Origin of the sequence: Bradyrhizobium hereditatis, from assembly GCF_020329435.1 — a bacterium.
In the GTDB taxonomy this organism is placed as follows: Bacteria; Pseudomonadota; Alphaproteobacteria; order Rhizobiales; family Xanthobacteraceae; genus Bradyrhizobium; species Bradyrhizobium hereditatis.
On record NZ_JAGKJK010000001.1, the window covers coordinates 444507 to 674119 of the forward strand.

Sequence of the window (229613 nt, forward strand, 5' to 3'; positions counted from 1 at the left end):
TGCCCGCCGGACCCGAGAACGCGCGCGACGGTCCTCGCCGTCATCGCTACCCGATCGGCAATCCTTTGCGCTTCCAGCCGGTCGCGGGCCTTCTCCCTGACGATGATCTCGATCAGCTCGAGCCGCTTGGTCTCGTCGACTGCTTGCGCCAGCAATTGCTTGTAGCGCTGGTAGTCGTAGATCGCTTCCTGCTTGCCGAAATCCTGTTTGTTCGTTTCTTGCTTGTCCATCGCACGCCCCGCACACGCGGCTGCCCTGATTCGTCAGTCTCGATCAAGAGTTGCAAACGCGCAACGGATTTACGTGAGTTATACCCATTTCCCCGTCCATCGGGCCCGCGCACAAGCCCGTGTAGTGTGAAGCCGTTCACAGATACCGCGGAGGGCCGCTCCTATCCTGCCGGCTCCCGAAACAGGAGCGACCGCCATGCCACACGATTGGTGGACCCGCAGAAGCCTCGTTCTCGCTGCCGCCGCCCTAGTGCTGGTCTGCGTCATTGGTCTCGCCGCGTTCGGCGTGTCTACGCCGGCGCCGGTTGCGAGCGCAGCCCTTGGTCCGGACTGGCAGTGCAGCAGGTTGATGTTCGTCTTCACGACCTGCAGCCGGATCAAGCACACCCAGTCCACGCCCGTCCGTGTCGCCAAAATCCCCGTGTGCGGGCGGCTGCGGACGTAATAGGATCGGGTCGGAAACGGAGCTGGCCAGAACTGGAGCGTCCGATGCGAAATCTGTCCTGTGCCATGATAGCAGTGTCAGCGGCTCTCGTATTCATGCCGGTCGGCATTGTACTGGCGCAGGGCACACCGGATGGCGGGACTGCGACGGCGGCGCCGTCATCCACCGCCGCGCCGGAAACTTCAGCTCCTGAAAAGGAGAAGGCGGCGCCGAAGAAAAAGAAACCAGCCAGGATGACGCGGCAGCAGGAGATCGATCGTTCGATCGAACGCGGCACGGTGCCTGCGCGCTACAGGCGTTCGGTGCCGAAGGAGTATCATCGGTATATTCCATTCGATAGGCGGTAGGACGAGGCGAAACGCTTGCACGCGCCAAGCGGTCGGAATGCCGCGAACGCTGATCCTGATGTAGCGTCGCCGATCCGGCGTGGCATTTTACCTGTCATGCAGACCAGTTTGTTACACGTGAACGCGTACGCGCTCGCTCCCGTACTCGTACGGATTGGCTGGGCAGACAAGGCGCATCTATAACAGCGGCGCTTGCAGCGGGGGGCAGGGCGTTCGTTCATCACAACGGGCGCTACCACTGGAGGCCACGAGGCCCGGACTCCTAGGCACTCCGGGCCTCGTCTACTCCCATCTCAAACGGCCGAGCCGCTTCGCCGTTCGCTCCGAGCATGGCGCGGATGACATTGCGACCGATCGGCTTCGTCGCTGTTTTCCCACGGGCGTTGCGCGCAGAAAACGATGCTGGCGTTGCCCGCGAGGGCTCAAAATTCACCCTAAATTCGCCTTTTGCTCCAATGGCCGGATTTCGGTGCTAGAGAGTCTGTGGAACGGGTGGAAAAAAGCGGCAATCGGAATGAGCGCGCTGCTCGCCTTCATCGTCCTGGAGTTGATGGCGGTCGTCGGCGGTGTTGCGGTCTTTCTGGGCCTCGTCCTCAGCCCAGTAGCCGGTAAATGAGGCCGGTAGAGGCACCGGCCAGGCAGAAGGCGAGCGCCATACACACCAGCGTTTCGTCGCGATTGAATTCGGGTGGTGGCGGGCTCAACGCTTCCCTCGCGCTCAGGCAGTCGTGAGACAAGGAAAACGCGTCACAAGCGCTCTGTTCCATCCGGGGTCCGGCCGTTTTTGCGCCCGTTCGGTTCCCCTGATGACTGGAAGCCAGCTCCCGAATCAAAACCGCGGACAAAATCGTTAAGATTCAACGGCTTTTTAAAGCCTCTTTAAACCATAAATGAGTTCCTGTTGGGGCCGCACCGCCGCGCGGCCCGAATAGCCGGGCGCCGACCCTTCACCTACCCCAGGGAGACGAGCGCTCGGCTATTATGGGCAACCAACGCGAGCGACCACGCCGCGGATCGGGTACGGCGGCCGTCTCCCGGGTGGTCACAGCCAAACCTGATAACGGCGATCCAAGGTCGACAGAGAGACATTCGAGCTTGGCAATCCAATTACGCCTTGGCCGACGGCATCCCTCGCTACTCGTACCCCGCGCGACGCACTGTGACGCGGCACAGGCCGTCGCAGCCGATCTCGCGTGCGGCGCCGAGCGAGAAGTCGAGAACACGCCCGCGGGCGTAAGGACCGCGATCTTGCACCGGGCAGCGAATTTTTCTGCCGTTCTCGAGATTGGTTACGACGAAGATAGTGCCGAACGCTTCGGTGCGATGCGCGCATGAGACCTCATTGGCCTTGAAGCGTTTGCCGCGCGCATCCCACTTGCCTTCCCAATAGACGGAAGCTTCCTGATCATCCGCCGGCGGGCGGGCAATCCGTCCCATCCATTTTTCCTGAAACGTTTCAGCGCACGCATGCGACGATGCCAGCGCCAACGTTAGCGCCGCAAGCCGCAGCCGCGAAGCACCTCGGCGATACCCTGCCATGACGCCAACATTCTGTTGGGGGCGGGCTCACGCACCCGCTGGAGGTTCCAGCCGCAGGTTTCCTGTCGACTATGACGCCGGCGTGGCGGGGCTGCGGCGGCTTTGCGTCAAGTTCTATGTCTTAATCAATCAAAAGTTGTGGACGACAGAATAGAAACTTGCTGCATCTACAAGTAGAGTCCGCTATGATTGCTCCGTTGTGGTTACGTCATGCGGCAGAGCCAATAGGACCTTTTCGGCCCGAAAGAGGTTCTAAATCGGCCTTAATCTGCTCATGTTTGCTGCCAACCATGAAAACCGTCGAATCATGATTGGGGACGGTCATGAACCGAAATGACCTCAAATCAATGTCCACGGATGAGTTGTGGGCACTCCATGAAGAAGTAGCTTCGAGGCTTGCAACGGCGCTCCTCGCAGAGAAGCGCCTGCTTGAAGATCGGCTGAAGCAGCTCAAGGTTGGCATCGAAGCTGAGCGCACATCGACCGGGCGCCGCCCGTATCCAACGGTCGTTCCGAAATTCCGGAATCCCGATCGGCCGTCGGAGACTTGGGCAGGACGAGGAAAGACGCCGCGCTGGCTCGCTGCGAAACTGAAGTCCGGCAAGCGGATTGATGACTTCCGTATCAGGGGCGTAGCCTAGGCTGGCTCGCAACCTTTTGGCTGCGGCGGGCTTGCCTTCGGCTACTTACCGATTGGTTTTCTGAAGACCGGGGGACGCCGCTGATCTGCTGCGCGCGAACGAGGCTTGGCTCGCAGGGCTTGATGCCCCGTTGCGCGTTTCGTCTTTCGTGACGGCGATCTGGGGCGAGATGCTGGCGTCACAGTCTCCCTTCGGCTTGCTTTTCTCCTGCCGGCTGTCCTTCAGCTTGCCTTGGCTCGCGCGCTCCGCATCGAGCGTGCTTTCGATATGCGCCTCAAGCGCCCTGATGATTCCCATGCGCGCGAATAGCATGGGTCCGCGGTCTTCAGCGGCGTCGATGAGCATCTGAATGGCAAGCCGCCATTCCTGGCGGTCACGTTCCGATTGGGGAAGGGTCCTGATGTAGTTGGCGGCATCTCGTAGGGTTTGCGCTGGCGGTCCCTTCGGGAGCGGCACAGGCTGAGCGAACGGACGGTCCCAGGACATATCGAACTCCCGTGACGAATGTCCCAAGCGGGAGCGCCAAAGGATGCGCCAACGCGGTCTATCCAGAGTGAGGCCACATTCCGCGGAACCCGGATTCGACGCGGAGCCTCGCGGTTAGTTCCTAATCGGCAACCGTTTGTTTCGCGGACGATCCTGGCGCAGGTTCCCGAAAGTTCCCGGCTCTCGGTCGGCGGTTCAGTTTTGAAACGCAACGCCGACGAGATCGCCTTGCCGCCAGATCACGCGGCACGCGCGCACGGTGTGAAATTTGTCGAAGGTCAATTCGAAATTCAGCGGCAGCAGATTGAGGCCGTGGAGTTCAATGCCGGCCCCGGAATTGGTGATGTCTTGAACGCGGCAGGTGAGCACGCCGCGCTGGGCGTCGAAAAATAGCAGCGCGTCTTTCGAAATCGTCGTCCTTGCGACCGATCGGCGTTCGAATTCCATCTCCGATACCAATGGTTCACGCCTGCCTTGGCACAGACAGGCTATCGAATTGCCCCTCGGCGGCAATCAGGTTCACCGTTTTTCGTAAACAATCAATTTTAATGATCCCGGAAAGCTTCGGTACTTTCGCACCGCAGCTCCCGACTATATGGTGGTGTGCAGTTGCGGGTTGACCACAGCTTCGCCTGTTCCGTCCACGGAACTCATAATCAAGCTTGATGCGCCGACGAAAGACGTGACCTCTCTATGACATAGAGGGGAATCATATGAATTTACGTTGGGCGTGTGTGCTGGTGCTGTGTCTGGGAACACCAAGCGCTGGATTTGCGAATGAACAGTCGGGTGTCCTGCGTCGGGTTTCGTGCTCTGTCGTGCGTTACTACGTCGCGAAGTACAGCGCGCCCGCCGCAGAGCATTGGGCGCGCAGCAAGGGCGCGAGCGACGCAGAGATTGAGGCCGCGCGGCGCTGCCTGAGGTCTGAGCCTACGCGAACAGCCAAAACTCCATCGCGTCCGCTTGCGCTCGGCACTTACGGTTGGTGAGCAGCAACGCTGCACACTCTGATGACCCGCATGGGCGGAGCACCATCCGGACGCGGGAGCTGTTGCTGGAAAGGTCGTGAAGCCCGGCAACGAGCGCGATTTCGCTCGTCTCTGTTAGCTCATCCGCCAAACGTGTGAGAATTTTCAGTATCGATCATACGACCGCTGGCGCTGGCGCCTCGACTTCGGTCCGCCGTAGTAGGGATTGACCACGCACTGAGCCGCTCGTCCCGATGCCGACATCTGGCACTGAGCCATGGTTCGGTAGTGGCACTCGAAATAGTAATCGACAATGCCCTGATAGACCTGCAGGCAAACGGGATAGCTCGGATCGTAGGTTTGGGCTCGGGCCGGCGCAGCAAGGGTGATCGTAGCAGCCGTCAAGGCTATCGCCGCGGCAACGGCATGTGACAACTTCATCTTGATGTCCTCCCCGATTTCCGCAACGTGCGGCGGTCCTCTCCTGACGAGAACAGCGGACCCCCGCGGCTTATTCCAGTAATCGCCTGCGTATGCGGCAAGCCGACAACAAAATGCGGGATATCGCTGCGCTCGTTCGGGGCGACGCTTAGCTTAACCGCTGCCTTTCAGACTTCCCAGTCCTCAAAGCCATATTGTCGGTAGATGGCGGCGCGATCGGCGTGCGGGTTCAGCCGGCACTTGGCCTGGGCCAGATGCAAGTTGATGGTCCCGGGCTGACAATTGGCCGCCAGCAGCTTCCGGATGTCGTCCATCTGCTGGCGCGATTGCTGGGTTGGTTCGAGTTGCTCAAGCGCCACCAGGGCGGTCGCGAGCGCTTCCGTGATGACCCATTCGTCGTGGCCGGTGATTCCCTTTTTTGGCATGACGACCGCATCCTTTGTCAGGCAACGGAAGCAATTCCGGCCGGCATCATACAGAATCCCAGCCGAGACGAGAATGAAGTCGAAAATGGGGAGCGCGGATGGCGATCCCGGCAGAACTAGCACAGCGCTTTATCTCATATACTTAGCCTGGCAAACCGCCGTATTGGCCGGTCCTGAGCGAATTCAGCTTTTTTCAGCATTGGAAAACTGCCGGCCGTCGTGGCTGCGCCGGGCTACACCGGAAATTGGAGAGGGGCGCCCGGAGTCGCCGATCGAGCGCGGAACGTCCCGCCCGGAGCGGTATGGGTGTGGCATATGGACCAGATAATTAGGGAACAACGACCCAATACCTACGACCGTTGTGGTTCGGATCAGAATTGTCGCTCGTCGAAAAGAAAATTCCGCGCTCGGTCCAATAGGCGAAATGGCCGAGCCCTGTTTTGCTGATCGCCTCGAATGTACTATGACCTGGGCCAACCGGCGCTTGATCTTCGTATAACTGGATCGGGGAAGAGATGTCATGGCTGTTCTTGGGATCATCAGCCGCGATACTGGTTAGTATCCTGCGCTCTTCCAGGATTAGATTTCCTCTGTATGCGAAGCCGCTCTCGTTGTGGAAGGGCCGCTTCAGTAAGAGCACTACTTTGCCCGTTGGCTTAGGCTCTTTGTGAGTGCGCTCGAAATAAGTGGCGAGCGCGAAATATCCGACTACGCCGGCAATTGCTAACGCCCAACTCAGATTTCGCTTGGAAGCCATTAGCCCTCCGCTTCAATGGCGAGAAGCTTTATGCTGGCATGCTCGCAGAGGTTGTCGGTCACGATCTCCCGGTTCCGGCCCAGAGCAAAAAACCGATGAAGCCGGTGAGCAAGAGCTCCTCCTACCATAGGTAATGCGCTCAGCCGAAGGGCTATCGCTCCCTCGTAGGCCCCCTCGAAGCTTAACGCAAATTGGGTCCCGCTTTTTCGGCTCCAACCACCACCCGCTGAGCTACCTCACAAGCCTCGGAGGACAATGGACGTAAAGTCGGAAACGCCGCTAATGCGCTGGTCGGAAGGTGTCGTTCCTAGTTAGCGCCCTAAAGCCGATCAGGGGGCTGGTGGTGTAAGGCCCCGAATATTTGGGTGATCAGGCCTTGTCCATGATTTGCTTGAGCAGGACCGCCAGCATGCCTATGCCGAAGATGATGATCGCGGCCATCGTGGTGCCCACGGCAAGCATGATTCCCGTGACGATCGAAAAGTACAGCGAGATTAGCATCATGATGGTGGCGATCACGCCGCAGATCAGGCTGAGGAGCAGAAAGATCTTCAACGGATTATAGTAGACGATCGCCTCGATGATGTATTGGAGCGTTTTAAGGGAATCCCGAAACAGGCGCACCTTGCTCCTGCCGGTTCGCTCGAAATACTCGATCTTGTGATAGGTGACGAAGCGCCGCGTCATCATGTAGGCGAGCGTCATCGACGTTGTGAAGCTGAACGTATCGCACAGATGCGGGAAGTATTTCATCGCCGCGGTGCGGCTGAACACGCGCAGGCCGGAATTGATATCCGGAATTCGGCGGCCCGCGGTCCACTCCACGAGGAAACGCAGCACAGCGCGCAGGGGCATCTTGAGTGCGGATTGTCGATAGTGCGGGCCATGGCGCTGGCCCACGGCCATATCGAAGCCCTCGTTGTACAGTCGCACGAGCTCGGGAATGGCGGCGGCCGGATAGGTGCCGTCGGCATCGCAAATCGCGATGGTGTCGTACGTCGCTTCCTCGATCCCCCTTTTGAGGGACCGGCCATAGCCGACGTTTTGGGGGTGGCGGATGATCCGGGCACCCGCCTCCGTGGCGGCCTTTCCGGTTCCGTCAGTCGATCCGTCATCGACGACGATGATCTCGAAGGGCATCAGCCCGGCTGCGGTCAATATGCCGGCAATATCGGTCACGGTGGCGCCGATGCCGCGCTCTTCGTTCAAGGCGGGAATGACGATCGAGATCATGTTCTGCGTGCCACGCAGATCAGGGATTGGCCGAAGAAGCCGCGGGTGAGGGGATCAACCAGCCTGGAGATCGGCAAGACGTATTTGTCAAAGATGCGAATCTGCGCATTGACGGCGGAATCGTCCAGCGACCGATGTTTGGCAAAGCTGTTGATCCACCACGCCAGCCCGCCGATCGGATTGAAATAGCGCAGTTCGAGAATCTCGATCGGCGCCCCCGCGCAGGCCTTGAGCATCAGCAGCTTGTTGTATCTCCGGTAATGGCCGGCGAGCCGATCGAGGTCGCCGTAAAGCTGCTGCAGTGCTGGCACCAGGATCAACAGGTGTCCCCCAGGGGCAAGCGCGTTGGCCATATTGGAGACGGCGCGATTGTCATCTTCGATATGTTCGATGACGTTGCAGCACACCACGGTATCGACGCTGCCCGGCGGAAGGCTCGATCTGAATTCCTCCGAGGTGATGTCCGCAAGCTCGAAGCTGCCTTGGGGATATCTCGCGCGCGAGCTTGCGACATTGTCCGGATCGATGTCGACGCCGCGATAGCGGCCGAGCTTGCCGAGATACTCGTAATAGCTGCCGTGGCCGATTCCGATCTCGATCACGTCATGGCCAAAATAGGGGCGCATGGTGCCGATGATCCAGTCCATGTAGTTGTGCGCATCGGCAATGGCGCTGGAAAAGGTCGGCGCCATCTGGTGGCTTGCGGACATCTGTTCACTCAAGGGGAAAGCCTACTGAACGGTAACATCGCCGGAAACCGGCACGCTGGTTCGTTTCCATTTGGCCAGGAAACAAGGATACATGCCGGACCATGGAATGTTGCCGAACGCGACCTCGATCGGTTTGACGATCGGCCAGAGCATCGGCTTCACGCCGAGCGGCACGCGCATGACGAGGCTGTTGAGGATCAGGAAATAAGCCAGTCCGCCGAAATAGCGGACCGCCTCGCCTTCGAAATAAGGTGCCGCCTGCTTCAGAATCGCATCGTGCGACAGCGCCTGCTCGGTCGGCGCATCAAAGTACTTGTCCGAGGCATACCATTTTTCCCGCACTACGTTCAGCGCGAAATCGGCGCTCGGTTCCATCATCAATAGGTGGCCGCCCGGCTTCACCATCACCGCGATGTTGCGAAGCGTCTGCGCGAGATCCGCAACGCAATGATGAAGTCCGCCGACGACGATCGCGCCGTCGAACTGTTCGGTCGTCCCGGTGGGCCGGGTCAGGTCGATCGCGTATGCCGGGTTCCCCGTCGTGCGCTGATACGACGCACAGGCCGGTTCGGAGATGTCGAAGCCGACTGTACGAACGCCGCTGAACCGTTCCATGACAGCCAGTGAATTGTAACCGCTGCCGCAGGCAAGATCGGCGATGCTGGCGTTGCTCAGATCGATGTGATTGAATAGCCAGTCATAGATGAAACGCGATCGATACTTCATCGACGAGGCATCGTAATAGTGCGCCTCGTAAGCTTCATGGATTTCGGTGTAATGCAGTTTTTGCCGGGAACTATCCATCGTCCAATTCGCAAAACACTTGAGTTTCAACGCCCATTTCGCGACTCTCGGAGAGGTTGCGCCAATGGCAGAATTATTGCATAGCTGCGCACGGTCGCAATATCAACCACCCTCAGCCGCCTTCCGTGCCATGCGCGAGGAAATTACCGTTTCGGGTACACTGAACGCTCGGACCGCGGTGGGGGCTTCCGCGATGTCGTCAAAGGCAGCACAATGAGCGCTACACAGTCCCAGTCCCGCCTCTCAGACCAGACGATATCTGATTTCGGGGATCAATGGCGACGTTATACGGACAACGAGGGATACTACGGAGATCTGGGGATCCTGAAGGGAACCTTCGAGCCCCTGGTCAGGCTGGAGGACCTGGAAGGCAAGCGCGTTGCGGAGATCGGCAGCGGTACCGGGCGCATTGTAAGAATGCTCCTGCAGGCGGGAGCGAAAGAGGTTACGGCGATCGAGCCGTCGGCCGCTTTCGAGGTGCTGGAGCGCAATCTCTCGGGCGATGCGGACCGAGTGGTGCTTCTCAATAGAGCGGGACACGAAATTCCCAGGGAAGGTGCGTACGACTTTGTCGTCTCGATCGGCGTCATTCACCATATCCCGAACCCCGATCCCGTCATAGCCGCGTCGTTGGATGCGCTGCGGCCCGGCGGGAAGATGGTTGTCTGGCTCTATGGAAAGGAAGGCAGCGGCGTCATCGTAACCGGCATTCGTATGTTGCGTACCGTGACCACCCGACTTCCACATTTTTTCGTAGCAGCGATCGCGCATATGCTGTCGCTGGCGCTTGACCTCTATATTTACGCTTGCCGCTTCATTCCCGGATTACCACTGCGTGACTACGTGAAAAACGTGCTCGGCCGGTTTTCGCCCTCGAAGCGCTATCTGGTGATATACGATCAATTGAGGCCGGCGTATGCAAAGTATTATTGCGAGGCCGAGGCGCGCGCCCTGCTGGAATCGAACGGCTTCGCCGACGTCCAAACGCACTTCCGTTACGGATACAGTTGGACGGTGGTCGGGACACGGACGGCAAATGCGGCCTAGCATGCGTTCGCCGCCCGAGCGGGACGTAAGTCCCAGAATGCGCGCAAGTTGCGCGACACCACATTCATTGCATAGCTCTACGCAATCGCGGCATTAGCCGCGGCGCGGATTTGGCGCTCAGGAAAACTCCATGCGATCTCGAAGTTTAGTAGGTGGACTGGTCGCGTTTGGCGTCCTGGTGATATGGCTTTATACGTTCCAGCAACGACTTCCCTACATGGACCAGATTCCGGTATTTGACGCCGACGTCACGACCGCCGCGGCAAACATGTGGGCCCGGATCTGGTGGGACGAGGGGGCGCGGAATCTGCTGTTCGCCACCCCGCGCGCACCGCTTTCCATTGAAACGCCGACGATGGAGCTGCGCGGTATCTACGATTCCTGGCCGCCGGGCGCCTTTGTCATCGTCTATCTTGCCGCAATGTTTTTCGGCATCCAGCCAAGCATTCCGCTGGTGAACTGGATCAACGTCACCATGCACGGGCTGATCGCTCTGGCGGCCGCGCTCGCCGTCTTCAATCTCGCGTCGATGAACCGGCTTGGCAAGGTGACCAGCGGCTTGCTTGCGCTCGGGGTGGCGTTTCCGATCCTACTCTCGCGCGGCCCGATCTATGCGTTTTCGCAGATCTACGACGTTGTCACCGCGGTCCTGATATTCACCGCGGTATTCCTGCTGCTCGAGGTGCTGTATTACGGCGCGAGGTCGCAACGCGACAGATGGGTCATCACTGCGCTGCAACTGACCACGATTTATCTGGCATTTTTCGTCGACTGGCTGTCCTACACGCTGTTCGTTTTCTGGCTGATCAGCCGTTTCGCCGCAGGATACGCTGGCGTCCTCGAGCCGATGAAGCTGCGTCGGTTTTTCAGCCTGTTGTTGCTGCCGGTTTCGGCATTTTCGATCTTCCTTGCCTGGCGGTTTCTGGCGCCGGGCGCGCAGGGCGTCGTTGCCTCGATCAAACATCTGATCCACAAGGTCCTGCAGCGGATGAACCTGACTAATGACAGTCCGATCACCGGATTTGCCAAGGCGTTCTTCGAGGAGATGCATGAGGACTATTATTCGCCGCTGGCGTTCCCGCTGATTGCGGTCTCCGCGCTGGTGACCGTGGGATTGCTCATCGCCGCGTTTCGGCGGGCCCGCGATCCCTCCGAACGCCAGTCGATCTTTGCGACCATGTCGATTTTGCTGCTGATCACCGTTCCGTTCTATCTGCATATGATCGTGCTCTACCAGCATACGTTCATTCACCGATGGGCGATCACGAAGGCGTTGTTCGCCTATTCTATGATTCCATTTGCCTTGCTGCCGATTTCGATTTTCGTGCTGTTCCGGCAGTCGATTGGCCAGTCCAAATTTCGTTTGCCGCGGTCGGGGCTCGCGGCGGTCGGGCTGCTTTTGGCTGGATCGGCGCTGTTCGATGCCGTGAGCGTAACGTCCTACGACAGCTATGCGCTGCGAGGGCGCGTCGACCGCAATACTTACCGGATGTGGGACGACATCGGCCGTAACACGGCCTACAAGGATGTCGTCGTATCCCCGGTTCTCGAAGCCAATCCGATCAGCGTGCAGGTCGGAACGGCTTACAAGCTGGTCCATCACGCCGACAATTTTGCAGACGTCGAGAAGGTCGTCGCGCGGGTGTGCGGCGATTTCAATGTCGTGGTCGCGTTGCCGAAAGGGAGCGAGCCCGGCGAGTTTGCGTCGCGCGAGCCTGCGCAGGTGATCGATACCGGCCGAATTCGATTGCTGAGATTTTCTTCGTACCCAGGAAAGGCCGTCGATTGTCCCCGCTAGTCCATTGTTGATATCGCTGCAGCCGGCTATCGTGGACGACGTATGCGCTACTGGTCTCGTTGGTTCCTCCCCCCGCAACTCTAATCCGATCCAGCTCTCATGTGCGGTATCGCCGGTATCCTCCATCTTGACGGCCGGAACGTCGATCCGGCGGTCCTGACACGGATGACGGCCGTGCTGGCGCATCGTGGTCCCGATGCCGGCGAAACCTGGCACGACGGTCCGATTGGCTTCGGGCACCGGCGACTTGCGATCCGCGATCTCTCGGCGGCCGGCCGGCAGCCGATGAGCGATCCGAGCGGCCGGATCACCGTTACCTATAACGGCGAGATCTACAACGAAGCCGAACTGCGTGTCGAACTCGAACGTGATTTTGGCGTGGTGTTTCGCTCGCATTGCGACACGGAAATCCTGCCGGCGGGGTATCTTGCGTGGGGTGAGGATTTGTTTTCCCGCATCGAGGGAATCTTCGCGGTCGGACTGTGGGACGCGGCGACCAGGCGCCTGATCCTTGCGCGCGACTCGATCGGAACCAAGCCGCTGTTCTTCTCGCAGGTGGGGACGGTCGTTCGCTTCGCCAGCGAGATCAAGGGGCTGCTCGCCGATCCCGCGCACCCACGCGACATGGATCTAAAAGGGCTGCATCGCTTCTTCGCGATGGGCTATGTCGGGCCGACCACGACGACCATGCGGCACATTCGCCAGGTCGAGCCGGGTTCGATCGTGGTCTATCAGAACGGCAGCGAGACATCGCAGCGATTCTGGAAGCCGCGGCGGACCAGGGACTTTCGGAGCCTCGACGAGGCCGTCGAGGCGTTCCTGCCGCTGTTCGATCAGGTCGTCAGCGACCAGTTGATCAGCGACGTGCCGGTCGGAATCCTGCAGAGCGGCGGCATCGACAGCTCGATGGTGGCCTATTCGGTCGCAAAGCGCGGCAAGTTTCCGCTCGTCACCGCTGCGTTCGCCGAACAGTCCCACGATGAAACCGAGATCGCCTCGATGGTGGCGCGGCAGACCGCGCTGCCGCACCGGATCGTTCCGGTGAGCGAGGATCCGTTTCCCGACGCGACGCTCGCCCGTGTCGTGCACCATTTCGATGGCCAGGTCGCGGACGAAGCCGCCGGACCGCTGCTACTATTGACCGCCGAGCTTCGCCGCAACTCCACGGTGGCGCTTTCCGGCGACGGTGCCGACGAATTCTTCGGCGGCTACTCGACCTACCGGGCGTCGCGGCTGGCCGAGCGCTTCGGCAACATGATCCCGGGGCCTGTGGCGAGAACCGCGGGCAGGTGGACCTACGCCTCGTCGGGGGCGAACGAGACGCGGTTGCCGGCGACCGCGCTGCTGTCGCGCTTCCTGCTGGGCGTCGCCTCCGGCGGCCCGTATGCCCATGCCGAATGGCGGCGCTATGTCCCGGAATTTCTCATTCCGCGGCTGTATGGACCGGCGCTGCGCCACCTCGCGGAGCAAAGCCCGATGGCGGGCTATCGGGCTGCGATCGAGCAGGCCGACGGCCCGACGCTTCTGGATCGATGCCTGATCGCGGACCAGACCTATCACCTGCCGACCGGTCTATTGATGAAAACGGACGCGATGAGTATGGCGAACGGCGTCGAGATCCGCGTGCCGTTTCTCGACCGGCGGATCATGGAATTTTCCGGTCGCTGCGCCCTCGATCTGCTGGTGCCGCCGCGCGGGCCGAGCAAGCCGCTGTTGCGCAAGGCGCTGCGCGACAAGGGCGCGGCGGCGAAGATCACCGATGCGCCGAAGCGGGGTTTCAACAATCCGCTAGCCGGATTGCTGCGCGGTTCGCTGCGCCCTCTGTGTGAAAATGCGTTCGAGCGCTCGCGCGGCATTTTCGAGCCCTATCTTGAGCCCGACGCGATCCGCGAGCTGTGGCGGGATCACACCAACCGGAAAGCCAATCACGCCTATGCGTTATGGCCGCTGCTGACATTTGCGCTCTACCGATCGAGCCTGGAAAGCGTTCAGTTGCTGGGTCATTAGCCGGCTTGCAAAGTTTACTGTTGCCCCTGCCACCGGGCGACTGCCTGGTTGACGGCGGCGCGATCGCGCCAGTCCTCAGGCGACAGCTGCATCGCAGGCTCTTCTCCGCTCGGATAGTCAACGGGCTATCGAGCGGCTTATAGGTCCATTGCCACCATTGATCAAAGACATCAATCAGGAAACATCGAAGCAGCCGGGCCAGGTTCTTCTCGTCTCTAAGAAACTTTTCGACTTCGTTGACGATCCAGGCGCGCCGAGTTCGAAGATGAGGCGATCTGAAGTACGTCGGCGACAGCGATCCCTTGCGGGCCTCGTTGATCGGGGTGATCAAAACCAGCAGAAATCGTGGACGCCGCTGAGCCTTCTTTGCGGTTGACGGCCAGCAGGACGACTCCGATCGGGAACGACGATCGAACGACGACAAGCAGCAGCCGCCTAGATGGGCAAATACGCCTGATTCGCCTGCTTTCCATTCGCTACCGGCTTGGGTTCGAGCGGTGGCGGCTCACCCGTCGACATACTTGACCTGAGACAGACAAACAGGATCGGCCAGACGAACCGGCGGGCCGTCGCTTCTGAATGTGACCGAGGAGTGCATTGCGTGCTGCCCTCGGTCTCAGATCGGCGGCGGGGAGTCGGCTGGCGGACACGGCGCGACAGCGCACCAGCTCATGTCCTGGTTGGGCTGGCGCTACTCTGAGCGAAGCCGAGCGATACACCAAGGAAGCCGATCGGAAACGCCTCGCGGCGGAGGCGGCAAGGCTCATTACAGGAACAGGAATTGGCAAATCGGAAATCCAGTTTGCAAAAAAACGATAAGTCATTGAAAGGAAAGAAAGTGAAAACATGAGTGGCGATCCCGGCAGGATTCGAACCTGCAACCCGCGGAGTAGAAATCCGCTACTCTATCCAGTTGAGCTACGGGACCGTCCAGGCGACTGCCGGCTGGCAATCCCTTAAGGCCTATCTAGCACTGCCAATATGAAAAATCCGCTTTCCCGCCAAGACGGTCGAACCGATTTCCTTAAGGATGCGACAAAGCCAGACGGCGGGCCATAGCCTTGCGCCTGCCACTGACACATATGCCTGCCCGCCGGCTGCCGGTCAGGGTGGGTGGGACCGGTTGGACTGCCGAAATCATGCATGCGACCCTTTCGCAAGCCAGAGCGTTACCGCCATCAGTCCGTCACCTTTTCGCGCCTTTTTTGATCGTTACGCGGCTGATGTCCGCGGCAAGGAGCCCATCATGATCGGTTTGGTTCGCGCCACAGTGATTTGCGCCACGCTGGCGCTTGGCCTGACGGCGGCCGGGGCCGCGGACAAGGCGTTCAAGCGCGACGAGCTGGCCGATTCGGCCGTGAAGCTGGAGGCCCAGATCAAGAGCGAGGCCGGGCCGGTCGCAAAATCCTCCGCGACCCTGCGGGCCGATGCCGACGCCGCCTTCAGGCGCTCCGACTTCCGCGCGGGGTTGCAGATCCTGGGCCAGATCGCCGCCACCACGCCGGAAGACAGCGCCAACTGGCTAAAGCTCGCCAAGACCGTTTTCCAGATCCGCGCCGCCAGCTCCAGCGAACAGACCTTCCTGTATGAGCGCGCTGCTACCGCCGCCTACATCGCCTATCAGCGCGCCGGCAACCAGGCCGAGGAGGCCGATGCACTGGCCGTGCTGGGACGGGCGATGTCCGAGCGCAAGCTGTGGCGTCCGGCGCTCGACAGCTTGCGGATGTCGCTCGATATGCGCGAGGTCGCCGAGGTTCGCGGCCAGTATGAGAAGATGCGCGATCAGCACGGCTTCCGGCTGCTCGATTATAGTGTCGATTCCGACGGCGCCTCGCCGCGCGCCTGCTTCCAGTTCTCCGAAGAGCTCGCCAAGCGGGTCGACTTCACGCCATTTGTGGCGCAGGCCGGCACCGACAAGCCGGCGCTGACGAGCGAGGGCAAGCAGCTCTGCGTCGACGGGCTAAAGCACGGCGAACGCTACAACATCAATCTTCGCGCCGGCCTGCCGTCGACGGTGAAGGAGACGCTGCCGAAGTCGGCCGAATTCAACATCTATGTCCGCGACCGCAAGCCGTTCGTGCGCTTCACAGGCCGGGCCTATGTTCTGCCGCGCACCGGCCAGCGCGGCATTCCGCTGGTCAGCGTCAACACGCCCTCCGTGGACGTCAACGTGTTCCGCATCGGCGACCGCAACCTGATCAACACGGTGGTGGACAGCGACTTCCAGAAGGCGCTCTCGAGCTATCAGCTCTCCGATCTCGGCAACGAGCGCGGCGTCAAGGTCTGGTCCGGCGAGCTCGCGACTGCCTCGACGCTGAACCAGGACGTCGTGACCGCTTTCCCGGTCGACCAGGCGCTCGGCGATCTGCAGCCTGGCGTCTATGTGATGACGGCCGCGGCCAAGGGTCCCGGCAGCAGCGGCGACGATGACGGTTCGCTGGCGACGCAATGGTTCATCGTCTCCGACATGGGCCTGACGGCGTTTTCCGGCAATGACGGCATCCACGTCTTCGTCAATTCGCTGGCGTCGACCGAACCGGTCGCGAAGGCCGAAGTGCGGCTGGTCGCGCGCAACAACGAGATCCTGGCGACCCGCAAGACCGACGATGCCGGCCATGTGCTGTTCGAGGCTGGCCTCGCGCGCGGCGAGGGCGGGTTGTCGCCGGCGCTCCTCACGGTCGTGAGCGAGAAGGCCGACTACGCATTCCTCAGCCTGAAGACCAACGCCTTCGACCTCACCGACCGCGGCGTGTCGGGGCGGGTGATGCCTCCCGGCGCCGATGCCTTCGTCTATGCCGAGCGCGGGGTCTATCGCTCGAACGAGACCGTCTATCTGACCGCGCTGCTGCGCGACGGGCAGGGCAACGCCATGGCCGGCGGACCGCTGACGCTGGTGATCGAGCGGCCTGACGGTGTCGAGTTCCGCCGCGCCGTGCTGCCGGATCAGGGTGCGGGCGGGCGCTCCTTGGCAGTGCCGCTCAATTCCGCGGTGCCGACCGGGACGTGGCGGGTGCGGGCCTTTACCGATCCGAAGGGCTCCACCGTCGGCGAGACCACATTCATGGTCGAGGACTACATCCCCGAACGCATCGAGTTCGATATCTCGGCCAAGGAGAAGGTGATCAAGGCCGAGGCTCCGGTTGAACTGAAAGTCGCCGGCAAATTCCTCTATGGCGCGCCGGCCTCGGGCCTGCAGCTCGAAGGCGACATGCTGGTTGCGCCGGCAGCCGCCGGGCGCCCGGGCTATCCCGGTTATCAGTTCGGCGTCGCGGACGAAGAAAGCGCCTCCAACGAGCGCACCCCGATCGACAACCTGCCGGAGGCCGACGCCAACGGCGTTGCGATCTTCCCGGTGTCGCTCGCCAAGGCGCCGACGTCGACACGGCCACAGGAGGCACAGATCTTCATCCGCATGGTGGAGGCCGGCGGCCGCGCTGTCGAGCGCAAGCTCGTGTTGCCGGTGGCGCCAACGTCGGCGCTGATCGGCATCAAGCCGCTGTTCGGCGACAAGAGCGTCGCAGAGGGCGACAAGGCCGAGTTCGACGTCATCTTCGTCAGCCCGGAAGGTAAGCAATTGGCGCGCGATGGCCTGCGCTATGAACTCCTCAAAATAGAGTCCCGATATCAGTGGTATCGCCAGAACTCGTCCTGGGAATATGAGCCGGTCAAGTCAACCAAGCGCGTCGCTGACGGCGATCTGACGCTGACATCAGACAAGGCGGCGCGGGTATCTGTCTCGCCGGAGCCAGGCCGCTATCGCCTCGACGTCAAGTCGACCGAAGCGGATGGTCCGGTCACGTCCGTGCAGTTCGACGTCGGCTGGTACTCCGACGGTAGCGCCGACACGCCGGACCTTCTGGAAACCTCGATCGACAAGCCGGAATACGCCTCCGGCGATACGATGGTGGTGTCGGTCAATGCGCGCACCGCCGGCAAGCTGACGGTCCACGTGCTCGGCGACCGGCTGCTGACGACGCAGACCGTCGACGTCAAGGAAGGCACCCAGCAGGTCAAGCTCACCGTCGGCAGGGACTGGGGCACCGGTGCCTATGTGCTGGCGACGCTGCGCCGTCCGCTCGATGCGGCCGCCCTGCGCATGCCCGGTCGCGCGATCGGCTTGAAATGGTTCAGCATCGACAAAAAGACGCGCACCTTGCAGGTCGCCCTGTCGCCGCCGCCGCTGGTTCGTCCCGGCACCCGCTTGAAGATCCCGGTGAAGCTTGGCGGGCTCAATCCGGGCGAGGACGCCAAGATTGTCGTCGCCGCGGTCGACGTCGGCATCCTCAATCTGACCAATTACAAGCCGCCGGCGCCCGATGATTACTATCTTGGCCAGCGTCGCCTGACGGCCGAGATCCGCGACCTCTATGGCCAGTTGATTGACGGCATGCAGGGCACCCGCGGCCAGATCCGCACCGGCGGTGATACCGCCGGCGCAGAGCTGCAGGGCTCGCCCCCCACGCAAAAACCGCTCGCGCTCTATTCCGGCATCGTCACGGTCGGAGCCGACGGCACCGCCGAGATCGGCTTCGACATTCCGGAGTTCGCCGGCACCGCCCGCGTCATGGCGGTGGCATGGACTGCGAGCAAGCTTGGTCGCGCCACGATCGATGTCACCGTGCGCGATCCCGTGGTGCTGACGGCAACCCTGCCGCGCTTCCTGCTCAACGGCGACAAGGGCACGATGAGTTTTGACCTCGACAATGTCGAGGGCGCGCCCGGGGATTACAGCATCAGCGTGAAGACCTCGGGCCCGGTGAAAGTAACGGGCAATCCGACTACCACCATGAAGCTGGCCGCCAAGCAGCGGACCTCGATGTCGCTCGCGCTCGACGCCGGCGGCGCCGGCACCGCCAATATCGATGTCGATATCAAGGGTCCGAACGGCCTGACCCTGGCGCGGCATTATGCGCTCGATGTCAAGGCGGCGACGCAGGTGCTCGCGCGGCGCTCGATCCGGACATTGGCAAAGGGCGAGAGCCTGACGCTAAGCCCGGACATGTTCTCCGATCTCGTGTCGGGCACCGGCAGCGTGTCGCTGTCGGTCAGCCTCTCCACGGCGCTCGATGCGGCGACCATTTTGAAGGCTCTGGATCGCTATCCGAATGGATGCTCGGAGCAGATCACCAGCCGCGCGATGCCGCTGCTCTATGTCAACGACCTCGCGGCCGGCGCGCATCTGGCGATGGATACCGCCGTCGACCAGCGCATCAAGGACGCGATCGAACGCCTGCTGGCGCGGCAAGGTTCGAACGGCTCGTTCGGCCTGTGGTCGGCGGGCGGTGAAGACGCCTGGCTCGACGCCTACGTCACCGACTTCCTGACCCGCGCCCGTGAGAAGGGCTTTGCGGTGCCGGACGTGCTGTTCAAGAACGCGCTCGACCGCATCAGGAATTCGGTGGTCAACGCGAATGAGCCGGAAAAGGACGGCGGCCGCGACTTGGCCTACGGGCTCTACGTGCTCGCTCGCAACGGCGCGGCACCGATCGGCGATCTCCGCTATCTCGCCGACACCAAGCTGAACAATCTTGCGACGCCAATCGCGAAATCGCAGTTGGCGGCGGCGCTGGCCCTGGTCGGCGACAAGACGCGGGCCGAGCGGGTCTATGCTGCGGCGCTGGAAGCGCTGGCGCCAAAACCCGTGTTCGAGTTCGGTCGTGTCGACTACGGCTCGCAGCTGCGCGATGCGGCGGCGCTGGTCTCGCTCGCGAGCGAAGGCAACGCGCCGCGTGCGACGCTGACGCAGGCCGTCGCACGCGTCGAAGCGGCGCGGGGGCTCACGCCCTACACCTCGACGCAGGAGAATGCGTGGATGGTATTGGCTGCGCGGGCGCTGTCGAAGGAGACATTGTCGCTCGACGTCGATGGATCGCCGGTCAAGGCCGCCGTCTATCGCAGCTACAAGGCCGAGACGGTGGCCGGCAAGCCGGTCAAGATCACCAACACCGGTGACGCGCCGGTGCAGGCGGTGGTCTCGGTCTCGGGATCTCCGATCACGCCGGAGCCTGCGGCGTCCAACGGCTTCAAGATCGAGCGCAATTACTTCACGCTCGACGGCAAGCCGGCCGATGTCACCAAGGCCAAGCAGAATGATCGCTTCGCGGTGGTGTTGAAGATCACCGAGGCCAAGCCGGAATACGGACACATCATGGTGGCCGACTATCTGCCGGCCGGCCTCGAGATCGATAACCCGCGCCTGGTGTCGTCGGGTGATAGTGGCACCCTGGACTGGATCGAGGACGGCGAGGAGCCCGAGCATACCGAGTTCCGCGACGACCGCTTCACGGCGGCGATCGAGCGCGCCAGTGACGACCAGTCGGTGTTCACGGTGGCCTATATCGTGCGCGCCGTTTCGCCTGGCAAATACGTGTTGCCGCAGGCCTATGTCGAGGACATGTACAACCCCTCGCGCTACGGCCGCACCGGCACCGGCTCGGTTGAGGTGCGTCCGGCGAAATGAGCGAACAGCTGCGCCAACAACAGGAAAACGTGGATGGCCGGGGCAAGCCCGGCCATGACGGCGTTGGAAATGGGCGCCGCCGCTTTTTTCGGATCGCGGTCAGTCTCGCCTTCATCCTCATCGTACTCACGACCGCCTTCACCGGCTGGGTCGCCTCGCTCGGGTCGTTGCCGCTGGAGCAGGCGCGCAAGGTCTCGACGACCGTCGTCGACCGCAACAGCAAACTGTTGCGCGCTTATGCGATGGCAGACGGACGGTGGCGGCTGCCGGTCGAGGCGAAGACCGCGGTCGATCCCACCTATCTCAAGCTGCTGCTCGCTTATGAAGATCGACGCTTCTGGTCGCATGGCGGCGTCGATCCGCTGGCGCTCGGACGCGCGGCGCTGCAGTTCGCTGGCAACGGCCATATCGTTTCCGGCGGCTCGACGATCACGATGCAACTGGCGCGGCTGATGGAGCCGCGGCGCGAGCGCTCGGTCTATGCGAAACTCCGCCAGATGGTGCGCGCGGTTCAGCTTGAACAGCAACTGAGCAAGGACGAAATCCTCGATCTCTATCTGGCATTGGCCCCGTTCGGCGGCAACCTCGAAGGCATCCGCGCTGCTTCCATCGGATATTTCGGCAAGGAGCCGAAGCGGCTTTCACTAGCGGAGGCAGCCCTTCTGGTCGCGCTGCCGCAGTCCCCGGAACGCCGCCGGCTCGATCGTCATCCGGAAGCGGCGCGGGCTGCGCGCGATCGCGTGCTGGCGCGGATGGTCGAGGATGGCGTGGTGTCGAAGGAGGACGCGGCGCAGGCCAAAGCGGCCCCCGTGCCGCGGCTGCGCAAGCCGATGCCGATCTTGGCGCCGCATTCCTCCGATGCCGCGATGGTGACGGTAAAGGATACGCCGCTGATCAAGCTGACGCTGGATTCGAGCTTGCAGAAAACGCTCGAAGCGTTGGCGCACGACCGCGCGTTGGCGCAAGGGCCCGACATATCGGTCGCGATCATCGCGGTCGACAATGAAAGCGGCGACGTGCTGGCCCGCGTCGGCTCATCCGACTATTTCGACGAACGGCGTGCCGGGCAGGTCGACATGACGCGCGCGGTGCGCTCGCCGGGCTCGACGCTAAAGCCGTTCATCTATGGCCTCGCGTTCGAGGACGGCTTTGTGCATCCGGAAAGCCTGATCGACGACCGGCCCATTCGTTTCGGATCCTATGCGCCGGAAAATTTCGACATGACGTTTCAGGGTACGGTGCCGGTGCGCAAGGCGCTGCAGCTCTCGCTGAACGTGCCGGCGATCGCGCTGCTGGATCGCGTCGGCTCCAGCCGGTTGTCGTCGCGGCTGAAGCAGGCCGGAGGCAACCTCGTGCTGCCCCGGGATGAGGCGCCGGGCCTTGCGATGGGATTGGGTGGCGTCGGCGTCACATTGCAGGATCTGGCGCAGCTCTACGCCGGGCTGGCGCGGCTCGGCGCGGCGAAACCGCTGCGCGAAATCATGCTCGCCAAGGATGATCGCGAGCCGCTGCGGTTGATGGACCAGGCTGCCGCCTGGCAGGTCGGCAATGTACTGCTCGGCACGCCGCCGCCGGAAAACGGCGTGCATAGCAAGATCGCCTTCAAGACCGGTACCAGCTACGGCTATCGCGATGCGTGGTCGGTCGGCTTCGACGGCCGCATCACCATCGGCGTGTGGGTCGGGCGTCCCGATGGCGCGCCGGTGCCGGGACTCGTCGGCCGCACCGCGGCCGCGCCGATCCTGTTCGATGCCTTTGCGCGCACCGGCAAGATCCCGGCGGCACTGCCGAAGGCGCCGAAGGGCGCGCTGATTGCCGGCAATGCCAAGCTGCCGCTGCCGCTCAAGCGCTTCCGCCCCGTCGGCGAACTGATCCGCACCGGCAGCGATCAGATGCCGCGCATCCAGTTTCCGCTGAACGGCTCGCGGATCGATGTCGATCGTTCAGATGGCGGGCAGGGCGCACCAATGCCGGTCAAGGTTGCCGGCGGCGTGCTGCCGCTGACCATCATGGTCAACGGTACTTCGGTCGGCGAGATCGACAGCCGTCGCCAGCGCCTGGTCGATCCGCCGGGACCGGGCTTTGCCCGGCTGACGGTGATCGACGCGACGGGGGCGGCCGATACCGTGGTCATACGGGTACAGTGAGGAAAAACCCTCTGTTGACCACGGCTTAGGGGATTTGCGGTGTTGTTTGCAGTGCGGTTTCAGCGTATGCGAGCAGCATGGTCGAAACCTTGCACCCCCCACGCTTCGGAGCGGGCCAACAGCCTGTAAAACCTGCGCATTCTGGCCGCAGGGTCGCTGCTGTGTTCGACTTTGCGACCGCGAACCATTTGCGCACCATCCTGTTCCTGGTGCTTTGCGGCATCGTGCTGTTCCTGCCCGGTTTCTTCAACATTCCCGCGATTGACCGCGACGAGGCGCGGTTCGCGCAGGCAACTAAGCAGATGGTCGAAAGCGGCGATTTCGTCGACATCCGCTTTCAGGACGACGTCCGCTACAAGAAGCCGGTCGGCATTTATTGGCTGCAGGCGGCGGTCGTCGAAACGGCTTCCTCGCTCGGCTTGCCGCGCGCGCAGCTGCGCATCTGGCTCTACCGGATTCCTTCCCTGATCGGCGCCATCGGCGCGGTTCTCCTGACTTACTGGGCGGCGCTCGCCTTCGTCACGCGGCGCGGGGCAGCGCTGGCGGCGCTGATGATGTGCGCCTCCGTCCTGCTCGGCGTCGAGGCGCGGCTCGCCAAGACCGACGCGATGTTGCTGCTAACCGTCGTTGCCGCGATGGGCGCGATGGCGAGGGTCTACCTGTCCTGGCAGCGTGGCGAGGATCCGGCGCGCCCGCCCTGGGCGGCGCCCGCGATCTTCTGGACCGCGCTGGCCGGCGGCATCCTGCTCAAGGGGCCGCTGATCCTGATGTTCGTCGGACTGACCATCGTGGCGCTCGCGATCCTCGACCGTTCCGCGGCGTGGCTTTGGCGGCTTCGCCCGGTATGGGGGCTGATGTGGACGCTGGTGCTGGTCCTGCCATGGTTCGTGGCGATCTTCTGGCGGGCAGGCGAGCAGTTCTTCTCCAATTCGCTCGGCGGCGACATGCTGAGCAAGATTGGCGCGCAGGAATCCCATGGCGCGCCGCCCGGCCTTTATCTCCTGCTGTTCTGGGTCACGTTCTGGCCGGGCGCGGCACTGGCCGGAATGGCGGCGCCCGCGGTATGGCGCGCGCGGCGCGAGCCTGGCGCGCAATATCTGCTGGCATGGCTGGTCCCGTCATGGATCGTGTTCGAACTGGTGTTGACCAAGTTGCCGCACTACGTGCTGCCGCTCTATCCGGCGATCGCGATCCTCACCGCCGGCGCGCTTGAGCGCCGCGTGCTGTCGCGGTCCTGGCTGATGCGCGGCGCGGCATGGTGGTTTGCGATTCCGGCGCTGGCGTCAGTGATCGCGGTCGCCGGCGCCATCAAGCTGACGCACTACCCGGCGTTCCCGGCCTGGCCTTTCCTGGCGGCTTCGATGATCTTCGGGCTGATCGCCTGGTGGATGTTCGAGGACAGCCGCGCCGAGCGCTCGCTGCTCAATGCCGTGGTCGCAGCGATGTTTCTGGCGATCGGAATCTACGGCATCGTGATGCCGTCGCTGACAGCGATGTTTCCGAGCGCCGAGATCGCGCGCGCCCTTCGCAACGTCGTCTGCGTCGGGCCGAAGGCGGCTGCGGCGGGCTTCCACGAGCCGAGCCTTGTTTTCATGACCGGCACCGGCACGCTGCTGACCGATGGATCGGGCGCGGCCGATTTCCTGGGGCAGGGCAGTTGCCGCTTCGCGCTGATCGAGTCACGCACCGAGCGCGCCTTCGTGCAGCGCGCCGAGGCGATCGAGCTGCGCTACAACGTCGCCAAACGCATCGAGGGCTATAATATCTCTCAAGGCAAGGCGATCTCGATCGCCATCTTCCGCTCGGAAGGAACGGAGTAAGATGGCTGGGAGGGCCCTCGTCAGCGATTCCCAGAACTACTTTGCGCGCTTTGCGACGCTGAGCTGGCTGTCGCTGGCGCAGCTCGTGCGCTCGCCGTCGCATTCGCGGCGCGCGGAAGCCGGGCGACGAGCGGCGCGGCACGTGGTGTGGCTGACCGCAGGGCTCGGCGCCGCGATCATCGTGCTGATGTATGCGATCGATGCCTGGGAAATCGCTCAGATGCCGAAGCGCGGCACGCCCTCGCTGTGGTGGGTTCGCATCATCACCGATTTCGGCAAAGACGAATATGTGCTGGCGGTGCTCGGCGGATTGCTGATTGCGGTCGCGCTCGCCGCGCCCGCCTTGCGCGGCATTCAGCGATCGCTGCTGCTCGGTCTCGGGACGCGGCTGCAATTCCTCTTCCTTGCAGTAGCCGTTTCCGCGCTTGTGACTGAAGTGCTGAAATACAGCGTCGGCCGCGGCAGGCCCTTTGTCGGCGGCGAGGCCAATGCCTTCCTCTTCTCGCATTTTGCAGGACATCCGGCCTATTACAGTTTTCCCTCCGGGCATGCCACGACCGCCTTTGCGCTCGCATTCGCGGTGTCGTCGCTCTGGCCGGGCATGCGGTTTGCGATGGCCGTCTATGCCGTGATCATCGCCGGCACCCGCCTGGTGCTGCTGGCGCATCACCCGAGCGACGTCGTCGCCGGCGCGCTGGTCGGCATTATTGGCGCGATGTTCGTTCGCTACTGGTTTGCGGCCCGCAGGCTGGGGTTTGCGATTCAGCGCGACGGCAGCATTGTGCCGCTAGTCGGGCCCTCTTCGGGGCGCCTCAAAAGGGTTGCCCGCGGCGCTTTCGCCCCATAAAAGCGGACGCCGCCAGACGGCCCGATAGGCCCGGTTCCGAGCCCTTTTCAAACCAACCAGACGAGTGCCGATTTGACTCCTGCCGACAGAGACGCGGTCGCCGTTTCCATCGTTGTGCCGGTGCGCAACGAAGCGGAAAATGTCGCCCCGCTGATTGCGGAAATCATCGGCGCGCTCGATGGCCGCTGGAACTACGAGATCATCTACGTCAATGACGGCTCGACGGATGCGACCGCCGAGCGGCTGACTGACCTGATGAAGCGGCACCGCCAGCTCCGGCAGCTGCAACACACTGCTTCATCGGGACAATCGGCGGCGGTGCGCAGCGGTGTGCGGGCGGCGCGCGGCGCCATCGTCGCGACACTGGACGGCGACGGCCAGAACAACCCCGTGTTCCTGCCGGATCTGATCGCCGCCGTCGAAAATGGCGGCGGTCGCATCGGCCTCGCGGCGGGCCAACGGGTAGGACGCAAGGATACCGGTTTCAAGAAGCTGCAGTCGCGGATCGCCAACGGCGTTCGCAAGGCGATCCTGAAAGACGGCACCCGCGACACCGGTTGCGGGCTGAAGGCGTTTCCGCGCGAGGTATTCCTGTCGATGCCGTATTTCGATGGGCTGCATCGCTTTCTGCCGGCGCTGGTGCGCCGCGAAGGTTTTGAGATCGCCTATGTCGACGTGATCGACCGGCCGCGCCATTCCGGCGTGTCCAATTACGGCTTCTTCGACCGGCTGTGGATCGGAATCATGGATCTCGCCGGCGTGTGGTGGCTGATCCGCCGCAAGAAGCCGACCCCCGTTGCGACCGAGGTTTCCTGATGCTGATTCAATACGGGCAGGCGCTCGGCGATTACCTCTATGACGTCTTCGTCGCCAAGTTCGATTTCTGGCTGGCGTTTGGGCTGGTCGCGCAATTGCTGTTCACCGCGCGCTTTTTGGTGCAGTGGATCACCAGCGAACGCGTCGGGCAAAGCGTGGTGCCGATGGCGTTCTGGTTCTTCTCGATGGGCGGAGGGGTGATGACGCTGATCTACGGCATCGCCAAGCGCGAACCCGTGATCATCGTCGGCCAGTCTATGGCGACGATCATCTACATCAGAAACATCATGCTGATCGTGAAGAACCGCGCCACCGGCTCGAAGACGCTGGACCGCTGATCGGCGCCCCCGGACAATTTGCCGAAAATTGCGCTGCTGCAGGCGCGCTTTGCGGGCATCCCGGAGCTTCGGTTCGGTAAACGGAATTCGAATGCATCAGTTACATTGCGAACCGCCGCGCTAGGCCAATTCCAACGATTCTTCGGTAAAGCTGATCCCACCTTCGAGTAAATCACATCGAGCAGGGGTCAGGGACTGACATGTTGGCAGCGAATCGCCGCAGAAGCGAACGACGTGCGTGCAGAAACTTTGCGAAAATACAGTTTGCCAGCGGATTGCCGCGCGACTGCATGATCACGGACATGTCGGATGGTGGTGTGAAGATCATCGCCGAATATCCCGAGATTCCTCCCGAATTCACGGTGATCTTTTCGGAGGGAAGGCCGCGTCAGTGCCGGTTGGCATGGCGGATCGGCTGCGAGTTCGGCGCGCAATTCCTCGACTAGACGGCTTTGAGCCGCCGCCCGGCCGGCGGGTTCGGGCCAACGCGAACGTTCGACGGCGAGGAGCCGTCGACGAAGGTCACGCGTTACCATGATACGGACGAATTTAACCTGAATTTAGGGTTAAGCTGGGAACACTGCTGGGCAGTTGCCGCCGTGAGTCCCAGCTACATGTTCCAGAAGTTGTCCCATCCGCCTCGCGCCGCGCGGCTTCTTGCGTGCACATCCAGCTTGATGCTGGCGTTGGGGCTTGGCGGCTGCCAGACCTCGGGACTGTCAGACGTTACCGGTTCGATCGACGAGAAGGCCGAGGTCAGCAGCCGCGCCGGTGACCCGCGCCGCGACATCGAACTCTATCAGGAGCGCTATCGTGCCAATCCGAAGGATGCCGACGCGGCGCTAAAATATGGCAAGGCGCTCCGCGCGACCGGACAGCGCTCGCAGGCGGTCGCTGTGCTCGAGCAGGCCTCCATCGCTCACCCAGGCAACAAGCTTTTGCTCGCCGCCTACGGCCGTGCGCTGGCCGATAACGGCAATTTCCAGCAGGCCTTCGACGTGCTTGGCCGTGCCCACAGCCCCGACGATCCGGATTGGCGCCTGCTCTCGGCGCAGGGTGCGACGCTGGATCAGCTCGGCCGCTACGAGGAGGCTCGGCAATATTATGCGAGCGCGCTGAAAATCGCCCCCGACCAGCCATCGGTGCTGTCCAATCTCGGATTGTCCTACGTGCTTTCGAAAGAACTGCCCAAGGCCGAGGAGACGCTGCGCCGAGCCCACAGCATTGGCGGAAGCGATCCGCGCGTACGAGCCAATCTGGCGCTGGCGGTTGGCCTGCAAGGCAACCTTGCCGAAGCGGAGAAGATCGCGAAGGCTGATCTACCGCCAGCCGAGGCGGCCGCTAATGTCGCGCAATTGAAGCGAATGCTGTCGCGCAAGGATAAGGAAGACGCGCGGGCCGAGGCCGGCAAGATGCCGATCGCTGCGGCCCGACGTTCCGACTAGGGCGTAGACTCATGTCCCCGCGCATCACCCATATTCCGCGCCGCCAAGCGGCTGGCGTTGACGCCTGAGCATTTTGCCGCCATATACAGAGCATGATTAAGCTTCGATCAGCCGCATTGACCACCACCGCGACCGCTTACGGCGGATCGCCTGCTGGCTGCGCGCGCTAAGAGACAAGCGTACTTCACCCAGAAAAAGGCCCCGCCGGCGACGGATGGGGCCTTTGGTTTTTGCTGGTCCCTGTCCGCGCTTTTTCCCATCAAAGGAACATAGCCATGGACGATCTCGACCACAGAAACCTCGGCGTGAAGCTCAAACTCTGGCACCTTCAGGAAGATGCGCCGGGCATGGTGTTCTGGCATCCGCGCGGCTACGCGGTCTATCGGGTGCTGGAGGACTATGTCCGGCGCAAGATGCGCCGAGCCGGCTATGCCGAAGTCCGGACGCCACAGTTGCTGCCAAAGGAGTTCTGGGGCCGCAGCGGCCACTGGGACAAGTTCGGCGAGCATATGTTCCGGGTCGACGACGGCGAGCAGGCGATGGCGCTGAAACCGATGTCGTGCCCGTGCCACGTGCAGATCTTCAACAAGGGGCTGCGCTCGTGGCGGGAGCTTCCGATCCGCTATGCCGAGTTCGGCGCTTGCCACCGCAATGAGCCTTCCGGTTCGCTCCACGGCATCATGCGGACGCGCGCCTTCGAGCAAGATGATGCCCATGTGTTCTGCCGCGAGCAGCACGTGGAGGACGAAGTCGCGCGCTTCATCACCCTGCTTGACGAGGTCTACCGAGAGCTCGGCTTTCCCAACTACGAGGTGGCGTTGGCGACGCGGCCGGCGGTGCGCGCAGGTGACGAAGCGACTTGGGACTGGTCAGAGGCGAAGCTCGGCAATGCCGCGCGGCAATGCGCTCTCGTGCCTCAAATTAATCCCGGCGACGGTGCATTCTACGGACCGAAGCTGGAATTCGCGCTGCGCGACCGGCTGGGACGATCCTGGCAGTGCGGCACAGTGCAACTCGACGCCGTGCTGCCGCGGCGGCTCGAAGCATCCTACGTCGCCCCGGACGGCAGCCGCGCGTGGCCCATGATGATCCACCACGCCATCTTCGGATCGCTCGGCCGCATGATCGCGATCCTGCTCGAGCACCATGGCGGCGCGCTTCCGTTCTGGCTGTCACCGGACCAGGTCGCGGTCGCGCCGATCTCGAAAGACCAGGCCGGATACTGCGCGGACGTTCTGGCGGCGTTCGAGGATGCCGGGATCCGGGCCGTTGCCTATGACGGCGCAGATACTCTTTCGCGGCGCATCGTGGCGGCGCATGAAATTGCGGTACCGGTGATGGCTATCGTCGGCGAGCGCGAGATGAGGGACGGCCGAGTGAGCCTGCGCGAGCGCGACGGCTCACAGGCCGACGTTCCGCTAACCAAGGCGGTGTCCCGCCTGCAGGCGAGGGCCCGGCCGGACGCCCTTAAGGCCGAAGCCTTGTAGCCCGCGGACGGTGGATGCCAGGCGAGCAGGCCTAGCGGATAGATTTATGGGGCCACGGCTTAGGGCCTAGCTATCGGTTTTAATTGAGCAGAACCGATAACTTGGTTTGTTCTGTCTCACGCCCTGCGGGCCGTGGCGCCCTGCAGCTTCTTGATGATCGGCGTGAGGAACGAGGCCCGTGACCGCTTGGTCACGGCATGGCCCGTCATCCGCTGCGCGATCTGCAGGAACATCTGTGTGGTGCGGTGCCTGGCCGAGATCTGCGCGATCATCTGGCCGTTATTGGCAGCCGTGCCGAACATCTTCGAATCGAACGGAATGGCGGCGATCGGCTGACTCTCGATCGCCTTGGCGAATTCGCGCACGGAGATTTCGGGACGCTTGTGCATGCCGACCTGGTTGAGGCAGTAGAGCGGCGGGCGATCGTTCGGCCGCGCCGCCTTCAGCACGTTCAGCATGTTCTTGGTGTTGCGCATATTGGCGAGATCGGGCTCGGCGACAATCAGGATGTCGTCCGCGCCGACCAGCGTACGCTTGGTCCACGCCGACCATTGATGGGGGACGTCGAGCACGATGCAGGGCGTCGTCATTCGCATCGTATCGAAGATGGCATCGAACGCGTCGGCGCCGAAATCGTAGACCTGGTCCAACGTGGCCGGCGCCGCCAGGAGGTTGAGGCGGTCGGTGCATTTCGACAGCAGACGCTCCATGAGGGCTGAGTCCGGCCGCTCCTGTTGGAAGACGGCGTTGGCAATGCCTTGGACCGGGTCCTGGTTGTAGTCGAGGCCTGCGGTGCCGAAGGCGAGGTCGAGATCGATCACGACGGAATCGAGTGCGAGGTCGCGGGCGATCGCCCAAGCCACGTTGTGCGCGACGGTGGATGAGCCGACGCCGCCCTTGGCGCCGACAACGGCGACGATGCGGCCGACGGCCACGGCCTCGGATGCCGCGTAGAGGCCGCAGATCGCGCGCACGACATCGATCGGCTCGACCGGTGCGGTGATGTAGTCGCTGACGCCGCGCCGCACCAGCTCGCGATAGGGCGTGACGTCGTTGGCGCTGCCGATCACGACGACGCGGGTGCCGGCGTCGCAGACGGTCGCGAGTTCATCGAGCCCTTCGAGGATATCGCTGCCTGGTTCGCTCTCGATCAGGATGACGTTCGGTGTTGGCGCTTTATGATAGGCCTCGATGGCGGCTGCAATGCCGCCCATGTGAACGGTAAGGTGGGCCTTGCCGAGCCGGCGGTCTTCGCTTGCCGCGCGCACCGCGGTTGCGACCGCGACGCTGGCGCAAAAGGCCTGAACTGAAACGCGCGGCGCCGGCGAGATATATTCTTCGGGCTTCGTCGGCGTCTCGTCCACTTGATCGTCGGAGTTTTGAAAAACGCGGCTGATCATTTGCCTGTATCGCTGAGTTTGGCTTTGTCGGCTTCGGGGTAGGTGGTCTCGGTCGCTTGACCCTTGCGGTATTTTTCAAAGGCGATATTGCGCCGGGACGTATAGGCGACGCTTTCGGGACGCGGCTGCTCGAGGTCCGCCGGATTGTCGATCATAGCGGCGAGGTTGCGCTGGGTCGCACAGCCGAAATTGTGGTAGGGGCGGTTTTCGTTGTAGGCGACGTTGTCGATGTTCGGCCCGAGATCTTGCGGCCACAGCCCGCATGGACCGGCGACAGCCGAAATTTTCGGATAGCTCAGCCTGATCGTCGGCAGCGTGCGGGCATCGTCGGGGTAGTAGTGACGCAGCGTGATGGCGCGCGAAGGCACGCCGCCCGCCATCAGGACCGTCCGGATTTCCTGGTAAGACGCCGCAGCCGCGCGCGCGTTCGCCGTGCCGATCGGGACCTCGGCGATGATCGCTCCGGTGCCTTCGCGCATCCAGTTGTGCGCCAGGCCCATGACGTCGGTGCGCTGCGGCCCGGAGAGGCCGCCGCGGTTGCGGCCGACGAACACGACGATCGACTGGTCGGCTTCGGTCACCGCAATCGGATGACGGTGGCGATAATCATAAGGCACGCTCGCGGTCGTCACGACTTCCGTAGACTGCCACGTGCAAGCGCCGAGCGCCGCCGAACAGCCGAGGAGGGCGCCAAGCAGCCCCACGACCTTGACCCGTTGGAGCGGTGTTCTCGTTATCATCGTTTTGTCCTCGTCCCCACGCGCTGAACAGTGCTGCGTTTCAATCAATGATGAAGCCAAAATTGCCTTGGACACCGGCGACGGGATCGACGCGGGCGGCGACGCCGTAGATTCGGTTGATGCGCCCGAGCAGCGCGGACTGGGAATCGGATGCCGGTGCGAATCCGTCATCGGGACGCGACAGCTCCTTCTGCGCGACCGCGCGGACGACATAGGGCGTCACCAGCACCATCAGTTCGGTCTGGTTGTTGACGAAGTCCTGGCTGCGGAACAGTTGGCCCAGAACCGGCAATTGATCGAGCCCGGGCAGGCCGTTGATGGCCTGCTTCGTTTGCTCCTGGATCAGGCCGGCCATTGCCATCGAGCCGCCAGAGGGGATTTCCAGCGTCGTCTCGGCGCGGCGGGTCTTGATTGAGGGAATCGTCGTTCCACCCTGGCCGCCAGTCAAAGCGTTTTCGGTCGAGACTTCCGAAACTTCCGTCATCACGCGCAGGCTGATCCGTCCCTCGGACAGGACGACCGGCGTGAAGTTGAGCGAGATGCCGAATTTCTTGAAGCTGACGGTCTGGACGCAATTTCCGATGCCGCCCCCCGCTGTTGTTTGGCAGCTTACGCCGGTCGGAATGGGAAATTCGCCGCCTGAGATAAACGTTGCAGATTCGCCTGATATCGCTGTGAGATTGGGTTCGGCGAGCGTCTTCACGACACCGGCCTTTTCCATCGCGCGAAGCACTGCCTGGACCGACGGCATCGTGCCGGCTGCGATGCCCAGGCCATTGCCGGGCACGAGGGGTGCGTTGTTTGCAGTGAAGGGATTGGTATTGTTGAAATTCACGGTCGTATTGCCGACATTCAATTGGGCGCTGAGATCGATGCCCAGTTGTTTGACGACATCCCGCCGGACTTCCGCGACAGTAACCTTCAACATCACCTGATCGCGGCCGCGAACGACGATCGAATTGACGACCTTCTCGGACCCGCCCACCAGCCGCGCAGCGATCTCGCCGGCCTGCTGGGCTTCGACTGGGCTCGACACCGTGCCGGTCAGCACCACGCTATCGCCGACGCCCTCGATCTGGATTCCCGGCAGCGACTGCCGCAGCGTGGCGCGCACGCCGTTGAGGTCGCGCTTGACCGCGATGTCGTAGGACGCGACCTGCTGACCGTCGGCATCGAAGAACACCACGTTGGTCTGGCCGACCGCAGCGCCGATGATGTAGGCACGCTGCGAAGAGCGAACGACGGCGTTGGCGATCTTCGGGTCAGCGACCAGCACATCCTTCACATCGCGCGGCAGATCGACGACCACGGATTTGCCGATGCCGAGCGACAGGAAGCGCATCTTGGCCGGGCTGATGGCGGAGGTCGTCACCGGATCCTTGTCGGACTCGGCTGCGACGACGGGCAGCAACGGGCCGAGCGTCAGCGCGGCGACGGCCGACAATAACAGGCTGCGTCCCAGCACAGCCCGCATCGCTGACTTATTATCCCCAAACTTCATTTCTGGCGTCCTTTCGGTCACTTCTGTGCCGTCGTTGGATTGGCGACCCCGTAGCGAACCACGTTGACGCTCTCGCTTCGTTTCTTGATCTGTTCCTCGATCGCGCCTTCTGGCTCGTTGACATCGGTGATGCTGCGCAGCGCGAGCGTCAGCGAGCCGCTCTGGCGCGCGCGCGCCAGCGTCTCGGCGTGCTCGGGTTTCAGTTCGAGTGTGGCGGTGCGGCCGACGAGGGAGTTGCTGCCCTCTTTTTCCTTCGGCGCCTGATCGATCGCCAGCACGCGGATATTTGAGAAAATGATTTCCGATTGGACGACGTCTGGTCCCCTGCCGTCTGGATTCTTCTCGCGCTTGGAAAGGATGACGTCGACGCGGTCGTTGGGCAGGATGAAGCCGCCGGCGCCGGTTTCTGGCGAGATCTCGGTCGAGATCGCGCGCATGCCGCTCGGCAGGATGGCGGCCATGAAGCCGGAGCCGTTGGCCTTGACCAGCTTCTGCTCGCGGATCGGTTCGCCCGCGAAGAAGGGCGTGCGTGCGATCGAGCCGGCAATTTCCGTGATGGCGTCGGCCCTGCCGGCGCGGTTGATCAGATTGTTGCCGGCAGTTGAGGCCGGCCAGGTCTGCCATTGCAGGTCTTCGGGCTTGACCGCCTGGCCGAGTCCGATGTCGGACTTGGCGACCAGAATTTCCACTGTCGGGAGTTGTGCGACCGGTTCGGTCGCCGGGTGGGATTTTTCGTCCGTGCCCCGGGCGAGATAGGCGGCGACACCGCCGGCACTCAACGCGATGGCTAGAACGACGACACGTGCGATGTTCATACGCTTACGATCTACTCTTACGCAGGGATGCCCATCCAACGCAGCCATCCCGTAAGAATGACTAGGCATCAAAGGTATAAGGGAACTTGAGGCCTGAGGTTTTTGGTCGATCGGAAAGCGGGATTCACCGTCATGGTGAACGACTGGTTAGCGTTCGGAAGCAGCCACTCCGCATAAATCCGTAGGTGGCGGTGTGTGCTCCGCCACCGCTCCGACCGGACTTCAGGACCGGCGCTGCTAGGATGCGCGAGCCTGTTCTAGAGGTTCGGTCTCTGCGAAGCCGGCCTGCAAGACCTCTTCGCGCTTGTGGCGCAGATGCGCGCGCAGGATATGCGACAACCCCACGCCGTCGCGGCGTTGCAGTGCATTGAGGATCGCTTCGTGCTCCTGCACCGCCAGCGCCCAGCGCCGTGGTGTCATCGGCGTGACGTAGCGCGCACGGCGAATGCGGGCCGTGACTAACTCATAGAGGCCCGAGAGCACCGGATTGCCGGCCGCGGCGATGATCGCCTCGTGGATATAGCGATTGCAGCGATAGTACTGCAGGAGGTCGTGCTCCCCGTAATGCCGCACCATCGCGGCATGAGCGGCGGCGACGTCGGCGATCTCGGCATCCGTGATGCGCTCGCAGGCGAGTTCTCCCGCCAGCGCTTCAAGTCCCTGGCACACCTCGAACAGGTCGCGCATGTCCTTGTCGGTCAGCCGCGCCGCGCGCGAGCCGCGGTTCGGCAGCAACTGAACCAGGCCTTCGGCCGCTAGCACCTTGAGGGCCTCTCGTAGCGGCGTCCGGGAGATCTGCAGCTTTTCACAGAGGTCGCGTTCGGGGATCCGCGCGCCCGGTGGAATCTCGCCGTCGAGCAACATGGCGCGGACGCGGCCTACTACTTCCTCATGAAGCATCGCCGTAAAAATCCAATTTGAATGCAAAACTGGCTATATCACCCCAATAATGTCAGTTCCAGCTTGATAAAACGGATTTTTGCATTCAGAATTGGTAAAAATCGATTAAAGAAAGGGCCGTCGGGATGGAACTGGACGTAGCGGTACGGGAGGGTGATCTCCTGTTTTCCCTCGATGACGGCATCGGCCGGGTGACCTTCAACCGCCCCCAGGCGCGCAATGCATTCACTTTCGAGGTGTACGAGCGGCTGGCGGAGATCTGCGAGCTCGCCAACCGCGACCGTGCCATCAAGGTGCTGCTGCTGCGAGGGGCCGGCGACAAGGCGTTTGCCGCGGGCACCGACATCAATCAGTTTCGTGCCTTCAAGGCGCCGCAGGATGCGCTCGACTACGAGAACCGTATAGACCGCGTGCTCGGCATCCTCGAAACATGCCGCGTGCCGACCATTGCCGCCATCAACGGCGCCTGCACCGGCGGCGGCGCGGGCATCGCGGCCTGCTGCGATCTGCGCATCGGCACAAAGAGCACACGGATCGGATTTCCGATCGCGCGCACCCTCGGCAACTGTCTGTCGATGTCGAATGTCAGCCGCATTACCGCGTTGATCGGTCCGGCGCGGGTCAAGGATCTGATCTTCACCGCACGGCTTGTCGAAGCCCAGGAGGCGGCCTCGCTCGGCCTGCTCAACGAGGTCGTCGATGATCTCACGGCGCTTGACACGCGCGCCGACGAGATCGCGCGGCTCGTTGCCGGCAATGCGCCGCTGACGCTGAGCGCGACCAAGCAGGCGGTCGCGCGCTTACAGAAACGGCTGACGCGCGAGGAGGGCGAGGACCTCATCCTGATGTGCTACACCAGCCAGGATTTCCGTGAAGGGCTCGATGCGTTTCTTACCAAGCGCCCACCGCAATGGCGCGGCCAATAGGAGCCCTCATGTCCGTTCAAGACGATACGCCGCTGCGTTCGGGGCCGCTCGCCGGCCTCAAGGTCATCGATCTCACCCATGTGATGGCGGGGCCGACCTGCACGTTGATGCTCGCCGACATGGGCGCCGACGTCATCAAGATCGAGAAATGGCCAAATGGCGACGACACGCGGCACTCGGTGCCACCGAAGATCGGCGACGAGGCGGCCTCCTTTTTGATGATGAACCGCAACAAGCGGGGCATCGTGCTCGACTTGAAGACCGCAGGCGGCAAGGAGGTGCTGCGGCGGCTGATCGCCGGCGCCGACGTGCTGGTCGAGAATTTCGCGCCGGGCGCGATGGAGCGGCTCGGCTTCGGCTATCAGGAGCTGCACCGGGATTTTCCGGCGCTGATCTATTGCTCGCTGTCCGGTTTCGGTCGCACCGGCCCGTACAAGCATCGCCGCGGCTTCGATCTGGTCGCCCAGGCGATGAGCGGCATCATGAGTTTTACCGGCGAGCGGCCGGACGGCCCTCCAGTCAAATGCGGGCCGCCGCTCTCAGACATCACCGCCGGTCTGCTGGCGTGCATGGGAATCCTCGCCGCATATTCGCACCGGCTCAAGACCGGGGAAGGGCAATGGGTGGAGACCTCGCTCTACGAGGCGGCGCTGGTGCAGACCTATTGGCAGTCGACGATCGCGCTTGCGAGCAATGTGGCGCCGCGCGCCATGGGCTCGGCCCATCCGCTCAACGCGCCGTATCAGGCGTTCGAGGCATCCGATGGCTGGCTGGTGGTCGGGGGCGCCAACAAAAAGCACTGGCTGCTGATGCTCGAGGCGCTTGGCGCGCCGGAGCTGGCTTCCGACCCGCGCTTCGTCAACGGCTCCGACCGCATGGCAAATCTGAAGGAGCTCGAAGCCGAACTGAGCGCACGCTTCCGCAAGCACACGCGGGCGCATTGGCTCACGGCGCTTGACGAGAAGGGCGTGCCCTGCGGCCCCGTACACGACATGCTGGAAGCGTTGAACGATCCGCAGACGCTCGCGCGCGACATGGTGGTCGAGGTCGAACATTCGACACTCGGACCGGTCAAAACAATTGGACTGCCGATCAAATTCTCGGCGACTCCCGGCAAGGTACGTTCGGGCGCGCCGGTTTATGGCGAGCACACGCGCGAGGTACTGCGTGAACATGGATTTGATCAGGCGCAGATCGATGCGCTTGAGCGGGAGGGCGCGATCGTTGCGGCCTCGGCCGGCCGCAAGGAGCAGGTCGCCTGACAATGAGCTGAAAATACGAACGACAACAAGAATGACTACCCGGAGGAAGCCATGAAGATCGCGTCAAAACTCCTGCTGTCCACGGCAGCTCTTATGCTCGCCGGCGCGCTTCCGGCGGCCGCGGCGTGGAAGCCGCAGAAGCCGATCGAGTTCGTCGCAACGGCGGGGCCGGGTGGCGGGACAGACAATCTCGCGCGTGCCGTCCAGAGCATCATTACCAAGTACAAGCTGACCGACCAGCCGGTGGTAGTCGTCAACAAGGGCGGCGGCAGCGGGGCGGAGGGTTATATCTACGGCAAGGCGTCCGCCGGCGATCCGTACAAGGTGATCTTCGGCACCTCGAATGCGTGGCAGCAACCGCTCGTCTCCAAGGTCGCTTTCAACTATACCGATCTCACCCCAATCGCCGCCATGGCGCAGGACGAGTTCTTGCTGTGGGTGAAGCAGGACGCGCCCTACAAGACCGTGGGCGACTTTCTCAAGGCCGCGGCCGCATCCGAGTTCAAGATGGGCGGGGCGCAGTCCAAGGACACCGACGAGGTGTTGACGCGGATGATCGAGAAGGCGGCGCGCGTCAAGTTCACCTACATTCCCTTCAAGAGCGGCGCAGAGGCTGCCGTGCAGTTGGCCGGTGGCCATATCGATGCCCACGTCAACAATCCCTCTGAGAGCCTCGGGCAATGGCGCGGCAGCACCCAGCGCCCGCTCTGCGCCTTCAGCCCGAAGCGGCTGCCGCAGGGGCCGAAGGTCACGACATCAGAGGGGTGGAGCGATGTGCCGACCTGCGTCGAACAGGGGCTCGCGATTTCGCAATACGAGCAGCCGCGCACGGTGTGGCTCCCTGGCAAGGTCAGCCCGGAGCAGGCAGCCTTCTACGTCGATCTCATGAAGCAGGTGCAGGCGACGCCGGAATGGAAGGAATACATCGAGAAGACCTCGCAGGTTGATACCTTCCTGACCGGCGCTGCATTCGACGATTTCATCAAGAAGGATCTCGAACACGTCAAGCAGGTCGCGGGCGAACAGGGCTGGCTGGTGAAGTAGGCGGGAAGCGATGATATCACGACGGGCGCTCGAGATCGCCGCCGCGGCGCTGACCGGTATTTTCGGTGTTGTGGTCATCATATCCAGTATCGACAACGGCATCGGCTGGTCGAGCGCCGGCGTTGACGCCGGCACATTTCCGTTCCTGACCGGCGTCATCATCGTGCTCGGCAGCCTTTACAACGTTGCTCACGGCGCGCTCGGCCGCGGCACCCTCGCAAATGTCAGGATAGCCATCACGGCGACCGAGGTTCGCCGCCTCGCGGGACTGTTCGTTCCGGCCGCGATTTTCGTTGCCGTCATTCCGCTGCTTGGGATGTATCTGGCCTCGGCGGGCTACGTTTTTGCGGTTCTGGCGTTGCCAAGGCGGCAACCGGTCTTGCGCGCGCTCGTCATCGGAGCGGCTACGCCGCTTGCGCTTTACATCGTGTTCGAGCGCATGTTCCAGGTGTCGCTGCCGCACGGCGCGCTCGCTGCCGCGTTCGGTTTCTAGGAGCGGGGCGATGGAAAATCTTGAATCGCTGCTGCATGGCTTCACCATCGCGGTCACCGTTCCACATCTGACGCTGATGGTGGTCGGCGTCCTGCTCGGCATTCTTGTCGGGGTTCTGCCCGGCCTCGGCGCGCCAAACGGGGTGTCATTATTGCTGCCGCTGACTTTCGGCATGCAGCCGGTATCTGCGATCATCCTGCTGTCGAGCATGTATTGGGGCGCGTTGTTCGGCGGCTCGGTGACGTCGATCCTGTTCAACATCCCCGGCGAACCTTCCTCCGTCGCGACCACGCTCGACGGCTATCCGATGGCGCGCGACGGCAGGCCGACAACGGCTCTGGCCACCGCCTTCGGCTCGGCGGCGTTCGGCGCGCTGGTCGGCGTGATCCTGATTACGTTTCTAGCCTCCTGGGTGGCGCAGGTGGCGCTCGCCTTCGGGCCGCCCGAATACTTCGCGGTTTATTTCCTCGCCTTCGCCAGTTTTGTCGGCATGGGCGGGGCGGCGCCGATCAAGACGGTGGTGGCGCTCGGAATCGGTTTTGCCATCGCTGCAATCGGCATCGATACGGTGTCCGGCAGCGTGCGGCTTACCATGGGTATCGATGAGCTGGTGAAGGGCGTCAGCTTCGTCGTCGCTGTGATGGGGCTGTTCGGCATCGGCGAATTGCTGATCGCGGTCGAGGAGGAGTTTTCTGCCCGCGCGGTATCGTCGAGGGTGGATTGGAAGGAAGTCTTCCGCGCGCTCGGCCGTCTGCCGCAGCATGGCATTGCGCTATTGCGCAGCGCCGCCATCGGCTGCTGGATGGGCATTACGCCGGGTGGCCCGACCGCGGCTTCCTTCATGAGCTACGGCATCGCCAAGCGCTTTTCGCGGAGTGGCGCGCGTTTCGGCACCGGTGAGGCCGAGGGCATCGTCGCGCCTGAGACCGCCGACCATGCCGCCGGCACCAGCGCACTGCTACCGATGCTTTCGCTCGGCATTCCCGGCTCGGCCACGGCCGCCGTCATGATGGGCGGGCTGATGATCTGGGGATTGAACCCCGGACCGATGCTGTTCGTCGACCAGAAAGATTTCGTCTGGGGGCTGATCGCCTCGATGTATCTCGGCAACATCGTCGCGGTGGCGCTCGTGCTGCTCACCGTTCCCGTGTTCGCCGCGCTGATGCGCATCCCGTTCGCGGTCATCGCGCCCCTGATCGTCATCATCTGCGTCGTCGGCGCCTATTCGGTCTCGAACTCCTATCTCGACGTCGTCTTGATGCTCGGCTTCGGCCTTGTCGGTTATCTCTTCAAGAAGCTGCACTATCCATTGGCCCCGTTGGTGCTGGCGATCGTGATCGGCGACAAGGCCGAGGACGCGTTCCGGCAGGCCATGCTGATGTCCAAGGGATCGCTCGGGATATTCTTTGCGAACGGACTGGTCACGACGCTCGTTCTGGCCGGGATGGCGCTGCTACTGCTTCCGCTCGCCTTGCAGCTCCTGCATCTTTCGCGAAAGCCGGGCGAAGCCGCTCATGAAAGGGTGAGGATCATATGAACCTGCATAGCCCCGGCAAGCCGCTGATCGCGCTGGCGATGGGTGACCCCGCCGGCATCAGCCCGGAGCTGACCGCCAAGCTCGCCTGCCTCGATGAGATCCGCTCCCGCGCACGCCTGCTCGTGATCGGGGATCGCCGCGTTTTCGATGAAGGCGCGCGCATCGCCGGCGTTGCGAGCGACCTGCCAAATGTGCCGCCGTCGGCGGAGCCCAGAACAATCGCCGGTGACGCCGCCTTTATGGACCTCGGCCACCTCGATCCCGCGACCATCGAGCGTGGTGCTGCCAGCCAGGCCGGCGGCGCGTTCGCGCTGGAGAACTACCGTCGCGCGCTGACGCTGGCGCGTGACGGGCAGGCCGATGCGGTCTGCTTCACGCCGTTCAACAAGAAGGCGATGCGGCTCGCGCGCGCGGAGTATGATGACGAGATTGCGTTTTCCGCCGAGGTCGCCGGCCTAAAAACGCCGGCCAGCGAATTCAACGTGCTCGACAGGCTCTGGAATGCCCGCGTCACCTCGCACATCCCGCTCAAGGACGTGGCCTCGCGCCTCTCCGTCGAACGTATCTATCGCGCGCTGAAACTGACCGATGCCTGCATGCGACGGGCCGGTTTTGCCGAGCCGCGCATCGCGGTGGCTGGGCTCGACCCGCATGCCGGTGACGGCGGCAATTTCGGCCGTGAGGAGATCGATGTGATCGAGCCAGCTGTCAGGGCCGGCCGCGCCGAAGGGATAGCGGTGGAGGGGCCGTTTCCGGCCGACACGGTCTTCCTGCGCGCTAAGAACGGGGCCTTCGATGCGGTGCTGACGATGTACCACGACCAGGGCCAGATCGCGATGAAGCTGATGGGCTTCGATCGCGGAGTGACAATCCTGGGCGGCTTCCCGTTCCCGATCTGCACGCCGGCCCATGGCACGGCTTACGACATCGCAGGCCAGGGCGTTGCCTCGGTCGGCGCCAGCCGCGCGGCCTTGTTGCTGGCGGCCGACATGGCGGGCGCGGTCAGCCTGGGAAATCGGGCTGCGTGAGGGTTAGGCGACCGCCTTCAATGCCGCAAAGCCGCGCTCGAGGTCGGCCTTGAGATCCTCGACATTCTCCAGGCCGATGTGGAGCCGCAGTGCCGGTCCGCCCGGCGACCATTTGGTCGCGCTCCGATATTCGCTGCAATCGAAGGGAATGATCAGGCTCTCGAAGCCGCCCCACGAATAACCCATGCCGAACAGCTTGACCGCGTCGAGCAAGGCATCGACCGCCTTCTGGGGCACCGGCTTCAACACGATGCTGAACAGGCCGGAGGCGCCGGTGAAATCACGCTTCCAGATCGCGTGGCCCGGATGGCTCTCCAGCGCCGGATGCAGGACCGTCAGAACTTCCGGACGTTCGGCAAGCCAGCGCGCCATTTCGAGGCCGGAACGATAATGCTGCGCGAGCCGCACCGAAAGCGTGCGGGTGCCGCGCAGCGCCAGGAAGACGTCGTCCGGCCCGGCACAAACGCCGAGCAGGCGGATGCCCTCAGCGAGCAGCGGCCAGGCTTTCGCGTTCGCCGAAATCGTACCGAACATGATGTCGGAATGGCCGCCGATATATTTGGTGGCGGCCTGCATGCTGATGTCGACGCCCTGGTCGAGCGAACGGTGAAACAGCGGCGTGGCCCAGGTGTTGTCGTCGATGACGAGCGCGGCCTTCGCATGTGCAACTTCGGCGATGGCAGGGATGTCGGTCATTTCAAACGACTGCGAGCCCGGCGCCTCGACCAGCACGGCCCTGGTGTTGGGCTTGAACAGCTTTTCGATTCCGGCGCCGATCAACGGATCGAAATAGCTGACTTCGACGCCGTAGCGCGCCAGCATGCCGTTGCAGAAATTGCGCGAGGGCCGATAGACATTGTCGGTCACCAGTAGATGATCGCCGGCATTGAGTACCGAGAGCAGGGTGGTGGTGATCGCGGCGAGCCCGGATGGCGCAAGGCCGACGCCCGCGCATCGCGGGCCCTCCAGCGACATCAAGACGTCCTGCAGCGCCCGCGTAGTCGGGGTGCCGTGGCGCCCGTAGGAGAATTCGGCGCGGTGGGCGTGCAGGTCCTCGGCGCTCGGATAGAGCACGGTCGAGCCGCGGAAGACCGCGGGATTGACGAATCCTCTTTGTCCTTTGGTGTCACGGCCCGCGGTCACCAGTTTGGTTTCCGGCTTTTGTGGGTTGGACGGACCGTCGTTCGAAAAGCTCATGCGTTTGCATTATCCAAGACGTTATGCCGCAGTCACAACTTGATCGCGAAAACGCTGTCGGGCGGCGGGGCAAGATCGGGTAAGTTAATAAGAAGATGCAGAAGACGGCCGTCAACCCCTTGACCCGGCACGCCAGTCGTTCTGAGATGCGCGCCGACTAACAATCGCTGCAAGTTGAGGGGCCTGCCGCGATATCGGATCCACCGCCTGACCGCAATGGCACGCAAAATGCACGGTCAGGACGACGCTTTTCAGCGAGGGATCAGCGGGTTGGCCCAGCAACGTCAAGCGTTGCCTAAAAATCGATCTTCGGACGACCCCTTGAAAGGCCTTTACCCATGAAACGCGTATCTCTGGTTGTTACCCTTGCCGCTGCCGCCGCGCTCTCGGCCCAGGCCGCCTCGGCGCAAACCCTCAAGACGGTCAAGGACCGAGGCATGCTGTCCTGCGGAGTCAGCCAGGGTCTGCCGGGCTTCTCGTCGCCGGATGACAAGGGCAACTGGACCGGCCTCGACGTCGACATCTGCCGGGCGATCGCCGCCGCCATCTTCAACGACGCGAGCAAGATCAAGTTCGTGCCGCTGTCGGCCAAGGACCGGTTCACCGCGCTGCAGTCCGGCGAAATCGACGTGCTGTCCCGCAACACCACCTGGACGCTGTCGCGCGACACCTCGCTGGGCGCCAACTTCACCGGCGTCACCTATTATGACGGCCAGGGCTTCCTGGTGAAGAAGTCGCTGAAGGTGAATTCCGCACTGGAGCTGAACAGCGCCTCGGTCTGCGTGCAGACCGGCACCACGACCGAGCAGAACCTCGCCGACTACTTCAAGGGCAACAACATGAAGTACGAGGTGATCGCGTTCGCGACCGCCGACGAGACCGTCAAGGCCTATGAATCCGGCCGCTGCGACGTCTTCACCTCAGACGTCTCCCAGCTCTACGCCGAACGCCTGAAGGTCGCCAATCCCGCCGAGCACGTCGTGCTGCCCGAAGTGATTTCGAAAGAGCCGCTCGGACCGATGGTCCGCCATGGCGATGATCAGTGGTTCGACGTCGTGAAGTGGACGCTCTACGGGATGGTCGGCGCCGAAGAACTCGGCATGACCCAGAAGAACATCGATGAGATGGTCAAGTCCGACAAGCCCGAGGTTAAGCGTGCCGTGGGCACCGACGGCAATCTGGGCGAGCAGCTTGGCCTGACCAAGGACTGGTTGGTGCGGATCGTAAAGGCGGTCGGCAATTACGGCGAGTCCTTCGAGCGCAACGTCGGGTCCGGCTCCAAGCTCGGCATTGCCCGCGGCCTCAACAACTTGTGGAGCAAGGGCGGTATCCAGTACGCACCGCCGATCCGCTAAGCGGCAGCAGGAGGGGCTGCGGCGATGGCCATTGATCCCCGAAAACCACCATCGCAACTGCTGCCCAGGCTGCAGCGGGCGCTCGGTGGCCGGGCGGGCTGGAGCGGCTTTGTGCTCCAGCTGCTGTTCGTCGCCGCGCTCGCCTGGATCTCATACGAGATCGTCGCCAATGCCCGCGCCAACCTGCAGGCGCAGCGGATCACCGCGGGCTTCGGCTTCCTTGCCAACAATGCGGGCTTTGACGTCAGCCAGAGTCTCATCCCGTATTCGGGCTCCGATCCCTATACGCGTGTCTTTGTGGTCGGCCTGCTCAATACGCTGCTGGTCTCGGTCATCGGCATCTTCTTCGCTACCGTAATCGGATTCCTTGTTGCGCTCGGCCGGCTCTCGCCGAACTGGCTGCTGTCGCGGATCTCGGGCGGCTATGTCGAATTGATCCGCAACCTGCCGCTCTTGTTCCAGATCCTGTTCTGGTATCTCGCGGTGCTCGCCGCTTTGCCCAATCCGCGGCAGAGCGTTTCGATCTTCGACGCCATCTTTCTCAGTAATCGCGGCCTGGTCATTCCGAAGCCGATCGGTCAGGCTGGCTTCGAACCGTTCGTCGTCGCCCTGCTGGTGGCGATCGTCGCTTCGATCGTGTTGTGGCGCTATGCGCGCCGGCAGCTCTACCAAAGCGGCAGGCTGATCAAGGTGTGGCCCTATGCGCTCGGCATGATCATCGGCCTGCCACTGCTCAGCGTGCTGATTTTCGGCGCCCCCGTCACGTTTGAGGTGCCCGTGCTCCGGGGCTTCAACTTCGCCGGCGGCTCGCGCCTCATACCGGAATTCGTCGCGCTGACGCTGGCGTTATCGACCTACACGGCGGCCTTCATCGCCGAGATCGTACGCGCGGGCATTCTTTCCGTGCACAAGGGCCAGATGGAGGCCGGTTCCTCGCTCGGCCTGCAGCGCGGCTCGGTGTTGCGGCTGATCGTGATCCCGCAGGCGCTGCGCGTGATCCTGCCGCCGCTCACCAACCAATATCTCAACCTCACCAAGAACTCCTCGCTGGCGGTGGCGATCGGCTATCCCGATCTGGTCTCGGTGTTCGCTGGAACCACGCTGAGCCAGACCGGGCAGGCGATTGAAATCATCGGCATCACCATGGGCGTCTATCTCCTGATCTCGCTGGTGACCAGCGCGATCATGAGTTTCTATGGGTGGCGGATCAGCCGGAGCATGGGCGGATGAGCGACACGACCGCATCCAATTTCGTCCGCCAGGAGCTCGTGCCGGAGCGGCCGGCGCCGGTGAAGACCACCGGTTTCATCGGCTTCCTGCGTACCCGTCTGTTCAATTCCCCGACCAATATCCTGATCACCATCGTCAGCCTGCTGCTGCTGTGGGTGATCGTCGTTCCCTCCGTGAAATTCGCGTTTATCGACGCGGTCTGGGTCGGCAAGGACCGCACCGCGTGCCTGCCGAAAAATCCCGGCGACGTGGTCGGCGCCTGCTGGCCTTTCATTCAGGCCAAGTTCTCCCAGTTCATCTACGGCTTCTATCCCGAGCCGGAGCGCTGGCGGGTCAATCTTACCTTCATTCTTGCCGCGATCCTCTTGGTGCCGCTGCTGATTCCGCGGCTGCCGGCCAAGGGCCCGAACGCCATCCTGTTCTTCGTGGCTCTCCCTGTCGTCGCTTTCTTCCTGCTGCGCGGCGGCGGGCTCGGTGGCTTCGGGGTGAGCTGGACGGCTGGGCTTCTTGCGGGCTTCAACGACAGTATCGGCGACGGCGGCCGGAAGCTGGTGGCCTCCGGCGAGACAACCGTCATCATCGGGCCGCTGCTATGGGTCATCGGCAAGTTGATCGTGCTCTTGAGCGCGCTGGTTGGCTGGGTGCTGCTGCCGCTGACCTGGTTGCGTGACCAGATCCAGGCCACGGGCAGCCCGGTCTGGGCCGACCTCCTGGCAACGGCTGTGATCGTATCGGCGCTGCTGTTCTGGCTCGGTGGCGGGATGCGTGCCGGCTGGCGTCCGTTAGTCACAAATCTCGCGATCTTTGTCGGCATCGGCGTCGTGATCGCGGTGATGGGGCTCGACAACGGCGGCCTTCCGGAAGTCGATACGCGGCTGTGGGGTGGCCTGCTGGTGACGCTGGTAGTGTCCGTCACCGGCATCGTCGCCTCGATGCCCGTCGGCATCGCACTCGCTCTAGGGCGGCGTTCGACCATTCCGCTGATCCGGATTTTCTCAATCGCCTTCATCGAGTTCTGGCGCGGCGTTCCGCTGATCACCGTGCTGTTCTTTGCCACCTACATGCTGCCGCTGTTTGTGCCGACCGGCTTCACCATCGACGGGCTGGTCCGCGCCCTGATAGGCATTGCGCTGTTCGCGGGCGCCTATCAGGCTGAAGTGATCCGCGGCGGGCTCGCGGCAATCCCGCGCGGGCAGGGCGAGGCGGCGAGCGCGCTTGGCCTGTCCTGGAGCAAGACCATGGCGCTGATCGTGATGCCGCAGGCGCTGCGTCACGTCATTCCCGGTCTCGTCAACAGCTTCATCGCGCTCTTCAAAGATACCTCGCTGGTCTCGATCGTCGCTCTGTTCGATCTCTTGGGGCAGCTGCGCGCTTCCTTCAGCGACCCGGTCTGGTCGACGCCGACGACGCTGTTCACCGGCTTTGCTTTCACCGGGATCATCTATTTTGTCTTCTGCTTCGGGATGTCGCGTTACTCGCTGTTCGTCGAGAACCGGCTGAACGCCCATCGCCGCAACTGAGTATATGATCATGACCGCAAACCCGATCGTCGGCATCAACACACTCAACAAGTGGTTCGGTGACTTTCACGTGCTGCGCGACATCAACCTCGAGGTTGCCAAGGGCGAGCGCATCGTGATCTGCGGCCCCTCGGGCTCGGGCAAGTCGACACTGATCCGTTGCATCAACGCGCTGGAGGAATTTCAGGAGGGCACGATCGTCGTCGACGGCATTGAGCTCGGGCCGAACCTGAAGCGGATCGATGAGGTTCGCCGCGAGGTCGGCATGGTGTTCCAGAGCTTCAACCTGTTTCCGCATCTGACCGTGTTGGAAAACTGCACGCTGGCGCCGATCTGGGTGCGCAACATCCCGAAGAAGGACGCCGAGGCGGCCGCGATGAAGTTCCTGGAGCGGGTCAAGATCCCGCATCAGGCCAACAAATATCCCGGCCAGATGTCGGGCGGTCAGCAGCAGCGCGTCGCCATCGCCCGCGCACTGACGATGAATCCGAAGGTGATGCTGTTCGACGAGCCGACCTCGGCGCTCGACCCCGAAATGGTCAAGGAGGTGCTCGACACCATGGTCGATCTAGCCAAGGAAGGCATGACCATGCTGGTCGTCACCCACGAAATGGGATTTGCCCGCGAGGTTGCCAACCGCGTCGTGTTCATGGATGCCGGCCAGGTGATCGAATCGAACACGCCGGTGGAGTTCTTCTCCAACCCGCAGCACGCGCGGACCAAGCTGTTCCTAAGCCAGATTTTGCGGCATTGATCGGTTGCGTAGGGTGGGCAAAGCGCAGCGTGCCCACCAAAAGCGTCGCTGTTGAGAGAGATGGTGGGCACGGCGCAAGAGCGCCTTTGTCCACGCTACGAAGCCCCTCAGGGATGAGGTCAGTGGGGCGTGGAGCGATCTAGCCTCATGGTGGCAAACTTGAGATCACTCGTAACGTGTCGCGGCCAAAAGGATGTGAGCGAATAAGCTCCAAGTTGGCGAAGATGGCACTTGCCTGCCGCTATTAGCGAAAAAGCCATCCATGTCCTCAGTCCACGCCGCTACGGCTTCAAGATAATCCGGCGTAGCCGGATTATCGATCTCTGAAGTTGCACAAAATTTGGAGAGAGCTTGAACAAAAAGGATCAAGTCGGCCCGGCTTTGCACCGCATCTGGATTCAAAGTCGTGATCATGACTGTCCTCGGATGCGAATGGATGTACCGCCGTTCGTTGTTGTAACTTCCAAGCCTCGGCAGCGGCGTGGCCGCTAAACCTTCTCAAACGGCACGTCGATCTTGGTGCGCTTCTCCAGCCATGCCGGCACCGGCAGGTTCTTCGAGCGCATGAATTCCGGATTGAACAGTTTTGACTGATAGCGGTTGCCGGAGTCCGCGAGGATGGTGACGATGGTCTTGCCGGGCCCGAGCTGTTTCGCGAGCCGGATCGCGCCGGCGACATTGATGCCGGTGGAACCGCCGAGGCACAGGCCCTCGTGTTCGAGCAGTTCGTAGATCACCGTTACGGCTTCCTCGTCCGAAATTAGGAAAGCGTCGTCGACAACAGCTGTCTCGACGATCGGCGTAACGCGGCCGAGCCCGATGCCTTCGGTGATCGAGTCACCTGGCGTCGACTTGGCGGTACCATTCTTGAACAATTCGTACATCGCGAAGCCATGCGGATCGGCGCAGGCCGTCGTGATGTCCTTGTTCTTCTCTTTCAAGAATCGACTGACGCCGGCGAGGGTGCCGCCGGTGCCGACCGAGCAGATAAAGCCGTCGACCTTGCCACCCGTTTGCTCCCAGATCTCCGGTCCCGTGGATTCGTAGTGCGCTTTGGCGTTGTCGAGATTGTTCCACTGGTCGGCGAACAGCACGCCGTTGGGCTCAGTCTTGCGCAGCTGATCGGCCAGCCGCCGGCCGACATGCTGGTAGTTGTTGGGATTGGCGTAGGGCAGCTGCGGCACCTCGACGAGCTCGGCGCCACACAGCCGCAGCATATCCTTTTTTTCGCGGCTCTGTGTTTCCGGGATCAGGATCAGCGTGCGGTAACCGCGCGCGGCTGCGACCACCGCCAAGCCGATGCCGGTATTGCCGGCGGTCGATTCCACCACGAGCCCGCCCGGCTTGAGATCGCCGCGCTTCTCGGCTTCCAGGATCATCCATTTGCCCGCGCGGTCCTTCACCGATTGACCCGGGTTCATGAACTCGGCCTTGCCGAGAATGGTGCAGCCCGTCATCTCCGATGCCTGCTTCAGCTTGATGAGGGGCGTGTTGCCGATCGCTTCGATGACGTCTTTGTTGAAGGCCATGTTTTTCAAATTGCCGGTTTGTATGCCTAATCCTTAGGCGACCCTAAAGGACCGAAGCTAGCCGCACAAGCCAGCGCTGGGGCAGGGCAGTTAACCCGCTTTCGCAAACACCACCTGACGCACATCGATATTTCCCGAGAGGAATCCGGCCTCGCAATAGGCGAGGTAATATTCCCACGTTCGGCGGAAGCGATCGTCGAAGCCTGACGGCATCAGGTTTGGCCAGGCTGCCCGAAAATTGCTTCGCCATATCGCAAGCGTCTTGGCATAATCTTGCCCGAAAATACGCTCGCGGATGACGGGAACCCCAAAGCGCTCTCCGAGCGTCTTGAGGATTTGCGGCGACGGCAGCATGCCGCCCGGAAACACGTAGCGCTGGATGAAATCGACCTCGCGGCGGTAGGTCTGGAACAAGCTGTCCTGGATGGTGATGGCCTGGATGCCGGCGAGCCCGCCGGGCAGCAGCCGGTCGCGCAACTGTGAAAAGTATTTCGGCCAGAACTGCTCGCCGACCGCTTCGATCATCTCGATCGATGCGATCCGGTCGTAGCGGTCGCGCTCGTCGCGATAATCCCTGAGCTTGATCTCGACCTTGTCGCTGAGACCGGCCTTGAAAATGCGCGCCTGCGCGAAATCGCGCTGCTCCTTGCTGATCGTGAGCCCGACGACCTTGGCGCCGAAGGTCTTGGCGGCGTATTCGGCAAAGCCGCCCCATCCGCACCCAATCTCAAGAAGCTTCTGGCCCGGCCGCAGGTCGATGGCCTCGGCGAGCCGGCGATATTTGTTGTGCTGGGCTGCGGTCAGATCCGCCGTGTCGTCCTCGAACAGGGCCGACGAATAGGTCATGCTCGGATCGAGCCATGCCGAATAGAAGGCGTTGCCGATGTCGTAATGCGCATAGATGTTGCGGCGCGCTTGCCGCTTGGTGTTGCGATTGAGCCAGTGCCTGACGATCTGAAACGTGCGCGTCAGCGGGTTGCCGATCAGCATCGTCTGCATCCAGTCCTGATTGACACAGAACAGATAAAGGAATTGCGTCAGATCAGGCGTGTCCCATTCGCCGCGCAGATAGGCTTCCGCGATGCCGATGTCGCCGCCGCGCAGAAGCCGCGAGGCAAATCCGTAGTCGTAGATTGTCATGGCGGCGGCGGGGCCAGGGGCGTTGCCGCCGAGCCGGATAATGCGGCCGTCGGCCAGGCTCACGTCGAGCGTACCGCGCTTGAGTTTAGAGCCGAAGCCCAGCGCCAGCCGAACCAGGCGGGGTAATTCCGGAAACGTGGCGTGCACAGTTTCCGATGTGACCGTGATCAACTCGGGCATGGGCGATCCATCGAGTAGCGGTTTTACCCGGGCTTCGCATGGCCGATCGACCCTGCTTCAATCCTTGGCACGGGTGGACAACACCGGCGAAGTATAATCGTTGGTTTTCCCGCTCGCCAAGACAGTATCGAAGGCGGAGATGGCGGCGAACAGCGCAGTGAGGGCGGGATAGCTCAGCTCGTTGTAGACAATGAAGCCGCTAACGCCGTCAGAGTCGATGCTGACGGTATGGCTGTGACCGCCGGGCCTGAGCTCGCGGTCGTAGACGGTGATCGGATATTGTTTCGACAAGGTCCAGGCCGCGGCGTTGCCGCTGATTCCCGTCCCGACCACCGCGACCCGCATCTTTGGCTCTCCATTGCACGTCGCCAGATGGGGAGGGCTGTTCCCGGAGTTTCAAATCGGCCACAGGCAAGGCTTCGGCTCCGCGCGTAAGACGGATTCAGGACGTCAGAACAGGGGAAAAACCCCATGAAATCTTCGTAAGATTTCGGTCGCCTTGCGGCATCCGGACATCGCGCGAAACCCTATAAAATAAGGGGAAGCGCGCACTTTGCCGCCTGTTTTGCGCATCCGGACAGGTCGTCGGCGAAGGGCTGCGCGGGGCTGTCCGCGCCCGAGCCGCAAGGCTAGTATCCGGTTCGGTTTCAACGGAAGCATCACCCCGTGATCGTATTGCAGGCCAACAGGAGAAGCGCTCGTTATGCGCCGGGCCGGGAGTTGCCCGGTGGAGAACGGGTGTGACCCAAGGAATTGCAACTGCTGCGATCGAAGGTTGGCTGGCTCTTATTCCGGGCGGCAAGCGGGTCATGCGCTTGCTTGCGGCGTTTGGCATTGTCGCAAGCTCCGCCGGCTGCATCCTGACCAAGGACCTTCCCGATCCCGCGCTCGATATCCCCGAAGGCTACAAGGCGGCGAGGCTTTCAAAGGCCTCGGACGCAACGCCAACGCTCGACTGGTGGCGCGGCTTCCGCTCGAGGGAGCTGACGTCCCTGATGGAGGAGGCGCAGACCGTTAACCTCGACATCGCGGCTGCCACCGCACGCTTCAAGCAGGCGGATGCGCAGGCGCGAATCGCGGGCGCGGCACTGTTGCCGACGCTCAGCGGCACCGGCTCGGAGAGCTATTCCCGCACCTCCGGCTCCAGCGCCAGCGGCCTCAGTATTGGCGGCCGTGAGGTCGTCAACTATTCGGCCTCGCTGAGCGCGAGCTACGAGTTGGACTTCTGGGGCAAGAACCGCGACGCAGCGCAAGCCGCCGAAGAGATCGCGGTCGCCAACCGCTTCGACCGCGACGTCGTCGCGCTGACCACCCTGACGACCGTTGCCAACGCCTACTTCCAGGTCTTGGCGGCGCAGGACCGCATTCGCGTCGCGCAGCGCAACATCGCCAGCGCCGAGCGGATCCTGGGCGCCATCAAGGAGCGCTTCAGGGCGGGCACCGGCACCGACCTCGACGTCGCGCAACAGGAGAGCGTCCTCGCCAACCAGCGCGCGCTGGTGCCCCCACTGCGGCAGACGCTCGACCAGAACATCAACGCGCTGGCAACGCTGGTGTCGCGGCCGCCGGAATCGGTGCGCGTCAAGGGCGGCTCGCTCAACCAGATCGCCGCGCCGCGCGTCACGCCCGGCCTGCCGTCGGAGTTGTTGACGCAGCGCCCCGACATCCGCCGCCAGGAAGCCCAGCTCGCGTCCGCGACCGCCAATGTCGGCAACGCGCGCGCGCAGTTCTTTCCGAGCATTCAACTGACCGGGCAGGGCGGCTATCAGAGCTCGGCGCTATCATCGCTGTTTCAGCCGCACGCCGCCTTCTTCAGCATGGTCGGCAGCTTGACCCAGCCGATCTTCGACGGCGGGAGGATTCTCGGCAATTTCGAGTTCACCAAGGCCCGGCAGGATGAATTGCTGCAGACCTACCGCAAGACGGTGGTGCAGGCCTTTGCCGATGTCGATAACGCCCTGACTTCGATCCGCCAGACCACGGAGAGGCTGCGGCTGCAGCGCGAAGTGGTGGCGGCGTCGCGGCGGGCGTTTGAATTATCCGAGCAGCAGTTGCAGGCCGGAACCGCTGATATCGTAACTGTGCTAAATACGCAGCTAACGTTGTTCCAAGCTGAGGATGCGCTGGCGCAGGCCCAACTGGCCCGGCTGCTGGCGATCGTCAGTCTCTATCAGGCGCTGGGGGGCGGCTGGGAGCCCAGGATGGAAAGGCCCTTCAATGCTCTTTAAGCCGGAGGTAAAGGAGGACGCGAAGACGACGCGCAGGCGTGTCGCGCGCGGCATTGGCCGGCGAATGGTGTCGCTCACGATCACGCTGTTGATCCTCGGCGGGCTCGGCTATCTCGGCTGGAACGCATATCAGCAGAAGCCGACCGGCCGCGGTGGCCCGGGCGCGCGCCCCGATCTGCCGGTGCCGGTGCTGGCGGCGATGCCGCGCATCCAGGATGTCCCGGTCTATCTCGACGCAGTCGGCTCGGTCCGTGCGCTCAACACGGTGACCGTGCGCTCCCAGGTCGATGGCAAGCTGATCAAGGTGAATTTCGTCGAGGGCCAGGACGTCAAGCAAGGCGACGTGCTGGCCGAGATCGATCCTGTGATCTACCAGGCGCAGTACGATCAGGCGGTGGCGAAGAAGGCGCAGGATGAAGCGCTGCTCGCCAACCAGAAGCTCGATCTGGCGCGCTACCAGCAGCTTGCCGCGTCGAATGCCGGTTCCAAGCAGCAGGCCGATACGCAGCGTGCGATGGTCGCCCAGCAGGAAGCGCTGGTGCAGGCCGACCAGGCCGCGATCGACAACGCGAAGGCGATGCTTGGCTACACCAAGATCATCGCGCCGCTAACGGGGCGCGCCGGCCTGCGCCAGGTCGATCAGGGCAACATCATCCGCTCGACCGATGCGACCGGTCTCGTCATCCTGACGCAATTGCAGCCGATTGCGGTGCAGTTCAGTCTGCCGCAACAGCAGATCGTCCGGGTCAACGCCGCGGCGGCCAAGGGCCCGCTTTCGGTTGATGTGTTCGGCAACGACGGCGTGACCGTGATCGACACCGGCACGCTCAAGGGCATCGACAACCAGGTCGATCCGACCACCGGCACGCTGAAGCTGAAAGCCGAATTTCCGAATGCAAAATTCCAGCTCTGGCCGGGACAGTTCGTCAATGTGCGGCTCAAGGTCGAAACGCTGGAGAAGGCCATCGTGGTGCCGACATCCGCCGTGCAACGCGGTCCTATAGGCACGTTCAGCTACGTGATCGGCCCTGACAATGTCGCGACCGCAAAACCCGTTGTGGTGACGCAGCAGAACGAGAACGACGCGGTGATCGCAAGCGGGCTTTCGACCTCCGACCGTGTCGTGACAACAGGCTTTGCCAATCTTTCCGACGGCGCCAAGGTCCTGATCGGCACCGACGATCGTGCGCCGACCGCCGACCTTGCGCCGCGCAAGCGCAGCCGCAGCCCCGATGCCAAAGCTGGTCAAGCCAAGGACGGCCAGGCCCAACAAGGCAAGGACGGTCAGGTCAGAGACGGACAGGGCGGCGAGCACCGCAGCCGGCGCGAGCGCGGCGAGGGCGATCAGAAAGGACAGACCGGTCCGGCACCGGCCGAGCCGGCGGGTGGCGCTGCGAAGTCGCAGCCGTGACCGACGCACGCCTGACATGAATCTACAACTGAGGACGCAACCATGAGCGTCTCCGAACCGTTCATCCGCCGGCCGATCGCGACCTCGCTGCTCGGGATCGCGCTAATGATCGGCGGCGCGCTCGGCTATTGGGCGCTGCCGGTTTCGGCGCTGCCGCAGGTCGATTTCCCGACCGTGCAGGTGACGACGCAACTGCCCGGCGCCAGCCCCGATGTGGTGGCGTCCCTGATCACGGCGCCGCTGGAGCGCCAGCTCGGGCAGATTCCCTCGCTGTCGTCGATGCAGTCGACCTCCTCGTTCGGCGTCAGCCAGATCTCGCTGCAGTTCGAACTCAACCGCGATATCGACGGCGCCACCCAGGACGTACAGGCTGCGATCAACGCGGCCGCCGGCGTCCTGCCGAAAAACCTGCCGTACCCGCCGACCTACGCCAAGGTCAATCCGGCGGACGCGCCGGTCATGACGCTGGCGCTGACATCGGAGACGATTTCGCTGCGCGCGATGAGCGACATCGCCGACACGATCCTGGGGCAGCGGCTCAGCCAGATTTCCGGCGTCGGGCGCGTTGCGGTGCTGGGTGGCTTGAAGCCGGCGGTGCGGGTGCAGGCCGATCTCGCCCGGCTCGCGGCTTACGGCATCTCGATGGAGGATTTGCGCAACGCGATCGCGGGCGCCAACGTATCCGGGCCGAAGGGCTCGCTCGACGGCGCCCAGCAGGCCTACACCATCGCCGCCAATGACCAGATCGCGGCGGCGGAGGCCTACAAGCCGATCATCATCGCCTACCGCAACGGCTCGCCGGTGACCATCGGCGATGTTGCTACTATCGTCGACGGGCTGGAGAACGACCGGACCGGCGGCTGGTATCAGGGCACGCCGGCTGTGATCATCGACATCCAGCGGCAACCCGGCGCCAACGTCATCGAAGTTGTCCGGCAGATCCGTGAGGAAATCCCGAAAATACAGCGCACGATCCCGGCCGGCGTCAACCTGACCGTGGTCTCGGACCGCACCGTGACCATCCGCGCCTCGGTGCGCGACGTGCAGTTCACGCTGGTCCTTGCCGTGGTGCTGGTGACGTTGGTGGTGCTGTTGTTCCTGCGGTCGCTGCGCGCGACCCTGATCGCGGGGGTGGCGCTGCCGCTGTCGCTGATCACAAGCTTCGGCATCATGTATTTCTGCGGCTTCAGCCTCGACAATCTGTCGCTGATGGCGCTGACGATCGGCACCGGCTTCGTGGTCGACGACGCCATTGTGATGATCGAGAACATCGTCCGCCACATGGAAAACGGCGAGTCCGTGATGGAGGCCTCGCTGAAGGGCGCCAGCGAAATCGGCTTCACCGTGATCTCGCTGACGGTGTCGCTGATCGCGGTCTTCATCCCGCTGCTGTTCATGTCGGGCCTCGTTGGACGCATGTTCCGCGAATTCGCGCTGACGCTGACGATCGCAGTCGTGACCTCGGCGATCGTGTCGCTGACGCTGACGCCGATGATGTGCTCGCGGCTCTTGAAGCATGTCGGCAAGGAGATGACGGTCCCCGGGCTTGCCGCCGTCAGTCGCTTCATCGACCGCACGGTCGACTTCTACCACCGCACGCTGCTGTGGGTGTTACAGCGCCAGCGCGCGACACTTGCGGTGACGTTCGCCACCATCGCCGCGACGCTCTTGATGTATGTAATCGCGCCGAAGGGCTTCTTACCGCTGCAGGACACCGCCTCGATCACGGCGGTGACCGAGGCCGGTCCCGATGTCTCCTTTGCCGAGATGCAAAGCCGGCAGGCCGCTGCGGCGGCCGCGATCCAGGCCGATCCTGACGTGGTCGGCGTGGTCTCCGTGATCGGCGCCGGATCGGTCAATCCGACCACGAATGTCGGGCGCCTCGTGATGACGCTGCGGCCGCGCGGCGAGCGGGCAGATGATATCTCCGTCGTGATCGACCGGCTGAAACAGCGCACCGCAAAGATCCCCGGCATGACCATCTATTTCCAGCCGGTGCAGGACGTGCAGATCTCGACACAGTCGAGCCGCTCGCAATACCAGTATACGCTGACCGGCACCGATGCGGCGCAGGTCTCGCTGTGGGCGCACAAGCTGGTCGCGGAAATGCGTCGCGATCCTCTGTTCCGCGACGTCTCGTCGGAAGCGCAGGAAGGCGGCTTGCGCGCCGCACTCAACATCGATCGCCAGCGCGCCGGCCAGCTCGGCGTCAGCCTCCAGGCGGTCAACGACACCCTCAACGACGCCTTCGCGCAGCGGCAGATTTCGACCATCTACGGCCAGGCCAACCAGTATCGCGTGGTGCTGGAGGCCATGCCGATGTACCAGCGCGATCCGTCGATCCTCTCAAAGCTGTATCTGCCGGGGGCCGCAAGCGCCACCGTCGGCGCGCCGAACGCGCAGGTGCCGCTGTCGGCTGTGGCGACGCTGACCCGTACCACGGCGCCGCTGGCGATTTCGCATCTGGCGCAGTTCCCGGCCGTTTCGCTCAGCTTCAACCTCGCGCCCGGTGAGGCGCTGGGCGATGCGGTTGAAGCGGTCAAGAAGATCGAAACGCGGATAGGGATGCCCGGCAGTATCATCGGTGTCTATTCGGGCGATGCCGCCGAGTTCGCGAAATCGCTGGCCGGCCAGCCCTGGCTCATTCTGGCAGCGATCGTCACGATCTATATCGTGCTGGGCGTGCTCTACGAGAGCTACATCCATCCGATCACCATCCTTTCGACGCTGCCGTCCGCCGGCGTCGGCGCCATTCTCGCACTGATGCTGTTCGGGCAGGACCTTTCGGTCATCGGCCTGATCGGCATCATTCTCTTGATGGGCATCGTCAAGAAGAACGCGATCATGATGATCGACTTCGCGCTGGATGCAGAGCGCCATCAAGGCATGTCGCCCTATGATGCGATCGTGCAGGCCTGTCTGTTGCGCTTCCGCCCCATCATGATGACGACGCTGGCCGCGCTGTTCGGCGCGCTGCCGCTGGCGATCGAGAGCGGCACCGGCGCCGAACTGCGTTTCCCGCTCGGCATCTCGATCATCGGCGGCTTGCTGCTCAGCCAATTGCTGACGCTCTACACCACGCCGGTCATTTATCTGGCGCTCGACCGCATCAATCGCAGAATCGAGAAGGCTGTGCCGGACCCAGGGCCGCCCGGACCAACGGTCGCCGGCGCCACCGAGGGGATGCAATAAATGGCATCGATCTCGGAGCCCTTCATCCGCCGGCCGGTTGGCACGACACTGCTGGCGATCGGGCTCTTCCTGGTCGGCATTGTTGCCTACGTCTTCCTGCCGGTCTCGTCCGTGCCCAATGTCGATTTCCCCATGATCCGGGTATCTGCGACCCGGCCGGGCGCGGATCCTTCCGTGATGGCGTCGACGGTCGCCGCGCCTCTGGAACGCCGCCTCGGCCAGATCGCGGGCCTCGACCAGATCACCTCGACGAGTTCGCTCGGCTCCACCAGCATCCAATTACAGTTCTCGATCGGTCGCGACATCGACCGCGCGGCGCGCGACGTGCAGGCCGCGATCAATGCGTCGCTTGCCGATCTGCCGAGCGACCTGCCGTCGCTGCCGCGCTTCCGAAAAGCCAATCCGGCGGCCGCGCCGGTGTTCGTGCTGGCGTTGACATCGAAGACGCTGACGACGAGCGCGATGTACGACATCGCCGATACCGTGATCGCGCAGCGCATCTCGCAGGTGCCTGGCGTCGGCGAGGTCACCGTCTCCGGCGCCGACCAGCCGGCGGTGCGGATCGCGCTCAATCCGGTGGCGCTGTCCAATGCGGGCATCGCAACCGACGACGTGCGGCTCGCCATCATCAACGCCAATCCGCTCGGGCCGGTCGGCATCTTCAACGGCGGCCGGCAGAGCGAGACGATCTCGACCAACAAGCAGATGCGCACCGCGGCGGAGTTCCGCGACATCATCATCAAGAGCTCGGCCGGCAATTTCGTTCGCCTTGCCGACGTCGCAGATGTCGAGGATTCCGTTCGCAACAGCCGCTCGATTGCCTGGTTCAACAAGCAGCCGGCTGTGCTGATCCAGATCACCAAGCAGGGCGACGCCAATGTGATCGACACCGTCGACCGGGTGAGGGCGCTCATTCCGGAGCTGAAGCAGTGGCTGCCCGGCGGGGTGGAAATTTCGACGCTGATTGATCGCACCGGCACCATCCGCGCCAGCGTGCTCGACATGCAGTTCACCCTATTGGCGACTGCCTTCCTGGTGATGGTGGTGGTGTTTGCATTCCTGCGCCGGCTGACGCCGACCATTGCGGCCGGCGTCTCTGTGCCGCTGGCGCTGGCCGGCACCTGCGCCGGCATGTGGCTTGCCGGCTTCTCGATCGACAATCTGTCGCTGATGGCGCTGGCGATCTCGGTCGGCTTCGTCGTCGACGACGCCATCGTCATGATCGAGAACATGTACCGCAACCTCGAACATGGCATGGCGCCATATCCGGCGGCACTGGAGGGCGCCAAGCAGATCGGCTTCACCGTGCTCTCGATCAGCCTGTCCTTGATCGCGGCCTTCACGCCGCTGATCTTCATGGAGGGCGTCGTCGGAAGGTTGCTGCGCGAGTTCTCGCTGACCTTGACCTTCGCCATTGTGGTGTCGACCGTGGTCTCGCTCACGATCACGCCAATGATCTGCGCGCATTATATCAAGGAAGCGACCTCGGACCGTGCGACCTGGTTCGACCGATTGGTCGAGGGCTCGCTGTCGCGCATCGTGGCTTTTTATGCCTGGACGCTGCGCGCGGTGCTGGGCTTTCCGTTCCTGACCCTGATCGTGTTCTTTGCCACTATCGCGCTCACGGTCGTGCTCTACATCAAGACGCCGAAGGGCTACTTCCCGACCGACGACAGCGGGTTCGTGATCGGCTCGACGCGCGCCTCGGCCGACACATCCTTCCAGGCGATGCTGGGGTTGCAGCAGCAACTGGCCGATATCGTGATGGCTGACCCCGCGGTCGCCGGCGTCGGCTCCTCCCTCGGCGGCACCGGCCCGGGCGGCGGCGGTTCCAATCGCGGCACCATGTTCATCAGCCTGAAGCCGCCGGAGGAGCGGGGAGGCCTGACGACCGCGCAGGTAATCGATCGCCTGCGGCGCAATCTCTACCGCGTGGCCGGCATCCGCCTGTTCATGTTCGCGGCGCAGGACATCCGCACCGGCGGCCGGCAGAGCGACTCCGATTATCAATACACGCTGTCCAGCGCCAATCTCGATCTGCTGCAGAAATGGGCGCCGCTGGTCGCCAAGCGCATGGAGACGGTGGAGGGGATCACCGACGTCTCGAGCGACCGCGATCCCGGTGGGCTGCAATTATCGCTGGTAATCGACCGCAAGACCGCGTCGAGTCTCGGCGTGCGCGTCCAGGATATCGACAACGCCCTCAACAACGCGTTCGCGCAGCGGCAGATATCGATCATCTATACCCAACGCAACCAGTACATGATCGTGCTGGAGATCGATCCGAAGTTCCAGAGTGACCCCTCCAACCTCGAGCGCATCTTCGTGGCCGGCGCCAACGACACCCAGGTGCCGTTATCGGCCGTTGTGCGCTACAAACGCGACCTGTCGCCGCTCGCGGTTTATCATTCGCAATCGTTCCCATCGACGACGATCTCGTTCAATCTTCTGCCCGACGTGCCGCTGGAGGTCGCGACCTCGAACATCCAGCGCGCGGTCGAGGAACTGCATATGCCGGAGGGCATCCGCGGCAGCTTTGACGGCAATGCCGGCGATTTCAACAAAACCACCGGGCGGCAGCCGCTGCTGATCCTCGGCGCGCTGGTTGCGATGTATATCGTGCTCGGCGTGCTCTATGAGAGCCTCGCCCATCCCATCACGATCATCTCGACCTTGCCATCGGCTGGGCTCGGTGCGCTATTGGCGCTGCAGGTGACGAATACGCCGCTGACAGTGATCGCCTTTGTCGGCATCATTCTTTTGATTGGCATCGTCAAGAAGAACGGCATCATGATGGTCGATTTCGCGCTCGACGCCGAGCGCAACCGCAGCCTGTCGTCGGCGGACGCGATCTTCGAGGCTTGCCGCGCCCGCTTCCGCCCGATCCTGATGACGACGATGGCCGCGCTGTTTGCCGGCATTCCGCTGGTGATCGCCACCGGCCCCGGCACAGAGCTGCGCCGGCCGCTCGGCATCACCATCATCGGCGGCCTGTTCGTCTCGCAAATTTTGACGCTATACACGACACCGGTCATTTATCTTCTGATTGACCGGCTGCGGCAGCGATCCCGGCCGGCCGCGGTCGCGGCGCCCGCCGAATAGTTGAACTTGCCGCCCCGGAAAGCGTATAGCGGGCGGATGTCGGAAGCATCCAATCCCCGGATCGACGAGGAGCCCGTTGCGGAGTGTCCGCACTGCGGCAAGCCGCTGCCGCTCTGCATCTGCGACAGCATCAGGCCGATCGAAAGCAGGATATCGCTGCTGATCCTGCAGCACCCGCAGGAGCAGGACCGGGCGCTCGGCACTGCGCGGCTGACGGCGATGCATTTCAAGGATGCGGTCGTGAAGATCGGATTGTCCTGGCCGAGCCTCTCGAAGGCGCTCGGGCGAAAAGTCGACGATCCCTCACGCTGGGCGGTGCTCTATCTAGGTTCCGCCAAGGTGAGCGATCTCGATACTGATGCCGAGATCGTCGCGATCGACCGCAAGGGCGAAATCGAGCCGCACCAGCGCGCCATCCTTGAGGACATCGAGGGCGTCGTGCTGCTCGACGGCAGCTGGAGCCAGGCCAGGGCATTGTGGTGGCGCAATCCGTGGATGCTGAAGTGCCAACGCGTGATCCTGGGCCCGAAACGCCCTTCGCGCTACGGCCAGTTGCGCCGCGAGCCGCGCCGCGATGGCCTCTCCACCATCGAGGCCGCCGGACTGCTGCTGGCCGGGCTGGAGCGGCGCCCCGAAATCGCAGCGACGCTCAACGCCAGCTTTGAACGCATGCTGGCGCGCTTTCGACAAGTGCAGGCGGAGATGCCGGCGCTCGCGCCGAAGCCGAAGAAGCGGGATTGGCGGCGGCGCAAGCGCGGCTAACTTGGGTTTTCAAACAAAGGCTGTGTTGATGGGCATTCTGCTATCTGGAATTGCGCGCCGTCGCATCGTTATACGTCACTACTAAAACACCAACGCACCGGTTCCAATGTCCGAAGCCGGGCATAACGCGCTGTGGACAATGATGACATCCCCCTTGACGGTCGATAAGTTCGTTAATCTTCGCGTAACCATTTGGAGCAAAGTCGATGAGTTTAAGTGCAGAAATTCTCACCCAGTCTCCATTGCTTGATGCTGACGGTATCGAAGGGGAAATCGGCAACCTCATCTACAACGCCCGGCGAGGATCCAACAGCCAGCCATCTCACAGCGATGATCGGCTGCCGTTGGCAGAAAGCCCGATGCCCGACTACGTCGAGCACAAGGAAGGCGTCAATCAGGTCGGCAAACTCTCCGCCGAAGCCGTGGTCCGCGAATACGACGCGGCGGTCAAAGAAATTGAAGCGCTCGGTGCCGAATTGGCCGACGCCGCCAAGAAGTGCGAGGCGATGGTTGCCGGCGTTCACGCCATGGTGAGCGAGATCAAGGAACTGGCGGCAAACTATCGCGAGGAAGGCAAGCGCTACTTCCTGCAGATCGAGGATTGCTCGCTGATGACATCCGAGGTTCGCACCGTCTGCGAGACCCTCAAAAAGAAAATTGCCGCAGGCAATAGTCTCACCGCCTGATGTTCCGGCTATGGCCGGTGCTGCTGATGGCCGCGCCGTTCATCATCGCGGCCATCAGCTGGATATTATGATGGCGCCGGCCATCTCTTGGGCGGAGCAGGATTCATGTTTGGCGGTCTGCTCGCTTTATCTAATGCGCCGGTCGCGGCAGCTGGTCCGGCTGCTCGAACACCCCTTCGCCAAGGGACACGGCTCCGTCGATGACGTCAGCTTCTTTCTGCTTGAGGAACTGGAGGAGCAGTTGCGGCGCTCGCTCTATCCCGCCGTCGCGCGGCCGCGGTTTCAGGCAGCCGGGCGGGGCTGAGCGGGCACGTTGCTCCGTTCCATCCGTCGCACTATGACTGGCGCGTCGGATACGAGCGGAGCAACGTGATGAGATTTGTTGCGCAGTTGCGCCTGTCGAAGCAGGCCTGGATCGATCTCGCTTTCTTCGGCGGCGTTCCGGTCGTGCTCGCGATGCTTTCGGCCGTTCTCGGACCCTATGCGGCAATTATGGGCGGCATCGGTGCGGTCACCTATGTGCTCTCGCTCGCCCTCGTGCCGTGGTGGCTGACCGGTCTCGCCACGTATTTGGTGAGCGCTATAGCCGGGCGAAAACTACCGCTTTGGCTGATCGCGGCCATCGGCGTCGTCGCCGCGGGCCCTTTCGTGTCGTTGTACGTCTACCTGGTGAACTGGATTGCCGGAGACATCTGGCCCGCCCTGAAGACGTTCCTGCCGGCGACGTTTAGCACGGGACATCTCAAGTCCGCCGTCGTGTCCGAGGGGCGGGCGATCGTTCTCTGGATCGCCTTCGTCATCATTTTCCGGGAGACGCTGGGTTGGGCGAGATTTGCGCCGCAAGTCAAGGACACGGGCTGCGAAGGGGAGCGCTTCCAGCTCAGCGGCGCTGAATGGACCGCCGAGGATGATGCGCTGTTACGTGTGCTGATCGGCAGCGGCAAGCCGCCAAGGGCTATCGCGCTTGAAATGAAGCGCACGGTCGGCGGCATCCGCGCCAGGACAGCCAAGCTGGGTCTTCGGAACAATCGGATCGGCGACAGGCCCGGCGGTTGAGGTCCATCATTCGAGCCGTGTCGGTTTGCTAACCAGTCCGCCACGGGATTTGCGCTGCTTGGTTGCCTATCCGGGGCAGGGCGTATATGAGTGCGCCCCGTGGGGCCACGTGGCGGAGTGGTTACGCAACGGTCTGCAAAACCGTGTACACCAGTTCAATTCTGGTCGTGGCCTCCATCCATATGATCAATGACTTAGACCGACTATGTGAGGGGCCGTGGCAAGGCAGCCGCGGTCAGCAGGCGGCGTACCAGCCCTCGGGGAACGGAACCAGCGGCCAAGCGGCTCCATTGTCATTGGCGGCGCGCGGCAACGGGTAAGAACGCTGGGTCTGGACCACCAAATCTTCCTCCGGTGCCGGCGCAACAGCCGTCTGAACGGCTTCCAGCAGCAAATCGTATTCAACTTCGCTCATCGCGCTCTCCGGGGTTCCAGAGGCGATGATCTCAAATGGATTTTGTTTCCAGATTGAGCGGATCGCTCGAATTTTAATCGATTCGGCGCCGCGGCAAATCTGGTTACTAAAGTGTTGAAGTTCCCGCGCCGACACTAGTCCCGCATCGGCGGGACGTCGTGTGGGAAAAATCACGTTCTACAAAATTTGGTTCGCGTATCCGGCTGGATAACACCCCCGCTCGCCAAGCGGGGACAATCTTCGGAGGCGCGGCCATGAAGGCGAGGTTTGCGCGAAGTGCGGCTGTTTTCTATCGCTCCCGCCGGGCTTCGACGCTCGGTTTTCTGCTCACGCTGATGGCAAGCGCATCAGCGCACGCCAGCAAGGCACCCCCGAACAGCGCCATGCACGCCCGATATCTATCGGCTTTGCGCCGGCGAGATCCCGAACGTTCGCGCAATCACCGCATGCCTGCGCCGGCAGAAGGCCTGAGCTCGGCTTGTGCCGCCGTGTTCGAGCGGTAAGCACGCTCACATCTCCAGCGTTGCCAGATTCTTCGGCAGCATCCGCTTGAACAGGCCGAGGATGCGCGCGGCTTCCTTCGCATCCTGCGTGATGGCGTGGCGCACGGTGGCGGCTATCAGCGTCATGATCAGTTGGGAAAACGAGGCGAGGGCGGCAGCGGGCGCATCGGGCGCGATCCGCCGTAACACCTCGCGTAACAGGCCAGCGAGATAGGCACCGTCCTCCTCGTCGAGTTTCTGCAACGCGCGGTCAGCCTGTGTCGCCTGCCAGATGTCGCGCATGACAGGCACATCCATGAACATTTGATAGTAGCTGTCGGTGATGCGGCATAGCGCCGGATGCAGATCGCGGGCCGTCTTGACCAGCGCGAGGTCGCGCCGGACGCAATCACGGCCGATCGCGTTGTAGCGTTCCGCCAGCGTGCCGATGATCGCGGTTTTATCTGGGAAATATTGATAGAGCGAGCCGAAGGGCACGCCGCTGCGCTCGACGACGTCGCTCATGCGGAAGGCCTCGCTGCCTTTCTCGGCCATCAGCTCTGCCGCGCATGCCAGAATCTTCTCGAACCGCTCGCGGCTGCGCTGCTGGGTCGGGACCAGCCGCGCCAACGCAGGCGCGGCCGCTTCGGCGATCTTCGGTCCGGCTTTTCCCTTGGCCATGGCTCCTCACACAAATGCGATTTGACGACAACAATACGAGAGTTTATCGGGTTTCGCAAATACGAGATATTCTCGTATTGTAACCGAGAGGAATTTCCCCATGGCAGAACTCCCGATCCTGATCATTGGCGGCGCGGGCAAGACCGGTGCGCGCGTCAATGCGCTGCTGGAGGCGCGCGGCATCCCGACGCGACCGGTATCGCGCACCACGCCCATTCCATTCGACTGGACCTGGCCTGAGACCTGGCCGGCGGCGCTTGCCGGCGTCTCGGCGGCCTATGTCACCTATCAGCCGGATCTTGCGGTTGAAGGTGCTGCGCGGGGCGATTGCCGAGGTGGCCCGGCTGGCGCGCGAGAACGGGCTAAAGCACCTCGTGCTGTTGTCGGGCCGCGGCGAGCCGCGGGCGCAACAGGCGGAGGCCGCGCTGCAGCAGTCCGGCGTTCCCTGGACCGTCGTGCGCGCCAGCTGGTTCAACCAGAATTTCTCCGAAGGCCATCTGCTCGACGGCGTGCTGGCCGGCGAAATTGCGCTGCCCGCCGGCGACGTGCCTGAACCGTTCATCGACGCCGACGACATCGCAGAGGTCGTGGTCGCGGCGTTGACGGACCGGCGTCACCTCGGCAAGCTCTATGAAGTGACAGGCCCGCGCGCGCTGACGTTTGCGCAGGCTGCCTCCGAGATCGCCGCCGCTGCGGGGCGGCCGATTCAATATCGGCAGGTCACGCCGGAGGAGTTTGCCGCCGGCCTGCGGCCGCATCTACCAGCCGACATCATCGCACTCATGCTGGAGCTGTTCACGGTCGTGCTCGACGGACGCAATTCTGCTGTGGCGCATGGCGTCGAAGCGGCGCTCGGCCGTCCGGCGCGGGACTTCTCCGACTACGCCCGCCGGACCGCCGCGACCGGTGTCTGGAGGCGATGACCATGCTGCAGATGTTTATCACGGGGCTGTTGTGGTTTTCCGCGATCGGCTGCGGGCTGCTCGCCGGCCTCTACTTCGCGTTTTCGACCTTCGTCATGACGGCGCTTGGCCGCATCGGGCAGGCGGCTGGCATCGCCGCGATGAACGCGATCAACGTCGCGATCGTGCAGTCGCTGTTCTTGCCGATCTTTCTGGGAACGACGGTGACGAGCGCAGCGCTCGCGATAACCGCGCTGTTTCGCTTGGGCGAGCCCGGCGCAATCGCGATGCTGGCCGGCGGCGTGCTCTATGTGCTTGGCATGTTCGTCGTCACGATGATTTTCAACGTGCCACTGAACAACGCGCTTGCTGCGGCCGATCCCGCCAGTCAGGAGACTGCATCGCTATGGGCGCGCTATCTGACAAACTGGACATTGTGGAATCACGTGCGGACGGTCGCGTCCACGGCAGCCTGCGCGCTGTTCATCGCCGCGATCGCCGCGCGGTAAGCGTGCGCGCTGCCGACAAAAGCGCCATCCGATTTGGGCAGCTTGCGAGGCTGCTGCGAGATCAGGCAGCCGCCTTCGCATTGCTGCGAAGATTCGTTTCGCGCTGCATTGCACACAGGATGAAAAGTCAAAAGTGGGGAACCGTTCGAGCATGAGAGGCTTGATATTGGCAATATCTGCTCAAGTTGGAGATTCGATTCCGAATTGATGTTTGATTTTCGTTGTGAGTGGGACTTGGGAGCGATCTATGACCACTTTGCAAGCAATAGCATTTGGGGCCATGCTCGCGTGGACGCCTTCGCTCATCATCCTGGCAGCTTCGCTATGGGATGTTCGCGAGCTCGATGAGGTGGAATAGTCGGGCAGTTTGCCGAATTCCGTGCACCAGCCTCTATGAATTCGGTGTTCCTTCGATACAATCTTGAGTCCATATGACTCATGATCGTGGGGGCGCATCATGCAGAGCGAGTGGGAATCCATGACGGTCGATGAGCTGTTTAAGCTCCGCGAGCTGATGCAAGATGTCCTCAGCGCGAAGCTGAAGGCCAAAAAGGCCGAGCTCGAGCGTAGATTGCAGGTGCTTAATCAGCCGTCGAGCGATGTCGGGTCAACGAAGTTTCGCAGCCCCTAGTCCGCTCGGTTAGATGCCCAACTCATCGCCGACAGGCTGCACGATGTGGGCTGGATGAATCAGTTCTTGGCCGCACTGTGCGGCCTCCGCTGATCGCACCATCTCTCTCAATTTCTGAATTTCGGCCATTCGGTTGTGAAGATCGATCGAGATTTGCAGAAGGCGGTGCATCCATATTTCAAATGGCTGTTCCATGTTGCACCTCTTGCGCCCACACAACACCAACCACGCCAACACAACACCGGCCCTGGCGCGCTATTCCTCTCGGTTGCACATTTGATTGGAGAATGCCTCGGAGAGCAGTTTCGTCGAGCCGGGCCAAGGTTCGCCCCGCGCACTGTCTTGGAAAGGGACGCCGCCGGTATCAAAATACGTGCCCGGCGGCGTCTTCGTCTCAAACTGGGCCGCTCAAATCCCCAGCGCCATCTGAACAGCAGAAACTGTGCCAGTCACTGCTCGCAGTACAAATTCGGAGCTGGATAGTTATGCGGGCTTTGCCACGCCCGCACGCGCGACGTGTGTGCAGGTCCCAAGTGACGACGCATCTTCGAGGAAGAGATTCTAAAAGCTAAGCGCCTGATTGAGCTTGGCTCCCCGGGCTGGATTCGAACCAGCGACCATTCGATTAACAGTCGAATGCTCTACCGCTGAGCTACCGAGGAATAAGCGAACTGAGAGGTTCGCGAGCGGGGAGCGTATAACAAAGCCTTTCAGGCTTGCAAAGGACCAAATCACCTTCTGTGCGCTTCTTGAAGCTGGGCCGGAAAGTCGCTCCAGAACAGCGGTTTGTCGCCGTTTCGCCCCGCCGGCGAGCGTCTGGCAGGGAACCTATCCCGCGGAATTCCGTCATCCACAGAGGCATGGATCGGGCCGTCAATTCGACTTAATCGGCCAAAAGACTCGTCCTGCCGGGTTTCACGGGAGCTGATTCGATGCCAGCCATTGTGACCGACCTGATCCGCGCGGCGCCATCGGTCATTCCGGGCGACGTCCCCGCCATGAGCGACGACGAATGCCTGCTTCGGCTCGCGCAAGCCATTGAAGAGCATGATGCCGATCATCTGGATGAGGTCGCGCAGCTGATTGCGCGGCTCGCCGTCCCGATCGAGTAGGGCGGCTGTTCGCCATTTCAGCTGCAGGGCGCTTCGAAGGGCGTCCGCATGTTGCGTTTTGCGCCCGCTTGTACCAAAGATGGCCCCGCTTTCAGCTGTTTCGGCGGCCACGCCGTATGCTTTCGGGGTCTTAGCCTATGTCCGGTTTTGCGACCGCGCGCCAGAAAATGGTCGATGGTCAGGTGCGTCCGAGCGACGTCACCGATATCCGCATTCTCGATGCCATGCTGGCTGTGCCGCGCGAGGCCTTCGTTCCCGAAAGCAAGCAGGCGCTGGCCTATCTGGACCTCGACCTGGACGTCAGCGAGGAGGGCGGGGTCAAGCGCTATCTGATCAAGCCGGCGGTGCTGGCGAAGATGCTGCAGGCTGCGGAGATCAGGGGGAGCGACCGCGTGCTGGTGGTCGGCTGCGCCACCGGATATGCCGCCGCCGTGATCGCGCGGCTGACGCCGCACGTAACCGCGACAGAGAGCGATTCGGCGCTGGCCACCAAGGCGCAAGGGATTTTGGCCCGCAACGGCTGTGGAAATGTCACGGTTCGAACCGCGGCGGCGGCCGAGGGAGATCCGGCCGGCGCGCCCTATGATGTCATCGTGCTGAACGGCGCGACTGAGATGGTCCCGCAGCAACTCTACGGCCAATTGCGCGATGGCGGCCGATTAGTCGGCGTCTTTGCGACATCACGGCCGGCACGGGCTACCGTCGTGACCGCTCTGCACGGCGATTTCGGTCACCGGGTATTATTCGACGCCGCCGCCCCGCTGCTGCCCGGCATGGAACTCGTTCCAGCCTTCGTTTTCTAGCCTTTCAGCCGTCTCGACGCCCAATATTCGCCCTCCGCCGTCGGCTAAATTCTCTTCGAAATCAGAAGTGTGGCCGGATTGCCCCACGTGAAGAGTTTCGACGGGCTAGACTTGTGGGGTAGTTCCGTCCGGGCTACGTGCGGAATAAGGTGAGCCGGGACTCACTTCGAAATGAAGCGACGTTCGGTTAATGATCGTGTGCGACCATGATCATTGGCCGGGCGCGACCAAAAAGATTGGATTGCTTGGGATGCGTGGGGTGAAGGAATTTGCCGGGGCTGCGGCTTCGGTCCTTCTATTAGTATGCATGGGCTCGACGCCCGTCTTGGCCGACACGATTGAGGCGGCCTTGGTGCGCGCCTATCAGAACAACCCGCAGCTCAACGCGCAGCGCGCGCAGGTGCGCGTGACCGACGAGAACGTGCCACAGGCGCTGTCAGGCTACCGCCCAAGGGTCGCGGTCACGGCCAGCGCGGGCGTCCAATATACGGACACGCTGAGCACGCAGGGCGGCCGCCCCGACCTTCTCGTGAAAACCCCTATTGTCGGCGCGAATGCGCCGCGCAGCATCGGCGGCACCGTCACGCAGACGCTGTTCAACGGCCAGCAGACCGCGAACCGGACCAGGGCTGCGGAGAGCCAGGTTTCCGGCGCGCGTGAAGCCTTGCGGTCGCTCGAACAGAGCGTGCTGCTCAGCGCTGCCACCATCTACATGGACTATCTGCGCGATTCGGCCATCGTCGAGGTGCAGAAGAGCAACGTGCGCGTGCTCGAGCAGACGCTGAAACAGACGCGCGACCGCTTCAATGTCGGCGAAGTCACGCGCACCGACGTTGCGCAGTCGGAAGCCCAGCTTGCCGCCGGCAGGACGCAGCTCCTGACCGCCGAAGCCAATCTGACGACGACGCGCTCGAACTTCCGCCGCATCATCGGCAACGAGCCGCAAAACCTTGCGCCGGGCTCGCCGGTCGACCGCTTCCTGCCGTCAACGCTGCCGGCCGCCGTCGAACTGGGCCTGACGCAAAATCCGAACGTCACCGCGGCGATGTTCGGCATCGACGTCAGCTACCTGCAGGTCAAGGTCGCCGAGGGTGCGCTCTTGCCGACCGTCACCCTTCAAGCGGCGGTGCAGCAGTCGTATGAGCAAAGCCTGATCCAATTCAGATCCTTCGGCGCCTCGGTGACGACGCAGGTCAACGTTCCCATCTATCAAGGCGGCGCCGAATATTCGCTGATCCGCCAGTCCAAGGAAACCGTGGCGCAACAACGTCTCGTGCTCGATCAGACCCGGGACCAGACCCGTGCCAACGTCGTCACGGCGTGGGGGCAACTCGTCGCCGGCAAGGCGCAGGTCGCCTCCGCTCAGGCGCAGGTGCAGGCCTCCGAAATCGCGCTGAACGGCGTGCGCGAGGAAGCCAAGGCCGGACAGCGCACGACACTCGACGTGCTGAATGCACAGCAGGCGCTGGTCAACGCGCGCGTCGCGCTTGTGACTGCGCAGCATGATCGCGTGGTGGCGTCATACTCCGTGCTGAGCCAGATCGGAAGGTTGTCGCCGCAGGTGCTGAACCTGCCGACCACGATCTATGACCCGAGCGTGCACTATCATCAGGTGCGCGACAGCTGGGCGGGCGTTCGCACGCCCGACGGCCGCTGATATCGGCGGTAGTCCCCCGCAACACGAGACGAATATCGTCGCCCGGCGCCTGACGCGCCGGGCGCTTTGCTTGCAATCATTTACGGCCATGACGTACCGTTTCCGGGGCGAGCTGAGCGATTCGCGCCGCGTCCTTATCCGGGACGTGCGGCGGGTCGTCACGAGGGGAAGAGGCTTCCCGCGCGATGCAGCGGGTGGGCTTGATCTGGGGACAAGTCAGGCTTGTGCGGTGAAAATCCCGGCCTGCATATCCGGAACCGGCAATTCCTTCGTGGCTTTGGTGTAAAATGGTTTCGATGTGGAGTCGGAGATGACGCAACCTGCGAAGGTCCAAGAACCCTCGATGGAGGAGATTTTGGCGTCGATCCGTCGCATCATCGCCGACGACGAGGCCAAGCCTGCGGCGGCCAAGCCGGAGGCCGCTGCGCCGCCGGCAAAACCTGTGATGAAGGACATTCCGCCCTCGGCCATCGCTCCGCCGCCGAAACCGGTCTCCGTGCCAAAGCCAGCCCCAGCTCCGCCGCCACCCGCACCGGCACCGGCCGCCAGCAACAGCCAGGATGACATCGACGCGATGCTGGCGAGCTTGGACGCGGCGACGCCGGAAGCCGAGATCAGGCCGGCGCCGCTGCCCGAGGCCGATGTATTTGAGCTCACCGACGAGATGGCGTTGCCGGATCGGCCACCACCACCGGCTGCATCCTTCAACAAGATTGAGCCGGCCGACGACATCGTATTCAGCGAATCCAGACATCGACAAACGGCTCACGAGCCGCCGCCCTACGATAGCCTGCCCCAGCAACCCATCTTGTCGCGTTCGACCGTCTCCGCCGTGGAATCTGCTTTCAACTCGCTGGCCAACACCGTGCTGAGCAACAACGCGCGGACGCTTGAGGATTTGGTCAAGGAAATGCTGCGGCCGATGCTGAAGTCCTGGCTGGACGACAATCTGCCGCAACTGGTGGAGCGGATCGTCAAGGCCGAGATCGAGCGGGTCTCGCGCGGGCGCTAACCTCAGGATTACCTTGGCGGGCGGACAGATCGGCCGCCTTCGGACATTCAAACCGGCGTTACCGCGGCTTCCCATTGCCCCGGTCCGGGTTGTCCAGGTTGACTTGGGACGCTGTGGCGGCTTTCTAGGGGCGGCCCGGCGCCGACCATATCAGAACCGGACGCTACCACGTTGATTTGATGTGCGTTCTGGCGGACCGGTGACGGTTTGCTCGAGAGCACCCCCGACATCCCCAATTGCGTTGTCATGATCGAGAAAAATTACCAGCCCGCCGATATCGAAAACCGCGTGTCCCTGATCTGGGAAGAGAGCGGCGCGTTCAAGGCCGGCCGTCCCGAACGGCGGGATGCCGCGCCGTTCACTGTCGTGATCCCGCCGCCGAACGTGACGGGCTCGCTGCATATGGGCCACGCGCTGAACAACACGCTGCAGGACATCCTCTGCCGCTTCGAGCGCATGCGCGGCCGCGACGTGCTGTGGCAGCCGGGCACCGACCATGCCGGCATCGCGACCCAGATGGTGGTCGAGCGGCAATTGATGGAGCGGCAGGAGCCGGGCCGCCGCGATCTCGGTCGCGCCAAATTCCTCGAGCGCGTCTGGCAGTGGAAGGCGGAGAGCGGCGGCGCCATCATCAATCAGTTGAAGCGCCTCGGCGCTTCCTGCGATTGGTCGCGCGAGCGCTTCACGATGGACGAGGGACTTTCGCGCGCTGTCGTGAAGGTGTTCGTCGAGCTGCACCGCGAAGGCCTCATCTATAAAGACAAGCGGCTGGTGAACTGGGACACCAAGCTGCTCACCGCGATCTCCGATCTTGAAGTGCAGCAGATCGAGGTCAAGGGCAGCCTGTGGTATTTGCGCTATCCGATCGCCGGCAAGAGCTTCAGTCCCGACGATCCCACGACCTTTATCGTGGTCGCGACCACGCGCCCCGAGACCATGCTCGGCGACACCGCCGTTGCTATTCATCCCGAGAACGAGCGGATCGGGCACCTGATCGGCCAGCACGTCATTCTGCCGCTGGTCGGGCGTCGTATCGCGATCATCGGCGACGATTACGCCGATCCCGAGAAAGGGTCGGGCGCGGTCAAGATCACGCCGGCGCACGACTTCAACGACTTCGAGGTCGGCAAGCGTCACAACCTGCCGCAGATCAACGTGTTCGATCGCGAGGGCCGCATGGCCCTCGTCGACAATGAGGACTATCTGCGCGGATTGCCCGAGGGCGCGCTGATGCTGGCGGAAGAGTTGCACAATGTCGACCGCTTCGCCGCGCGCAAGAAGATCGTGGCGCGGCTGGAGGATTTCGGCTTCCTCGAGAAGATCGAGCCGAACACGCACATGGTGCCGCACGGTGATCGCTCCAACACGGTCATCGAGCCCTACCTGACCGACCAGTGGTACGTCGACGCCAGGACCATGGCGCAGCCGGCGATCGAGGCGGTGCGCTCGGGCGCGACGAGCTTCGTGCCGAAGAACTGGGAAAAGACCTATTTCGAGTGGATGGAGAACATCCAGCCCTGGTGCATCTCGCGCCAGCTCTGGTGGGGCCATCAGATCCCGGCCTGGTACGGTCCCGACGGCAAGGTGTTCGTCGCCGAAACCGAAGAGGAGGCCATCGGCAATGCGCTCGGCTACTATGTCGAGCAGGAGGTCATCACGCCGCAACAGGGGCGTGAGATGGCGCAGGACCCGGCCAAGCGCGAGGGATTCATCACGCGCGACGAGGACGTGCTCGACACCTGGTTCTCCTCAGGGCTCTGGCCGTTCTCGACGCTCGGCTGGCCCGACGACACGCCGGAAGTGAAGCGCTACTATCCGACCAACGTGCTCGTCACCGGATGGGACATCATCTTCTTCTGGGTCGCCCGAATGATGATGATGGGCCTGCACTTCATGAAGGAGGCGCCGTTCTCGACTGTCTACATCCATCGCCTGGTTCGCGACGAGAAGGGCGCGAAGATGTCGAAGTCGAAAGGCAACGTCATCGACCCCTTAAGCGTGATCGACGAATACGGCGCGGATGCGCTGCGCTTTGCGCTGGCGCGTGGCGCGGCCCACAGCCACGACATCAAGCTGTCGTCGCAACTCGTCGAGACCAACCGCAACTTTGCGACCAAGCTCTGGAATGCCTGCCGTTTTGCCGAGATGAACGGCTGCGAGAAGCCCGAGGACTTCGACCCGAAGGCGGCAAAGGAGACGCTCAACCGCTGGATCGCGCATGAGACCTCGCGCGCCACGCGCGAGATCACCGAGGCGATCGAAGGCTACCGCTTCAATGACGCGGCGAACGCGATCTACCGCTTCGTGTGGAACGTCTATTGCGACTGGTATCTTGAGCTCGCCAAGCCCGTGCTGATGGGCGAGGAGGGGGCGGCGAAGGCCGAGACCCGCGCCATGATCGCCTGGGCGCGCGACGAGATCCTCAAATTGCTGCATCCGTTCATGCCGTTCATCACCGAGGAGCTTTGGGCGGTGACGGCCGAGCGCGATGGCCTCCTGGTGCTCGCTGAATGGCCGCGCAAGGCAAGCGCAGTCGCGCCCGAGCAGATCGCCGCGATCGCGATGGCCGGCCCCGGCGATATCCTGATCGCGCCGGCGACGGCCGTGCTCGACACTGGCGATTTCAGCGATCCCGCGGCCGAGGCCGAGATCGGCTGGGTGGTGGATCTCGTCACCAGCATCCGCTCGGTGCGTTCGGAGATGAACATTCCACCGGCGACGCTAATTCCGGTGGTGCTGTCGGGCGCGTCGGCGGAGACGAAGGAGCGGGCGCAGCGCTGGAACGATATCGTCAAGCGGCTGGCGCGCCTCGCCGCGATCGATTTCGCCGACCGTCCGCCGGAAGGCGCGGTGCAACTCTTGGTACGCGGCGAAGTCGTCGCGCTGCCGCTCAAGGGCGTGATCGACCTCGCCGCGGAAAAAGCCCGGCTCGATAAAGAGATCGTGAAGGCCGACGCGGACATCAAGCGCGTCGACGCCAAGCTCGGCAACGAGAAATTCGTCGCGAACGCGCCCGAAGAGATCGTCGAGGAAGAAAAGGAAAAGCGCGAAGCGGCAGTGGCGCGAAAGGCGAAACTGCAGGAAGCACTGGAGCGGCTGAAGATGGCGTCCTGACGCGAGGCGCCGAACCATCCGCGTCATTGCGAGGAGCAACGCGACGAAGCAATCCATCTATCCGTTTTGCCGAAACATGGATTGCTTCGCTTCGCTCGCAATGACGACGGAGGTTGCTCAGTCATCATCGAGGGCCTAATCGATGCTGGACCACGTCTCCATCACAGTCTCCGACTTCGCCGCCGCCGAACGCTTCTACGACGCGATCATGGCCGCGCTCGGCGTCGTCAAGGTCGGCCGCAGCGACCGCTGGCTCGGCTATGGCGAGCGCGCCGATGCCGAATATCCGGATCGCGTCTACCTCGCGATCTACCAGGGTGCGAAGCCGGAAGAGGCCTCAAGCCGCCACTGGTGCTTCAAGGCAAAGTCGCGCAGCGAGGTCGACGCCTTCTGGCGCGCCGGCATCGCCGCCGGCGGCACCGATGACGGCCCTCCGGGTCCGCGCCACTACCACGCCGCCTACTACGGCGCCTTCCTGCGCGATCCCGACGGCAACAAGGTCGAAGCGGTGTGCCATCGCGCGGAATAGCCGCACAAAGGAAGCGAAGCCCGGAGCGGAGCGACATCCGGGGTTGGTCTATCCCCGCATATCGCTGCGCTCATGCGGCTACTGCTAGCTGAACCATCTCGTCATTGCGAGGAGCCAACGGGTCGCGCGAATGCGCGCCCGATGACAGGCTCCGCGAAGAAGCAACCCATCCATCCGTTATGCGGCGATATGGATTGCTTCGCTGCGCTCGCAATGACGACTGAGCTAGCCTGCGCCATCATCGAGACCAGAACGATGCGATCTCACACGAACAGAAAATCACCGGCGTGGAGCTCGCTCAATATCGTGTTCCGAATCTCGATCATGTTGTTGGCATCGACCGTAATCACGACGCTCGTGCCAACCTCGGCCATATGCGATTGCAGCGCGCTGAAGTCGGCAAATACCGTCTTGTCGATTTGAATGATGTCCCGGACGCCATCGGTATTCTGAAAGTCAGCGACCGTGTCCTTGCCGGAGCCGGCAGCAAAAACGAACGTATCATTGCCGGACCCGCCGGCCAGATAATCGCTTCCGCCGCCGCCGATCAGCCGGTCGTTGCCGCTGCCGCCATACAGGAACTCGCTGCCGGTACCGCCCTGCAGGCTGTCGTTGCCATCGTCTCCGAACATCTGGGTTGCCGCGGGGCCGCCTTTCAGCTGATCGTCGCCGCCGTTGCCGTGCATCGTATCCAGTCCGCCGCCGCCGGAGAGATAATCGTTTCCTTCACCGCCATTCATGACATTGGCTGCCCAGCTGCCGTAGAGCTGGTCTTTGCCGGCGCCGCCGTCGAGCAGGGCGCCGGTGTCGCCGGTGCCGGCCTTGATGATGTCGTTGCCGTCATCGCCGTAAAGTTGATCCGTCGCGGTGGTGATGCCGGAGCCGCTGTTGATCGTGTCGGCGTCCGCTCCGCCGTGAATCACATCCGCGCCCGGACCACCGTTGATGGTGTCGTTGCCAGCGCCGCCCTGGATCATGTCCGTCCCGGCGCCGCCGTTGATCACGTCCTTGCCGGCTCCTCCGTCAAGGTTGTCATTGTCCGTCGATGAGCCGAAGAACAGGTCCTGGTGCGCGGTCATGTCATAGTGGATGGACTTGTTCTGATAGAGATTCCAAGTTCCCGGCGAGCTCGGATTGACGGCCTCGGTGACGGCAAGATGCTCGCCGTTGACGGTAATGTCCTTGACGTAAAGATTCCGATCCCCATTGGCGTTGGCGACATCGTTGACGAAAGCAAGATCGAGACTGGAGACTGTCGCCGGGTTGGCGAATGTGAATGTGAAGGTCTGGAAATCAGATGCGTCCGTCGCGCCGTGGAATTCGACCGTGTTGCCGACCTGCTGCCCATTGATCAGAAGCTGCATCTTGGCGCCGACGCCGTCGACGACGGAGCCATAGCCCGTCACGGTGATAGTGGTCTCCGCGAGTTTCGGAATTGTATCGGGGCCGCCGATAATGCTGTCGTCGCCGCCGCCTGACTTGATCGTGTCGTTGCCGACCCCACCCGACAGCACGTCATTGCCGCCGCCTACATCCATCAGATCGGCAGACGGAGAACCCGTCAGATTCTGGCCGGGCGGCTGGTGCTGTCCTCCGTACCATTCAGTGATCAGCTCCTGCGCCGGCTTGCCTTGCGGCGAGTAGCCGATCGGCGAGTATTTGTTGTTCGTGTCCCAGTTCCAGATCGACGCACCCCTGAACCAGCTTCCGCCTTCCGAGCCCCACACCTGAAAGAAGGCGTTGAAGGCGTCATACTGCTCCTGGAGGTCCTGCGTTGTGCCTTCGGCCCAGCCGCCCGGGCGGATGTTGGTTCCGTCGAGGCTGCGATAGCCGGTTTCGGTGAAGAGCACCTGCTTTTCATACTGCAGGGCAAGTGAGTGGAAGAAATCGACCGGCGACATGTGGTTCATCACCTTCGCCCAGTAGTCGTCCGTGGACATGCTGTTCCACGCATTGACCATCTCCTCGACGGTCGGCTCAGTCGTCGGCGTCAGCGGCGGATAGGCGTTGATGCCGATGACATCGACCTTGTCCCAAAAGCTGACATTGATGGCTTCGTCGGTTGCGGCCGCATAGGTGATCTCGCCATGGAACACGGCGCGTATGGAATCGATGAGGTCGATCCAGTAGCTTCGATATTGCGGGCCGGAGAGCTTGCCGAGTTCATTGCCGATCGAGAGCAGGCTCACGCCGGCCTGCTCGGCGAGCTCAGCCATGTGGACCATTTGGCTCTTGTAGGAAGCAAAGAAGGCGGTGGGATCGCTCGGAACAAGCGCGTAGGCGAGGGTGCCGTCGAGGGCCGACACCATGGGCTTCAACGTAACCGAGAGACCAAGCGCCTTCGCATTTGCCGCCGCCTGAAGAATGTTGGCATCGCTCTCCGTCTTATTGGGATCCGCAAAGACGTCATTCGATGTCCTCGTCTGCATAAAGAGCCGAGGCGCGAGCTCGATCGAGTTTGCGTTGGTGCCCGCGATCGCCTGCATGGCGGCGAGCGCGGAACTGGTGACGAATGCACCATTGTAGTTGGAGAGGAATCCGAATCCCTGAACAGGAAACACGCCCGCCATCGTACAGCTCCTTTTCTTTTGAAGTTTCTGCTGCTGTTGCTGGCTCCGTGGTTTGCAGCATCACGCCGCGTGTTCCACTATTAGACGCAGTACAATCTATGAGCACTTCACTCGCGCAAGGCGAAACAGCAGACCACACTTACGTGTTCAACGTGTGCGTGTGGTGACGGGATTGCGTCGATGTTGCGATTGTTGAAAAAAAGCGGTGCTCGTTGTTAGCGCATCGTTACTGGTTCGACACTCATCGTTGCGAACGAAGCGATCCATCATCGCCGCCCGCGGCACCGACGACGGCCCTCCGGATCTGCGCGTCGGTGTACCGATCTTGCCAATTGGTCCGCGCGACTCACCCATTGATCTGCGTCAATCTCCTTCCGCCTCCTTCCGATGGAGTAATTCCGCGTCCAGAACAGGACGCAAGAGAGTGGACTGCTCCGCCGCAATGCTTCCCAAGATTCGCCTGCGAGGAAGGAGAGTTCCATGACTGACCACCTCACCATTTCGACTGAATCCGACCTGACATCATCCGACCTGACATCATCGGCCCGGCCGACCACCACGGTCACTCGCCGCTCGCTGCTCGGCGGGGCCGGCATCGCGGTTGGCGCCGCCGTGCTTGTGTCTCCACCGAGCATGCCCGGAATCGCTCCAGCCGCGGCGCAGCCCGTGAGTGCGGACCTGAGACCGCTCGACGCGGCGTTCAAGCGCCGCGCCTTCGAAGTCCGAGAGCTCTGCGCGAGCAACAACGAGAAAATTCCCATCCCGCCCCACCCGACGAATGGCGATGAGGCGCGCTACACCAACAAGATCGGTTCCGATTCACGGGGCTTGCCGCACGACAAACGCGGCGAAGTGGAACAAGCAGCATGGCAGGCGCTCTATACCGCTTGCCAGTCGGGCGATCCCGCTGATTTTGAGAAAATCCCGCTCGGCGGCACCCGCAAACTGGTCAATCCCGTAGGCGCACAGGCCGTTAGTCTCAGCGGCGTGAATCCTACTCAGATTGCGATACCGCCGGCACCTGCTCTTGCAAGTGCGGAGCGTGGCGGCGAGGCGGTCGAGGTATATTGGCAATCCCTGCTTCGTGATGTTCCGCTTACTGAGTTGCGCGATGACACCTCCAATCGCGACGTGCTTGCAGCAACCGAGGAACTCAACAAGCTCCCCGATTTTCGCGGGCCGAAGTCTGGTGGGCGAGTTACTCCCGGTACGCTGTTCCGTGCCAATGCGCTTTATTTCGACCCGACTGACCCGAAGGGCCGTTCCGTTACGCCGCCAGGCGTTTTGGATGGGCCGCTGGTCTCGCAATTCCTGCTCCGGGACGTGCCCTATGCTGCACAGTGGATCAGTGCTCAAATTCGCACCGTGTTGCCCGCCAACGAATTCCTGACCGAATATGAGGAGTGGCTGGCGATCCAGAACGGCGCCGCACCGAAGCGCCGGTTGCAGTTCGACGCGACACCGCGATACATAACGACAGGAAGAGATCTCGCGGAATATATCCATGCCGGTCCTGCACTTGGGTGGGCGGCAGCACTGATCCTTGCGACCCCCGGCGGTGGAGCTGATCAACGCTACTCCGGGATGTTTACACCCGCAGAGCCGGTGTCCTACCCAACGAACCCGTATCGGAAATCGAAAACCCAAAGCCCTGCCGGTGCCACCTTCGGGTTGCCCTATGTGCAGGCACTACTCGCCACGGGGATCAGTAACTCCGTGCGCGCGGCCTACTGGCAGAAGTATTTCGTGCACCGGACTGTGCGACCGGAAGCCTACGGCGCTCTGGCGCACCATCGCCTCGCCAATGGCGTAAGCGACTACCCGTTGCATGATAACTTCCTGAAATCGGAAGCCCTCGATCGCAGCAAAGCCAAATACGGCACGTATCTTTTGTCGCAAACCTATCCGGAGGCTTCGCCTCTTCACTCCGCCTATCCCGGTGGTGCCACGAGCGTTGGTGCCGTCACGGCTACCATATTGAAGGCGTTTTTCGACGAGAGCCGCGTCATCGTCAACCCAGTGCAGCCCGATCCGGCTGACCCGACGAGGCTCGTGCCTTATAACGGCCCGCCGCTCACGGTTGGTGGAGAATTGAACAAGCTCGCGGTGAATTTCGGTTTCGGACGGAATTGGGCGGGCATCCACTGGCGTTCCGACGCTTCCGCCTCGATGGCGATCGGCGAGGAGGTGGCTATCGGCATGCTGCGAGATGAGCGCATCACCCTCCGCGAATCCTTCGAAGGCTTCTCCTTCACGCGCTTCGACGGCAGCCGCGTGACAATCTGACAGCAGCCGGGCGGCGCCCCGTCGTGGGGCGCCGGCCCGGTTCTGTGCAGAGAAGCGGAAGCGTTTGTGCCCGACAGCCTATTGATGGAAGCTGAGCGCGGGGCCTGCTCAATTAACGACGACTCGAGCAGGGGGCGTTCTGATCATCTCATGATACGCATTTGGGTTGACCTGATACGTCACTGATCGCTTTGTTGATGAGTTCACCTGGAGTGGCAGCAATGGCGCAAAACCTGGTAGCCGGATTGGTCGTGGTGGCTTTGATGATCATGGGCGTGCTTGCCTACGCCCAGAAACATGAGGGGTGCTTGCACGGGCGCTCGCTCCAAACCTTCAAGCCCTGCGGATCAGTTAGCGTTAACATGTAGCGCTGGTCGCGATGCTGCGGCCAACCTCGCGCGATTTGGTGCCCACGATCCCGGGGAGGTTCGTCTATTTCTGTTTGTGCGGGCCGAGCTGTTCTTCAACCGAACTGGGTCTTGACAAATGTGCGACTGATCGAGCGACGCGTTGGGTTCGCTTCCGTTGGTGGTCTGTCGAAGTCTGCTCTTGGCCCCTTAGCGGACCTTCATATGACTTCGAGCAATGTCGGCGAGTGACCTTAGCGGAAGTCAACTGCGATAGAGAGCATGGCGTCGGCGCGGGCCGGCTACAAAAGAACCTGTCTCGTAGTCTTCGCGGCTGGATCTGAGGTTCGCTGATCCTCAATCTTCGCAAACGAACTCAGGCCAAGCCAGGAGCCGAACTTGGCGCGAAGCTGGGGTGGCCCATGAACTTCAAGCCGGCCCGTTTCCATCGCCTGCGCCAGGCGCATGTTTCCGATCCAGACCGCTGTCATGGTGCGTACGTCCGAATGAATGAAGAGATCCACCTCGTAGCCGGGATCAGTCACGCAGAGATCGACCGCGCTGCCTTCGCTGACCAGCCACCAGTGCCGTTTGCCCTTGGCCACGCCACTGAACTCGAAACCGACTACGACGCGACGCGCTGGAAATTGATCGGGCCTCACTCTGCGATGCATATCCCACATGAGGAGACCGACATCGAGGTCATCAGCTGCCAATCGGCTGCGAACCCAGCGCGCGCCCCAGTCGCCCATCATCATGATAAGTGGCTCGAGCTCGCGCCCGGCCGGAGTCAGGTGGTACTCCCAGCGATGTCCGGTTGGCGCCGGTCGCCGCTCGACCACGCCTTCCAACTCCAGCCGCTTTAGGCGCCGCGACAGCAGGGACGAAGACATCAGCGGCACACCGCGTCGCAGATCGTTGAAATGCGTACTGCCGACAACGAGTTCTCGCAGGACCAGCGGGGTCCACCGCTCGGCGACAATCTCCGCCGCCTTGGCTATCGGGCAAAACTGTCCATAGCCCTTCATGATATGGAGACTATCTCACGGCTCGGGCAGCTTCCAGTGCAGAAACTGAACTTGCAGGGTTCGTGCTGGGGCCAGACACTCCGCTCAAATTGATCAAGGGAGTGTAGCTATGACTTACCCAGAGAGAGCTGCGGCACCGGCAATCCTCCCTGACCGCACTGGCGTTGCGTCGTTGATGGCCGGAATACGCGGCGTGGTGTTCCGGCCGGGTGATGACGGCTATGACGAGGCCCGCAAGGTCTGGAACGGCATGATCGACCGCCATCCGGCCTTCATCGTTCGCTGCGCTGGAACCGCCGACGTCATCGCCTGTGTCAACCTTGCGCGCGAGCAGGAACTGCCAATTGCGATTCGCGGCGGCGGACACAATGTTGCCGGTAGCGCCGTCTGCGACGATGGCATTGTCGTCGATCTGACAGCGATGAAAGGCATCGAGGTCGATCCCGGGGACCAGACCGTGCGCGCCCGGCCAGGATTGCTTTGGGGCGAGTTCGACCGCGAGACCCAGGCTTTCGGCCTCGCGACGACCGGCGGAATTGTCACACATACCGGGATCGCGGGGCTCACGCTTGGTGGCGGCATCGGCTGGCTCATGCGTCGGCACGGGCTTACCTGCGACAATCTTGTCGCAGCCGATGTTGTGTTGGCCGACGGGCAATTTCTTCGTGCCAGTGAGCGCGAAAACGCCGACCTTCTCTGGGGCCTGAGAGGCGGCGGCGGGAACTTCGGCATAGTCACCGCCTTCCAATACCGCCTCCATGCTGTCGGACCGCAGGTGCTCGCCGGCGCGATCCTTCACCCCGCTGAACGGGCGCCCGAAGTGCTCCGTTTCTATCGGGACTACATCGCCACCGCGCCCGATGAGCTGACGACAATCGTCAATCTGCGAAAGGCGCCGCCAGCGCTGTTCCTGCCGCCGCACCTTCACGGCCGCGCAGTGGTCGTCATCGCCGTTTGCTATGCCGGCTCCATCGATGATGGCGAGCGGATCCTCGCCCCGTTGCGGCGGTTCGGCGAACCCCTCATCGATCTGATCGAACCAAAAGCGTACACAGCCCAACAGGGCATGTTCGATGCGAGCGTGCCTCACGGTTTGCGCTACTATTGGAAGTCGCACTATTTCGGCCGGCTTAGCGACGCGGCCATCGACACACTGGTCGCGCATGCATGGCAGACACCATCACCGATCTCCTACACTATTTTGTTCCATCTCGGCGGCGCCATCCGCCACGTCGATGGCGCGGCTACGGCCTTCGAGGACCGTAGCGCCGAACATGCTCTGAACATCAACGCGGTGTGGTCCGACCCCCAAGCGACCGAGGCGCAAGTCGCATGGGCTCAGAGCTTCTGGGAGGCGACGCATCCCCATTCGACAGGCGGCGTCTATGTGAACTTCCTCGGCGAGGATGGGGAGGCTCGCGTGCGGGCCGCCTACGGACCCGACAAGTATCGCCGGCTTGCAGCCTTGAAACGGAAGTATGATCCAGGGAATCTATTCCGGCTCAACCAGAACATTCCCGCCGCGCTGGAGCCAGAATAGATCGCGGATGGCCGCATGTGGCCCAAAGCCGATATGCCCGCCGGCGCCGCCGATGTCCGCTTTCGGGAGCAGCTGCGACTGATCGGAGTTCACCAGGCGGCAGCTGTGGGTTTTGTCCGACACTTCGCGCTCGAAATTTTTCTTGGGTACCGCCGAGAATTTCTGCCAGCGCGAGGATTGATCGTGAGAAATGTCCACATCAGAAAGCCCCGTGCCCGTCGAGGCGTTTTTTTGGTCGCCCGTCGCGTTTTGCACCGGTCTGTTCGCAGCCGAGCCAACCCCAGTAGCGGCGTTTGATACTTGATATATCAAACGCTCGACTAATCCGTAAAAACGGCCACGCATGTTCACCGCCGTTCTGCTTCCAGGTCACATCCACAGCGCTCCCGAGGAATGCATTGCGCCAGGCAATTCTTGCTTGCGCGCCCCGACGAGATGCACGCCCTTGGCTGCGGTACAGGGGGCTGGATTGAGCCAACGCGGTTTTCTCGCCGGAGCGCGCACACAAGAGAGCTCCTCTGATTTGCGATGTTATGCAAACTGGACCGTTCGGAAAGCCAGCAGTCCGGATGTACCAATTTTGGTATTAGCTGTTGGCCGCTGTCAGAACCGATCCTTTGAATTTATGGGTTCATGCCCTAGACGCAGGGGAATCGTCCGGCGGCTAGCTTAGCGCCGAACTGAGAATTCCAACAGGTCAGCCGTCATCGCACTCGACGAGTTGCGCCCGCACGCTGGACCAGCGCCAGTCGCGCGCGGCTGACGAGAGTGGCGCGCACGCGATTGCGCGATAGGCAGCGGAGCTCCGCGGCGAGATGCTCTTCATTCCATGGCGACGCATCCGTCTTGCGTGCCTCAAGCCCTCCCTTGAGTTCGGCTCGCGTTGAAATGTGACTTGACAACGCGTAAGCATGGCCTTACGCGTTAGCGATGACTTACGCGAAGAGTGGGTGGACGGCGCTCGCTGACCCGACCAGGCGCACGATATTCGAGCGGCTGGTCGATCATCCGAGCTCGGTCAGTGGATTGGCGCGTGCCCTGCCAGTCAGCCGCCCCGCCGTCTCGCAGCACCTGAGGGTCCTGAAGGACGCCGGGCTCGTGGTCGACGCGCCGGCCGGCAAACAGCGGATCTATCGCGTCGATCCCGCCGGGTTGGCAGCCCTGCGTGCGGAACTCGATCTGTTCTGGAGCAAGACGATGGCAGCCTACAAGACAGCCATCGAGCAACCACCGGAGGAGTCGGAATGAGCACTCAAGCAGCAATCACATCCGTCAAGCACAGTATCGTGGTGGAGGCGCCGATCGGGCGTGCATTCAAGGTCTTCACTGAGGACTTTGGCCGCTTCAAACCCGCCGAGCACAACCTGCTGAGGGTGCCGATCGCCGAGACGGTATTCGAGCCTCGCGTTGGTGGCCACCTGTACGATCGCGGCGTTGACGGCAGCGAGTGCCGATGGGCACGAGTGCTGGCGTACGAGCCGCCCAATCGAGTGCTCCTGAGCTGGAACATCAGCCCGCAATGGCAGATCGAGACCGATCCGAATAAGACCAGCGAGTGGGAAGTGCGATTTACCGCCGAGACGGCGCACCGCACACGCGTTGAGATCGAGCACCGACACCTGGACCGGCACGGCGAGGGGTGGCAAGGCGTGCGCGATGGGGTCACGGGCGATCGGGGTTGGCCGCTGTACCTGCAGCGCTTCGCTGATCTGTTAAGCCGCGCATCCTGATAGTCATCCCACGTGATTTACGGTGCCAGTGCTGGACTGCGCTGTCACCGGTAGATCGTGGACGACGGCGTGTCTGTCGTGACGAAGCGGATTGCTGCGACCCGGTAGTCCGTTCCCAACTGTGCATTTGCCTCACTGACGCCTTCCAGCACTTGCTTTTGAACGTCGTCGGCATCGATCACTGGCGCTTCGTTGCTGACCGACAACCGCTCGACGATCGGCGCAGAAGCGCTAGGCTCGCCTAGCTTTAGGGCAAGCAAGTTGTGGGACGGACCCGTGATCCGAACCGCCTGGTACCAGTCACCATCTCTACTGAATTGCATGGTTAAAACCTGGGAAATGGGAAGCGGCGCTCGGCGGCGTTGTGCAGCAAGTTAGCCCGGATGAGCGAAGCGACATCCGGGTTTTTGCTCTGCCCGCATAGCGCTAAGCTCATGCGGGCTACCGGCTGATTTGCATTACCTGCAAGCACAATCTCGCGTTGAAGGTGCGGCAAATCAACCCGTTGGGCAAATCACTTCTGATTTTCAGAAATCGTGTCAAGCCCCGGAGTCAGAAATATTCCGCTTCGCGATTGACCCAAATCACCGGTAAAACTCCCGCCATCCCGTCCCGAGGAGAGGGGCGTTGGCCATCGTCACTGACGTTGGGGCGGGTTGCGGTGGACGCGGCACCGTCAGGCGCGCGAGGTGTTCGCAGGGCGGTCTTCCGTGAGCGAACGCTGGCCGCGCAGACGAACGGCGCTTAAACGCTTTCGCTATTCCTACGGCCGGCACGCACTTGGCTGGCTGAGGCCTGTGGCGAGGGAAGCTGCGTACGGCAAAACCGTGTGGTCCTGGCGCCCGTGGCTGGCGTTAAGTCGGCGGAGGCTTGCGAAACCCGACCGGGTCGCGCGAGCCGTCAATTCGCCGGCGATGGAGGCAAGAGGAATTCGTCTCCAGGGAGAGCGCGGCATAAGCCGTCAAACCATTGCGCAGGGAATGCCGGGATGCTCCGGCTGTACCTGTATGCTCGTGTGCGCATTCTTGAAGTGCACCTTGCACACGAGACCGCGGGTGCCAGCCGGCACCCGGCATTCCCTGCGCCCTCTCTGATTTCGAGGGCGAACGATTTGCAAAAGCTCGGGCGCACTGTGTCGCGAGAATGCGAAACTGTATCCGTCGTCATTGCGAGCGCAGCGACTTGTCCGCCGAAGCCTTGGCGAAGGCCGGAAGCAATCCATTTCACCTCATGCGCGGCTCGATGGATTGCTTCGCTTCGCTCGCAATGACGGGTTCAGGACGGGAGGCGCGGTCAAAACGCCTTGCTCAGGAATCTCGATCCCTTCAATCCGTAGCGCCACGGCAGATCGACTGCTTTCGTTATCCCGATCCGCACGCCGACGATGGTCTCCGGCTTGCCCACCCGCGCATGCAGCGCAAAGGGCGGCTGATCCAGCGGCAACTCATTATGCTTGATGGTGATGCCGAGCGCTTCGGTGAGCTTGCCCGGGCCGGAGCACAAAGCGCGCGCGTCCTGCAGGCCGCGGCGGCGGCGCATCGCGGGGAGGCCGTGGGTCGGCTCCAGCGCGCGGATCAGCACGGCGCTGGCCGATCCTTCCTCCTCGGAAACGAAGTTCACGCACCAGTGGATGCCATAGGAACGGTAGACATAGGCAAAGCCGGGCGGGCCAAACATCACGCGGTTGCGCGGCGTCGGTCCGCGAAACGAATGCGCGGCCTGATCGGTGTGGTGATAGGCCTCGACCTCGGTGATGATGCCACCGACACCGTTGACCAGCAGCGTCGCCCCGATCAGGTCGGGCGCGACCTCATGCACGCTGCGGGCGAAAAACGAGCGTTTCAGCGGCTTGCCGAGCGGAGGGGTGGCGCCGTCGGCAGGCTTGGGGCTTTGAACCATTTTCAGGTGAGAATCGTTCGCGGAAGGGGTGAAATTCGTCATTATCTTGCACGATCTGCCAGGTTTCGCGAGCCGCCTTGTGGGCCCTTCCGCAACCGACTTGTGGGCCTTCCGCGAGTCGGGTTGCAGGCGCAAGCGACACGGATTAGCTAGGTATTCTCTCATTTTCCGGATTTAACATGGTCGTCCTCGTCGATACCATCTCCGCCAACCAGGTGCGCCCGCGTCACCCCGAAAAGGTGAACCGGCCCGACGCGCTGTCGCCGCCGAAACCGGACTGGATCCGGGTGCGCGCGCCGAATACCCGCGGCTATGCGGATACGCGGAAGATCGTCAAGGAGAACGGCCTCGTCACGGTGTGCGAGGAGGCCGGTTGCCCCAATATCGGCGAGTGCTGGGACAAGAAGCATGCCACCTTCATGATCATGGGGGATACCTGCACGCGGGCCTGCGCGTTCTGCAATGTCAAGACCGGCATGCCGAGCGCGCTCGACGCCGCCGAGCCGGAACACGTCGCGGAAGCGACTTTCAAGCTCGGACTGACCCATGTCGTGGTGACCTCGGTCGATCGCGACGATCTCGCCGACGGCGGCGCCGAGCATTTTGCGCAAGTGATCCGCGCGATCCGCGCGCGTTGCCCGAATACGACCATTGAGATTTTGACGCCGGACTTCCTGCGCAAGGAAGGCGCGCTGGAAGTGGTAGTGGCGGCCAAGCCCGACGTGTTCAACCACAATCTGGAGACGGTGCCGGCGCGTTATCTGACCGTCCGGCCGGGCGCGCGCTACTTCCATTCGGTCCGGCTGTTGCAGCGGGTCAAGGAGATCGATCCCACGATCTTCACCAAGTCGGGCATCATGGTCGGCCTCGGCGAGGAGCGTCACGAGGTGCTGCAGGTGATGGATGATCTGCGCTCGGCGGACGTCGATTTCCTGACCATCGGCCAATATCTGCAGCCGACCCGCAAGCACCACGCCGTGATGCGCTATGTCACCCCCGATGAATTCGCGGGCTACGAGAAGGTCGCCTATACCAAGGGATTTCTGATGGTTTCGGCGAGCCCGCTGACCCGCTCGTCACATCATGCGGGCGAGGATTTTGCCAAGCTGCAGGCGGCGCGCATCGCGCGCATCAGCTAGGTGCGGATCGAACAATGCAACGCGTTCTCGTGATGGGATCGTCGGGGTCCGGCAAGTCGACATTTGCCAGGCGGCTGTCTGATATCACGGGCATTCCCTTCGTTTCGCTGGATGCGCTGTACTGGAAACCGGGCTGGGTCGCGTCCGACAATGCCGAGTTCGGACAGCGCGTGGCCGAGGTCGCGCGCGGACCGCAATGGGTCATTGACGGCAACTACACCAGCAGCGGCGCGGGTGAGTTGCGCCGTCATTCGAGCGACACCGTGATCTGGTTCGACCTGCCGCGCAGGACCTGTATCTTCGGCATCATGAAGCGGATTGCCGGAAGCTACGGCACGGTCCGCCCGGAGATGGCTGAGGGCTGTCCGGAAAGGATCGACTTCGAATTTTTCCGCTATATCTGGACCTATCGTCGGCTGCAGCGACCGAAGCTCCTTGACTATTTTCAGGGCCTGCGCGCCGATCAAACGTTCGTCTGCTTCACCGATCGGATGCAGGCGGACGACTATCTGAAGCAGATCGCGCTCAAGCAGAACCGGGCGAGTATTCACTGATGCCGCGCTTTTCCAGCAAGCGCCGGGTTCATCACACCGCGCCGCAGATGTTCGATCTGGTCGCCGATGTCGAGCGCTATCCGGAATTCGTGCCGCTCTGCCAATCGCTCCGGATCCGTCAGCGCACGTCGAAGGCCGACGGCACCGAGGTCGTCGTCGCCGACATGACGGTGTCGTTCAAGCTGGTGCGGGAATCCTTCACCAGCCGCGTGACGCTGGACCGACCGAACCTGAGGATCATGGTGGAATATCTGAAGGGTCCGTTCAGCAACCTGGAAAACCGCTGGACGTTTGAACCGAAATCCGAAACCGACTGCGAGGTCGGATTCTTCCTGTCCTACGAATTCAAGAGCCGGATGCTCGCAATGCTGATGGGGACGATGTTCGATACCGCATTCCAGCGCTTTGCCGCCGCGTTCGAGAAGCGGGCGGACGCGATCTACGGCAAGCCGGGGGCAGGGCCGGTCGGGACCCGCTGACGCCAGCGCAATAGGCAAAGCATTTCACCAATCCAAGAAACTCTCGAACAATCACGGAAGTTGAGATGACGACATTCGAACGCGTTGGCTTCATCGGGCTCGGAGGGATGGGACGGGGTTTGGTCAAGAACCTCGTCGCAAAGGGCGTGGCCGTGACCGCCTTTGATCTAAACCCCGCTGCGGTCGCGATTGCCAAATCGTTTGGGGCGACGGCCGCGGGCAATCTGCAGCAAATTCGCGATTGCCGCATTGTCATGATTTGCGTGAATGAGGCCGAGGACGTCGAGGCGCTGCTCACTGGTACCAACGGGCTGCTCGCCGGTCCGGCGCCGGGGTTCATCATCGTGGACCACACCACCGGCAGTCCGCAAATGGTCGCCAAGCTCGACCGCATGGTGCGCGCAGCCGGCGGGCGCTATGCCGAAGCGCCGATGACGCGGACCCCAAAGCACGCCGACATCGGCAAAGTAAACGTGCTGTTCGGCGGCGAGAGCGACCTGCTCGAAGATCTCCGGCCCTATTTCGAACTCTATGCCGAGAACATTTTCCATATCGGTCCGCTGGGGCACGCGATCCGCCTCAAGCTCATTCACAATTACATCGCCTTCGCCAATGTGGCGGCGTGGTGCGAGGGGTTCGCGCTGGCCGCAAAGGAGGGGCTCGATCTTTCCCAAGCGATCCGCATCATCTCCGCCGCCGGTGGCAAGAGCGGCATGCTCGATCTCTACGGCCAGTCCACGCTCGAGGGCGACTTCACTCCGCTGATGTCGCTGGCGAACGCCCGCAAGGACGTCCGCTATTATGCGCGCTGGCTGGAGGAGGCGGGCCTGCCCGGTTTCATGGCTGAGGCTGTGCACCAGACCTACCGGCAGGCGGCGCTGCTCGGGCATGACGGCGAGTCCTGCACCGCCGTGATCAAGGCCTACGAGGCCGTGACCGGCGTTGAAGCGCGGGTAGGGCCGAAAGGCCAGCAACAAGGAACATGATCGGCGGCATATCTGGTTTCCCACGAAACCGGTTGCCGGTATCGACGCCATTCATTAAGCCGGTCCCAATCCGCGATCCCACGACGGAAAGACGAGACGATGGACGCAAAACTTCGAACCGGTGGACATATCCTGATCGAGCAACTGGCCCTGCACGGCGCCGACACCGTGTTCGGCGTCCCCGGTGAGAGCTTCCTGGCTGCTCTCGACGGCATGTACCAGAACCAGCGTGTGCGGTTCATCAACGCCCGGCAGGAGGGTGGCGCCGCCATGATGGCGGAGGCCTACGGCAAACTGACGGGGCGGCCGGGTATCGTGTTCGCCACCCGCGGCCCCGGCGCCACGAATGCGTCATCGGGCGTTCATGTCGCGTTTCAGGACTCGACGCCGCTGATCCTGCTGCTCGGCCAGGTTGGTCGCGACATGATGGAACGCGAAGCGTTCCAGGAAATCGATTATCGGCTGATGTTCGGCCCGATGGCGAAATGGGTCGCCCAGATCGACGACGCGCGGCGGATACCCGAGTTCATCTCGCGCGCCTTCTTCACAGCGACCTCGGGCCGTCCCGGCCCGGTCGTGCTGGCGCTGCCCGAGGACATGCTTACCGACACTGCCGATGTGCCGGATGCGCCACCTTATAATCCACTTCCGATCGCGCCTGACGAAGGCGGCTTGCGGCAATTCCATGCGCTGCTGTCGGAGGCGAGAAAGCCGTTTCTGATCGTCGGCGGCGGTGGATGGAGCGACCAGGCGCGCCGTGATCTCGAGGCGTTTGCGTCTGCGCACGAAGTGCCGGTCGGCGTATCATTCCGCTGCCAGGACTATTTCGACAATCTGCATCCTTGCTATGGCGGCCATGTCGGCATCGGTCTCGACGCCAAGATCGCCGAGCGTATTCGCAACAGCGACTTGGTGATCGCACTTGGCGCGCGACTGGGGGAGGCCACCACATCCGGCTATACCCTGTTTGATATTCCCAAGCCGAAGCAGCCGCTGGTTCATATTTATCCCGATCCGGAAGAGATCGGTCGCGTCTATTCGCCAACGCTCGGCGTGGTCGCGAGCAGCGCGGCCTTTGCGGCCGCGATCAGGCAGCTGGAGCCGAAGCATCAATCACGCGCCGACTACGTCAAAGCGGCGCATGCCGACTATCTCGCGTTTGCCGAGCCGACCAAGTCGCCCGGCGACGTGCAGCTCTCGCAGGTCGTGCGCGGTTTGAGCGAGCGCTTGCCCCATGACACCATCATCTGCAACGGCGCCGGCAATTATGCCGTCTGGGTGCACCGCTTCTGGCGCTCCCGGCAGTACCGCACCGAACTCGCGCCGACATCGGGCTCGATGGGCTACGGCCTGCCTGCGGCAGTCGCAGCCAAGTTGCAGCATCCGGAACGAACGGTCATCGCATTTGCCGGCGACGGCTGTTTTCAAATGACCGGCCTCGAGTTTATGACTGCGGTCGAGAATCGGCTGCCGCTGATCGTGATCGTCTGCAATAACGGTATGTACGGCACGATCCGGATGCATCAGGAGCGGGAATATCCCGGTCGTGTTTCCGGCACCGATCTCGCCAACCCGGACTTTGCCGCGCTGGCGCGCGCCTGCGGTGGCTTCGGTGCGCGTGTTAACCGAACAGAAGATTTTGCGCGCGCATTCGACGAAGCCGTCGCGAGCGGAGTTCCTGCTATCATCGAGCTTTCGATCAGCCCGGAAGCGCTGACGCCGGTAGCTTCGCTTAGCGAAACGTGCGCCAAGGCGCTGGCGGGACAGGCCTGATGCTCGCTTCAAGTGCGCGTCGGCCGGCGCCGCTTCACGGCGCTGCGCCGCGGCGTTCGTGCCACTCTTGGACGTAACCGGCTCATCGTCTCGCGCCGTGGCTTGATGGGTGGCTGCGGTCCGCGTGCCAATTCCATCAGCATGCGCAGCGCTTCGACCACCGAGCGCTGGCGCACCGTGGTGCGGCCGATGGCCCCGAAACGGAACTCGCGATGGATTATCTTCCCGTCACGCGAGGCAACCGCGAAATGGACGAGGCCGACCGGCTTGCCCGGCGTCGCGCCGCCCGGACCTGCAATACCGGTAATGGATACCGCGAGATCAACGCCGGCCTTTTCCAACGCGCCGACCGCCATTGCAGTCGCGGTTTCCTTGCTGACCGCGCCGAAGGTCGCAAGTGTCGAGGCCTTGACGCCGAGCATCGCGCGCTTGGCTTCATTGGAATAGGTGATGAAGCCGCGGTCGATGACGTCGGATGAGCCGGGAATGTCGGTGAGCGCGCCGGCGACCAGGCCACCGGTGCAGGATTCCGCCGTCGCGATCGTCAGCTTGCGCATCCGGCACAGATCGAGCAGCGAGCGGGAGAGGGCGCGCGCGTCGCTGCCGCTCATTTACTCACTCCAGGGCAAGCGGATGGTGGCGCACGCAGTTGCGGCGATGCCTTCCTCACGGCCGGTGAAGCCGAGCCGTTCGCTGGTCGTCGCCTTCACCGCAACTCGGGAGATGTTGAGCCCGGTGATCTCGGCGATGCGGGCACGCATGACATCACGCAGCGGCCCGATCTTCGGACGCTCGCAGATCATCGTGACTTCGAGATTGGCGATTCGGCCGCCCCGTGCGGTGACACGGTCCACGGCGTATTTGAGGAATTTATCTGACGCGGCACCCTTCCACTGCGGATCGCTCGGCGGAAAGTGTGAGCCGATATCACCGTCCGCCAGCGCGCCGAGAATGGCGTCGACCAGGGCGTGGAGGCCGACATCGCCGTCGGAATGGGCGAGAAACCCGCGGGTGTGCGGCACCCGTACGCCGCAGAGCATCAGATGATCGCCGTCGCCAAAGGCGTGCACGTCATAACCGGTGCCGGTTCTGATGTCGCCGAGCTGGGCGGCGAGGCGGGCTTCCTCGCGAACGAAATCTTCGGGCGTTGTCAGCTTCATGTTTGCAGGATCGCCTTCAAAGGTCGCCACCGTCAATCCCGCCCATTCCGCGAGCGCCGCATCGTCGGTGAAATCGCTGCGGCCCTCGCGCGCGGCGCGACGATGAGCATCGAGAATGACATCGAAACGAAACGCTTGCGGCGTTTGCGCGATTCGCAGCCTTGCACGATCGGGCGTTGCCTCGACGTTGCCTGCATCACAGATCTGCTTGACCGTATCGGTAACCGGGATGGTCGGAATGGCAGCGCCGGTCCGGCCTGCCGCATCGATCGCGCGCGAAATGACCGCCGGTGTCACGAAGGGCCGCGCCGCGTCGTGGATAAGAACGATGTCAGGCTTCTCCGCCGCCAGCGCCTCAAGCCCGGCATGCACCGATGCCTGGCGAGTCGCGCCGCCATTGGTAGGCGGCTGATGGCGCAGTCCCGCGACGGCTTCAGTGAAAACAGCGGCGTCGTCCGGATTCACCACCGGCTGCACGGCGAAGATAGCTGGATGCTCGCAGAACGCCTGCATGGCGCGGAAGATCACCGTCCGCCCGCCGATCTCCCGATATTGCTTCGGCCCTCCAGCACCGGCGCGAAGCCCGCGTCCGGCTGCGACAAGGATGACTGCAGTGCGCTCAGGTCTGGGCATCGGGACTCAATACGACACGAATCTGGGTTGAGGAGGGGGCGTCGGCTGCGCCGGCGCACAGCCCTTACCACGGCGGATACGGAAAAACAGAGCGTTTCCCATGTGCTGTGGGAAAAGCAGTTTTTGTTGCAGTGCACTTGCACAAATGATAGTTCTGTCTAAAGTGTAGGCAAGAAGCTTGACTGCCCAAGATTTGTGCTCACAATAGGCGTCGACGGTTGCAATGAAGCCGCCGCCCCAACCATGAGAACGCCGTGACCGGCCCGGAAAGTTCACGCTCTAAGCCGTTGAAAATAGGCGATATTGCTGTCGCCAACCGGGTTCTTCTGGCGCCGATGTCCGGCGTCACTGATGCTCCCTTTCGACGGCTGGCCGCCGCCCTCGGCGCGGGGCTGGTGGTCTCCGAGATGACCGCCAGCGATGAACTCGTGCAGGGCAGGCCGATGTCGCTTCTGCGCTGCGAGAGAGCTGGTGTCGGACCGCATGTCGTTCAGCTCGCGGGCTGCGAGGCGCACTGGATGGCGGAGGGCGCGCGAGTGGCGGAAGCTGGCGGCGCCGACATCGTCGACATCAACATGGGCTGCCCGGCGCGGCACGTCACCGGCGGGCAATCCGGCTCGGCGTTGATGCGCGATCTCGATCATGCACTCAAGCTGATCGAGGCTACGATCGCGGCGGTGAAAGTGCCGGTCACGCTGAAGATGCGGCTTGGTTGGGACGAGCGCTCGCTCAATGCGCCCGAACTGGCGCGCCGCGCAGAAGGCGCCGGCGTGCAGATGATCACCGTGCACGGGCGCACGCGCTGCCAGTTCTACAAAGGCGAGGCCAATTGGAACGCCGTGCGCGCGGTCAGGGATGCGGTCTCAGTGCCGCTTGTCGTCAACGGCGATATCACCTCGTTCGATCGAGCGGTACAGGCGCTGGAAGCCTCAGGAGCAGACGCCGTGATGATCGGGCGCGGCGCGCAAGGCCAGCCCTGGCTGCCTGGCCAGATAGCCCGCCGACTCGAAACCGGGAAAGCAGAGACCACGCCATCGCTCGCCGAGCAGCTCACACACGTACGGGCGCTTTATGATGAGGTCTGCAGCCATTACGGGCTGCGCGTGGGGCTCAAGCACGCACGCAAGCATCTCGGCTGGGCGCTGGAAATCGCTGCTCAGTATAGCCGCGCGCCAGCTGAGACGCTGAAGGGATGGCGGCAAAAGATTCTGACGTCGGAGGATCCGCACCGCGTGCACCGATCGCTGCAGGACGCGTTCGACGACTTCGCATGGAGTGCTGCATGAGCTCAGTCGCAGAACATCGCCGCGCCATGCCATCCGACAGCGAAGCCATCCTCAACGCGCTGCCGAACCCGGTTCTCCTGATCGCGCCGGACGGTCGCATCGTCGATGCCAACATCGCCGCCGAATCCTTCTTCGAGATCTCGACTCAATTCCTACGCCGTCAGTCCCTGAAAGAGCTGGTGCCGTTCGGCAGCCCGCTCCTGGCGCTGATCGATCAGGTGCGTTCGAGCGGCTCGCCGGTCAACGAATACAAGGTCGACCTCGGAACACCTCGGATCGGCGGCGACCGCCAGGTCGATCTGCACGTTGCCCCCGTCACCGAACGGCCCGGCCATATCGTCGTCATGCTGCAGGAGCGCACCATTGCCGACAAGATGGATCGGCAATTGACGCACCGGAGCGCGGCGCGCTCGGTGATCGCGCTGGCCGCGATGCTGGCGCATGAAATCAAGAATCCTTTGTCGGGTATTCGCGGGGCGGCGCAACTGCTGGAGCAGGCGGCTTCATCCGAAGACCGCATGCTGACGCGGCTGATCTGCGACGAGGCTGACCGCATCGTTACGCTGGTCGACCGCATGGAAGTTTTCGGCGACGATCGCCCGGTGGCGCGCGGGGCGGTCAACATCCATTCCGTGCTCGATCACGTGAAGCGGCTGGCGCAATCCGGCTTCGCCCGCAACGTCCGCTTCGTCGAAGAATACGACCCATCCCTGCCGCCGGTGCTGGCCAATCAGGATCAGCTCATTCAGGTCTTCCTCAATCTCGTGAAGAACGCCGCCGAGGCCGTTGCCGATCTCGGCGCCGATGCGGAAATCCAGCTGACCACCGCCTTCCGGCCCGGCGTCCGCCTGTCGGTGCCCGGCAAGAAATCACGGGTGTCGCTGCCGCTGGAGTTCTGCGTCAAGGACAACGGTTCCGGCGTACCGGAAGACCTGCTGCCGAACCTGTTCGATCCCTTCGTGACGACAAAGCAGACCGGCAGCGGGCTCGGCCTCGCGCTGGTTGCCAAGATTGTCGGCGACCATGGCGGCATCATCGAATGCGAATCCCAGCCGCGGAAGACGACGTTCCGTGTGCTGATGCCGATGTTCAATCCCGCCAAACAGTTCGACCAAAGCAACCGCGACGGCGTTCCGGGTACGCCGCCGCCTGCCTCACAGGACGCAAGATGAGGAACACCAATGCCCGCAGGTAGCATACTCGTTGCCGATGACGATACCGCCATCCGCACGGTTCTGAATCAGGCGCTCTCGCGCGCCGGATATGAAGTTCGCCTGACCGGGAATGCCGCGACGCTGTGGCGCTGGGTGAGCCAGGGCGAGGGCGATCTCGTCATCACCGACGTGGTGATGCCGGACGAGAACGCATTCGACCTCTTGCCGCGCATCAAGAAGATGCGGCCGAATCTTCCGGTTATCGTGATGAGCGCGCAGAACACCTTCATGACGGCGATCCGCGCCTCGGAGCGCGGCGCTTATGAATATCTGCCGAAACCATTCGACCTGAAGGAACTCATCACCATCGTCGGACGCGCGTTGGCCGAGCCGAAGGAGCGGGTGACGAGCGCGGCCGACGATTCCGAATTCGATTCAATTCCGCTGGTCGGTCGCTCGCCGGCGATGCAGGAAATCTACCGGGTGCTGGCGCGGCTGATGCAGACCGATCTCACGGTGATGATCTCCGGCGAGTCTGGCACCGGCAAGGAACTGGTCGCGCGCGCGCTGCATGATTACGGCAAGCGCCGCAACGGCCCGTTCGTCGCCGTCAATATGGCTGCGATCCCGCGCGACCTTATCGAATCCGAATTGTTCGGCCATGAGCGCGGCGCGTTCACCGGCGCCAATACCCGCGCTTCCGGCCGGTTCGAACAGGCTGAAGGCGGCACGCTGTTTCTGGACGAAATCGGCGACATGCCGATGGAAGCGCAGACGCGACTGTTGCGCGTGCTGCAACAGGGGGAATACACGACCGTCGGCGGCCGTACCCCGATCAAGACCGATGTTCGGATCGTGGCGGCCAGCAACAAGGATCTGCGCATCCTGATCCAGCAGGGGCTGTTCCGGGAAGATCTGTTCTTCCGGCTCAACGTCGTGCCGCTGCGGCTGCCGCCATTGCGGGAGCGAATCGAGGATCTGCCCGATCTCATCAGGCATTTCTTTGCACTCGCCGAGAAGGACGGCTTGCCGCCGAAAAAACTCGACGCGCTGGCCCTGGAGCGCCTCAAGCAGCACCGCTGGCCCGGCAACGTGCGCGAGCTCGAAAACCTCGCGCGCCGGCTGGCTGCGCTTTATCCGCAGGACGTCATTACGGCCTCGGTCATCGATGGCGAGCTTGCGCCGCCGGCGGTCACCTCAGGCGGCAACGCCCCGATGGGCGTGGAGAATCTCGGGGGAGCGGTCGAAGCCTACCTGTCCTCGCACTTCTCCGGCTTCCCGAACGGCGTGCCGCCGCCGGGCCTGTATCATCGAATCCTCAAGGAGATCGAGGTGCCGCTGCTCACCGCGGCGCTGGCGGCCACGCGTGGCAACCAGATCCGGGCGGCCGACCTGCTCGGCCTGAACCGCAATACGCTGCGCAAGAAGATCAGGGATCTCGACATTCAGGTCTACCGGAGTGGCGGCTAGCTTTTCGACCAGCGGCATCCGCACCCAACCGGGACTGAGGGCGCACACTCATTGAGTACGCGCCCTCGTTCGGACCTAATTCAACAAGCGGTCAGTAGTCCCAGAAGACCGGCACCCAACGAAAGGCGTCGCCGTCGACTGCCACATGGCCGACGGACGGGAACGGCAGGTGAGTGGCCACCAGCAGCCCACCGGTCTCAGCCAATTCCCGCAAAAGACTGATACGAACGCGGGCCGACTCCTCGGGGTCGTGTTCGAAGCCGTTGTACCACTCGGGGTGCTCGAACCCGACCGCGAACACGAGGTCTCCGGCGAACGTCAGCCGGTCGCCGCCGGACGCCACGCGGACCACACTGTGCCCTGGGGTGTGGCCGCCGGTGCGAGTGACGACCACTCCCGGCGCCACCTCGTACTCCTCCTCGAACGGCCGCAGCTGGCTGCGGTACTCTTTCACGAACCGCTTGGCGGTCGATCGAAGCGCGTCCGGAAACCCCGGCGGCATGGAGACGTGGGAGAAATCGGGCGCCTCCCAGAACTTGACCTCGGCGGCCGCCACATGGATCCGCAGGTCCGGACGTAGCCGTTCCTTGACCCCGTCGACGAGCAGCCCGCCAATGTGGTCCATGTGCATGTGGGTCAGCACCACGTCGGTCACGGACGCAAGATCGATACCGGCGGCCTCCAGTCGCTTGATCAATTGCCCGGCCCGCGGCAAGTGCAAGTCCGGGTCGAGCCCAAGCCCAGCATCGACGAGTATGGTCCGGTCGCCGCTACGCACCACGACCACGTTGAGCGCCCAATCGTAAGCGTCCGGCGGCAGGAACATGTCTTTCAGCCAGGTCGCCCGGACGGCCGGGTCGATGTTGTGTGCCAACATTGCGGTTGGGAGCGGTAGCACGCCATCGCTGACCACCAGCACGTCAATGTCGCCGACCTGCAGCGCGTAGCGCGACGGAACCAACTCGTTGGGGCCCGGTCCACCGGCGTGTGAAGTGTTGGCCAGGCTTGTGTCTAGATTCATGTTTGTCTCCTGTTTCATGTTCAAGGCGACTGGCTGGTCTCGGTTGAGCAGGCCGCGCAGCCAGCGAGAAGCGCGGCCCGATTCGCGTGAAGGGTCTAAAAGAAGCCACTCACGTCAGTCACACGCTCCGGATCGGCAGAGGCCAGCGCGGCAGCGCGCTCGGCACGCGGCGGATAGATCCAGACGGTGTTGATCTCCTGCTTGGTCTTCTTGCCGACGTCGCCGACCATCGCCACCTTGCGTTCCCAGCCGGTCGTGAACAGCGCACCGGCTTCGCCGAGGTCGAGGCAGGTGACGTAACCCTTCTGGTGGTAGGGTCTGGTCGGAACGCCCAGCAGTTCGGCGGCGGCGTTGTTGCCGGCAAAGGCGCCCATCCGCGTCGCGTGCTGGCACGACATCAGCGCGTAATTGCCGGCGTCGTCACAAGCGGCGCGTGCAGCATCGCCGGTGGCGAATACGCCCGGCACTCCCGGCACGCGCAGGTCGCGGTCGACCAGCAGGCGCCCGAAATTGTCGCGCTCACCGGGGATCTGCGCGGTCAAGGGAGCTGCGCGGATGCCCGCAGCCCAGATCACGGTCTCGGCTTCGATGCGCTCGCCGCTGGCCAAGGTGACGCCGGATTCGTCGAGCGAAGCGACGCCGGCACCGAGGCGCGTCTCCACGCCAACCTTGCGCAGCGCATCCTCGATGACGGGGCGGGGCTCTTCGCCCATATCGGGGGCGATTGCAGGATTGCGCTCGACGATGATAACGCGCGGCTTGGCATCCTTACCAAGGATGGCGCGAAGCCGCCCCGGCATTTCGGTAGCCGCTTCGATGCCGGTGAACCCGCCGCCGGCGACCACGACCGTGTCGCGCCCGTTCCTTGCAGGACGCTTGGCGAGGCCATGCAGATGCTTCTCGAGCGCGACCGCATCATCGAGCTGGTCGACGGAAAACCCGTACTCGGCAAGGCCCGGAATGTTCGGACGGAACAGCCGGCTTCCGGTGGCCACGATCAGGCGATCGTAGGAAAGCGTCTTCCGCGTGCCCTTGGCTGTCGTGATTTGCACCATGCGCGAGTTGGTCTCGATCGTCTCGGCGCTGCCCTGCACATAGACAACGTCGATGGCCTTCAGCACATCGAGCAGCGGTGCGGTGAGGGTCTCCGGCTTCGGTTCGTAGAGCCGCGGCCGGACCACCAGCGTCGGCTCGGGCGCAACCAGCGCGATCTCGAGCTCCTCGGGCGAAGCGCCCTGGATATCGCGCAGGCGGGCGGCGGAAAGGGCTGCGTACATGCCGGCAAAGCCGGCGCCGATGATGACTAGTCGCACGTGATTTCTCCTTTGGTTTGACTTCCAGACATGCGCGTGCTGCCGCCGCCGCACGTAGCGGCGAAGTTCTCGCGACAACGACGCGAAGTGGTGAAACGAGGATCGCCCGGCTACGGAGCGGGGCAGGTCAATGCGAGCGGCGAAGGCATGGGGCCGTCACACGCCGCGGTGCAGCCTCGAGAACCCAGCGTCCGGCTGCGGAAGGCGATCGGTTGAGCGGGCCGCGACCAATCGTTGTAGAAGGTCCGGCCGCCGTCATTGATCATGATGGAAGTGATGGGATAGGCGCCTCGGGGAGCCGGCGGCACTTCCGTTTCCTCGCCCGCGGCCGATGTGAAGCGGACGGCCAGTGAAAGCCCGTACACGATCGCGGTGGCGACGACCTTCCTGCGCGGTCTGATTGCAAAGGGGGTGACGAAGTTTTTCCAGGCCATCGTTTGTCTCCGTCCGTTGTTGGTTGGAACGGTACCGTTCTAGTGGAAGGAGAACTGCAGCTGCCCCAGAGCGATTGCCGTACCTGTAGAGCGATTGCTGCTAGCGCATGCGCCTGCGCCAATCGCTTGGGGTATCGCCCGTCAGCTTTCTGAACGCGGCGGCAAAGGCCGTCTGCGAGGAGTAGCCAAGCGCGGCTGCGATCGACACGATCGAATCATCGGTGTCGCGCAGCATGTTCATGGCCTGCTCGAGCTGGTGCTGGCGCAGCCAGGCATGCGGCGAAAGCCCGGTGCTTTCCTTAAAGGCGCGGCAGAAATGGAAGCGCGACAGGCCAGCATCGGAAGCGAGCGCCGCGAGCGAGACGTCCGCATCGGCATCCGAACGCAAGCGCTCGATGGCGCGGCCGAGCACCTTCGGCGACAACCCGCCCATGACCGGCTGGACCGTGGTTGGCGAGCCGGTGTGCGCAGCCAGCAGACGCGTTGCCAGGAGGTCCGTCAGTTGCTGCCTGAAGAGCGTATCCAGAGCCTCATTGCCCTCCAGGACATCCGAGGCGCTCAGGAGCAATCGGGATGTAATGGGGTCGGGATGCGCCGTTCGCTCCAGTAGATTGGTCGACGTGGCGGTGCCGGCTTCGTCGGCAACCCGCTTGAGCGTTGTGTGAGGAAGATAGAGCTGAACGACATCAACAGGTTTCGGAATATCCCATCGGGAGCTTGATCCTTCCGGAATGATTATCACAACCCCGGGACGAAACGTTCCAATGGCGACTGATCTTCCTGTTCGCCGCTCCATGCGCTGGATCGAGCCGTTGTAAGCCATGATGACGTGGTGGGTCATGGGCTCGACGACGTCGTGCAATGGGTCATGCTTCCAGTGGGCGATCCCGGCACCGGAGGTGTCCAAAGCCATGCGGAGTGGTTTGGTGTGAAGCACGCGTGCCATCTCCGCATCGGCAGTACGGGACTCGGCGATCGGCGAAGGATCCGCGTCCGACGCGGTGTGGGAATTGACTTGCGAATAATTGCGCAGGATTGGCTTACTCATGGCAGTTGCTCGTTTGAAGGGAAGGGGGCTTTTCGCTCGCGCCGCCGGGCCTCACTTGCGTGCTGACGCGAAGCTGTTGCTTCCTGTCTGCCTGTACTGATGCCGCCCAAGCGTCGAGAGCTTTCGGTACGCGTTCTAGGCGCGCAAGATTACGGGGTCTTTCCCAAAGCGGCGGTGCTTTGCCTGATCTTGCTGCAAGCGGCCATCAAGCGTTTGTGACCAAAGCCGCTCAACGGTTGCGCAGAGGCCGCCTCTGCCGTCGAATGAGGCAATCGGCTGCTACCATTGCGTGTGCTTGAGTCGCGGTGTTGCGGATCGACAACAGCGCTGCCATTTCAAGCGCTGTGTGTCACAAAACTGATGTGATAGCGGCCTCGGCCAAATGTCGTAGACGGCCGCGCACTGAAAGCAGATAATATGCATGCATCTCGCTGACGGCGCGATGTCCAGCCCTTCCAACTTTCAAGTGAGACAGACGCATATGGCACAGGCGGGCGCCTTCGGCGCGAGGCTCGGGCGCTTCTTGCATCTGAAGGATGCGCCGCCGTCTCTAGTCACGCGTTCACTGCGCGGCGTTGAACTGGCGGTCACCGAAACGCGCGATGATAACCCGGTACCAGGCCTTTCCGGCTCGCTGACACGGGAGGACGCCTTTCTCGTCAGCCTGAAGCTTCATGATTATCCGGACTGCGAACTTTGGGAGCGCGGCAAGTGCATCATGAAGAGGGATGTTCGGGCCGGCGCAACCTATCTGTACGATCTCAAGCACGATCCGCGCTATGTGATCGACAAGCCGTTTCATTCCCTGTTTTTCCATCTTCCGCGCTCGGCACTTGATCGCATCGCTGAACAGTCCGGCGCTCCGCGCATTGGCGATCTTGCGTGTGAGATCGGCGTGGGCCACGACGACACGGTCATCCGTCATATCGGCGCCTCGTTCCTGGAAGGACTGCGGCGGCCGTCCGAGGCCAACCAGCTTTTCATCGATCACATGATGCTCGCGCTCACCGCGCACGTCGCTCAGACCTATGGCGGACTGCGGCGCAATACCGAGCTGGCCCGCGGCGGCCTTGCGCCGTGGCAGGTCAAGCGCGCGTGTGAAAGACTGGAGGCCGACCTCGGCGGGACACTTTCGTTGCAACAGATCGCGGCAGAATTCGATCTCTCGGTCAGCCACTTCTCGCGCGCCTTTCGCATCTCCACCGGCCTGCCGCCACACCAGTGGCTGCTTCGCCAGCGTGTGAAGGCGGCCAGGCAGCTCATGACCGTGCGCGATCTGCCGCTGTCGGAAATTGCGGTGGCGGCGGGGTTCGCCAATCAGAGCCACTTTACGCGGGTGTTTACCTCCATGATCGGCGTCAGCCCGGGAGTATGGCGTCGCGAGACGCAGGGCGCACCGGAAGGCGAAACGTGATCGGAGCACGGCAGCAACCTCGTCCGCTCAGCGACGCCTTTTCTGCGAGATCGTGTAGGCGTCGCGACGGGCCGCAAACATCTCGTCAGGCGGATGACCGATACCTTCGGCCAGAGTTGACGGATTGAAGACGGGCTCGTCGCACGCGTCGCTGGCTTCAACACCGGTGATCACGATCGTTCCCAGCCGCACTGCCTCACGTCTGTCCTCATCGGGCCACCGGATGGTCACGTCCATGACGGGGTCACCCGGACGATCCAGCAGCGCCATTACGCTGAACCTGATATCGCGAGCCGCGATCCGGGTTTCGAGGTCGTCATGCAGCAGCTCAGCAGGCTTTACCCTGACCTTGACTTTGGGCTCGGTCGCCTGTTCACCAACCGGCGCGATCTTGAACTTGATGAACCTGGTCTCGCCCTTTGAATTCGTCGCCGGAAAAGCGTGCACGCCCCAATAGGTTGTGCAGGCAAAGCTTGCGGGCGGCGGATGCGCGGCCATGTAGCTTGCCTGATGCAGCGTCTCGGGATTGGCAACTGAGAATGCCTCGACGTTTTCGACGTCCGGCCTGCCGTCGGGTCCTGGAATGCGCGCTCGGAGGAAAGCCGACATCTGGTCAAGCGTCCTCGCGAAATGAACCGGGGCGCTCTGTGTGCACACTTCTGAGTGCTGGCCATCGCTACCGAGCCGGAAGCTGAAGCCGCGCAGCAACGTGACGCTGTTGTCCAGGCTTCCTTCCAGCGAGAAGCGCGCCAGTACGCGCGATGGCTTGGTGAAGCTACAGGATTTCGTGATCTCGTTGGCCTGGTCGGATGGGGCATAGGTGCCGCGAACGCATCGCCCCCTGGCAAAGCTGGCACGTGCCTTTGGCGGAAGACCGGTTACCCCCTTCATAGCGGCGACGATGGATGCGGGGCTGGCAGGGCCGCGCGGGAACTTAGGCAGGACGGGACCTCGGGTTCGAACGTTGGTGCACGTTTTCTGGCCCAGTACAGCTTGGGCGTCTTTCCCGAATCCCCCATGCCTTGTCCGATTCTGCGACAAAGCTTGCCGATAGCAGCTTCCCTGATGGGTTGCGGTCACGCTGCGGATAATTGCTTGGTGAGAGCGCATTTGCCGATTCGGCGTTTGGTAATTTTATCACTTGCGTGAAAGGAATGCTCGTAAGCTGTTGATAAAACGAGCATCTTACTGATGCCGCATTTCGGCAACAATGTGATATGAATGCATCAGTTCGCGACAGGCGGACATTTGCTCTTTCACCTCATCGATTGCCGGAATGACCACCGCAGAGACCTCGGCACCACCATTTGACCCGTCGCTTGCCGAATCCCGAGGAGGAATCCTGCGGAAATGGGTGGCGCCGTTTGCGGTCGCGATCGCGCTGCTGTCGGCATTTTTGACCTTTATGGTCCTGAGCGGGCTGACGCCGATCGAGCCGACCCGCCAGGTTGTCTATTCATTCCTGCTGATCAATGCAGCGACCATCCTGCTGCTGGTCGCCATCATCAGCCGCGAAGTCTGGCTGGTCATCCAGGCGAGGCGGCGCGGGCGGGCGGCGGCACGGCTGCATGTGCAGATCGTCAGTCTGTTCTCGATCATTGCCGTGCTCCCGGCGGTGCTGGTCGCAATCGTCGCCAACGTGACCATCGACCGTGGCCTGGACCGGCTGTTCTCGGGCCCGGCGCGCGATGTCATGCAGAACTCGCTGATTGTCGCCCGGGCCTACACCTACGAGCATGCGCAGATGATCCGCGGCGATATCCTGGGGATGGCCAATGACATTGCGCGTGTCAGGCCGCTGTTCGATCAGGACCGCCGGTCATTTCGCGGAATGCTGACGATGAGCGCCACCTCCCGGAACCTGCCGGGAGCCATGCTGATCGACAAGGATCGCAACATCCTGGAGACCGCGCAAACCGGCATCAAGCAGGACTTCACGACGCCGCCGCAGGATTTCCTTAGCAACGTCAATGAAGACGAACCGCAGATCGCGGTCTTTCCTGACGCGAATTACGTGGCAGCAGTGATCCGGCTGCGCGCCTTCGACGATACCTTCCTGTACGTGGCGCGGCTGCTCGATCCCCGCGTGGTCGCGCAGCTCAAGCAGACCGAGGCGAGCGTTGCCGAATACGCCGCCATCGAATCCCGCCGGCTCGGCATTCAGGTCGCGTTCGCGCTGATGTTTGCCGTGATCGCGCTGACCATCCTGATGGCGTCGGTGCTGATCGGATTGAATTTCGCCAACTGGCTGGTGGCGCCGATCCGCAACCTGATGAGCGCGGCCAATATCGTCTCGACCGGCGATCTGCACGTCCAGGTGCCGGTCCATAAATCCGAGGGTGACCTCGCGCAACTCGGCGAGACCTTCAACAAGATGACGGCCGAATTGCGCACCCAGCGTGATGAACTGGTCAACGCATCGGAGCTGATCGACAGCCGCCGTCGCTTCATCGAGGCCGTTCTGTCCTCGGCCAGCGCTGGCATCATCGGCGTCGATGCGTCGGGCAGCGTCGGCATTCTGAACCGCTCCGCTGAAAAACTCATCGGTCACGCCGAATCGGAGACGCTCGACCATCCGCTGTCGGATGTTTTACCCGAGCTCGACGACATGATGAAGGCCGCACGTGAGGGGACGCAGCGCCTCGTGCAGGGCCAGATCACAATCATGCGTGACGGCCATGAGCGCAATCTGTCGGTCCGTGTCAGCGCCGAGCAGACCAGCGGCTCGCGCGACAGCTATATCATTACGCTCGACGACATCACGGAGCTGGTCTCCGCGCAGCGCACGTCGGCGTGGGGCGACGTGGCGCGCCGCATCGCCCATGAAATCAAGAACCCGCTGACGCCGATCCAGCTTTCAGCCGAACGAATCCGCCGCAAATTCGGCAAGGTCATCACCGAAGACAGGAGCATCTTCGAACAATGTACCGAAACCATCGTACGACAGGTCGACGACATCAGGCGGATGGTCGATGAATTCTCCCGTTTCGCGCGGATGCCAAAGCCGGTCATGGAAGGCGAGGACGTCGCCGACACTGTGCGGCAGGCGGTATTCCTCATGAAGGTCGGGCATCCCGATCTCGATATCGAGGCCGATATCAAGCAGGATCCGATGCGCGCGCAGTTCGACCGTCGGCTGATCTCGCAAGCGATCACCAACATCATCAAGAATGCGACGGAGGCGATCGAGCAGGTGCCGCCGGAGGAGCTCGGCAAGGGACGCATCGACGTCATCGCCGCCCGCGATAAAGACGACATCGTGATCGACGTGATCGATAATGGCATCGGTCTGCCCAAAGTAAGTCGCGCTCGGCTGCTGGAACCCTACGTGACGACGCGTCAGAAGGGCACTGGATTAGGGCTCGCCATCGTTGGCCGCGTGCTGGAAGACCATGGCGGCCGGATCGAACTCAAGGACGCCTCCGATTTCCGCCCCGGTCAACGTGGGGCCTGGATGCGGCTGCGGTTCGCCGCCTCCGGTCATGCGTCGAAGGTGGAAATCAAGCAGTCATCTGCGGAGAGAGATCAGCAGGGCAATGAAACAAAAGGGTCGGCAGGCGAAACCAATGGAGCGGCATCCGCGACCAATGACGAAACTAAAACCGAAGCCACGACAGGCAACTGACAAGACAGGTGTAACCAATGGCCAGTGACATTCTGATTGTCGATGACGAAGCCGATATTCGTGACCTTGTTGCGGGCATCCTTGAGGATGAAGGCTTCCACACCCGTACGGCGCGCGACAGCGATTCGGCGTTGGCCGAGATCGCCAGCCGCCGCCCGCATCTGGTGTTTCTCGACATTTGGCTGCAGGGCTCCAAGCTCGACGGGCTGCAATTGCTCGAGCAGGTCAAGAAGGAGCATGCCGACGTTCCCGTGGTGATGATCTCCGGCCACGGCAACATCGAGACCGCGGTGGCCGCGATCAAGCGCGGCGCCTACGACTTCATTGAAAAGCCGTTCAAGTCCGACCGGCTGATCCTGGTGGCGACGCGGGCGCTGGAGAATTCTCGCCTCAAGCGCGAAGTGAAGGAGCTCAAGCAACTGGCTCCCACTGCGAGCATTCTCACCGGCCGCTCCGCCTGCATGAATCAGTTGCGCCAGACCATCGACCGGGCGGCCAAAGCCAACAGCCGTATCCTGATCGTCGGCCCGTCCGGCTCCGGTAAGGAGCTGGTCGCTCGCACGCTGCACAATGCATCGAGCCGTGCAGAGGGGCCATTCGTCGTCATCAACGCCGCGGCGATCACGCCGGAGCGGATGGAAGTCGAGCTGTTCGGCATCGAGCAGACCAATGGCGAGCAGCCACGCAAGCCGGGTGCGCTGGAAGAGGCACATGGCGGCACGCTGTTCATCGACGAAATCGCTGACATGCCGCGCGAGACCCAGAACAAGATCCTGCGGGTACTGGTCGACCAGACCTTTCAGCGCTCGGGCGGCACCGCCAAGATTCATGTCGACGTCCGCATCATCTCCTCGACGGCGCGCAACCTTGAGGAAGAGATCGCGGAAGGGCGCTTCCGCGAGGATCTCTACCACCGGCTCTCGGTGGTACCGATCCGTGTGCCCCCGCTGTCGGAGCGTCGGGAGGACATCCCCGAACTGATCGACTACTTCATGGACCAGATATCGGCCGCGACCGGCTTGCCGAAGCGGCAGATCGGCCAGGATGCGATGGCGGTGCTGCAGTCGCATGTCTGGCCCGGCAACGTCCGCCAGCTCCGCAACAACGTCGAGCGCGTCATGATTCTGGCCGGTGGCGGTCCCGAAGCAATCATTACCGCGGACATGTTGCCGCAGGATGTGGGCTCGATGGTGCCGGCGATGCCGACCAGCAATAATGGCGAGCACATCATGGGGCTGCCGCTCCGCGAGGCGCGGGAGGTGTTTGAACGCGACTACCTGATCGCGCAGATCAGCCGGTTCTCGGGCAACATTTCGCGTACGGCCGAATTCGTCGGTATGGAGCGTTCGGCGCTGCACCGCAAGCTGAAGGCGCTTGGGGTTGGTTGAAGCCTTGTGAATCGCTTTTTCGTTCTGTGCCGACATCCGCGGCTAAGATCGCGTTTTTTGCGCCAATCCATGCACTTGCTTTGGAATATTTATCTCTTTCCGCAGTTTTACGGAGAATGGCCACTGGGTTCCGGGCGGGCGGGGCCCGAACTGGCTTGCCTTCAAACCGCGCGTACCTTCTAATCAAATCGCCGAGCCGACCGGAGGGGGATCTCAGGGGAAGCCGGCGAGTCGGGGCAGGCTCCGTGAGAGAGCAACAACCGGCTTAACAAAAAGAAACACGAGACGGCGGGATAAAAACAATGGCGGCAGACCGCGCACAAAACCTACAAGACACCTTCCTAAACCACGTTCGTAAAACAAAAACGCCACTGACGATCTTCCTGGTCAACGGAGTAAAGCTGCAAGGAATTGTTACCTGGTTCGACAACTTCTGCTTGCTGCTTCGGCGCGACGGTCATTCGCAGCTTGTCTACAAGCACGCGATCTCGACCATCATGCCGGGAGCTCCGATCCAGTTGTTCGAAGGCGGCGAGGATGCCCCGGCTTGAGAGTGAACTGATTGGAACCCCTCGACCGTAAAGGGAGCGCCGATCGTCCGCGATCGGCAGGGGGTAAACAAAGCGGGCGGGTGATTGTCATCGGCCCTTACATGCGAATGCGCCGCGGCGATGCCGATGCGCAGGCGAATGATTCTGTGCGCGATTTCGAAGCCCGGCTCGAGGAAGCCGCCGGGCTCGCACAGGCCATCGACCTCACGATTGCCGATACCCTGATCGCGCCGGTCGGCCAGATCCGGCCCGCGACCTATCTCGGCAAGGGCAAGGTCGAGGAAATCACCGGCTTGATCGCGGGCCACGACATCGAACTGGTGGTGATGGATTGTGCGCTGTCGCCAATCCAGCAGCGCAATCTCGAGAAGGCCTGGAGCACCAAGGTGCTCGATCGCACCGGGCTGATCCTGGAGATCTTCGGCCGCCGCGCCAAGACCAGGGAAGGCGCGCTGCAGGTCGAACTGGCGCATCTGAACTACCAGCGTAGCCGCCTGGTGCGGTCCTGGACCCATCTGGAGCGGCAGCGCGGCGGCTTCGGCTTCATGGGCGGTCCCGGCGAGACCCAGATCGAAGCCGACCGCCGCCTGATCGGTGACCGCATCACGCGACTGGAGAACGAGCTGAAGAAGGTGCAGGCGACGCGGCGGCTGCATCGCGCCGGCCGGCAACGCGTGCCGTACCGCGTGGTTGCGCTGGTTGGCTATACCAATGCCGGCAAGTCGACGCTGTTCAACCGGCTGACGCGCGCCGATGTGCAGGCGGCCGACATGTTGTTTGCGACGCTCGACCCGACCTTGCGCGCCCTGAGCCTGCCGCATGGCGGCAAGGCGATGCTGTCAGACACTGTCGGTTTCATTTCCAACCTGCCGACACAGCTTGTCGCCGCGTTCCGCGCTACGCTCGAAGAGGTGCTGGAGGCCGATATCATTCTCCACGTCCGCGACATCTCGCATGAGGATGCGGAGGCGCAGGAGCGGGATGTCGATGCCGTGCTGCGCCAGCTTGGAATCGATCCGAATTCCGGCGGACGTATCCTCGAAGTCTGGAACAAGATCGACCGTTTCGATTCCGAAGAGCGCGAGAACCTGCGCAACATCGCGGCTCGCCGCCCGCCGGAGCGGCCATGTTTCCTGGTCTCCGCCGCGTCAGGCGAGGGGATCGATGCCTTGCTCAGCGCGATCGAGGATCGGCTGGCGGCCACGCGTACCACGCTCGATCTGTCGATCGACGCATCCGACGGCGCGGGGATCAGCTGGCTGCATCGCAATGCTGAGGTGCTCAACAAGGAGCTTCGCGACGGACGCTTCGACATGACCGTGCGCGTCGACGAGACCAAGCGCGATATCGTGGTGTCTCGGTTCGACGCCGTACCGCACGTGGCGTGAATCGGATTCAGCACGCGCCCTTCGCTTCATTCCACAACGCATCCATCTCTTCCAGCGTCGCGTCGTCGAGTGAGCGTCCTTTTGCCGAAAGCGCGCGCTCAATATAGGCAAAACGGCGCTCGAACTTGGCGTTGGTGCCGCGCAAGGCGGCTTCGGGATCGGCGCCGACGTGGCGGGCGAGATTGACGAGCGCGAACAGGAGATCGCCGGTTTCTTCCGCCAGTTCCTGCTTGTCGTTGCGATCGAGCGCAGCCTCGATCTCGTCGGCTTCCTCGCGGATCTTGTTCAGCACTGCGCGGGGATCGTTCCAGTCGAAGCCGACAGTTGACGCCTTGCGCTGCAGCTCCATGGCACGTGTCAGCGCCGGCAATCCGGCCTTGACGCTCGACAAAAGGGATTTGCGCGAGCTTTCCTCGGGCGGCCGCCGCGCAGCTCGCTCGGCCTTTTCCTCGGCCTTGATGCGTTCCCAGGCGCTCTTGACGCCAGCGGGCGCGATATTGCCGTCCTTGTCAGCAAACACATGCGGATGACGGCGTATCAGCTTCGTCGTGATTGCCTCGACCACGTCACCGAAGGCGAACGCATTCTGCTCCTCCGCCATGCGGGCATGATAGACGACCTGAAGCAGGAGGTCGCCGAGTTCCTCGCGCAGATCATCGAGGTCGCCGCGCGTGATAGCGTCGGCGACCTCGTAGGCTTCCTCGATGGTGTAGGGCGCGATCGTCGCGAAGTCCTGCTCGAGGTCCCAGGAACAACCGGTCACCGGCGTGCGCAGCGCTGCCATGATTTCGAGCAGCCGTGAGATGTCGCGGGAAGGGATCATGGCATTTCCGTCGTCGAAAGAAGGCTGCCGCTTTATGCCGCAAGCGGCGCGCCGATCCCAGCGGAACACGCCCAAATCGAGGGAATTTCCACCGATTGGCCTAAGGGCCGAGGAATGCTAATTGGCCTCTTATGAGCGACCAATCTTCGTCCGAAACCGCGCTGGTGCTGTTTTCCGGCGGGCAGGATTCCACCACCTGCCTGGCCTGGGCGTTGCAGCGTTTTGCCCGCGTCGAAATGCTCGGCTTCAGCTACGGCCAGCGCCATGCGATCGAGCTCGAATGCCGCGACCGGTTGCTTTCCGGCATCAAATCCTTGCGGCCGGATTGGGCGGCAAAGCTCGGCGAGAACCACACGCTGGAAATCCCGACACTGGCCGAAATTTCCGATACCGCGCTCACGCGTGATGTCGAGATCAAGATGGGCGAGGGCGGCCTGCCGAACACGTTCGTGCCCGGCCGCAACCTAGTATTCCTCACCTTCGCGGCGGCGCTGGCGTACCGGCGCGGCATCCGCCACATCGTCGGCGGCATGTGTGAGACGGACTACTCCGGCTATCCGGACTGCCGCGACGAAACCATCAAGGCGCTGCAGTCCGCGCTCAATCTCGGCATGGCGAAGAATTTCGAGCTGCATACGCCGCTGATGTGGCTCGACAAGGCATCCACCTGGAAGCTCGCGCACGAGCTCGGCGGGGCAGGGCTGGTCGATCTGATCCGCGAGCACTCCCACACCTGTTATCTCGGTGAGCGTGGCGCGCAGCACGATTGGGGCTATGGCTGCGGCGAATGCCCGGCCTGCGCGTTGCGGGCCAAAGGCTGGCGGGAATATGCGGGGAATTCGTCATTGCGAGGAGCGTAAGCGACGAAGCAATCCATTCTTGCGCCTGTGGCTGCATGGATTGCTTCGCTCACGCTCGCAATGACGGTCGGACTACCCGAAGTCTTCCGGCGTGAGCTCGATCGGGGCGCCGTGTGGCGTGCGGTCGGCGGCGTGATCCCAGGCGTCGCGGTAGCGGTGCAGGGCATCCGATGTCGTGACGCCCTTGGCGGCGACCAGCGTTTCCAGCGTTGCGAGCCAGTGCTGATAGTAGGTTTCGCCCGTGTCAGGATCGCCGGCAGCCTGTGCGCGCTTGATCTGCGCGCCGAGGGTCTCCGCCCATTCCTTCCAGGTGAACACGCCGGCCTCATGCAGTGCGAGTGCCATGGCGAAGGCGCGCGCCTCCCACGGCTCGCGAAAGACCGGGCCCTCCTCGTCGCGGGGCACGCCAGGGACGGCGACGGCCGCTCGCATCGCCTTTTGCGGGGTGAGAGCCATCACACGCGCTCCAGATAGGATTCCCAGGCGTCGACTGAGACGCTAAGCGTCGGGTCGGTATCCTTGCCCCACAATTCCGGCCCGTCGAAACGCACGGTGTAGAGCCATTGCGGGTCTTCGCCCTTGCCGAGCGAGTTGGTGTCGGGGAAGACGTGGCAGCCGTGGTTGAGCTCGATGGTGCCGAGATGGCCGCGGACATATTGCGGCAACCGGGTGTGCGTCACCGGGTGGATGACCTTCGTCCGCACGGTCTCGCCGATCGCAAACAGCGCAGGCGCCTTCGGCGCGCGTTCGGTCGGGCCGCCACGCCGGATCGCCGGAGTGACCTCGTCGGGAGCGACCGGCTTGATGCCTGGCTTGGGTGGGGAGAGCACTTTGCCGGCCTCGATCTCCTCGCGCGTCACCAGCCCGCGCTCGATCATCAGTGTTTCCAGCCCGGCCAGCCAAAGCTCGAAATAGCTCTTGCTGAGGTAATCCTCAGGTGGCCGGTTCTCGCGTGCGAACCGCGACATGTCGATGTTCCAACCACCCGGGCGCGCCATCGCGACCGTCAGCGCAAAGGCACGGCGCTCCCATTCGTCATGAAACACGGGCTCGTTCGGCTCGGGTACAACCGGGCCAAAACCCTTGACGCCGCCCATGTCATGCGCGCCGTCCATCAGGCGATCTCGCTCGGCTGTTTCGGCAGGCCCGTACCGATCATGCTGTCACGGGTGACGAGTTCGGCGAGCTGTTGCTCGCTCCAACCCTCAGTGCCCTCAGGCCGCATCGGCAGCACGAGATAGCGGATTTCGGCCGTGGAGTCCCAGACCCGGATCTTTGTGGTCTCCGGCAACGTCACGCCGAAATCCCTGAGCACGCCGCGCGGATCGGAGACGGCGCGCGACCGATAGGGCGCGGACTTGTACCAGACCGGCGGCAATCCGAGCACGGGGTGCGGATAGCAAGAGCACAGCGTGCACACGACCATATTGTGCTGCTCGGGCGTATTCTCAACGACCACCATGTGCTCGCCCTGTCGGCCGGAATAGTCGAGCTCGGCAATCGCAGCCGTTGCGTCCTTCATCAGCCGCGCATGATAGGCTGGGTCGCTCCAGGCCTTGGCCACTACGCGAACGCCGTTGCGCGGGCCGATCTTCTTCTCATAGAGATCGATCAGCACGTCGAGCGCGGCCGGATCGACATAACCTTTCTCGGTCAGGATCGACTCCAGCGCGCGCACGCGCAGCTCGGTCTCCGAAAGCTCGGAATGGTCGTGGCGATCGTGATCATGGTCGCTCATGGCGTGAGGATAGGCGCAAAATCCGGGCTATGTCGAGGCAGGGACGTTGCTATCCGGTCACCGGCAAGGCGGCGCTGCACCCAACCGGCCCTTTGTGCGTTAGGATTTCGGGAATAACGGGCAGGGAGGCAATGCATGGCCGAGTTTGTGAAGATCGAAAAAGGCCTGGGGCCGGATGGCCGCATCGCCGTCGTGCGTTTCGACCGCGGCGACGGCATCAACGCGCTGTCACCGGAAGCGATGCGCCAGCTCACGGACGCCGCGCGCAGCTTTGAGGACGACGCCGAAACCTCGGTCGTGGTGCTCACTGGCGGCGCAAAATCGTTTAGCGCCGGCTTCGATCTCAAGGACCCCGAAGGCCGCTCGCGACAAACCATGGATTTCGGCGCCCTGCGCCGGCACCTGAAGCTCGGCCCGCGGCTGACGCGCGCCTGGCAGGACATGGAACAGATCACGATCGGCGCGATCGAGGGCTTTTGCATCGGCGGCGGCGTAGCGCTGGCGGTGGCGCTTGATTTCCGTGTGATGGCCCGCGATGCCCATATGCGCGTGCCCGAGATCGGGCTCGGCATGAACATGAGCTGGCAAAGCGTGCCGCGCATGCTGCACCTGATGGGACCGGCGCGTACCAAGCAGGCCGTCATCTTGGCCGACCAGCGCATCTCGGCCGCCGAGGCTTATGAATGGGGCTTGGTCGAGGAGGTCGCTGATCCCGGCAAGACCTTCGATGCCGCGATGGCGCTCGCCGCCAAGGTCGCTGCCCAACCGCCGCTGTCGGTCGCCATGACCAAGCTGACGGTCAACCGCCTCGCGCACGCGCTCGACGATCTCGCCAGCCATATGGATCTCGACCAGTTTGCGCTCGCAAGCATGACCGAGGATCACAAGGAGGGCGTGGCGGCGTTCCTGGAGCGACGGAAGCCACGGTTCAGGGGGAAATAGCCGGTCGCAACTGCGAACCAGCGTGGAGTGCGTCATCGCTATCCGAAATTCGCATAAGGTATATTATGGAATATCTATATCAACAATTAGATCAAATGTTTAGGCGGATGTGCTGACAAATCCCGTCAGGTTTGGCAGCGAAACGGCGTGCGATGACCGGCTATGACAATCCCGCTTTGCTGCATACGACCGTTGCTATTGCCGACACTTGCCGACGCTGCAATAAGCGCCGCGAGCGCGGTGATCGCTGACGATCCCCGTGGGCGGCAGGTCCGATGCTCGGACCTCAAGAACAATAACTCTCAAGGGAGAACCAGAATGAGTTTTTCACGACGCACGCTTCTCAAGGCCACCGCTGCGTCAGCGGTTTTGGGCGGCATCGGCGCGCCATTGGTGGCGCGGGCCCAAGCTGCAGAATTTACCTATAAGTACGCCAATAATCTCCCAGACGGACATCCTATGAACGCCCGCGCCAAGGACATGGCGGCAGCGATCAAGGCCGAGACCAATGGCCGGTTCGACCTGCAGATTTTCCCGAACAACCAGCTCGGCTCCGATACGGACATGCTGAGCCAGATCAGGTCCGGCGGCGTCGAGTTTTTCACGCTCTCGGGCCTCATTCTGGCGACGCTGGTGCCGGCGGCGTCCATCAGCGGCATCGGCTTTGCGTTCCCGGATTACGACACGGTCTGGAAGGCGATGGATGGCGGCTTGGGCGCTCACATCCGGGGTGAAATCACCAAGGCAAACCTCGTGGTGATGGAGAAAATCTGGGACAACGGCTTCCGGCAGACCACCTCATCGACCAAGCCGATCAACGGCCCGGAAGACTTGAAGAGCTTCAAGATCCGCGTGCCCGTCTCGCCGCTCTGGACCTCCATGTTCAAGGCGTTCGACGCGGCCCCCGCCTCGATCAATTTCAGCGAAGTTTACTCCGCGCTGCAGACCAAGATCGTCGAGGGCCAGGAAAATCCGCTGGCGATCATATCGACCGCCAAACTGTACGAAGTGCAGAAGTTCTGTTCGTTGACGAACCACATGTGGGACGGCTTCTGGTTCCTGGCGAACCGCCGCGCCTGGGAAAAGCTACCCGAGGATGTCAGGACCATCGTCGCCAAGAACATCAATGCGGCCGCCGTCAAGGAACGCGAGGACGTCGCCAAGCTGAACGCCGGACTGCAACAGGAACTGGCTGGCAAGGGCCTGACCTTCAATCAGCCCAATGTCACGCCGTTCCGCGACAAGCTCCGCTCTGCCGGCTTCTACGCGGAATGGAAAGGTAAGTACGGCGACCAGGCCTGGGAGCTGCTCGAAAAGTCCGTCGGCAAGCTGTCGTAACTGTATAGCGTTTTCGGTCGAAGCATGCCCTCGGACTTGATCCGTGGGTGGCTCCCGGTTCGCGTGAAGAAAGCGCATCAAGACAAGAAGTGCTGCCGTTATGGCTCATGCCGAGGTGAGTGAGAGCGTTAGCGGCGAGGTGGGTCAGCCCCCTCGCCGCGGCTCGTTGCTGGCGTCAATCGAGCACGCGCTGGGAATGCTGGTCGAGATTCCGGCGGCGCTCCTGGTCATTGCCGAAATCGTCATTCTGTTTGCCGGCGTGGTGGCGCGCTATGCGCTGCATCAGCCGCTGATCTGGTCGGACGAGCTGGCCTCGATCCTGTTCCTGTGGCTCGCCATGCTCGGCGCCGCGGTCGCGTTCCGCCGCGCCGAACACATGCGGATGACGGCGGTGGTGGCCAACGCCAAGCCCGCCATGCGTGCCTATCTCGATCTGGTGGCCACGGCAGCCGCGCTGGCGTTCCTGATCCTGATCGCCTGGCCAGCTTACGAATACGCCTACGAGGAAAGCTACATCACGACGCCGGCGCTGCAGATCACCAATGTCTGGCGCGCCGCAGCGCTGCCGGTCGGCATCGCCCTGATGACATTGTTTGCCCTCCTGCGGCTGGCCCGTTCGGCCAACGCAAAGACCGTGCTGGGCGCGGTTCTGTCGGTTGCACTTATCATCGGAACGTTCTGGCTGCTCCGGGAGGCGCTCAAGCCGCTCGGCAATCTCAATCTGATCGTCTTCTTTGTTGGCGTCGCCGGCTTCTGCGTGTTCGCCGGCGTGCCGATCGCGTTCGGCTTTGGGCTTGCGACGTATGGCTATCTGGCGCTGACGACGGGCACGCCGCTGATGGTGCTGGTCGGTCGCATGGATGAGGGGATGAGTCACCTCATCTTGCTGTCGGTGCCCCTGTTCGTCTTCCTCGGTCTCTTGATCGAGATGACCGGCATGGCGCGCGCGATGGTGGCGTTCCTGGCAAGCCTGTTGGGGCATGTACGGGGTGGCCTGCATTACGTGCTGGTCGGCGCCATGTACTTGGTTTCAGGCATCTCGGGCTCGAAGGCTGCCGATATGGCCGCCGTGGCGCCGGTCCTGTTCCCGGAGATGAAGGCGCGGGGCGCCAAGCCGGGCGATCTCGTCGCCCTGCTCTCGGCCACCGGCGCGCAAACGGAAACCATTCCGCCGAGCCTGGTGCTGATCACAATCGGCTCGGTCACCGGCGTTTCGATCGCAGCGTTGTTCACCGGCGGCCTGCTGCCCGGTCTGGTGTTGGCGCTCACGCTGTCGGCGCTGGTGTGGTGGCGCTATCGGAACGAGGATCTGCGGCACGTCACGCGGGCGAACGCCAGCGAGATCCTCCGCGCGTTTGCCATCGCCCTGCCCGCCATCGCGCTGCCATTCGTGATCCGCTACGCCGTCGTAGAAGGCATCGCGACCGCGACCGAGGTCTCCACCATCGGCATCGTCTACGCCTTCATCGTGGGCTATCTGGTTTACGGCCTCTTGATCTACCGCAATTTCGACTGGCGGCGCATCATGCCAATGTTGGTCGAGACCGCGTGCCTATCGGGCGCGATCCTGCTGATCATCGGTTGCGCCACCGGCATGGCCTGGGGCCTCACGCAGTCAGGCTTTTCGCGGACGCTGGCAGCCGCCATGACCGGCCTGCCCGGTGGCTCGGCGACTTTCATCGCAGTCTCGATCGTGGCCTTTGTGATCCTGGGCAGCGTGCTCGAGGGTATCCCGGCAATCGTGCTATTCGGGCCGCTGTTATTTCCGATCGCCCGGGCGGTCGGCGTTCACGAGGTCCATTACGCGATGATCGTTATTCTCGCGATGGGTATCGGGCTATTCGCGCCGCCCTTCGGAGTGGGCTATTATGCGGCTTGCGCCATCGGACGCGTCGATCCGGCGGAGGGTATCCGGCCGATCTGGGGCTACCTGCTGGCGCTGATGGTCGGCCTGATCATCGTGGCGATCTTCCCGTGGATTTCCATCGGGTTCTTGTAGAGTCAAATTTTTCAGATGGGACAAAGCCGATGAGCGCAGCCCAGAACCAGTATTCCATCGGATTGGACAAGACGCCGGCCAATTACGTGCCGCTGACGCCGCTAAGCTTTCTGGCGCGCAGCGCCGCCGTCTATCCCGATCTCGTCAGCACCGTCTATGAAGGCCGCAGCTTCACCTGGGCCGAGACTAATGCGCGGTGCCGGCGCTTTGCGTCCTGGCTCGCCGGACGGGGCATTGGCATCGGCGACACGGTCGCGGCGATGCTGCCAAATGTTCCGGCCATGAACGAAGTGCACTTTGCCGTGCCGATGGCGGGCGCGGTGCTGAACGCGCTGAATATCCGGCTCGATGCGCCTTCGATTGCCTTCCAGCTCGATCATGGTGGCGCCAAGATCATCCTTGTCGACCCTGAATTTGCTGGCGTGATCGCGGAAGCAATGACGCTGATGAAGGGGCCAAAGCCCTTCGTCGTTGATGTCGACGATGCGATGTTTGCCGGCGGCAAGCGGATCGGTGAAATCGAATATGAGGCGGCGGTCGCGGCGGGCGATCCGACCTTCGTTGCGAGGCTGCCGAGCGATGAATGGGACGCGATTGCCCTGAGCTATACTTCCGGCACCACGGGCAACCCCAAGGGCGTCGTCACCCATCACCGCGGCGCTTATCTCAACGCCGTCAGTAATATTCTGGCCGGCAATCTCGGCCAGCATCCGGTGTATCTGTGGACGCTGCCGATGTTCCACTGCAACGGCTGGTGCTTTCCGTGGACGGTCGCGGCCTCTGCCGGCATCAATGTCTGCCTGCGCAAGGTCGATCCGGCCAAGATCTTTGAGCTGATCTCCAAACACGGCGTCACCCACATGTGCGGCGCGCCGATCGTCTATAACACGCTGATCAACGCGCCCGGCGCGCCCAAGGGCGAGGCCGCGCGGCCCGTGGTCGGATTGATTGCGGGCGCTGCGCCCCCGGTAGCAGTCCTAGAGGGTGCCGAGAGTATCGGCATCAAGCTGACGCATGTGTATGGCCTGACGGAAGTCTACGGCCCCGCCTCCGTCTGTGCCGAGCAACCGGGTTGGGACGAATTGCCCGCCGACCAGCGCGCGCAGATGAAGCGCCGGCAGGGCGTGCCCTACCCGCTGGAGGAAGCCGTCACGGTGCTCGACCCCGAGACCATGCAAGAGGTGCCGCGCGACGGGGAAACCATCGGCGAGGTCATGTTCCGCGGCAATATCGTGATGAAGGGCTACCTGAAGAACGAGAAGGCGACGCAGGAAGCCTTTGCCGGCGGCTGGTTTCACACCGGTGATCTCGGCGTGCTCGACGAGCACGGCTATATCATCATCAAGGACCGCTCCAAGGACATCATCATCTCCGGCGGCGAGAACATCTCCTCCGTCGAGGTCGAGGACGTCCTCTACAAGCACCCTGCCGTGCTGTTCGCGGCCGTCGTCGCAAAGCCCGATTCCAAATGGGGCGAAGTGCCTTGCGCCTTTGTCGAGTTGAAGGAAGGCGCCACGGCGACGGAGGCCGAGATCATCGCCTTCTGCCGCAGCCACATGTCCGGCTTCAAGACGCCCAAGGCCGTCGTGTTTGGCCCGATCCCGAAGACCTCCACCGGCAAAATCCAGAAGTTCATGCTGCGCAATCAGGTGGAGTCGGCGAAGGCGATTTCGGCGTAGTCCGCTCGCCACCATCATTGCGAGCCGACGGGTCGCGCGAATGCGCGCCCGATGACAGGCTCCGCGAAGCAATCCATCGCGCCGCTGGCGCAAGAGGAGAGATGGATTGCTTCGTCGCTTACGCTCCCTTGCGCAAACGCATCGCGTTTGTCGCAGGCAATGACGATCTGACAGACCTTTGTCTCTACGGCTGCTAAGCCTGCTCTCCTTTGACCGGCGGGTAGTACTGCGGCGCTTCGGTTCGCTCGTACATCCCGTAATCACGCATCACTTCGAAGACGCGAAAGTACTGGGTTGTTGGATCGGCAAACAGACGGGGGCCGAATTCAACGCCGGCTCGATCATCCGGCAAGTCGACGAGATGCGCAAAATTCCCATCGCGATAGACGCTCGCGAAAGCGTCACGACGCCATTCGGTCTCGGTCGGTAGCGTGGCATGTCTCGATTCCGAGACGAGGACATAGGTCGGTTTGCGGCGTGCTGGATCGTTGTAGGGCGTGCGCCGCTCGGGCTGCCAGACCGGCTGACCGGGTCGTGCTTCGTGGATGACTTGAGCAACGCGGATGCGATAGTCCGAAAAGACTCGCTGACGGCCGATGGTCTGGACATCATGATGGCGGGCGTGGACCCGCCAAGCCGTCAAGGCCCCCTCGTCCTGCCAGATCTGATAAGAGAGCAGCAGGTTCTCACGCGTCAAACTTCTGAAGCGATCGATGAAGAGGCAGCCACCCATCGCCTCAAGGTCGGGTTTCAGTGAGGCCGCAAGATCTAGATACTGATTGCGGTGCCCGGGCCGTGTCTGGACTTCAAAGAACAGGCCAATCATCGAAGTTCCCTCCGCAGTCCGCGATCGGATGAGCGATGCGTGACCGACCCTGCTCTGGGTTCTCAAGCGCCAGCTTGATCCTCTCATAGGCCGGTATGTGGCCCGGTGAAAGGCCCCACCGGGGTGTCTTTTAGTCGACAATGTGCGGCGGCAGGGATTCCGCGCTGCGGACCCTAACCGAGCTCCAGCCGCATCCCGTCATAGGCCGGGATCACCCCTGCCGGCAGACTCTGCCGCAGCACCTCGTAGTCGAGGTCGGAGTGCATGTTGGTGATAACGGCGCGCTTCGGCTTGAAGCGCTCGATCCAGCTAAGCGCGTCGTTGACGCTGAAATGGCTGGGGTGACCGGCATAGCGCAGCCCGTCGACGATCCAGAGGTCGAGATTTTCCAGCGCCGGCCAGCTCTCCTCGGGAATGTCGTGGAGGTCGGGCGTGTAGGCGGCGTTTCCAATGCGGAAGCCAAGCGCGGGTATCTTGCCGTGGTGAACCAGGAAGGCGGATAGCCTCACCGGGCCGCCCTTCCCTTCTGTTACATGACTCTCGCCCGCCTCGATCGAATGGCGCGTCAGGATCGGCGGGTAGTCGCTGCCTTCCGGCGAGATGAAGCAATAAGAGAACCGCGCCATGATGTCCTTGGCGGTCGACTGGTTGAAGTAGACCGGAATGCGCCGGCGCTGGTGCAGCACGACCGAACGGAGATCATCGATGCCGTGGGTCTGGTCGGCGTGCTCATGCGTCAGGTACACCGCGTCGATGTGATCGACCTCGGCGTCGATCAACTGTTCGCGTAGATCGGGCGAGGTATCGATCACGATCCGCGTGGTGCCATGCGCGCCATTGCGTTCGACCAGCAACGAGCAGCGACGGCGGCGGTTCTTGGGATTTTTGGGATCGCAGGCGCCCCAGCCGAGCGCCGGGCGCGGCACGCCGGCCGAGGAGCCGCAGCCGAGAATCGTCAGCGTCACCGTCATGCCGCAACCTTCGGCGCCGGCACTTTTGAGAACAGGCGGAAGAAGTTTTCAGTGGTTTGCCGCGCTATCTCTTCGAACGAAACGCCGCGCGTTTCCGCCAGAACTTTTGCGACTTCGACCACGTAGGATGGCTCGTTGCGCTTGCCGCGAAACTTGCCTGGCGCCAGATACGGCGCGTCGGTCTCGACCATGATGCGGTCGGCAGGGAGTTCAGCGGCGAGTTCGCGCAGCGCCTCGGACTTCTTGAAGGTCAAAATGCCCGTGAACGAGATCGACAGACCCAAATCGATCGCCTTCATCGCCAGTTCGCGCCCGCCGGTGTAGCAATGCAGCACCGCGCGGAACGGCCCTTTTGCTACCTCGTCCTCGAGGATGCGACGGCAATCGTCATCCGCCTCGCGGGTATGGATCACGAGCGGTAGGCCGGTTTCGCGCGCCGCCGCGATATGCGCACGAAAGCCACGCTCCTGCGCCTCGCGCGAGCCGTGCTGGTAGAAATAGTCGAGCCCCGCCTCGCCGAGCGCTACCACCTTCGGATGCTTCGTCAGCTCGATCAGCTCGCTCGCGGGGATGCCATCTTCCTCATCGGCATGATGTGGATGGGTGCCAACCGAGCAATAGACGTTGGGAAACCGCTCGACGATGGCAAGCAGACCGCCGAGCCGCCTGACCCGGGTCGAGATCGTGACGATACGGCCGATACCAGCCGTCTCGGCGCGCGCGACGATGCCGTCGAGATCCTCGGCAAAATCAGGAAAGTCGAGATGGCAGTGACTGTCGACGAGCATGGCTTGCAAACGGCTCAATCGGCCTTTGGTTCGACATAGCGCGGAAATACCCCGACCGGCGGCGGCAGCGTCGTGCCGGGCTTGATTCGCGTGGCGATCGCCGCGAAGTTGCGCGCTTCCTTCTCATCGGAAATGCCGAGACTGTCGAGTAGCTTGCTTGAGGCGTCCGGCATAGCCGGTTGCGTCAGGATGGCGACCTGACGCACCACTTCGGCGGTGACGTACAGCACGGTCTTCTGCCGCGCAGGATCGGTCTTGGCCAACGCCCAAGGCGCCTCGCCGGCGAAATAGCGGTTGGCTTCAGCGACCACGGCCCACACGGCATTCAGCCATTGATGGATCTGCTGCGTCTCCATCGCGGTACGCGAGATCTCCAGCATGCCGTCCGCCTGCGCGAGGATTGCCTTGTCGTTGTCGGAGAACTCGCCGGGCTCCGGCAGCACGCCGCCAAGCTGCTTGGCGATCATCGATAGCGAGCGTTGCGCCAGATTACCGAGATCATTGGCGAGGTCGGCGTTGATGCGCGCGACAATGGCTTCGTGGTTATAGCTGCCATCCTGTCCGAACGGCACCTCGCGCAGGAAGAAGTACCGCATCTGGTCGACGCCATATTGATCGGCCAGATTGAAGGGGTCGACGACATTGCCGACAGATTTCGACATCTTCTCGCCCCTGTTGAACAGGAAGCCGTGCGCATAGACGCGCTTCTGCACAGGGATGCCCGCCGACATCAGGAACGCCGGCCAGTACACCGCGTGGAAGCGAATGATATCCTTGCCGATGATGTGCACGTCCGCCGGCCAGTAGCGCCAGTTCGGATTGTTTTCGTCGGGGAAACCGACGCCGGTGATGTAGTTGGTCAGGGCATCGACCCAGACATACATCACGTGCTCGGGATCGTTGGGCACCTTGACGCCCCAGTCGAACGTCGTGCGCGAGATTGACAGATCCTTCAGCCCGCTTTTGACGAAACTGATAACTTCGTTGCGGCGCGAATCCGGCCCGATGAAATTCGGCTGGCTCTCGTAAAGCTCCAGCAGGCGGTCCTGATAGGCCGACAGGCGGAAGAAATAGCTCTTCTCCTCGACCCACTCGACCGGCGTGCCCTGCGGGCCCCGGCGCACATTGTCCTCGCCGAGGACGGTTTCCTCCTCGGCGTAATAGGCCTCGTCGCGCACCGAATACCAGCCGGAATAGGTATCGATGTAGATGTCGCCGTTCTCCTGCATCCGATTCCAGACCACCTGAACCGAACGATGGTGGTCAGGCTCCGTGGTGCGGATGAAGCGGTCGAACGACACGTTGAGACGCTCGTCCATCTCCTTGAAACGGCCGGCATTGCGCGCAGCTAGATCAGCGACGCTCATTCCTTCAGCATCAGCGGTCTGCACCATCTTCAGGCCGTGCTCGTCGGTGCCGGTTAAGAAAAACACGTCCTTGCCGTTGAGCCGCTGAAACCGCGCCAGCGCGTCGGTCGCGATCGCCTCATAGGCATGGCCGATATGCGGGATGCCGTTCGGATAGGCGATCGCGGTGGTAATGAAATAGGTGTTGCGCTCGGCAGCAACTGCCGGCGCAGCCGCGGGAGCTGGCGCTGTGCTCGGTGGAGCTGCCTTCGGAGTTTCTGCCGCGGGCGTCGCCTGCACCTCAGGATTTGCTTCGAGCGCTACGGCACGTTTCTTTGATGCGGCTTTCTCTGCCGGCTTTTCCGCCGATTTCCCGGCAGGTGCCGTGTCGGCAGGTGTCTTACTGAAAGATGCCTCATTGGCAGATGGCTTGGCCGCTTTCTTTGTGACCTTCTTCGCTGCATTCTTCGGTGCTTTTTTCGCGACCTTGCTGGCAGACTTCTTCGAGGCCTTGCCACCCTTCTTCGCGCCGCGCTTGCTCTTGGTCGCGCTACTTTTGGTCGCTCGCTTTTTCGCAGCAGCTTTCTTGCCGGCGCGCACGGGTGGCGATTTGCGAACCTTCTTCGCCTTGCGCTTTTTCGAAGCTTTCTTTCCAGCCTTCGCCACCATGGATTCCTTTATATGTCGAAAATTGTCGGGATTGTTGTCGGACGGAGCGTTACCGCGTTGCTTCCGCGAGCATTCCGAACACCGAGAAAACCAGCGGTTTTCGCTCCAGATTGTAGGCTTCGGTGTCGCGCGCGGCGCTGATGATCTTTTCCCATACCTCCGCCAACCGTGCAAGGCGGGGCAGGTTCGCGTTGGCGTCCCCAGCGCGCAGCTTTTCACCGATCCAGCGATCGATGCCGTCGATGAAAGCAGCCAGCGCCACCCGGTCACTGGTGCCGAGCGCATCGCCGAGCGCGTGCAGCTCGCGGGGGTCGACCTGCGGCAACCTCGCCAGCAGCGCCGCAGTTCGCTGCTGCAGCTTCAGTGCGTCGCCGCCGAGCAGCGTCAGCGCGCGGGACACGCTCCCCTCGGCGGCGTAGGCGGCTTCCGAGAGTGCCGGATCGTCGGCTGCAATATCAGCGGCCCGCGCCGCCGCGCGAATGACGTCGTCGGTTGCGAGCGGCCTCAGCGGTAGCTTGCGGCAGCGGGACAGGATCGTCGGCAAGGCCCGTGCCGGTGAATGGCTGACGAGAAGGAACAACGATCGTAGCGGCGGCTCCTCGAGGATCTTGAGCAGCGCATTGGCGGCGTTCGGATTGAGCTCGTCGACGGTATCGACAATGCAGACACGCCAGCCGTCCACCGCCGCGGTTGAGCCGAAGAACGAAATCGTCTCCCGCGTGTCGTCGACGGTGATCACGGTTCGCATCACGCCGCGATCGTTGAGACCGCGCTCCAGGACGAGCAGTCCGCCATGCGCGCCGGCAGTGATCTGGCGCGCGACGGGATTGTCCGCATCGATCGCAAGCGTCTCGGCACCCTGCACCGCAGGCGATTCCGGCCTGGCATTGGCGAGCACGAAACGGGCCATGCGATAGGCGAGTGTCGCCTTGCCGATGCCTTGCGGGCCGCCGATCAGCCAGGCATGCGGAATGCGCCCGCTGCGATAGGCATTGAGCAGTGCCGTCTCCGCATCGCTGTGGCCGAACAGATCGGCCGTATCGCGAGGATGCCTGACCGCAACCTCCTGCTCGGTCTTGCGTGCACTCATGCCGTCCCCGCCGGGGTGGGCAGCGCGAACAGGTGCTCGCGTAGCGCGGTCCAGACGCGGGCGGCGACCGTGTCCGCATCGGCATTGGCATCGATCAGCACACAGCGCTGCGGATCCTCAGTGGCGATCTGCCGATACGCATCGCGCAGGTGCTGATGAAACTGCAGATCTTCCGCCTCGAAGCGATCGGGCGCGCCGCTGCCGCGGCGAGCTGCGGCCCGCTGCAGCCCCACCTCCACGGGGATGTCCAGGATGATGGTCAGGTCCGGTTTGAGGTCGCCGATGGTGACGCGCTGCATGGCGTTGAGCACGCTCGGCGATACCTGCCCCAGGCTGCCCTGATAGGCCCGGGTCGAATCCGAGAAGCGGTCGCACAGCACCCACGTTCCCTGGCTGAGCGCGGGCTGGATCACCGTACGGACGTGATCGTCGCGGGCGGCCGCGAACAGCAGCGTCTCCGCCTCCGGCCCAAGCAATTTGCCCATTCCCGACAGCACGAGATGACGCATGATCTCCGCGCCCGGCGATCCACCGGGCTCGCGGGTGACGATGACGCGCAGCTTTGCCGCCGCAAGACGCTCGGCGAGCTTCTTGATCTGCGTGGACTTGCCGGAGCCCTCGCCGCCTTCAAAGGTAATGAACTTCCCGCGTCCGGAAGGCCGTTGCAGCGCTGCGTGGTTCATGTTCAGAGCTTCTCTGCACCCGCGCGGAACACGCCGATGACGAGTTCGCTAGCTCCGTCCAGCGCGCGGCGCATGGTCGAGCCGGTGCCGATCGCTTCAGCGGCATAAACCGGCGTCTCCCCCGCAATATGGGTGCCGCGCCACACCCTGACGACGCCAACCGGCTGGCCAGCCTGCACCGGCGCTCGCACCGGACCGTTATAGACGATCCGCGCAATCAGTTTCTCGTTGCCGCTCTTCGGCACCATCACCTTGATCGGCACGGGGCTGGCAAGCTTCACCGAGCGGCTTTCACCGCCAAACACTTTTGCATAGCCGACAGGCTGGTCGGCCGCGAACAGCGTACGCGTCTCGAAATTGCGGAAACCCCATTCCAGCATCTTCTTGGCCTCGGAGGCGCGATCGTCGGGATCTTCGAGCCCGTTGATCACGACGATCAACCGCGTGTCGTTCTGCACGGCCGAGCCGACCATGCCGTAGCCGCCCTCCTTGGTGAAGCCGGTCTTCAGCCCGTCGGCGCCGTTGAGCGTGTTCAGCAGCGGATTGCGGTTCTGCTGCCGGATCTTGTTCCAAGTGAACTCCCGCTCGCCGAACAATCTGTACATGTCGGGATACGTCAGGATGAGATGACGCGAGAGCTTGGCCAGCTCCCGAACCGTCATCTTGTTGGCGGGGTCGGGCAAGCCGCTCGAATTGCCGAAGGTCGACTTCGTCAGGCCCAGTTCGCGAGCGCGCTTGGTCATGAAGTCGGCGGCAAAGATCCGCTCATTGCCGGCCATACCTTCGGCGAGCGCAATGCAGGAATCATTGCCGCTCTGGATGATGGCGCCCTTCAACAGGTCGTCCACCGATACCTTGCTGTTGAGAATGGCGAACATGGTGGAGCCGCCGGCCGGCGCGCCGCCCTTGCGCCAGGCGTTCTCGCTGATCCGGTATTCGTCGGTCAGCTTGACCTTGCCTTCCTTGATGGCGTTGAACACCACCTCGACCGTCATCAGCTTCATCATGCTAGACGGCGCGCGCAATTCGTCGGCGTTCTTCTCGAACAGCACGCTGCCGCTGGAGGCTTCGATCAAGATCGCGGTCGGCGCGTCGCCATCGAAGCCGCCATCCTCCTTCTTGGCGCCCTGCACGCTGTTATTGGCGGCGTAGACGATCCCGCCCCAGCCGACTGCGACCGCGAGCACAGCGGCCGTCAGTCCGCGCCACGGGATGAGGTCCGCGGCGCGGGATTTGCGGGGAACGGAAATCTCTGCTGCCATCGGCAATGTCCTGAATCCGCGCCTTCTAACAGTTGGAAGTATCGCAAACAACACGGGTTTTTTGGACGTGTCGCCGTGTCGATCGGATTGCGGCACCGGATCAAGGAACGTATCGTGGCGATGCTGCAACTTCCCCACAGGATACGAAAAACAGGGCGGAAACGCGATGCCATCCTCACGCACTATTCCCGCCAATGGGCTGGACTTCTTTATCGTCGAGGAGGGCCAGGGTCCGCTGGTGCTGCTCTGCCACGGCTGGCCCGAACTATCCTATTCCTGGCGGCACCAGATCCCCGCCATCGCGCAAGCCGGTTTTCACGTGGTCGCGCCTGACATGCGCGGGTTCGGACGGACCAGCGCGCCGGCGGACGTTGGCGCCTACACCCTCTTCCACAATGTCGGCGACATGGTCGCGCTTGTGACGGCGCTCGGCGAAAAGCAAGCTGTCATTGTCGGCCATGACTGGGGCGCGCCGGTCGCCTGGCACGCGGCCTTGTTCCGCCCCGACATCTTCATCAAAGTTGCGGGCCTAAGCGTCCCGCCGCCTTCCCGCGGCCGCGGTTTTCCGCTCGAAACCTTGCGGCAGAACGGCATCACCAATTTCTACTGGCAGTATTTTCAGACCCCTGGCGAGGCCGAAGCCGAGTTTGAGCGCGACGTCGCCGCCACAATGCGAATCGTGCTCGGCGGGCGCGGGCTTGCCGATCCAGCGGCCCATCAATTCGTCCAGGAGGGCAAGGGATTCCTCGGCGGCGCCGATGCGAATCGACCGTTGCCGGCCTGGCTGACCGAGGCCGACATCGCCTATTTCACCGCCATCTACCAGAAGTCCGGCTTCCGCGGCGGGCTCAACTGGTACCGCAACATCGACCGTAATTGGGAGCTGACCGCGCCATGGCAGGGCGCGCAAATCCACCAGCCCTCCCTGTTCATCGCCGGATCGAGGGATGGCGTCATTACCGGCATCATCGGCGCCAAGCAGGTCAAGGAGATGGAGCGCGTGCTGCCGAATCTGCGGCAGAAGCTCATTTTGGACGGCGCTGGCCACTGGATTCAGCAGGAGCGGCCCGATGAGGTCAATGCCGCCCTGATCGCCTTCCTGAAGGGTTAGTACAGCCCGCGGCCGTTGAGAATCTCGCTGGGGCCCCGAGGATCGATCGGGAGGTAAACTCGGCTGGGAGTCGCGTAATCGGCCTCGTTCTCGTAGGACACGGCACGCGGATTTTGCGTGGTTCGGCCCCGCGCGCGGCTGGAAGCCGACATTTCCGAAGTCGCGTTGATTGAGGCGTAATCCGCTGAGGTGTTGCCGAGACTGTAGGGTCTACCCTCCGGCAGCGGAACTTCGCCCCGGATTCGGGCTGCTGACGAAGGCATATCGGGAACAAACGGACGGGCCGAAGCAATCCGGACCGTGGACGGCGACGGTGCGGGCTCGCCGGTCCGGAGTGTCGCCAGCAGCTGGCGGTCGTCGGATCCTTCGAGCGGTGCCCGGCCGACATACTCAACCCGGACCTTAGCGACGCCATTTGCTTTGAATTCAAGGAGTTCCGCGGCCTTATTCGAGACGTCGATGAGGCGGTTACCGTGATAAGGGCCGCGGTCGTTGACCCGCACAATCAGCGACTTGCCGTTTCGGATATTGGTGACGCGGGCATAGCTCGGGATTGGCAGCGTCGGATGGGCCGCCGTCAGCGCGCCCATGTCGAAGACCTCGCCATTTGCGGTCAGCCGGCCGTGGAAGTCATCGCCGTACCAGGACGCCATTCCCTCAGCACGGTAGTTCGGATCCTCCTCGGGCACGTAGATCCGGCCAGCCACGGTATAGGGCTTGCCGACGCGGTAGGTTCCCCCGCCCTTCGGCACCGGCTCCCCGAACGCCACGACGCGGGGGCTGGAAGAGACGCCATATTTGGGGTCGATGCGCTTGGCGAACTTTTCTGACGAGGCGCAGTTGGCGAGGATAAGGCATGTTGCCACGGCAACAGTCCCACGAACCGCCAGAACGATCGTTTTTGGCCGTCGAATCCCCATCACCCCAATTACCATTTTCAGCGGCCAACTGCCTACGTTGAAGCTTGCGGCCTGAACCCCACGATGCGGCCCACCTCCGCATCACTCGGTGAAGATATCGCAACCGGAACACGGCGGAAATGGGGTGTGGTCTCGCGTGGTGAATGAATGGTTGCCGGCGTATCCGTCGATCAACGTGCGTGCACTATCGATATCAGGCAAAAGACGCGGACGACTGTGCCGCTTTCAGACAATCTGTTGCAGCAAATCATCACTCATGGCCGTTCTACGATTCCACCTGTGAATCTTTTTGACTGTGCAAGGCTGCAGTCGTTCTGTGGGTGCAGGGGCGCATAAGGATTTTGTGCGATGATCGAGACGGTTACAGCAGTGATGGGCCTGGTGAGCGCAGGCATTTTTCTTGCTCATGCATTTGAAGGCTATCGTTACAGGGCTTGAATTTTGAACGTCTGGCGGTCGGGGGACCGCCCGGCTTTGGACATTTGGCTCAGTAGGGATTCGGAAAGCTTTAATTAATTCGGACGAGCATCTGGTGTGGTAGGTGTCTCATGCGCAACTACGACATTGTCTCCAACGGATTTCTTGCTCTGGTGACGGCCAGCCTCCTGCTTCTATGCTCGAGCCTGCTGGCGGTGGCGTTCGGCTAAATACCACCCGCTCCGACCTCGGCGCCGGAGCGCATTATCGATCGGGGCGCTTGGTGAGCCAACGGCACTGCTTGCCCCCTTCGACGCCCGGCACTTTTCCGACAATTCGGATTTCTTCTCTTGTATTTTCACCTGCGCATCGGCTAAGCGCTTGATCATACAGGCGTGGAAGGGTGGCCGAGTGGTTTAAGGCACCGGTCTTGAAAACCGGCGTGCCTGCAAGGGCACCGTGGGTTCGAATCCCACCCCTTCCGCCAAACGGTGACAGATCAAGCGATTTTCTTACCCACGTATGCAGCGGCGACACGGCCCTAGGTCGCAGGCATGGCTAATATTTCGTTAACAGACGATCGGTAATAATCCGCTCACTAGGGTGAACTTTGGAGAGAGATCATGGTCGATGTGGCGCTTTGGATTGTGGCAGGTCTCGGCGTGGCGTATCTGGCCGTGCGCCTGGGGTTTGCCTGGCTAGTGCCCCAGGTCCATGACTGACACCTGCACAGATAGCGGAAGCTCAGCACTTTTGTCGTTCACGGCACGTCGCTGACTGTCTTGCCCTCGCCCACTAGCAGATCAGGGAGCCAAAGGTGCGCTCGTTGCGTTGCTCAGCCAGCACGTTACCGCCAAAGGCGAAGATCACCGCCGACGTGTGCAGTGGCCGTAGCCGGCCGGAGCTTGTCCACGGCAGATCGAAGTTGAGCGAGGGCCATGCAAGCTGCGAGGCGATCAGCAGCCATACCGTCAATCCGGCAATCCCCCAGATAATCGCCGCGTTGCGCCGAGCGGCGCGTCCCCTGGCTGCCAAGTGGTGATGCGCCATCCGGTTATCCGCGTTTTGCGGGCTCAGTCCACTCGATCAGAAGGCGCGGCGTTTGGTGGCGGGCGGATTGGCCAGTTGCTTCGGCCGCGTCTGCATGTCCGCCCAGAACAGCGCAGCAGCAAAGACCACGATCATTGCGACGGCGAAGATGGTGACGAGCAAGGAATCGGTTGGCATGCGGCTGATCTCCTATTGACGAAGAAAACATGCCTGCGGGCCTCAACCAGCATTTTGAGCTGGATCAAACATGCCGCGATTTACGCGGAATTGTCATGCCGCAGCCCGGTTTGCATCCACAAGACGGACGCCGCCGGCGACCATGATGAGCATCTTCTCGCGTTCGAATCGGGTCAGCGTTCGCTCAACCGTCGCTCGCGTGCGCCGCCATCGGCGGCGCCGCTTGCCGCCGAGCAACGGCTAAAGAGCCAGCCGAACGTTGCAGATATCGTGCTCCTGCGGGTCCGACTTCACTTCGAAGCCAAGATCTCGGCACATCGCCAGCATCACCGAGTTGTCGGCCAGGACATCGCCGGAAATGGCCTTCAAGCCCTCGGACTTCGCATATTCGATGATCATCTGCATCAGGGCCCAACCGAGTCCCCTGCCCTTGAGGTCCGAACGCAACAGGATCGCATACTCACCGCTCTCGTAGATCGAGTCCGAATGGATTCGCACCACGCCGACCAGATCGTTGGTCGCTTCGTCCAACGCGACAAAGGCCATCGCGCGGGCATAGTCGAGCTGTGTCAGGCGGGCGATGAACTCATGGGAGAATTCCTTCATCGGGGCGAAAAACCGCAGTCGCAGGTCCTGCATCGTGACGTGCTTCAGCATCTGATGGATCAGCGGCTCGTCCTCGGGCCGGATCGGACGAACGAACACGCGCCAGCCGTCCTTTACCTCGATATGGCGCTGCCATTGCGAGGGATAAGGCCGGACAGCGAAATTCGCCGGACCTGAACCACGGAACTTGCGCTCCGCGCGCCCGATCACGACGCGCGCGTCGACGGCGAGCACGCCTGCCTCATCGGCCAGCAGCGGGTTGATGTCGAGCTCGCGGATTTCCGGGATGTCAGCGGCCATCTGTGCCAGCTTGATCAGAACCATCGCAACCGCGTCTTGCTTCACGGCCGGTACGTCGCGATAGGCGCGCAACAACCGCGAGACGCGGGTGCGCTCGATCAGGCTGCGCGCCAGGTGCAGGTCAAGCGGAGGCAATGCCAGCGCCTTGTCGTTGATGATCTCGACCGCCGTTCCGCCGCGGCCGAACACGACCACGGTTCCAAAAGTCGGATCGTCGGCGAGGCCGAGAATGAGTTCGCGCGCCTTGGCCCGCACCACCATCGCCTGCACCATCACGCCTGAAATCCGCGCCTCTGGCCGTAACGACCTTGCACGCGCGAGAATCTCGGCGGTGGCCTTGCGAACCGCGTCGGCGCTAGTCAAATTGAGCACGACACCACCGACATCAGATTTGTGCACGATGTCGCGCGACATGATCTTGAGAACAACGGTCGAGCCCTTCGCGAACAGTGCATTCGCGTGATTAACCGCCTCTTCGGCATCAGTGGCCGCGAAAGTCGGCACGGCGGCGATGTCGTAGGCATCGAGCAGCCGCTTGACCTCGATCGGATCGAGCCAGGAGCGACCGTCGGCGAGCGCCGCAGCAACGATCTGTCGCGCCGCGTCGACATTGGGCGCGAACTCGCTCGGCATCGCAGGTGGAACCTGTGCCAGCGCCTCTACCACCTCGCGATGACGGACCAGATGCATGAAGCCGCGCACTGCGTCATCTTCGGTCGGGTAATTCGGAATACCCGCGCCGCTCAAGAGGTCGCCGATCGACGGCTGCGCGCCGACCCAAACCGCGAGAACGGGCTTCGGAGACATACGATGACTGGCGCGATATCCTTGCACCACTTCCGTTACTGCCGCGGCGATCTCGTCGGCGCGCGCGATCGCGGTCTGAACATTCATGACAAGCACCGCGTCGTTCTCGCGATCGTCCAGCAACGCCTCGAGTGCTGCAGCATAGCGTGCCGCATCGGCATCGCCGATGATATCGACCGGGTTCGATTTCGACCAGGTCGGCGGCAACGCCGCATCCAGCTTCTCGCGGCCCGCTTGCGAAATGGAAGCGGGAACGCCGCCGAGGTCGACGAGCCGGTCGACGGCAAGCACACCGATTCCGCCGCCATTGGTCAGAATTGCAAGCCGCTTCCCTGGCGGCGATTTGAGCCGCCCCAGGGTCTCGGCGCAGTCAAACAGTTCACGCAAGTCAGATACGCGCAGGATGCCCGCGCGCTGAAACGCCGCGTCGTACACCGCATCGGCCCCCGCCAGCGCGCCGGTATGGGTCGCAGCCGCCCGTGCACCCTGCGCCATCCGCCCTGACTTCACGACCACGACCGGTTTAACTCTGGCGGCGGCGCGCGCAGCCGACATGAACTTGCGGGCATCCTTGATCGCTTCGATATAAAGCAGGATGGCGTGGGTCTTTTCATCCAGCGCGAAATAGTCGAGCAGATCGGCGATATCGACATCGAGTTGGTCGCCGATCGAAACAATGCCGGAAAAGCCGACGGCGCGCTGCGCCGCCCAGTCCACCATGCCGGCGGCAATGGCGCCGGATTGTGAGATCAGCGCCAGATGTCCGGCGGCCGGCATATGAGCGGAAAAGCTCGCATTGAGGCTGACGCCCGGCATCATGATGCCCAGGCAATTTGGACCAATCAGCCGCATACCGTATTTTCGTGCCGCTCGCTCCGCAGCCTCCGCCAGCGAACCCGGTCCGTAGCCAAGTCCGGCACTCACAATGACCGCGCCTGCGGCGCCGCGGCGGCCTGCTTCATCAATCAGACCCGCAATCGCGCGAGCCGGCGCCGTGAGGACAACGAGTTCCGGCACGAAAGCCAGTTCCGCGATGGTGTCGGCGGTCGCGACGCTGTCGATTTCGTGATAGCGCGGATTGACGAGACCGAACTCACCTTTGAATTGAGCTTTACGTATATTGTTGAGAATGGCACGGCCGACCGAACCATGGCGCGGACTGGCTCCGACCAGCGCGACGGAATGCGGCGAAAGCAGATTTTTCAGACGATAGGTTGACATCGTTCGCTTATATCCGGCGGTTGTGGGCCTTCTGTGAGCGGGGCAGATGTTCAACGCAATGTGAGCTTGCGCGACAGGGTAATCCGGAACGCTCTCTACCTGATGACAAATGTGCTTGTTTGGGTGGGCTTGTCGCTATCAGTGACGAACGTAGTCGCCGGGCGCGTCAGGCAAGTTCGTTGCGTTGGCGCGACCTATGCGCGGCGGCGCGGACAGTTCACCGGACCGTGCGGCGAGCCACTTCGTCCATTCCGGCCACCACGATCCTTCAACTTGCGGCACCGTATTCAGCCATTCATCGGGACCGATATAGCTGGTCTCCGCTGCCCTGGTCTTGATGCGATACGTGTGCCCGGGTTCGCCGGGCGGCGCCACAATCCCCGCGTTGTGGCCGCCGCTGGCGAGAAGAAAGGTCACGTCGGCATCGACCTGGTAGTGGATCTTGTAGACGGACCGCCACGGTGCAACGTGATCGCGAAGGGTGCCAACCACGAACATCGGCGTATGAATGTCGGACAGCGAGATCGGCTTGCCATCGACGAGGTATCGTCCTCCGGCAAGGTCGTTGTTGAGGAACAGCTTGCGCAGGTATTGCGAATGCATCCGGTATGGCAGCCGGGTCGCGTCCGCATTCCAGGCCATCAGGTCGCTCGGCACCGCCCGCTCACCCATCAGATAGTCGCGGGTGAGCCGCGACCAGATCAGGTCGTTCGAGCGCAGCAATTGGAACGCGCCCGCCATCTGCGTGGTATCGAGCACGCCGCGCTCCCACATCATGTCTTCGAGGAACGCGACCTGGCTTTCGTTGATGAACAGCGTCAGCTCACCTGCCTCGGTGAAATCGGTTTGCGCGGCAAGCAGGCTGATCGACTTCAGCCGGTTGTCGCCGTCGCGCGCCATGGTGGCGGCAGCGATCGACAAAAGCGTGCCGCCGAGGCAATAACCCAGCGCATGCACCTGATGATCCGGCACAATGCTGCCGATCGTATCAAGCGCGGCTTCAACGCCGAACTTCCGATAATCATCAAATGCGATGTCGCGATCGGCGGCATCGGGGTTGCGCCACGAGATCATGAAAACCGTGAAGCCTTCGCCGGTGAGATACTTCACCAGCGAGTTCTGCGGCGACAGATCGAGAATGTAATACTTCATGATCCAGGCCGGCACGATCAGGATCGGCTCCGGATGAACCTTCTCCGTGGTTGGGCAATATTGAATCAACTCGATGAGCTCGTTGCGGAACACGACGTTGCCCCGCGAGGTGGCAACGTTTTCGCCGACGACGAAATCTCCGGTCGGGACAGGGCCAAGGCCCGCCGACATCAGGAGCATCCAGTCGTCGCGGAAGTTGCGCCAGCCGCGCACAAAATTGTTGCCGCCGCTCTCGAATGTTCTTCGCAGCACTTCCGGATTGGTCATGGCGAAATTGGAAGGTGACATGACGTCCAGCATCTGTCGGATCGAAAATTCGACGATCGCCTCATTCTGCTTTGAGACTCCGCGCACACCCGTTGTCGCGTTATGCCACCATTGTTCGCCTAGCAGAAAAGCCTGCGCCATCAGATTGAAAGGGGGCTGTTCCCACTCCGGCCGGCCGAACCGCTTGTCCTGCGGCTGCGGCTTGATCAGCGACCACGGACCTTGTCCGGGAGCGAAGAAACGCTGCGTGGCTTCGAGGAGTCGTTTGGCGTTGATCAGGGCGTCCTGCCCGATCTCCATCTGCCGCTGCGGCGACGAGGTCAGATGTAAGAGCCAGTCCGCATAGGCCAGCAGCAGCGCGGCCGGTGAAATGCCGCCACTGAGGCGAGCCAACATGGCGTGCAGAGCACGATCGGCCTGGTACGTCTCGGTTCCGTCAGCCACTTCCGCCGGCGGTGAGACCTGCGCTTCGTCCGACGCGGCCGGTTTGCCGCGCCTGCCCTCACCTTCAGGCGCGACACAGGGACGAAGCGGCAAAACGGCGGCTTCCGGCATCGGCTGGGGCGATTTCCCGTGCATGCTACTGACCGATCAGTTCAGGGACCGGCCGTTGATCAGGTTCGACATGGCCGCAATCATTCGCTCGCCATGTCTGAACAGCCGTTCGGAGTCGCGACGGAAGAAATCGAGCTGATGCTGGCCGCATTCCTGGCACAGCGTCTTGATGTCCTTAACGGAATGCGCACCAGCCATCTTGGCGACGAACTCCGTGAACAGATGCATCTCGGTCCACGTTCGCTCTAGCATCTCGTCGCCAAGAAATACCAGTTCCTCGAACATCATCTTCTGTGCGCCGAGCATGAACTCCAGCGCGCCCTGATTCAGCTTCGTGGCTTCCGCTTCCGCATCTGCAGTGGCCAAAGAGGAACGGGAAGCGGCCCGCTCAGATAATCCTGACATGATAATCTCCGCTTCTTGGAATTGCGGCCGACACGATATTGACCCGCGTCGGGCCGAACGTTGAGGTGCGTCAAACCGGCGTAATGCGACCATGGCTACCGCCAAGAAGGTGCAAGGCAGGCGAGATGAAACGTCACATCCCTGCCGGCCCAGAATCAATGCGACATCAGCACCGGTACCGTCATGCAGTCGAACATTTTGCGCGTCACGCCGCCCAGAATTCGCTCCTGCAGCCGCGAATGGCCGTATCCGCCCATCACCAGGAGGCCAATGTTGCTTTCGGCCGCGATCGACAAAATGGCTCCCTGAACGCCGCTATGGTCCGTGGTCAACCGCTGAGCCCGCGCCGCAATGCCACGTCGTCCAAGATGGGCGACGACCTGATCCGAGGAGGCTTCACTCGCCTCTTCATTGATTGCAATCACAGTCACGGCATTCGCGCCCATCAGAAACGGCATGGCATCACGTAATGCGCGGGCCGCCAAACGGCTGCCGTCCCAGGCGATGCCGACATGGTGGGCGTCGAGCGGCCCCTTTTGGATGTAGGGAACGATGAGTATTGGCCCGCCCGAATTGAACAGGATGTGCTGCGGAATTTCGTTGTCGTAGCTGGGTTTCGACGGGTCCGGCTGTAGCAGGATCGTCATGTCGTATAGCCGCGCAAGCGCACCCATGGTGTGCCCCGCTTCGGCAGGGACCGCTGCCAGTGTCCTGGTGCCATAGGCGATTTTGGCGAGCTTGGCTTCGATCTCGAACAAGGCGATCGCCGCGGCCGCTCTTTCCCGGGCGCGCTCCTGCTCTGCCCCGATCACAGCGGCTACCGCGGCGCCGCCACCTTCTACGATCATTCCGGCGGCTCCCATCGATTCATAACCGATGGCGATCGCATCGAGATGCGAGCGGCGCGCGATGGCCAGTCCGACCGCGACATCAATGACCGGCCTGACCGGGCGTTCGGAAGGAATATGAACCAGAATATTTCTGAACATCGCCATTCTCCCAGATGTTCGCGGGGACCTTTGGCCCCGTGGCCCCCATCCCGGTTTACTGCCGAAAAAGGTAACCGATGGAAGGATGGCCGAAGTTGACGCACATCAACGGATACGACCGGCACCGCCGCGGGCGAATCGCGACCTCAAAAGGCCCCGGCACGCTTGAGGTCGCGATGGGCTGCCATGGCGGCGCTGAGCAGCTTTTCCCGTCGAGCACGATAGCCCGGCGGACGCTTTTTGTCTCGTCTCGCGTGCTTTGCCTGCAGCGACCGATCGGCGAGATCGGCAAAGCGCTTGAGATCACGGAGGTCACCCAACGCGCGTTGCATCTGTTTTGCCAGCCGATGCAACTGATACCAGTCGCCACTCCCCCGCAGGCTTCCGATTTCTGCGAGCGCTTCCAGCATGTAGCGGAAACGCTTGGCCCTGATCCGCAGCCGGTGACGGGGTGCCGCCCCCAAGGTCTTCAAACGCCGGCCCTTCCTGACCAACCGTTGGTGCCAGCGGGCGAGTTCGCGCGCGCAATAGCCTTGCAGAGCTTCCCTGTTGCTCCGCTGGTAGCGTTCCAGCCACGGTCCCTGTCTGATCCAGCGTGCCATCGCCGCCAACAGGCGTTGCGTCCGGACGGAACCTAGGCAGCGCACCAGGCGGCGGTGATCGCGCATCTGTTGCTGATCGAGGCGCTTGCCGATCAGGCGCTGCGTCCACGCACGATACCGCTTCCGGCGGGCATATTCCAGGACGACATCGGTGTCGCGGGCGGCGCCGAGCGGGCCATTCAGCCAGACGATTTCCTTTTTCAGGCGCAGCCATTCCGCATCGATGACGATCGGCGCGAAGAACGCTACGGCGGCTCGCAACCGCGTGATCGCGACCCGGATCTGATGCACGGCCTCGGCGTCCCCGGCGCATGCGCTGCTGTGATGAGCCCGGATGGCAGCGACGCAGTCGAGCGCGATCGTTTGGAATGCCGTCGCACAATCAAGATCCGCGGCTGCGGCGGCCTTGCGTCGGCCTGACGTTCTGGTCGGATCGGCTCGCATTTTCAGCGCTCATCTGGGGGCCGCGGGCAAGAAAACACAGGCATTGCGCAGTGACTGGTCCGGTGTTCCTGAGGCATCGATTATATGCCAGCTTACCGTGCCGATTGCGAATGTCTCCTGCTTCAGTGCAACATTCCGCGTCGCATCTGACGCATCCGCTCTGCGCTGATCGATCCGCGCCAGCCGTGTCGCGAGATCGGCCGTCAGAAACAGGCCGAGAAAGCGTACCCCTTGCGTGGCGGCCAGGTCTGCAATTTCCGTCCGCTCGGCCTCCTGCAGATAGGCGGCATCGAGCACCACCGAGCAACCCAGGGAGAGAATGCGCTGGGCGGTGCTCGAAAGCAGGTCATATACCCGTTTCGAAGTATCGGGTCGGTAGGCAGATTCCGGCAGAGCGGTAGTCTCATTGGCGCCAAAGAGACGTTTGCGAACGACGTCCGAGCGGACAATGACCGCACCGGGCGGCGGCTCGATAAGACCGGCAATTCCGCGCGCGAGCACCGACTTTCCGGTGCCCGACAAGCCGCCGATCGCGACCAGCAAGGGTGGCGCCGGGCTGATCAGCCGTCCTGCCAAATCGAAGTAGCGTTTCGCTTCCTGCCAGGCGGCTTCGCCATCCCCGGCATTTTCGGCCTTGACGAACAGCACATGCGCCCGGATTGCCGCACGCATCGACAAGAACAATGGCAGCAGGCGCAAGCCATCGAGACTCTCCTGTCCTGCCCCCGCAAGGTAGCGATTGAGCAGGGCATTTGCCGCCGCTCCCTGTTCGAAATGCATGAGGTCCATCAGCGTGAACGCGAGATCGTAGAGGACGTCCGTCGTGGCGATCACGGGATCGAATTCAATGGCATCGAACAGCAGAGGCCGGCCGTTCACCAGCGCGATATTGGCAAGGTGCAGATCACCGTGGCAACGGCGAACGAAACCATCCTCGGCACGCTGCCTGAGCAGCGGTTGTAATGTCGTTGCGCAATCGCGGCTGGCGGCATCGAGTTGTTCGACGGCAGAAACATCGAGTCCATGCACGGCGCGGAACTTTGCGGTGTTGCGCCCGATGATCGGCAGGAGAGACGCAAGCCAGCTTCCGCCGTCCGACCGCGTCGCCCTGGCGTGGGAATGCAGAATCGCGTCGGCGAGCGCCACCGCAAGGGATGGATCGACTTTCCTCGATGCCGCAACACGATCAAGCGACTGCTTCTCGTCGAACCGCGTCATCTCGACTGCCCATTCAGCCGGCGTACCGGAGCCGTCGATCTCAAAGACGCCATCGGCACTGCGCGTAATGGCAACGATGCGCCGGTACAGCTCGGGGGCGTTAGCGGCGTTGACTTGCAGTTCCTCCTCGCAGGCGCGCTTGCGCTTCTCCAGCGTCGAATAGTCGAGAAACGGTAAGCGAACAGCCCGCTTGATCTTCAGTGCCCGATCGGCGCCGAGGAATACCACGGAGGCATGCGTATCGATCCGCTTGCCACCCTTCGCCGGACCGAAGCTCGAGCGGTCGAGAAAGGCGAGCACCTCCTGCTGCAGGTCAGCATCGGGGGTGGCCGTGTTGGTGGGGGATCGTTTAGTCACGGCAGCAGCACGGCGGCGCCAGTGATTTGCCCGGCGCGCAGCTTTGAGAGGACTTCATTGGCTTCCGACAGCGGGAATGTGCTGGTGTAGGTCTTGATATCCGCTTGCGCAGCGATCTTGAAAAATTCGATGCCATCGCCGCGCGTGAGATTGGCGACCGAAAGCAGTTGTCGTTCTTGCCAGAGGATGTGGTAAGGGAATGAGGGAATGTCCGACATGTGGATGCCGGCGCAGACCACGCGTCCGCCTTTGCGCACGGCTCGTAACGCCAGCGGAACGAGACCGCCCACGGGAGCAAAAATAATTGCGGCGTCGAGCGGCGCCGGAGGCGGATGCTCGGACGAGCCGGCCCATTCCGCGCCGAGCGATTTTGCAAGGCGCTGTGCCTCGACATCGCCGGCGCGGGTGAACGCATAGACCGAGCGGCCCTGCCAGCGAGCCACCTGCGCAATGATATGGCCGGCCGCGCCAAAGCCGAAGATGCCGAGGTGCTTTCCTTCGCCCGCCATAACAAGCGCGCGCCAGCCGATCAGGCCTGCGCAAAGCAAAGGCGCGATGGCAACATCGTCGCCGGCTTCCCCAAGCGGAAAGCAATAGCGAGCGTCGGCGACGATATGCGTGGCAAAGCCGCCGTCGCAGGTATATCCGGTGAAACGCGGGCGATCGCAGAGGTTTTCCTGGCCGCTCCGGCAATACGGGCATTCGCCACAGGTGTAGCCGAGCCAGGGAATGCCGACGCGTTCGCCGACTTCTAAGGATGTGACGCCGGCACCGAGTGCCGCTACCCGGCCGACCACTTCGTGGCCGGGAACGATTGGATAGGCAACGTCCGGCAATTCTCCATAGACGACATGGAGATCGGTCCGGCAGACGCCGCAGGCGGCGACCTTGACGCACACGTCCCCTCGCCCGGGTATCGGATGCTCCCGCTGCTCAAGCCGCAGTGGCGCTCCGGGCGCCGTCAGGACCATGGCATGCATCTTGTCTTTCGTCCTTACGAAAGTGCGTGCGTCCTATCGGATGACAACGAGATAACGTTTGATCCCCGTCAATCGCACCCGATCCAAGTAACCCTAGCATGACTATATCAGTCCCGCTGCGCGAGCCGCGGCATTCTGCCATCTCTTGATGGCATGGAACAGGAGATCGTCACACGCGTGCCCATTAGATCATGTGCGACGGCATCGTTCATGTGAGTGGCGTGATCACCGACGAGCGCGCGTGGCAGGCGGCTATGGTTGCCGCGCAGAACGTCGCCGGCGTGAGGAAAGTTCACGACCATCTGTGTTGGGTTGACACGATGTCCGGGATGTTTCTGAAATCGCCCGAGGACATGGCCCGGTCCGGATAGGTTCTGGCGCCTCCGGCAGGAGAACCGACTTAGTGGCGCGCGCTTTCGGTGAGCGCTCGCATGATATCCTCACGCGCGATGATCCCGACCAGCCGCTGTTGAACATCCAGCACAGGCAGGCTCTTCATCCTGTGGTCCACCATGGGTTGCAGGACGCGGGTGAAGACCATATGCTGCTTGTCGGGCGTAAGACAGCGATGGAAAAAGTTGCTACCTTCCTGCTGGAAATGGACCGCCGGCTCGCCAAAGCTGGTATGGTGGCCCTGCCAATGTGCCGCCGCGACATCGGCGATGATCTCGGCCTGACGCTGGAAACCGTTTCGCGGGCGCTTTCACAGCTCAGCGACCAGGGCATTCTGATGTTTTCGAGCGCGCGCCAAATCATGCTGCGCAACCGCCAGCGGCTGGCCGACATGGACGCCTGAAAGAAGTGCACAGAATACTGGAAGGATGGGAGTGCAAGATGAACACTTATCGCGTCTCCTTCTACAAGGATCTCTGTAACTCTGACGGCCACAGCTTCAAATGCTTGCAGCGCCAGATCGAAGTGCAAGCGATCGGACCTTCCGAAGCGCTGATGTTAGCCGAGCGGCTGGTCGACAACGACCGCCTGAACGCCAATTGCGTCGAGGTCACGCACTTGGCCGACCATCATGAGTTCGAACATCCGGTGTGCTATACGCCCGCCCGCGGCCGGCACGCATGGAATCGCGTCGCGTGATGGACTGACTGCGTCCTGAAATCGAAGTCTCGCGGACTGCGCGCGTGCGGTCGGGTGTTCCGTCGCGCTCGTATTCAGGACCGGCGCGCCGGGCTATTTGATCCAGGTCAATGCGATCGTCGTCATGAGATGAGAATGTCGACGTGCATGATGCCGACGACGCTGTCGCATCATCATTCGGCGATCTCGCCGTTTTCTCCTAAGACTGCCCCGCCATCGCCGGTCAAAGACCGTGTTCGCGGGGCATTTTTATTGATAGTTCCGATTCCACACCGCTCTGGTGTGCACGACGATTTACCGGTCGGACCTCGTTTCCAATTCGCGGACGGCTTTGAAGCCCTGTGAGGCCGCCTGCAGCGCCTCGTCGATGTCAGCGGACTGATGCGCCGCGGACAGGAACATGTTGTGCTGGGGATGAAAGAATGCACCATGGCGTAGCGCGGCCGAGCAGAATGCCCGGCCCTTTCGGACGTCCGCGTCAGCCTCGAACAACATCAGCGGCATCTGCGGCGGACCGCTCTGGCGGATCGCGATGCCATGCTCGTCTGCGAGCGACGCCAATCCTTCGCGTAATCTCAAGCCCATCGCACGGAGGTGCCCGGCGACATCCGTTTCGCGCGCGATCCGCAATGTCGCACGTGCGGCCGCCATCGCCACCGTGCCGCACCAGAACGCCCCCGTGACGAATACCTTGGTGGCGGCTTCGCGGAAGCGATCATTACCAGTGACGGCAGCCAGCGCATAGCCGTTGGCGATTGCCTTGCTCCAGGCGCACAGGTCCGGACGCACGCCAAGCGCTTCCCAGCTTCCCCTGATATCGATACGCAAGCCGGCGCGAACTTCATCGATGATCAGAGCAGCACCGGCGGCGTCACATGCCGTACGCGCGGCCTGTGCGAACTCCTTCGTCGGCAGTTCGAGGTCGCGACCCATGTCGTGGCGGAAAGCCGTTACCAGTATCGCGGCGAGATCCTTGCCCGCTTCCTCAGCGGCCGCTTGCAGGCTCTGCACGTCGTTGTACTCGAAGTGCAGGAGGTGCGCACGGTCCTCGGCTGTCACGCCGGCCACACTCGGCGAACACCATGGCAGGGCACCGTGATAGCTGCCACGTGCGACCAGCACCTTGCGGCGTCCAGTGCCGGCGCGGGCGATCGTCACGCAGCTCGTGGTCGCATCGCTGCCGTTCTTCTGAAACATCGTCCAATCGGCGTGCGGCAGCATCGCCACAAGGTCCTCGGCGAGTTCCACCATGACTTCGCCGGGACCGTTAAGGCAGTCTCCCTTGGCAGCCTGCGCCTCAGCCGCCGTCTGCACATCGGGATGCCGATGACCGAGCAGGATGGGCCCCCAACTGCACATGAAATCTATGTATTCGCGCCCGTCGACGTCGCGCACGCGGCAACCCTCCGCGGAGGCAAAGAACTGCGGATATCCTTCGGGAAGCCGCGCCGCGTTGAGATGACCCCACATGCCGCCCGGAACGACCAAGCTAGCCCGTGACCGCAACATGGCGTCCGCCGTCTGCGTTTCTCTCGACAGCATCGTGTGCTGGGTCATGACGTTCTCTTGCTGGTTTTCAGAGTTTGCCGGTCCCCTATGATTGGATCGCCATCAATTCATGGTCAACTACTGCGATCGCAGTCAGGTCAGATGGCCTTTGGTGCGCAAAACCGGTAGAGTGGTCCATCGTCGCGGCATTGCCCGAGCGCCTTTCGCCAATCCCCTTCGGAGTAACCGTTGAACGTTCGCTGCCGCATTGCCTTCGCCGCCCTCCTCGCTTTTGCATCGACGGCCGCCCCGGGTGTCGCCGTCGCACAAAGTGCGATTGCCGCAGCCGTCGCCAAACCGGTATCGCTGCCGGACATTGCAATAGGATCTGAGAAAGCACCAATCACCATCACCGAATATTCCTCGATGAGCTGCCCGCATTGCGCAGCCTTCGGCCAGAACGTATTTCCGATGTTGCGGTCGAAATACATCAACACCGGCAAGGTACGTTTCGTGTTTCGCGAATTTCCGCTCGACATCAAGGCTGCCGCGGCTTCGATACTGGCGCGCTGCATTGGCAAAGGCGACTCCGAAAAATACCTCGGCGCAGTCGAGATGCTGTTCAAGCTGCAGGACCGCCTGATGGCGCAAACCAAGGATACGCTGATCTATGTCGGCAAGCAGCACGGCATGAACGAGCAGGACGTCAAGACCTGCGAAGAAGACCAGGCGCAGTTCGACAAGCTGAACGCCGATCAGCAATACGCCCATCACGAATTGAAGGTCACATCAACGCCGACGTTCTTCATCAACGGCGTGCGGCTGCAAGGCTCGATGTCGTTCGAGGAGCTCGAAGAGCGGCTCAAGCCGCTGCTCAAGAAATAGCAGCCGCGCACCTCACCGAACCTCTTGTCCGGCGTCGCCACCTCGCCGATGATAGCCCCAACAAACACATCGGGGAGAGCGCCATGGCCGCGGCTTTACGGGCACTACTGGCAGCGGCGTGGCTGCTGTCCGGCACCGTGGTGTCGTCGGCGCAAAACTATCCGAGCAAGCCGGTGCGCGTGGTGGTCGGCTTTCCCGCCGGTGGGCCGACCGACGCCATCGCCCGCATCGTGGCGCAGAAGCTGACCGACAGTCTCGGCCAGCAGTTTTTCGTTGAAAACATCGGCGGCGCCGGCGGCAATACGGCGGCCGGACAGGTCGCACGTGTGACGCCGGACGGCTACACCATTATGGTGATCAGCACCGGCTTCGTCGTGAATCCCAGCCTCTACGCCAAGGTGCCGTATGATCCGGTCAAGGATTTCGCGCCGGTGACGCTGGTCGCGGTCTCGCCGAATGTCGTGGTGGTCAACCCGCAGGTAGCCGCCAAGACACTTCCCGAGCTGGTGCAGCTCATTCGGGATAACCCCGGCAAGTACGGCTTTGCCGGGCCCGGCATCGGATCGACGCCGCATCTGGGCGGCGAGCTGTTCCGGCTGGCCTTCAAGCTCGACCTGGTGCACGTGCCTTTCACAGGTGCTGGGCCGGCGATCCAGGCAACGGTCGGCGGGCACACGCCGATCGCCTTTACCGCACTGCCGCCTGCCCTGTCGGCGGTGCAGAGCGGACAACTCCGCGCGCTGGGCGTGGCGTCAAGTGAACGTGCCGCCGGCATGCCCGACGTGCCGACCTTCGCCGAACAAGGCGTGAAGGATCAGGACGCCGACACGCTCACGGGCATCGTCGCGCCCGCGGGGACGCCGAAAGAGATCATCAATCTGCTTCATCGCGAGATCGCCAAAATCGTCGCCCAGCCAGACGTGAAGGAACGCCTCACGGTGCTCGGCTTCAAGCCGGTCGCCAATACTCCGGATCAGTTCGGCGAGCGTATCACGTTGGAGATGGACAAGTGGGGCAAGGTGGTGCGCGACGCAAAGTTGCGCATCGAGTAACGTGCTCAGCTCCCCCGTTACAATGGCGAAGGTTCCGCAACCGAATCCGCGATTTTCGTGAAGGTAAGGCCGATACGGTTCTTCTGGATCCAGGCCACCCTGCACTCATGCACGACAGAGGGATTCTTTGCCATCACGAGGCGAAAGTGCTGTGGGACGAAGGCCGAGTTGTCGACATCGATTGCTGCCCCCGCGGGCGAGATATTCCGCACCACGCAGGACGTGACGGAACCACCCGAAGAGACATAGGCAGGCTCGTCGATCTCGGTTCGTGGATACTTTCGCTTCTCTTCCATCCCGTCCGCCCCATCCGGATTGGATCCCGGACAAACTGCAATGCTAGCGCAAAAAACTTAAACAAATCGGCGTGCGCCGCAGCGTCTGACCGGAAGGTCGAAGTAGGCGCGAATGTGTAGCGTCATTGCCGGCGCTCCATGGCCTTTCGCCTTCATTGTGCAGAGCGACACAAGAGCTCAATTGCTGGGGCAGATGTGCTCCGCATCGCCGTGGACTTGCCGATCGCGGCGATGGCAAGATAGCCTTTCCGTGAACCACTGACACGCGAACGCGATGGACCCGGCAGGTATGGTCTTGAATATGTCGATCGCAAACTCTGCCGATCTTGCAGGCGACCGGGCGGTGATCGCCCGGGCTGAGGCGCTACGTCCTGACGTCGCGGCAGCTTCAGACGAGATCGAGACCACGCGCCGGCTGCCTCCCACACTGCTCGACAAACTGCACGACGCACAATTGTTTCGCCTGTTGCTGCCCCGTTCGACCAACGGCATCGAAACCGACCCCGTGACCTTTTTCCACGTCATTGAAACCATTGCCAAAGCCGATGCTTCCACCGCCTGGTGCCTGAGCCAGGCCGGAGGCTGCGCGATGTCGGCGGCCTATCTCGACCTGCCGGTGGCGCAGGCGATTTTCGGTGATCCGCGGGCGGTGCTGGCGTGGGGGCCCGGCCCCAAGGTTCGCGCGGTCGAATGCGAGGGCGGCTATCGGGTGACCGGCGCGTGGTCCTTTGCCTCCGGCGGCCGGCATGCGACGTGGCTCGGCGCGCACTGCCCGATCTATGCGGCCGATGGCTCACCCAAATACGACGCAAATGGCGTCCCGCTCGAGCGCACCATGCTGGTACGCGCCGAAGATGTCGAGTGGACCGATATCTGGAACACCGTTGGCCTACGCGGCACCGCCAGCGACCAGTTCGCGCTCAACGATTTCTTCGTGCGCGCGGACCATTCGATTACCCGCGAATTTGATCGGGAATGCCGCGAGACCGGCCCGCTCTACCGCATGAGCAATCACACCTGTTACCAGGTCGGCTTTGCCGGCGTCGCCTGCGGGATCGCCCGCACCGCGCTCGACAACTTCGTCGAGACGATGCGCAACAAGGTGCCGCGCGGCGCAAAGGTATCGTTGCGGGACAATGCCGTGGTGCAGAGCAATCTTGCCCAGGCCGAAGTCAATCTCCGCGCGGCGCGCGGCTACGTGCTGCAGTCGATGGCCGATACGTGGAAAGATCTTAAAGCCGGCGCGACGATTACGGTGGCGCAGCGCATGAACATCCGCATGGCATCAACCAACGCCATTCACAAGGCCCGCGAGGCGGTTGACTTCGCCTACAATGCCGCTGGCGCCACCGCGATCTTCGAACACCATCCGCTGGAACGCCGCTTCCGCGACATCCATACCGTGACCCAGCAGTTGCAGGGCCAGATCAGACATTTTGAAACCGTTGGCGCCTGGATGATGGGCGTCGAGACCGATCTCAGCTTTGTCTAGGGGAGACGATCATGGGACTTGGCGGACTGCAGCATTACACAATCGAACCCGCGGATCTCGAGCGCTCCAAGGATTTCTACTGCGACGTGCTCGGGCTGGAGAATGGCGACCGTCCTCCGCTCGATTTCCCCGGCTATTGGCTCTATTCCGGCGGCACCGCCACGGTGCATCTGATGGGCACGCGCAAGCCGCGGGAGGGCATTGTGGTCCGTGGTACCGAGCGGAAGTACGAAGATACCGCCGGCTGGACCACATCGCCTTTGCGGCGACCGACGTCGAGGGTATGCGCAAGCGTCTGCGGGCCAAGGGCGTCAAATTCCGCGAGAGCATCGTGCCGCGTACCGGCGACACGCAGTTCTTTCTCTACGATCCCGACGGCGTTGGCGTCGAATTGAATTTTCCGAAGACGTGAGCCTCCGGACGCGCACCCGGTGCATCTGAGCTCAGTTCAAAGGCGTCGTGCCGCCGAGTTAAGCCCTCTTCCGTGGCGTCGGGCTGCGCCTGATGTTGTGCCGCAACACTGGCTGCCAAAAGAATGAAGTTCCCGACAACGCCGCAAGTCAGCCACGACTAAGGCGCGAGTCGGTCAGGGTTCCTCCATCATTGCAATGAGATTGGAGGAGCCGCGCCGCTGCGGCAGAGTAGCCGGGTGCCGCGCCTTTCAACCTACCCCAGGGCATGCGTACCCGGCTATTCGTCCGGCACAGTCGCTAGTCGAGCCCGCGCTCGTGGCTTAGCTTGACCATTTCCTGAACGAAAAACTCCTTTTGCTTGTCGTTCAGGCTGGCGAACAGCGGCTCGGCCGCGTCAGCCACATTACGCTGATCGACGGCACGGTCGTTGAGGAACTGAGCCTCATTCCGCATCTGCTCGATGATGTCATCGGGCGGATCGCGCTTGGCGCGGGCAATCCTCAGATTGAGGCGCTCGGCACCGTTATGGCCGAGATAGTGCATCGCACTATTGAAGGCGGCCCAATGCTTTTCCTGTTCGGGCGTCAGGTTCAGCTCTTTCTTGATCCGCTCGATGTTGGCGTCGCTGTTGGCCACGATCTGTTCGGCCGTCAGTTGCGGCGCACTCGTCTGGGTGAGCACAGCCGGCTGCTGCGGCGGCTGCTTGGCGGCGGTCTTCGTCTGCTTGCCGCCCTTCGGTTTCGGTGTATCGCCTTGCTTGGCAGCATCGCCCTGCTTGGAAGCCTCGCCCTGCCTGACATCCTTTGCCGCAGGCGCCTGGCCGTTCCTGTTATTATTGTTACCCCCGGTCAGAACGCCGGTAACACCGGTGACCACGCCGACGACGCCGCCGATCGCGCCACCCAGCACGCCGCCGACCGGACCGGCAGCCTTGTTGCCTTCTCGTGCCCCCTGCTGCACGCCCTGTACCAGCCCCTGCGCGTTAGCCGTCGCCGACGCGCCAACGGTCAGCATGACGATCGTGACAAGCGCTGCAAGCAATCGCGACGGCATCGCAATTTGCTGAGAACTGCTCATTCTTTGGTCTCCATATCGATCGAGAACCCGGCATGCGACCGCCGAGGCGGGCCGAGAATCCTTAGGCCTAAACTATCGTTTTCGCCCCAAACTCGTCCACACTTGCACCTCGCGGTTCCACGGCACGAACCCCGTTTCGATGCGAAGAAAGTTACACACGCGGTGGTCTAACCACGGCGCAATTGCGCACCCCAAGGCGGCACCAAAGGCGACGTGTGCGGCGCAATATTGCAATGCCATTATCGGCGATCCGGAACGACATGAGGTTGTCTCTCCCGCTGCCCGGAATTCGCACGCAACGTTAGTTCAATGACGGCATGCGCTGTGTTTTCTCGACAGATGCAAACAATTCTGGTCTGATCCAACTACAAAATCTCCGCTGGCCCCGCCTCGACGCGGCTCCCGCCGGATGGAGAAGAAAAACAAAAAGCAAAATCTGGCTCAGCAAAGAGGAAACGCCCATGTCCCGCAGGAAGCTTTCTCGCCGACAATTCGTTGCTGCGACAGCGCTATCATCCGCAGCCCTCATTACAGCGCCTTATGTGCGCGGCGCGCATGCCGCCGGCAAACTCTCGATCGGTTTCTGGGACCACTGGGTTCCCGGCGCCAACAAGGCTTCCACCGATATCGTGAATGCGTGGGCCGAGAAGGAGAAGGTCGAGGTTCAGATCGACTACATCCCAAGCCAAGGCAACAAGAACCTGCTGACCATCGCCGCCGAAGCGCAGGCAAAATCCGGCCACGACATTCTGGCCATGCCGACCTGGTGGCCGCATGCGCAGGCCGAGCTTCTGGAACCCATGAACGATGTCATGGATGGCCTGATCAAGCAGAATGGCGAACCAAACGGCACCGTAAAATATCTCGGCCAGTCCAAGGGCAAATGGCTTGCGGTACCTGCCAGCGTCGGCAGCCAGATCAAAGGACCCTGCTCGCGCATCGACCTCATGAAGCAGCATGCCGGCATCGACGTGCAGGCGCTGTATCCCGCCGGCGCTCCGCCTAAGGCAGACAGCTGGAATTTGGATACTTTCCTGAAGGCCGCAGAAGCCTGCCAGAAGGGCGGCGTTCCGTTCGGCATCGGGCTCGGCGAGACCAGCGATAACGTCGATACGGCAGGCGCTATCTTCCAGTCGTTTGGCGCAGCCCTTGTCGATGAGAAGGGCAACCTCACCGTCAAGACCGACGCAGTGCGCCAGGCGCTGGAATTCTACAAGAAGCTGATCTCCTTCCTTCCGCCGGACGCCGGCGCCTGGGACGACTCTTCCAACAATAAATGGCTGGTGTCCGGCAGGGGCGCCATGATCATGAACCCGCCGAGCGCCTGGGCGGTTGCCAAGCGCGACGCACCGCAGGTGGCCGAGCAGTGCTGGACTCATGGCTTCCCGGCCGGACCGAAGGGCCGCTACGCACCCTACCTCGCCTACTTCTGGGGCACCTGGTCGTTCTCCAAGAACAAGGAAGCGGCCAAGAGCGTGCTCAGGGCTCTCTCGCAGTCGGATGCGATCGAAAAGATGTGTGTGGCGAGCGGTGGCTACGATCTGCCCTGCTACGAAAAGCTCACCACCCTAAAAGTCTGGCAGGAGGAAGGGCCGCCGAAGGGCACCCTCTACCACTACCCCAACCCGCATAACCATCAGACGCTCTCGATCGCAGCAGCGCCTGCCCCACCGAAGATCGCCCAGCAGATCTATACGCAGGCAACCCTGACCAAGATGTGCCTGCGTTATCACAAGGGTGAGCCGATGGAAAAGGTGCTCGCGTGGGCTGAAGGCGAGTGCGAAGGCTTCATGCGAAGCTGACGGACGGGACGATATGGCGGCCTGCCTGATCGCAGGCCGCCATTACGCATCCGCATTCAATCGCGGACTCTGCGATAAAGACAGAACGTGACAGGGTGAGAACAGACCATGGCTGACGTTGTATTGCAGCCGAACCGGGCCGCCACCTCGAAAACCGTGGGCAAACGCGGCAGCCTGCACAAAATGCTCAAGCGCAAATCGACCGTGGCGTTCCTGATGGCGCTGCCGCTGATCCTGCTGATCGCGACTCTCGTCATCTACCCGGCTTTCTACGCGCTGCACCTGGCGACATTGAACAAATCGATGTCGCGCTTCGTCGGGCTTGGCAACTTCGAATTCCTGTTCAAGCGCGAGACATTCTGGCTCGTCGTGCAGCAATCCTGCATCTTCGCGATCACGGCCGTCATCTTCAAGGCGGTGCTTGGCTTCATCATTGCGCATTTCGTCCATAACATCCCGGCGAAGGGGCAGCGCAAGTGGCGCGGCATGCTGCTGGTGCCGTGGGTGATTCCGCCGGCGATGAGCACGCTGGCCTGGCTTTGGCTGTTCGATCCTTCCTACAGCGCGTTCAACTACACCCTGTCGTTCTTCGGCATCGGGCCGATCCCCTGGACCGGTGATGCTTATTGGGCGCGCTTTTCGGTGATCCTCGTCAATATCTGGGTGGGTGCGCCGTTCTTCATGATCATGTATCTGGCGGCGCTGAAATCCGTGCCCGACCAACTCTACGAGGCCGCCGCCATCGACGGGGCCAACTGGTGGCAGCGCATCTGGTACGTCACGCTGCCGATGATGCGCAACATCATCGCGATCACAACGCTGTTCTCGCTGATCGTGACCTTCGCCAATTTCGATATCGTACGCATCCTGACCGCGGGTGGCCCGCTCGATCACACCCATATCTTCGCGACATGGGCGTTTCGGATTGGCATCGAGGGCAGCGACATTCCGCTGGGCGCCAGCGTGTCCCTCTTCATGGTGCCGATCCTGGCAGTCGCAGCGATCTTCATCCTGCGCGATATCTCCAAACGCGGGAATGAAGCCTGATGAGCACGGTGACAATCGATAAGGCCGCGCCGACCCGCAAGGTCAAGTACGGCAGCATAAGCCGCGATCGCGCCTGGGCGCTGCGCTGGTCGTATTTCTTCCTGGTGATCTTCGCGATCTTCTTCCTGACGCCGCCGGTCTACATGCTCATCACCTCGCTGAAGAGCAGCGCGGAGATTTCGGCGGCGACCAATCCGTGGTGGGTATTCCATCCTACTCTGGAGAACTACATCGCGCTGCTGACATCGAACCAGTTCCTGCGCTTCTTCTGGAACTCGGCGATCGTATCGATCTTCGTCGTCACTATCACCATGCTGATATCAGTACCCGCAGCCTTTGCGCTTTCGAGGATGCGGTTCTGGGGCTCGGCGACGCTCGCGACCGGCGTGTTCCTGACCTACCTCATCCCCGAGACGCTGCTCTTCATCCCGCTCTTCAAGATGTTCGCGGTGATCGGTGACTGGACCGGCATCCAGCTCATCAACAGATGGTACGTGCTGCTGATCCTTTATCCGACCCTTACGGTGCCGTTCTGCACCTGGATCATGATCGGCTACTTTGCAAGCATCCCGAAGGAGCTCGATGAAGCTGCGATCATCGACGGCGCATCCTGGTTTCAGACGCTGACCAGGATCTTCATCCCGGTGGCGTTGCCCGGCCTGATCGCAGCGACGATCTTCGCCTTTACGGTGTCCTGGGCGCAATTCCTCTATCCGCTGGTGTTCACGACGTCGACCGATCAGCTCGTCATGCCGGTCGGCATCATCACCACGCTGATCAAGGGTGACGTCTTCAACTGGGGACAGATCATGACCGGCGCCCTGCTCGGCGCAGCCCCTCCGCTCATCATCTACGCGTTCCTGATGGACTATTACATTGCCGGCCTCACCGCTGGCGCGACAAAGGGTTGATTTCATGGCTGACGTGACGTTGCGGAAGGTCGTTAAGCGCTATGACGAGGTGGAGGCGGTGCGCGGCATCGATCTCGACATCGCCGACCATGAGTTCGTCGTGCTGGTGGGACCGTCGGGTTGCGGGAAATCCACCACGCTGCGAATGATCGCCGGCCTGGAAGACATCTCCGACGGCGACATCATGATCGGCGGCGACATCGTCAACGACGTTCCGCCGAAGGATCGCGATATCGCGATGGTGTTTCAGAACTACGCGCTCTACCCCCACATGACGGTTGCGGAGAACATGTCGTTCGGCCTGCGGCTGAAGCGCTATCCAAAGGCCGAGATCAAGAGCCGGGTCGACGAGGCCGCGCGCATGCTCGACATTGTCGAACTCGTCGACCGCAAGCCGAAGCAATTGTCCGGCGGCCAGCGCCAGCGCGTCGCCATGGGCCGAGCCATCGTGCGTAACCCAAAAGTGTTTCTGTTCGACGAGCCGCTATCCAACCTCGACGCCAAGCTTCGCGTACAGATGCGGATCGAGATCAAGAAGGTGCACCAGAAGGTCCGCACCACGACGGTTTACGTAACACACGACCAGGTGGAGGCGATGACGCTGGCCGACCGTGTCGTGGTGATGAACCATGGCCGAATCGAGCAGATCGGCACGCCGAACGAGCTCTACCACAAGCCGGCAACGAAATTCGTCGCCAGCTTCATCGGCTCGCCGGCCATGAACTTCATCCCCTGCCGGCTGGAGGATGTCGCGGGCAAGTTGCACGTTCGGCTTACCGATCGCCTCGCCTTCCCACTGCCGCTTGCCCGCGCCGTCCGCTACCAGAACGTTCCGCGCACCGAAAATTTGCTGCTCGGGCTGCGGCCAGAGCATATCACCGAGGCCAGGCCGCATGCCCAGCCGGGCGTCGAGACATTCGACACGGTGCTCGATGTCACCGAGCCGATGGGAATGGAAACGCTGATCTACTTTACGCTGGAAGGCACGCAGGTCTGCGGCCGGGTCAATCCCAACGCCGATGCACACGATGGCGCCCCCTTCCGATTGGCTGTGGACCTCAACAATATGCACCTGCTAAACGAGGTGACCGGCGTCGTCCTTTGACGGCGCACCAGTGAGACTTAAGGGCAGGGAATGACTACCAACAAGAAGAAAATCTTCGTCACGGAATCGATGTCGCAACAGGGAAGAGCGCTGCTTCACGCGCGAGAGGACATCGAGCTCGTCGAATTTCCCAACATGATTTCGCAGGAGGATTTCAACGCCAAGCTGAAGGAGCACGCGCCGGTCCATGGCGTCGCCCTCGGCGGCACCCGCTTCGGCGAGCCTGAGCTCGAATCCTCCAAGGATATGTTGGTGGTGACGCGGATCGGCGTCGGCTTCGACGCGGTCGACGTCCCTGCCCTCAGCCGCCGCAAGGTCCCGCTGATGGTAGCAGGCACGGCCAATTCGCCTTCTGTCGCCGAACACGCGCTGTTCATGATGCTAACCCTCGCCAAGCGCGCGACCGAAATGCATTCGCTGGTCAGGGACGACAAATGGGCTGATAGGCTCGGAATGCTGCCCTATGACCTCTTTGGTAAGACGGTCCTCATCGTCGGGTTCGGTCGCATCGGCACCCGCACCGCCAAGCGGTGCCTCGCCATGGAAATGAACGTCCTGGTTTTCGACCCCTATAAATCCCCCGCCGATATCAAGGCCGCCGGCTGCGAGCTGGTCGCTGACCTCAACGCTGCGCTGCCACGCGCTGACTTCGTCACCATCCATTGTCCGAAAAATCCGGAGACAGTCGGCATGTTCGATGCCGAGAGGCTGAACCGGATGAAGCCGACGGCCTATCTGATCAACACGGCGCGCGGTGGCATTGTCGACGAGGCGGCCCTGCATGCAGCTCTAACGTCCGGCAAAATTGCCGGCGCAGGGCTAGACGTTTTCGAGCAGGAGCCGCCGCCGGCCGGTCAGGCGCTGCTGGCCCTGCCGAACGTCATCATGGCGCCGCATGTTGCTGGGGTCACGGTGGAAGCCGTGGACCGGATGAGCGAGCAGACCGCCCGTAACATTTTGAGCGTGCTGGATGGCGATCCGCTACGCCAGAACGTGATCAATCAGGACGTGCTCGGCTAAGTCCGTCGTCAATGATCTGGGCCTGGCCGCTCGATCGATCGGCTGGCAAGGAGGTGCGCGCATGGCTTTCAAGGAATACGGCAATTACGACGCTGTCGGGCTTGCGGAGCTGGTTCGGAAGAAGCAGGTCTCGGCCAGGGAATTGCTCGACGAAGCCATCGCGCGCACGGTGAAGGTTGATCCGCAGATCAACGCTGTCGTGGTCAAGCATTACGACTATGCCGAACGTCAGATCGCGCGGGGCCTGCCCGACGGGCCCTTCACCGGCGTACCTTTCCTCCTGAAGGATCTGGATCTCCTTGAGGGCACGCGGACGACGTCAGGCGCGACGGTTCTGAAGGATTTTGTGGCTGATCATACCGGAACGCTCGCGCAGCGTTTCCTCGATACCGGCGTCTCCATCTTCGGCAAGAGCTCCAGCCCCGAATTCGGTCTGATGCCGACGACGGAGTCGCGCCTGTTCGGGCCCACCCGCAACCCCTGGAATCTCGAGCATTCCTCCGGCGGTTCATCCGGCGGCGCGGCGGCGGCGGTTGCCGCCCGTATCCTCCCCGTCGCGCATGCCAGTGACGGTGGCGGCTCGATCCGGATCCCAGCCTCCGCGTCCGGCGTGTTCGGCCTGAAGCCGACGCGAGCCCGCAATCCGCTCGGCCCCGATCGCGGCGAAGGCTGGGGTGGTTTTTCCTGCGGCCATGTCGTGAGCATCAGCGTGCGCGACAGTGCTGTCATGATGGACGCGATCCATGGCCCTGAAGCGTCGAGCCCCTATGTCGCGCCGCCGCCGGAGCGGCCGTTTTCGCAGGAGGTCGGTCGCGATCCCGGCCGGCTCCGCATCTCTTTCACTGACAAGTCACCGTATGGCGACGCCATCGATCCGGAAATCGCGGCCGCGGTGCGTGAGACCGCAAGCCTGCTGGCCGGGCTTGGCCACCACGTCGAGGAACGTGCGCCGAAACTTCCCGCGGATCCGGCCGCGACCATCACTACGATCGTCGGCGGCAACACCGCGCTGACGGTACGACTGCTCGAGCAGAGGCTCGGCCGGGAGATGACGGACAAAGATATCGAGAACCTGACGCTGGCGCATGCACACAACGCGAAGAAGGTCACCGCGACCGACTATGTCGCCGCCCAGCTCAGTGCTTTCCAGATATCACGCGCGCTGGCGACCTTCTTCGAGGGCTGCGACGTCTTCCTGTCTCCGACATTGTGTGCGCCGCCGCTGCGCATCGGCGAGCTCAATACCATGTCGAACGATCTGTCTCACATTGCCCCGATCCTGCGCCGCTACATGCCTGGCACCTCCATGTTCAACATGTCCGGACAGCCGGCGATGTCGGTGCCCTTGGCATGGAATAAGGCCAGACTGCCGCTCGGCTTGATGTTCTCGGCCAAATTCGGGGACGAGGCCACTTTGTTCCGGCTGGCCGGTCAGCTCGAACAGGAGCGCCCTTGGAAGAACAGAATACCGCCGGTGTGCGCCTAGTCGCGCCCCAAAAAAGCCACGGATTGACAAAGCCCGGCTTTACTCGGAAGCAAGGCAGGGGCCCGGGGCGGCAATGGACACTGATTCCGCAAACGGGCTCGATCCGGAGGCTGAATCGTGATGCCAAGCGACCCCACCGACAATGCCCTGGCGACTATCGCCAGCATTCTTGACCCGCCTGACGCCCGTCGCGAGCCCGAAAAGGCTGCGGTCACCGAGCCAAAGCCTGCAATCCCTCCACCGCTCCCAACGACCCCACCGCCGATCGAGGCTCATGGTTACACCAAGTTCGGTCCCGGGCCGATGGCCGCGATCCGCTTCAAATGGACCGTCCGTCTCGACAACGGCAACTACTATGTCGACGAGACCATCGGAGACAATTCCGCACCGGTCGTCAGCGGCCCGATGTCGAGGGAAGCCGCGATCCAGATGGTGGACGACCGCGAGAGCGATGCCCGCCGGCGTTTCGAGCAATTGAAGAGCGAGATGACCGGACGGGCTACCGCCAACAAAGGGAACGGTGGCGCGTAGGCTTCCACGCTCGCTTGATGGCTATCTCGGCGGCCCCAAGAAGTCCTTCTTGGCCAGATCGACGCCCGCATGACGCAGGATGTCGTACGCCGTCGTGACATGAGAGAAGAACTGCAGCGATTTACGGGAGAGCGGCATGTGGCTGCACATCGGTTTGGAGATGGCAGCATTGGAAAAATCTATGCCGCCAGGCTCGATTGATTTCCGGCTGGAACGGACTGTTGTTGCAGGAAATTGACCGCCAGTTGGGCGCTATTTTAGACTGCGGCGGTCGAATTGAACCAATGCCGCTAGTACACGACTTAATAGTTTGAAAGTGATCTGGATCACGTTGGATGAAGCTGCCGCTGCGTAGAAGCTGCAGGAATTCGGATTCCCTGCTCAGGAGGTCGTCATAATGAAGAAGTGTCTCGCTGTTGCTGTGCTCTTGCTGGCGACCAGCGTCACCGCCGCGCAGGCCCAATACACGTTCGAGTATAACGGCCGCACCATCACGATCGATCCTGATCGCGGCACTGTTTCCATTCCCGGCGTCTACGACAATACCGGCAAGAAGAAGCGCCCGCGTGGCGAGGAAGGCGATCTCGATCGCCCGGCCAAGAAGACGCCGCAGCAGGCTAAGACCGCCCCGCAGGCTACACCCGAATCGACAACTCCAGCCGCACCGGCACCGGCTGAACAGGCAGCCACTCCGGCGACTCCGCCAGCGCCTACCGCCCCTGCTCCGTCTGCTCCTGCCGCTCCTACGGCTGCACCATCCACCGCAACAGCAGCCGTTGCGCCGGCTGAAGCTACCGCGCCTACGCCAGCAGCGCCGGCCGCTCCTCAAGTGCCGCAGAGCGCCGCGCCGGCAGTACCGCCCGCGCCTGCTCCCGCACCAGCACCATTGCCGCCGCAACAGCAGGCCGCCGTCCCGCCCCCTTCGGCGCCACCGGCGGCGAACTCACCGGTCGGCGTGTGGCTGACGGAGGAGAAGGAAGGCAGGGTGCGTATTGAGCAGTGCGGCCCCAATCTCTGCGGCTATGCCGTCGACAAGAAGTCGAACCAGAACGGCGAGCAGGTGCTGATCAATATGAAGCCCGGCAAGGACAAGTGGAGCGGCCGGATTCTCGATCCGAATAGCGGCAGCACCTACGATTCCACGATCGCGATGAAGGGCACCGATACCCTGCGCGTTCAGGGCTGCGCCTTCGGCGGCATGTTCTGTGGTGGCCAGACCTGGACCCGCGTCAACTAACGGGCCACCAACCGCCTCCCATTCAACAAGAGCCCCGCCACAACACGGGGCTTTTTCAGACGCGTGATAGCAATCACGGTCGCCCCTGAACCGCTGTGAGAAACCTGATCGTGTCCAAACCAAAGGGGCACGTCATGGGAAAGCATCGGAAATCCGCAGCCACCGCTTCACTGCTTGCTATGCTCGCCTTTGCGACACCATCCGCAGCCGCGAAGTTCGACGGCGACTGGAATGTGCAGATCAGCTCCTCGAGCGCCGCCTGCATCAGCGGTGCGTCGGTCTCGATCGGCATCAGCAACGGCCAGGTCGCATCGAACACCGCGGCTGTAACGGCATCCGGACGCGTCGCCGAAGCCGGCGCGATCCGCGTAACCCTTGCAAGCGGCATGAAGCGCGCGGTCGGCTCCGGCGTTCTCACAGGCACGTCGGGATCGGGCACCTGGCGTGCAGCCTTGTGCTCCGGTACCTGGACCGCACAGCGGGTCTAGCTAGCCGACCGCAGCAGAATATTCCTCGTCGGTGACATGCTCCATCCAGTTGGAATAGACGCCGTCGAGCGCCTCCTGCATCGCGATGTGAGTCATGCTGTTTTCCGGTGAAGCGCCGTGCCAGTGCTTCTCATTCGGCGGTATCCAGACGACATCGCCGGGACGAATCTCCCTGATCGGACCTCCCTTGGCCTGCACCCGGCCGACGCCGGAAATGACATAGAGCGTCTGGCCAAGCGGATGGGTGTGCCAGGCAGTGCGCGCACCGGGCTCGAAAGAGACGCGCGAGCAGTTCAGACGCGCTGGCGCAGGCGCCATGTTGATCGGATCCTGCAGTACCGTGCCGGTGAAATATTCAGCCGGCCCTCGCCGGGTCGGCCGGCTGCCTGCGAGATGAATGTCCATGAAGTGATCTCCCCTTCTTCCGACTTATTTCTTCGAAGCGGCGTAGCGCGCCTTGGTCTCGGCGTTCATCGGATAGAGGCCAGGTAGTACTGCGCCGTTATTCACCTCGTTGACAATCCAGGCTTCCATCCGCTCCTGCTCCGGACCTTCGGCCAGCACGTGATCGAGCAGCGCCTGCGGGATCAGCACCGCGCCGTCCTGGTCGGCGACGATGATATCGTTCGGAAACACCGCAACCCCGCCGCAGCCGATCGGCTCGCCCCAGCCGACAAAGGTCAGCCCGGCGACCGACGGCGGCGCCGCGAAGCCATCGCACCAAACCGGGAGATTGGTGCCGAGCACGCCCTCGACGTCGCGCACCACGCCATCGGTGATTAGCGCCGCAACCCCGCGCTTGACCATGCGGGCGCACAGAATGTCGCCAAAGATGCCGGCATCGGTGACGCCCACGGCATCGACCACGGCGATGCAGCCAGCCGGCATGGCCTCAATCGCGGTGCGGGTCGAGATCGGTGAGGACCATGACTCAGGCGTTGCCAGATCCTCGCGCGCGGGCACGAAGCGCAGCGTAAAGGCCGGTCCGACCAGCCGCTTCTGGCCGGGCCGCAGCGGCTTGGTGCCGCGCATCCAGACGTTTCGCAGTCCCTTCTTGAGCAGAACGGTCGTGATGGTGGCGGTGGACACGCCGGACAGGGTTGCGATGGCTTCGGGGGTCAGGGACATCTGGTCTGCAGGCTCCGGAAAGATGGATGAAAAGGTAGCGCATCTTGCGAGGCGCGGGCACCGCGTCAAGGGCTAGTGAGCGGCGTCGCGATCACAACATCTTATCATCGGCGTGCAGATTAATTTATTGAACTTACTTGCTGATTTCCCGTGAAGCGAATTCCACTGGCGCCGAAAACAGGCTACAGGTTGCAGGCAGCACACGAGCATGATCCGGAAAAGTGGATACCGGTTTTCCGAAGAGAGATCATGCTCAAAACCAGAGCTGCAAGACAGTCTAGAGGCCATGGCCACGACGCTATCCCCGCCCCGCCTTTTGCCGAGTGGCGACAGCGCCATCACGGTGGAATTCAGCCGGAACATCGACGATGCCGCCAACCGGCGGGTGCTGGCCCTCGACCGTGAACTGGCTGCAGAACGCATAGCCGGCGTTACCGAGACCGTGCCGACCTATCGCTCGCTGCTGGTCCACTACGATCCCGTGCAGATCGATTTCGATAAGCTCGGCGAGAAGATTCTCGCGCTCGCGCAGCGCCCGGTGCCGGCAACGACAAAGACCCGGCGCTGGCGCATTCCGGTTGTCTATGGCGGCGAGCACGGCATCGACCTCGAGGACGTCGCCAAAACCCTCAACACCACGCCCGATGAGGTCGTGGCGCGTCATGTCGCCGGCGACTACCGGGTTGCCATGATCGGCTTCACGCCCGGCTGGTCCTATCTCAGCGGCCTCGCCGATTCCCTGCATATGCCGCGGCGGCAGAATCCGCGCCTGCTGACGCCGGCCGGCACCATCTCGATCGGCGGCGTGCAGACCGGCGTGCAGTGCCTCGCCGGCCCAAGCGGCTGGCATCTTCTGGGACGGACCGCGGTCCGCACCTACCAGCTCCATCGCGATCCGATTTTCCTGCTCGAGCCCGGCGACAACGTCACCTTTACGGCAGTCGATGCCAAGACGTTCGCGGAGCAGGACCGCGCCGCCGAAGCCGGCGAATTCGTTGCCGAGCAGATCGCCCCATGAGCAAGCTTGTCATTGCCTCGATCGGCCCGGCAAGTTCGGTACAGGACGGCGGACGTCCCGGCGCCCAGCGTTACGGGCTGGTGCCGAGCGGCGCAATGGACCGGCTGGCGCTGGCGGCTGCAAATACGCTGGTTGGCAATGAGCCATTCGCGGCGGCCGTCGAAGTCGGTCCGTTCGGCGCAAAATTTACCGCCCGCGGCGGAGCCGTGCGCGTCGCTGTGACAGGAGCCGCGCGCAATGCCGACATCGCCGGCCGCACCGTGGCGCCGGATACGTCCGCAACGCTTGCCGATGGCGAGACCCTGACGCTCGGTTTTGCCCGCGGCGGCTCGTTCAGCTATCTCGCGATCGAAGGTGGGATTGCCGGTGAGCCGACGTTCGGCAGCCTTGCCGTCAACGCGCGTGCCGGCCTCGGCAGCCCCTATCCGCGTCCGCTGCAGGCTGGCGACGAGTTGCAGACGAAGGCCGCAAGCGGCGCGCCGGAACGGCGGATCGAACTGCCCGCGGCAACCGATGCGCCGATCCGCGTGGTCTGGGGGCCGCAGGATGACGAATTCGCCGACGAGACCAAACAACTGCTTATCGATAGCGAATGGAAGATATCGGCGACCAGCGACCGCATGGGCTACCGGCTCGAAGGCCCCGTGCTCAAACATCTCCACGGCCACAACATCGTTTCCGACGGTACCGTCAATGGCAGCATACAGGTGCCCGGCAATGGCCAGCCGATCGTGCTGATGCCGGACCGTGGCACCAGCGGCGGGTATCCCAAGATCGCGACCGTGATTTCGGCCGACCTCGGGCGATTGGCCCAGATCCCGGCCGGACGTCCCTTCCGCTTCCGCGCCGTCAGCATGGCGGAAGCCCAGGTGGAGGCGCGCAAATTTGCAGAGCTGCTGCGCACCTTGCCGGAGCGGCTGCGCGCAATCGAAAACGTTGATCTCAACATCGACGCGCTGCACGATGCCAATGTCGCGGGCCACGCCGTCAACGCGGTCGATGCCGGAACCTGGCACGCAGCATCGCTTGCGGATGCAGCAGGGCCGGATTGACGGGACAAAAAACCACTCACGGGAAGCGGACCAAGAACATGACAACCATCGACCTCAATTGCGATCTCGGCGAAGGTTTTGGCGCGTGGGAAATGGGCAATGACGCCGCGATGATCGAGCTGGCGACGTCGGTGAATGTCGCCTGCGGCTTTCACGCCGGCGATCCCGACATCATGCGCCGCACGGTTGAGCTTGCGAAAGCGCGCGGCGTCAGCGTCGGCGCACATCCCGGATATCGCGACCTGCACGGCTTCGGCCGGCGGCCGATCCCGGGCTTGAAATCATCGGAGATCGAAAACCTCGTCGCCTATCAGATCGGCGCATTGCAGGCCATTGCGACCGCCGCCGGTTACAAGGTCACCCACGTCAAGGCGCACGGCGCGCTCTCCAACGTCGCCTGCGAGGACGACATGACCGCGAAAGCGATCGCTAGCGGCATCAAGTCGGTCGATCCAAACTTGGTCTTCGTGGTGCTCGCCAATTCCAAGTTGGTGCAGGCCGGCGAAGCCGCCAACCTGCCGATGGTGCACGAAGTGTTCGCCGACCGCGCGTATGAAGACAACGGCTCGCTGGTGTCGCGCAAGAAGCCCGGCGCTGTGCTGCATGATGCGAAGGAAATCGCGGATCGTGTAGTGCGGATGGTGCAAGACGGAGCGGTCGTCTCAGTCACCGGCAAGGTGATCAAGATGCGCACCGACACCGTCTGCATTCATGGCGACACCCCAGGCGCGGTCGATATCGCGCGCAGCGTGCGTCAGGCATTGAAGGATGCGGGGATTACGGTCGCGCCGTTCAAAACGGCGCTCTCATCCTAGAACGGATGGACCGAGAGCGTACCGAACACGATGGCGGCAATGAGCGCGAACGCGCTGTAGAGCGCGGCGATATGAAAGCCGGTGCCGGAACGGCGGGACACCGAACGTGCGTAAAGGTGCAGGCGGGCTTCCGCCGATAGTTCGCGCATGGTCGATCTCCAACGCAGCATGGAGTGCATATGGAATATCGATCGCGCCGGGATGCAAGATATCGGCGAAAATAGCGATGCGGGCGCTCCAACCCGCTGCAATTCGAGGGGAAAATTCCCTTTCTCCCGCTCAAAGCGAGAATTTTATTCGGACCGATTTGGGCTAGTTGGAACCCCGATTAGTAAACGTCCTGCTGGAACCTGCCCTTCTTCTTGAGCTCCCCGACGAAGCCGACCGCCTCGTCCGTAGTCCGGGCGCCGAACTGGGCGACGATGTCGACCAGCGCGCGCTCGACGTCCTTGGCCATCCGCTTGGCGTCGCCGCAGACGTAGACGTGAGCACCCTCGGCAAGCCAGGTCCACAATTCGCGGCCGACCTCGCGCATGCGATCCTGTACGTAGAACTTCTTGTCGCCGTCGCGCGACCACGCCAGCGATAGCCGCGTCAACAAGCCCGACGTCTTCATTGCATTGAGCTCGTCGGCATAGAAGAAATCGCAATCGCTGCGCTGATGGCCGAAGAACAGCCAGTTCTTGCCGGGAGCGCCGGTAGCACGGCGATCAAGCAGGAATGCACGGAACGGCGCGATGCCCGTGCCGGGACCAATCATGATGATCGGCGTTTTGGGATCCTGCGGCAGGGCAAAGCCATGGGCCTTCTGCACATAGACCTTCAGTTCGTCGCCGGGATTGATGCGCTCGGCGAGGAACGTCGAAGCAAGACCCAAGCGTTTGCGCTTATTGATCACGTAGCGCACGCAGTCGACCGTCAGCGACAATTTTCCGGGCGTTGCATTGTGCGACGACGAGATCGAGTAGAGCCGCGGCTGCAGCGGCTCCAGCGCCTCGACGAAAGCTTCGGGATGCGGACGCACGCCGGAAAATTTTTGCAGCACCGCCATCACGTCCAGCGTCGCGGCGTCGCCGTCGGGATCCTCGCCCTGCGCCAGCGCCCGCGCCTTCTCGCGGGTAGCACCGCCGGTCAGATACGAGATCAGTTCGAACAGCGAGTCGGGTGCCGGCGACAGAGAGACATCGTCGATCAGGACTTCGCGCAGCGTCTTGCCGTTCACTTTGGTGGTGTGAGAGGCGCCGAGCAGTGCGATGATCTGGTCCACCAGCCCGACATCGTTGCGCGCGAAAATGCCGAAGGAATCGCCGACGACATAGTCGAGGCCAGAGCCGGACAGATCGAACTCGATGTGCCAGGTCTCCTTTTCCGATCCTTCCTTATTTAAGAGGCGGCGCGACAGGAAGGTGGCCGCGACCGGATTGTCACGCGACCGTCCGGGCTCTGCCATCGCTGCCGGCGGAGCCGGTGCCGCTGCTGGCGCGGATGACGGTACGGACGGCGCCTTGTCGAGCTCCTCATACAGCGACTTCAGCATCCGCGCGGTTTCCTTGCCGCCGGGGACGCAGAGGTTGAGCCGCTTTTCGCTCTTGTTTGCGATCGCTTCCGAATAGTTGTGGCAGTCGTAGCCGCACTGACCGCAATCCTGCTGCGCCATCGCCGCCATCATCCGCCGCCGCAGCGGACGGCCCTCGGCGAGCTTCATGCGCTCGGCCATCGGCATGGTCTGGTCGTGCCAAGGCGCCTCGCCGTCATCGCCATCGCCGGCCGCGCCTTGCATGACGGCGGCGCCCTGCTCTGCCGACAAGGGCGTCGGGGCGTCGGCCAATAGTCCGGCAAAGAAACCGTTCAACCAGGAGCGCTGTGCCTCGGAGAACGGCGCGGTGGAGGGAATGATCTCGATCTTCGGTGGCGGTGTGATCTGGTTCATGAGGACACCTCGGCATCCGCAAGCTTGCGCAAGCTCTCGCCGTCATAGCGGCGCGCAAACGACAGGAACGTCTCATCGGGCGATGCGCGATGGGTGAGATAGGCTTTCAGCAGCTTTTCGACGGTCTTCGGAGCATCCTCTGCCTTGAGGTCGCGATAGATCTCCTGCCCGACATCGGCGTTAGGACCAAAGCCGCCGCCGGCAAAGAGGTGATAGCCCTCGACGGTGTCGTCATCCTCGCCGACGGGAACGCGCGCTGCGATCAGGCCGATATCGCTGATGTAGTGCTGCGCGCAGGAGTGATGACAACCGGTGACATGGATATTGATCGGCGTGTCGAGGGCGACGCGCGGCTCGCACCAGTCGCCAATTTCGGCCGCATGAAGCTTTGTGTTCGAAGCCGCAAACCGGCAGCCGGCATTGCCGGTGCACGCGACCAGGCCGGCGCGGATGTGAGAAGCTTCGACCGCAAGCCCGATTTTCCTGATCGCAGCGACTGCAAGCTCGACATTCTCGTCGCGCACGCCCGGTATCAACAAGTTCTGCCAGACCGTCAGGCGGATATCGCCGTCGCCGAGATCCTGCGCGACCTTCGCTAATCCGCGCATCTGCTCACAGGTGACCTTGCCAAGCGGCAATGATACACCGATCCAGTTCAGCGCTTCCTGCTTCTGCCTGTGCACGCCGATATGCGCCATGCGGTCGGCGGCCGGCCGCGGCGCGAGCGCTTCCGGCGGCACGCGCGTGAACGGTTTGCCGAGCCGCTCTTCGACCAGTGCGAGGAATTTCTCGTGCCCCATCCCGTCGAGCACGTATTTCAGCCGCGCCTTGTTGCGGTTGGTGCGGTCGCCGAGGTCGATGAAGATACGGACGATGGCATCCGCCACCTTGGTGGCCTCGGTCGGCTTCACGATGATATCGGTGTACTTGGCGAAATCCTTGTGGCCGGTGATGCCGCCGATCCCGAGGCGAAACCAGATGCCGGGCTCCGCGCCAAAGCCGTCCCGCACCTCGACCGCCGTGAAGGCGATGTCGTTGGTGTCTTCCAGCGCCGCGATCTTGCCGGCGCCATCAAAGGCGACGTTGAATTTGCGCGGCAGGCCGTAGAGCGAGCGGTCGTTGAGGATGTGATAGTGCCACTCGCGGGCATATTCGCGGGTATCGAGCAGCTCCTGCGGATCGATCCCTGCCGTCGGCGTCCCCGTGACGTTTCGGATGTTGTCTGCGCCGGTGCCGCGCGAACAGAGGCCGAGGTCCTGAATACCCTCGATCAACGCCACCGCATGCTTAGGAGGAATTTCACGGACCTGCAGATTGGCCCGCGTGGTAACGTGGCAGAATGGTCCGCACAGCCGCTCGGCGAGATCGGCTAGGCCTGAAAACTGCCAGTGTTTCACGATGCCGTTCGGGATGCGCAGCCGACACATGTAGGAGTCCTGCGCCGGCGCGACGTAGAACAGGCCGTAATATCGCCAGCGGAAATTATCCGCCGGACTAGGCGGCGCATTGTCGAGCGCCTGCTGCTTCAGCCGCGGATAGGCATCGAACGGATGCTCCTCGCGCTTGAACTTTTCGGGATCGGCGAGCTTCTTGCCGGAAGCGATGACCTTGTCCTGCGCCTTTATGTGCGCGGCATCCGGCCCGGTCGGTTCGGCATTGCCCCTGCCCGCATTGCTACCGAGGCTACGCCCGACCCGGCTGATCTGCAGGCCCGCGGTAAAGCCCTCGAGATAGCGCTTCTGCTCGTCGGTGAAGTCGACTGAGAGCGTTTCGATTTTCATGTGCGACGAAGCTCCTGCGGCCACCTTGGGTGGCGTCAACGAATGGCATTGACCGCTTGGGAAATCGGCTCGGCGCAGTGGCCAGCCGAAGTTGCAGGCGGTCCGACCAGCTTCGTTGCTGCGGAAATCCATCTTGGACATCGGTCAGCAGGCTTCAGCGACGAGCCGACCGCACTGCAACATTCAAGTTGCGTGCCACACGGGCTCAAATAAATTGTTGATGTGTTTCAAAGCGTTCCGAGGGCGACCTCGAAACTATGAAGCGCGCTTCACTGCCGCTTCGCAGGCATTATGCCCAATAATTGGGCGCATGCGACTTTTGCCTAATATTGCTTCAGTCGGATCACTCAAGGCTTCCAGCGGCCGATCTTGAACGCCGCCAGATGGCCCGCGATGTCGTCCGGGTTAAACGCAGGCCCCACAAAGGCGCCGATGCCGCCAGAGGAGTCGGAGGACGCATCCGGCCGTCCCATGGCGGTATCGTAGAGCTCCGGCCTGAACACGCCCATAGCGGTCCGCAGCGCATCCGGCCGCATCTCCGTCTGTCCCCAACGCACCATCTGGGCATAGAGCCAGGCGGCCTGCGCGGGGTCGGGTCGGCCCGCCCCCTCGCGTCCGACCAGAAGATAGCGACTGCTTTCACGCAGGGCGCCGTCGGGTGAGACCTTGAGCCGGCCATCGAGGGTGCGCTGGATCACCTCTGCATCGACGCCGATCCGCTGGGGCCGGGCCAGGATGTGCGCGGCTTCCGCACGGTTTTCAGGATGCTCGATGAAATCGGCAGCCTTCGCCGCGGCCCGCGTCAGCGCCGCCAGCACCTCCGAATTCTTCTCCGACCAGCTCTGCCTGACGGCGAGCACCTTCTCCGCAGCGCGGACCAAAATATCGGACGAGAAATGCAGGATGTGGCCGACGCCGAGATCGACGGCGATCGAGTTCCAGGGCGCGCCGACGCAGAAGGCGTCGACTTGGCCATTGGCGAGGCTGTCCACCATGTAGGGCGGCGGCAATACGACGAGGCGCACGTCCTCGTCAGGGTCCACCCCGCCCGCCGCCATCCAGAAGCGGAGCTGGTAATTATGGGTGGAGAACGGGAACGTCATGCCGAAGGTCAGGGGATCTGCCCCGCTCTTTCGCCGCTTCGCCACAACGCGGGCGAGCGCCAGCGCGGTCGCCATGGGATCCAGCGCGTCGCCATCGATCTCGCTCATGATGGCGGCATGCAACGCCGGCGACACCGTGATCGCATTGCCGTTGAGACCCAAATTGAACGGCGCCACGATCGGCACCTTGATGTGGCCAAGCCCGAGGCTGGACGCGATCGCCACCGGCGCCAGCAGATGCGCGGCGTCGAACATGCCGATATTGAGCTTGTCGCGGACATTGGACCACGACACTTCCCGAACCAAGGTGACATCCAGCCCTTCGGCAGCGGCAAAGCCCTTGTCGACGGCGATGATCAGCGCGGAGGCGTCGACCAGCGGAATGAAGCCGATACGCAGCGGTGTAGTCATTTCAGCAACTCCGACGCGGTCAGGATCGACTGCGCGATCTCGCCGATCTTCTTTTTCTCGCGCATCGCGGTGGAGCGCATCAGCACATAAGCCTCCTCTTCGGTGAGGCCTTTCACCTTCATCAGAATGCCCTTGGCGCGATCGATCACCTTGCGTTCCTCGAGCGCCGACTTGGTGCGATCGAGCTCATCCTGCAGCTTGGCGAAGGCATTGAAGCGGGAAATGCAGAGGTCGAGGATCGGCTTGATCCGCTCCTTCTTCAGGCCGTCGACGATGTAGGCGGAGACGCCGGCCTCGACGGAGGCCTGGATCGAGGCCGCGTCGCTCTGGTCGACGAACATGGCAATCGGCCGCCGCACCGCGCGGCTAACCTGGAACATCTGTTCCAGAACGTCACGGCTGGGGTTTTCCAGGTCGATGAGGATGACGTCGGGGTCGAGCGCATAAATCCGCGCCAAAAGGCTCTGCATCTCGCTGATATGCACGACACCGGTATAGCCGGCCTCCCGCAACCCCTCTTCCAGGATTGCGGCCCGGATCGGGCTTTCGTCGACAATCACGATTTTCGGCGACGACTCAGCGCTCATCGATCAACTCTTTAACCCGGCAGGGCTTCCATAGCACGTCAGAAGGCCGCGCAAAGCCTTGTAATTGTGAGTAATTGGGACTAGTTCGTGCCCATCAATCAGGCAGATTTAGATATGCAACAGGCCGCCGCGCCCAAGATCAGCTTTGTTTCGCTTGGGTGCCCCTGAGACAACGAATGTAAACTCTTTGAGCCTCTCACTCCCAAAAGAAAAGTGATGCGGGTCATGCGGTCTGAAAATGGCGATGAGCTCAGAAATTGAACGGCTGATCCAAGCATTCGTGTCCGGCACGGACTGTTCAATCGATGCTGCGAACGAGATCGAGGTTGCCTTGGATGATGGCTTTCCGGACGATGACTATGTGCAACAAACTGTTGAAATGCTGGCGATGTATCGGCCTGAGGGTGGGCAATTCCTGTTCGATACGATTGCTATGACACGACGACTGATTGAGACCATCGAGCACCTGCGGAAGACCGCTTAGCCTGCGGGCAGATCGACGACCATTGGTTTAGACATAGCGCCTCAACAACCTAGACATATCCACGAGCCGATTACATGGAAAGAGCGCCGCGCATTAGCTTCCACAGCCTTGGTTGCCCCAAGGCGCTGGTGGATTCCGAGCGCATCATTACGCGGCTGCGCGCCGAAGGCTATGAGCTGGCCCGCAAGCATGACGGCGCCGACATCGTCATCGTCAACACCTGCGGCTTCCTCGACAGCGCCAAACAGGAATCGCTCGGCGCCATCGGCGAGGCGATGGCCGAGAACGGCAAGGTCATCGTCACCGGCTGCATGGGCGCGGAACCTGAGCAGATCGAGGCCGCCTATCCGGGCGTACTCTCGATATCAGGCCCGCAGCAATATGAGAGCGTGCTGGAGGCGGTGCACCGTGCCTTGCCGCCGGTCCATAACCCGCACCTCGATCTGGTGCCGCCGCAGGGCGTCAAGCTGACGCCGCGGCACTACGCGTATTTGAAGATTTCCGAGGGCTGCAACAACCGCTGCAGCTTCTGCATCATTCCGAAGCTGCGCGGCGACCTGGTGTCGCGTCCGGCCAATGACGTGCTGCGCGAGGCGGAGAGGCTCGTCAAAGCCGGCGTCAAGGAATTGCTCGTGATCTCGCAGGACACGTCAGCCTATGGCGTCGACGTGAAATACGCGGAAAGTCCGTGGAAGGATCGCCAGGTCCGCGCCAAATTTTTTGACCTCGCCAGAGAGCTCGGCGAACTCGGCGCCTGGGTCCGACTGCAATATGTCTACCCCTACCCGCATGTCGACGAAGTCATCGGCCTGATGACCGAGGGCAAGGTCCTGCCCTATCTCGACATTCCCTTCCAGCACGCGAGCCCTGAAGTCCTGAAAGCGATGAAGCGTCCCGCCGCGCAGGAAAAGACGCTGGCGCGGATCAAGAAGTGGCGCCAGGAATGTCCTGACCTGACGCTGCGCTCGACCTTCATCGTCGGCTTCCCCGGCGAGACAGATTCGGATTTCGCCTACCTGCTCGACTGGTTAGAGGAGGCCGAGATCGACCGGCTCGGTTGCTTCAAATACGAGCCGGTGGCCGGCGCCGCTTCCAACGCGATTCCCAACGCGGTGCCCGACGAGGTCAAGCAGGAGCGCTGGAACGCGCTGATGGCCCGGCAGCAGAAAATCTCCGCCCGCCGCCTCAAGCGCAAGGTCGGCACAAGGCAGCAAGTCATCGTCGACGAAGTCGGGCCGACGGTTGCAAAGGGTCGTTCAAAGGCCGACGCGCCGCAGATCGACGGCGCGGTCTATCTCTCCAGCCGTCGGCCGCTCAAGGTCGGCGAGATCGTCACCGCGAAGATCGAGCGGTCCGATCAGTACGATCTGCACGGCAGCGTCGCGGGGTTCTAAGCCGCAAGCCACACATTCGGGCGACGGACGGGATCGGCTGATTTCGCAACCTTGCGGCGAGCTCCCGCTTGACACCGCTGCCCGTTCGGCTGTATGGGCCATCGCCATGAAACTGAACCGGACCAACCGCCGCGCCTGCCTGCGTCGTCGCTCCCGCGACGACGATGGGGCGCGCCATGTCCGACGACAACGCTGATTAGCTAGTTTCAGCCAAGTTTTCGAGAAGGCCGCACCCTCAAAAGTGCGGCCTTCTTGCGTTTCGGCCTGCCCCTTCCCCAAAAACCCCAGAGGAGATCGACATGACCCACGCTGCCCAACCGTTCGACGCGCTGATGAACATCACCGCCCGCCCGCAGGCCGTGTTCGTCCGCGGCGAAGGCGCGTATCTCTGGGATGACGCCGGCAAGCGCTATCTCGATTTCATGCAGGGCTGGGCCGTCAACTGCCTTGGCCATTCGCCGCCGGTCGCCGCCGAAGCCCTCGCGGCTCAGGCAAAACTGCTGCTGACGCCGAGCCCTGCCTTCTACAACGGCCCCAGCCTCAAGCTGGCGCAGGCGCTGGTCGAGAAGAGCTGCTTCGATCAGGTATTCTTCGCCAACTCCGGCGCGGAAGCCAACGAAGGCGCCATCAAGCTCGCGCGGAAATACGGCAGCAAGCACAAGAACGGCGCCTTCGAAATCATCACCTTCGAAGGCGGATTCCACGGCCGCACCCTCGCGACCATGTCGGCATCGGGCAAGAAGGCGTTCGAGCCGCTGTTCGAGCCGAAAGTGTCTGGCTTCCGCAAGGCCAAGCTCAACGACCTCGACTCAGTGAAGGCGCTCATCTCGGATAACACGGTCGCCGTGATGCTGGAGCCGATCCAGGGCGAAGCTGGTGTGTGGCCGGCAACCGATCAGTTCCTGAAGGAGCTGCGTGCGCTGACCAAAGAGCACGGCCTGCTCCTGATCGTCGACGAAATCCAAACCGGCATGGGCCGGACCGGCAAGCTATTCCATTATGAGCATGCCGGCATCGAGCCCGACATCATGACGCTCGGCAAGGGCATCGGCGGCGGCGTGCCGCTCGCTGCCTTGCTCGCGACCAAGGAAGCCTCGTGCTTCGAGCATGGCGACCAGGGTGGCACCTTCAACGGCAATCCGTTGATGTGCGCTGCCGGGCTTGCGGTGCTCGAGGAGGTTTCGAAGCCGGCTTTCCTGAAAGCGGCCGCGGATGCGGGCCTGTTCCTGGAAAGCGAGTTGCAGAAATTGTCGGCGCGGCATGGTCTCGGCGAAGTCCGCGGCCGTGGTCTGTTGCTCGCGCTCGATCTGAAGCTGCCGATCGGTGCGGCGGTCGTGGCCGAAGCGTTTGCGGACGGCGTGCTCATCAACTCGCCGCAGCCCGATGCGCTACGCTTCATGCCGGCGCTCAACGTCACGCGTGAAGAAATATCGCTGATGATCGATTGCCTCGACGCGATCCTGGTCAAGGCAGGTGCGGCGAGACGGGTGGCGTAGACAGGTCAGATCAGATCGCAGCCGATGATGGCGTGGTTCCGTAGCTCAATTGGATAGAGCACCGCGTTGCGGACGCGAAGGTTCGAGGTTCGAGTCCTCGCGGGACCACCACGTTGCTGGGCTAGCTCGTCCGGCAAAGTGCTTGCGACTATTGCACCTCTATGGCCGCAAGATCGCCGCCCCCGTCGTCGCGCGGCTCTCCAGCTCGATATGCGCCCTCGCCGCATCCTTCAGCGCATAGGCGTGGTTGATCGGCACGTGCAGTTTGCCGTTGATGACGGCGGCAAACAGCGTGTCGGCGCCCTCGAGCAATTCCTTGCGGGTCGAGACGTAGTCGTTGAGCTTCGGCCTCGTCGCGAACAGCGAGCCGTGATTGTTGAGCTCGGCGAGCGGGAACGGCGGCACCGGGCCGGAGGCGTTACCAAAGCTGACGAACAGGCCACGTGGCCGCAGGCACGACAGCGAGCCCGGGAAGGTGGTCTTGCCGACGCCGTCATAGACGACGTCGCAGAGTTCGTTGCGGCTGATCTGCTTGACCCGGGCCACGAAGTCTTCCTCGTTGTAGAGGATGACGTGATCGCAGCCATTGGCGAGCGCGAGGTCGGCCTTGGCCTTGGAGCCTACCGTGCCGATCACATGTGCACCGAGCGCCTTCGCCCACTGGCAGGCCAGAAGGCCGATGCCGCCAGCGGCGGCGTGGATCAGCACCCGATGGCCCGGCTCGACCTTGAAGGTCTTATGCAGGAGATACCAGACCGTCAGGCCCTTGAGCATCAGCACTGCGCCCTGCTCGTAGGTGATGTGGTCGGGCAGCTTGACCAGCTTGTCCGCCGGGATCACCCGCTCGCCGGCGTAGCCGCCGAGCGTAAAGTAGTAGGCGACACGATCGCCGGGGTGGAAATTGGTGACGCCCGGGCCGACGGCGATGACCTCGCCGGCCGCTTCGTTGCCCGCGATGAACGGCAGTCCCGGCGCCTTGTAAAGGCCGGTGCGGAAGTAGACGTCGATGAAGTTGAGGCCGACGGCGTGCTGGCGGATGCGGACCTCGCCCGCTGCAGGCGCCGGCACCTCCACGTCTTCATACACCAGGGCTTCCGGACCCCCTACCTTGTGGACGCGCACGGCCTTGGTCATGACAGTCTCTCCCTCGGTATTTTCTGGAACGCCCAACCTGAAAGGCGAAACGAAAGCCATCGCCGGCCGGATGTCAACTCACCTGCCGGCTTCTGGCGGCCCTCCTGCGGTTGCGCCGGGCGAGCACATTGAACAGTTCGACGGAGGCCGCGAACAACATGGCGAAATAGATGTAGCCGCGCGGGATATGGAATTTGAATCCGTCCGCGACCAGCGCCACGCCGATCAGCACCAGAAACGCCAATGCCAGCATCTTGGTTGTCGGATGATCGGCCACGAACCTCGCTACAGGGCCGGAGGATATGTACATGACGGCGCACGCGATCACCACTGCCGCGATCATGATTTCGAGGTCCTGCGCCATGCCGATCGCGGTGATGATGGAGTCCAGCGAGAACACGATGTCGATGACGATGATCTGCATGATCGCCCAGAAGAATACGCTGGCTTTCGGCTCGGTGTCAGGCTCGCCGTGGCTGGCCTCGACCTCCGCATGGATCTCATGCGTCGCCTTCGCGATCAGGAAGGCGCCGCCGGCGATCAGGATGATGTCGCGCCAGGAAAATTCGATGCCTCTTACGGTCACGATCGGCTCCGTCAGGCCGATCAGCCATACCAGCAGGCTGAGCAGAACGATCCGGAACACCAGCGCCAGCAGGAGGCCGATCTGGCGCGCGCGCTTGGCCTGCACCGGAGGGATCCGTGACACGATCACCGAAATGAAGATGACGTTGTCTATGCCGAGCACGATCTCCAGTGCAGTCAACGTCACCAGCGCCGCCCAGGCTTCCGGGCTCGTCAATAATTCCATCATGCTCTGAACGACTTTATTGTCCGGATCACGGCGTCACTTCCTATGACATACGCCCCAATGGCGCAAAGCGCGGCAACGACGGGCGCGCCCACATTGAAGTCACGGATGAGTGTGTAGATTGCAAGCACGGCTCCGATTGCCATCAGCCACAAGGTCAACCAGCGCAGACGCACCACTCGGATCGGGTGCAGCACATGAAAGGGCGCAAATGTCAGCGCGATCAGAACTGCGATGCCGAGGCTGGAAAGCGCAGGTGGCAAGTGCAGCAAGAACAAATAAAACGCCGCGGCGTTCCACAGCGCCGGAAAGCCGCGGAAATGATTGTCTGACGCCTTCATGCGCTTGTCCGCAAAATAAAGCGCACCCGACACCATAATGCCGATGCCGAGAATTGGTGCCGCCAGCGGCAGTAGCAGCCCACTCGCCGTGATGGCATAGGCGGGAACGAAGACATACGTCACGTAATCGACGACGAGGTCGAGCACGTCGCCCGACCAGTTCGGCTGCAGCCGCTCGACATCCAGCTTTCGCGCCAGCGGGCCGTCGATCGCATCGACGATCAGCGCGACGCCAAGCCAGCCGAACATGCTGGCCCAATGCTCGCGCACGGCTTCCAGCATCGCAAGCAACGCGATCCCAGCCCCCATCGCCGTGAAGATGTGTACGGCGAAGGCTGCGGTCCGCATTCGGCCGGTCGCCGGGACGGAATCTGGCTTTGTGCTCTGGTCCATTGCTTGCGCAGTGCTATCAGGAATCGCTACGATTTGCATATCGCCGTTTGCGGCGTTCCGCCGCGCGAATGGGTGGAAACATTTCGGCCAGTTGATGGCTTGAAAAAGCTGGCCCGAATGTCAATTGTCCCAATATGAACGATGCATCGCAAGTTTATGACGCCGCCGTGATCGGCGGCGGGCCGGCCGGGTTGACCGCGGCGATCGCACTGGCCGCAACGGGTGCAAGAACCGCCCTGCTCGCGCGTCGCGTGCCCTATGCCGACAACCGCACCACGGCGCTGCTGGGGGCTTCCACCGATCTGCTCGAACGTCTGGATGTCTGGTCCCGCTGCCGGGACAAGGCCGCCGCCCTGCGGACCATGCGCCTTGTCGACGATACTGGCCGGCTGATCCGCGCGCCCGAGGTGCGCTTTGCCTCGGAGGAGATCGGCCTCGAACAGTTCGGCTACAACATCGACAACCGCTCGCTCATGATCGCCCTGGAAGAGCGCGCCGCCGAGCTTTCGAACCTCACCCGATTTGACGATGAGGCGGCAACGATCGACCCGCAGGATGAGGTCGTCACCGTCTCCACCGGCAAGGGCAAGCAGATCTCCGCCCGGCTGGTGATCGGCGCCGACGGGCGGCAGTCACCCTCCCGCAAGGCGGCCGGAATCGGAATCAGCCGCCGCGACCTGCATCAATCGGCGCTGACCTTTAACGTCAGCCATTCGCGGCCGCACAATGGCATCTCCACCGAGTTTCACACCGCACAAGGTCCGTGCGTATTCGTCCCCCTGCCGGGCAACCGCTGCAGCGTGGTGTGGGTAGCGACGACCAGGGAGGCTGAGCGGCTGATGTCGCTCAGCGACGACGAACTATCGGAGGCTGCGGAAAAGCAGTCGCACTCCATTCTTGGCCATATCGAGGTAGAAGCCGGGCGCAACCTGTTTCCGCTGACGATCGAGCGCCCCGAGCAATTTGCCAGCCACCGCGTCGCGCTGGTTGGCGAGTCCGCCCATGTGGTGCCGCCGATCGGCGCGCAGGGCCTCAACATGGGCTTGCGCGATGCCGCCGACATCGCTGAAATCGCAGGGAATGCGATCTCGCGCGGGGAAGACCCGGGATCGCCGGCAGTGCTGGCGCGCTATCAATCCGCAAGACGCGCCGACGTCGCGAGCCGGCTGATTGCCATCGACGTCGCCAATCGTTCATTGCTCAGCGATTTCCTGCCCCTGCAATCGCTGCGCGCGGCGGGCATGCACCTGCTTGGCTCATTCGGCCCGCTACGGCGGCTCGCCATGCGCGAGGGGCTGGCGCCAACCTGGAAGCGCGTGAGCTAGCTCCGGACGCCAGCGTGAGGGCTGCAACCTAGCCCAACTCTACTTTGCATGGGGTTGTTTTCGCGATTTTGTGTCTCCCCGCCACGGCTACGGAAACACCAGCCGCCCGCTCTGGATGAGCCACATCACGCTGGTCAGCGTGACCACGGAGGCGAAGGTGCCGATCAGGACGGCGACGGAGGCCGGCTCGATCCAGGTGTTGTTCTGCCGGGCCATGACGAACACGTTCAGCGCTGGCGGCAGCGCGGCCATCAGCACCGCGGTTGCCGCCCAGGGCTGTGCGAACGGCCCGAACAGCAGCATCAGTCCGAACACGATGAGCGGATGGATCAGGAGCTTGATTGCGATCACGCCAGGCACTTCCCAGGGTACGCGATCGAACGGCCGCAGCGCCACCGTGACGCCCAGAACGAACAGCGCCGTCGGCGCCGCCGCGTTCTGCAGGAACAGCAGCGTCCTGTCGAGGGCAACCGGCAACGGAATGTGCAGCGCTGCAACGAGAGCCCCCAAAACCGCCGACATGATCAGCGGGTTGAGCACGATCTGCCGCGCGGCTACGCCGATCGCGTGCAAGAAAGATGGATGCTTGCGATCGGTCAACGCCATCAGCAGTGGCACAACCGTGAACAGGAAAATACTGTCGCAGCAGAAGATCAGCGCCGTCGGCGCCGCCGCTTTGCTGCCAAGCACCGCCAGCGCAAGGCCAGGGCCCATATAGCCGATGTTGCCGTAAGCGCCGGCAAGGCCGGCGATGGTCGCCTTGCGCAGCGACAATTCACCGATGATACGACCCACCACCATGGCCAGCACGAAGGCGCTCACGGTGGCAAGCGTGGTCGCGATCAGGAATGGCGGGTTGTTCAGCTCGGAAAACGGCGTTTCCGACATGATGCGAAACAACAATGCGGGCAGCGAGACGTAGAGCAGGAAGAAATTCATCCAAGCGAGGCCCGATTCCGGCAGCCCTCGTGTCTTGCCGCAGGCAAAGCCGATGAAGATCAGGCCGAAATAGGGAAGCGCGAGGTTGAGGATATCGACCATCTCGAAAGCGTTTTTTTCAGTGATTTCGGGGGCATGGCGCCGGATGTGGCCACCACATGTAAAGGTTAATTCGTCCTATTGCCCCTAGCATCGGCCGCAATCATGGTCTATTCGACGGAATATGATCAAAGCGCGCACCGCCAAGTTTCAAATCGGGCAGATCGTCCGCCACCGGGTGTTCTCATTCCGGGGCGTGATCTTCGACATTGATCCGGAATTCAACAACACAGAGGAATGGTGGTTGTCGATCCCGGAGGAAGTTCGTCCTCACAAGGATCAGCCGTTCTACCACCTGCTCGCAGAAAACTCGGAGACCGAATACGTCGCCTATGTCTCCGAGCAGAATCTGCTGCCTGACGATTCAGGCGAGCCGATCCGGCATTCGCAGGTCGCCGAGATATTCGTGAAGGACAAGTCCGGCGGCTATCGCCCGCGCAATCCGTCGCTGAACTAAAGCTGCGCACGCGGAGTTGCGTCAAAAAAGCTGAACTGGAGTGATCTCTATCTGCAACGAAAAAGGCGCCCGCTGGGGCGCCTTTTGTGTTTTGTCGAATGCTACTGGAGCGCTTACTTCGTCGCCGGATTGGCGCCGCCCGCACCTTCGAGCTTCTTGCGCTGCTCTTCGGCGCGCTTCTGCAGTTCTTCCTGCAGCTTCTTCTGGTTTTCCTCGAACTGCTTCGGGTCGGTCGGCGGGCCGTCATAGGCCTTGGCAAATTCACCCGCGAGCGGCAGCGGCAGCGTCAGCGGCGCGCCGTTGGAATTGATCGCCTGAACAACAAGATTCTGGCCCTTCTTCAGGTTGGCGATCAGTTCGGGCGTGGCTTCGTAGTCGGACATGCAGCCGTTCTGGAAGCAGATCACGTACGGGCTCTGCTGCGGCGGATTGCTGTCGACGATGATTCGAGTCCCGTGCACGAGCTGCATGCCGAGCGGAAGGGTCACTCGCAGAAGCTTCTTTGGCTCACCTTCCGGCTCGATAATGACGGCGGCGATAACGGGCTGGCCCGATTCGATGCGGCCGTCCTTGCCGGTAAAGCAGACCTGCTTGGCGCCGGCTTCCTGCCCCTTCAGACAGAACTTGGTCCACGGCGCATAGATGAGCTGGACTTGTTGTTCCTGCGGCTGAGGCGCGGCGGCGGCAGGAGCACCGGCCGCAGGCGCTTGCTGGGCGGGCGCTGGCGCCTTTGGAGCCGCCTTCGGCGGCGCTTTCGGCGCCGGTGCCGGCGCGGGCTGTTGGGCCTGCGCGCCTGAAACGATCAACGTTGCCGAGAGTGCCGAGGCCGCCAACAGGGCCAGGATCTGCCCACGCGGCCGGACCGACCCGGCCAAGATACGGAAATTCATTGCGGAAAACCCTTTCTGAACCGGAGCGCCCGAAACCGCTACAGGCGCCGACACCTCTACCCGCGCTGAGGCGGCTGTCTCGTTGGCAATTGAGGCGGATACGTGACAGGCGTTCCCGCCGTCATCAACTGCCCGCCTTCAATACAGCGGCAGACGAAAAGATCAATGCCGACAAGCCTCTTTGACGTTCCTCGCCGGGCGGGGCCGTGCCTATGGTAAAGCTTCCCCGTGCGAATTTTCGAATCAAATCCCTGCCTGCCTGTGACCGTCTCCGGGCGTATCGGCCTGCGTGTGCTGGCCTGGACCGCCCTCGCCCTGGGTGTGACGCTGCTCGCGCCGTCGACCGGGGTGCAGGCGGCTGAAAGCCACGCGCTGGCAATGCACGGCGAGGCTGCCCTTCCCGCCGGTTTCACCCACATGCCCTACGCCAACCCTGACGCGCCGAAAGGCGGGCGCCTGGTCTGGGGCGTGCTTGGAACCTTCGACAGCCTCAATCCCCTGATCGTCCGCGGTCTCGCCGTTCAGCAGATGCGCGGCTTTGTGGTCGAGAGCCTAATGGCACGCGGCAATGACGAGGCTTTTACGCTCTATGGCTTACTGGCGAAGAGCGTCGAGACCGACGATGCGCGCAGCTACGTCACCTTCCGTCTCGACCCCAGGGCGCGTTTCGCCGATGGCAAGCCTGTTACGGCCGAAGACGTCCTGTTTTCCTGGGCCTTGCTGCGTGACAAGGGCCGCCCGAACCACCGCCAGTATTATTCCAAAGTTGCAAAGGCCTGGGCGACCGACGCGCTCACGGTCCGATTCGATTTCGGCGGAACCAACGACCGCGAGCTGCCGCTGATCCTCGGCCTGATGCCGGTTCTGCCGCGCCACGCGGTCGATCCCGCAACCTTCGAAGAAACCACGATGACCGCACCGGTTGGCTCCGGCCCCTATCGCGTCACATCAGTTAGGCCCGGAGCCAGTGTGACGCTGACCCGCAATCCCGATTACTGGGGTCGCGACTTGCCGGTCAATCGCGGATTGTGGAACTTCGACGAGATCAGGCTCGACTTCTATCGCGAGTCCAACAGCCAGTTCGAGGCGTTCAAGCGCGGCCTCTATGACTTTCGCGTCGAGCACGAGCCGCTGCGCTGGCACGAAGGCTATGATTTTGCGGCGGCCAAGAACGGCGAGGTGATCCGCGACACCATCAAGCCCGGAATGCCACAGCCGTCCGAATATTTGGTGTTCAACACACGACGACCGATGTTTTCGGACATCCGCGTTCGGCAGGCGCTGACGCTGCTGTTCGATTTCGAGTGGGTCAACCGCAACTATTTTTTCGGTCTCTATGCGCGCGCGGCAGGTTTCTTCGCGGGGTCCGAACTGTCCGCCTATGCCCGTCCCGCCGACGAACGCGAGCGCGAGCTCCTAAAGCCGTTCGCCGATCGCATCCGGCCGGACATTCTCGACGGCAGCTATCGCCTGGCCGTCACCGATGGGTCGGGCCGCGATCGCACGACGTTACGTCAGGCGCTGGGCCTGTTGTCGGAGGCTGGCTATGATCTCGATGGATCGGTGCTGCGGCAGCGTTCGACCAAGACGCCGCTGAGTTTCGAGATACTGGTGACGACGCGGGACCAGGAGCGGATTGCACTGGCCTACCAGCGTGACCTCAAGCGCGCCGGCATCGAGGCGAGCGTTCGTGCGGTAGATCCCGTGCAGTTCGACCAACGACGGCTCGGCTACGAATTCGACATGCTGCAGAACCGCTGGGATCAGTCGCTCTCCCCCGGCAACGAGCAATCCTTCTACTGGGGTAGCCAGGCCGCCGACATTCCCGGTACGCGAAATTACATGGGCGCCAAGGAGCCCGCCATCGACGCCCTGATTGCAGCGCTGCTAGAGGCGCGTGAGCGCCCGGCCTTCGTCTCCGCGGTGCGGGCGCTCGACCGCGCCCTGATGTCCGGTTTCTACGCGATCCCTGTGTTTAACGTGCAGGAGCAATGGATTGCGCGGTGGAATCGGATAGAAATTCCAGCAGCGACCGCTTTAACGGGCTACCTTCCGGAGGCCTGGTGGCAGAAGCCGCAAGCGAAGTGAACTCACCCAGTGGTGCAACCCTCGTGATACAGCCGAAGTAACGCCGTGACCCAGCCCACCGCTTCGCCAACGCTCGATACGCTGTTCAAACGGAACCTGGCGCGGCAGCCGGATGCGCTGGCGCTTATCGATCCCCTCAACAAACTGCGCGTCACAGGCCAGCAGCCAAAGCGTCTGACCTTCGCGCAGGCCGACCGCATGATCTCCTCGCTCGCCGCGCATTTCATCGAGTCCGGCCTGCCGTCCAATTCGGTGATCGCGGTTCAACTGCCGAACACCATCGAATTCGCGCTCACGGTGCTTGCTGCCTTCCGCGCCGGACTCGTTGTCGCGGTAATGCCGCTGCTCTGGCGGCAGTCGGAATTGACCATGGCGCTCAACCGCACCGCGGCACGGGCGATTGTCACCACGAGCAAGATCGATGGCGTGATCTATTCGGATCTCGCCATGAACGCCGCCGCCGAGGCGTTCTCGATTCGCCACGTCTGCGGCTTCGGCAGTGACCTGCCCGAGGGCATGGCCTCGCTCGACAATGCGATCTTCCGTGAATCCCCGACCGCACGTGCCGTGATCCAGGACGGCCGCAAGCCGGCACTGATTTCCTTCGACGTCACCGCGGACGGCTTCCGCCCAGTCCCGCGCGCCCATCTCGGCCTGATTGCCGGCGGCCTTGCCATGTCGCTCGAAAGCGACGTGCCGCAGGGCGCGACCGTGCTATCGGCTTTCTCGCCGATGTCGTTTGCCGGCCTCTCCTCCTCGCTGGCGCTCTGGCTGCTCTCAGGTGGAACGCTGGTGCTGCACCATCCCTTCGACGAGGAAGTGCTGGAGCAGCAGATCAACGAACAGCGCTGCGATACGCTGATTGCGCCTGCTCAACTGGCGCTGCGGCTGGACGAAATGGACCTTGCCGCGCGGATGCCAAGCCTGCGCCATGTCATCGGCCTGTGGCGCACGCCGGAGCAGGTCGGCTCCAGCGCCAGCTGGGCGACGAAAAATGCGACGCTGACGGATGTCTATCTGTTCGGCGAGGCCGGCTTGTTCGGTGCACGCCGGATCGCCGAGGATGGCTCGCCGGCCGTGATCAAGCCCGGCCCCCATGGCGCGCCACGCGACCTGCCGGGTTCGTCGATCGCGGGCGAAGTCTTGTTGACCTCCCGCGGAACGCTGGGATTGCGCGGACCGATGGTGCCGGTCGCGGCCTACGCGCCGCCTCCGCCGCCGAGCGACTCCATGATCGCGTCCCCGCCACGCGACTACGTCGATACGGATTACGCGGCGCGGCTCGACCGCGTGACGGGCGCGATCAACATCACCGCGCCACCGTCCGGCGTGATGGCCGTCGGCGGCTATCGGTTCCTGGCGCAAGACCTGCAGGAATGGGCGCGCCGGCTCGGCCAGGGCGCGCTGCTGACCGCGCTGCCCGACCGCCTCAGCGGCCACCGGCTCGCCGGCCGCGCGCTCGACAATGCTCGCGCTCGGGACGCTCTGTCAGAACTCGGCCTTAACCCATTGATGGTCGAGGCATTTCGTGACCGAAGCAGCGCCGCTTGAGCACTGCCGGCGACGCAACGTTGACGGCGCATTAAGCGTCGCAAATTAGGATTGCGCGGTTTCACATCCGCGCTGATCCGAGTTCTCAAGATGTCCCAGCAAGGCCCGATCCTCGTCGTATCGACCGCGAGACGGCCGTCCCTTGCCGCCGGGCTCGACGTCGCGAGGCTGTTTCCGGTGATCGAGGCGGAATGGGCGGACGCCGCCCGCGCGGCCGAACAGGTGCAGCCGGCTGCCGTGCTGGTCGCAGCTTCTGCCACCGATGAAGCCCACTTGGCTGAGCTGGCAGCGCGGATCGCGGCGCGCCAGCCCTATCTGCCCCTGATCGCGGTAGACCCGGCGGTTACCATCCCGGACAACGCCATTCCCTACTTTCAGGGCCAAGTCTTGCAAACTCGAAGCGGCGTTGACCGGCTGGTGGCCCGCCTGCGTGCCGCACTGCGCGTGCGATCGCTGCATGCGACGGTCATGCGCCGTCTGGTGCCAGCAACGCCTATGGCGTTGTCAGATATCGACCCGGCGCGCGATGCCACCGTGCTGCTGATTGGCCGCGGCGGCGCCTATCCCACGCTCTCGGTCGCGCTTGGCGAGCGCACCGGCGTGGTAGGCGCGCTCTCGATCGAAGCGGCTGCGAAGCATCTCAACGCACGCGACATCGACGGCATCGTGCTCAGCGAAGGTTTCAGCCCGCGTGTGATCGACGCCTTCCTCACCGTACTGACGGAGGACGCCCGCTTCCGCAATCTGCCTGTCGTGGTGACGGCGGGCGACCTGGCGCCGGCCTATGATCTGCCGAACCTCGAGATGCTCTCCGGCGACGCTGCCCAAGTGGTGGCGACGGCGCTGCCACTGGTCCGCCAGCACGCCTTCGAAGCGCAGCTGAGACGCACGCTGAAAGCCATCGATGCCGATGGCCTGATCGATCCGCGGACCGGCCTGCTCACGCCGGAAGCCTTCGAGCGCGATTTTGCCAGCGCCGTCTACCAGACCCAGCAGCGCGGCGGCGGATTGTCGGTCGCACGCTTCGCATTCGATCCCGAACACCCCCGAGCCCAGTTCGACGGCGCGCGGATCATCAGCCGCCTGATGCGGCGAATGGATTTCGGCGCAGCCCAGGGCGACGGCTCGGTGGTCGTGGTGTTTGCCGAAACCGACCTGAAGACAGCTCATACCATCGCGCGGCGGCTATCCAGCGTGATGCGCCATACCAATCACGGCAAGCGCGACACGCGAACGGAGCCGACGGTCTCGGTCGCCACGCTACTGCCGAACGATTCCGCAAAGTCGCTGCGCTCGCGGTTGCAGGAAGACGCGCAGCGCGCGGCGTCGTAGTGCGATCGCCAGCTCTATCCCCGTCATTGCGAGCGAAGCGAAGCAATCCATCTCTCCGCATGTGCGGAGCCAATGGATTGCTTAGTTGCTTTCGCTCCTCGCAATGACGGGGAGAGGTCGCGCCGAACCCCGCTACGCGGCCTTCTTGCTCTCGGCGAGATTGGCAAGCTGCCGCATGATCTCGGTCGTGCCCATCAGCCGCTCTTCCGGCGTCTTCCACGTCTGCAGGAACACCACCTTCATGTCGGGACGAACCCTGGCGGCCTGGCCGTGCTGACGGATAAAGGCGACGAGGCGGTCCGGCTGGGCAAAACTGTTGTCGCGGAACGAGATCACCGCGCCCTTCGGCCCCGCGTCGATCTTCTCGACATTGGCCCTGCGGCAATAGGCCTTGATCGCGGCGACCTTGAAGAGATAGCGGACCTCGTCCGGCAGCACGCCGAAGCGGTCGCGCATCTCGGCGGCGAAATCGTCGATCTCCTCGTCGGTGTCGAGATCGGCCAGCCGACGATACAGCGATAGGCGCACCGCAAGGTCGTTGACGTAATCCTCGGGAATCAGGACCGGCATGCCGATCGTGATCTGCGGCGACCAGCGGTCGGCGGCGGGCTCCACCACGCCGGCCTTGAGGTTGAGGATCGCCTCCTCCAGCATCGATTGATAGAGCTCGAAACCGACTTCCTTGATGTGGCCGGACTGCTCTTCGCCGAGCAGATTGCCGGCGCCGCGGATATCGAGGTCGTGTGAGGCCAGCTGGAAGCCCGCACCGAGCGTTTCCAGCGACTGCAGCACTTTCAGCCGTCGCTCGGCCTGTGCCGTGATCTTCTGCTGCGCCGGCAGGGTGAACAGCGCATAGGCCCGCAGCTTCGAGCGCCCCACCCGTCCGCGCAACTGATAGAGCTGCGCCAAGCCGAACATGTCAGCGCGGTGCACGATCAGCGTGTTGGCGTTCGGAATGTCGAGGCCGGATTCGATGATCGTGGTCGAGAGCAGGATGTCGTATTTGCCGTCGTAGAACGCCGACATGATATCCTCGATCACGGTCGGCGGCATCTGGCCGTGCGCGACCGCGACCTTCATCTCCGGCACGTTCTTGTCGAGGAAGTCCTTGACGCTGGCGAGGTCCTCGATCCGCGGCACGACGTAGAACGCCTGCCCGCCGCGGTAGCGCTCGCGGAGCAGCGCCTCGCGGATCATCAGGGGATCGTGCGGCGCGACGAACGTGCGAACCGCGAGCCGATCGACCGGAGGCGAGGCGATGATCGAGAGATCGCGTACGCCGGTCAGCGCGAGCTGCAGCGTGCGCGGAATTGGTGTGGCGCTCAGCGTCAGCACATGCACCTGCGCCCGCAACTGCTTCAGCCGCTCCTTGTGGCTGACGCCAAAGTGCTGCTCCTCGTCGACGATCAGAAGACCGAGATCCTTGAACTTGATCGACTTGCCGAGCAGCGCATGGGTGCCGACCACGATATCGACGCTGCCGTCCGCCAGCCCCTTCTTGACCTGCGTCAGCTCCTTGGCCGGGATCAGCCGCGAGGCCTGCGCGACATTAACTGGAAAGCCGCGGAAGCGTTCGGCAAAATTCTTGCTGTGCTGCCGCGCCAGCAGCGTGGTCGGCACCACGACCGCCACCTGCTTGCCTTCGAGCGCGACGGCGAACGCCGCGCGCAATGCCACCTCGGTCTTGCCGAAACCGACATCGCCGCAGATCAGCCGATCCATCGGACGGCCGCTTTCAAGGTCCTTCAGCGTGGTCGTGATCGCCCCCAACTGGTCCTCGGTCTCCTCATAGGGGAAGCGAGCGCAGAACTCGTCATAGACATGCGGCTGCACCGGCATCTTCGGCGCTTCGTGCAGCTGCCGCTCGGCGGCGATCTTGATCAGTTCGCCTGCAATCTCGCGGATGCGATTCTTGAGCTTGGCCTTGCGCGCCTGCCAGCCGCTGCCGCCGAGCCGGTCGAGTTCGACATTGGCGCCGTCCGAACCGTAACGTGACAGCAGCTCGATGTTCTCGACCGGCAGGAACAGCTTGGTTTCGGCGGCATAGTGCAGTTCGAGACAGTCATGCGGCGCACCCCCGACCTCGATCGTCTGCAGCCCGATAAAACGTCCGATGCCGTGCTCGACATGAACGACGAGATCGCCGGTCGAAAGACTCGTGACTTCCGAGATGAAATTGTCGAGCTTACGGCTCGCCTTGCGCGGACGCACCAGGCGGTCGCCAAGAATGTCCTGCTCGCTGATGACGGCGAATTCGTCGGTCTCGAAACCGCTCTCCATGCCGACCACCGCCAGCATGGCCTCGTTGCGCGGCGTCGCCTGCACCGTGCGCCAGGTGTTGACGCTGGTGATGTTGGCGAGCTTGTGATCCCGCAACATGCTCGCCATGCGGTCGCGTGAGCCTTCGCTCCACAGCGTGATCACCACCTTCTTCCGCTGTGCCTGCAGCGCCAGCACGTGCGCCACCACGGCCTCAAACACGTTAACGGAAGTGTCGGCGCGCTCCGGCGTGAAGTTGCGGCCCTGCCGCGCGCCGGCATCGAAGACATCGCTGCTACCCTCGGGCACTGCAAACGGCGTCAGCCGCGCCAGGGCCGCCTCGCCTAGCCGCGTGGTCCACTCCGTCTCCGCCAGATAGAGACGATCCGGCGGCAGCGGCTTGTAGATCGCACCTGACCCTGGATGCTCCAGCGCCTCGCGCCTTGCCTCGTAATAGTCCGCGATCTGCTTGAAGCGTTCGCGCGCGGCGTCCTCGCTCTGCGGCTCGATCGCAACCGGCGCGCCGTCGAGATAGTCGAACAGCGTGTCCATCCGCTCCTGGAATAGCGGAAGCCAATGCTCCATGCCTGGATGGCGGCGGCCTTCGCTGACGGCTTCATAGAGCGGATCGTCGCGCTCGGGCGCGCCGAACGCCGCGACATAGCCCATGCGGAAGCGGCGGATGGTTTCGGTGACGAGCTGGAATTCCGAGATTGGCACCAGATCGAGCGCCCGCATGTCGAGCAGCGTGCGCTGGGTTTCCGCATCGAAGGTGCGGATCGATTCCAGGCTATCGCCGAAAAAGTCGAACCGCACCGGTTGCTCGAGCCCGGCCGGAAACAGGTCGAGGATGCCGCCGCGCACCGCATATTCGCCGGGCTCACGGACCGTGGAGGAGCGGTTGTAGCCATTGTGCTCCAGCCAGGCGACGATCGAGTCCATCGGCACGACATGGCCAGGCGCGACCGACAGCGCCTGCGCCGCTACCACCTCGCGCGCCGGCACGCGCTGCGTGATGGCATTGACGGTGGTGAGCACGATCAGCGGCTTGTCGCTGCCCTGCAGGCGCGACAGCCGCGCCAGCGTGGTCAGGCGCTGTGCCAGGATGCCGCCATGCGGCGACACGCGGTCATAAGGCTGGCAGTCCCAAGCCGGAAACTGCATCACGGGCAAATCGGGCGCGAAGAATTCGAGCGCTCGCGCGAGCTGCTGCATGCGGGGACCATCGCGGCAGACCACGGCAAGACTCACGGCCGGCGGTTTCGGACGTGCCGCCACCGCGCGCGCGAGATCCGAAATGACGAGCCCCTCCGCGCCCTCGGCGACGTTGGCAAAGGTCAGCGCGCGGCCCGGAGACAGCAGTGCGGCGGGAGATTTGACAGGCACCTTCATGCGTCATGGCCCACGGCGCGAAACGCCTTGATGCGGTCGAACAGCCGGCCGGCATATTCCGGCGCCAGCGGCTTCTCGCCGGTCAGCGCGGCATAGAGATCGGGGTCGGGCACCTCGATCAGGCGTTCAAGCTCGGCCAGTTCGTCGTCGCGCATGGCAGATATCTCGGCATCCGCAAAGCGGCCGAGGATGAGATCCATCTCCCGGGTACCGCGATGCCAGCAGCGGAACAGGAGCCGCTTGCGGCGGTCGTCGAGGCCACCGCTCGATCGTGTCGTACCCGTCATCTTCCTTTTTCCATTTGAACGCCAAAAGCCCGGACGTGCCGGGCGGAGTTGATATAGTCCCACCCTCAGGGATTGTCAGTAGCGTTTCACCCACAGACCCATGCGAAAGTAGCGTGCGCCGCTCGCGAGGCACGCCTCTGCTCCGCGACTCCCGCGTGGGGCGCTTCCGCCTTCGCTCGTTGACCTTCGGCGGATAAATTGTTGCTCGCCCTCGCCACTTGCAGCTTTTCGATTTCGCCGCTATGTGTCTGCCGCGATCCGCCGATTTTGGCGCTGATATCAGGGAGAAGGCTCGATGACGTCTATGTCTCGCCGCCCCGTCGAGGGCATCGCCTAAGGGCGCGTGCGTTAGCCGCGCTGCTTGGGAACTCGCGCGTTTGATTCAGCAATACGCTGGCGCGTCGACGATTCTCAATCTCCTGAAAGTTTTCAATGGGCACTTCTCCTGAGGTGGGCGGCTGCGCGCCGATCCACGTCTTCGCCTCGTCCAAATCCTGGATCGAGGGCAACGCTACGCTTCAACTCCAGCAGGTCGCCGGCTTGCCCGGCGTCCAGGCGGTCGCGGCCATGCCGGATCTCCATCCCGGCAAATACGGCCCCGTAGGCTGCGCCGTTCTGGCTGATCGGATTCATCCGCAACTGGTCGGCTCCGACATCGGCTGCGGCATGGGGCTGTTTCAGCTCGATGTCGCCGCGCGCAAGCTGCGGCTCGACCAACTGGCCGAGCGGCTACACGCACTCGATCAGCCCTGGGATGGCGACATCGGCAGCGTCCTGACCGACGCCGGTCTTCGCGCGACCACTTTTGATGCCTCACTCGGCAGCATTGGTGGCGGCAATCACTTCTGCGAGATTCAGGCGATCGAGGAAATTCTTGAGCCCGATATCGCTACGCAAGCCGGACTCGACCCCGACCGAGCCTATGTGCTGGTGCATTCGGGTTCGCGCGGCTTCGGCTACTCGATCCTGGAGCGCGTCCTGAGCGAAGGACAGGTGGCGTTTGATCCTGCGAGCGATGAAGGCGAAGCGTACATGGATGCGCATGACCACGCCGTGCAGTGGGCGAGGCTCAATCGCCGCATCATCGCAGGCCGCGCCGCGGCAGCGGCGCGTGCGGACTTCCGTCCCATCAACGATCTGCCGCACAACCTGGTGGAGCGTCAGGGCGGCGCGTTGGCATTGCATCGGAAAGGCGCGGCGGCGTCCGATCGTGGGCTCGTGCCGGTGCCGGGATCGCGCGGCACGCTATCCTATCTGGTGGAGCCGCTTGCTGAGATGCGAACCGAGGCGCTTGCCTCACTCGCGCATGGCGCGGGCCGCAAATACGACCGCGCCTCCATGCATGGTCGTGTCAGGGTCAAGAAGTCGGACGTCGCACGGCTGGAACGCAATCCCTTTGGCGGCATCGTCGTCTGCGGGGATCGCGGCCTGCTCGCGGAAGAAGCGCCCGAGGCCTACAAGAACATCGAGCGCGTCATCGACGACCTCGTCGAGTTCGGCCTTGCGCGCGTCGTCGCAACGTTTCGGCCGCTGGTGACCTTCAAGAAGGCGCAGTCTGATGTCGCGGCGGGCGGCGCCAAACGGCAAAAGTCCTGGAAGGAGGATCGCAGATGATCCGACTTCTCTTCACCAGCGGACGCGGTCCGGCGGAATGCCGGATCGCGGTTCGGAAAGCCGTTGCTGCGCTCGCGCAAGGGGCGGCGGCGCTCGGTCTCGAAGCCGATTGCGTGGAGGGGCCGAGTCCGGATGGCCACGGTCCGGCGTCAGCCATCGTCGTGATCCACGGCGACGCCGCGGCGGCGTTTGCGCGGCCGTGGATCGGCGCGATCCAGTGGGTGGCGCAAAGCCCGGTCCGGCCGCATCACAAGCGGAAGAACTGGTTCATCGGCGTGTTCGAACTGCCGCCGCTGCCGGATGCACCAAAGGCGCTCGCGATCCAGGACGTTCGCTTCGAGGCTTTCCGCGCCGGCGGCCCGGGCGGCCAGCATCAGAACAAGACCGAGAGTGCGGTGCGGGCCATCCACATCGCCAGCGGCCTCTCCGTGGTAGCGCGTGAGGAGCGCTCGCAGCACCGAAACAAGGCGCTGGCCCTGGAGCGGATCGCGGCATTGCTGAAGCTGCAAGGCGAACTGGAAGCGATCACCGCGCGGAACGATGCGCACGCGGCGCATGATCGCCTCGAGCGCGGGCGGCCGGTAAAGCGGTTCAAGGGCCTCGCGTTCCGGGCATCATAGCGAAGGGAAAAAATCCGTGGACGTCTCGCCCAAATCCGAGCATGACGGCTGGAAACGGTCTTAGATTTACCTATGCGCCCCAGCCTGCTCAATCCACTGTTTGCGCCGGTCACGAGCCTTCCTGGTGTCGGGCCGAAGCAGGACAAGCTGCTGCGCTATCTGCTCGGGCGCGATGAGACGCCGCGGTTGGTCGATCTCCTGTTGCATCTGCCGGCGAGCGTGATTGACCGCCGCGCGCGGCCGAAGATCCGCGAGGCCGCGCCGGGAACCGTGGTGACGCTGGAAGTCACGATCGATCGTCACCGGCCGCCCCCGCCGCGCAATGCCCGCGCGCCCTACCTCGTCTACGCCTCTGACGATACCGGCGATGTCGTGCTGACATTTTTCCGCGCCAAGCCCGGCTATGTCGAGAAGCTGCTGCCGGTCGGCGAGAAGCGCTACGTGTCGGGCACGCTGCAGATGTATGACGGCATTCCGCAGATCGTGCATCCCGATCGCGTCGTCGACGAGGCGGCGTTTTCAAAGCTCTCCGGTATCGATCCAGTCTATCCCCTGACCGAAGGCCTCGCGCTGGGTTCGCTTCGCCGCGCGATCGCGCAGGCGCTGCAGAAGTTGCCGGAACTGCCCGAATGGATCAGCCCGGAAGTCATTCGCCGCTGCAGCTTCCCGACGGTACGGGAAGCGCTGAACCGCGTGCATGTGCCCGTCGAACTCACGGATATCCTGCCTGATCGCGTATTCTGGTCGCGGCTGGCGTTCGACGAACTGCTCGCCGGCCAACTGGCGCTGGCGCTGGTGCGCGCGCAACTACGGCGTCCGGCCGGCGACCGCAACGCCGGCGACGGTCATCTGCGCCACAAGATCATCGACGCCCTCCCTTACGCGCTCACGTCCTCGCAGCGCGCCGCGGTCGCCGCCATCACCGAGGATCTGCGCCAGCCGGTGCGCATGCTACGGCTGCTGCAGGGCGACGTCGGCTCCGGCAAGACAGTCGTGGCGCTGCTCGCTGCGGCTGCGGTCACCGAAGCCGGCAAGCAGGCCGCGCTGATGGCGCCGACCGAAATTCTCGCGCGTCAGCATATCAAGACCATCGCGCCGCTCGCTGAACGCGCCGGCCTGCGCGTTGCGATCCTGACCGGCCGTGAGAAGGGCAAGGAGCGGCGCGAGATTCTCGCTCAGCTCGAAGCCGGCGAGATCGATCTTCTGGTCGGCACCCATGCGCTGATCCAGGACGACGTGATCTTCAACGCGTTGGCACTGGCTGTCGTCGACGAGCAGCACCGCTTCGGCGTGCGCGAGCGGCTGGCGCTGACCAACAAGGGCGAAGCGGTCGACGTGCTGGTCCTGAGCGCAACGCCGATCCCGCGCACGCTGGTGCTCACCTATTTTGGCGACATGGACGTCTCCGAGCTGCGTGAGAAGCCGGCCGGGCGCCAGCCGATCGATACCCGCGCGGTTCCGGCAAGCCGCCTCGATGAAGTCGTCGATGCCGTCGGCCGCGCGCTGAAATCCGGCAAGCTGGTCTACTGGATCTGTCCGCTGGTCGAGGAATCCGAGGCCGAGGGCACCGAACACCTCACCAACGCCACCGAGCGCTTCGAGAAGCTGCAGAGGCGCTTCGGCGACCGCGTTGGCCTCGTGCACGGGCAGATGAAGGGCACGGACAAGGACCGCGTCATGGCGCAATTCGCCGCCCATGAGATCGGCCTTCTGGTCGCGACCACCGTGGTCGAAGTTGGCGTCGACGTTCCCGCTGCGACCATCATGGTGATCGAGAACGCCGAGCGCTTCGGGCTTGCGCAGTTGCACCAGCTTCGTGGCCGGATCGGCCGTGGGTCGGAATCTTCGACCTGTCTATTGCTCTACAAGGAGCCGCTCGGCGAAATATCCGCAGCGCGGCTGAAGGTGATTAGGGAGACCACCGACGGCTTTCGGATCGCCGAGGAGGACCTGAAGCTGCGCGGCGAAGGCGACGTGCTCGGCATCCGCCAGAGCGGCCTGCCCGGCTATCGCATCGCCCGCTCCGACGTGCATGCCCAGTTTATCACGCAGGCGCGCGATGAGGCGCTCCGGATCATGAAGGACAATCCCAAGCTCAAGGGCGAGCGCGGCGAGGCGTTGCGCTGCCTGCTTTACCTGTATGAGCGCGATGAAGCCGTGCCGCTGATCGGTGCGGGATAGGTCTTGCTCGCCTCGACGGCGGCAATGCGGCGCCGGTAATGCTCGGTGCCCTCGATAATCTTGTCGAGCAGCGCATCCAGCGCCCAGAACTTTTCGTGGATATCGAAGGTGACGGCGCGGCTGTCGGGGCACGCGAACGTGCCGAGACGCTGATGGTAAAGCTTTGCCAGCTTCGGATAGCCCATCGGTTCGGCCATCGCCGACAGCGCGAGGTAGACCGACAGTTCGTCCGCCAGCGCCGGATGATTGGCGCGCTCGGTCATCAGCCATTTGTAGAGATCGGGATGAAAGTTCGTGAACACGCCGGTAAAGCCGCGCGAACCGGCTTTCATCGCGTCATACGCAATCGCGGCATTGGCATTGACGATGGCAAGCGGCGTGCCCCTGGTCAGCGCCACCCGGCGCTTCACCGTTTCGAGGTCGCAGGAAACGTCCTTGAGGACAACGAAGCGGCCGGTATTGGCGCAGAACTTCAGTTCGTCGTCGGTCAGCAGACGGCGATAGGGCGCCGGGCACTCGTAGAGGCCGAGCGAAATTTCGTTCGGCAGCCGCTCAAGCAGCCACTTCAGATCATCGATGAATTTGGCTCCGCCTTCCCGCTTGGCGTCGAGCCGGTTGGTGACGAGCACCATGCCGTCAACGCCGGTCGCGGCGATTGCCGTCAGCTCGGCAAGCTGGTCCTCCAGACTTTCGCTGATGTGACCGGAGGCGATGACGGGCACCCGGCCTGCCGCGGCTTTCCTGACGAATGCGGCGAGCGCAACCCGCTCGTCGAGGCTGAGATGCTGCATCTCGCTGGACTGGCAGACCGCAAACAGCGCGTCCGAACCCTTGTCGATGTACCATTCCACCAGCCGGCCGAGGCCCGGATAGTCGATCTCGCCGTTCGCGGTGAACGGCGTGATCATCACGGGAACGATGCCTTCGATCTTCTTGGTCATGTTCGCCTGGCAGAAGAGCGTCGCGCGCTCCTACTCCACTTTCACCTTGGCCGGAGCCGGCTTCAGTCCGGCGGCCGAATTTGCCACGCGCGCCGCGTTCGCCATGCCGGCCAGCGCAGCGTTCCGCTTCTGCGGGTCGGAGCCGGGCTGCACCACGCCGGCGGACATGATCAGTGTCGCGGCGTCCTCGGTCGTCATGTCGACTTCGATGATCTTGCTCTTCGGGACATAGAAGAAGAAACCCGTGGTCGGGTTCGGCGCGCAAGGCAGGAACACCGAGATGTGCTCCTCTTCGCCCGGCAATTGGCTCGCGACATTCGCACTCGGCGCCTGCGAGATCAAAACGATCGACCACATGCCGGGCGAGGGAAATTCGACCAGGCCGACCCGGCGGAAGCTCGATCCCTTGCCCGAGAACAGCGTCTCGAACACCTGCTTGAGGCCGCGATAGATCGCGCGCACCACCGGCATGCGGCCAAGCAGCCGCTCGCCGAGATCGACCAGTGTCCGCCCGATCAGGTTGGCGGTGAAGAAGCCGAGCATCGTCAGCGCAATAACGGCGACGATCAGCCCGGAACCGGGCAAGCCGAACGGCAGATAGGTTTCGGGCCGGTAGACCGTCGGGACGAACGGGCGGACCAGATTGTCGACCCAGTTCACGAACCACCAGGTCAGATAGAGGGTGATCGCGACCGGCCCTGCGACAATCAGTCCGGTCAGAAAATAGTTCCGGAAGCGGGCCATTAGCCCGGCGTGGTGATCCGGCGGTGGCGGGGCTTCCTCCGGGGGCGCAATCGGGGGCAGTTCTTCGGGGTTCATCGTGGTTCCAGGTCAGACCAGCCGGCATGTCCCAGCTAAGCCATCCTAGCAGGTTTTTGAAGAGCCGGCGTGACAGCCAATTGGCTTGACTAGAGCCTTTCCGTTTCGATTGAATCGAAACGGGGCTCTAGATTCCTTATTTTGACGCGTTTTCTTAACGCGAACCGGGGTCCACTTCGCTGGAAAACGCTCTATTCGACCGTTACCGATTTCGCGAGATTTCGCGGCTGATCCACGTCGGTGCCCATCACGACGGCGGTATGGTAGGCGAGGAGCTGCACCGGGATGGCGTAGACCATCGGGGTGAACGCCGACGCCATGTCCGGCAGCACGATGGTGACCAGGGAATCGACGGTGGCTTCCGCCGCCCCCTTGGCATCCGTCATCAGGATGATGTTGCCGCCGCGGGCGGCGACTTCCTGCATGTTGGAGACGGTCTTTTCGAACACGCGATCGTAGGGCGCGATCACCACGACCGGCATGGTCTCGTCGATCAGCGCAATCGGCCCGTGCTTGAGTTCCCCGGCGGCGTAGCCCTCGGCGTGGATGTAGGAAATTTCCTTGAGCTTCAGCGCGCCTTCCAGCGCCAGCGGATAGCTGGTGCCACGGCCGAGATAGAGCACGTCCTTCGATTTCGAGAGTTCGCGCGCCAGCTTCTCGATTTGAGGTTCAATGGTCAGCGCCGCCGTCATCAGGCGCGGAATCTCAACGAGGCCGTGAACGAGCTTGGTTTCGTCCTCGTCCGACAATGCGCCGCGCGCCTTGCCGGCGGCGACCGCGAGCGAGGCCAGCACCATCAACTGGCAGGTGAAGGCCTTGGTCGAGGCGACGCCGATCTCGGGACCGGCGAGCGTTTGCAGCACGGTTTCGCTTTCGCGCGCGATCGTCGAGGTCGGCACGTTGACGACCGAGAGCGTATGGGCGCCTTCCGCCTTGGCATAGCGCAAGGCGGCGAGCGTGTCGGCGGTCTCGCCGGACTGCGAAATGAAGATCGCCAGATCGCCCTTGCGCAAGGGCGCTTCGCGGTAGCGGAATTCGGAGGCGATATCGATTTCGACCGGTACGCGCGCCAGCCGCTCGAACCAGTATTTGGCGACATAGCCGGCATAGTTCGCGGTGCCGCAGGCGGTGATCGAAATGCGCTGGATATCCTTGAAGTCGAACGGCAGCTTGACCGGGAGCATCACGCGCTCGCTCGCCATGTCGACGTAGCGCGCCATCGTGTGCCCGACGACTTCCGGCTGCTCGTGGATTTCCTTGGCCATGAAGTGGCGGTAGTTCGCCTTGTCGACCAGCGAGGTCGAGGCGCTGTGCTTGACCGCCTCGCGCTGCACGATCGCGTTGTGCTTGTCGTAGATCACAGCGCCCTTGCGCGTCAGCACCACCCAGTCGCCGTCGTCGAGATAGCTGATCGTATCAGTGAACGGCCCGAGCGCGATCGCGTCCGACCCCAGATACATTTCGCCGTCGCCATGACCCACGGCGAGCGGCGGACCGTTGCGAGCACCGATCATCAGATCTTCGTCGCCGGCGAAGATGAAGCCGAGCGCGAACGCGCCGCGCAGTTCCGACAGCGCCGCCCTCACCGCCTCGACCGGCTTGACGCCCTTTTGCAGAAAGCTGTCGACGAGGTGGAGCACGATCTCGGTGTCGGTTTCAGTCTTGAAGACAGCGCCCTTCTTCTCCAGCGCCTCGCGCAGCTCGCGGAAATTCTCGATGATGCCGTTGTGAACCACGGCGACGCGTTCGGTCGCATGCGGATGCGCGTTGTTCTCGGTCGGCTTGCCGTGTGTGGCCCAGCGGGTGTGCCCGATCCCGGTGTGGCCCTTGAGCGGTTCGGCATCAAGCCGCTTTTCCAGGTTCTTCAGCTTGCCTTCGGCGCGACGGCGTTCGAGGTGATCGCCTTCCAGCGTGGCAACGCCGGCGGAATCATAGCCGCGATATTCAAGCCTTTTGAGAGAGTCTACCAGAAGCTCCGCGACGGGAGCTTTCCCAAGAATGCCGACAATGCCGCACATGCGGTTCAATACCCCAAATCGACGAATAGCGTCGCAACCCGCTAGTCTCTTAACGAGAAATGCAGCCTGACAGATACTCAATAATTGTTGCGTATTGAGACAGTCTTAAGCGGAAAGCTTAACGGGCCGCCTGACCAGGGATCAACCTCGCACACCCGCGAGGCGCGCGGAACACGGATCCGCGATCTCGCGGCATATCCGCCCGAGGTTTGCATCTCGTTTGCCCTCCTCTCCAATCAGAGGGCGCAGGGAAGACCGGGTGCGCGCCGCACCCGCGGTCTCGTGTGCGGTTGCGCATAGCAAGAGAGCACACGAGCATACAGGTTCGGCGGGAGCATCCCGGCCTTCCCTGCGCAATGGCTTTACGGCTTATACGTGCTCTCTCTGGTGAACGGCTCTTTTGCCACCATCGCCCGCAAGCAGCTTTCGCTCCTTAAGGACTTAACGCCAGCACCGCGGCGTCCAGACCACACGACTTCGCCGTACGCTTCCGGCGCGCAACGTCTCTCGCGCCATCAGCGTCCATCGCATCTCACCGCGCGTTCGTGACGTTCGCGAAGCGCCCCTCATCTTGCGGTGAGACGGACGGAGTTATGCCGCTGATTTGGGTAAAAACGAAAGCGGAATATTTTTGATTCCGGGACTTGACATGATTTCTGAAAATCAGAAGTGATTTGCCCCGCCGGGTAGTAGTCAAAGTGCAATTGAGTGCACTGTCACTGTAATTCCATTGACCCGAGGGACGCCGCGCGGCTTGTTGGGCAGCATTGACTTAATGGCAGTCCATTCATGGTCGGTGAGTTCGTAGCGCATGATTCCCCCACGATTCGGAGCTTGAATCACGGTTCGGCGGCCATCTCAACTGGTCGCTACGCACCCGAAAGCGGACTCGTTGTGCTCAATCTGAGTTCTTCGAGTTTTAACCCGGAACGGCCCACAAGCGGTCGCGCCCATCACCTCGTGGCAAGCATAGAGGTTGGCGGCTTCTGGGGGAGGAGCGGAAGAGCGATCGACAGCCCTATCCGGGCCGACGGCCGACGATCGCATTGGCGTGCGCCTCGATCGAGACACGCCCACTCGCCTCGATAGGGACCTGCTCACGAACCCGAGACTTGAGTTTCGTCACGTCGGCTGTCGCCATCGTTGTGAGCATCGGAGCGAGATTGGGCGCCGCGATCGTAGTGGACCAATAGTCCTCGAAATCGTCGAACGTTCGTCGCGTGCGAAGAACGCGCGCTTCGATATCGGCGAAACCCGCCCGTGTCCACAGCGCATGTAGTCCTTCGGGCGTCGAGGCTTCCGCTTTCGGGGCCCGCAGTGGCGTGAACCCCATGCCTTTCATCTGGATTATGATGGCCTCCGACGGGCCGCCGCCGCTGACGACGTCCCAGATATAAGCGGCCGCGAGACCTCCCGGCCGCACGACGCGAGCCATTTCAGCGACCCCCCTGGCAGGGTCCGGAATGAAAAACACAACGAGCGCCATTACGGCCGCATCGAAGGTGCCATCGGCAAATGGCAATGCCATTGCATCGCCCTGTCGAAACTTCGCGACAGATGTCGCCAGCCGCTCTCGTGCAAAGGCCAGCTGACCTTCCGAGGGATCCACGCCTTCGACGGTCATTGGGGCGCAGTGCTCGACCAGCAACTGTGTAAACGCGCCATTGCCGCAACCGATGTCGACCCATCGCAAATTGGGCGGGGGCGAGAGCCAATCAATAAAAGCGCGTCCGGCCAGTCCACTCCACTTGCCCATCATCCGTTCATAGACGGCGCCGTCATCGAACTTGATCGTCGGCGCGGACATTGGGTCACCTCGCTGCGTATTCGCGCGTCTCACGAACGTCGGCTCCGACGATAACCCGACACAACAACGCGCTACGATAAGCTGGCTGCCAATTACCTTGCCTTCGTACAGCTTGCGTCAATCAGGCTCTAGCTACGCTCTTATGAGTCCACGCCCTAGCTAGTTCATTGACCGGCGGTCTTGAGTACCGGCGTCCAACGGGCGACTTCACGAACGACCAGCTCCTGCAGGGCGTCAGGCGCGCAGCCGGCCCGGTCCGGGATCTCGCTGCCAAGATCGAGCAGTCGCGCGCGTGTGCCTTCGTCATCGAGGGCTTTGCCAAGCGCCTCGTTCAGTTTGCCGATCACGTGTTGTGGAGTACCCTTTGGAGCAAATAGCGCAATCCAAGCAGAGACCTCGAACTCCGGCAGGCCGCCCTCCCTGGTCGTTGGGACATCCTTCATGGCCGCCGAACGTTTGGCCGTCGCGATACCGAACGCCTTGAGCGTGCCCGCCTGAATATGCGGCGCAACGTTTACAATCTGGTCACAGCCAAAATCGACGTGTTCCGCAATAAGGTCGTTGATGGACGGCCCTGTGCCGCGGTAGGCCACCCGAGCAGTCTTTGTCCCTATGATCCATTGGAGAAGAGTGCATGTCGTGTGAGAAACCGAGCCGACGCCGGCATGCGCTTCAACTACCTTGTCCTGGTTCTTTCTCACGTAGTCGACGAACTCGCGGAGATTGTTGGCTGGAAATGTCTTCCTGGCGATGATCACGATCGGTGTGGTAACCATCAGTCCGATGGGAGTAAAGTCCTTAGCCGGATCGTATTTCAGGTTGGGATACTGCGCCGGCGCCGCACCATGTGTTCCCATATTACCCAACATGATGGTGTATCCATCTGCGTCTGCTTGCGTGGCACGGCTGATGGCGCTCGTGCCGCCAGCCCCAGCAGCATTCTCCACGACGATCGGTTGGCCCAGCGTCCTGGCCATATGCGTCCCGATGAGGCGTACGACCGTGTCGCCGGGGCCGCCGGCGGCGAACGGAACGATCAAAGTAATCGCTCGCTCCGGGAAAGCGGCCGCCGCCGGAATAGCACCGGCAACAAACGCCAACGCGGCTATGCCTGATCTTACGGTGCTAATTGGCTTCATCGTCACTCTCCTTGTCCTGCGATGTCCAAGATAGGATGCCTGAGGCCCCCCGACCCTGTATGCGCGACAAGAGACGCACAATACGGAATGTGCTAAGTGTGCCTCAGGTGCAGCCGAAGGCACGTCCCTAACGATGCCCATAAGGTTCGATCTGACCGACCTGCGACTGTTCGTGCACGTTGCCGAGGCTGGCAGCATCACGCACGGGGCCGCTCGCGCGAACATGACACTGGCGTCGGCGAGCGAGCGTATCCGCGCCATGGAAAATGCGCTCAGCGCTCCGCTCCTAGAAAGGAACCGCCGGGGGATTCGGCTTACTTCAGCAGGAACAGTGCTCCTGCATCACGCGTGGATTGTCTCGCAGCAGCTGGAGCAAATGCGCGGTGACCTGGACAATTTCGGGAAGGGGCTGACTGGACATGTACGCTTGCTGTCGAATATCGGCGCGATGGAATTTCTCCCCGTACCCCTGGCGGCTTTTCTCTCTGCCCATCCGAATATCGACGTCGACCTTGAGCATCACGGAAGCGGCGAGATTATTCGAGCAATCGCCGCGGGCCGCGGCGATATCGGCATTGTCGGGGAGACCGTTGATCCAGGCGCGGAGCTGGACAGTTTTCCGTTCGCGGAGATCCGCCTGGTCCTGGTGACGCCACTGCGGCATCCGCTCAGCCGGCATCGTAAAATTGCATTCCGCGAAACTCTCGACCATGAATTCATCGGCTTTGCCGTGGGCAGCCCGATGCAGGACTTGTTGAACTATCATGCCTTCCGTGCCGGTCGCCGGTTCAAGCTGCGCATCCGCCTCAACGGGTCCGACTTGATGTGTCAGATGGTAGAAAAGGGCATTGGTCTCGCCATCATGCCCGAAACAGCAGCTCGGCGATCCCAGCAGTCAATGGCTATCCGCGTCATTCCTCTTACGGACACTTGGGCTCTTCGCCACCTAAGGATTTGCGTGCGAAGTTTTAGGTCCCTGCCCGCACACGCTCAACGGCTGGTCGAGTTTTTGAGGCCACCCACGCCCGTGCCTTGATGGTCGTGTCCTGGCTGTCACGCATATCACTGCCGAGTATCGACGGATTTCGTCGGCTCCTGGCCCCAGAGCCGAAGTAACTGAATGTACGCTTTCACGCCGGGATAAAAGCGGACGGGCGTTTATGAGTACACGGCCTAGTGCAATTGAGTCACCCTAATTCCACCGTAATTCGCAATTGTTACGTTTTCGAAGTCATTACCTTCTGAGCGATCTTCCAGGCTCCGTTAGCCTTTAAGCATGACAGCATGTCCGTGAAGTAGCGTGGCGGAATCTGCAGTTTTAACTTCAAGACCGCGAGGTCTCCTTCAACGTCTACTGATATGATCTGATCGTGGCGCTCCAAGCCCTGTTGTTTCGGAGCGGTCATATTTCGGACGGCTGCCAGCCACGTCGCAATCGGCGTGACGCTCACGTCGCCGTCGTCGCCGACCTTTGTCACTGAACTCGACGGATGAAATATGGACGCGAATTTACCAGCGTCCATTTCATAGGCGGCGTCGAAATAGGTCTGCGCTAGAGAGCGCAAGGCGTGAACATCGGTTTCCATAGCAGTCTCCGAAAACGTTGTTACACCGACCCGATTCATGCCCCGGCTATCTCTGCCGAGCGTCAAGCTCGGCCGAACGCGCAGAGGGATGCCCTCAAGTCTTGCTGGCGAACCCTAGGGGGAAGTCGCTTATGAGACTAGACCTGTTGCACGGCATGGACTCATGAGCGATATTCATAAATCATGCGAAACGAACTGAACGAACTCGCTACGTTTGCAGTCGTCGCCAGTGAACGAAGCTTCACACGGGCTGCGGTGAAATTAGGTGTGTCTCAATCTGCCCTGAGTCACACGATCCGCGGGCTTGAGCAGCGGCTCGAATTGCAGCTTCTTGCCCGGACAACCAAGAGCGTCGCACCGACCGCTGCAGGGGCAGCTCTTTTGGAAGACCTGTCCCCAGCACTTGAGCAAATTGCTCGTGCCCTCGACAGAGCCCGAAGCATTCGGCACCGACCTGCGGGGCGCCTTCGAATCGTAATGTCACGATCGGCTGCCGTGATGGTACTCTTGCCGCGGCTAACGGCATTCGCTGAGGCCTACCCTGAGATCATTCTTGACGTTGTCACTGTCACCGGCCCTGTAGATCTTGTTGCAGGGGAGTTCGACGCCGGTATTCAGCTCGGCGAGTACATACAAAAGGATATGATCGCGGTGCCTGTCACGCGGGAATTGCGATTGGCGGCAGTAGGATCGCCTCGCTATTTCGCATCGCGACGCCTTCCGCAAAAGCCCAGGGATCTCCACGATCATCGGTGCATAACGCTGCGTCTTCCGGGCGGTCCATATCGATGGGAGTTCGAGAAGGGGCGAAAGTCGGTCACGATCAACGTGAACGGCCCACTCATCATCGACGATACGCACCTGGTGATTGAGGCGGCGCTCGCCGGGGCAGGCATCGGACTTGCCTATGAGGAGCAGGTCGCAGAGTACATTGTGAAGCGTCGGCTTATCCGCGTCCTAGAGGATTGGACGCCGCCAATTCCGGGCTTCTTCATGTATTACCCCAGCCGTCAGCATCAGCCTGCTGCGCTGTCTGCACTAGTGAATGCGCTGCGACTCTCTTAGCGATACATTCGGAGACGGCCTCCGTGGCGCGGTGACAGTGCACATAATCGCCGCAGGCGAAATGCAATTGAGTGCACTGTCACCGTAAATATAACGTACCGGTCGGATGCTCACAGATGCTTCTCGATGGCGAACGCGATCGCGATGAGCGCAGCCGTGAACAGCCCGTGCGGCCAACCAGTCACGGCCACGGCGACCGCGCCCAAGATAATGGTAATGACGGCAGCGCGAACAATCGCCCGCCGCTGTTCAGCGTCCATTCTCGTCCCCCTCAATAGGAAAAGATCTGGACTAAGTCTGGCACACGCAAATCCATCTTCCGATCCCCAATAGTTCTGATGACCTGATACCGACGCAACTCAGGGAGTGAGACGCGAATTGTTTCGAGGGACAACAAGGAATTACGGTGACAGTGCTTGACTGCACCGTCGCCGCAATTCCGCAATTCGATCCTTTTAGTTCGGATCAGTGTTCGCAGCGCGCCGGAAATAATCTTCTCTCAGCCGCCAGCCTTGGCTTCGTTTTCAGCCTTTTTCGCTTCGTTTTCGGCGTGGTTCTTGTTTTCGCTCGCCAATATGTCGACGGTGATCTACGCCGGCTTCGTGCTGCAGGATCGCGTCACGACGGCGATCTTCCTGGTCAACACGCTGTTCAGCTCCGCCGTTCTGCTCGCGACATTCCTCCAGCGCAGAACGCACAGCTCGGCGAATTGGAATCGCTGGAAACGCGCTGACGCGTCGATCACGGAATGGAGGCGCGGATGAATGCCCGCACTTGCCGCGGCGCCAGCAAGTAGCCCGCATGAGCGCAGCGATATGCGGGATAAACTACAACCCCCGGATGTCGCTGCACGCATCCGGGCTGCGCTTGCCGTGCCGAGCGTCAAACAAAAGAACGATCCCAGCCCTAAGGGGGGCAGCGGGCTGGGACCGTTCAGGTCGGAGCTGCCCCGGCGGCGAGGCACCCGACTATTCAAAGAGTTCTGTCGTCTCAAAAGTTCCGAATCCAAGGAAAGCTGAACAGCCGTTAATGGAACCGGAACGAAAGTCATCATGCCGGAATTGTTGATGCGAAACCGTCGCCCGCCGCCAATGAAGGGCGCATATCGCGGATAGCCAAAGGTCTTCGGACCCCGCTGTTCAAGAACAAGCGCTCGCGCATGATAGCCAAAGGCGACGGTCTCGTCTGATCTGCAAGAAGAAGACCTCGATATTACTGTCGGGCGTCATGGGGTCGTGCGCGCTGGAGAGCTGTTATGCGAAATATTGTTGAGATTGACTCCCGACACAGTCGCGCGATCGTTCAAAAGATTGGCGAAAGACTACGAGCGTCGATAAAGGAAGATCGAGAGATACCCGCGAACTTCAAAGTGCAAATCGATCGACTTCGGAAGTTAGAGGACGAGACGCAGCTCAGAGGTTGAGTCACGTCTGTGCGGCACGCGCGTGACTTCTAGCTCTGGGTTCAGAAGCAAAATGGCCGCAGATTGCTCTGCGGCCTACCGGATAAAAATCCTCTGTAATAAAATTCTCTAGCTCCGGTGCGAGCTACGTCGTAGTGCAAATCCCCTCGCGATTTAATCCGGGAGAGTACGGATGCCTCTACGTCGATCTAGCAGGAACGTTATTTTCGCGCCCCGTGCTCTTCAACGCGATCGTTAGGCGACGCCCAGCGCCACCTTGTTCTTGCAACGATACGCGAAAGCTTAACAAGCCCGACGCTTACCCTTGTTTCTTCGCCTTCGCCCGCATTTTCATCTCGCGATACCTCGCCGCGCCGCCGTCGCGGTTGCTCTGCGGGCTGCGCTCCACGGCCATCGCATCATCCGGCACGTCCTTGGTGATGACGGAGCCAGAGCCGATATAGGCGCCGTTGCCGATCTTCACCGGCGCCACCAGCGACGAGTTGGTGCCGACGAAGGCGCCCTGCCCGATCGTGGTCTTGTGCTTGAAGAAGCCGTCATAGTTGCAGGTGATGGTGCCGGCGCCGATGTTGGAATTGGCGCCGACATGGGCATCGCCGATGTAGGAGAGATGGTTGATCTTGACGCCGGCCTCCAGTGTCGCGGCTTTGGTCTCGACGAAGTTGCCGATCTTGGCGCCGTCACCGAGCGAGGTGCCTGGGCGCAGGCGTGCATAGGGACCGACGGAGGCTTTCTTGCCGATCGCGGTCTCAACGATGTGCGAGAACGAATGGATCACCGCGCCATCGGCAATGGTGACGCCGGGGCCGATCACCACGAACGGTTCGATGGTGACGTCGCTGCCGAACTTGGTGTCGGCGGCGAGATAGACCGTCTCCGGCGCGATGAGCGTCACGCCGGCATCCAGCGCCGCCTTGCGCAAGCGCGTCTGCATCACCGCTTCGGCTTCGGCTAGCTGCGCCTTGTTGTTGATGCCGCGCACTTCATCCTCGCTGGTTTCGATCACGACGGCCTCCAATCCCATTTCCCTGACGATGGCGACGGCATCGACCAGATAATATTCGCCCTTGCTGTTGGCATTGCCGATGCTATCAAGAATTTCCAGCACACGGCGGCCGTCGAACGCCATCACGCCGGCATTGCACAGCGTGACCTTGCGCTCCTCTTCCGTCGCGTCGGCGTGCTCGCGGATCGCCACCAGGCGGTCGCCCTCGAGCAGCAGCCGGCCATAGCCGGTCGGATCGGCGGCACGGAAGCCGAGCACGGCGAGCGCCGCGCCCTTCTCCAAGGGCGCACGCAGGCGCGCAAACGTCTCCGCCGAGATCAGCGGCGTATCGCCGAACGCAACCAAGAGATCGTCGGCGCCGCGCGCGATCGCCTCGCGGGCCGCCAGTACCGCGTGCGCGGTGCCGAGGCGCTCGGCCTGAACGAAGGTCGCCGCATCAGGGCGCACGCGCCTGGCCTCGTCCGCGACCGCCTTGTGGTCCGGCCCGATCACGACGGCGAGCGCCGCGCTCGTCCCGTGCGGGGCGGCGTTCAGCACATGCGCCAGCAGCGACTGGCCCGCGACCTCATGCAACACCTTCGGCAGCGAGGACCGCATGCGCGTCCCCTCGCCGGCTGCGAGCACGACAGTCAGGCTGGATCGAGCGGTCATTCTGGTCCTTTGGGCGAACAGGGTTGCCGGCCGTCTTAATTGTTTTCCCGTGGAGATCAAACCGATTCGCTGCCCCGAAAATGTCCCGATTCAAGCGGGCAGCGCATTTCCTGTTAATGTTTGGCCTGTGATTCGGCGGGCCTTGAGGAGGGCCGAGGGCGTTTGGCCAAAAAACCTGACCATCTCGCGGACTTCGAGGCGGATGACAACGGTGGCGTGCTGAGCAACCTGTTGGCCGAAGAAGACGAATTCGACCGGCGCACGCTGTGGCGGATCGCGTCCTGGGGCGTCGGCGCGACCGGCGCGGTGATTCTGGCCGTGATGGCCAACCAGTCCTCCTTCGGCCTCCGGCGCGAGCAGGTCGCCGCCGCCGACCTGACGCGACAGGGGCAGCAGATCCAGACGCTCGCCCGGGAAACCCAGAACGAGGCGCGCCGGCTGGCGGCGGCGATCGAGACGCTCAATACCGATCGCGACAGGCTGTACACCCGCGTGACCAGTCTGGAACAGGGGCTGGACTCCGTCACCGGCGCCATTGCCAAGCAGGGCTCCGCCCCCGCTTCGCCGGCGATTGCCCACGCGGAACCGCAGGCCGCCCCACATCCGCAGCCCCCTGTCGCAGCCGTAACAACCGCGCCTGCCGCCGACAAATCCGCCGCTGTCGTCGAGCCCAGCCCGGCCACGGTCTCCGTCCCTGCGAAGGACAGCGCGAAGACCGACACGGCCAAAGCAGAAAACGCCAAGGCGGAAACGGCAAAAGCGGAGATGATCAAGCCGGAGCCGGCAAAACCTTCGCCCGCCACGCCTCTGATGGCCTCGCGGTCGATGATGGCCTCGCCCGATCCGGCCGCCGGCAAGCTGCTCGAGCCAGGCAAGACCCTGAGCGCGGTGATCGCGAGCCCGCTTCCGGATGTCGTGGCGGCATCGTCAAGCGATGCGGATGCGGACGACACCAATGCGCCGATGGCCTCGCTGCAGCGGACCGAATTCGGGGTCGATCTCGGCACCGCCAATTCGGTGAACGGTTTGCGCGCGTTGTGGCGCGGGCTATTGAAATCGAGATCGAACGCACCGCTGACCGCACTGCGCCCGATCATCGTCATCAAGGAAGGCGCAGGCGGGCTCGGCATGCAGCTTCGCCTCGTCGCCGGCCCCCTGCACGACGCCGGCGCCGCCGCCAAGATCTGCGCCGTTCTGACCGAAAATAACCGTCCCTGCGAAACGACGATTTTCGACGGCCAACGGCTGTCGCTGAAGTCGGATGACGCACCACCCGCCGCGGCCAAACCGACACCGCGCCGGCGCAGCGTGGCCAAGGGGGCGACGGCGGTCGTCGTCCAGGAGGCAGAGAAGAAGCCGGAGGCGCCGCCTGCACCAACGCAGACGACAACGCCGCCGACATTGTCGTCCATCTTCAACAGGAAGAACCAGCAATAAGCTTTTGCCTACATTAAGTTACGCGGCAATTCTGACCTGCATTCTCGCAGCAAGGCAGCGCTTGTTATTGCAGTTGTTCTTGCCGCCAATCCCGACCATATTGCGCGAATGAAAAAAGCTCCGTTCCGGCTCACGCCGTATCAAGTGCAATTCCTGCTGGTGGTCGGCTTCGTCACCGTCGGCTACGCGCTTTACCTGCGCTATCTCGCGATCGAGTTCTCGACCGTTGCGCTCGCCTGCGACGCTGGACAGCAGACCATGCTCTGCAAGATGCGAACGCTTGCGACCTATCTGTTCAAGAACTCGGTATTCGGGATTGCGGCGCTGGTCATTGCGACGCTTCACGTCATGCGCCCGTCGATCGTGCTGCTGACCCTCGGGCTGATCGCGGCCGGATTCGGAATCGTGCTTTACAATATCGTGCTGTCGGGACTTGCGATCGGGCTGCTCATTTTGGGATTTGCACGGCCCGCGCCCGCCACAGCGTGAACGCCAGCAGTAAATAGATCGCGCAGGTCCACATCGCCTGCCAGTTCTGGTTGCCCTCGTTGAAGCCCATGAACAGCGCGGCTGCGACCAAGAGGCCGGCAAAGGCGGATTCGGCGATCGGCCGCACGCCCTCTTTCGGCCGGTTGAGCACCATCAGCGCCGCGAACGGCACCACCGCCATGGTCAGCGAGGCGAACGGAAAATCGCGGTAGCGCGGATCGAAGGCAAAGCCGAGCGCGGTTTCCGCCGCGATCAGCGTGGTGACGACGACGACAAGGCCGAGCAGCGCTGATAGCACCGATTTCGTCCGGAATTCGCGCGGCCCGATCAGTTCGAGGAAAGTCGGCAGAGGCCGTCCTGACATCGCAGCGTTCGCGCACAGTATCGGCGAGGCGATGGCGGCCGCCAGCAGCGCGCCCCACTGCAGCCAGCCGCCAAAGCCGTAGCTCTCGTACCACATCTTGTCAGCGGCAACGCCGAGCAGCATGCCGGCTATTGTCGCCGAGGTGCCGACGGCGATCCACGCGCCCACCCCCGGCTTCCACGGCCGCCGCCGGACCGTCAGCCAGCCCACCAGGAAAACGAGGGCGCTGAGCGCCATGCCGCATCCCATCTGGATCTTCCAGAACGGATAGTTGCTGATCGGCTCGCCGGGCGGATATTTCACCGCGCGCTGCGCGTCATCGATCATGCCCCAATAGCCGCCGACGGTGCCTTCAAGCTGGCGCTTCCACGGCTGGTCATAGGCCTCGATCAGGTTGACCCGAAATTTTTCGCGCTTGGCGAGTTCGAGGATTTCGGACACGACACGCGCCTGATTGGTGCGCGAGGGCAGCGCGCCTTCGCGCATTCGCCCCGAGCTCGGCCAGCCGGTCTCGCCGATCAGGATTTCCTTGGCCGGAAACGCAACCGCCATCCGCTTGCGGATGTCGTCGACATGGTTGGCGGCAAATTTCGCGCGCACCGGCATGTCTTCCCAATACGGCAGGATGTGGATCGTGACGAAGTCGACCGCGTCGTAGATTTCGCGGTTGCGCAGCCAGAACTCCCAGACATCGGCATAGGTGACGGGCACGGTGACGCGCGATTTCACCGAGCGGATATGGGCCGCGAGATCCGACGTCGTCATCTCGCCGCGCAGCAGCACTTCGTTGCCGACCACTAGCGCCGTAATGACATCAGGATGTTCCTTGGTCAGCTCGATTGCGACCGCAATCTGGGCGAGGTTCTTGGTCCGGTTACTGGACAGCCAGATCCCCTGAATCACCTTCAGGCCGACCTTGGCGGCCAGCGCCGGGACCTGGTCGAGCCCGTTTTCGATCGAATAGGTCCGCACGCAGTCGGTGATCTTGGCGAGCTGCGCCAGATCCTGCGCGATCTGCTCCGGCAGAATCTGCGTGGACGGAATCAGCGGCGTCTGGCCATTGCGGAACGGTGCATACGACACACATTGCAGCTTGGCCGTGGGGTCGATCGGCGCGCGCACAAGCGTGATCGGCGTGGCGAGCCACCACCACAGGGCCGCGATCATTGCTAACGATGACAGGAGAAGCGCCAGCGGCGTACGAAGAGAAATCGGTTCCATCCTCCGGGCGGGGACCGTCGATTACCCGTTCATTGGCGTTCTGCCAAGATGCACGATCGCCCCATTTCGTTTCTTGCCCTGCGGCAGTTTTACCACTTCAGCGATAAAGTTGTGACTTTGCTGGACAAAATCTGAAATACCCGTCATGTGAATCGTCCAACTGTTCGCCGCAATGGGGACCAATTTGGGCGGCAACAAGCCAGACCACCACTACCCGCCGCTGGCGCGGCCGGAAACTTGATCGGGGAATGTATGCGTCGACGGGTGCTTGATCCAAGAGTTGCGATTTTGAGGCGCTTTGCCGCTGCCGGCCTGGGCCTCCTGATCGGATCGGCTGGCGCGTTTGCCCAGAGCGGCACCCCCGCCCCCCAGGACCAGCAAGGCAAGGCGCCGGCCGCCAATCCTGCTGATGTCAACAAGGACAACCAGCGCAAGGCCGACGAATTCGTCGAGGCGGGCCAGGCCATCAATGGCCCGGCCGGAAACCCTGAATGCGTCTGGCTCGGCCGCCGCGTGGTGAGCCTGATGTGGCGGGATGACCTCGACACCGCATTCCGGCATCTCGACCTTTATGACCGGTTTGGCTGCCCCGGCGGCCATGTCCAGGCCGCCTTCCGCTGCCTGACCCGCTTTGGCGGTCAGATCGACCCGAAGGTGGCGGAAACGCTCTCCAGCCGCATCCATGCCTGCTGGATCAATCCGGGCGCCCAGCCCCAGACTGCCGCGGCAAGCCCTGCGCCGGCTTCTCCTGCAACCGCGGGCAACGCGCCGCCGCCTGCCGCTTCGCCTTCGCCTGTCCCCAGCCCAGCGCCTGCGCCGCCGGCGAAATAAACGCCTGGTCATTCAGGATACGTTCAGAGGAACGATCCTATTTGTCCGGCGCTTGGATCGGTCGCGCGCCCTTAAAAAGTCATGGCGTCATACCAGTTGTGAAAACGCAGGGCAGGACTATCCTTATGACGCCGCCGTGTCGGTCGAACCTAGGGGACAGGTTCGCTTCCCATAAATTACAGCCCCGTATGGTTTAGTCTCCGATGCGCGCCATCGTAGCCGTTCTGCTGTTCGTGACCGCAGCTCATGCCGGGCTGTGGGGCTTGTTACAGGACAAGCAGCCCGCCCCGGATTTCCGGGGCATCCTGCCGAGCGTCTCCTACGCCCCGTTCGAAGGCAGCGCCCATCCCGACGTCGACAATCTTCCGCAGGTCGAAAAAATCCGCGCCGACCTGAAGAAGCTGTCGACGATGACGCGCGCGATTCGCCTCTATTCATCGACGGGCGGCGTCGAACTGGTGCCGCCAATCGCCGCCGAGTTCGGCCTCAAGGTCACCGTCGGCGCCTGGATCGACAAGAATACCGACCGCAACGAGCGCGAAATCGAGGCGGCGATCACGCTCGCCAAGCGCAACAGCAACGTCAACGGCATCGTCGTCGGCAACGAAACCATCTACCGCGGCGAGCAGAAGGTCGAAGACCTGATCGACCTGATCAAGCGCGTGAAGAAGTCGGTCAACGTTCCCGTCACCACAGGTGAAATCTGGAACATCTGGCGCGACAATCCGGAACTCGCCTCTTCCGTCGATTTCGTCGCCGCCCACGTGCTGCCCTATTGGGAAAACTTCACCGACAAGCAGGCGGTCGATCAGGCAGTCTACCTCTACGGTCTCTTGCGCGAAAAATTCCCGGGCAAGCGCATCGTCATCGCCGAATTCGGCTGGCCCAGCGCCGGCTACAATTTGAGGAACGCCGAACCCGGTCCGTTCGAGCAGGCCTCGGTGCTGCGTAACTTCGTCACCCGCGCCGAAGCCATCGGCATGGAATACAACATCGTCGAAGCGATCGATCAGCCCTGGAAATTCTTCGAAGGCGGCGTCGGCCCTTACTGGGGCATGCTCGACGCCAGCCGCGAGCCGAAATTCGCCTGGACCGGACCGATCGTGAACGAGAACTACTGGAAGCTGGCCGCGATCGCGCTTTTGGTCGGCATCCTGATGTCGCTGCCGATCCTGCGCATCGAGCGGCCGACGATCATGCAGGCGCTGGTGCTGTCAGCGGCCGCCAACGGTGTCGGCGCCTGGGCCGCCACCGTGTTCGCCTACTGGCATGGGCATTATTTCGTATTCGGCTCGGCCTTCGCGCTGACGCTTGGCCTGATCCTTCTGGTTCCGCTGATCCTGATCGCGATGGCGCGGATCGACGAGATCGCGGCGATCGCCTTCGGCCGCGGCCCGCGCCGGCTGATCGCCAAGAGCGCGACGTTGGCCCCTGCCACCATCGGCGAGAACATCGCTTTCCCGAAGGTCTCGATTCACATCCCCGCCTATTATGAGCCGGTCGAGATGCTGAAGCAGACGCTGGATGCGGTGTCGCGGCTCGACTATCCCAACTTCGAGTGCGTCTGCATCATCAACAACACGCCCGACCCGGAATTCTGGCGGCCGATCCAGGATCACTGCCGCACGCTCGGCGAACGCTTCAAGTTCATCAATGCCGAGAAGGTGAAAGGCTTCAAGGCCGGTGCGCTTCGCATCGCCATGGACCGCACCGCGGCCGATGCCGAGATCATCGGCATCATCGACGCCGACTATGTCGTGCATCCGGACTGGCTGAAGGATCTTGTTCCCGCATTCGCCGACCCGCGCGTCGGCCTGGTGCAGGCGCCGCAGGAGCATCGCGACGGCGACCGCTCGCTGATGCACTACATCATGAACGGCGAATATGCCGGCTTCTTCGACATCGGCATGGTCCAGCGCAACGAGCACAACGCCATCATCGTGCACGGCACGATGTGCCTGATCCGTCGCTCGGCGATGGACATGGCCGGCGGCTGGTCCGGCGACACCATCTGCGAGGACACCGACCTTGGTCTGACCATCCAGGAGCAAGGCTGGCTGACGCACTACACCAACGTGCGCTATGGCGAGGGTCTGCTGCCCGACACCTATGAAGCCTTCAAGAAACAGCGCCACCGCTGGGCCTATGGCGGCTTCCAGATCGTCAAGAAGCATTGGCGGCGCTTCCTGCCCGGCGCGAGCCGGCTGACGCCGGACCAGCGCCGTGAGTTCTCGCTCGGCTGGCTGAACTGGTTAGGGGCCGAAAGCCTCGGCGTGGTGGTCGCAATCCTCAACCTGATCTGGGTGCCGATCGTAGCGTTTGCCGACATCGCCGTTCCCGACAAGATCCTGACGCTGCCGATCATCGCCTCCTTTGTCGTCTCGCTCGTGCACTTCCTGGCGCTTTACCGCCTGCGCGTGAAGATCAAGGCCGGCCAGATGCTGGGCGCCATGATTGCGGCGATGAGCGTGCAATGGACCGTCTCGCGTGCGGTGGCGCAGGGCCTGATCACCGAACATCTCGCCTTCGCGCGGACGTCCAAGGGCGGCCTGTCGCGGATGTCGATCGAGTTCCAGGCGTTCTGGGAAGCCGTGATCGGCGTGCTGCTACTGATTGGCGCTGCGGTGCTCATCGTGACGAACGGCTTCAAGCAGGTGCGCGAGATCTACATTTTTGCCGGCGTGCTGGTGCTGCAAAGCCTGCCGTTCCTGTCCGCGGTCGCGATCGCGTTGTTGGAAAATTCCCGCGCCAATTCCTTCGCATTCTGGCGAAACAGCGCGGTGCGGACGGCGGAACTGATCGGGCTGCGCCCGGTCAGCCTGCCCTCGGTCACCAGCCAGTCACAGCCGGTCGCCTCGGAAATTCGCCGCGAGGCCAATTAACCGCGTGGATTGTTCGCCGCCGGGTGCTTGAAGAAGCCGAACTAACCTTTAGCTATCCAAAAGGAATTGGCCCCAAGCAAACCACGAATTTGCCGCGCCGACGCTATTGACCCGCAAGGGCCTGCCCCCTACACAGCGCGGCGAGTGAGCGCGTAGCTCAGGCGGTAGAGCACGTGACTTTTAATCATGGGGTCGAGGGTTCGAGTCCCTCCGCGCTCACCATGCAAAATCAATAACTTACTCTCAGCTTTCAAACATCGACAACTCCCTCGTATCTGCAAATCGATTAAAGCGGTTGATGCGGATCATGCCGCCGTTGGCAGCGAATCTTCCTCAAGGTCAGATCAACCTTGTCCACATTTTTGAAGAACGGTGCTAGCGCAGCGGTTTTGCTGCCGCCGTTCTAAGTCGCGTGTCAGGTTCACTGCGCTCGGTGACCGACCCGGCAATGCCCTCGGATCGTGTATGCGTGCGGATAGTTGGCAGGTGGCCCGACGCACGACGCTTCCGGACGACACACGCCGGGCCGCCCCCTCGCCAATGCGGGTCACCCCGGAATGGCAATTCAGCCTGAGTCCGATTCTTGTCAGAATTGGGCACATGCCACGCGAACAGAAAATCACCTTCGGTGAGATGTGAGGGTCCGGCGTCTTCGGCATCGTGGTCTTCTGCAGCGACTACCACTGTAGCCGCTCGACCACCCTGCCCGTCGGTCGCCGGCCGGATCAGTTCTCTGCCCTGGTCCACCTCGTTTGAGGATCCGATACCGCTTCCAAATTGCCGCCGGCTTTTCACGTTGAGCGACGCCGCCAGCTAATGGAGGCGCTAATCCTCGTTGCGGAGAATGGCGGCCCAACCACTTAGCCCGGATCGGCGTCATGCGGGCGTGGAACCGCCACGTCGAACGGGTCTTTAATCCCAAGCGCAAAGGTCATCATTGGAGCAAGCGAGACCAATGACCGTTTTCGTCTACGTCGACACCAGCAAGCGGGTTCTCGATCCCGAACACATCAAGGTGTTCGCCGCAGACTGCTGCTTTCCAATTCCAACTAGCGGAGAGCGAAATGGCTGAAAGGATCGATGTTGAGGTTACCGGCAAATCGCAGTTTGAAGTAGCCCACGAAATGGCGAGGTTCATTCTCATCAATATGGAAGGGCGTCAGGTGAAAAGCATAAAGCGGCAAGAGTTCTTGCATTTGGTGGCTGACTGCATCGAGGCCTTGCGGGGCATCAAGGCCAAGGAGATTATCAGCTAAAGGGTGAGGCTGGCACTCGTGCAGGGTTCAGCCTCCTCTTGTCCGCACAAGCAAGCTGGTGACAGGTTTGCGAGCAAGGACGCTCGCGGAAACATGGTTTTCGAAGAACGACCCGGAAGGCTAGCCTTTGTCTTGAGTGAATGCCGAAGGAGGCTCTGATGCGCATTCTGGCCTTAACGATGGCGATCGGGGTAGTTTCAATGGGACCGGCGGCTGCCCAGATGTACGATCCGGCCTATCCGGTTTGCCTGCGGGTATACGGCCCCGCCACTTATTACGAATGCCGCTACACGTCGCTGCCCCAATGCAACGCGTCGGCATCGGGCCGCTCGGCACTGTGTGTCGTCAATCCATATTTCGGGGGCGCTGATGCCGCGGGTTATAGGCGGCATCGCTGAGTTACTAAAGTAAGCCGGATTGGCCGCATCAACTACGCCGCCGACCCACCGGGACCGGCTTATGCTCGCAGTTCGATTCATCAACTAGGCGCTTGGTTCAAGCGAACGGGCAGGCATCATCGCTGAAATATCGCTAGATGGTTCAGCAGGGACAAGACGCGGTCGCATGCGTTGCTACCGGTCTTGTTGGTGCCACTGACGCATTGTTTGCGGCCAAGCCTTCGCCAATCGCCCAGCCGAAAAAACTTGGACAGATGTGCTCGGCTGCGTCGGTGGCAGTGGCCGTAAGTCATGAAGTGTCGCGTGGTGATCTCGTCCAGATTTCAGACCGGCAGGTGACTTTTTTTCATGGCTCGAGGGTTCGAGTCCCTCCGCGCTCACCAAGCAAAATCAGCTAGTTAGTGCAGATAGTGCAGATACTGATAGCGCCTAACCGCCAGGTTTTCTTTGGGCAACAGTAGACAAACCGCGCAGCGAGACCTTTTCCAGCCTGACGAAAACGCCTTGCCTTGGCTGGGTATGATTTTCTGGCCATATGTGAACCTAGATGCAGACTTTCACGACTAAGAGAGTAGCCTGTGAAATCAGGTGTGGTGTGGGCGTGAGGGGTACAACATGGAACAGTCGCTCGAAGGACGAACCGATCGTCTTCTGCAAATGTCAGCCGATCTTCATAACCAAATGGCTGAGCTTTGGGCACTCAGAGAGGCTGTACGAGCGGCCGAAGCAACACAGCGTGGCCAAATGCCGGTCCACCCTGCCGTTATCGCGCCGCCTCCAGGCATTGAGCTGCGCGCCTAACTACTCCTAAGGACTGCGAGACTGAGTCGGCCCGACACTGCTCGATGGCAGATCGAGCATCTGCAATCTGCGCTCGATCTCGGCCTTCTTGGCTTTCAGCTTTTCGCTGAGAACATCCTGCATCAGTTCGCGAAGCGCGAACAGCTCATCGATCGTCATCGATTCCCACTGCTCTTCCCATTCGTTCTTCATGATGCGCCCCCACAATCATGAGTCGAAATGACCTTCGATTGTAGTTAGGAGAGCTTTGTTCGATAGAGGCTGATGCGCGGCTTTCGGCAAACAGCCGACTATTCCATCCCATCAAGTTCGCGAACATCCCATAACGAAATTGCCAGGATAATAAGCGATGGCGTCCATGCGAGCATGGCGCCGAATGCTATAGCTTGCATAGTGGTCATGGATCGGTCCCCCCAAATTCCACTCACCAACTAACGATCAAGAGTTGACCGCTCCGATTTTGGCCAGCCCTTGCCGAGATCAAGGCTTTTATGCGATGTGAACAACTTCTGTACGCCTGACTTTTCTGGCTGCGATTATGTTGCGGCGCAATGAACAATCAATTAATCGCAGACGTCACATCAAGCTTAAACGGCAAGCTTAACTATCGAGTCTTCTTGCGACGGATGGAAACGAGTCTAGCGTGACTTCAGGTCGCGCAGATGGCGTTGTTCTGCCCCGCGTACTGCGCGATTAGGGGCCGCTTCAAGATGCCCTCGAGGCGGCCCCGCCCCCAACTTGAAAAAGCGTCCCTTGCCTGGTTCGCCTCGTTTGAGGATCCGATACCGCTTTCCGAGGTTATCGACCGCTCTCTTTGAGCCAGCGCTACTTCCGGGAACCAGCTGCCAGACGCCCCCCGGAAGCAGGCGGCTCCAATTTAATTTTCCAGGAGGCTACGGCCGTTCCTCATTTCGAGATCACTGCAGGGTCTACAAGCCCGCAACAACTCTTGAGATTCTCGCTCATGGTCATCCACCACACGTTCCAGAATCAACAAAGGGACTACGTCGGGAAAAACAGGCAATAGGAACTTCTCGGCACGACGGCGGTAGTCTTTTTGTTGAGCGGCTTTGTAACATTTCGCACCGACTTCCACTTAGCCACTCGATATTATGAATGGTTACCTCACTGTGTGGTAGGGAGGCTGTAATGCGGGCGACACTCCAAACTGCAAGCGACCGCTTGTATCAATTAGAAGAAGATAACGCTGATCTAGTTCGAAGCCTTGAGGAACTTGCAAATTTGCGGGAGCTGGTTCGACGAAAAGAAGCAGTTTTTCGAGCCAAGCGAGCATATCGCGAAAGATCGACGACTATATTGCGGACTAAGGCCGCCGATCCTTCCCGCAACCAATATCGGACGGCCGGTTGAGCTTAACTAATCGATCTTCCAGTGAATCTCGTTGGCAATCAGTTTTTCGCGGAGAACTGCCTGCATCTATTGGCACTGTTCGAACAGCTCACTGATCGACATCGACTTCCAGTTAGCCGACATGATGCGCCGCTCCATGTATCATGAAAGCTATCGCTCACACATATGCGATCGGGAATATTCGGCAAAGCAGGTGGCGTTGGGCGAAGAGGTTCCTCGATGACTGCTTGTGGAACTGGAGGCTCGGGTTCCCCGTAACAACTCGTGATCTACCAAATTAACTATTTAAGTGCAGCGAGAATTAAATGGATATAATGTGATCTCAAATATAGGGGACAAAAACAATGGATCGGGAAAAACAGGAGATCGAAGACCGCCGTAAGTTTTTGATTTCGGCCGGCAAGTTTGCAGCCGTGACTCCTCCGGCAATGACGTTGCTGCTATCGACCTCTCTGACCTCGGATGCGATTGCCCATTCTGGCCTGAAGGGCAACAACGGCTATGGCAATGGCGGCGGTGACGGCAGCAGAAACGGCAAGGACGACAAGTACCGCTAACGAAGGGCGGTGGTCATCAGCACGCGCTCGTAGCTCGGGCTTTCCGGGGCTAGCCCCCAAGCCCCACCCCGGAAGAAACGCGGCCCCAGCTTCTTTCCAGCGCTGGGGCCGCTTTTCGTTAGATGCTGGCGAGCCGCTTGCCAACGAAAGCAAGCCAGGTGCACACCGGGAAGTAGGCGCGCAGCCCGTATAAGCTGGATCAGCCGCATGAGCTTACCTCCAACGGCCGCTGCCTGTCCTCGTGCGATCGCTCCTCCTATCCGCATCGCTCCGCGGTTGGGCAGGCAATGACGAAAACCTCAATGCGAGCTGGCTGCTGCCTTTAGGGCTGGGGTGAGCAAAATAACCGCCTAGGAACCACTCGCCAGCGCGCCCAGTTCTACCTGTGTCAACTTATTTGACTCTGCACAGGGGCGTTTGATGAAGGAGCTCTCTGCGCTCGAGTTGGCCATAGCGTCAAGCCTGATGGCGGGTGCCATGCAAGCGGCAATGATTCAGTCCCTGGTCCGTAATAAAATCATTACCGACGAGGAAGGCCACGAGATCTACGAGCAGGCACTTTTGCTGCTTGAAACCAAGCAGACCGTGACTGCCTCGCCAGAAGTGTTCGAGGCCGCTCGCGAACTGATCGAGCAACATCTTCGGAGTCCGCAGTCTTAACGGCTGCCGAATTGAAAGCACACCCGCTGCGCGCCTCACGCGCGATGCGTTCGCAGTTTGCTGGCCGTGATCGGCTTGCCGAACCAATTACCAAACAGGTGTTGCCGCCGTGCCCGTTGCGCCTCGTCAGCCCCCGCCTGCGGTAAACCAGCCGTTAACTATAGATGGTTACGATTTGCCATGTCCGGGTGGTGACCATCCGGCCAACGGGAGCAAATGTATATGCCCGTCGAGATGCTGTCGTACGCCGAACTGGGCGAAAGGCTCAAAGTTTCTCCAGAGGCTGCGCGCGCTCTGGTGAAACGACATCGATTGCCGCGTTCCCGTTCCAACGATGGGAAGACGCTTGTACAGGTCGATCTGACCGAGATCAGCCATTCCCCGATCTCCCGTCAGCCGCAAGCGCAGGCCGGTCACCAGGTGGTCACCGCCTTAAAGCAACAAATCGAGATCTTGCAGGCTGAGTTGGCGGAAATGAAGCTCATCGCCGGCGGCTATCGCAATGACTTTGAGAGAGAATGCGAGCGCACGAACAAGCTCCTGGCGGAACTGCTCAAAGCGACCACTGAAAGCGCGGGAGCCCGGGAGAAGGCGGCTCTACTCGAAGGGAAGCTGTCGATGCTGACGCAACCCTGGCGACGTCGACTGATCGATGCTTTCACCCTTGCCCTCCCCCAAGTCCAAGTAGCCAGCGCGCGCGAGAGCACCGGAAGCGTAGCTCAGTCACATAGCTGAACCAAACCCCGTTGGTCAGGCGCAGATAGCCGCTGGGACCAGGGGGCCTGGACAGCCATTTGATACCGCTGTCGACCAAGGGCAGCAAATTGCCTCCCACCCGCAATTTACCTGCTTTGGCCGGATGGCTTACGATGAAAATTATGGGCGCTGGATTATCCCGCCTATCCGCCGACGCAATCAGGGTGCCACGCTGCGCTCGCCCCGATCAGAATCTTGAGACCGCCTCCGGGCGGTCTTTTTGTTTGATTGGCAGGCATCTTGCCCTTGGATCGTACTGACACCCAAACCATCAGGCCTTGTGTGCCAACGCGGAGCGACAGATGACCCGGCAGTACCATCTTGAGACAGGAGTTGAGCGCCCCACCGCCGCCCAGATCAAAAAGCGCGCAATCGAAGAACGCAAGCGCTTGGCCATGATCGACGCGCTTCAGCGAACCCGGCAACGAACCGAAGCGGTGGTAATGGATTTGAAGAATGCCGCTACCCTGCTTGATCAGAGCATCGAAAGCGAGCTGCAGAGCAGCCCCACGCGCGACCCCGATCACTTTGCGTTTCCGATGACGGCACGTGCCTTGATGGCCCGGCGCGACAACTTGCGGGCAACGATTGCCGCGCTTTGCGATGAGCTCACCAAGCACAATCGTTCCGAATTGGCCCCAGCGTAGGCTAACTCGCTCAAGGCCGCCGAGATCACGCCGGGTAATTCCCGGCAACCGATCGCGGCCCCTCGAACGAAGACAACGCGATCGGTAAGGTTGACCGGTTAGGTTAAGCTGCGAGTTTGGTTGCCACGCGCAACGTCTGTGCCTAGTGATCAGTCACCGGCCGTTCCCCCAAACGTCCGGGCCCACACCGGCAAAGCCGTCTGGCGATTATACTCGCCTGGCGGCTTTGTCTTTTGAGGACGAGAGTGCCCGCCTCTGGCTGAACGTGAACGATCCAGTTGCAGTTGCAGTCGTGATCGCGTGGCCGGCTAAGTTTCACTCGTCGCCTGAATCACAAGGCAGGTCATTTGAGCGACCGCGCCACGGACGCCGCGAACACTGCGTTCGGTCCGCTCCGCGCGAGGCTAAAATCATCTCCCCTTCGGGTGTGCTGCCGGAACGAAACGCTGGCCAAACGTTCTAACCCTTTGGATATAGTGCTGCCTCACCATCGCCGCATTCGAGGCCGGCATCAACTCTTCGAGACTGGCATTTACTGCTATCTGAAACAAAGCGCCGCGTACCTAGTTGTTAGCAAAACAGGGACGCCACCATGCAATTCGTCTTCAATTTTATCTGGAACCAATCACGCGGCAGATTCCCGGCCACAATGGGTAAGGAGGCCGAGCAATGATCGAGCTCTCAGCAATCCTCGCTCTCGTCAGCGTCGGCATCTTCGCCGCTCACGCGCTGGATATTTACCGCACCGGCTAGCCGTAGCGCCCATCTCCTGTGGGCGAAACGTCGCCTAGCGCGAAGGGCGCGGACGTTTGCCTTGAGTGGATTTTTGCCGGACGCAGACAATCCCTGCCGGGAGCAATTGGAACATTGCATGGCTTCTCGGGGTCGGCGGAACGGGGCTCGAAACCCGAAGGCCGAACCAGCTCGAAGCAGGCAAGGCATTAAAGCAAGGCATTAGAAGAGAGGCTGAACGCTCGGCAGGTAGCCCCAATTGCCGATGTGATGCCCGTTATCGCTGTCGCAACAGCGCGAGCGCTTCACCGATCATCGCGAGGAGGGATGCCATAGTGTACGGCTTCGGCAACCATCCGAGCGGGGCGTAGGGCTCGGCACGGCCCCGCGTATGCGCATCGTCATGCGCCGTGGCAAAGATGCAGCGAATGGCGAAGTCCTGATATAATTGCCGTGCGGCGTCGATGCCGTCACGGCGGCTGGCAAGACGGATGTCCATCACGGCAAGCGTGGGCTGCGCCTCGCGGGCCAGCGCGACTGCCTCTTCGGCGGTCGCAGCCGGACCGACAACTTCAAAGCCGGCCGCCGTCAGCGCGATTTCCGTCTGCATGGCGATCAGGAAATCGTCCTCGACGACGAGGACGCGCAGCGGGCCCTGCTTGCCTTCCATTCGTCGCGTCTCTTCGGCAGGTGACCGCGTAGTGCGGTCCTGCTCAGACGGCAACGCAAAGTGCCCTGCGCTCGGCTGCGGCGTCATTGGTCACAGCTCTAGAATTTCGCGGCGGGAAACTCGAGGCACGCTCGCGAGGGATTTTTCGTGACGTAAAACGTTCCGTGTAGCTGGCGTGCAAGGCCGAGCACGAGCTGCAGCCCGGACGAAGTCTTTCGCACCGCCTCCAGATCGAACCCTTCCCCGTCGTCCTCGACGCAAAGCGTCAGCCGTCCGCCCTCGCCGGTCAGGTTGACGCGGACGGCCTGCCGCGCATGATCCTTGACACCGTGCTTCACGGCATTGGTCAGAAGCTCGTTCAATATCAGCGCGAGCGGCATCGCCACGTCATTGGAAAGTACGTCGCGCGCGGCGCCACACTCGATGCGCGCACCCGGTGGCAGCAATTGGCGGATGGTTTCACAGACCGCCGGCAGAAACTCTTCCGCGGAGAAACGGCTCGCATCGGTGCGGCCGTACAGCACGCGCTGCGCCGCTGCCATGGCTGCGATCCGCGCGCTGGCCTCGTTCAGAACCTTTCGCGCCTCCTCGCTGTGGGCGGTCCGTGCAGCCGCAAAGAGCAACGACTGCAGCATCTGCATGTTGTTCTTGGTGCGATGATTGAGCTCGTCGAGCAGCAGCCGCTGCTGAGTTTCCGCCTGCCGCCGCTCGCTGATGTCGATCAGCATGTTGACGGCGCCGGTTATCTTGCCGAAGGAATCCCGCAGCGGCGTCGGGAACGGAATGAACGGCACCCGCGTGCCGTCCGGCCGCTCGGCGACCGCCTCGGCGCCACGCACGGCCCGTCCCTCCTTCAGTGCAAGCGCCATAGGACACTGGTCGTGCGGAAGCGGCGTGCCGTCAGGATTGAACAGCTTCCAGGTCACGCACCATTCGTCGCTGCCGAGCACCGGCGTGCGCCCTGAGAACTCAACCGCCGCCTGGTTGAAATAGGTGATCTTCCCCTCCGCATCGGTCGTATAGATCGCGGCCGGGATTGCTGCGAGCAATTCCGAAAGGCGTTGCTCGCTCTCGCTGAGCTTGCGTTCGGCCTGCTTGCGGTCGGTGATGTCGCGGGCGATCTTCGATGCGCCGACGATGTTTCCTGTTCCATCGCGCACGGGCGAAACGGTGAGCGAGATGTCCAGCAGGCTGCCGTCCTTGTGCCGGCGAACGGTCTCATAGTGGTGGGTGCGCTCGCCGCGCCGTATGCGCGCCAGAATTCCCGGCTCCTCGTCCTCGCGTCCTGGCGGGAACAGAATGGTCACAGGCTTGCCGATGACCTCGCCGGCGCTGTAGCCGAACAGCCGCTCGGCGCCCGAATTCCAGGTGCGGATGATCCCGTCCAGATCTTTGCTGATGATCGCATCGTCGGAGGATTCCACGATCGATGCGAGCTGCTGCGCACGCTCCTCGGCGGCGCAGCGCGCCTGTTCCGCCCGCAGCCTGGCGATGCCGAAGCCGACTTGCCGCGCAAGCGTCAGCGCAACGTCGATCTCCGGCTCGTCGAAGTGATGCGGCCTGTCGTAGTAGGCCATGAACTTGCCGGCCAGCCGGCCGCCTAGCAGGATCGGAATGAAAGCGACTGCCGCGATGCCTTCTCTAGCAATTGTTTCCTTCAGCGCATCGGAAAGATCGGACTTGCTGACGTCCCCGAAATAGACCGGGCGCGGGTTTCCTTCATCCCTGCTCCATGGCGAATGGCCTTCGACGGCCAGCCTGTATTTATCCGACAGGCCGCGCCACCCGACAAAGCGCATCACGCCGCGGTCGTCGAACAACAGGATGGAGGCGCGCTCGCAGGCAAGCGCCGCGAGGATGGCGTCCAGCGCGGCGTCGTAAATATGTGGCAGCGATGCGATGTATTGCAGCCTTTCGGAGAATTGGAACAGCGCCGCCTGCTCCTCGCTACGGCGCGCCAGCGCCTGCTCGGCCTTCTTGCGGGCGCTGATGTCATGCTGAACGCGCACCGCGTAGAGGAAATTTCCTGAAGGGTCGCGAACGCTCGAAGACGTGACCTCCGCCCAGACGCAGGAACCGTCCTTGCGGAGGAGCCGCTTTTCGATGGTGTAGCGATCAATCTCGCCGGCAATCTGCCGCCTGAATTGCGCAAGGTCCTGCGCGACATCGAGTGGCGAGGTCTCGCTAAAGATAGAACGGCCGAGCAGGTCGGCCGCATCATATCCCATCAGCTCGCAGGCCTTCTGGTTGACGCGCAACAGCCGCCCTGCCCGATCGATCTCGGCGATCCCGACTCCGACATGTTCGTAGGCCAGCCGCTCTTCGTGCGCGCGCGGCCATTCTTCGCGGGGGAGCTGAGCAACGTCTGGGGTGGCGGACAGGCCTGTCTGGCAAAGTGTCTTGGCCGTCCGTTGCTGGAGATTCATTCCCGCCATCCCTGCTGCAAGAGCAAATTTGCGTCGCAAGATACTCGGCACCAGTACATGCAGGAACCAGCACGCATGATCGCTGCGCCTAACGCTGGACAAATCCGGCAGGAGAAGATTGTTCCTCGCGATTGCCCGATAGCGGCAGTCCGCGTTCTTCCGGAACGCATTTAGCCCGCTAGCATCCCCGGCAGATGCCGGTGAACGAACTTACCTCCGGGCGTCCTCGCCGGACCGGCGGCTTTCGTGGATAGCTCTTACGCGCGCTGATAATCCGCTGCGAAGCGCCATAGGGCGGCGTCACCACGCGCGCCCGGGTTCTCGGCATATCGACCGCGCCGGTCGAGAAGGACGGCGGTGGAGGGTTCGGCCTAAGTGGCGGGATGCTGGCGGCATTGCCGATGCCGCTGGGATCGGAAAGCGCGCGGGGATTGGCAGGGCCGAACGGTACGCCGGATATCGGTGTATTCCCGGCACCGGCTGAGCCAGCCGGCGGCGTCAATTGTGCGAATGCCGTTGCGGGGGCGATCAGGCCAAGCGCCACGAAGAGAAGAAATGCCGGATTGCGGGACATCGAGATCTCTCCAGGAGGCAGCAACGGTCATGTAGGGCGCACGTTCCCTTACCTCCAGAGCTGTTTTTCTCGCTCTCCACCTTGTTATGGAGTAGGCGTCCGCACGAGAATCAGACCTAATCATGGCACGATCACGTTTGAGATTCCGCCCGGCATGAACCAGCCTGAGGTCCTCGAATCCGATATCCGCGCCCTGCAGCAATGGCTGCGCGATGCCTGGCAGCAGCTTGGCGATCCCTCGCTCACCACCTTCACCCGGCGCGAGCTACGCAACCAGATGAAGCAATGTAGTGCGGACTTACGGGCATGCCTGCAAATGGCGGCTGAACAACGGTCCGAACCGGACCGGCAGCCGGCCTCGACCCACTCCAGACCGGGGCTGCGCATCCTCTCGTGGTGACAGCCGGTCGGTTCTGCTCGATCCACCGGCTGGACCCGCGCCCCTACTCAAGCTGCTCTGTCAAGGAATAACCGTCCCCGGCCCACCTGTTGATAACCCAGGAGCCCGCGGGCCGGCGTCGAAACAGGCCGCCATGCTGTGCTATCGGCATATCGGCCTGACTAACGACGGACGGAACACATGCGAATTACCCTGGTCGGTTCCCGCCATTTCGGCGTGACGACATTCAATACGTTGCGTCAACACGGGGTCGATGTCGTTCGCGTCGTCGTCCATGACGGCGAGGATCGGCTCGCTGCCGCTGCGCGCGCGGCCGGAGTTGAGGTCGTGGTGCAGGCCGATCCGAAACACGTCGTCGCATCCGAAGTCGCGCCGAATACCGACCTGATCGTCACCGCGCACAGCCATGCCCGCGTCGACAGAGACGCCTTGGCCGTGTCCAAACTCGGCGGCATTGGCTATCACCCGTCGCTGCTGCCCCGGCATCGCGGCATCGCAGCAGTCGAATGGACCATCAAGGAAGGCGATCCGATCGCCGGCGGCACCGTCTACCACCTCGCTGACCGTATGGATGCCGGCGCGATCGCCGCGCAAGAATGGGTGTTCGTCAAGAAGGGCGAGACTGCGCGAGAGCTCTGGGAGCGCGCGCTCGCCCCCCTCGGTCAGAAACTGCTGGCCGACGTCATCTATCACGCCAAAGCTCATGGCAACTTGCCGGCGACCCCACAGGACGAGGAATTCGCCACCAAGGCACCGAGCCTGTCCAAACATTGATCACTACCTTAATACCTGAAAAGCCACGAATCAGTGCTGAAATCGCGGCGAAATGACGGATTTTTTTGTTCCCCGCCGGAACCGGATTCACCTTGATGTGTTTGAGATCCCGGGAACTTTCCACAGTGCTGCGACGCATCCAAGTTTGGACACATTGTGACCAGATAAGGCGCGTCATCACACACATTCCGAGGAATTGATCCATGCGCTCCAGCCGCATTCACAGCCTGTTGTTTGCTTCGTTTCTCGCTTCTGCCGCCACCCTCGCCAGCGCTCCCGCCTCCGCTCAACACCCCTATGACGGGCTGTGGCAGGTCACCGTTGTCACAAAAACCGGCAGTTGCGATGCGCAGACTACATCGACCGTGAATGTCACCGACGGCAAGATTTCGGGCGGCCCGGTTACCGGCACCGTCGGTAGCGGGGGACTTGTGCGAGTCTCGATCAATGGTGCATATGCGAACGGTCAACTCAGTGGCAACTCCGGATCGGGGAAATGGAATGGCGCTTCAGCTGGTGTCGCATGTAGCGGTCGATGGGAAGCGTCCCGTCAGTAAGGCAAGCCAGACTTTCAAATTCTTCGCCAAGATGCGGCGGCTGACCTTTGCAGCCGTCGCGTTTTTTTTGGCCGCCTCGGCGGCCTCGACGAGCCATGCGCAATCCAGCGCCTTTGCGGGCATGGCCGGCACCTGGTCCGGCGGCGGCACGGTGACGCTCGATGATGGTTCGAGCGAACGGATCCGCTGCCGGGCGACGTACAAGGTGGGCGGACCCAGCATGGAGATGGTCCTCACCTGCGCCAGCGACGCTTACAAGTTCAACCTGTCGGCAGCAGTGGTCGCGGCTGGTGGTGAAGTCACGGGGACTTGGACGGAGGCCAGTCGCAATATCGGCGGCAGCATTCAGGGCCGCGGCGCCGGCGGCAGCTTCCAGGTGGTCGCCCAGGCAGCCGGGTTCGCCGCCAACATCTCGCTGAAGACTACCGGCAACAAGCAGCAGATCGCCCTGAGGGCGGACAGCCAGTTCCGCGCCGCGAATATTTCGCTATCGAAATAGCTCCCCTCAACTGTCATCGCCCGCGCCAAACGCGGACGATGCGCGATTCCAGAGCCGCGCGATTTGATCGCGCTCAGCTCGTCTTCGGCTTTGCGAGCTTCGCCGCGGTCTCCTTGATTGTCTTGGCGATCAACAAGGCCTGCTCCTTATTGAACGCAAAATCCTGCACGCCGCGATGCGTCGTCAGCGACAGCACCATGATGTCCGGCTGGTGCTCGGGCCAGCCGGTTGCGAAGGCGGTCACGAAGTCGGCGGTGGTCGATCGAGTGGTGGTCATCGTCAGAAATTTCCTTGTGTTGTGAGTGCGCGTCTTTCGCGAGCGCCTCAGGCCTTGGGCACGAAGGCCGTGACTTCGATTTCGACTTTCGCCCGCTGATCGACCAGGCCACCGATGTAGAGCAGCGTCGAGGGCGGGAAATTGCGCCCGAGCGTTTCTTTCCAGGCCGCGCCGATACCCGCGCCAGCGGCTTCGTATTCGCTGCGGCTGGTCAGGTACCAGGTCAGGCGCACAATGTGCTCGGGTCCGGCGCCGGCTTCGCCGAGCAGCTTGACGATGCGCTTCAGCGCCGTACCGACCTGGGCGGCCATGTCGGGGGCATAATCGCCTTTCTCATCGCCGCCGGTCTGGCCGGCCAGAACGATCCATTTGCCAGGACCGTCAAATTCGACGCCGTGCGAGAAGCCGCGGGGTTTCGACCATTCGGCCGGTTGCAAGGTACGCATGCGCAGTTTCCTCCTTGAAGACCGCCGCTCTTAGCACTGAACGGCTGGCTGCTCCCACAGCGAATTTGCGATGCTGTGCATCACAGCCCCGGCGCATTTGCGCGTTGCAAATTGTGGCATGCTCGCCGATACCGGCCTGCCTAACCCTCGCCGCATGCATGGATCGCACCCCCTCCAAAACCCTCGCCGCGCTGTGGATGGCCGGCTGGCTCACGCTGATGCTGGTGATCGCGATCGCCGGCCGCGAGGCGGCGCGCGAGATCAACGTGTTCCAGCTCATGGAGATGCGCTCGATCCTCGGCTTCCTGATGCTGTACCCGCTGATCCACGCGAAGGGCGGATTGGCCGCGATGAGGACAACGCGCCTGCCTCAGCACGTGGCGCGCAATCTGATCCACTACGGCGCGCAGCTCGGCTGGTTCTTCGCCCTGACATTGATTCCGATCGGTCAAGTGGTGGCGATCGAATTTACCATGCCGATCTGGACCGCAATTCTGGCCGCAATGTTTCTCGGCGAACGCATGACGATCTGGAAGGTCACAGCGATCGTGCTTGGGCTCATCGGCGTCGTCGTGATCGTTCGGCCTGCCACGAGCGAAATCAATCCGGGACAGTTGATCGCCCTCGCGGCCGCCGTCGGCTTCGGCATTTCGGTCGCCATGGTGAAATCACTGACGCGGACCGACCAGACACTCGCGATCATGTTCTGGATGCTGGTGGTGCAGTCGGCCGCCGGATTGTTCCCCGCGCTGTACGTGTGGCAGTGGCCCGCGGTCAATCTCTGGTTTTGGGTGGTCGTGATCGCCTTTTGCGGCACGTTCTCCCACTACTGCATGGCGCGTGCGATGCTGCATGCGGATGCGACCGTGGTGATCCCGATGGATTTTCTGCGAGTTCCCTTGAGCGCCGCCGCCGGCTGGCTGATCTACTCGGAGCGGCTGGATTTGCTCACCGTGCTCGGCGCCGTGCTGATTCTCACCGGCAATTTATTGAACCTGAAGCCGAATTCTTCGCCGCCCGAGCCCGCGAAAAAGTGAATCGCAAGGGATAGGCGCGCCACGGCTTAATTTTATTTCGCGCGCTGTGATCTAGATCACGCAACGGGGCGTGTCGAGAAGGTAACGGAAGGCTCCGGATTTGGTTTTCGCCTGCTTTTTTGTGGTGCGAAGCAGGCGGTTTTTTGTAATGTCCCGCCGGTGTTACAGCCAAATCCTTTGTTGATTCTGCAGGGGGATTCCTAATGCGCTTTAAAACCCTCATTTTGTCCGTCGTTTGCATGGTCTTTGCGGCCGGAACCGCCAGCGCCGAGAAGCGCGTTGCCTTCGTCGTCGGTAACGGTACCTACAAGAACGTCGCCCCGCTTCCGAACCCGACGGTTGACGCCAAGGCGATGGCCTCCGCGCTGCGCAATGTCGGATTTGAGGTGGTCGAAGGTTCCAATCTCACGCGCGACAAGATGACGGAACGGCTGCTCGATTTCGGCAAGAAGGCGCAAGGAGCCGACGTTGCATTGTTCTTCTATGCCGGCCACGGCATCGCCATTTCAGGCACGAACTATCTGTTGCCGATCGACGCCGATATCAAATCCGAGATGGATGTGAAGCTCGGCGCGGCCATCAATATCGATCTCACGCTCGAGCAGACCATGGGCGATGCCAAGGTCAAGCTCGTGTTCCTTGATGCCTGCCGCGACAATCCGTTCGCCGCCAAGATCAAGTCGAACTCGGCGACCCGCAGCGTCAACGTGCAGACGGGTTTGGCCGAAATGAAATCCGGCGAAGGCACGCTGATCGCATTCGCGACCGGTCCCGGCCAGACCGCGCTCGATGGCCAGGAAGGCGGCAACAGCCCGTTCACGCGCGCCCTGCTCGCCAACATCACCCAGCCTGGCGTCGAGATCCAGCAGGCCATGACAAAGGTCCGCGCGCAGGTCAACGAGGAGACCAACAAAGGCCAGCTCCCCTGGGGGCACACCAACCTGATCGGCGCGGTCTACCTCAACGGCGCGCCCGCACCGGGCGCCGTGGCGGCTGCCGCGCCGGCCGCAAGTGCCAAGCCGGCTTCGGACGTCGAACTGGAGTTCTGGCGCTCGATCAAGGATTCCAACAAGACGGAAGAGTTCAACGCCTACCTGACCAACTATCCGAATGGTCAGTTCCGCTCGCTGGCGTTGTCGCGGATCGCGGCACTCGAGAGCGGTGCGAAGGACAAGGACAACGCGACCCGCAATCTCAGCACGGGCATTGATCCCGCGACCTTCAAGGAGGAAGCGAACCAGACCACCGAGGACCAGATCGGCCTCGACAAGGGGCAGCGCCGCGACGTCCAGCGCCGCCTGACCGGTCTTGGGTTCGACACCAAGATCACCGGCCAGTTCGATGCGCCGACCCGTGCGGTGATCACGCGCTGGCAGGCCGCTCGCGGCTATCCCAAGAGCGGTTATCTCAACAAGCTGCAGCACAAGGCGCTCTTGACCGAGATCGTCGCCGCCGCGCCGGCGAGTTCCGAAGAGGAGCGGCCGAAGCCGCGCCGCGCCCCCAGCACTGTCCAGGCGCAACCTCAGCCGCAGCCGCAGCAGCCCCCGCCGCCGCGCCAGTATAGCGCTCCCCCTCCCGGTCCAGACCCCGCTGGCGCCGGTCGGTTCATCGGCGGCGTCGTCGGCGGCATGCTGCGCTGACGAGTAGCAGAGCTAGCAAAAAGGCCCGGGATGATCCCGGGCCTTTCCTTTTCCGCTTGGCGTCGATCTCGATTGCAGCCTGCTATTTGCCCGCGGCCTTTCGCAGCGCCTCATTGATGCGGTCCTGCCAGCCCGGACCGCCCTCCTGAAACCATTCGAGCACGTCCTGGTCGATGCGCAGGGTGACCTGCTCGCGGACGCCGGGAACAGCCGTCTTCTTCGGCGGCGCTTCCGCCACCTTGGCAGTCGCACGCTTGAATGCCGCCTCGGCTTCGGTGCGTGCGTCGTTCAGGGTTCTCGGCCGGCGCGGCTGGTCTGCCATCGCTAGATTCCTTCAAACAATGCGGTTGATAGATAACGTTCGGAGAATGACGGCACGACCGCGACAATGGTCTTGCCGGCTGCCTCAGGACGCTTGCCGATCGCGAGCGCCGCCGCGATCGCGGCGCCCGAGGAAATGCCGCCGGGAATGCCCTCCATCCGCGCCAGCGCGCGCGAGATCTCGATCGCCGTCGGTCCGCTGACTTTCACGATCTCGTCGATGACCGATCGATCCAAAATCTCCGGCACGAAGCCGGCGCCGATCCCTTGAATCTTGTGCGGCGTATGCTGCCCGCCCGACAGCACCGGGCTTTCTTCAGGCTCGACGGCGACGATCCGCAACGTCGGCTTGCGGGGTTTAAGCACTTGTCCGACGCCGGTGATGGTGCCGCCGGTGCCGACGCCCGCGACGAAGAAATCGATGTTGCCGCCGGTGTCGTTCCAGATTTCCTCGGCCGTGGTGCGGCGGTGAATTTCGGGATTGGCGAGGTTCTTGAACTGCTGCGGCATCACAGCGTTGGGCGTCGTCCGCACCAGTTCTTCGGCGGTTGCAATCGAACCCTTCATGCCCTGAGCTGCCGGCGTCAGGATGATCTCGGCGCCGAGGAAGGCCAGCATCTTGCGCCTCTCGATCGACATCGACTCCGGCATCACCAGTTTCAACCGGTAGCCGCGCGAGGCCGCAACGAAAGCGAGCGCAATGCCGGTGTTGCCAGAGGTCGGCTCGATCAGCACGGTATCGGCGTTGATCACGCCGGCCTTTTCCATTGCGATCACCATCGCCGCGCCGATGCGATCTTTCACACTCGCGGCGGGATTGAAGTATTCGAGCTTTGCCAGGATGGTTGCGCTAACACCATGCGTCTCCGGCAATTTGCGCAGGCGGACAATCGGTGTGTCGCCGATCGCATCGACGATGGAGTCGAAAACGCGGCCACGCCCAGGCCGTTGCACTGCACTCGTGGCCGATGACGCATCCATCTCAACACTCCTTGACTATTATGTGCGGGGGAAATTGGCGCTCTCCTACTTAGGAGCCGGTCGAAGCGCCATGCAAGGCGGGAATTGCGGGCGCGAGCATTCGCTGCAATGCAAAACAAGAGCATCGCAAAATATCGCGAAATCAACGCATTTGTGTTGCGACATCGTCAAAGATTTTGGAGTATACTTTAGTCGTGAGATGAACCAGAAGGTTCAGATCGCAAGGAGGTCACGATGGCAGCTTTTGCTGAAGTCCGGTCGACCGTAGCATTTAGGCCAGATCCGCGGGGGTGTGATTTGCCGACGTGCCCCGTCTGTGCCGACACGATGGTGGCTGCGGAAGCTTCAGCCTACCTCAACGACAACGTGATCAGCTATCTCTGGACCTGCGACACCTGCGGTTACGGATTCGTGACCAAGCATTCGGTCAAGAGGTTCGCCTGTAACTGAGCCTCCTATCTTGGATCAATGTCACCGCGCGCCCATTCGGCGCGCGTTTGTTTTTGGAATGTCTCGAACGTTCCATTCGCGATCGCCTCACGCATGCCCCGCATCAGGTGCTGATAGTAGGCCACGTTGATTTCCGAGAGCAGCATTGCGCCGAGCGTTTCTCCCGACCTCACCAGATGATGCAGGTAGGCGCGCGCGATGTTGCGCGCCGCAGGCCAATCGCTTTCCTCATCGAGCGGCCGCGGATCGTCGGCGTGGCGCGCGTTGCGCAGGTTGATCTGGCCGAAGCGGGTGAATGCCATGCCGTGCCGCCCATTCCGCGTCGGCAGCACGCAATCGAACATGTCGATGCCGCGCGCCACCGCCTCCATCAGATCTTCCGGCGTGCCGACGCCCATCAGATAGCGCGGACGATCGACCGGCAGCGCCGGCGCCGTCTCCTCGATCATTGCCAGCATAACCGCCTGCGGCTCGCCGACCGCAAGTCCGCCGATCGCGTAGCCGTGGAAACCGATGTCGACCAGTTCTCGCGCACTTGTGTGGCGCATCTCGGGAATGTCGCCGCCCTGCACGATGCCGAACAGCATGTAGCCGTCGGGCGCGGTCTCGAACGCGCGTTTGCTGCGCTCGGCCCAGCGCAGCGACAGCCGCATCGCGCGTTCGATGTCGTCACGCGTAGCCGGCAGCCGCACGCACTCGTCCATCTGCATCGCGATGTCTGCGCCGAGCAGCCGCTGCACCTCGATTGAACGCTCCGGCGACAGCTCGACCTTGGCGCCATCAATATGCGAGCGAAACGTCACGGCCTTCTCGTTGACCTTCCGCAAGTCAGACAGCGACATCACCTGGAAGCCGCCGGAATCCGTCAGCATCGGCCCGTTCCAGCCGGTGAAGGTCTGCAAGCCGCCCAGCGCAGCGATCCGCTCGGCGCCGGGCCGCAGCATCAGATGGTAGGTGTTGCCGAGCACGATGTCGGCGCCGGCATCGCGCACCTCGCGCCAATGCATGCCCTTCATCGCGCCCGCCGTGCCGACCGGCATGAAGGCGGGCGTACGCACCACGCCGTGCGGCGTGGTCAGGCGGCCGGTACGGGCGGCTCCATTGGTGGCGAGCAATTCAAAATGATTAGGAAGATTCATGGCGCTGCTTATTGCGTGCCGAGGACGCGCGATCAACCGCCCAGTGCACCCTCCAAGCGGCCCGCGCCCCACGTCGAACACAATTGAGCTGCCGAGCCCCGCTCAGCTTCCCTTGTTAAATAAAACGATACCGTATAGTTTTATGTACGGCAAGACCGGTCGCCATGGCGATGAGCAAGCGACAGGTATAGCGAGTACGGTGACTGACAGCGAATGCCCTCCCCCTCGTTCCTGACTGGATCAATCCATTCCGACCGCCGGATCTGGAGGACAGGCTCATGCCTGCTCAGGTCGGCTATGTTGCTGTGCAGCCTGGCGCTGGCCGCCTGCACTTCGCTGCCGCGCACGCCCTACAGCGCTGCGGACGCAAGTAGCGCCCGCGTGCTCCATATCGACGGCTTGCGACGCTACACCGACGAGCCCGTCACAAGATTCCGTTTCGAGAAAGACGACCGCTCCTCGACCAAGACCTATCTCGCGCTCTCCGGCGGCGGCGCGGATGGCGCCTATGGCGTGGGAGTGTTGAACGGCTGGACCGCGTCCGGCACCCGCCCGAAATTCTCGGTCGTCTCGGGCGTAAGCACCGGCGGCCTGATTGCGCCTTTTGCGTTTCTCGGGTCCCAATACGACGACACGCTGAGAGAGGTCTACACCAGCGGCATCGCGGAGAGCCTGCTCGACGACCCCAGCATAATCCGCGTGCTGTTCGGATCCGGCCTGTTCGGCAACAAGCGACTGCGCGAACTGGTCGCCCGCTATGTCGGGCCGGAGATCCTGGCCGAAGTTGCGCGCGAAAATGCCAAGGGCCGAAAGCTGCTCGTGGTGACGACCGATCTCGATACCCAACGCACGGTCGTTTGGGATATGGGGAAGATCGCCACGGTCGGCTCGCCCGAGGCGCTGCAGCTATTTCGCGACGTGATGGCGGCCTCCGCCAGCATTCCCCTGGTCTTCCCGCCCATCCTGATCGAAGCCGAAGGCCAGGGCCGGCGCTTTCAGGAGATGCATGTCGATGGCGGCGTCACCGCTCCGGTCCTGACGCTGCCGGATGCTTTGCTCTTCCAGGGCCGTCTGCCCGGAAACAGCCGGATGAACATCTACATCCTCGTCAACAAGAAGCTCGAACGAACGTTTGAGCTCGTGTCCAACAGCACGCTCGATGTCGCCTCGCGCAGCCTGTCGTCGATCACCCAGTCCCAGACGCGCTCGGTGATCTTTTCGACCTACGATTTCGCCAAGCGCAATAGGTGGAGCTTCCATCTGTCCTATATCGAGCGCGACTATCCCGCGTCGCCCAAAGAGGGATTCGACACCGCCTACATGCGAGCCCTTTATCAGTATGGCTATGAG

General features: G+C 62.5%; 205 protein-coding genes, 6 tRNA genes and 6 pseudogenes (2 of these 217 cut by a window edge). 122 read left to right on the forward strand and 95 right to left on the reverse strand.

Annotated features, from left to right (window positions below; genetic code table 11):
• Positions 1–230: the 5' portion of a hypothetical protein gene (locus J6524_RS02305; protein WP_225668662.1), read on the reverse strand. Its footprint begins 16 nt before the window's first position; only the first 230 of its 246 coding nucleotides appear in the window; it begins with the start codon at positions 228–230; its stop codon lies off the left edge, out of view.
• A gap of 196 nt (positions 231–426) precedes the next feature.
• On the opposite strand from J6524_RS02305, the gene J6524_RS02310 reads away from it, so the two are divergent.
• The gene (locus tag J6524_RS02310) at positions 427–675 is read left to right on the forward strand and encodes a hypothetical protein (RefSeq protein ID WP_225668663.1); all 249 of its coding nucleotides are present in this window, start codon (positions 427–429) and stop codon (positions 673–675) included.
• Positions 676–719: 44 nt separating this feature from the next.
• Positions 720–1022 (forward strand): hypothetical protein, encoded by a 303-nt coding sequence (locus tag J6524_RS02315; RefSeq protein ID WP_225668665.1) that lies wholly within the window; start codon positions 720–722, stop codon positions 1020–1022.
• A 1134-nt stretch (positions 1023–2156) separates the two neighbouring features.
• Here J6524_RS02315 and J6524_RS02320 read toward each other — a convergent pair.
• Complete coding sequence (locus J6524_RS02320; protein ID WP_225668666.1) at positions 2157–2459, reverse strand: septal ring lytic transglycosylase RlpA family protein; 303 nt, start codon at positions 2457–2459, stop codon at positions 2157–2159.
• Between the two features lie 425 nt (positions 2460–2884).
• Between J6524_RS02320 and J6524_RS02325 the strand changes: the two genes are divergently transcribed.
• On the forward strand, positions 2885–3202 hold the full coding sequence (locus tag J6524_RS02325; RefSeq protein WP_225668668.1) for an H-NS histone family protein: 318 nt from the start codon (positions 2885–2887) through the stop codon (positions 3200–3202).
• Between the two features lie 45 nt (positions 3203–3247).
• Here the strand turns inward: J6524_RS02325 and J6524_RS02330 are convergent, their stop codons facing one another.
• Together J6524_RS02330 and J6524_RS02335 are read right to left on the reverse strand one after the other, a co-directional pair.
• Positions 3248–3688, reverse strand: coding sequence for a hypothetical protein (locus J6524_RS02330; protein WP_225668669.1), 441 nt, complete (start codon positions 3686–3688; stop codon positions 3248–3250).
• 195 nt (positions 3689–3883) lie between these two features.
• Complete coding sequence (locus J6524_RS02335) at positions 3884–4135, reverse strand: PilZ domain-containing protein (RefSeq protein WP_225668670.1); 252 nt, start codon at positions 4133–4135, stop codon at positions 3884–3886.
• Positions 4136–4401: 266 nt separating this feature from the next.
• Between J6524_RS02335 and J6524_RS02340 the strand changes: the two genes are divergently transcribed.
• The gene (locus tag J6524_RS02340; protein ID WP_225668671.1) at positions 4402–4677 is read left to right on the forward strand and encodes a hypothetical protein; all 276 of its coding nucleotides are present in this window, start codon (positions 4402–4404) and stop codon (positions 4675–4677) included.
• 144 nt (positions 4678–4821) lie between these two features.
• Here J6524_RS02340 and J6524_RS02345 read toward each other — a convergent pair whose 3' ends face one another.
• The 6 genes from J6524_RS02345 to J6524_RS02370 all read right to left on the reverse strand — a co-directional run bounded on the left by J6524_RS02345 (position 4822) and on the right by J6524_RS02370 (position 9026).
• Positions 4822–5097: a DUF3551 domain-containing protein gene (locus J6524_RS02345; protein WP_225668672.1), complete on the reverse strand. Its 276-nt coding sequence runs from the start codon at positions 5095–5097 to the stop codon at positions 4822–4824.
• 167 nt (positions 5098–5264) lie between these two features.
• Entirely contained in the window at positions 5265–5522 is a 258-nt protein-coding gene (locus J6524_RS02350; protein WP_225668673.1) for a hypothetical protein, read from the reverse strand.
• A 328-nt stretch (positions 5523–5850) separates the two neighbouring features.
• Positions 5851–6279, reverse strand: a complete 429-nt coding sequence (locus J6524_RS02355) for a hypothetical protein (protein ID WP_225668674.1) — start codon at positions 6277–6279, stop codon at positions 5851–5853.
• Positions 6280–6648: 369 nt separating this feature from the next.
• On the reverse strand, positions 6649–7512 hold the full coding sequence (locus tag J6524_RS02360) for a glycosyltransferase family 2 protein (RefSeq protein WP_225668675.1): 864 nt from the start codon (positions 7510–7512) through the stop codon (positions 6649–6651).
• Positions 7509–8222 carry a class I SAM-dependent methyltransferase gene (locus J6524_RS02365; protein WP_225668676.1) on the reverse strand — a complete coding sequence of 238 codons (714 nt, stop codon included), beginning with the start codon at positions 8220–8222 and terminating at the stop codon, positions 7509–7511. The genes J6524_RS02360 and J6524_RS02365 overlap by 4 nt, the downstream gene beginning before the upstream one ends.
• Before the next feature lie 21 nt (positions 8223–8243).
• Complete coding sequence (locus tag J6524_RS02370) at positions 8244–9026, reverse strand: class I SAM-dependent methyltransferase (RefSeq protein WP_225668678.1); 783 nt, start codon at positions 9024–9026, stop codon at positions 8244–8246.
• Positions 9027–9239: 213 nt separating this feature from the next.
• On the opposite strand from J6524_RS02370, the gene J6524_RS02375 reads away from it, so the two are divergent.
• The 3 genes from J6524_RS02375 (at position 9240) to asnB (ending at position 13878) form a co-directional block, all read left to right on the forward strand.
• Positions 9240–10073 (forward strand): class I SAM-dependent methyltransferase, encoded by an 834-nt coding sequence (locus tag J6524_RS02375; protein ID WP_225668679.1) that lies wholly within the window; start codon positions 9240–9242, stop codon positions 10071–10073.
• Between the two features lie 130 nt (positions 10074–10203).
• Positions 10204–11871, forward strand: a complete 1668-nt coding sequence (locus J6524_RS02380) for a hypothetical protein (protein WP_225668680.1) — start codon at positions 10204–10206, stop codon at positions 11869–11871.
• Between the two features lie 99 nt (positions 11872–11970).
• A complete protein-coding gene (asnB, locus tag J6524_RS02385) occupies positions 11971–13878 on the forward strand; it encodes an asparagine synthase (glutamine-hydrolyzing) (protein ID WP_225668681.1) in 1908 nt (635 codons plus the stop codon).
• 851 nt (positions 13879–14729) lie between these two features.
• On the opposite strand, the gene J6524_RS02390 is transcribed toward asnB, so the two are convergent.
• Positions 14730–14806: transfer RNA gene (locus J6524_RS02390), tRNA-Arg, on the reverse strand.
• Between the two features lie 318 nt (positions 14807–15124).
• On the opposite strand from J6524_RS02390, the gene J6524_RS02395 reads away from it, so the two are divergent.
• From J6524_RS02395 to thrS, 9 genes are all read left to right on the forward strand, one after another.
• On the forward strand, positions 15125–20338 hold the full coding sequence (locus J6524_RS02395; protein WP_225668682.1) for an alpha-2-macroglobulin family protein: 5214 nt from the start codon (positions 15125–15127) through the stop codon (positions 20336–20338).
• A gap of 29 nt (positions 20339–20367) precedes the next feature.
• Positions 20368–22485: a penicillin-binding protein 1C gene (pbpC, locus tag J6524_RS02400; RefSeq protein WP_512699557.1), complete on the forward strand. Its 2118-nt coding sequence runs from the start codon at positions 20368–20370 to the stop codon at positions 22483–22485.
• A 77-nt stretch (positions 22486–22562) separates the two neighbouring features.
• Positions 22563–24305 carry an ArnT family glycosyltransferase gene (locus J6524_RS02405; RefSeq protein ID WP_225668684.1) on the forward strand — a complete coding sequence of 581 codons (1743 nt, stop codon included), beginning with the start codon at positions 22563–22565 and terminating at the stop codon, positions 24303–24305.
• A 1-nt stretch (position 24306) separates the two neighbouring features.
• Positions 24307–25152: a phosphatase PAP2 family protein gene (locus J6524_RS02410; protein WP_225668685.1), complete on the forward strand. Its 846-nt coding sequence runs from the start codon at positions 24307–24309 to the stop codon at positions 25150–25152.
• 72 nt (positions 25153–25224) lie between these two features.
• Positions 25225–25968 carry a glycosyltransferase family 2 protein gene (locus J6524_RS02415; RefSeq protein WP_225668686.1) on the forward strand — a complete coding sequence of 248 codons (744 nt, stop codon included), beginning with the start codon at positions 25225–25227 and terminating at the stop codon, positions 25966–25968.
• Positions 25968–26306 carry a lipid-A-disaccharide synthase N-terminal domain-containing protein gene (locus J6524_RS02420; RefSeq protein ID WP_225668688.1) on the forward strand — a complete coding sequence of 113 codons (339 nt, stop codon included), beginning with the start codon at positions 25968–25970 and terminating at the stop codon, positions 26304–26306. Before J6524_RS02415 ends, J6524_RS02420 begins: the two co-directional genes overlap by 1 nt.
• A 200-nt stretch (positions 26307–26506) precedes the next feature.
• Complete coding sequence (locus tag J6524_RS37570; RefSeq protein ID WP_312002233.1) at positions 26507–26752, forward strand: PilZ domain-containing protein; 246 nt, start codon at positions 26507–26509, stop codon at positions 26750–26752.
• A 168-nt stretch (positions 26753–26920) separates the two neighbouring features.
• Positions 26921–27751 (forward strand): tetratricopeptide repeat protein, encoded by an 831-nt coding sequence (locus J6524_RS02430; protein ID WP_225668691.1) that lies wholly within the window; start codon positions 26921–26923, stop codon positions 27749–27751.
• Between the two features lie 275 nt (positions 27752–28026).
• Positions 28027–29238, forward strand: a complete 1212-nt coding sequence (gene thrS, locus J6524_RS02435) for a threonine--tRNA ligase (RefSeq protein ID WP_225668693.1) — start codon at positions 28027–28029, stop codon at positions 29236–29238.
• Positions 29239–29354: 116 nt separating this feature from the next.
• On the opposite strand, the gene J6524_RS02440 is transcribed toward thrS, so the two are convergent.
• From J6524_RS02440 to J6524_RS02460, 5 genes are all read right to left on the reverse strand, one after another.
• Positions 29355–30638: a CpaE/TadZ family protein gene (locus tag J6524_RS02440; RefSeq protein ID WP_225668694.1), complete on the reverse strand. Its 1284-nt coding sequence runs from the start codon at positions 30636–30638 to the stop codon at positions 29355–29357.
• Positions 30635–31378: a CpaD family pilus assembly protein gene (locus tag J6524_RS02445; protein WP_225668695.1), complete on the reverse strand. Its 744-nt coding sequence runs from the start codon at positions 31376–31378 to the stop codon at positions 30635–30637. Before J6524_RS02445 ends, J6524_RS02440 begins: the two co-directional genes overlap by 4 nt.
• A 40-nt stretch (positions 31379–31418) precedes the next feature.
• Positions 31419–32879 (reverse strand): type II and III secretion system protein family protein, encoded by a 1461-nt coding sequence (locus tag J6524_RS02450; RefSeq protein WP_225668696.1) that lies wholly within the window; start codon positions 32877–32879, stop codon positions 31419–31421.
• A 17-nt stretch (positions 32880–32896) separates the two neighbouring features.
• Positions 32897–33694 carry a Flp pilus assembly protein CpaB gene (cpaB, locus tag J6524_RS02455; protein ID WP_225668697.1) on the reverse strand — a complete coding sequence of 266 codons (798 nt, stop codon included), beginning with the start codon at positions 33692–33694 and terminating at the stop codon, positions 32897–32899.
• Between the two features lie 237 nt (positions 33695–33931).
• A complete protein-coding gene (locus J6524_RS02460) occupies positions 33932–34594 on the reverse strand; it encodes a GntR family transcriptional regulator (RefSeq protein ID WP_225668698.1) in 663 nt (220 codons plus the stop codon).
• Positions 34595–34719: 125 nt separating this feature from the next.
• On the opposite strand from J6524_RS02460, the gene J6524_RS02465 reads away from it, so the two are divergent.
• From J6524_RS02465 to J6524_RS02490, 6 genes are read left to right on the forward strand one after another with little or no spacing between them, the layout of a single operon-like run.
• A complete protein-coding gene (locus J6524_RS02465; protein WP_225668699.1) occupies positions 34720–35520 on the forward strand; it encodes an enoyl-CoA hydratase/isomerase family protein in 801 nt (266 codons plus the stop codon).
• Positions 35521–35528: 8 nt separating this feature from the next.
• The gene (locus J6524_RS02470) at positions 35529–36782 is read left to right on the forward strand and encodes a CaiB/BaiF CoA transferase family protein (RefSeq protein ID WP_225668700.1); all 1254 of its coding nucleotides are present in this window, start codon (positions 35529–35531) and stop codon (positions 36780–36782) included.
• Positions 36783–36833: 51 nt separating this feature from the next.
• Positions 36834–37826 (forward strand): tripartite tricarboxylate transporter substrate binding protein, encoded by a 993-nt coding sequence (locus J6524_RS02475; RefSeq protein ID WP_225668702.1) that lies wholly within the window; start codon positions 36834–36836, stop codon positions 37824–37826.
• Between the two features lie 10 nt (positions 37827–37836).
• Entirely contained in the window at positions 37837–38319 is a 483-nt protein-coding gene (locus J6524_RS02480) for a tripartite tricarboxylate transporter TctB family protein (RefSeq protein WP_225668703.1), read from the forward strand.
• A gap of 10 nt (positions 38320–38329) precedes the next feature.
• On the forward strand, positions 38330–39856 hold the full coding sequence (locus J6524_RS02485; RefSeq protein ID WP_225668704.1) for a tripartite tricarboxylate transporter permease: 1527 nt from the start codon (positions 38330–38332) through the stop codon (positions 39854–39856).
• Positions 39853–40884 (forward strand): 4-hydroxythreonine-4-phosphate dehydrogenase PdxA, encoded by a 1032-nt coding sequence (locus J6524_RS02490; RefSeq protein WP_225668705.1) that lies wholly within the window; start codon positions 39853–39855, stop codon positions 40882–40884. Before J6524_RS02485 ends, J6524_RS02490 begins: the two co-directional genes overlap by 4 nt.
• 3 nt (positions 40885–40887) lie before the next feature.
• Here J6524_RS02490 and metC read toward each other — a convergent pair whose 3' ends face one another.
• Complete coding sequence (gene metC / locus J6524_RS02495) at positions 40888–42081, reverse strand: cystathionine beta-lyase (protein ID WP_225668706.1); 1194 nt, start codon at positions 42079–42081, stop codon at positions 40888–40890.
• 338 nt (positions 42082–42419) lie between these two features.
• On the opposite strand from metC, the gene J6524_RS02500 reads away from it, so the two are divergent.
• The 4 genes from J6524_RS02500 to J6524_RS02515 are packed head-to-tail and all read left to right on the forward strand — an operon-like array spanning position 42420 to position 46940.
• Complete coding sequence (locus J6524_RS02500) at positions 42420–43436, forward strand: amino acid ABC transporter substrate-binding protein (RefSeq protein ID WP_225668707.1); 1017 nt, start codon at positions 42420–42422, stop codon at positions 43434–43436.
• Positions 43437–43460: 24 nt separating this feature from the next.
• Entirely contained in the window at positions 43461–44666 is a 1206-nt protein-coding gene (locus tag J6524_RS02505; protein ID WP_225668708.1) for an amino acid ABC transporter permease, read from the forward strand.
• Positions 44663–46186, forward strand: a complete 1524-nt coding sequence (locus tag J6524_RS02510) for an amino acid ABC transporter permease (RefSeq protein ID WP_225668710.1) — start codon at positions 44663–44665, stop codon at positions 46184–46186. Before J6524_RS02505 ends, J6524_RS02510 begins: the two co-directional genes overlap by 4 nt.
• Positions 46187–46196: 10 nt before the next feature.
• A complete protein-coding gene (locus tag J6524_RS02515; protein WP_225668711.1) occupies positions 46197–46940 on the forward strand; it encodes an amino acid ABC transporter ATP-binding protein in 744 nt (247 codons plus the stop codon).
• Between the two features lie 165 nt (positions 46941–47105).
• Here J6524_RS02515 and J6524_RS02520 read toward each other — a convergent pair whose 3' ends face one another.
• The 4 genes and pseudogenes from J6524_RS02520 to J6524_RS02535 form a co-directional block, all read right to left on the reverse strand.
• Entirely contained in the window at positions 47106–47354 is a 249-nt protein-coding gene (locus J6524_RS02520; RefSeq protein ID WP_225668713.1) for a DUF7660 family protein, read from the reverse strand.
• Positions 47355–47428: 74 nt separating this feature from the next.
• Positions 47429–48469: a cysteine synthase A gene (locus J6524_RS02525; RefSeq protein ID WP_225668715.1), complete on the reverse strand. Its 1041-nt coding sequence runs from the start codon at positions 48467–48469 to the stop codon at positions 47429–47431.
• 90 nt (positions 48470–48559) lie between these two features.
• Positions 48560–49789, reverse strand: a complete 1230-nt coding sequence (locus tag J6524_RS02530; RefSeq protein WP_225668716.1) for an SAM-dependent methyltransferase — start codon at positions 49787–49789, stop codon at positions 48560–48562.
• A gap of 144 nt (positions 49790–49933) precedes the next feature.
• Positions 49934–50134, reverse strand: a pseudogene (locus tag J6524_RS02535) (NAD(P)-binding protein); the annotation flags it as partial.
• 464 nt (positions 50135–50598) lie between these two features.
• Between J6524_RS02535 and J6524_RS02540 the strand changes: the two are divergent.
• From J6524_RS02540 to J6524_RS02580, 9 genes are all read left to right on the forward strand, one after another.
• Positions 50599–52017, forward strand: coding sequence for an efflux transporter outer membrane subunit (locus tag J6524_RS02540; protein ID WP_225669308.1), 1419 nt, complete (start codon positions 50599–50601; stop codon positions 52015–52017).
• Entirely contained in the window at positions 52007–53428 is a 1422-nt protein-coding gene (locus J6524_RS02545; protein WP_225668718.1) for an efflux RND transporter periplasmic adaptor subunit, read from the forward strand. Before J6524_RS02540 ends, J6524_RS02545 begins: the two co-directional genes overlap by 11 nt.
• A 42-nt stretch (positions 53429–53470) precedes the next feature.
• Positions 53471–56620, forward strand: coding sequence for an efflux RND transporter permease subunit (locus J6524_RS02550; RefSeq protein ID WP_225668720.1), 3150 nt, complete (start codon positions 53471–53473; stop codon positions 56618–56620).
• Entirely contained in the window at positions 56621–59722 is a 3102-nt protein-coding gene (locus J6524_RS02555) for an efflux RND transporter permease subunit (RefSeq protein ID WP_225668721.1), read from the forward strand.
• Positions 59723–59758: 36 nt separating this feature from the next.
• A complete protein-coding gene (locus tag J6524_RS02560; protein ID WP_225668722.1) occupies positions 59759–60484 on the forward strand; it encodes a tRNA-uridine aminocarboxypropyltransferase in 726 nt (241 codons plus the stop codon).
• 206 nt (positions 60485–60690) lie between these two features.
• Positions 60691–61170 (forward strand): hypothetical protein, encoded by a 480-nt coding sequence (locus J6524_RS02565; protein WP_225668723.1) that lies wholly within the window; start codon positions 60691–60693, stop codon positions 61168–61170.
• Positions 61171–61180: 10 nt separating this feature from the next.
• Positions 61181–61474 (forward strand): hypothetical protein, encoded by a 294-nt coding sequence (locus J6524_RS02570; RefSeq protein WP_225668724.1) that lies wholly within the window; start codon positions 61181–61183, stop codon positions 61472–61474.
• Between the two features lie 68 nt (positions 61475–61542).
• Positions 61543–62226, forward strand: a complete 684-nt coding sequence (locus J6524_RS02575) for a hypothetical protein (protein ID WP_225668725.1) — start codon at positions 61543–61545, stop codon at positions 62224–62226.
• A 103-nt stretch (positions 62227–62329) separates the two neighbouring features.
• A tRNA-Cys gene (locus J6524_RS02580) sits at positions 62330–62403 on the forward strand.
• 58 nt (positions 62404–62461) lie between these two features.
• Here J6524_RS02580 and J6524_RS02585 read toward each other — a convergent pair.
• Entirely contained in the window at positions 62462–62641 is a 180-nt protein-coding gene (locus J6524_RS02585) for a hypothetical protein (protein WP_225669309.1), read from the reverse strand.
• Between the two features lie 509 nt (positions 62642–63150).
• Entirely contained in the window at positions 63151–63804 is a 654-nt protein-coding gene (locus J6524_RS02590) for a TetR/AcrR family transcriptional regulator (RefSeq protein ID WP_225668726.1), read from the reverse strand.
• A gap of 100 nt (positions 63805–63904) precedes the next feature.
• Here J6524_RS02590 and J6524_RS02595 point away from each other — a divergent pair.
• The 3 genes and pseudogenes from J6524_RS02595 to J6524_RS02605 all read left to right on the forward strand — a co-directional run bounded on the left by J6524_RS02595 (position 63905) and on the right by J6524_RS02605 (position 65846).
• A pseudogene (locus J6524_RS02595) lies at positions 63905–64727 on the forward strand (NmrA family NAD(P)-binding protein).
• Between the two features lie 2 nt (positions 64728–64729).
• Positions 64730–65215, forward strand: a complete 486-nt coding sequence (locus J6524_RS02600; protein ID WP_225668727.1) for an anthrone oxygenase family protein — start codon at positions 64730–64732, stop codon at positions 65213–65215.
• Between the two features lie 457 nt (positions 65216–65672).
• Complete coding sequence (locus J6524_RS02605) at positions 65673–65846, forward strand: hypothetical protein (RefSeq protein WP_225668728.1); 174 nt, start codon at positions 65673–65675, stop codon at positions 65844–65846.
• Between the two features lie 9 nt (positions 65847–65855).
• Here J6524_RS02605 and J6524_RS02610 read toward each other — a convergent pair whose 3' ends face one another.
• Complete coding sequence (locus J6524_RS02610; RefSeq protein ID WP_225668730.1) at positions 65856–66041, reverse strand: hypothetical protein; 186 nt, start codon at positions 66039–66041, stop codon at positions 65856–65858.
• Positions 66042–66433: 392 nt separating this feature from the next.
• Positions 66434–66508 (reverse strand) — tRNA-Asn (locus J6524_RS02615).
• 270 nt (positions 66509–66778) lie between these two features.
• On the opposite strand from J6524_RS02615, the gene J6524_RS02620 reads away from it, so the two are divergent.
• From J6524_RS02620 to J6524_RS02645, 6 genes are all read left to right on the forward strand, one after another.
• Complete coding sequence (locus J6524_RS02620) at positions 66779–66958, forward strand: hypothetical protein (protein WP_225668732.1); 180 nt, start codon at positions 66779–66781, stop codon at positions 66956–66958.
• A 137-nt stretch (positions 66959–67095) separates the two neighbouring features.
• Positions 67096–67761 carry a protein-L-isoaspartate O-methyltransferase family protein gene (locus J6524_RS02625; RefSeq protein ID WP_225668734.1) on the forward strand — a complete coding sequence of 222 codons (666 nt, stop codon included), beginning with the start codon at positions 67096–67098 and terminating at the stop codon, positions 67759–67761.
• Between the two features lie 250 nt (positions 67762–68011).
• Entirely contained in the window at positions 68012–69418 is a 1407-nt protein-coding gene (locus J6524_RS02630) for a TolC family outer membrane protein (RefSeq protein ID WP_225668735.1), read from the forward strand.
• 310 nt (positions 69419–69728) lie between these two features.
• Positions 69729–70430, forward strand: coding sequence for a PopZ family protein (locus J6524_RS02635; RefSeq protein WP_225668736.1), 702 nt, complete (start codon positions 69729–69731; stop codon positions 70428–70430).
• Positions 70431–70676: 246 nt separating this feature from the next.
• Positions 70677–73544, forward strand: coding sequence for a valine--tRNA ligase (locus J6524_RS02640; protein ID WP_225668737.1), 2868 nt, complete (start codon positions 70677–70679; stop codon positions 73542–73544).
• Between the two features lie 142 nt (positions 73545–73686).
• Complete coding sequence (locus J6524_RS02645) at positions 73687–74073, forward strand: VOC family protein (protein WP_225668738.1); 387 nt, start codon at positions 73687–73689, stop codon at positions 74071–74073.
• Positions 74074–74336: 263 nt separating this feature from the next.
• Here the strand turns inward: J6524_RS02645 and J6524_RS02650 are convergent, their stop codons facing one another.
• Positions 74337–76643, reverse strand: coding sequence for a glycoside hydrolase family 113 (locus J6524_RS02650; protein ID WP_225668739.1), 2307 nt, complete (start codon positions 76641–76643; stop codon positions 74337–74339).
• Positions 76644–77123: 480 nt separating this feature from the next.
• Here J6524_RS02650 and J6524_RS02655 point away from each other — a divergent pair, with 480 nt between their 5' ends.
• Positions 77124–78929 carry a vanadium-dependent haloperoxidase gene (locus J6524_RS02655; protein WP_225668740.1) on the forward strand — a complete coding sequence of 602 codons (1806 nt, stop codon included), beginning with the start codon at positions 77124–77126 and terminating at the stop codon, positions 78927–78929.
• A 649-nt stretch (positions 78930–79578) separates the two neighbouring features.
• On the opposite strand, the gene J6524_RS02660 is transcribed toward J6524_RS02655, so the two are convergent.
• On the reverse strand, positions 79579–80304 hold the full coding sequence (locus tag J6524_RS02660; protein ID WP_225668741.1) for a winged helix-turn-helix transcriptional regulator: 726 nt from the start codon (positions 80302–80304) through the stop codon (positions 79579–79581).
• Between the two features lie 109 nt (positions 80305–80413).
• Here J6524_RS02660 and J6524_RS02665 point away from each other — a divergent pair, with 109 nt between their 5' ends.
• Positions 80414–81844 carry an FAD-binding oxidoreductase gene (locus J6524_RS02665; RefSeq protein WP_225668743.1) on the forward strand — a complete coding sequence of 477 codons (1431 nt, stop codon included), beginning with the start codon at positions 80414–80416 and terminating at the stop codon, positions 81842–81844.
• On the opposite strand, the gene J6524_RS02670 is transcribed toward J6524_RS02665, so the two are convergent.
• Positions 81797–82189 (reverse strand): hypothetical protein, encoded by a 393-nt coding sequence (locus J6524_RS02670; protein WP_225668744.1) that lies wholly within the window; start codon positions 82187–82189, stop codon positions 81797–81799. The two genes, J6524_RS02665 and J6524_RS02670, sit on opposite strands and share 48 nt — an antisense overlap.
• A 585-nt stretch (positions 82190–82774) precedes the next feature.
• Between J6524_RS02670 and J6524_RS02675 the strand changes: the two genes are divergently transcribed.
• On the forward strand, positions 82775–83092 hold the full coding sequence (locus tag J6524_RS02675; protein ID WP_225668745.1) for an ArsR/SmtB family transcription factor: 318 nt from the start codon (positions 82775–82777) through the stop codon (positions 83090–83092).
• A complete protein-coding gene (locus J6524_RS02680; protein WP_225668746.1) occupies positions 83089–83574 on the forward strand; it encodes an SRPBCC family protein in 486 nt (161 codons plus the stop codon). The genes J6524_RS02675 and J6524_RS02680 overlap by 4 nt, the downstream gene beginning before the upstream one ends.
• A gap of 44 nt (positions 83575–83618) precedes the next feature.
• Here the strand turns inward: J6524_RS02680 and J6524_RS02685 are convergent, their stop codons facing one another.
• The gene (locus tag J6524_RS02685; protein WP_225668747.1) at positions 83619–83897 is read right to left on the reverse strand and encodes a hypothetical protein; all 279 of its coding nucleotides are present in this window, start codon (positions 83895–83897) and stop codon (positions 83619–83621) included.
• Positions 83898–84867: 970 nt separating this feature from the next.
• Positions 84868–85473 (reverse strand): DNA-3-methyladenine glycosylase, encoded by a 606-nt coding sequence (locus J6524_RS02690; protein WP_225668748.1) that lies wholly within the window; start codon positions 85471–85473, stop codon positions 84868–84870.
• Positions 85474–85652: 179 nt separating this feature from the next.
• Here J6524_RS02690 and lipA point away from each other — a divergent pair, with 179 nt between their 5' ends.
• The 5 genes from lipA to J6524_RS02715 all read left to right on the forward strand — a co-directional run bounded on the left by lipA (position 85653) and on the right by J6524_RS02715 (position 90404).
• Positions 85653–86612, forward strand: a complete 960-nt coding sequence (gene lipA / locus J6524_RS02695; RefSeq protein WP_225668749.1) for a lipoyl synthase — start codon at positions 85653–85655, stop codon at positions 86610–86612.
• A gap of 14 nt (positions 86613–86626) precedes the next feature.
• Positions 86627–87166 (forward strand): P-loop NTPase family protein, encoded by a 540-nt coding sequence (locus J6524_RS02700; RefSeq protein ID WP_225668750.1) that lies wholly within the window; start codon positions 86627–86629, stop codon positions 87164–87166.
• Entirely contained in the window at positions 87166–87645 is a 480-nt protein-coding gene (locus J6524_RS02705; protein WP_225668752.1) for a type II toxin-antitoxin system RatA family toxin, read from the forward strand. Before J6524_RS02700 ends, J6524_RS02705 begins: the two co-directional genes overlap by 1 nt.
• Positions 87646–87710: 65 nt before the next feature.
• Positions 87711–88631, forward strand: coding sequence for an NAD(P)-dependent oxidoreductase (locus J6524_RS02710; RefSeq protein WP_225668753.1), 921 nt, complete (start codon positions 87711–87713; stop codon positions 88629–88631).
• 99 nt (positions 88632–88730) lie between these two features.
• Positions 88731–90404, forward strand: a complete 1674-nt coding sequence (locus J6524_RS02715) for a thiamine pyrophosphate-binding protein (protein ID WP_225668755.1) — start codon at positions 88731–88733, stop codon at positions 90402–90404.
• An 8-nt stretch (positions 90405–90412) separates the two neighbouring features.
• On the opposite strand, the gene J6524_RS02720 is transcribed toward J6524_RS02715, so the two are convergent.
• On the reverse strand, positions 90413–91015 hold the full coding sequence (locus tag J6524_RS02720) for a CinA family protein (RefSeq protein ID WP_225668756.1): 603 nt from the start codon (positions 91013–91015) through the stop codon (positions 90413–90415).
• Positions 91016–92197, reverse strand: a complete 1182-nt coding sequence (locus J6524_RS02725; protein ID WP_225668758.1) for a bifunctional 2-C-methyl-D-erythritol 4-phosphate cytidylyltransferase/2-C-methyl-D-erythritol 2,4-cyclodiphosphate synthase — start codon at positions 92195–92197, stop codon at positions 91016–91018.
• 287 nt (positions 92198–92484) lie between these two features.
• Between J6524_RS02725 and dusB the strand changes: the two genes are divergently transcribed.
• From dusB to ntrC, 3 genes are read left to right on the forward strand one after another with little or no spacing between them, the layout of a single operon-like run.
• Positions 92485–93483 carry a tRNA dihydrouridine synthase DusB gene (gene dusB / locus J6524_RS02730; protein ID WP_225669310.1) on the forward strand — a complete coding sequence of 333 codons (999 nt, stop codon included), beginning with the start codon at positions 92485–92487 and terminating at the stop codon, positions 93481–93483.
• On the forward strand, positions 93480–94655 hold the full coding sequence (locus tag J6524_RS02735; RefSeq protein ID WP_225668759.1) for a two-component system sensor histidine kinase NtrB: 1176 nt from the start codon (positions 93480–93482) through the stop codon (positions 94653–94655). The genes dusB and J6524_RS02735 overlap by 4 nt, the downstream gene beginning before the upstream one ends.
• A gap of 9 nt (positions 94656–94664) precedes the next feature.
• Positions 94665–96107, forward strand: a complete 1443-nt coding sequence (gene ntrC / locus J6524_RS02740) for a nitrogen regulation protein NR(I) (protein ID WP_225668761.1) — start codon at positions 94665–94667, stop codon at positions 96105–96107.
• A gap of 91 nt (positions 96108–96198) precedes the next feature.
• On the opposite strand, the gene J6524_RS02745 is transcribed toward ntrC, so the two are convergent.
• From J6524_RS02745 to J6524_RS02760, 4 genes are all read right to left on the reverse strand, one after another.
• Positions 96199–97128 carry an MBL fold metallo-hydrolase gene (locus J6524_RS02745; protein ID WP_225668762.1) on the reverse strand — a complete coding sequence of 310 codons (930 nt, stop codon included), beginning with the start codon at positions 97126–97128 and terminating at the stop codon, positions 96199–96201.
• A gap of 95 nt (positions 97129–97223) precedes the next feature.
• Positions 97224–98441: an NAD(P)/FAD-dependent oxidoreductase gene (locus J6524_RS02750; RefSeq protein WP_225668764.1), complete on the reverse strand. Its 1218-nt coding sequence runs from the start codon at positions 98439–98441 to the stop codon at positions 97224–97226.
• A 110-nt stretch (positions 98442–98551) separates the two neighbouring features.
• Positions 98552–98875: a hypothetical protein gene (locus J6524_RS02755; RefSeq protein WP_225668765.1), complete on the reverse strand. Its 324-nt coding sequence runs from the start codon at positions 98873–98875 to the stop codon at positions 98552–98554.
• Between the two features lie 100 nt (positions 98876–98975).
• Entirely contained in the window at positions 98976–99923 is a 948-nt protein-coding gene (locus J6524_RS02760) for a helix-turn-helix domain-containing protein (protein WP_225668767.1), read from the reverse strand.
• A gap of 481 nt (positions 99924–100404) precedes the next feature.
• Here J6524_RS02760 and J6524_RS02765 point away from each other — a divergent pair, with 481 nt between their 5' ends.
• Positions 100405–101337 carry a helix-turn-helix domain-containing protein gene (locus J6524_RS02765; RefSeq protein WP_225669311.1) on the forward strand — a complete coding sequence of 311 codons (933 nt, stop codon included), beginning with the start codon at positions 100405–100407 and terminating at the stop codon, positions 101335–101337.
• Positions 101338–101364: 27 nt separating this feature from the next.
• Here the strand turns inward: J6524_RS02765 and J6524_RS02770 are convergent, their stop codons facing one another.
• Positions 101365–102228: a catalase gene (locus tag J6524_RS02770; RefSeq protein WP_225669312.1), complete on the reverse strand. Its 864-nt coding sequence runs from the start codon at positions 102226–102228 to the stop codon at positions 101365–101367.
• Between the two features lie 385 nt (positions 102229–102613).
• On the opposite strand from J6524_RS02770, the gene J6524_RS02775 reads away from it, so the two are divergent.
• From J6524_RS02775 to hflX, 4 genes are all read left to right on the forward strand, one after another.
• Positions 102614–104962 (forward strand): sensor histidine kinase NtrY-like, encoded by a 2349-nt coding sequence (locus J6524_RS02775; protein ID WP_225668768.1) that lies wholly within the window; start codon positions 102614–102616, stop codon positions 104960–104962.
• Positions 104963–104979: 17 nt separating this feature from the next.
• Positions 104980–106350 (forward strand): nitrogen assimilation response regulator NtrX, encoded by a 1371-nt coding sequence (gene ntrX / locus J6524_RS02780; protein WP_225668770.1) that lies wholly within the window; start codon positions 104980–104982, stop codon positions 106348–106350.
• 302 nt (positions 106351–106652) lie between these two features.
• Positions 106653–106901: an RNA chaperone Hfq gene (gene hfq / locus J6524_RS02785; RefSeq protein ID WP_006020546.1), complete on the forward strand. Its 249-nt coding sequence runs from the start codon at positions 106653–106655 to the stop codon at positions 106899–106901.
• 11 nt (positions 106902–106912) lie between these two features.
• Positions 106913–108289 carry a GTPase HflX gene (gene hflX, locus J6524_RS02790; protein ID WP_225668771.1) on the forward strand — a complete coding sequence of 459 codons (1377 nt, stop codon included), beginning with the start codon at positions 106913–106915 and terminating at the stop codon, positions 108287–108289.
• Positions 108290–108296: 7 nt separating this feature from the next.
• On the opposite strand, the gene mazG is transcribed toward hflX, so the two are convergent.
• Complete coding sequence (gene mazG / locus J6524_RS02795) at positions 108297–109112, reverse strand: nucleoside triphosphate pyrophosphohydrolase (RefSeq protein ID WP_225668773.1); 816 nt, start codon at positions 109110–109112, stop codon at positions 108297–108299.
• Positions 109113–109243: 131 nt separating this feature from the next.
• On the opposite strand from mazG, the gene queC reads away from it, so the two are divergent.
• Entirely contained in the window at positions 109244–109972 is a 729-nt protein-coding gene (gene queC, locus J6524_RS02800; protein ID WP_225668774.1) for a 7-cyano-7-deazaguanine synthase QueC, read from the forward strand.
• Between the two features lie 72 nt (positions 109973–110044).
• On the opposite strand, the gene J6524_RS02805 is transcribed toward queC, so the two are convergent.
• From J6524_RS02805 to nthA, 3 genes are read right to left on the reverse strand one after another with little or no spacing between them, the layout of a single operon-like run.
• On the reverse strand, positions 110045–110428 hold the full coding sequence (locus J6524_RS02805; RefSeq protein ID WP_225668775.1) for a nitrile hydratase accessory protein: 384 nt from the start codon (positions 110426–110428) through the stop codon (positions 110045–110047).
• Positions 110428–111087 (reverse strand): nitrile hydratase subunit beta, encoded by a 660-nt coding sequence (gene nthB / locus J6524_RS02810; RefSeq protein WP_225668777.1) that lies wholly within the window; start codon positions 111085–111087, stop codon positions 110428–110430. The genes J6524_RS02805 and nthB overlap by 1 nt, the downstream gene beginning before the upstream one ends.
• On the reverse strand, positions 111087–111710 hold the full coding sequence (gene nthA, locus J6524_RS02815) for a nitrile hydratase subunit alpha (protein WP_225668779.1): 624 nt from the start codon (positions 111708–111710) through the stop codon (positions 111087–111089). The genes nthB and nthA overlap by 1 nt, the downstream gene beginning before the upstream one ends.
• 135 nt (positions 111711–111845) lie before the next feature.
• Here nthA and J6524_RS02820 point away from each other — a divergent pair, with 135 nt between their 5' ends.
• From J6524_RS02820 to J6524_RS02835, 4 genes are all read left to right on the forward strand, one after another.
• Positions 111846–112652, forward strand: coding sequence for an enoyl-CoA hydratase/isomerase family protein (locus J6524_RS02820; RefSeq protein WP_225668780.1), 807 nt, complete (start codon positions 111846–111848; stop codon positions 112650–112652).
• A 318-nt stretch (positions 112653–112970) separates the two neighbouring features.
• The gene (locus tag J6524_RS02825) at positions 112971–113990 is read left to right on the forward strand and encodes a TRAP transporter substrate-binding protein (protein ID WP_225668781.1); all 1020 of its coding nucleotides are present in this window, start codon (positions 112971–112973) and stop codon (positions 113988–113990) included.
• Between the two features lie 100 nt (positions 113991–114090).
• The gene (locus tag J6524_RS02830) at positions 114091–115989 is read left to right on the forward strand and encodes a TRAP transporter large permease (RefSeq protein ID WP_225668782.1); all 1899 of its coding nucleotides are present in this window, start codon (positions 114091–114093) and stop codon (positions 115987–115989) included.
• Positions 115990–116018: 29 nt separating this feature from the next.
• Positions 116019–117668, forward strand: a complete 1650-nt coding sequence (locus tag J6524_RS02835) for an acyl-CoA synthetase (RefSeq protein WP_225668783.1) — start codon at positions 116019–116021, stop codon at positions 117666–117668.
• A 193-nt stretch (positions 117669–117861) separates the two neighbouring features.
• Here the strand turns inward: J6524_RS02835 and J6524_RS02840 are convergent, their stop codons facing one another.
• The 7 genes from J6524_RS02840 to J6524_RS02870 all read right to left on the reverse strand — a co-directional run bounded on the left by J6524_RS02840 (position 117862) and on the right by J6524_RS02870 (position 125303).
• Positions 117862–118494 carry an antibiotic biosynthesis monooxygenase family protein gene (locus J6524_RS02840; RefSeq protein WP_225668784.1) on the reverse strand — a complete coding sequence of 211 codons (633 nt, stop codon included), beginning with the start codon at positions 118492–118494 and terminating at the stop codon, positions 117862–117864.
• Positions 118495–118667: 173 nt separating this feature from the next.
• Entirely contained in the window at positions 118668–119465 is a 798-nt protein-coding gene (locus J6524_RS02845) for an MBL fold metallo-hydrolase (RefSeq protein WP_225668785.1), read from the reverse strand.
• Positions 119462–120253: a TatD family hydrolase gene (locus J6524_RS02850; protein WP_225668786.1), complete on the reverse strand. Its 792-nt coding sequence runs from the start codon at positions 120251–120253 to the stop codon at positions 119462–119464. Before J6524_RS02850 ends, J6524_RS02845 begins: the two co-directional genes overlap by 4 nt.
• Before the next feature lie 14 nt (positions 120254–120267).
• Positions 120268–122268 (reverse strand): methionine--tRNA ligase, encoded by a 2001-nt coding sequence (gene metG, locus J6524_RS02855; RefSeq protein ID WP_225668787.1) that lies wholly within the window; start codon positions 122266–122268, stop codon positions 120268–120270.
• Between the two features lie 49 nt (positions 122269–122317).
• Complete coding sequence (locus J6524_RS02860) at positions 122318–123358, reverse strand: DNA polymerase III subunit delta' (RefSeq protein ID WP_225668789.1); 1041 nt, start codon at positions 123356–123358, stop codon at positions 122318–122320.
• Complete coding sequence (gene tmk, locus J6524_RS02865) at positions 123355–124041, reverse strand: dTMP kinase (RefSeq protein WP_225668791.1); 687 nt, start codon at positions 124039–124041, stop codon at positions 123355–123357. Before tmk ends, J6524_RS02860 begins: the two co-directional genes overlap by 4 nt.
• Positions 124042–124043: 2 nt before the next feature.
• Positions 124044–125303 carry a D-alanyl-D-alanine carboxypeptidase family protein gene (locus tag J6524_RS02870; protein WP_225668792.1) on the reverse strand — a complete coding sequence of 420 codons (1260 nt, stop codon included), beginning with the start codon at positions 125301–125303 and terminating at the stop codon, positions 124044–124046.
• 166 nt (positions 125304–125469) lie between these two features.
• Between J6524_RS02870 and J6524_RS02875 the strand changes: the two genes are divergently transcribed.
• Entirely contained in the window at positions 125470–126414 is a 945-nt protein-coding gene (locus J6524_RS02875) for an alpha/beta fold hydrolase (RefSeq protein ID WP_225668794.1), read from the forward strand.
• On the opposite strand, the gene J6524_RS02880 is transcribed toward J6524_RS02875, so the two are convergent.
• A complete protein-coding gene (locus tag J6524_RS02880) occupies positions 126411–127334 on the reverse strand; it encodes a septal ring lytic transglycosylase RlpA family protein (protein WP_225668796.1) in 924 nt (307 codons plus the stop codon). The two genes, J6524_RS02875 and J6524_RS02880, sit on opposite strands and share 4 nt — an antisense overlap.
• A gap of 814 nt (positions 127335–128148) precedes the next feature.
• Here J6524_RS02880 and J6524_RS02885 point away from each other — a divergent pair.
• Positions 128149–128238, forward strand: a tRNA-Ser gene (locus tag J6524_RS02885).
• Positions 128239–128546: 308 nt separating this feature from the next.
• On the opposite strand, the gene J6524_RS02890 is transcribed toward J6524_RS02885, so the two are convergent.
• The 9 genes from J6524_RS02890 to J6524_RS02930 all read right to left on the reverse strand — a co-directional run bounded on the left by J6524_RS02890 (position 128547) and on the right by J6524_RS02930 (position 138881).
• On the reverse strand, positions 128547–128801 hold the full coding sequence (locus J6524_RS02890; protein WP_225669335.1) for a hypothetical protein: 255 nt from the start codon (positions 128799–128801) through the stop codon (positions 128547–128549).
• Positions 128802–128837: 36 nt separating this feature from the next.
• Positions 128838–128978, reverse strand: coding sequence for a hypothetical protein (locus J6524_RS02895; protein ID WP_225668798.1), 141 nt, complete (start codon positions 128976–128978; stop codon positions 128838–128840).
• 240 nt (positions 128979–129218) lie between these two features.
• Positions 129219–131912: a bifunctional acetate--CoA ligase family protein/GNAT family N-acetyltransferase gene (locus tag J6524_RS02900; protein ID WP_225668799.1), complete on the reverse strand. Its 2694-nt coding sequence runs from the start codon at positions 131910–131912 to the stop codon at positions 129219–129221.
• Positions 131913–132050: 138 nt separating this feature from the next.
• Positions 132051–133910, reverse strand: a complete 1860-nt coding sequence (locus tag J6524_RS02905; RefSeq protein WP_225668801.1) for a PHA/PHB synthase family protein — start codon at positions 133908–133910, stop codon at positions 132051–132053.
• A 12-nt stretch (positions 133911–133922) separates the two neighbouring features.
• A complete protein-coding gene (locus J6524_RS02910) occupies positions 133923–134291 on the reverse strand; it encodes a hypothetical protein (protein WP_225668803.1) in 369 nt (122 codons plus the stop codon).
• A 155-nt stretch (positions 134292–134446) separates the two neighbouring features.
• On the reverse strand, positions 134447–135280 hold the full coding sequence (locus tag J6524_RS02915) for a universal stress protein (protein WP_225668805.1): 834 nt from the start codon (positions 135278–135280) through the stop codon (positions 134447–134449).
• A gap of 146 nt (positions 135281–135426) precedes the next feature.
• Positions 135427–136326: a CHAD domain-containing protein gene (locus tag J6524_RS02920; protein WP_225668806.1), complete on the reverse strand. Its 900-nt coding sequence runs from the start codon at positions 136324–136326 to the stop codon at positions 135427–135429.
• Positions 136327–136335: 9 nt separating this feature from the next.
• Complete coding sequence (locus J6524_RS02925) at positions 136336–137901, reverse strand: bifunctional aminoglycoside phosphotransferase/ATP-binding protein (RefSeq protein WP_225668807.1); 1566 nt, start codon at positions 137899–137901, stop codon at positions 136336–136338.
• Positions 137898–138881: a zinc-dependent alcohol dehydrogenase family protein gene (locus J6524_RS02930; RefSeq protein ID WP_225668808.1), complete on the reverse strand. Its 984-nt coding sequence runs from the start codon at positions 138879–138881 to the stop codon at positions 137898–137900. Before J6524_RS02930 ends, J6524_RS02925 begins: the two co-directional genes overlap by 4 nt.
• A gap of 188 nt (positions 138882–139069) precedes the next feature.
• Here J6524_RS02930 and J6524_RS02935 point away from each other — a divergent pair.
• Positions 139070–139252, forward strand: a pseudogene (locus J6524_RS02935) (BON domain-containing protein); the annotation flags it as partial.
• A gap of 29 nt (positions 139253–139281) precedes the next feature.
• Here the strand turns inward: J6524_RS02935 and J6524_RS37805 are convergent.
• Positions 139282–139422, reverse strand: a complete 141-nt coding sequence (locus tag J6524_RS37805) for a CBS domain-containing protein (RefSeq protein ID WP_376711967.1) — start codon at positions 139420–139422, stop codon at positions 139282–139284.
• On the opposite strand from J6524_RS37805, the pseudogene J6524_RS02940 reads away from it, so the two are divergent.
• Both J6524_RS02940 and J6524_RS02945 read left to right on the forward strand, forming a co-directional pair.
• Positions 139414–139677, forward strand: a pseudogene (locus J6524_RS02940) (helix-turn-helix domain-containing protein); the annotation flags it as partial. The gene J6524_RS37805 and the pseudogene J6524_RS02940 sit on opposite strands and share 9 nt — an antisense overlap.
• Before the next feature lie 38 nt (positions 139678–139715).
• The gene (locus J6524_RS02945) at positions 139716–139973 is read left to right on the forward strand and encodes a hypothetical protein (protein ID WP_225668809.1); all 258 of its coding nucleotides are present in this window, start codon (positions 139716–139718) and stop codon (positions 139971–139973) included.
• Between the two features lie 294 nt (positions 139974–140267).
• Here J6524_RS02945 and J6524_RS02950 read toward each other — a convergent pair whose 3' ends face one another.
• Positions 140268–141530 carry an aminotransferase class III-fold pyridoxal phosphate-dependent enzyme gene (locus tag J6524_RS02950; RefSeq protein WP_225668810.1) on the reverse strand — a complete coding sequence of 421 codons (1263 nt, stop codon included), beginning with the start codon at positions 141528–141530 and terminating at the stop codon, positions 140268–140270.
• Between the two features lie 180 nt (positions 141531–141710).
• On the opposite strand from J6524_RS02950, the gene J6524_RS02955 reads away from it, so the two are divergent.
• Positions 141711–142346 (forward strand): DsbA family protein, encoded by a 636-nt coding sequence (locus J6524_RS02955; protein ID WP_225668811.1) that lies wholly within the window; start codon positions 141711–141713, stop codon positions 142344–142346.
• Between the two features lie 83 nt (positions 142347–142429).
• Positions 142430–143398, forward strand: coding sequence for a Bug family tripartite tricarboxylate transporter substrate binding protein (locus tag J6524_RS02960; protein ID WP_225668813.1), 969 nt, complete (start codon positions 142430–142432; stop codon positions 143396–143398).
• 17 nt (positions 143399–143415) lie between these two features.
• Here J6524_RS02960 and J6524_RS02965 read toward each other — a convergent pair whose 3' ends face one another.
• Positions 143416–143694: a PilZ domain-containing protein gene (locus tag J6524_RS02965; protein ID WP_225668815.1), complete on the reverse strand. Its 279-nt coding sequence runs from the start codon at positions 143692–143694 to the stop codon at positions 143416–143418.
• Positions 143695–143995: 301 nt separating this feature from the next.
• Between J6524_RS02965 and J6524_RS02970 the strand changes: the two genes are divergently transcribed.
• The 3 genes and pseudogenes from J6524_RS02970 (at position 143996) to J6524_RS37815 (ending at position 145598) form a co-directional block, all read left to right on the forward strand.
• On the forward strand, positions 143996–145186 hold the full coding sequence (locus J6524_RS02970) for an acyl-CoA dehydrogenase family protein (protein ID WP_225668817.1): 1191 nt from the start codon (positions 143996–143998) through the stop codon (positions 145184–145186).
• Between the two features lie 11 nt (positions 145187–145197).
• A pseudogene (locus J6524_RS37810) lies at positions 145198–145365 on the forward strand (VOC family protein); the annotation flags it as partial.
• A complete protein-coding gene (locus tag J6524_RS37815) occupies positions 145323–145598 on the forward strand; it encodes a VOC family protein (RefSeq protein WP_376711979.1) in 276 nt (91 codons plus the stop codon). The pseudogene J6524_RS37810 and the gene J6524_RS37815, both read left to right, overlap by 43 nt.
• 298 nt (positions 145599–145896) lie before the next feature.
• On the opposite strand, the gene J6524_RS02980 is transcribed toward J6524_RS37815, so the two are convergent.
• A complete protein-coding gene (locus J6524_RS02980) occupies positions 145897–146676 on the reverse strand; it encodes a Spy/CpxP family protein refolding chaperone (protein WP_225668818.1) in 780 nt (259 codons plus the stop codon).
• Between the two features lie 461 nt (positions 146677–147137).
• Here J6524_RS02980 and J6524_RS02985 point away from each other — a divergent pair, with 461 nt between their 5' ends.
• From J6524_RS02985 to J6524_RS03015, 7 genes are all read left to right on the forward strand, one after another.
• On the forward strand, positions 147138–148478 hold the full coding sequence (locus J6524_RS02985; RefSeq protein ID WP_225668820.1) for an ABC transporter substrate-binding protein: 1341 nt from the start codon (positions 147138–147140) through the stop codon (positions 148476–148478).
• Between the two features lie 108 nt (positions 148479–148586).
• Positions 148587–149525, forward strand: a complete 939-nt coding sequence (locus J6524_RS02990; protein WP_225668821.1) for a carbohydrate ABC transporter permease — start codon at positions 148587–148589, stop codon at positions 149523–149525.
• A complete protein-coding gene (locus J6524_RS02995; RefSeq protein WP_225668823.1) occupies positions 149525–150436 on the forward strand; it encodes a carbohydrate ABC transporter permease in 912 nt (303 codons plus the stop codon). The genes J6524_RS02990 and J6524_RS02995 overlap by 1 nt, the downstream gene beginning before the upstream one ends.
• A gap of 4 nt (positions 150437–150440) precedes the next feature.
• Complete coding sequence (locus J6524_RS03000) at positions 150441–151541, forward strand: ABC transporter ATP-binding protein (protein WP_225668824.1); 1101 nt, start codon at positions 150441–150443, stop codon at positions 151539–151541.
• A gap of 30 nt (positions 151542–151571) precedes the next feature.
• Positions 151572–152561 carry a hydroxyacid dehydrogenase gene (locus tag J6524_RS03005; RefSeq protein ID WP_225668825.1) on the forward strand — a complete coding sequence of 330 codons (990 nt, stop codon included), beginning with the start codon at positions 151572–151574 and terminating at the stop codon, positions 152559–152561.
• 61 nt (positions 152562–152622) lie between these two features.
• On the forward strand, positions 152623–154047 hold the full coding sequence (locus J6524_RS03010; RefSeq protein ID WP_225668826.1) for an amidase: 1425 nt from the start codon (positions 152623–152625) through the stop codon (positions 154045–154047).
• Positions 154048–154167: 120 nt separating this feature from the next.
• Entirely contained in the window at positions 154168–154578 is a 411-nt protein-coding gene (locus J6524_RS03015; protein WP_249789250.1) for a hypothetical protein, read from the forward strand.
• A gap of 21 nt (positions 154579–154599) precedes the next feature.
• Here the strand turns inward: J6524_RS03015 and J6524_RS03020 are convergent.
• Positions 154600–154692: pseudogene (locus J6524_RS03020) on the reverse strand (DUF1993 family protein); the annotation flags it as partial.
• Between the two features lie 283 nt (positions 154693–154975).
• Here J6524_RS03020 and J6524_RS03025 point away from each other — a divergent pair.
• Together J6524_RS03025 and J6524_RS03030 are read left to right on the forward strand one after the other, a co-directional pair.
• A complete protein-coding gene (locus J6524_RS03025; protein WP_225668828.1) occupies positions 154976–155815 on the forward strand; it encodes a DUF2147 domain-containing protein in 840 nt (279 codons plus the stop codon).
• A 134-nt stretch (positions 155816–155949) separates the two neighbouring features.
• The gene (locus tag J6524_RS03030; RefSeq protein ID WP_225668829.1) at positions 155950–156303 is read left to right on the forward strand and encodes a hypothetical protein; all 354 of its coding nucleotides are present in this window, start codon (positions 155950–155952) and stop codon (positions 156301–156303) included.
• Here the strand turns inward: J6524_RS03030 and J6524_RS03035 are convergent, their stop codons facing one another.
• Positions 156304–156708, reverse strand: coding sequence for a (R)-mandelonitrile lyase (locus J6524_RS03035; RefSeq protein ID WP_225668830.1), 405 nt, complete (start codon positions 156706–156708; stop codon positions 156304–156306). It lies immediately after the preceding gene.
• 24 nt (positions 156709–156732) lie between these two features.
• A complete protein-coding gene (locus tag J6524_RS03040; protein WP_225668832.1) occupies positions 156733–157431 on the reverse strand; it encodes a ribonuclease activity regulator RraA in 699 nt (232 codons plus the stop codon).
• A gap of 286 nt (positions 157432–157717) precedes the next feature.
• Between J6524_RS03040 and pxpB the strand changes: the two genes are divergently transcribed.
• From pxpB to J6524_RS03055, 3 genes are read left to right on the forward strand one after another with little or no spacing between them, the layout of a single operon-like run.
• Complete coding sequence (pxpB, locus tag J6524_RS03045; RefSeq protein WP_225668833.1) at positions 157718–158449, forward strand: 5-oxoprolinase subunit PxpB; 732 nt, start codon at positions 157718–157720, stop codon at positions 158447–158449.
• Entirely contained in the window at positions 158446–159501 is a 1056-nt protein-coding gene (locus J6524_RS03050) for a 5-oxoprolinase subunit C family protein (RefSeq protein WP_225668834.1), read from the forward strand. The genes pxpB and J6524_RS03050 overlap by 4 nt, the downstream gene beginning before the upstream one ends.
• 38 nt (positions 159502–159539) lie before the next feature.
• Entirely contained in the window at positions 159540–160316 is a 777-nt protein-coding gene (locus J6524_RS03055) for a LamB/YcsF family protein (RefSeq protein WP_225668835.1), read from the forward strand.
• Here J6524_RS03055 and J6524_RS03060 read toward each other — a convergent pair.
• The 5 genes from J6524_RS03060 to J6524_RS03080 form a co-directional block, all read right to left on the reverse strand.
• Positions 160313–160465 (reverse strand): hypothetical protein, encoded by a 153-nt coding sequence (locus tag J6524_RS03060; protein ID WP_197423201.1) that lies wholly within the window; start codon positions 160463–160465, stop codon positions 160313–160315. The two genes, J6524_RS03055 and J6524_RS03060, sit on opposite strands and share 4 nt — an antisense overlap.
• Positions 160466–160644: 179 nt before the next feature.
• On the reverse strand, positions 160645–162246 hold the full coding sequence (locus J6524_RS03065) for a sulfite reductase subunit alpha (RefSeq protein ID WP_225668836.1): 1602 nt from the start codon (positions 162244–162246) through the stop codon (positions 160645–160647).
• The gene (locus J6524_RS03070; protein ID WP_225668837.1) at positions 162243–164027 is read right to left on the reverse strand and encodes a NirA family protein; all 1785 of its coding nucleotides are present in this window, start codon (positions 164025–164027) and stop codon (positions 162243–162245) included. The genes J6524_RS03065 and J6524_RS03070 overlap by 4 nt, the downstream gene beginning before the upstream one ends.
• Positions 164028–164374: 347 nt before the next feature.
• A complete protein-coding gene (locus J6524_RS03075) occupies positions 164375–165541 on the reverse strand; it encodes a CmpA/NrtA family ABC transporter substrate-binding protein (RefSeq protein WP_225668838.1) in 1167 nt (388 codons plus the stop codon).
• Positions 165538–166128 (reverse strand): ANTAR domain-containing response regulator, encoded by a 591-nt coding sequence (locus J6524_RS03080; protein WP_225668839.1) that lies wholly within the window; start codon positions 166126–166128, stop codon positions 165538–165540. The genes J6524_RS03075 and J6524_RS03080 overlap by 4 nt, the downstream gene beginning before the upstream one ends.
• 244 nt (positions 166129–166372) lie before the next feature.
• Between J6524_RS03080 and J6524_RS03085 the strand changes: the two genes are divergently transcribed.
• From J6524_RS03085 to J6524_RS03100, 4 genes are all read left to right on the forward strand, one after another.
• The gene (locus J6524_RS03085) at positions 166373–166612 is read left to right on the forward strand and encodes a hypothetical protein (protein WP_225668840.1); all 240 of its coding nucleotides are present in this window, start codon (positions 166373–166375) and stop codon (positions 166610–166612) included.
• A gap of 74 nt (positions 166613–166686) precedes the next feature.
• On the forward strand, positions 166687–168006 hold the full coding sequence (gene rimO, locus J6524_RS03090; protein WP_225668842.1) for a 30S ribosomal protein S12 methylthiotransferase RimO: 1320 nt from the start codon (positions 166687–166689) through the stop codon (positions 168004–168006).
• A 299-nt stretch (positions 168007–168305) separates the two neighbouring features.
• A complete protein-coding gene (locus J6524_RS03095) occupies positions 168306–169502 on the forward strand; it encodes an acetylornithine transaminase (protein ID WP_225668843.1) in 1197 nt (398 codons plus the stop codon).
• A 34-nt stretch (positions 169503–169536) separates the two neighbouring features.
• Positions 169537–169613 (forward strand) — tRNA-Arg (locus tag J6524_RS03100).
• A 48-nt stretch (positions 169614–169661) separates the two neighbouring features.
• Here the strand turns inward: J6524_RS03100 and J6524_RS03105 are convergent.
• The 3 genes from J6524_RS03105 to pcsA all read right to left on the reverse strand — a co-directional run bounded on the left by J6524_RS03105 (position 169662) and on the right by pcsA (position 172181).
• A complete protein-coding gene (locus J6524_RS03105; protein ID WP_225668844.1) occupies positions 169662–170636 on the reverse strand; it encodes a quinone oxidoreductase family protein in 975 nt (324 codons plus the stop codon).
• A 73-nt stretch (positions 170637–170709) separates the two neighbouring features.
• A complete protein-coding gene (locus J6524_RS03110) occupies positions 170710–171450 on the reverse strand; it encodes a TerC family protein (RefSeq protein WP_225668845.1) in 741 nt (246 codons plus the stop codon).
• A complete protein-coding gene (gene pcsA, locus J6524_RS03115) occupies positions 171447–172181 on the reverse strand; it encodes a phosphatidylcholine synthase (RefSeq protein ID WP_225668846.1) in 735 nt (244 codons plus the stop codon). Before pcsA ends, J6524_RS03110 begins: the two co-directional genes overlap by 4 nt.
• A 134-nt stretch (positions 172182–172315) precedes the next feature.
• Here pcsA and J6524_RS03120 point away from each other — a divergent pair, with 134 nt between their 5' ends.
• The gene (locus tag J6524_RS03120) at positions 172316–173506 is read left to right on the forward strand and encodes a UbiH/UbiF family hydroxylase (RefSeq protein WP_225668847.1); all 1191 of its coding nucleotides are present in this window, start codon (positions 172316–172318) and stop codon (positions 173504–173506) included.
• Between the two features lie 87 nt (positions 173507–173593).
• On the opposite strand, the gene J6524_RS03125 is transcribed toward J6524_RS03120, so the two are convergent.
• Positions 173594–174547 (reverse strand): AEC family transporter, encoded by a 954-nt coding sequence (locus tag J6524_RS03125; RefSeq protein ID WP_225668848.1) that lies wholly within the window; start codon positions 174545–174547, stop codon positions 173594–173596.
• A gap of 121 nt (positions 174548–174668) precedes the next feature.
• Between J6524_RS03125 and hspQ the strand changes: the two genes are divergently transcribed.
• Positions 174669–175001 (forward strand): heat shock protein HspQ, encoded by a 333-nt coding sequence (gene hspQ / locus J6524_RS03130; protein WP_212499554.1) that lies wholly within the window; start codon positions 174669–174671, stop codon positions 174999–175001.
• A 113-nt stretch (positions 175002–175114) separates the two neighbouring features.
• Here the strand turns inward: hspQ and J6524_RS03135 are convergent, their stop codons facing one another.
• Positions 175115–175891: an invasion associated locus B family protein gene (locus J6524_RS03135; RefSeq protein ID WP_225668849.1), complete on the reverse strand. Its 777-nt coding sequence runs from the start codon at positions 175889–175891 to the stop codon at positions 175115–175117.
• A 315-nt stretch (positions 175892–176206) separates the two neighbouring features.
• On the opposite strand from J6524_RS03135, the gene J6524_RS03140 reads away from it, so the two are divergent.
• From J6524_RS03140 to J6524_RS03150, 3 genes are all read left to right on the forward strand, one after another.
• A complete protein-coding gene (locus J6524_RS03140) occupies positions 176207–177979 on the forward strand; it encodes an extracellular solute-binding protein (RefSeq protein WP_376711980.1) in 1773 nt (590 codons plus the stop codon).
• Between the two features lie 45 nt (positions 177980–178024).
• The gene (locus J6524_RS03145) at positions 178025–179530 is read left to right on the forward strand and encodes a class I adenylate-forming enzyme family protein (protein WP_225668853.1); all 1506 of its coding nucleotides are present in this window, start codon (positions 178025–178027) and stop codon (positions 179528–179530) included.
• Between the two features lie 90 nt (positions 179531–179620).
• Positions 179621–180862, forward strand: a complete 1242-nt coding sequence (locus J6524_RS03150; protein ID WP_225668854.1) for a GGDEF domain-containing protein — start codon at positions 179621–179623, stop codon at positions 180860–180862.
• A gap of 132 nt (positions 180863–180994) precedes the next feature.
• Here J6524_RS03150 and mfd read toward each other — a convergent pair whose 3' ends face one another.
• Positions 180995–184513, reverse strand: coding sequence for a transcription-repair coupling factor (gene mfd / locus J6524_RS03155; protein ID WP_225668856.1), 3519 nt, complete (start codon positions 184511–184513; stop codon positions 180995–180997).
• Positions 184510–184800, reverse strand: a complete 291-nt coding sequence (locus J6524_RS03160; RefSeq protein WP_225668858.1) for an FAD assembly factor SdhE — start codon at positions 184798–184800, stop codon at positions 184510–184512. The genes mfd and J6524_RS03160 overlap by 4 nt, the downstream gene beginning before the upstream one ends.
• A gap of 432 nt (positions 184801–185232) precedes the next feature.
• On the opposite strand from J6524_RS03160, the gene J6524_RS03165 reads away from it, so the two are divergent.
• The 3 genes from J6524_RS03165 (at position 185233) to recG (ending at position 189215) form a co-directional block, all read left to right on the forward strand.
• Complete coding sequence (locus J6524_RS03165) at positions 185233–186414, forward strand: RNA ligase RtcB family protein (RefSeq protein ID WP_225668859.1); 1182 nt, start codon at positions 185233–185235, stop codon at positions 186412–186414.
• The gene (gene prfH / locus J6524_RS03170; protein WP_225668861.1) at positions 186411–187034 is read left to right on the forward strand and encodes a peptide chain release factor H; all 624 of its coding nucleotides are present in this window, start codon (positions 186411–186413) and stop codon (positions 187032–187034) included. The genes J6524_RS03165 and prfH overlap by 4 nt, the downstream gene beginning before the upstream one ends.
• Positions 187035–187106: 72 nt before the next feature.
• Complete coding sequence (gene recG, locus J6524_RS03175) at positions 187107–189215, forward strand: ATP-dependent DNA helicase RecG (protein WP_225668862.1); 2109 nt, start codon at positions 187107–187109, stop codon at positions 189213–189215.
• On the opposite strand, the gene J6524_RS03180 is transcribed toward recG, so the two are convergent.
• The 5 genes from J6524_RS03180 to J6524_RS03200 form a co-directional block, all read right to left on the reverse strand.
• Complete coding sequence (locus tag J6524_RS03180; RefSeq protein ID WP_225668863.1) at positions 189167–190156, reverse strand: Dap2 family DHDPS-related protein; 990 nt, start codon at positions 190154–190156, stop codon at positions 189167–189169. The genes recG and J6524_RS03180 overlap by 49 nt on opposite strands.
• Before the next feature lie 30 nt (positions 190157–190186).
• Positions 190187–190975: a DUF502 domain-containing protein gene (locus J6524_RS03185; protein ID WP_376711968.1), complete on the reverse strand. Its 789-nt coding sequence runs from the start codon at positions 190973–190975 to the stop codon at positions 190187–190189.
• A 191-nt stretch (positions 190976–191166) separates the two neighbouring features.
• The gene (gene glmS, locus J6524_RS03190; protein ID WP_225668864.1) at positions 191167–192993 is read right to left on the reverse strand and encodes a glutamine--fructose-6-phosphate transaminase (isomerizing); all 1827 of its coding nucleotides are present in this window, start codon (positions 192991–192993) and stop codon (positions 191167–191169) included.
• Between the two features lie 1018 nt (positions 192994–194011).
• Positions 194012–194800, reverse strand: a complete 789-nt coding sequence (locus J6524_RS03195) for a class I SAM-dependent methyltransferase (protein WP_225668865.1) — start codon at positions 194798–194800, stop codon at positions 194012–194014.
• A gap of 164 nt (positions 194801–194964) precedes the next feature.
• Positions 194965–195939, reverse strand: a complete 975-nt coding sequence (locus J6524_RS03200) for a tripartite tricarboxylate transporter substrate-binding protein (protein WP_225668866.1) — start codon at positions 195937–195939, stop codon at positions 194965–194967.
• 139 nt (positions 195940–196078) lie between these two features.
• On the opposite strand from J6524_RS03200, the gene J6524_RS03205 reads away from it, so the two are divergent.
• The gene (locus J6524_RS03205; RefSeq protein ID WP_225669314.1) at positions 196079–196975 is read left to right on the forward strand and encodes a LysR family transcriptional regulator; all 897 of its coding nucleotides are present in this window, start codon (positions 196079–196081) and stop codon (positions 196973–196975) included.
• Between the two features lie 181 nt (positions 196976–197156).
• On the opposite strand, the gene J6524_RS03210 is transcribed toward J6524_RS03205, so the two are convergent.
• Complete coding sequence (locus J6524_RS03210; RefSeq protein WP_225668867.1) at positions 197157–197525, reverse strand: nuclear transport factor 2 family protein; 369 nt, start codon at positions 197523–197525, stop codon at positions 197157–197159.
• A 183-nt stretch (positions 197526–197708) separates the two neighbouring features.
• On the opposite strand from J6524_RS03210, the gene J6524_RS03215 reads away from it, so the two are divergent.
• Entirely contained in the window at positions 197709–198590 is an 882-nt protein-coding gene (locus J6524_RS03215) for a LysR family transcriptional regulator (protein WP_225668868.1), read from the forward strand.
• A 110-nt stretch (positions 198591–198700) separates the two neighbouring features.
• On the opposite strand, the gene J6524_RS03220 is transcribed toward J6524_RS03215, so the two are convergent.
• A complete protein-coding gene (locus J6524_RS03220; RefSeq protein WP_225668870.1) occupies positions 198701–198850 on the reverse strand; it encodes a hypothetical protein in 150 nt (49 codons plus the stop codon).
• A gap of 146 nt (positions 198851–198996) precedes the next feature.
• Between J6524_RS03220 and J6524_RS03225 the strand changes: the two genes are divergently transcribed.
• The gene (locus J6524_RS03225) at positions 198997–199323 is read left to right on the forward strand and encodes a hypothetical protein (RefSeq protein WP_225668871.1); all 327 of its coding nucleotides are present in this window, start codon (positions 198997–198999) and stop codon (positions 199321–199323) included.
• A 988-nt stretch (positions 199324–200311) separates the two neighbouring features.
• On the opposite strand, the gene glmU is transcribed toward J6524_RS03225, so the two are convergent.
• Complete coding sequence (glmU, locus tag J6524_RS03230; RefSeq protein WP_225668872.1) at positions 200312–201670, reverse strand: bifunctional UDP-N-acetylglucosamine diphosphorylase/glucosamine-1-phosphate N-acetyltransferase GlmU; 1359 nt, start codon at positions 201668–201670, stop codon at positions 200312–200314.
• Between the two features lie 162 nt (positions 201671–201832).
• On the opposite strand from glmU, the gene J6524_RS03235 reads away from it, so the two are divergent.
• Together J6524_RS03235 and J6524_RS03240 are read left to right on the forward strand one after the other, a co-directional pair.
• Positions 201833–203107 (forward strand): hypothetical protein, encoded by a 1275-nt coding sequence (locus J6524_RS03235; RefSeq protein WP_225668874.1) that lies wholly within the window; start codon positions 201833–201835, stop codon positions 203105–203107.
• 108 nt (positions 203108–203215) lie between these two features.
• The gene (locus J6524_RS03240; RefSeq protein ID WP_225668875.1) at positions 203216–203596 is read left to right on the forward strand and encodes a hypothetical protein; all 381 of its coding nucleotides are present in this window, start codon (positions 203216–203218) and stop codon (positions 203594–203596) included.
• Here J6524_RS03240 and J6524_RS03245 read toward each other — a convergent pair.
• Positions 203556–205181 carry a glycoside hydrolase family 17 protein gene (locus J6524_RS03245; RefSeq protein WP_225668877.1) on the reverse strand — a complete coding sequence of 542 codons (1626 nt, stop codon included), beginning with the start codon at positions 205179–205181 and terminating at the stop codon, positions 203556–203558. The two genes, J6524_RS03240 and J6524_RS03245, sit on opposite strands and share 41 nt — an antisense overlap.
• 252 nt (positions 205182–205433) lie before the next feature.
• On the opposite strand from J6524_RS03245, the gene J6524_RS03250 reads away from it, so the two are divergent.
• The 5 genes from J6524_RS03250 (at position 205434) to J6524_RS03270 (ending at position 210548) form a co-directional block, all read left to right on the forward strand.
• The gene (locus J6524_RS03250) at positions 205434–206012 is read left to right on the forward strand and encodes a beta-1-3, beta-1-6-glucan biosynthesis protein (protein WP_225668878.1); all 579 of its coding nucleotides are present in this window, start codon (positions 205434–205436) and stop codon (positions 206010–206012) included.
• A 203-nt stretch (positions 206013–206215) separates the two neighbouring features.
• Entirely contained in the window at positions 206216–208894 is a 2679-nt protein-coding gene (locus J6524_RS03255) for a glycosyltransferase (protein WP_225668880.1), read from the forward strand.
• A gap of 146 nt (positions 208895–209040) precedes the next feature.
• Positions 209041–209116, forward strand: a tRNA-Lys gene (locus J6524_RS03260).
• An 842-nt stretch (positions 209117–209958) separates the two neighbouring features.
• Positions 209959–210150 (forward strand): hypothetical protein, encoded by a 192-nt coding sequence (locus J6524_RS03265; protein ID WP_225668881.1) that lies wholly within the window; start codon positions 209959–209961, stop codon positions 210148–210150.
• A gap of 158 nt (positions 210151–210308) precedes the next feature.
• Positions 210309–210548, forward strand: a complete 240-nt coding sequence (locus J6524_RS03270; protein WP_225668882.1) for a DUF3551 domain-containing protein — start codon at positions 210309–210311, stop codon at positions 210546–210548.
• A gap of 807 nt (positions 210549–211355) precedes the next feature.
• On the opposite strand, the gene J6524_RS03275 is transcribed toward J6524_RS03270, so the two are convergent.
• Positions 211356–211541, reverse strand: coding sequence for a hypothetical protein (locus J6524_RS03275; RefSeq protein WP_225668884.1), 186 nt, complete (start codon positions 211539–211541; stop codon positions 211356–211358).
• 1523 nt (positions 211542–213064) lie between these two features.
• Here J6524_RS03275 and J6524_RS03280 point away from each other — a divergent pair.
• From J6524_RS03280 to J6524_RS03295, 4 genes are all read left to right on the forward strand, one after another.
• Positions 213065–213277, forward strand: coding sequence for a hypothetical protein (locus J6524_RS03280; RefSeq protein ID WP_225668886.1), 213 nt, complete (start codon positions 213065–213067; stop codon positions 213275–213277).
• 420 nt (positions 213278–213697) lie between these two features.
• Positions 213698–213937, forward strand: a complete 240-nt coding sequence (locus J6524_RS03285) for a hypothetical protein (protein WP_225668887.1) — start codon at positions 213698–213700, stop codon at positions 213935–213937.
• A 216-nt stretch (positions 213938–214153) separates the two neighbouring features.
• Positions 214154–214672, forward strand: coding sequence for a hypothetical protein (locus tag J6524_RS03290; RefSeq protein WP_225668888.1), 519 nt, complete (start codon positions 214154–214156; stop codon positions 214670–214672).
• 323 nt (positions 214673–214995) lie between these two features.
• Positions 214996–215340 carry a hypothetical protein gene (locus tag J6524_RS03295; RefSeq protein WP_225668889.1) on the forward strand — a complete coding sequence of 115 codons (345 nt, stop codon included), beginning with the start codon at positions 214996–214998 and terminating at the stop codon, positions 215338–215340.
• A 1009-nt stretch (positions 215341–216349) separates the two neighbouring features.
• On the opposite strand, the gene J6524_RS03300 is transcribed toward J6524_RS03295, so the two are convergent.
• The 3 genes from J6524_RS03300 to J6524_RS03310 form a co-directional block, all read right to left on the reverse strand.
• Positions 216350–216742, reverse strand: a complete 393-nt coding sequence (locus tag J6524_RS03300) for a response regulator (RefSeq protein ID WP_225668890.1) — start codon at positions 216740–216742, stop codon at positions 216350–216352.
• Between the two features lie 98 nt (positions 216743–216840).
• Entirely contained in the window at positions 216841–219168 is a 2328-nt protein-coding gene (locus tag J6524_RS03305; RefSeq protein WP_225668891.1) for a PAS domain S-box protein, read from the reverse strand.
• A 178-nt stretch (positions 219169–219346) separates the two neighbouring features.
• Positions 219347–219742, reverse strand: coding sequence for a hypothetical protein (locus J6524_RS03310; RefSeq protein ID WP_225668892.1), 396 nt, complete (start codon positions 219740–219742; stop codon positions 219347–219349).
• 154 nt (positions 219743–219896) lie between these two features.
• Here J6524_RS03310 and J6524_RS03315 point away from each other — a divergent pair, with 154 nt between their 5' ends.
• The 4 genes from J6524_RS03315 to J6524_RS03330 all read left to right on the forward strand — a co-directional run bounded on the left by J6524_RS03315 (position 219897) and on the right by J6524_RS03330 (position 221972).
• Positions 219897–220142, forward strand: coding sequence for a hypothetical protein (locus tag J6524_RS03315; protein ID WP_225668893.1), 246 nt, complete (start codon positions 219897–219899; stop codon positions 220140–220142).
• A gap of 180 nt (positions 220143–220322) precedes the next feature.
• Positions 220323–220916 (forward strand): formyltransferase family protein, encoded by a 594-nt coding sequence (locus J6524_RS03320; RefSeq protein WP_225668894.1) that lies wholly within the window; start codon positions 220323–220325, stop codon positions 220914–220916.
• A gap of 203 nt (positions 220917–221119) precedes the next feature.
• Entirely contained in the window at positions 221120–221473 is a 354-nt protein-coding gene (locus tag J6524_RS03325; RefSeq protein ID WP_225668896.1) for a hypothetical protein, read from the forward strand.
• A complete protein-coding gene (locus tag J6524_RS03330; protein WP_376711969.1) occupies positions 221418–221972 on the forward strand; it encodes a hypothetical protein in 555 nt (184 codons plus the stop codon). The genes J6524_RS03325 and J6524_RS03330 overlap by 56 nt, the downstream gene beginning before the upstream one ends.
• 73 nt (positions 221973–222045) lie before the next feature.
• Here J6524_RS03330 and J6524_RS03335 read toward each other — a convergent pair whose 3' ends face one another.
• Complete coding sequence (locus J6524_RS03335; protein WP_225668898.1) at positions 222046–222249, reverse strand: hypothetical protein; 204 nt, start codon at positions 222247–222249, stop codon at positions 222046–222048.
• Between the two features lie 47 nt (positions 222250–222296).
• Positions 222297–222695 (reverse strand): RidA family protein, encoded by a 399-nt coding sequence (locus J6524_RS03340; protein WP_225668900.1) that lies wholly within the window; start codon positions 222693–222695, stop codon positions 222297–222299.
• A gap of 158 nt (positions 222696–222853) precedes the next feature.
• Between J6524_RS03340 and J6524_RS03345 the strand changes: the two genes are divergently transcribed.
• Both J6524_RS03345 and J6524_RS03350 read left to right on the forward strand, forming a co-directional pair.
• Positions 222854–223732, forward strand: a complete 879-nt coding sequence (locus tag J6524_RS03345) for a DMT family transporter (protein WP_225668902.1) — start codon at positions 222854–222856, stop codon at positions 223730–223732.
• A 203-nt stretch (positions 223733–223935) separates the two neighbouring features.
• Complete coding sequence (locus J6524_RS03350) at positions 223936–225372, forward strand: caspase family protein (protein WP_225668904.1); 1437 nt, start codon at positions 223936–223938, stop codon at positions 225370–225372.
• An 82-nt stretch (positions 225373–225454) separates the two neighbouring features.
• Here the strand turns inward: J6524_RS03350 and J6524_RS03355 are convergent, their stop codons facing one another.
• Both J6524_RS03355 and cysK read right to left on the reverse strand, forming a co-directional pair.
• Positions 225455–225694, reverse strand: coding sequence for a BrnA antitoxin family protein (locus J6524_RS03355; protein ID WP_225668906.1), 240 nt, complete (start codon positions 225692–225694; stop codon positions 225455–225457).
• Positions 225695–225696: 2 nt separating this feature from the next.
• Positions 225697–226674, reverse strand: a complete 978-nt coding sequence (gene cysK, locus J6524_RS03360; RefSeq protein WP_225668908.1) for a cysteine synthase A — start codon at positions 226672–226674, stop codon at positions 225697–225699.
• Between the two features lie 234 nt (positions 226675–226908).
• Here cysK and J6524_RS03365 point away from each other — a divergent pair, with 234 nt between their 5' ends.
• A complete protein-coding gene (locus J6524_RS03365; protein ID WP_225668910.1) occupies positions 226909–227124 on the forward strand; it encodes a hypothetical protein in 216 nt (71 codons plus the stop codon).
• 5 nt (positions 227125–227129) lie between these two features.
• Here the strand turns inward: J6524_RS03365 and tgt are convergent, their stop codons facing one another.
• Positions 227130–228263, reverse strand: coding sequence for a tRNA guanosine(34) transglycosylase Tgt (gene tgt, locus J6524_RS03370; protein ID WP_225668912.1), 1134 nt, complete (start codon positions 228261–228263; stop codon positions 227130–227132).
• 297 nt (positions 228264–228560) lie between these two features.
• On the opposite strand from tgt, the gene J6524_RS03375 reads away from it, so the two are divergent.
• Positions 228561–229613: the 5' portion of a patatin-like phospholipase family protein gene (locus J6524_RS03375; protein WP_225668913.1), read on the forward strand. It continues 42 nt past the right edge of the window; only the first 1053 of its 1095 coding nucleotides appear in the window; it begins with the start codon at positions 228561–228563; its stop codon lies beyond the right edge, outside the window.

Bases quoted from the DNA above. Each gene is read 5' to 3' on its own strand.
- J6524_RS02845 (WP_225668785.1), bottom strand. From the start codon at position 119,465: ATGACGGTGACGCTGACGATTCTCGGCTGCGGCTCCTCGGCCGGCGTG.
- prfH (WP_225668861.1), top strand. From the start codon at position 186,411: ATGATCCGACTTCTCTTCACCAGCGGACGCGGTCCGGCGGAATGCCGG.
- J6524_RS03120 (WP_225668847.1), top strand. From the start codon at position 172,316: ATGAACGATGCATCGCAAGTTTATGACGCCGCCGTGATCGGCGGCGGG.
- J6524_RS02665 (WP_225668743.1), top strand. From the start codon at position 80,414: ATGACTTACCCAGAGAGAGCTGCGGCACCGGCAATCCTCCCTGACCGC.
- lipA (WP_225668749.1), top strand. From the start codon at position 85,653: ATGGTCGTCCTCGTCGATACCATCTCCGCCAACCAGGTGCGCCCGCGT.
- J6524_RS03355 (WP_225668906.1), bottom strand. From the start codon at position 225,694: ATGGCAGACCAGCCGCGCCGGCCGAGAACCCTGAACGACGCACGCACC.
- J6524_RS03220 (WP_225668870.1), bottom strand. From the start codon at position 198,850: ATGGACGCTGAACAGCGGCGGGCGATTGTTCGCGCTGCCGTCATTACC.
- J6524_RS03165 (WP_225668859.1), top strand. From the start codon at position 185,233: ATGGGCACTTCTCCTGAGGTGGGCGGCTGCGCGCCGATCCACGTCTTC.
- J6524_RS02625 (WP_225668734.1), top strand. From the start codon at position 67,096: ATGTCCGGTTTTGCGACCGCGCGCCAGAAAATGGTCGATGGTCAGGTG.
- J6524_RS03240 (WP_225668875.1), top strand. From the start codon at position 203,216: ATGAAAAAAGCTCCGTTCCGGCTCACGCCGTATCAAGTGCAATTCCTG.
- J6524_RS02850 (WP_225668786.1), bottom strand. From the start codon at position 120,253: ATGCTCGTCGACAGTCACTGCCATCTCGACTTTCCTGATTTTGCCGAG.
- hfq (WP_006020546.1), top strand. From the start codon at position 106,653: ATGGCGGCAGACCGCGCACAAAACCTACAAGACACCTTCCTAAACCAC.
- rimO (WP_225668842.1), top strand. From the start codon at position 166,687: ATGGAAAGAGCGCCGCGCATTAGCTTCCACAGCCTTGGTTGCCCCAAG.
- J6524_RS02550 (WP_225668720.1), top strand. From the start codon at position 53,471: ATGAGCGTCTCCGAACCGTTCATCCGCCGGCCGATCGCGACCTCGCTG.
- J6524_RS02555 (WP_225668721.1), top strand. From the start codon at position 56,621: ATGGCATCGATCTCGGAGCCCTTCATCCGCCGGCCGGTTGGCACGACA.
- J6524_RS03085 (WP_225668840.1), top strand. From the start codon at position 166,373: ATGAGCTCAGAAATTGAACGGCTGATCCAAGCATTCGTGTCCGGCACG.
- J6524_RS02950 (WP_225668810.1), bottom strand. From the start codon at position 141,530: ATGACCCAGCACACGATGCTGTCGAGAGAAACGCAGACGGCGGACGCC.
- J6524_RS02655 (WP_225668740.1), top strand. From the start codon at position 77,124: ATGACTGACCACCTCACCATTTCGACTGAATCCGACCTGACATCATCC.
- J6524_RS02505 (WP_225668708.1), top strand. From the start codon at position 43,461: ATGGCCATTGATCCCCGAAAACCACCATCGCAACTGCTGCCCAGGCTG.
- J6524_RS02485 (WP_225668704.1), top strand. From the start codon at position 38,330: ATGGAAAATCTTGAATCGCTGCTGCATGGCTTCACCATCGCGGTCACC.
- J6524_RS02890 (WP_225669335.1), bottom strand. From the start codon at position 128,801: ATGGCGCATCACCACTTGGCAGCCAGGGGACGCGCCGCTCGGCGCAAC.
- J6524_RS02330 (WP_225668669.1), bottom strand. From the start codon at position 3,688: ATGTCCTGGGACCGTCCGTTCGCTCAGCCTGTGCCGCTCCCGAAGGGA.
- mfd (WP_225668856.1), bottom strand. From the start codon at position 184,513: ATGAAGGTGCCTGTCAAATCTCCCGCCGCACTGCTGTCTCCGGGCCGC.
- J6524_RS03270 (WP_225668882.1), top strand. From the start codon at position 210,309: ATGCGCATTCTGGCCTTAACGATGGCGATCGGGGTAGTTTCAATGGGA.
- J6524_RS03340 (WP_225668900.1), bottom strand. From the start codon at position 222,695: ATGCGTACCTTGCAACCGGCCGAATGGTCGAAACCCCGCGGCTTCTCG.
- J6524_RS02675 (WP_225668745.1), top strand. From the start codon at position 82,775: ATGACTTACGCGAAGAGTGGGTGGACGGCGCTCGCTGACCCGACCAGG.
- J6524_RS03330 (WP_376711969.1), top strand. From the start codon at position 221,418: ATGGCGCTTCAGCTGGTGTCGCATGTAGCGGTCGATGGGAAGCGTCCC.
- J6524_RS02565 (WP_225668723.1), top strand. From the start codon at position 60,691: ATGAGTTTAAGTGCAGAAATTCTCACCCAGTCTCCATTGCTTGATGCT.
- J6524_RS02315 (WP_225668665.1), top strand. From the start codon at position 720: ATGCGAAATCTGTCCTGTGCCATGATAGCAGTGTCAGCGGCTCTCGTA.
- J6524_RS02540 (WP_225669308.1), top strand. From the start codon at position 50,599: ATGCGCTTGCTTGCGGCGTTTGGCATTGTCGCAAGCTCCGCCGGCTGC.
- J6524_RS02635 (WP_225668736.1), top strand. From the start codon at position 69,729: ATGACGCAACCTGCGAAGGTCCAAGAACCCTCGATGGAGGAGATTTTG.
- thrS (WP_225668693.1), top strand. From the start codon at position 28,027: ATGGACGATCTCGACCACAGAAACCTCGGCGTGAAGCTCAAACTCTGG.
- J6524_RS02690 (WP_225668748.1), bottom strand. From the start codon at position 85,473: ATGGTTCAAAGCCCCAAGCCTGCCGACGGCGCCACCCCTCCGCTCGGC.
- J6524_RS03060 (WP_197423201.1), bottom strand. From the start codon at position 160,465: ATGCGCGAACTATCGGCGGAAGCCCGCCTGCACCTTTACGCACGTTCG.
- J6524_RS02645 (WP_225668738.1), top strand. From the start codon at position 73,687: ATGCTGGACCACGTCTCCATCACAGTCTCCGACTTCGCCGCCGCCGAA.
- J6524_RS02660 (WP_225668741.1), bottom strand. From the start codon at position 80,304: ATGAAGGGCTATGGACAGTTTTGCCCGATAGCCAAGGCGGCGGAGATT.
- J6524_RS02685 (WP_225668747.1), bottom strand. From the start codon at position 83,897: ATGCAATTCAGTAGAGATGGTGACTGGTACCAGGCGGTTCGGATCACG.
- J6524_RS03295 (WP_225668889.1), top strand. From the start codon at position 214,996: ATGACCCGGCAGTACCATCTTGAGACAGGAGTTGAGCGCCCCACCGCC.
- J6524_RS02370 (WP_225668678.1), bottom strand. From the start codon at position 9,026: ATGGATAGTTCCCGGCAAAAACTGCATTACACCGAAATCCATGAAGCT.
- J6524_RS02915 (WP_225668805.1), bottom strand. From the start codon at position 135,280: ATGTTCAGAAATATTCTGGTTCATATTCCTTCCGAACGCCCGGTCAGG.
- J6524_RS03070 (WP_225668837.1), bottom strand. From the start codon at position 164,027: ATGAAAATCGAAACGCTCTCAGTCGACTTCACCGACGAGCAGAAGCGC.
- mazG (WP_225668773.1), bottom strand. From the start codon at position 109,112: ATGATCCCTTCCCGCGACATCTCACGGCTGCTCGAAATCATGGCAGCG.
- J6524_RS02445 (WP_225668695.1), bottom strand. From the start codon at position 31,378: ATGATAACGAGAACACCGCTCCAACGGGTCAAGGTCGTGGGGCTGCTT.
- J6524_RS02910 (WP_225668803.1), bottom strand. From the start codon at position 134,291: ATGTCAGGATTATCTGAGCGGGCCGCTTCCCGTTCCTCTTTGGCCACT.
- J6524_RS02710 (WP_225668753.1), top strand. From the start codon at position 87,711: ATGACGACATTCGAACGCGTTGGCTTCATCGGGCTCGGAGGGATGGGA.
- J6524_RS02760 (WP_225668767.1), bottom strand. From the start codon at position 99,923: ATGAGTAAGCCAATCCTGCGCAATTATTCGCAAGTCAATTCCCACACC.
- J6524_RS03200 (WP_225668866.1), bottom strand. From the start codon at position 195,939: ATGAAGCCAATTAGCACCGTAAGATCAGGCATAGCCGCGTTGGCGTTT.
- J6524_RS03135 (WP_225668849.1), bottom strand. From the start codon at position 175,891: ATGAATTTCCGTATCTTGGCCGGGTCGGTCCGGCCGCGTGGGCAGATC.
- J6524_RS03080 (WP_225668839.1), bottom strand. From the start codon at position 166,128: ATGAGCGCTGAGTCGTCGCCGAAAATCGTGATTGTCGACGAAAGCCCG.
- J6524_RS02905 (WP_225668801.1), bottom strand. From the start codon at position 133,910: ATGCACGGGAAATCGCCCCAGCCGATGCCGGAAGCCGCCGTTTTGCCG.
- J6524_RS02360 (WP_225668675.1), bottom strand. From the start codon at position 7,512: ATGATCTCGATCGTCATTCCCGCCTTGAACGAAGAGCGCGGCATCGGC.
- J6524_RS02965 (WP_225668815.1), bottom strand. From the start codon at position 143,694: ATGGAAGAGAAGCGAAAGTATCCACGAACCGAGATCGACGAGCCTGCC.
- J6524_RS02680 (WP_225668746.1), top strand. From the start codon at position 83,089: ATGAGCACTCAAGCAGCAATCACATCCGTCAAGCACAGTATCGTGGTG.
- J6524_RS02870 (WP_225668792.1), bottom strand. From the start codon at position 125,303: ATGGCAGCAGAGATTTCCGTTCCCCGCAAATCCCGCGCCGCGGACCTC.
- metG (WP_225668787.1), bottom strand. From the start codon at position 122,268: ATGGTGGCGAAGGCTGGAAAGAAAGCTTCGAAAAAGCGCAAGGCGAAG.
- nthB (WP_225668777.1), bottom strand. From the start codon at position 111,087: ATGGACGGCGCGCATGACATGGGCGGCGTCAAGGGTTTTGGCCCGGTT.
- J6524_RS03215 (WP_225668868.1), top strand. From the start codon at position 197,709: ATGCGAAACGAACTGAACGAACTCGCTACGTTTGCAGTCGTCGCCAGT.
- J6524_RS02705 (WP_225668752.1), top strand. From the start codon at position 87,166: ATGCCGCGCTTTTCCAGCAAGCGCCGGGTTCATCACACCGCGCCGCAG.
- J6524_RS02830 (WP_225668782.1), top strand. From the start codon at position 114,091: ATGGCTCATGCCGAGGTGAGTGAGAGCGTTAGCGGCGAGGTGGGTCAG.
- J6524_RS02530 (WP_225668716.1), bottom strand. From the start codon at position 49,789: ATGCCCGAGTTGATCACGGTCACATCGGAAACTGTGCACGCCACGTTT.
- J6524_RS02745 (WP_225668762.1), bottom strand. From the start codon at position 97,128: ATGAATCTAGACACAAGCCTGGCCAACACTTCACACGCCGGTGGACCG.
- J6524_RS03305 (WP_225668891.1), bottom strand. From the start codon at position 219,168: ATGAATCTCCAGCAACGGACGGCCAAGACACTTTGCCAGACAGGCCTG.
- J6524_RS02775 (WP_225668768.1), top strand. From the start codon at position 102,614: ATGACCACCGCAGAGACCTCGGCACCACCATTTGACCCGTCGCTTGCC.
- J6524_RS02875 (WP_225668794.1), top strand. From the start codon at position 125,470: ATGCCATCCTCACGCACTATTCCCGCCAATGGGCTGGACTTCTTTATC.
- queC (WP_225668774.1), top strand. From the start codon at position 109,244: ATGAGCGACCAATCTTCGTCCGAAACCGCGCTGGTGCTGTTTTCCGGC.
- J6524_RS02725 (WP_225668758.1), bottom strand. From the start codon at position 92,197: ATGCCCAGACCTGAGCGCACTGCAGTCATCCTTGTCGCAGCCGGACGC.
- J6524_RS02515 (WP_225668711.1), top strand. From the start codon at position 46,197: ATGACCGCAAACCCGATCGTCGGCATCAACACACTCAACAAGTGGTTC.
- J6524_RS03195 (WP_225668865.1), bottom strand. From the start codon at position 194,800: ATGTCCGCGCCGACGATCAAGTTCGATGACGGCGCCGTCTATGAACGG.
- J6524_RS03125 (WP_225668848.1), bottom strand. From the start codon at position 174,547: ATGGTCGATATCCTCAACCTCGCGCTTCCCTATTTCGGCCTGATCTTC.
- J6524_RS02335 (WP_225668670.1), bottom strand. From the start codon at position 4,135: ATGGAATTCGAACGCCGATCGGTCGCAAGGACGACGATTTCGAAAGAC.
- glmS (WP_225668864.1), bottom strand. From the start codon at position 192,993: ATGTGCGGCATTGTCGGCATTCTTGGGAAAGCTCCCGTCGCGGAGCTT.
- J6524_RS02460 (WP_225668698.1), bottom strand. From the start codon at position 34,594: ATGCTTCATGAGGAAGTAGTAGGCCGCGTCCGCGCCATGTTGCTCGAC.
- J6524_RS02525 (WP_225668715.1), bottom strand. From the start codon at position 48,469: ATGGCCTTCAACAAAGACGTCATCGAAGCGATCGGCAACACGCCCCTC.
- J6524_RS03310 (WP_225668892.1), bottom strand. From the start codon at position 219,742: ATGTCCCGCAATCCGGCATTTCTTCTCTTCGTGGCGCTTGGCCTGATC.
- J6524_RS03015 (WP_249789250.1), top strand. From the start codon at position 154,168: ATGCCAAGCGACCCCACCGACAATGCCCTGGCGACTATCGCCAGCATT.
- pcsA (WP_225668846.1), bottom strand. From the start codon at position 172,181: ATGGACCAGAGCACAAAGCCAGATTCCGTCCCGGCGACCGGCCGAATG.
- J6524_RS02465 (WP_225668699.1), top strand. From the start codon at position 34,720: ATGGAACTGGACGTAGCGGTACGGGAGGGTGATCTCCTGTTTTCCCTC.
- J6524_RS02490 (WP_225668705.1), top strand. From the start codon at position 39,853: ATGAACCTGCATAGCCCCGGCAAGCCGCTGATCGCGCTGGCGATGGGT.
- J6524_RS02605 (WP_225668728.1), top strand. From the start codon at position 65,673: ATGCAGAGCGAGTGGGAATCCATGACGGTCGATGAGCTGTTTAAGCTC.
- J6524_RS02430 (WP_225668691.1), top strand. From the start codon at position 26,921: ATGTTCCAGAAGTTGTCCCATCCGCCTCGCGCCGCGCGGCTTCTTGCG.
- J6524_RS02820 (WP_225668780.1), top strand. From the start codon at position 111,846: ATGGCCGAGTTTGTGAAGATCGAAAAAGGCCTGGGGCCGGATGGCCGC.
- J6524_RS03110 (WP_225668845.1), bottom strand. From the start codon at position 171,450: ATGATGGAATTATTGACGAGCCCGGAAGCCTGGGCGGCGCTGGTGACG.
- J6524_RS02805 (WP_225668775.1), bottom strand. From the start codon at position 110,428: ATGGCTCTCACCCCGCAAAAGGCGATGCGAGCGGCCGTCGCCGTCCCT.
- J6524_RS02325 (WP_225668668.1), top strand. From the start codon at position 2,885: ATGAACCGAAATGACCTCAAATCAATGTCCACGGATGAGTTGTGGGCA.
- J6524_RS03315 (WP_225668893.1), top strand. From the start codon at position 219,897: ATGAACCAGCCTGAGGTCCTCGAATCCGATATCCGCGCCCTGCAGCAA.
- J6524_RS03325 (WP_225668896.1), top strand. From the start codon at position 221,120: ATGCGCTCCAGCCGCATTCACAGCCTGTTGTTTGCTTCGTTTCTCGCT.
- J6524_RS02475 (WP_225668702.1), top strand. From the start codon at position 36,834: ATGAAGATCGCGTCAAAACTCCTGCTGTCCACGGCAGCTCTTATGCTC.
- J6524_RS03150 (WP_225668854.1), top strand. From the start codon at position 179,621: ATGTCCCAGCAAGGCCCGATCCTCGTCGTATCGACCGCGAGACGGCCG.
- J6524_RS03350 (WP_225668904.1), top strand. From the start codon at position 223,936: ATGCGCTTTAAAACCCTCATTTTGTCCGTCGTTTGCATGGTCTTTGCG.
- J6524_RS02500 (WP_225668707.1), top strand. From the start codon at position 42,420: ATGAAACGCGTATCTCTGGTTGTTACCCTTGCCGCTGCCGCCGCGCTC.
- J6524_RS02630 (WP_225668735.1), top strand. From the start codon at position 68,012: ATGCGTGGGGTGAAGGAATTTGCCGGGGCTGCGGCTTCGGTCCTTCTA.
- J6524_RS03320 (WP_225668894.1), top strand. From the start codon at position 220,323: ATGCGAATTACCCTGGTCGGTTCCCGCCATTTCGGCGTGACGACATTC.
- J6524_RS02880 (WP_225668796.1), bottom strand. From the start codon at position 127,334: ATGGGGATTCGACGGCCAAAAACGATCGTTCTGGCGGTTCGTGGGACT.
- cysK (WP_225668908.1), bottom strand. From the start codon at position 226,674: ATGGATGCGTCATCGGCCACGAGTGCAGTGCAACGGCCTGGGCGTGGC.
- J6524_RS02620 (WP_225668732.1), top strand. From the start codon at position 66,779: ATGCCAGCCATTGTGACCGACCTGATCCGCGCGGCGCCATCGGTCATT.
- J6524_RS02765 (WP_225669311.1), top strand. From the start codon at position 100,405: ATGGCACAGGCGGGCGCCTTCGGCGCGAGGCTCGGGCGCTTCTTGCAT.
- J6524_RS03055 (WP_225668835.1), top strand. From the start codon at position 159,540: ATGACAACCATCGACCTCAATTGCGATCTCGGCGAAGGTTTTGGCGCG.
- J6524_RS02930 (WP_225668808.1), bottom strand. From the start codon at position 138,881: ATGCATGCCATGGTCCTGACGGCGCCCGGAGCGCCACTGCGGCTTGAG.
- J6524_RS02420 (WP_225668688.1), top strand. From the start codon at position 25,968: ATGCTGATTCAATACGGGCAGGCGCTCGGCGATTACCTCTATGACGTC.
- J6524_RS02700 (WP_225668750.1), top strand. From the start codon at position 86,627: ATGCAACGCGTTCTCGTGATGGGATCGTCGGGGTCCGGCAAGTCGACA.
- J6524_RS02480 (WP_225668703.1), top strand. From the start codon at position 37,837: ATGATATCACGACGGGCGCTCGAGATCGCCGCCGCGGCGCTGACCGGT.
- J6524_RS03160 (WP_225668858.1), bottom strand. From the start codon at position 184,800: ATGACGGGTACGACACGATCGAGCGGTGGCCTCGACGACCGCCGCAAG.
- J6524_RS37570 (WP_312002233.1), top strand. From the start codon at position 26,507: ATGTTGGCAGCGAATCGCCGCAGAAGCGAACGACGTGCGTGCAGAAAC.
- J6524_RS02770 (WP_225669312.1), bottom strand. From the start codon at position 102,228: ATGAAGGGGGTAACCGGTCTTCCGCCAAAGGCACGTGCCAGCTTTGCC.
- J6524_RS02825 (WP_225668781.1), top strand. From the start codon at position 112,971: ATGAGTTTTTCACGACGCACGCTTCTCAAGGCCACCGCTGCGTCAGCG.
- J6524_RS02510 (WP_225668710.1), top strand. From the start codon at position 44,663: ATGAGCGACACGACCGCATCCAATTTCGTCCGCCAGGAGCTCGTGCCG.
- J6524_RS02610 (WP_225668730.1), bottom strand. From the start codon at position 66,041: ATGGAACAGCCATTTGAAATATGGATGCACCGCCTTCTGCAAATCTCG.
- J6524_RS03035 (WP_225668830.1), bottom strand. From the start codon at position 156,708: ATGGACATTCATCTCGCAGGCAGCCGGCCGACCCGGCGAGGGCCGGCT.
- J6524_RS02720 (WP_225668756.1), bottom strand. From the start codon at position 91,015: ATGAGCGGCAGCGACGCGCGCGCCCTCTCCCGCTCGCTGCTCGATCTG.
- J6524_RS02840 (WP_225668784.1), bottom strand. From the start codon at position 118,494: ATGATTGGCCTGTTCTTTGAAGTCCAGACACGGCCCGGGCACCGCAAT.
- J6524_RS03290 (WP_225668888.1), top strand. From the start codon at position 214,154: ATGTATATGCCCGTCGAGATGCTGTCGTACGCCGAACTGGGCGAAAGG.
- J6524_RS03365 (WP_225668910.1), top strand. From the start codon at position 226,909: ATGGCAGCTTTTGCTGAAGTCCGGTCGACCGTAGCATTTAGGCCAGAT.
- J6524_RS03005 (WP_225668825.1), top strand. From the start codon at position 151,572: ATGACTACCAACAAGAAGAAAATCTTCGTCACGGAATCGATGTCGCAA.
- J6524_RS02365 (WP_225668676.1), bottom strand. From the start codon at position 8,222: ATGTCCGCAAGCCACCAGATGGCGCCGACCTTTTCCAGCGCCATTGCC.
- J6524_RS02570 (WP_225668724.1), top strand. From the start codon at position 61,181: ATGGCCGGTGCTGCTGATGGCCGCGCCGTTCATCATCGCGGCCATCAG.
- J6524_RS02985 (WP_225668820.1), top strand. From the start codon at position 147,138: ATGTCCCGCAGGAAGCTTTCTCGCCGACAATTCGTTGCTGCGACAGCG.
- J6524_RS02545 (WP_225668718.1), top strand. From the start codon at position 52,007: ATGCTCTTTAAGCCGGAGGTAAAGGAGGACGCGAAGACGACGCGCAGG.
- tgt (WP_225668912.1), bottom strand. From the start codon at position 228,263: ATGAATCTTCCTAATCATTTTGAATTGCTCGCCACCAATGGAGCCGCC.
- J6524_RS02995 (WP_225668823.1), top strand. From the start codon at position 149,525: ATGAGCACGGTGACAATCGATAAGGCCGCGCCGACCCGCAAGGTCAAG.
- J6524_RS02895 (WP_225668798.1), bottom strand. From the start codon at position 128,978: ATGCCAACCGATTCCTTGCTCGTCACCATCTTCGCCGTCGCAATGATC.
- J6524_RS03250 (WP_225668878.1), top strand. From the start codon at position 205,434: ATGCGTCGACGGGTGCTTGATCCAAGAGTTGCGATTTTGAGGCGCTTT.
- asnB (WP_225668681.1), top strand. From the start codon at position 11,971: ATGTGCGGTATCGCCGGTATCCTCCATCTTGACGGCCGGAACGTCGAT.
- J6524_RS03025 (WP_225668828.1), top strand. From the start codon at position 154,976: ATGAAGAAGTGTCTCGCTGTTGCTGTGCTCTTGCTGGCGACCAGCGTC.
- J6524_RS02585 (WP_225669309.1), bottom strand. From the start codon at position 62,641: ATGAGCGAAGTTGAATACGATTTGCTGCTGGAAGCCGTTCAGACGGCT.
- J6524_RS03300 (WP_225668890.1), bottom strand. From the start codon at position 216,742: ATGGAAGGCAAGCAGGGCCCGCTGCGCGTCCTCGTCGTCGAGGACGAT.
- glmU (WP_225668872.1), bottom strand. From the start codon at position 201,670: ATGACCGCTCGATCCAGCCTGACTGTCGTGCTCGCAGCCGGCGAGGGG.
- J6524_RS02450 (WP_225668696.1), bottom strand. From the start codon at position 32,879: ATGAAGTTTGGGGATAATAAGTCAGCGATGCGGGCTGTGCTGGGACGC.
- J6524_RS02395 (WP_225668682.1), top strand. From the start codon at position 15,125: ATGATCGGTTTGGTTCGCGCCACAGTGATTTGCGCCACGCTGGCGCTT.
- J6524_RS03245 (WP_225668877.1), bottom strand. From the start codon at position 205,181: ATGGAACCGATTTCTCTTCGTACGCCGCTGGCGCTTCTCCTGTCATCG.
- J6524_RS02345 (WP_225668672.1), bottom strand. From the start codon at position 5,097: ATGAAGTTGTCACATGCCGTTGCCGCGGCGATAGCCTTGACGGCTGCT.
- J6524_RS03280 (WP_225668886.1), top strand. From the start codon at position 213,065: ATGGATCGGGAAAAACAGGAGATCGAAGACCGCCGTAAGTTTTTGATT.
- J6524_RS03065 (WP_225668836.1), bottom strand. From the start codon at position 162,246: ATGAACCAGATCACACCGCCACCGAAGATCGAGATCATTCCCTCCACC.
- J6524_RS03105 (WP_225668844.1), bottom strand. From the start codon at position 170,636: ATGACCAAGGCCGTGCGCGTCCACAAGGTAGGGGGTCCGGAAGCCCTG.
- J6524_RS02735 (WP_225668759.1), top strand. From the start codon at position 93,480: ATGAGCTCAGTCGCAGAACATCGCCGCGCCATGCCATCCGACAGCGAA.
- J6524_RS02355 (WP_225668674.1), bottom strand. From the start codon at position 6,279: ATGGCTTCCAAGCGAAATCTGAGTTGGGCGTTAGCAATTGCCGGCGTA.
- J6524_RS02650 (WP_225668739.1), bottom strand. From the start codon at position 76,643: ATGGCGGGCGTGTTTCCTGTTCAGGGATTCGGATTCCTCTCCAACTAC.
- cpaB (WP_225668697.1), bottom strand. From the start codon at position 33,694: ATGAACATCGCACGTGTCGTCGTTCTAGCCATCGCGTTGAGTGCCGGC.
- J6524_RS02755 (WP_225668765.1), bottom strand. From the start codon at position 98,875: ATGGCCTGGAAAAACTTCGTCACCCCCTTTGCAATCAGACCGCGCAGG.
- J6524_RS03285 (WP_225668887.1), top strand. From the start codon at position 213,698: ATGAAGGAGCTCTCTGCGCTCGAGTTGGCCATAGCGTCAAGCCTGATG.
- J6524_RS02960 (WP_225668813.1), top strand. From the start codon at position 142,430: ATGGCCGCGGCTTTACGGGCACTACTGGCAGCGGCGTGGCTGCTGTCC.
- J6524_RS02990 (WP_225668821.1), top strand. From the start codon at position 148,587: ATGGCTGACGTTGTATTGCAGCCGAACCGGGCCGCCACCTCGAAAACC.
- J6524_RS02410 (WP_225668685.1), top strand. From the start codon at position 24,307: ATGGCTGGGAGGGCCCTCGTCAGCGATTCCCAGAACTACTTTGCGCGC.
- J6524_RS03030 (WP_225668829.1), top strand. From the start codon at position 155,950: ATGGGAAAGCATCGGAAATCCGCAGCCACCGCTTCACTGCTTGCTATG.
- J6524_RS37805 (WP_376711967.1), bottom strand. From the start codon at position 139,422: ATGGTCTTCACCCGCGTCCTGCAACCCATGGTGGACCACAGGATGAAG.
- J6524_RS02980 (WP_225668818.1), bottom strand. From the start codon at position 146,676: ATGAGCAGTTCTCAGCAAATTGCGATGCCGTCGCGATTGCTTGCAGCG.
- J6524_RS03000 (WP_225668824.1), top strand. From the start codon at position 150,441: ATGGCTGACGTGACGTTGCGGAAGGTCGTTAAGCGCTATGACGAGGTG.
- J6524_RS02945 (WP_225668809.1), top strand. From the start codon at position 139,716: ATGAACACTTATCGCGTCTCCTTCTACAAGGATCTCTGTAACTCTGAC.
- J6524_RS02520 (WP_225668713.1), bottom strand. From the start codon at position 47,354: ATGATCACGACTTTGAATCCAGATGCGGTGCAAAGCCGGGCCGACTTG.
- J6524_RS02310 (WP_225668663.1), top strand. From the start codon at position 427: ATGCCACACGATTGGTGGACCCGCAGAAGCCTCGTTCTCGCTGCCGCC.
- recG (WP_225668862.1), top strand. From the start codon at position 187,107: ATGCGCCCCAGCCTGCTCAATCCACTGTTTGCGCCGGTCACGAGCCTT.
- J6524_RS02320 (WP_225668666.1), bottom strand. From the start codon at position 2,459: ATGGGACGGATTGCCCGCCCGCCGGCGGATGATCAGGAAGCTTCCGTC.
- J6524_RS02560 (WP_225668722.1), top strand. From the start codon at position 59,759: ATGTCGGAAGCATCCAATCCCCGGATCGACGAGGAGCCCGTTGCGGAG.
- tmk (WP_225668791.1), bottom strand. From the start codon at position 124,041: ATGAACCACGCAGCGCTGCAACGGCCTTCCGGACGCGGGAAGTTCATT.
- J6524_RS02670 (WP_225668744.1), bottom strand. From the start codon at position 82,189: ATGCGTGGCCGTTTTTACGGATTAGTCGAGCGTTTGATATATCAAGTA.
- J6524_RS02405 (WP_225668684.1), top strand. From the start codon at position 22,563: ATGGTCGAAACCTTGCACCCCCCACGCTTCGGAGCGGGCCAACAGCCT.
- J6524_RS02350 (WP_225668673.1), bottom strand. From the start codon at position 5,522: ATGCCAAAAAAGGGAATCACCGGCCACGACGAATGGGTCATCACGGAA.
- J6524_RS03075 (WP_225668838.1), bottom strand. From the start codon at position 165,541: ATGACTACACCGCTGCGTATCGGCTTCATTCCGCTGGTCGACGCCTCC.
- J6524_RS02470 (WP_225668700.1), top strand. From the start codon at position 35,529: ATGTCCGTTCAAGACGATACGCCGCTGCGTTCGGGGCCGCTCGCCGGC.
- J6524_RS02860 (WP_225668789.1), bottom strand. From the start codon at position 123,358: ATGAGTGCACGCAAGACCGAGCAGGAGGTTGCGGTCAGGCATCCTCGC.
- J6524_RS02440 (WP_225668694.1), bottom strand. From the start codon at position 30,638: ATGATCAGCCGCGTTTTTCAAAACTCCGACGATCAAGTGGACGAGACG.
- hspQ (WP_212499554.1), top strand. From the start codon at position 174,669: ATGATCAAAGCGCGCACCGCCAAGTTTCAAATCGGGCAGATCGTCCGC.
- J6524_RS03335 (WP_225668898.1), bottom strand. From the start codon at position 222,249: ATGACCACCACTCGATCGACCACCGCCGACTTCGTGACCGCCTTCGCA.
- J6524_RS02575 (WP_225668725.1), top strand. From the start codon at position 61,543: ATGAGATTTGTTGCGCAGTTGCGCCTGTCGAAGCAGGCCTGGATCGAT.
- J6524_RS02920 (WP_225668806.1), bottom strand. From the start codon at position 136,326: ATGCGAGCCGATCCGACCAGAACGTCAGGCCGACGCAAGGCCGCCGCA.
- J6524_RS02600 (WP_225668727.1), top strand. From the start codon at position 64,730: ATGCTGCAGATGTTTATCACGGGGCTGTTGTGGTTTTCCGCGATCGGC.
- J6524_RS03095 (WP_225668843.1), top strand. From the start codon at position 168,306: ATGACCCACGCTGCCCAACCGTTCGACGCGCTGATGAACATCACCGCC.
- J6524_RS02970 (WP_225668817.1), top strand. From the start codon at position 143,996: ATGTCGATCGCAAACTCTGCCGATCTTGCAGGCGACCGGGCGGTGATC.
- J6524_RS02380 (WP_225668680.1), top strand. From the start codon at position 10,204: ATGCGATCTCGAAGTTTAGTAGGTGGACTGGTCGCGTTTGGCGTCCTG.
- J6524_RS03255 (WP_225668880.1), top strand. From the start codon at position 206,216: ATGCGCGCCATCGTAGCCGTTCTGCTGTTCGTGACCGCAGCTCATGCC.
- J6524_RS03050 (WP_225668834.1), top strand. From the start codon at position 158,446: ATGAGCAAGCTTGTCATTGCCTCGATCGGCCCGGCAAGTTCGGTACAG.
- nthA (WP_225668779.1), bottom strand. From the start codon at position 111,710: ATGAGCGACCATGATCACGATCGCCACGACCATTCCGAGCTTTCGGAG.
- J6524_RS02900 (WP_225668799.1), bottom strand. From the start codon at position 131,912: ATGTCAACCTATCGTCTGAAAAATCTGCTTTCGCCGCATTCCGTCGCG.
- metC (WP_225668706.1), bottom strand. From the start codon at position 42,081: ATGAGCTTTTCGAACGACGGTCCGTCCAACCCACAAAAGCCGGAAACC.
- J6524_RS02590 (WP_225668726.1), bottom strand. From the start codon at position 63,804: ATGGCCAAGGGAAAAGCCGGACCGAAGATCGCCGAAGCGGCCGCGCCT.
- J6524_RS03180 (WP_225668863.1), bottom strand. From the start codon at position 190,156: ATGACCAAGAAGATCGAAGGCATCGTTCCCGTGATGATCACGCCGTTC.
- J6524_RS03210 (WP_225668867.1), bottom strand. From the start codon at position 197,525: ATGGAAACCGATGTTCACGCCTTGCGCTCTCTAGCGCAGACCTATTTC.
- pxpB (WP_225668833.1), top strand. From the start codon at position 157,718: ATGGCCACGACGCTATCCCCGCCCCGCCTTTTGCCGAGTGGCGACAGC.
- J6524_RS02375 (WP_225668679.1), top strand. From the start codon at position 9,240: ATGAGCGCTACACAGTCCCAGTCCCGCCTCTCAGACCAGACGATATCT.
- J6524_RS03345 (WP_225668902.1), top strand. From the start codon at position 222,854: ATGGATCGCACCCCCTCCAAAACCCTCGCCGCGCTGTGGATGGCCGGC.
- J6524_RS02835 (WP_225668783.1), top strand. From the start codon at position 116,019: ATGAGCGCAGCCCAGAACCAGTATTCCATCGGATTGGACAAGACGCCG.
- J6524_RS02715 (WP_225668755.1), top strand. From the start codon at position 88,731: ATGGACGCAAAACTTCGAACCGGTGGACATATCCTGATCGAGCAACTG.
- J6524_RS03185 (WP_376711968.1), bottom strand. From the start codon at position 190,975: ATGAACCCCGAAGAACTGCCCCCGATTGCGCCCCCGGAGGAAGCCCCG.
- ntrC (WP_225668761.1), top strand. From the start codon at position 94,665: ATGCCCGCAGGTAGCATACTCGTTGCCGATGACGATACCGCCATCCGC.
- J6524_RS02340 (WP_225668671.1), top strand. From the start codon at position 4,402: ATGAATTTACGTTGGGCGTGTGTGCTGGTGCTGTGTCTGGGAACACCA.
- J6524_RS03275 (WP_225668884.1), bottom strand. From the start codon at position 211,541: ATGAAGAACGAATGGGAAGAGCAGTGGGAATCGATGACGATCGATGAG.
- J6524_RS03040 (WP_225668832.1), bottom strand. From the start codon at position 157,431: ATGTCCCTGACCCCCGAAGCCATCGCAACCCTGTCCGGCGTGTCCACC.
- J6524_RS03265 (WP_225668881.1), top strand. From the start codon at position 209,959: ATGGCTGAAAGGATCGATGTTGAGGTTACCGGCAAATCGCAGTTTGAA.
- J6524_RS02640 (WP_225668737.1), top strand. From the start codon at position 70,677: ATGATCGAGAAAAATTACCAGCCCGCCGATATCGAAAACCGCGTGTCC.
- ntrX (WP_225668770.1), top strand. From the start codon at position 104,980: ATGGCCAGTGACATTCTGATTGTCGATGACGAAGCCGATATTCGTGAC.
- J6524_RS03010 (WP_225668826.1), top strand. From the start codon at position 152,623: ATGGCTTTCAAGGAATACGGCAATTACGACGCTGTCGGGCTTGCGGAG.